Source organism: Streptomyces sp. NPDC101227, assembly GCF_044767545.1.
Lineage (GTDB): Bacteria > Actinomycetota > Actinomycetes > Streptomycetales > Streptomycetaceae > Streptomyces.
On the sequence record NZ_JBIWOD010000018.1, the window covers coordinates 1 to 194,607 of the forward strand.

The 194,607-nt window shown below is 72.1% G+C and carries 166 protein-coding genes and 5 pseudogenes; 93 read left to right on the forward strand and 78 right to left on the reverse strand.

The window, feature by feature from the left end; all coding sequences use genetic code 11:
* Positions 1–91 precede the first annotated feature (91 nt).
* On the reverse strand, positions 92–1,177 hold the full coding sequence (gene zapE, locus ACIRPT_RS32085; protein WP_403833837.1) for a cell division protein ZapE: 1,086 nt from the start codon (positions 1,175–1,177) through the stop codon (positions 92–94).
* A 109-nt stretch (positions 1,178–1,286) separates the two neighbouring features.
* Between zapE and ACIRPT_RS32090 the strand changes: the two genes are divergently transcribed.
* Together ACIRPT_RS32090 and ACIRPT_RS32095 are read left to right on the forward strand one after the other, a co-directional pair.
* Complete coding sequence (locus ACIRPT_RS32090) at positions 1,287–2,129, forward strand: pyrimidine reductase family protein (RefSeq protein WP_403833515.1); 843 nt, start codon at positions 1,287–1,289, stop codon at positions 2,127–2,129.
* Positions 2,130–2,282: 153 nt separating this feature from the next.
* The gene (locus ACIRPT_RS32095; protein ID WP_403833840.1) at positions 2,283–2,747 is read left to right on the forward strand and encodes an indole-3-glycerol phosphate synthase; all 465 of its coding nucleotides are present in this window, start codon (positions 2,283–2,285) and stop codon (positions 2,745–2,747) included.
* Between the two features lie 62 nt (positions 2,748–2,809).
* On the opposite strand, the gene ACIRPT_RS32100 is transcribed toward ACIRPT_RS32095, so the two are convergent.
* Positions 2,810–3,490: an ABC transporter ATP-binding protein gene (locus ACIRPT_RS32100; RefSeq protein ID WP_403833518.1), complete on the reverse strand. Its 681-nt coding sequence runs from the start codon at positions 3,488–3,490 to the stop codon at positions 2,810–2,812.
* The gene (locus ACIRPT_RS32105; RefSeq protein WP_403833842.1) at positions 3,487–4,557 is read right to left on the reverse strand and encodes an ABC transporter permease; all 1,071 of its coding nucleotides are present in this window, start codon (positions 4,555–4,557) and stop codon (positions 3,487–3,489) included. The genes ACIRPT_RS32100 and ACIRPT_RS32105 overlap by 4 nt, the downstream gene beginning before the upstream one ends.
* A 257-nt stretch (positions 4,558–4,814) precedes the next feature.
* On the opposite strand from ACIRPT_RS32105, the gene ACIRPT_RS32110 reads away from it, so the two are divergent.
* From ACIRPT_RS32110 to msrB, 4 genes are all read left to right on the forward strand, one after another.
* Positions 4,815–5,978: a sensor histidine kinase gene (locus tag ACIRPT_RS32110; RefSeq protein WP_403833844.1), complete on the forward strand. Its 1,164-nt coding sequence runs from the start codon at positions 4,815–4,817 to the stop codon at positions 5,976–5,978.
* Positions 5,975–6,637, forward strand: a complete 663-nt coding sequence (locus ACIRPT_RS32115; protein ID WP_403833521.1) for a response regulator — start codon at positions 5,975–5,977, stop codon at positions 6,635–6,637. The genes ACIRPT_RS32110 and ACIRPT_RS32115 overlap by 4 nt, the downstream gene beginning before the upstream one ends.
* 167 nt (positions 6,638–6,804) lie before the next feature.
* Positions 6,805–8,205, forward strand: coding sequence for a UDP-N-acetylmuramate--L-alanine ligase (gene murC, locus ACIRPT_RS32120; RefSeq protein WP_403833523.1), 1,401 nt, complete (start codon positions 6,805–6,807; stop codon positions 8,203–8,205).
* A gap of 15 nt (positions 8,206–8,220) precedes the next feature.
* The gene (gene msrB, locus ACIRPT_RS32125) at positions 8,221–8,628 is read left to right on the forward strand and encodes a peptide-methionine (R)-S-oxide reductase MsrB (protein ID WP_403833525.1); all 408 of its coding nucleotides are present in this window, start codon (positions 8,221–8,223) and stop codon (positions 8,626–8,628) included.
* A gap of 193 nt (positions 8,629–8,821) precedes the next feature.
* Here msrB and ACIRPT_RS32130 read toward each other — a convergent pair whose 3' ends face one another.
* The gene (locus ACIRPT_RS32130; protein WP_403833527.1) at positions 8,822–9,529 is read right to left on the reverse strand and encodes a TetR/AcrR family transcriptional regulator; all 708 of its coding nucleotides are present in this window, start codon (positions 9,527–9,529) and stop codon (positions 8,822–8,824) included.
* 111 nt (positions 9,530–9,640) lie between these two features.
* On the opposite strand from ACIRPT_RS32130, the gene ACIRPT_RS32135 reads away from it, so the two are divergent.
* Both ACIRPT_RS32135 and ACIRPT_RS32140 read left to right on the forward strand, forming a co-directional pair.
* Positions 9,641–10,438 carry a hypothetical protein gene (locus tag ACIRPT_RS32135; protein WP_403833847.1) on the forward strand — a complete coding sequence of 266 codons (798 nt, stop codon included), beginning with the start codon at positions 9,641–9,643 and terminating at the stop codon, positions 10,436–10,438.
* A gap of 63 nt (positions 10,439–10,501) precedes the next feature.
* Positions 10,502–12,013 carry a serine hydrolase domain-containing protein gene (locus tag ACIRPT_RS32140; protein ID WP_403833529.1) on the forward strand — a complete coding sequence of 504 codons (1,512 nt, stop codon included), beginning with the start codon at positions 10,502–10,504 and terminating at the stop codon, positions 12,011–12,013.
* 586 nt (positions 12,014–12,599) lie between these two features.
* On the opposite strand, the gene ACIRPT_RS32145 is transcribed toward ACIRPT_RS32140, so the two are convergent.
* Positions 12,600–13,313: an SDR family oxidoreductase gene (locus tag ACIRPT_RS32145; RefSeq protein WP_403508441.1), complete on the reverse strand. Its 714-nt coding sequence runs from the start codon at positions 13,311–13,313 to the stop codon at positions 12,600–12,602.
* 111 nt (positions 13,314–13,424) lie between these two features.
* On the opposite strand from ACIRPT_RS32145, the gene ACIRPT_RS32150 reads away from it, so the two are divergent.
* On the forward strand, positions 13,425–14,252 hold the full coding sequence (locus ACIRPT_RS32150; RefSeq protein ID WP_403833850.1) for a helix-turn-helix domain-containing protein: 828 nt from the start codon (positions 13,425–13,427) through the stop codon (positions 14,250–14,252).
* A 381-nt stretch (positions 14,253–14,633) separates the two neighbouring features.
* Here ACIRPT_RS32150 and ACIRPT_RS32155 read toward each other — a convergent pair whose 3' ends face one another.
* Complete coding sequence (locus ACIRPT_RS32155; protein ID WP_403833532.1) at positions 14,634–15,356, reverse strand: VWA domain-containing protein; 723 nt, start codon at positions 15,354–15,356, stop codon at positions 14,634–14,636.
* Positions 15,357–16,052: 696 nt separating this feature from the next.
* On the opposite strand from ACIRPT_RS32155, the pseudogene ACIRPT_RS32160 reads away from it, so the two are divergent.
* Positions 16,053–16,237: pseudogene (locus ACIRPT_RS32160) on the forward strand (peptide-methionine (R)-S-oxide reductase); the annotation flags it as partial.
* A gap of 50 nt (positions 16,238–16,287) precedes the next feature.
* On the opposite strand, the gene ACIRPT_RS32165 reads toward ACIRPT_RS32160, so the two are convergent.
* Positions 16,288–16,503: a hypothetical protein gene (locus ACIRPT_RS32165; protein ID WP_403833889.1), complete on the reverse strand. Its 216-nt coding sequence runs from the start codon at positions 16,501–16,503 to the stop codon at positions 16,288–16,290.
* 247 nt (positions 16,504–16,750) lie between these two features.
* Positions 16,751–17,002 (reverse strand): annotated as a pseudogene (locus tag ACIRPT_RS32170) (HEAT repeat domain-containing protein); the annotation flags it as partial.
* A gap of 390 nt (positions 17,003–17,392) precedes the next feature.
* Between ACIRPT_RS32170 and ACIRPT_RS32175 the strand changes: the two are divergent.
* Complete coding sequence (locus tag ACIRPT_RS32175; protein ID WP_403833853.1) at positions 17,393–18,532, forward strand: GDSL-type esterase/lipase family protein; 1,140 nt, start codon at positions 17,393–17,395, stop codon at positions 18,530–18,532.
* A 219-nt stretch (positions 18,533–18,751) separates the two neighbouring features.
* Here the strand turns inward: ACIRPT_RS32175 and ACIRPT_RS32180 are convergent, their stop codons facing one another.
* The 3 genes from ACIRPT_RS32180 to ACIRPT_RS32190 all read right to left on the reverse strand — a co-directional run bounded on the left by ACIRPT_RS32180 (position 18,752) and on the right by ACIRPT_RS32190 (position 22,025).
* The gene (locus tag ACIRPT_RS32180) at positions 18,752–19,411 is read right to left on the reverse strand and encodes a 4'-phosphopantetheinyl transferase (protein ID WP_403833534.1); all 660 of its coding nucleotides are present in this window, start codon (positions 19,409–19,411) and stop codon (positions 18,752–18,754) included.
* Positions 19,408–20,364, reverse strand: coding sequence for a metallophosphoesterase family protein (locus ACIRPT_RS32185; RefSeq protein WP_403833536.1), 957 nt, complete (start codon positions 20,362–20,364; stop codon positions 19,408–19,410). Before ACIRPT_RS32185 ends, ACIRPT_RS32180 begins: the two co-directional genes overlap by 4 nt.
* 62 nt (positions 20,365–20,426) lie before the next feature.
* Positions 20,427–22,025 (reverse strand): PucR family transcriptional regulator, encoded by a 1,599-nt coding sequence (locus ACIRPT_RS32190; protein ID WP_403833539.1) that lies wholly within the window; start codon positions 22,023–22,025, stop codon positions 20,427–20,429.
* A gap of 226 nt (positions 22,026–22,251) precedes the next feature.
* Here ACIRPT_RS32190 and ACIRPT_RS32195 point away from each other — a divergent pair, with 226 nt between their 5' ends.
* Positions 22,252–22,785 carry a type 1 glutamine amidotransferase domain-containing protein gene (locus ACIRPT_RS32195; RefSeq protein WP_403833541.1) on the forward strand — a complete coding sequence of 178 codons (534 nt, stop codon included), beginning with the start codon at positions 22,252–22,254 and terminating at the stop codon, positions 22,783–22,785.
* 42 nt (positions 22,786–22,827) lie between these two features.
* On the opposite strand, the gene ACIRPT_RS32200 is transcribed toward ACIRPT_RS32195, so the two are convergent.
* The 3 genes from ACIRPT_RS32200 to treZ form a co-directional block, all read right to left on the reverse strand.
* Positions 22,828–23,772, reverse strand: a complete 945-nt coding sequence (locus ACIRPT_RS32200) for an oxidoreductase (protein ID WP_403833544.1) — start codon at positions 23,770–23,772, stop codon at positions 22,828–22,830.
* A gap of 325 nt (positions 23,773–24,097) precedes the next feature.
* The gene (locus ACIRPT_RS32205) at positions 24,098–24,316 is read right to left on the reverse strand and encodes a hypothetical protein (RefSeq protein ID WP_403508461.1); all 219 of its coding nucleotides are present in this window, start codon (positions 24,314–24,316) and stop codon (positions 24,098–24,100) included.
* 647 nt (positions 24,317–24,963) lie between these two features.
* Positions 24,964–26,751, reverse strand: coding sequence for a malto-oligosyltrehalose trehalohydrolase (gene treZ / locus ACIRPT_RS32210; protein ID WP_403833547.1), 1,788 nt, complete (start codon positions 26,749–26,751; stop codon positions 24,964–24,966).
* A gap of 308 nt (positions 26,752–27,059) precedes the next feature.
* Here treZ and ACIRPT_RS32215 point away from each other — a divergent pair, with 308 nt between their 5' ends.
* Positions 27,060–27,605 (forward strand): FHA domain-containing protein, encoded by a 546-nt coding sequence (locus tag ACIRPT_RS32215; RefSeq protein ID WP_403508465.1) that lies wholly within the window; start codon positions 27,060–27,062, stop codon positions 27,603–27,605.
* 40 nt (positions 27,606–27,645) lie between these two features.
* Here ACIRPT_RS32215 and otr(A) read toward each other — a convergent pair whose 3' ends face one another.
* Together otr(A) and lpdA are read right to left on the reverse strand one after the other, a co-directional pair.
* Positions 27,646–29,595, reverse strand: coding sequence for a tetracycline resistance ribosomal protection protein Otr(A) (gene otr(A) / locus ACIRPT_RS32220; RefSeq protein ID WP_403833549.1), 1,950 nt, complete (start codon positions 29,593–29,595; stop codon positions 27,646–27,648).
* A gap of 199 nt (positions 29,596–29,794) precedes the next feature.
* A complete protein-coding gene (gene lpdA / locus ACIRPT_RS32225) occupies positions 29,795–31,240 on the reverse strand; it encodes a dihydrolipoyl dehydrogenase (protein WP_403833552.1) in 1,446 nt (481 codons plus the stop codon).
* 132 nt (positions 31,241–31,372) lie between these two features.
* Between lpdA and ACIRPT_RS32230 the strand changes: the two genes are divergently transcribed.
* On the forward strand, positions 31,373–32,245 hold the full coding sequence (locus ACIRPT_RS32230; protein WP_403833554.1) for a LysR family transcriptional regulator: 873 nt from the start codon (positions 31,373–31,375) through the stop codon (positions 32,243–32,245).
* Between the two features lie 9 nt (positions 32,246–32,254).
* Here the strand turns inward: ACIRPT_RS32230 and treY are convergent, their stop codons facing one another.
* Entirely contained in the window at positions 32,255–34,732 is a 2,478-nt protein-coding gene (treY, locus tag ACIRPT_RS32235; protein WP_403833556.1) for a malto-oligosyltrehalose synthase, read from the reverse strand.
* Between the two features lie 164 nt (positions 34,733–34,896).
* Here treY and ACIRPT_RS32240 point away from each other — a divergent pair, with 164 nt between their 5' ends.
* Positions 34,897–36,165: an MFS transporter gene (locus tag ACIRPT_RS32240; protein WP_403833559.1), complete on the forward strand. Its 1,269-nt coding sequence runs from the start codon at positions 34,897–34,899 to the stop codon at positions 36,163–36,165.
* Here the strand turns inward: ACIRPT_RS32240 and glgX are convergent.
* Entirely contained in the window at positions 36,101–38,305 is a 2,205-nt protein-coding gene (gene glgX / locus ACIRPT_RS32245) for a glycogen debranching protein GlgX (protein ID WP_403833561.1), read from the reverse strand. The two genes, ACIRPT_RS32240 and glgX, sit on opposite strands and share 65 nt — an antisense overlap.
* A 458-nt stretch (positions 38,306–38,763) precedes the next feature.
* Between glgX and ACIRPT_RS32250 the strand changes: the two genes are divergently transcribed.
* Entirely contained in the window at positions 38,764–40,014 is a 1,251-nt protein-coding gene (locus ACIRPT_RS32250) for an SAV2148 family HEPN domain-containing protein (RefSeq protein ID WP_403508479.1), read from the forward strand.
* A gap of 9 nt (positions 40,015–40,023) precedes the next feature.
* Here the strand turns inward: ACIRPT_RS32250 and ACIRPT_RS32255 are convergent, their stop codons facing one another.
* Positions 40,024–40,749 (reverse strand): SDR family NAD(P)-dependent oxidoreductase, encoded by a 726-nt coding sequence (locus tag ACIRPT_RS32255; RefSeq protein ID WP_403833564.1) that lies wholly within the window; start codon positions 40,747–40,749, stop codon positions 40,024–40,026.
* Between the two features lie 203 nt (positions 40,750–40,952).
* Between ACIRPT_RS32255 and ACIRPT_RS32260 the strand changes: the two genes are divergently transcribed.
* On the forward strand, positions 40,953–41,666 hold the full coding sequence (locus ACIRPT_RS32260; protein WP_403833567.1) for an exonuclease domain-containing protein: 714 nt from the start codon (positions 40,953–40,955) through the stop codon (positions 41,664–41,666).
* 115 nt (positions 41,667–41,781) lie between these two features.
* Here the strand turns inward: ACIRPT_RS32260 and ACIRPT_RS32265 are convergent, their stop codons facing one another.
* A complete protein-coding gene (locus ACIRPT_RS32265; protein ID WP_403833570.1) occupies positions 41,782–42,672 on the reverse strand; it encodes an aminoglycoside phosphotransferase family protein in 891 nt (296 codons plus the stop codon).
* 204 nt (positions 42,673–42,876) lie between these two features.
* Between ACIRPT_RS32265 and ACIRPT_RS32270 the strand changes: the two genes are divergently transcribed.
* The 4 genes from ACIRPT_RS32270 to ACIRPT_RS32285 all read left to right on the forward strand — a co-directional run bounded on the left by ACIRPT_RS32270 (position 42,877) and on the right by ACIRPT_RS32285 (position 47,572).
* Positions 42,877–43,818, forward strand: coding sequence for a carbohydrate ABC transporter permease (locus tag ACIRPT_RS32270; protein ID WP_403833571.1), 942 nt, complete (start codon positions 42,877–42,879; stop codon positions 43,816–43,818).
* Between the two features lie 5 nt (positions 43,819–43,823).
* Positions 43,824–44,690 (forward strand): carbohydrate ABC transporter permease, encoded by an 867-nt coding sequence (locus tag ACIRPT_RS32275; RefSeq protein ID WP_403833855.1) that lies wholly within the window; start codon positions 43,824–43,826, stop codon positions 44,688–44,690.
* A 29-nt stretch (positions 44,691–44,719) separates the two neighbouring features.
* Positions 44,720–46,060, forward strand: coding sequence for an ABC transporter substrate-binding protein (locus ACIRPT_RS32280; RefSeq protein WP_403833858.1), 1,341 nt, complete (start codon positions 44,720–44,722; stop codon positions 46,058–46,060).
* Positions 46,061–46,366: 306 nt separating this feature from the next.
* On the forward strand, positions 46,367–47,572 hold the full coding sequence (locus tag ACIRPT_RS32285) for a S8 family peptidase (protein ID WP_403833573.1): 1,206 nt from the start codon (positions 46,367–46,369) through the stop codon (positions 47,570–47,572).
* Between the two features lie 212 nt (positions 47,573–47,784).
* Here ACIRPT_RS32285 and rox read toward each other — a convergent pair whose 3' ends face one another.
* Entirely contained in the window at positions 47,785–49,212 is a 1,428-nt protein-coding gene (gene rox / locus ACIRPT_RS32290; RefSeq protein WP_403833860.1) for a rifampin monooxygenase, read from the reverse strand.
* Between the two features lie 223 nt (positions 49,213–49,435).
* Between rox and ACIRPT_RS32295 the strand changes: the two genes are divergently transcribed.
* Entirely contained in the window at positions 49,436–49,945 is a 510-nt protein-coding gene (locus ACIRPT_RS32295; protein WP_403833575.1) for a hypothetical protein, read from the forward strand.
* A 220-nt stretch (positions 49,946–50,165) separates the two neighbouring features.
* Positions 50,166–51,254, forward strand: a complete 1,089-nt coding sequence (locus ACIRPT_RS32300) for a glycosyltransferase family 2 protein (RefSeq protein WP_403833577.1) — start codon at positions 50,166–50,168, stop codon at positions 51,252–51,254.
* Between the two features lie 63 nt (positions 51,255–51,317).
* Here ACIRPT_RS32300 and ACIRPT_RS32305 read toward each other — a convergent pair whose 3' ends face one another.
* From ACIRPT_RS32305 to ACIRPT_RS32375, 15 genes are all read right to left on the reverse strand, one after another.
* The gene (locus tag ACIRPT_RS32305; protein ID WP_403833579.1) at positions 51,318–52,088 is read right to left on the reverse strand and encodes a sirohydrochlorin chelatase; all 771 of its coding nucleotides are present in this window, start codon (positions 52,086–52,088) and stop codon (positions 51,318–51,320) included.
* 14 nt (positions 52,089–52,102) lie between these two features.
* On the reverse strand, positions 52,103–53,050 hold the full coding sequence (locus ACIRPT_RS32310; RefSeq protein WP_403833581.1) for an ABC transporter permease: 948 nt from the start codon (positions 53,048–53,050) through the stop codon (positions 52,103–52,105).
* Positions 53,037–53,840: an ABC transporter ATP-binding protein gene (locus ACIRPT_RS32315; RefSeq protein ID WP_403833584.1), complete on the reverse strand. Its 804-nt coding sequence runs from the start codon at positions 53,838–53,840 to the stop codon at positions 53,037–53,039. Before ACIRPT_RS32315 ends, ACIRPT_RS32310 begins: the two co-directional genes overlap by 14 nt.
* Positions 53,841–53,885: 45 nt before the next feature.
* Positions 53,886–54,992 (reverse strand): aliphatic sulfonate ABC transporter substrate-binding protein, encoded by a 1,107-nt coding sequence (locus ACIRPT_RS32320; RefSeq protein WP_403833586.1) that lies wholly within the window; start codon positions 54,990–54,992, stop codon positions 53,886–53,888.
* Positions 54,993–55,206: 214 nt separating this feature from the next.
* A complete protein-coding gene (locus ACIRPT_RS32325; RefSeq protein ID WP_403508503.1) occupies positions 55,207–56,562 on the reverse strand; it encodes a sulfate adenylyltransferase subunit 1 in 1,356 nt (451 codons plus the stop codon).
* A 2-nt stretch (positions 56,563–56,564) separates the two neighbouring features.
* Positions 56,565–57,503, reverse strand: a complete 939-nt coding sequence (cysD, locus tag ACIRPT_RS32330; protein WP_403833589.1) for a sulfate adenylyltransferase subunit CysD — start codon at positions 57,501–57,503, stop codon at positions 56,565–56,567.
* Positions 57,500–58,033, reverse strand: coding sequence for an adenylyl-sulfate kinase (gene cysC, locus ACIRPT_RS32335; RefSeq protein WP_403508507.1), 534 nt, complete (start codon positions 58,031–58,033; stop codon positions 57,500–57,502). Before cysC ends, cysD begins: the two co-directional genes overlap by 4 nt.
* An 80-nt stretch (positions 58,034–58,113) precedes the next feature.
* Positions 58,114–58,803: a phosphoadenylyl-sulfate reductase gene (locus tag ACIRPT_RS32340; protein WP_403833591.1), complete on the reverse strand. Its 690-nt coding sequence runs from the start codon at positions 58,801–58,803 to the stop codon at positions 58,114–58,116.
* Positions 58,800–59,000 (reverse strand): hypothetical protein, encoded by a 201-nt coding sequence (locus tag ACIRPT_RS32345; protein WP_403833593.1) that lies wholly within the window; start codon positions 58,998–59,000, stop codon positions 58,800–58,802. The genes ACIRPT_RS32340 and ACIRPT_RS32345 overlap by 4 nt, the downstream gene beginning before the upstream one ends.
* 148 nt (positions 59,001–59,148) lie before the next feature.
* Entirely contained in the window at positions 59,149–60,861 is a 1,713-nt protein-coding gene (locus ACIRPT_RS32350) for a nitrite/sulfite reductase (RefSeq protein ID WP_403833596.1), read from the reverse strand.
* 211 nt (positions 60,862–61,072) lie between these two features.
* Positions 61,073–61,156 carry a putative leader peptide gene (locus ACIRPT_RS32355; RefSeq protein WP_350257049.1) on the reverse strand — a complete coding sequence of 28 codons (84 nt, stop codon included), beginning with the start codon at positions 61,154–61,156 and terminating at the stop codon, positions 61,073–61,075.
* A 105-nt stretch (positions 61,157–61,261) separates the two neighbouring features.
* Positions 61,262–61,867 (reverse strand): GNAT family N-acetyltransferase, encoded by a 606-nt coding sequence (locus tag ACIRPT_RS32360; protein WP_403833598.1) that lies wholly within the window; start codon positions 61,865–61,867, stop codon positions 61,262–61,264.
* A 65-nt stretch (positions 61,868–61,932) separates the two neighbouring features.
* Positions 61,933–63,105 (reverse strand): leucine-rich repeat domain-containing protein, encoded by a 1,173-nt coding sequence (locus tag ACIRPT_RS32365; protein ID WP_403833600.1) that lies wholly within the window; start codon positions 63,103–63,105, stop codon positions 61,933–61,935.
* Between the two features lie 43 nt (positions 63,106–63,148).
* Positions 63,149–63,841: a class F sortase gene (locus ACIRPT_RS32370; RefSeq protein ID WP_403833602.1), complete on the reverse strand. Its 693-nt coding sequence runs from the start codon at positions 63,839–63,841 to the stop codon at positions 63,149–63,151.
* A 290-nt stretch (positions 63,842–64,131) separates the two neighbouring features.
* A complete protein-coding gene (locus ACIRPT_RS32375; RefSeq protein ID WP_403833605.1) occupies positions 64,132–65,424 on the reverse strand; it encodes a GAF domain-containing protein in 1,293 nt (430 codons plus the stop codon).
* A 346-nt stretch (positions 65,425–65,770) separates the two neighbouring features.
* On the opposite strand from ACIRPT_RS32375, the gene ACIRPT_RS32380 reads away from it, so the two are divergent.
* On the forward strand, positions 65,771–66,187 hold the full coding sequence (locus ACIRPT_RS32380) for a hypothetical protein (protein WP_403833608.1): 417 nt from the start codon (positions 65,771–65,773) through the stop codon (positions 66,185–66,187).
* A 156-nt stretch (positions 66,188–66,343) separates the two neighbouring features.
* On the opposite strand, the gene ACIRPT_RS32385 is transcribed toward ACIRPT_RS32380, so the two are convergent.
* A complete protein-coding gene (locus tag ACIRPT_RS32385; RefSeq protein WP_403833610.1) occupies positions 66,344–67,987 on the reverse strand; it encodes an acyl-CoA dehydrogenase family protein in 1,644 nt (547 codons plus the stop codon).
* Between the two features lie 18 nt (positions 67,988–68,005).
* Between ACIRPT_RS32385 and ACIRPT_RS32390 the strand changes: the two genes are divergently transcribed.
* Both ACIRPT_RS32390 and ACIRPT_RS32395 read left to right on the forward strand, forming a co-directional pair.
* Positions 68,006–69,076, forward strand: a complete 1,071-nt coding sequence (locus ACIRPT_RS32390; RefSeq protein WP_403833613.1) for a YihY/virulence factor BrkB family protein — start codon at positions 68,006–68,008, stop codon at positions 69,074–69,076.
* A gap of 146 nt (positions 69,077–69,222) precedes the next feature.
* On the forward strand, positions 69,223–70,557 hold the full coding sequence (locus ACIRPT_RS32395) for an MFS transporter (protein WP_403833616.1): 1,335 nt from the start codon (positions 69,223–69,225) through the stop codon (positions 70,555–70,557).
* A 390-nt stretch (positions 70,558–70,947) separates the two neighbouring features.
* Here the strand turns inward: ACIRPT_RS32395 and ACIRPT_RS32400 are convergent, their stop codons facing one another.
* Positions 70,948–72,642 (reverse strand): IclR family transcriptional regulator C-terminal domain-containing protein, encoded by a 1,695-nt coding sequence (locus tag ACIRPT_RS32400; RefSeq protein WP_403833618.1) that lies wholly within the window; start codon positions 72,640–72,642, stop codon positions 70,948–70,950.
* A gap of 151 nt (positions 72,643–72,793) precedes the next feature.
* On the opposite strand from ACIRPT_RS32400, the pseudogene ACIRPT_RS32405 reads away from it, so the two are divergent.
* The 8 genes and pseudogenes from ACIRPT_RS32405 to ACIRPT_RS32440 all read left to right on the forward strand — a co-directional run.
* Positions 72,794–73,591, forward strand: a pseudogene (locus tag ACIRPT_RS32405) (CoA transferase subunit A); the annotation flags it as partial.
* A gap of 153 nt (positions 73,592–73,744) precedes the next feature.
* On the forward strand, positions 73,745–74,470 hold the full coding sequence (locus ACIRPT_RS32410) for a CoA-transferase subunit beta (RefSeq protein ID WP_403833863.1): 726 nt from the start codon (positions 73,745–73,747) through the stop codon (positions 74,468–74,470).
* The gene (locus tag ACIRPT_RS32415) at positions 74,470–75,747 is read left to right on the forward strand and encodes a thiolase family protein (RefSeq protein WP_403833866.1); all 1,278 of its coding nucleotides are present in this window, start codon (positions 74,470–74,472) and stop codon (positions 75,745–75,747) included. The genes ACIRPT_RS32410 and ACIRPT_RS32415 overlap by 1 nt, the downstream gene beginning before the upstream one ends.
* Before the next feature lie 444 nt (positions 75,748–76,191).
* The gene (pcaH, locus tag ACIRPT_RS32420; RefSeq protein ID WP_403833621.1) at positions 76,192–77,010 is read left to right on the forward strand and encodes a protocatechuate 3,4-dioxygenase subunit beta; all 819 of its coding nucleotides are present in this window, start codon (positions 76,192–76,194) and stop codon (positions 77,008–77,010) included.
* On the forward strand, positions 77,010–77,648 hold the full coding sequence (gene pcaG, locus ACIRPT_RS32425; protein WP_403833623.1) for a protocatechuate 3,4-dioxygenase subunit alpha: 639 nt from the start codon (positions 77,010–77,012) through the stop codon (positions 77,646–77,648). Before pcaH ends, pcaG begins: the two co-directional genes overlap by 1 nt.
* A 58-nt stretch (positions 77,649–77,706) precedes the next feature.
* Positions 77,707–79,065 (forward strand): 3-carboxy-cis,cis-muconate cycloisomerase, encoded by a 1,359-nt coding sequence (pcaB, locus tag ACIRPT_RS32430; protein WP_403833625.1) that lies wholly within the window; start codon positions 77,707–77,709, stop codon positions 79,063–79,065.
* Positions 79,062–79,856, forward strand: a complete 795-nt coding sequence (gene pcaD / locus ACIRPT_RS32435) for a 3-oxoadipate enol-lactonase (protein WP_403833627.1) — start codon at positions 79,062–79,064, stop codon at positions 79,854–79,856. The genes pcaB and pcaD overlap by 4 nt, the downstream gene beginning before the upstream one ends.
* Entirely contained in the window at positions 79,853–81,052 is a 1,200-nt protein-coding gene (locus tag ACIRPT_RS32440; protein WP_403833629.1) for a 4-hydroxybenzoate 3-monooxygenase, read from the forward strand. Before pcaD ends, ACIRPT_RS32440 begins: the two co-directional genes overlap by 4 nt.
* 207 nt (positions 81,053–81,259) lie before the next feature.
* Here the strand turns inward: ACIRPT_RS32440 and ACIRPT_RS32445 are convergent, their stop codons facing one another.
* On the reverse strand, positions 81,260–81,751 hold the full coding sequence (locus tag ACIRPT_RS32445) for an HPP family protein (protein WP_403833630.1): 492 nt from the start codon (positions 81,749–81,751) through the stop codon (positions 81,260–81,262).
* Positions 81,752–82,059: 308 nt separating this feature from the next.
* Here ACIRPT_RS32445 and ACIRPT_RS32450 point away from each other — a divergent pair, with 308 nt between their 5' ends.
* The 3 genes from ACIRPT_RS32450 (at position 82,060) to ACIRPT_RS32460 (ending at position 84,385) form a co-directional block, all read left to right on the forward strand.
* Positions 82,060–82,989 (forward strand): RNA polymerase sigma-70 factor, encoded by a 930-nt coding sequence (locus ACIRPT_RS32450; protein ID WP_403833632.1) that lies wholly within the window; start codon positions 82,060–82,062, stop codon positions 82,987–82,989.
* A gap of 89 nt (positions 82,990–83,078) precedes the next feature.
* Entirely contained in the window at positions 83,079–83,669 is a 591-nt protein-coding gene (locus ACIRPT_RS32455) for an NADPH-dependent FMN reductase (protein WP_403833634.1), read from the forward strand.
* 20 nt (positions 83,670–83,689) lie between these two features.
* Entirely contained in the window at positions 83,690–84,385 is a 696-nt protein-coding gene (locus tag ACIRPT_RS32460) for an NAD(P)-dependent oxidoreductase (RefSeq protein WP_403833636.1), read from the forward strand.
* Positions 84,386–84,419: 34 nt separating this feature from the next.
* On the opposite strand, the gene ACIRPT_RS32465 is transcribed toward ACIRPT_RS32460, so the two are convergent.
* A complete protein-coding gene (locus tag ACIRPT_RS32465) occupies positions 84,420–84,626 on the reverse strand; it encodes a hypothetical protein (RefSeq protein WP_403508548.1) in 207 nt (68 codons plus the stop codon).
* Between the two features lie 124 nt (positions 84,627–84,750).
* Complete coding sequence (locus ACIRPT_RS32470) at positions 84,751–85,854, reverse strand: PP2C family protein-serine/threonine phosphatase (protein WP_403833638.1); 1,104 nt, start codon at positions 85,852–85,854, stop codon at positions 84,751–84,753.
* Between the two features lie 208 nt (positions 85,855–86,062).
* Here ACIRPT_RS32470 and ACIRPT_RS32475 point away from each other — a divergent pair.
* The 4 genes and pseudogenes from ACIRPT_RS32475 to ACIRPT_RS32490 form a co-directional block, all read left to right on the forward strand.
* Positions 86,063–87,124 (forward strand): annotated as a pseudogene (locus ACIRPT_RS32475) (NAD-dependent epimerase/dehydratase family protein); the annotation flags it as partial.
* Positions 87,101–87,844, forward strand: a complete 744-nt coding sequence (locus ACIRPT_RS32480; RefSeq protein WP_403833868.1) for a glycosyltransferase family 2 protein — start codon at positions 87,101–87,103, stop codon at positions 87,842–87,844. The pseudogene ACIRPT_RS32475 and the gene ACIRPT_RS32480, both read left to right, overlap by 24 nt.
* A gap of 29 nt (positions 87,845–87,873) precedes the next feature.
* Positions 87,874–88,521, forward strand: a complete 648-nt coding sequence (locus ACIRPT_RS32485) for a DUF2064 domain-containing protein (protein ID WP_403833871.1) — start codon at positions 87,874–87,876, stop codon at positions 88,519–88,521.
* A pseudogene (locus ACIRPT_RS32490) lies at positions 88,518–89,000 on the forward strand (class I SAM-dependent methyltransferase); the annotation flags it as partial. The gene ACIRPT_RS32485 and the pseudogene ACIRPT_RS32490, both read left to right, overlap by 4 nt.
* A 152-nt stretch (positions 89,001–89,152) precedes the next feature.
* On the opposite strand, the gene ACIRPT_RS32495 reads toward ACIRPT_RS32490, so the two are convergent.
* Together ACIRPT_RS32495 and ACIRPT_RS32500 are read right to left on the reverse strand one after the other, a co-directional pair.
* A complete protein-coding gene (locus tag ACIRPT_RS32495; protein WP_403833640.1) occupies positions 89,153–89,734 on the reverse strand; it encodes a hypothetical protein in 582 nt (193 codons plus the stop codon).
* A complete protein-coding gene (locus ACIRPT_RS32500) occupies positions 89,734–90,993 on the reverse strand; it encodes a molybdopterin-dependent oxidoreductase (protein WP_403833643.1) in 1,260 nt (419 codons plus the stop codon). The genes ACIRPT_RS32495 and ACIRPT_RS32500 overlap by 1 nt, the downstream gene beginning before the upstream one ends.
* A 177-nt stretch (positions 90,994–91,170) precedes the next feature.
* Between ACIRPT_RS32500 and ACIRPT_RS32505 the strand changes: the two genes are divergently transcribed.
* The gene (locus ACIRPT_RS32505) at positions 91,171–92,559 is read left to right on the forward strand and encodes a hypothetical protein (protein ID WP_403833874.1); all 1,389 of its coding nucleotides are present in this window, start codon (positions 91,171–91,173) and stop codon (positions 92,557–92,559) included.
* Here the strand turns inward: ACIRPT_RS32505 and ACIRPT_RS32510 are convergent.
* The gene (locus ACIRPT_RS32510) at positions 92,518–92,838 is read right to left on the reverse strand and encodes a hypothetical protein (RefSeq protein ID WP_403833646.1); all 321 of its coding nucleotides are present in this window, start codon (positions 92,836–92,838) and stop codon (positions 92,518–92,520) included. The genes ACIRPT_RS32505 and ACIRPT_RS32510 overlap by 42 nt on opposite strands.
* A 172-nt stretch (positions 92,839–93,010) precedes the next feature.
* Between ACIRPT_RS32510 and ACIRPT_RS32515 the strand changes: the two genes are divergently transcribed.
* Entirely contained in the window at positions 93,011–93,535 is a 525-nt protein-coding gene (locus ACIRPT_RS32515) for a MarR family winged helix-turn-helix transcriptional regulator (RefSeq protein ID WP_403833649.1), read from the forward strand.
* 40 nt (positions 93,536–93,575) lie between these two features.
* Here the strand turns inward: ACIRPT_RS32515 and ACIRPT_RS32520 are convergent, their stop codons facing one another.
* Entirely contained in the window at positions 93,576–94,796 is a 1,221-nt protein-coding gene (locus tag ACIRPT_RS32520) for a serine hydrolase domain-containing protein (RefSeq protein ID WP_403833652.1), read from the reverse strand.
* Positions 94,797–95,106: 310 nt separating this feature from the next.
* Here ACIRPT_RS32520 and ACIRPT_RS32525 point away from each other — a divergent pair, with 310 nt between their 5' ends.
* The 10 genes from ACIRPT_RS32525 (at position 95,107) to ACIRPT_RS32570 (ending at position 106,249) form a co-directional block, all read left to right on the forward strand.
* Positions 95,107–95,811 (forward strand): isochorismatase family protein, encoded by a 705-nt coding sequence (locus tag ACIRPT_RS32525; protein ID WP_403833654.1) that lies wholly within the window; start codon positions 95,107–95,109, stop codon positions 95,809–95,811.
* 121 nt (positions 95,812–95,932) lie between these two features.
* Entirely contained in the window at positions 95,933–96,325 is a 393-nt protein-coding gene (locus ACIRPT_RS32530) for a hypothetical protein (protein ID WP_403508560.1), read from the forward strand.
* 65 nt (positions 96,326–96,390) lie between these two features.
* On the forward strand, positions 96,391–96,975 hold the full coding sequence (locus ACIRPT_RS32535; RefSeq protein WP_403833657.1) for a 2Fe-2S iron-sulfur cluster-binding protein: 585 nt from the start codon (positions 96,391–96,393) through the stop codon (positions 96,973–96,975).
* A complete protein-coding gene (locus tag ACIRPT_RS32540; RefSeq protein WP_403833659.1) occupies positions 96,972–97,958 on the forward strand; it encodes an FAD binding domain-containing protein in 987 nt (328 codons plus the stop codon). Before ACIRPT_RS32535 ends, ACIRPT_RS32540 begins: the two co-directional genes overlap by 4 nt.
* 30 nt (positions 97,959–97,988) lie before the next feature.
* Positions 97,989–100,109, forward strand: a complete 2,121-nt coding sequence (locus tag ACIRPT_RS32545) for a xanthine dehydrogenase family protein molybdopterin-binding subunit (RefSeq protein WP_403833661.1) — start codon at positions 97,989–97,991, stop codon at positions 100,107–100,109.
* Positions 100,110–100,230: 121 nt separating this feature from the next.
* On the forward strand, positions 100,231–100,716 hold the full coding sequence (locus ACIRPT_RS32550; protein WP_403833663.1) for a hypothetical protein: 486 nt from the start codon (positions 100,231–100,233) through the stop codon (positions 100,714–100,716).
* A 130-nt stretch (positions 100,717–100,846) separates the two neighbouring features.
* Positions 100,847–101,305: a hypothetical protein gene (locus tag ACIRPT_RS32555; protein WP_403833665.1), complete on the forward strand. Its 459-nt coding sequence runs from the start codon at positions 100,847–100,849 to the stop codon at positions 101,303–101,305.
* A 213-nt stretch (positions 101,306–101,518) separates the two neighbouring features.
* The gene (locus ACIRPT_RS32560) at positions 101,519–102,577 is read left to right on the forward strand and encodes a PLP-dependent cysteine synthase family protein (protein WP_403833876.1); all 1,059 of its coding nucleotides are present in this window, start codon (positions 101,519–101,521) and stop codon (positions 102,575–102,577) included.
* Complete coding sequence (locus tag ACIRPT_RS32565) at positions 102,574–103,887, forward strand: MFS transporter (RefSeq protein ID WP_403833667.1); 1,314 nt, start codon at positions 102,574–102,576, stop codon at positions 103,885–103,887. The genes ACIRPT_RS32560 and ACIRPT_RS32565 overlap by 4 nt, the downstream gene beginning before the upstream one ends.
* 304 nt (positions 103,888–104,191) lie before the next feature.
* Positions 104,192–106,249, forward strand: coding sequence for a phosphocholine-specific phospholipase C (locus tag ACIRPT_RS32570; RefSeq protein WP_403833669.1), 2,058 nt, complete (start codon positions 104,192–104,194; stop codon positions 106,247–106,249).
* Between the two features lie 116 nt (positions 106,250–106,365).
* Here ACIRPT_RS32570 and ACIRPT_RS32575 read toward each other — a convergent pair whose 3' ends face one another.
* Together ACIRPT_RS32575 and ACIRPT_RS32580 are read right to left on the reverse strand one after the other, a co-directional pair.
* A complete protein-coding gene (locus ACIRPT_RS32575) occupies positions 106,366–107,550 on the reverse strand; it encodes an Ig-like domain-containing protein (protein WP_403833671.1) in 1,185 nt (394 codons plus the stop codon).
* A 157-nt stretch (positions 107,551–107,707) separates the two neighbouring features.
* On the reverse strand, positions 107,708–108,964 hold the full coding sequence (locus ACIRPT_RS32580; protein ID WP_403833673.1) for a DUF6777 domain-containing protein: 1,257 nt from the start codon (positions 108,962–108,964) through the stop codon (positions 107,708–107,710).
* A gap of 178 nt (positions 108,965–109,142) precedes the next feature.
* Between ACIRPT_RS32580 and ACIRPT_RS32585 the strand changes: the two genes are divergently transcribed.
* The gene (locus tag ACIRPT_RS32585; RefSeq protein ID WP_403833676.1) at positions 109,143–110,426 is read left to right on the forward strand and encodes a streptophobe family protein; all 1,284 of its coding nucleotides are present in this window, start codon (positions 109,143–109,145) and stop codon (positions 110,424–110,426) included.
* Positions 110,427–110,559: 133 nt separating this feature from the next.
* Here the strand turns inward: ACIRPT_RS32585 and ACIRPT_RS32590 are convergent, their stop codons facing one another.
* The 5 genes from ACIRPT_RS32590 to ACIRPT_RS32610 form a co-directional block, all read right to left on the reverse strand.
* Entirely contained in the window at positions 110,560–111,573 is a 1,014-nt protein-coding gene (locus ACIRPT_RS32590; RefSeq protein WP_403833678.1) for a serine/threonine-protein kinase, read from the reverse strand.
* A complete protein-coding gene (locus tag ACIRPT_RS32595) occupies positions 111,570–112,229 on the reverse strand; it encodes a hypothetical protein (RefSeq protein ID WP_403833680.1) in 660 nt (219 codons plus the stop codon). Before ACIRPT_RS32595 ends, ACIRPT_RS32590 begins: the two co-directional genes overlap by 4 nt.
* Before the next feature lie 16 nt (positions 112,230–112,245).
* The gene (locus ACIRPT_RS32600) at positions 112,246–114,624 is read right to left on the reverse strand and encodes an FHA domain-containing protein (protein WP_403833682.1); all 2,379 of its coding nucleotides are present in this window, start codon (positions 114,622–114,624) and stop codon (positions 112,246–112,248) included.
* A gap of 76 nt (positions 114,625–114,700) precedes the next feature.
* Positions 114,701–114,970, reverse strand: coding sequence for a hypothetical protein (locus ACIRPT_RS32605; RefSeq protein WP_403833684.1), 270 nt, complete (start codon positions 114,968–114,970; stop codon positions 114,701–114,703).
* Positions 114,971–115,162: 192 nt separating this feature from the next.
* Positions 115,163–115,348, reverse strand: a complete 186-nt coding sequence (locus ACIRPT_RS32610) for a hypothetical protein (protein ID WP_403833686.1) — start codon at positions 115,346–115,348, stop codon at positions 115,163–115,165.
* Between the two features lie 472 nt (positions 115,349–115,820).
* Between ACIRPT_RS32610 and ACIRPT_RS32615 the strand changes: the two genes are divergently transcribed.
* Positions 115,821–117,278: a nucleobase:cation symporter-2 family protein gene (locus tag ACIRPT_RS32615; RefSeq protein WP_403833689.1), complete on the forward strand. Its 1,458-nt coding sequence runs from the start codon at positions 115,821–115,823 to the stop codon at positions 117,276–117,278.
* Between the two features lie 90 nt (positions 117,279–117,368).
* On the opposite strand, the gene ACIRPT_RS32620 is transcribed toward ACIRPT_RS32615, so the two are convergent.
* Entirely contained in the window at positions 117,369–118,091 is a 723-nt protein-coding gene (locus tag ACIRPT_RS32620) for a transcriptional regulator (RefSeq protein ID WP_403833691.1), read from the reverse strand.
* A gap of 775 nt (positions 118,092–118,866) precedes the next feature.
* On the opposite strand from ACIRPT_RS32620, the gene ACIRPT_RS32625 reads away from it, so the two are divergent.
* From ACIRPT_RS32625 to ACIRPT_RS32635, 3 genes are all read left to right on the forward strand, one after another.
* A complete protein-coding gene (locus ACIRPT_RS32625; protein ID WP_403833693.1) occupies positions 118,867–121,365 on the forward strand; it encodes a glycosyltransferase in 2,499 nt (832 codons plus the stop codon).
* On the forward strand, positions 121,362–122,558 hold the full coding sequence (locus ACIRPT_RS32630; protein ID WP_403833696.1) for an acyltransferase family protein: 1,197 nt from the start codon (positions 121,362–121,364) through the stop codon (positions 122,556–122,558). The genes ACIRPT_RS32625 and ACIRPT_RS32630 overlap by 4 nt, the downstream gene beginning before the upstream one ends.
* Positions 122,559–122,807: 249 nt before the next feature.
* Positions 122,808–123,296 carry a DUF4118 domain-containing protein gene (locus ACIRPT_RS32635; RefSeq protein ID WP_403833698.1) on the forward strand — a complete coding sequence of 163 codons (489 nt, stop codon included), beginning with the start codon at positions 122,808–122,810 and terminating at the stop codon, positions 123,294–123,296.
* Between the two features lie 34 nt (positions 123,297–123,330).
* Here the strand turns inward: ACIRPT_RS32635 and ACIRPT_RS32640 are convergent, their stop codons facing one another.
* Positions 123,331–126,135, reverse strand: coding sequence for a SpoIIE family protein phosphatase (locus ACIRPT_RS32640; protein WP_403833878.1), 2,805 nt, complete (start codon positions 126,133–126,135; stop codon positions 123,331–123,333).
* 543 nt (positions 126,136–126,678) lie between these two features.
* Between ACIRPT_RS32640 and ACIRPT_RS32645 the strand changes: the two genes are divergently transcribed.
* Together ACIRPT_RS32645 and ACIRPT_RS32650 are read left to right on the forward strand one after the other, a co-directional pair.
* Entirely contained in the window at positions 126,679–128,061 is a 1,383-nt protein-coding gene (locus ACIRPT_RS32645) for a family 2B encapsulin nanocompartment shell protein (RefSeq protein ID WP_403833700.1), read from the forward strand.
* The gene (locus ACIRPT_RS32650; protein WP_403833702.1) at positions 128,048–129,388 is read left to right on the forward strand and encodes a SufS family cysteine desulfurase; all 1,341 of its coding nucleotides are present in this window, start codon (positions 128,048–128,050) and stop codon (positions 129,386–129,388) included. Before ACIRPT_RS32645 ends, ACIRPT_RS32650 begins: the two co-directional genes overlap by 14 nt.
* Positions 129,389–129,482: 94 nt before the next feature.
* Here the strand turns inward: ACIRPT_RS32650 and ACIRPT_RS32655 are convergent, their stop codons facing one another.
* A complete protein-coding gene (locus tag ACIRPT_RS32655) occupies positions 129,483–130,361 on the reverse strand; it encodes a LysR family transcriptional regulator (protein ID WP_403833705.1) in 879 nt (292 codons plus the stop codon).
* Between the two features lie 166 nt (positions 130,362–130,527).
* Between ACIRPT_RS32655 and ACIRPT_RS32660 the strand changes: the two genes are divergently transcribed.
* A complete protein-coding gene (locus tag ACIRPT_RS32660) occupies positions 130,528–131,751 on the forward strand; it encodes a flavin-dependent oxidoreductase (protein ID WP_403833708.1) in 1,224 nt (407 codons plus the stop codon).
* 67 nt (positions 131,752–131,818) lie between these two features.
* Here the strand turns inward: ACIRPT_RS32660 and ACIRPT_RS32665 are convergent, their stop codons facing one another.
* The 4 genes from ACIRPT_RS32665 to ACIRPT_RS32680 all read right to left on the reverse strand — a co-directional run bounded on the left by ACIRPT_RS32665 (position 131,819) and on the right by ACIRPT_RS32680 (position 135,792).
* Complete coding sequence (locus tag ACIRPT_RS32665; RefSeq protein WP_403833710.1) at positions 131,819–132,607, reverse strand: amidohydrolase family protein; 789 nt, start codon at positions 132,605–132,607, stop codon at positions 131,819–131,821.
* 130 nt (positions 132,608–132,737) lie between these two features.
* Positions 132,738–133,805 (reverse strand): AbrB family transcriptional regulator, encoded by a 1,068-nt coding sequence (locus ACIRPT_RS32670; RefSeq protein ID WP_403833713.1) that lies wholly within the window; start codon positions 133,803–133,805, stop codon positions 132,738–132,740.
* A 110-nt stretch (positions 133,806–133,915) separates the two neighbouring features.
* Positions 133,916–134,992: a PrpF domain-containing protein gene (locus tag ACIRPT_RS32675; protein ID WP_403833715.1), complete on the reverse strand. Its 1,077-nt coding sequence runs from the start codon at positions 134,990–134,992 to the stop codon at positions 133,916–133,918.
* On the reverse strand, positions 134,989–135,792 hold the full coding sequence (locus ACIRPT_RS32680) for a sterol desaturase family protein (RefSeq protein WP_403833718.1): 804 nt from the start codon (positions 135,790–135,792) through the stop codon (positions 134,989–134,991). The genes ACIRPT_RS32675 and ACIRPT_RS32680 overlap by 4 nt, the downstream gene beginning before the upstream one ends.
* Before the next feature lie 326 nt (positions 135,793–136,118).
* On the opposite strand from ACIRPT_RS32680, the gene ACIRPT_RS32685 reads away from it, so the two are divergent.
* Genes ACIRPT_RS32685 through ACIRPT_RS32695 form a run of 3 tightly spaced genes read left to right on the forward strand, consistent with a single transcriptional unit; the run spans position 136,119 to position 138,339 of the window.
* Positions 136,119–136,565 (forward strand): XRE family transcriptional regulator, encoded by a 447-nt coding sequence (locus tag ACIRPT_RS32685; protein WP_403833721.1) that lies wholly within the window; start codon positions 136,119–136,121, stop codon positions 136,563–136,565.
* Positions 136,552–137,133, forward strand: a complete 582-nt coding sequence (locus ACIRPT_RS32690) for a hypothetical protein (RefSeq protein WP_403833723.1) — start codon at positions 136,552–136,554, stop codon at positions 137,131–137,133. The genes ACIRPT_RS32685 and ACIRPT_RS32690 overlap by 14 nt, the downstream gene beginning before the upstream one ends.
* 3 nt (positions 137,134–137,136) lie before the next feature.
* On the forward strand, positions 137,137–138,339 hold the full coding sequence (locus ACIRPT_RS32695; RefSeq protein WP_403833726.1) for an MAB_1171c family putative transporter: 1,203 nt from the start codon (positions 137,137–137,139) through the stop codon (positions 138,337–138,339).
* Between the two features lie 70 nt (positions 138,340–138,409).
* Here ACIRPT_RS32695 and ACIRPT_RS32700 read toward each other — a convergent pair whose 3' ends face one another.
* On the reverse strand, positions 138,410–139,282 hold the full coding sequence (locus ACIRPT_RS32700; RefSeq protein WP_403833729.1) for a LysR family transcriptional regulator: 873 nt from the start codon (positions 139,280–139,282) through the stop codon (positions 138,410–138,412).
* A gap of 356 nt (positions 139,283–139,638) precedes the next feature.
* On the opposite strand from ACIRPT_RS32700, the gene ACIRPT_RS32705 reads away from it, so the two are divergent.
* The 6 genes from ACIRPT_RS32705 to ACIRPT_RS32730 are packed head-to-tail and all read left to right on the forward strand — an operon-like array spanning position 139,639 to position 145,235.
* Positions 139,639–140,427: an alpha/beta fold hydrolase gene (locus tag ACIRPT_RS32705; RefSeq protein WP_403833732.1), complete on the forward strand. Its 789-nt coding sequence runs from the start codon at positions 139,639–139,641 to the stop codon at positions 140,425–140,427.
* Complete coding sequence (locus ACIRPT_RS32710) at positions 140,424–142,088, forward strand: amino acid adenylation domain-containing protein (protein WP_403833734.1); 1,665 nt, start codon at positions 140,424–140,426, stop codon at positions 142,086–142,088. Before ACIRPT_RS32705 ends, ACIRPT_RS32710 begins: the two co-directional genes overlap by 4 nt.
* Entirely contained in the window at positions 142,085–142,348 is a 264-nt protein-coding gene (locus ACIRPT_RS32715; RefSeq protein WP_403833737.1) for an acyl carrier protein, read from the forward strand. Before ACIRPT_RS32710 ends, ACIRPT_RS32715 begins: the two co-directional genes overlap by 4 nt.
* Entirely contained in the window at positions 142,345–143,505 is a 1,161-nt protein-coding gene (locus tag ACIRPT_RS32720; RefSeq protein ID WP_403833739.1) for an acyl-CoA dehydrogenase family protein, read from the forward strand. The genes ACIRPT_RS32715 and ACIRPT_RS32720 overlap by 4 nt, the downstream gene beginning before the upstream one ends.
* A 15-nt stretch (positions 143,506–143,520) precedes the next feature.
* Positions 143,521–144,708, forward strand: a complete 1,188-nt coding sequence (locus ACIRPT_RS32725; protein ID WP_403833741.1) for an acyl-CoA dehydrogenase family protein — start codon at positions 143,521–143,523, stop codon at positions 144,706–144,708.
* Complete coding sequence (locus ACIRPT_RS32730) at positions 144,702–145,235, forward strand: flavin reductase family protein (protein WP_403833743.1); 534 nt, start codon at positions 144,702–144,704, stop codon at positions 145,233–145,235. The genes ACIRPT_RS32725 and ACIRPT_RS32730 overlap by 7 nt, the downstream gene beginning before the upstream one ends.
* A 13-nt stretch (positions 145,236–145,248) precedes the next feature.
* Here ACIRPT_RS32730 and ACIRPT_RS32735 read toward each other — a convergent pair whose 3' ends face one another.
* Positions 145,249–146,103 (reverse strand): helix-turn-helix domain-containing protein, encoded by an 855-nt coding sequence (locus ACIRPT_RS32735; RefSeq protein WP_403833746.1) that lies wholly within the window; start codon positions 146,101–146,103, stop codon positions 145,249–145,251.
* A gap of 177 nt (positions 146,104–146,280) precedes the next feature.
* On the opposite strand from ACIRPT_RS32735, the gene ACIRPT_RS32740 reads away from it, so the two are divergent.
* From ACIRPT_RS32740 to ACIRPT_RS32750, 3 genes are all read left to right on the forward strand, one after another.
* Positions 146,281–147,471: an MFS transporter gene (locus ACIRPT_RS32740; RefSeq protein ID WP_403833749.1), complete on the forward strand. Its 1,191-nt coding sequence runs from the start codon at positions 146,281–146,283 to the stop codon at positions 147,469–147,471.
* A 273-nt stretch (positions 147,472–147,744) separates the two neighbouring features.
* The gene (gene rsgA, locus ACIRPT_RS32745; protein WP_403833752.1) at positions 147,745–148,920 is read left to right on the forward strand and encodes a ribosome small subunit-dependent GTPase A; all 1,176 of its coding nucleotides are present in this window, start codon (positions 147,745–147,747) and stop codon (positions 148,918–148,920) included.
* Positions 148,921–149,054: 134 nt separating this feature from the next.
* Positions 149,055–150,524 carry a DNA-3-methyladenine glycosylase 2 family protein gene (locus ACIRPT_RS32750; protein WP_403833881.1) on the forward strand — a complete coding sequence of 490 codons (1,470 nt, stop codon included), beginning with the start codon at positions 149,055–149,057 and terminating at the stop codon, positions 150,522–150,524.
* A 21-nt stretch (positions 150,525–150,545) separates the two neighbouring features.
* On the opposite strand, the gene ACIRPT_RS32755 is transcribed toward ACIRPT_RS32750, so the two are convergent.
* On the reverse strand, positions 150,546–151,028 hold the full coding sequence (locus tag ACIRPT_RS32755) for a DUF456 domain-containing protein (protein WP_403833754.1): 483 nt from the start codon (positions 151,026–151,028) through the stop codon (positions 150,546–150,548).
* 335 nt (positions 151,029–151,363) lie between these two features.
* Here ACIRPT_RS32755 and ACIRPT_RS32760 point away from each other — a divergent pair, with 335 nt between their 5' ends.
* Positions 151,364–153,106, forward strand: coding sequence for a pyruvate dehydrogenase (locus tag ACIRPT_RS32760; RefSeq protein ID WP_403833756.1), 1,743 nt, complete (start codon positions 151,364–151,366; stop codon positions 153,104–153,106).
* A 21-nt stretch (positions 153,107–153,127) separates the two neighbouring features.
* Here the strand turns inward: ACIRPT_RS32760 and ACIRPT_RS32765 are convergent, their stop codons facing one another.
* The gene (locus ACIRPT_RS32765; RefSeq protein ID WP_403833758.1) at positions 153,128–156,256 is read right to left on the reverse strand and encodes an alpha-mannosidase; all 3,129 of its coding nucleotides are present in this window, start codon (positions 156,254–156,256) and stop codon (positions 153,128–153,130) included.
* Between the two features lie 195 nt (positions 156,257–156,451).
* On the opposite strand from ACIRPT_RS32765, the gene ACIRPT_RS32770 reads away from it, so the two are divergent.
* Positions 156,452–156,925, forward strand: coding sequence for an ATP-binding protein (locus ACIRPT_RS32770; RefSeq protein ID WP_403833760.1), 474 nt, complete (start codon positions 156,452–156,454; stop codon positions 156,923–156,925).
* Positions 156,926–156,966: 41 nt separating this feature from the next.
* Here ACIRPT_RS32770 and ACIRPT_RS32775 read toward each other — a convergent pair whose 3' ends face one another.
* Together ACIRPT_RS32775 and ACIRPT_RS32780 are read right to left on the reverse strand one after the other, a co-directional pair.
* Positions 156,967–158,055, reverse strand: coding sequence for a DUF2637 domain-containing protein (locus ACIRPT_RS32775; protein ID WP_403833762.1), 1,089 nt, complete (start codon positions 158,053–158,055; stop codon positions 156,967–156,969).
* 203 nt (positions 158,056–158,258) lie between these two features.
* On the reverse strand, positions 158,259–159,098 hold the full coding sequence (locus tag ACIRPT_RS32780) for a (2Fe-2S)-binding protein (protein ID WP_403833764.1): 840 nt from the start codon (positions 159,096–159,098) through the stop codon (positions 158,259–158,261).
* A 130-nt stretch (positions 159,099–159,228) separates the two neighbouring features.
* On the opposite strand from ACIRPT_RS32780, the gene ACIRPT_RS32785 reads away from it, so the two are divergent.
* Positions 159,229–159,957, forward strand: a complete 729-nt coding sequence (locus ACIRPT_RS32785) for a GntR family transcriptional regulator (protein ID WP_403833766.1) — start codon at positions 159,229–159,231, stop codon at positions 159,955–159,957.
* Positions 159,958–159,976: 19 nt separating this feature from the next.
* Here the strand turns inward: ACIRPT_RS32785 and ACIRPT_RS32790 are convergent, their stop codons facing one another.
* The 3 genes from ACIRPT_RS32790 to ACIRPT_RS32800 form a co-directional block, all read right to left on the reverse strand.
* Complete coding sequence (locus tag ACIRPT_RS32790) at positions 159,977–160,840, reverse strand: hypothetical protein (protein WP_403833768.1); 864 nt, start codon at positions 160,838–160,840, stop codon at positions 159,977–159,979.
* A 433-nt stretch (positions 160,841–161,273) separates the two neighbouring features.
* Entirely contained in the window at positions 161,274–162,041 is a 768-nt protein-coding gene (locus ACIRPT_RS32795; protein WP_403833770.1) for a hypothetical protein, read from the reverse strand.
* 497 nt (positions 162,042–162,538) lie between these two features.
* Positions 162,539–164,203 (reverse strand): PucR family transcriptional regulator, encoded by a 1,665-nt coding sequence (locus tag ACIRPT_RS32800; protein WP_403833773.1) that lies wholly within the window; start codon positions 164,201–164,203, stop codon positions 162,539–162,541.
* A 266-nt stretch (positions 164,204–164,469) separates the two neighbouring features.
* On the opposite strand from ACIRPT_RS32800, the gene ACIRPT_RS32805 reads away from it, so the two are divergent.
* The 6 genes from ACIRPT_RS32805 to ACIRPT_RS32830 all read left to right on the forward strand — a co-directional run bounded on the left by ACIRPT_RS32805 (position 164,470) and on the right by ACIRPT_RS32830 (position 172,632).
* Positions 164,470–165,372 (forward strand): FAD binding domain-containing protein, encoded by a 903-nt coding sequence (locus ACIRPT_RS32805; RefSeq protein ID WP_403833775.1) that lies wholly within the window; start codon positions 164,470–164,472, stop codon positions 165,370–165,372.
* A complete protein-coding gene (locus ACIRPT_RS32810) occupies positions 165,363–165,962 on the forward strand; it encodes a (2Fe-2S)-binding protein (RefSeq protein ID WP_403833778.1) in 600 nt (199 codons plus the stop codon). The genes ACIRPT_RS32805 and ACIRPT_RS32810 overlap by 10 nt, the downstream gene beginning before the upstream one ends.
* Positions 165,963–165,967: 5 nt before the next feature.
* Complete coding sequence (locus ACIRPT_RS32815) at positions 165,968–168,355, forward strand: xanthine dehydrogenase family protein molybdopterin-binding subunit (RefSeq protein ID WP_403833781.1); 2,388 nt, start codon at positions 165,968–165,970, stop codon at positions 168,353–168,355.
* Positions 168,356–168,618: 263 nt separating this feature from the next.
* Entirely contained in the window at positions 168,619–170,106 is a 1,488-nt protein-coding gene (locus ACIRPT_RS32820) for an NCS2 family permease (RefSeq protein ID WP_403833784.1), read from the forward strand.
* Positions 170,107–170,146: 40 nt separating this feature from the next.
* Entirely contained in the window at positions 170,147–171,340 is a 1,194-nt protein-coding gene (locus ACIRPT_RS32825) for an XdhC family protein (protein WP_403833786.1), read from the forward strand.
* Between the two features lie 125 nt (positions 171,341–171,465).
* A complete protein-coding gene (locus tag ACIRPT_RS32830) occupies positions 171,466–172,632 on the forward strand; it encodes a winged helix DNA-binding domain-containing protein (protein ID WP_403833789.1) in 1,167 nt (388 codons plus the stop codon).
* Between the two features lie 63 nt (positions 172,633–172,695).
* Here ACIRPT_RS32830 and ACIRPT_RS32835 read toward each other — a convergent pair whose 3' ends face one another.
* Positions 172,696–173,160, reverse strand: a complete 465-nt coding sequence (locus ACIRPT_RS32835; protein ID WP_403833792.1) for a nuclear transport factor 2 family protein — start codon at positions 173,158–173,160, stop codon at positions 172,696–172,698.
* A gap of 561 nt (positions 173,161–173,721) precedes the next feature.
* Between ACIRPT_RS32835 and ACIRPT_RS32840 the strand changes: the two genes are divergently transcribed.
* From ACIRPT_RS32840 to ACIRPT_RS32850, 3 genes are all read left to right on the forward strand, one after another.
* On the forward strand, positions 173,722–174,801 hold the full coding sequence (locus tag ACIRPT_RS32840) for a hypothetical protein (protein ID WP_403833794.1): 1,080 nt from the start codon (positions 173,722–173,724) through the stop codon (positions 174,799–174,801).
* 124 nt (positions 174,802–174,925) lie between these two features.
* Positions 174,926–176,749, forward strand: a complete 1,824-nt coding sequence (locus ACIRPT_RS32845) for an Ig-like domain-containing protein (protein ID WP_403833796.1) — start codon at positions 174,926–174,928, stop codon at positions 176,747–176,749.
* Between the two features lie 108 nt (positions 176,750–176,857).
* Positions 176,858–177,307 (forward strand): nuclear transport factor 2 family protein, encoded by a 450-nt coding sequence (locus ACIRPT_RS32850; RefSeq protein ID WP_403833798.1) that lies wholly within the window; start codon positions 176,858–176,860, stop codon positions 177,305–177,307.
* Positions 177,308–177,347: 40 nt separating this feature from the next.
* Here ACIRPT_RS32850 and ACIRPT_RS32855 read toward each other — a convergent pair whose 3' ends face one another.
* Positions 177,348–178,022, reverse strand: a complete 675-nt coding sequence (locus ACIRPT_RS32855; protein ID WP_403833801.1) for a TetR/AcrR family transcriptional regulator — start codon at positions 178,020–178,022, stop codon at positions 177,348–177,350.
* A gap of 91 nt (positions 178,023–178,113) precedes the next feature.
* On the opposite strand from ACIRPT_RS32855, the gene ACIRPT_RS32860 reads away from it, so the two are divergent.
* The 5 genes from ACIRPT_RS32860 (at position 178,114) to ACIRPT_RS32880 (ending at position 184,640) form a co-directional block, all read left to right on the forward strand.
* A complete protein-coding gene (locus tag ACIRPT_RS32860; protein ID WP_403833804.1) occupies positions 178,114–179,550 on the forward strand; it encodes an amidase in 1,437 nt (478 codons plus the stop codon).
* Between the two features lie 206 nt (positions 179,551–179,756).
* Positions 179,757–180,704: a LysR substrate-binding domain-containing protein gene (locus tag ACIRPT_RS32865; RefSeq protein WP_403833806.1), complete on the forward strand. Its 948-nt coding sequence runs from the start codon at positions 179,757–179,759 to the stop codon at positions 180,702–180,704.
* A gap of 139 nt (positions 180,705–180,843) precedes the next feature.
* Positions 180,844–181,026, forward strand: coding sequence for a 4-oxalocrotonate tautomerase DmpI (dmpI, locus tag ACIRPT_RS32870; protein WP_403833808.1), 183 nt, complete (start codon positions 180,844–180,846; stop codon positions 181,024–181,026).
* A gap of 262 nt (positions 181,027–181,288) precedes the next feature.
* A complete protein-coding gene (locus tag ACIRPT_RS32875) occupies positions 181,289–182,830 on the forward strand; it encodes an AMP-binding protein (RefSeq protein WP_403833811.1) in 1,542 nt (513 codons plus the stop codon).
* Positions 182,831–182,984: 154 nt separating this feature from the next.
* Positions 182,985–184,640, forward strand: a complete 1,656-nt coding sequence (locus ACIRPT_RS32880) for an AMP-binding protein (protein ID WP_403833814.1) — start codon at positions 182,985–182,987, stop codon at positions 184,638–184,640.
* Here the strand turns inward: ACIRPT_RS32880 and ACIRPT_RS32885 are convergent.
* Complete coding sequence (locus ACIRPT_RS32885; RefSeq protein ID WP_403833817.1) at positions 184,549–186,255, reverse strand: NUDIX hydrolase; 1,707 nt, start codon at positions 186,253–186,255, stop codon at positions 184,549–184,551. The genes ACIRPT_RS32880 and ACIRPT_RS32885 overlap by 92 nt on opposite strands.
* 249 nt (positions 186,256–186,504) lie before the next feature.
* Here ACIRPT_RS32885 and ACIRPT_RS32890 point away from each other — a divergent pair, with 249 nt between their 5' ends.
* Complete coding sequence (locus tag ACIRPT_RS32890) at positions 186,505–187,188, forward strand: hypothetical protein (RefSeq protein ID WP_403833819.1); 684 nt, start codon at positions 186,505–186,507, stop codon at positions 187,186–187,188.
* A 75-nt stretch (positions 187,189–187,263) separates the two neighbouring features.
* On the opposite strand, the gene ACIRPT_RS32895 is transcribed toward ACIRPT_RS32890, so the two are convergent.
* Positions 187,264–187,644, reverse strand: coding sequence for an MmcQ/YjbR family DNA-binding protein (locus tag ACIRPT_RS32895; protein WP_403833821.1), 381 nt, complete (start codon positions 187,642–187,644; stop codon positions 187,264–187,266).
* 168 nt (positions 187,645–187,812) lie between these two features.
* On the opposite strand from ACIRPT_RS32895, the gene ACIRPT_RS32900 reads away from it, so the two are divergent.
* Positions 187,813–188,577, forward strand: coding sequence for a glucose 1-dehydrogenase (locus ACIRPT_RS32900; RefSeq protein WP_403833823.1), 765 nt, complete (start codon positions 187,813–187,815; stop codon positions 188,575–188,577).
* Here the strand turns inward: ACIRPT_RS32900 and ACIRPT_RS32905 are convergent.
* From ACIRPT_RS32905 to ACIRPT_RS32915, 3 genes are read right to left on the reverse strand one after another with little or no spacing between them, the layout of a single operon-like run.
* Positions 188,561–189,097, reverse strand: coding sequence for a GNAT family N-acetyltransferase (locus ACIRPT_RS32905; protein WP_403833826.1), 537 nt, complete (start codon positions 189,095–189,097; stop codon positions 188,561–188,563). The genes ACIRPT_RS32900 and ACIRPT_RS32905 overlap by 17 nt on opposite strands.
* Positions 189,094–189,675 carry an NAD(P)H-dependent oxidoreductase gene (locus ACIRPT_RS32910; protein WP_403833828.1) on the reverse strand — a complete coding sequence of 194 codons (582 nt, stop codon included), beginning with the start codon at positions 189,673–189,675 and terminating at the stop codon, positions 189,094–189,096. Before ACIRPT_RS32910 ends, ACIRPT_RS32905 begins: the two co-directional genes overlap by 4 nt.
* Complete coding sequence (locus tag ACIRPT_RS32915) at positions 189,663–190,241, reverse strand: short chain dehydrogenase (RefSeq protein ID WP_403833884.1); 579 nt, start codon at positions 190,239–190,241, stop codon at positions 189,663–189,665. The genes ACIRPT_RS32910 and ACIRPT_RS32915 overlap by 13 nt, the downstream gene beginning before the upstream one ends.
* Positions 190,242–190,453: 212 nt before the next feature.
* Between ACIRPT_RS32915 and ACIRPT_RS32920 the strand changes: the two genes are divergently transcribed.
* Complete coding sequence (locus tag ACIRPT_RS32920) at positions 190,454–191,323, forward strand: helix-turn-helix transcriptional regulator (protein ID WP_403833830.1); 870 nt, start codon at positions 190,454–190,456, stop codon at positions 191,321–191,323.
* On the opposite strand, the gene ACIRPT_RS32925 is transcribed toward ACIRPT_RS32920, so the two are convergent.
* From ACIRPT_RS32925 to ACIRPT_RS32935, 3 genes are all read right to left on the reverse strand, one after another.
* Positions 191,310–192,065: a hypothetical protein gene (locus ACIRPT_RS32925; protein WP_403833832.1), complete on the reverse strand. Its 756-nt coding sequence runs from the start codon at positions 192,063–192,065 to the stop codon at positions 191,310–191,312. The two genes, ACIRPT_RS32920 and ACIRPT_RS32925, sit on opposite strands and share 14 nt — an antisense overlap.
* Positions 192,066–192,526: 461 nt before the next feature.
* Positions 192,527–193,984, reverse strand: a complete 1,458-nt coding sequence (locus ACIRPT_RS32930) for a catalase (RefSeq protein WP_403833886.1) — start codon at positions 193,982–193,984, stop codon at positions 192,527–192,529.
* Positions 193,985–194,215: 231 nt separating this feature from the next.
* Positions 194,216–194,607, reverse strand: a 392-nt coding sequence (locus ACIRPT_RS32935; RefSeq protein ID WP_403833835.1) for an NAD-binding protein, incomplete at its 5' end; no start/stop codon positions are given.

Here is a 194,607-nt window from a genome sequence, read left to right on the forward strand (position 1 = left end):
TCCTCCACACCTACAACCACCACCGATGCCACACCGCACTGGACGGGAAACCGCCCATCACCCGCGTGAACAACGCTGCGGATCAATACACCTAGCGCGCGACCAGCGCCCCCGCGTCGCGCGCCAGCGCCGTGAGCCGGGAGATGGCGCGGAAGTACTTCTTCCGGTAGCCGCCGCGCAGCATCTCGTCGCTGAACAGCTCGCCGAAGGCCTTGCCGGAGGTCAGCACCGGTATCTCGCGGTCGTAGAGCCGGTCGGCGAGGACCACCAGGCGCAGCGCGGTGGACTGGTCGGGCACTGCCTGGACGTCGGTGAGGCAGACGGCCTGTATGCCGTCGCACATCGCGCCGTAGCGGCTGGGGTGGACCTTGGAGAGGTGGTCCAGCAGGGAGGGGAAGTCGTCGAGCGAGGAGCCGCGGGTGCGGTAGGCGACGCGGGTGACCGTCTCGTCGTCGTACGGGGCGGGTGCCTCGGGCAGACCGCGGTGGCGGTAGTCCTCGCCGTCGATGCGAAGCGGGCGGAAGTGTGCGCTGAGGCCTTGTATCTCGCGCAGGAAGTCGACGGCGGCGAACCGGCCCTCGCCGAGCTTGCCGGGCAGCGTGTTGGAGGTGGCGGCCAGCGCCACGCCGGAGTCGACCAGCTTGCCGAGCAGGGTGGAGACCAGGACGGTGTCGCCCGGGTCGTCCAGCTCGAACTCGTCGATGCACAGCAGCTTGTGCTCGCCGAGGGTGCGGATGGTCTGCTGGAAGCCGAGGGCGCCGACGAGGTTGGTGAGCTCGACGAACGTGCCGAAGGCCTTGCGCTCGGGCGGGGCGGGGGTGGCGTGCCACAGGGAGGCGAGCAGATGGGTCTTGCCGACGCCGTAGCCGCCGTCCAGATAGACACCGCGCGGACCCTTGGGGGCGGCCTTCTTAGGGGTCTTGGCGAACCAGCGTCGCTTCGCCGTGCCGTCGGCGCCCGCTCCGCCCTGGATGCTCGCGGCGAAGGCGCTCAGCACCTGGACGGCCTCGACCTGGCTGGGCTGTTTGGCGTCGGGTATGTACGTGTCGAAGCGGGCGCCCTGGAAACGCGGCGGCGGCACCATCTCGGCGACCAGACGGTCGGCCGGGACCTGCGGCGCGCGTGCGGTGAGGGCGGTGGGGGCCGCATCGCTCCCGTCAGCCGGCGCTCCGGCTATCGGGGCGGGCTGGCAGGACGAGGGCTGGGAAGACGACGACACAGCCGTCCAGCCTAGTCGCTCCGCCGGACCCCTCGGCCCGGTGAGCGAGGCATGTCACACTGCCGCCATGCGACGCCTGTATCCACCATTCGCTCAGCAAACCGTCCCGGCCGCCGTGGCCCGCGGCGACGAGAACCCCACGTCGGGGGCGGTGCCCGCGGACACCACGGACCGGGAGTGGACGCTGGAGGAGCTGGCCGAGGCCTACGCGTATCCGGCGGCGGACGATCCCGTACGGGCCGGCCGCACCGGCTGGCTGCGCGCCAACATGGTGTCGTCCATGGACGGCGCGGCCCATCACGAGGGCCGCTCCCAGCCGCTGTCCAGCGACGCCGACATGCGGATCTTCGGCGTGCTGCGCGGCCTTGCGGACGCGGTGGTGGCCGGCGCGGAAACGGTCCGGCAGGAGGGCTACCGGCCGGCTCGCGCGCGCGAGGCGTTCGCCGCCCGGCGGGCCGCCGCGGGCCAGGGACCGGCCCCCGCCATCGTCGTGGTGACCGCGGGGCTCGGCCTGGACTTCACGCTGCCGCTGTTCACCGAGCCCCTGGTGCCCACCCTCGTACTGACCGGCGCGGGCGCCCCGGCGGACCGGGTGAACGAGGCGCGTGCGGCGGGCGCCGAGGTGCTCTTCGCGGGCGAGGGGCTGGGTGTGGATCCGGCGCGGGTGGCGGGGGTGCTCGCCGAGCGGGGGCACGAGCGGCTGCTCACCGAGGGCGGACCGTCGCTTCTGGGGCAGTTCGCGGCGGCCGGGGCGCTGGACGAGATGTGTCTGTCGCTGGCTCCGGTGGTCGCCGTCGGCGGTGCGCCGAGGATCATGAACGGACCCGCGGTGCTCGTTCCCGAACGGTTCGTCCTGGCCTCCGTTCTGGAGGAGGCCGGGTTCCTGTTCACCCGATACCGTCGGTCGTGACAATGAGCGGAATTATCAGTTCCGCTTAGCTTCGGTTGGGCACACTAAAGGCCAACAGGTCCCGTGTGGCGACGGGGCAGGATGGTTTCTGTGGGCGCGCGCCAAGCGGGCCCGAAGAGGAGAAGGGCGTCCGTCGTGTTCACGAGCGTATTGATGATCGAGAAGCCGCTGACGCCGGCCGACGTGGAGTTTGTGAGCACCTTGCACGGCGATGACCAGGGATCATTCGTTGTGCTGATGCAGCCGCGCGGCAAGCAGGACGTCCTGCTGCGGGCCATCGACGACGTCGCACTGGGCGAATTCGACGACGCGGTGCGCGAGGGCGCGGAGACCACCGCGGAGCTTCCGGTCGAGCGCGCGCTGACCCACACCCTCACCGCACTGCGCGCCACCGGGGCCGAGGCCGTCGGACAGGTGGTCGAGGAGCACCCGCTTGACCTACTGCAGTCCGTCGTCGAGCAGACCCACGCCGACGAGGTGATCGTGCTGACCGCCCCGCACTTCGTCGAGGAGTTCTTCCACCGCGACTGGGCCTCCCGAGCCCGCCACAAGGTCGGCGTGCCGGTCCTCAAACTCTTCGCGCACGCACCCGACGATCCGGTCAACGACGCCCCCTAAGGCGTGTCCGGCGGCGGATCAGGGCCGGGCCACGGCGAACCCGTGGCCCGGCCCGCGGTGTTTCATGCCGGCAGCGGAGCGCTCAGCCGCCCGTCCCGCACCTCGACGATCTCGTCCACCGCGGCCAGATGCGAACGGTCGTGGGTGACCAGCACCGTCGCGGTCGCGCGCCGATGCGTGAGCGTGGTCAGCAGATCGAGCACCGCGGCGCCCCGCTCGTGGTCCAGCGCGCTGGTCGGCTCGTCCACCAGCAGGACGGCGGGCTCGTTCATCAGCGCACGCGCGATGTTGATCCGCTGCCGCTGGCCGCCCGACAGCTGGTGCGGGCGCCGGCCGGCCTGCCCCTCCAGGCCGACCGCCGCCAGCAGCTCCAGCGCCCGCGACCTGGCCTTACGGGGGGAGCGGCCGTCCAGATGGGCCATCACCTGCAACTGCTCGGCGGCCGTCAGGGACGGCAGCAGATTCGGCTGCTGGAAGACCGTGCCGATGGCCGTGCGGCGCAGCGTCGTCAGCTCGGCGCGGCTCAGGCCCGTGGTGTCCGTGCCGTTGATCACCACCCGCCCGCGGTCCGGAGTGATCAGCGTCGCGGCCACCGCCAGCAGGCTCGACTTGCCGGAGCCGGACGGGCCGATCACCGCCGTCATCCGGCCGGGCGGCACCGCCAGCGACACCGCGTCCAGTGCGGTCAGCCGGCCGCCGCCGTCGGGGTAGGTGAGGGTGATATCGGTCAGTTCGAGGCTCATCGGGCACTTCCCAGGGCGGTCAGCGGGTCTACGGACGTGATGCGGCGGATGGACAGCGCGGCGCCGACGGCACCCAGCGCGATCATGATCAGGGCCGGTATCAGCACGGTGGCGGGGTCGAGCACGAACGGCACGGTGCCCCCGACGGCGGCGCCCACTCCGGCCGCAACGGCCGTCCCCAGGCCCGTACCGATCAGCAGGAGGACGACGGCCTGGCCGAGCGCGTCCTTCAGCAGGGAGCCGGTCGAGGCGCCCAGCGCCTTCAGGACGGCGACATCGCCGCTGCGCTGGATCGTCCACACCGTGAAGAAGGCGCCGATGACCAGCGCGGAGATGGCGAACAGAAAGCCGCGCATCAGCTGGAGGGAGCCGTTCTCGGCGCTGTAGGAGCCGATCGCCTTCAGGGCGTCGTCGGCCGTGACGGTCCGGGTGCCGAGCCTCTTGTCGGCGGCGGCCAGATCGGCCGACCCGTTGGCGGACAGGGCGAGTACGGTCGCGCCACCGGAGCCGCCGGGCAGCCGCCGCCAGTCCCCCAGCGACGTCCAGATGACCGGGGTGTGGCTGTACATCGCCGCGCCCGACACCGCCGCCACCTCGACCCTGCGCCCGCCCAGCGTGAGCGAGTCACCGGCCCGTACACCCAGCGACTCCGCTGCCTTCTCGGACAGCACCGCCTCGCCGTCACCGACGCCCGTCCCGCCCGGACCCAGCGGCGACCCGGATCGGATCCCGAATGCCGACACCGCCGCCGTTCGGCTCCCCGCCTCCGCCTTCGTCGTGGCGATCCCCAGCTGCTCGGCGCCGCGTACGCCCGGCACCTTCGCCCAGTCCTCGACGGTCCGCTCCGGCAGCCGCGAATCGGTGAACGAGACGGCGCTGCCCTCCGGAGGCGCCGAGAAGACCAGATGGTCGGCGGGCAGCGCGGTGACCGCCGAGGTGTTCTCCCGGCCCAGCCCCGCTGTCAGGCCCGACAGCAGGCCCACCAACACCGTGATCAGCACGATGACGGTGCCCATCAGGGCGAACCGCCCCTTGGCGAACCTCAGGTCTCTCCAGGCGACGAACACAGGCTTTGCCATCCTCGGATCGGGGCCGCCGGGCCCCACTGCCCGACGGCTGACCCCACCGTCGCCCACGGCCACGGCCCCGCACATCGCGCTCAGGAGGGGGCCGCCCGTATCGAAAGATGCGGCCCGCGCTCCACCTTTCGATTGATGCCGCAGGTCGGACCGGCCCGTAGCCTGAAGAGGCCGTGACCGAGAAAGCCGGGAGCGATCACTCCCTCACCCCCGTGCTGCGGGTGCTGCGCACCTGCCTCCACCTGATGGTGGCCGCGCTGCTCGCGCTCGCCTGTGTACGGGCGGTCGCCCATCACACCGCGGACGCCCCGGCCGTCATCGTCACCGCCGTGGCCCTCTTCGCCCTGTACGCCATGGGGCCCTCGCTGCCCCGCATCCGCACCTCCACCGCCGCCGCGGGCCTCTGGCTCGGGGCCGTCGTGCTCCTGTGGATGGTGCTGCTGGCACTCACCCCGGACGGCGTCTGGCTGGCCTTCCCGCTGTTCTTCGTCCAGCTGCATCTGCTGCCGCTGCGCGCGGCGCTGCCCGTCGTCGCGGCCACCACCGCCGCCGCCATCGCCGGATTCGGCTGGCACACCCACACCCTCAGCGTCGGCACGGTGGTCGGCCCCGTCCTCGGCGCGGCCGTCGCGGTCGCCGTCGTCCTCGGCTACGAGGCGCTCTACCGGGAGAGCGAGGCGCGCCGCCGCCTCATCGAGGAGCTCACCGCCGCCCGCCACGACCTCGCCACCGCCGAACACGCCGCCGGAGTCCTCGCCGAGCGCGAGCGGCTGGCCCGCGAGATCCACGACACCCTCGCCCAGGGCCTCTCCAGCATCCAGCTGCTGCTCCGGGCCGCCGAACGCGCCATACCGGAGCGCCCCGAGACGGCCCTCGGCCATGTCCGCCAGGCCCGTACGGCCGCCGTCGACAACCTCGCCGAGGCCCGGCGCTTCGTGCGCGCCCTCAGCCCGCCCGATCTGGAGGCCGGCTCGCTGCCCGCCGCCCTGGAACGGCTCTGCGCCACCACCGCCCGCACCTCCGGCCTCGCCGTGCACTGCCATGTCTCCGGCGCCCCCACCGACCTCCCCACGCCGCACGAGGTCGCCCTGCTGCGCATCGCCCAGTCCGCGCTCGCCAACACCGTCCAGCACGCCGCCGCGGACCGCGTCGAGCTGACCCTCAGCTACATGGACACCGAGGTCGCCCTGGACGTCGTCGACGACGGCGCCGGCTTCGTGCCGTCCCGCGTCCCCGCCCCAGGCTCCGCGGCCGCCTCCGGCACCGGCTTCGGCCTCGCCGCGATGCGCGCCCGGGCCCGCGCGCTGCACGGCACCCTCGCCGTCGAATCCGCGCCCGGCGAGGGCACCGCCGTCGCCGTCACCCTGCCCTGCCCCGCAGCGCCCGTCAGCCCGGAGGCCACCTCGTGACCGCCCCGCACGCCCCCGAGCAGGGAGGCACCCCCACCATCCGGCTGCTGCTCGCCGACGACCATCCCGTCGTACGCGCCGGACTGCGCGCCGTCCTGGAGACCGAACCGGACTTCGAGGTCGTCGCCGACGTCCCCACCGCCGAGGGCGCCGTCGGCCTCGCCGCGCAGCTCGACCTGGACGTCGTCCTGATGGACCTCCAGTTCGGCGGCAAGATGCTCGGCTCCCAGGCCACCGCCGCCATCACCGCCCGCGACGGCGCCCCCCGCGTCCTGGTCCTGACCACCTACGACACCGACGCCGACATCCTCGCCGCGATCGAGGCCGGCGCCACCGGCTACCTCCTCAAGGACGCCCCGCCCGAGGAACTGGCCGCCGCCGTACGCACCGCCGCCGCCGGCAAATCCGCGCTCGCGCCCACCATCGCGCTGCGCCTCATGGACCGCATGCGCACCCCCGCCACCGCGCTCTCCCGCCGAGAGACCGAGGTCCTGCAGCTCGTCGCCGACGGCCTGTCCAATGCGCAGATCAGCAAGCAGCTCTTCCTCAGCCAGGCGACCGTCAAGTCCCATCTTGTTCACATTTACTCCAAGCTGGGCGTCGATTCCCGTACCTCCGCGGTCGCCGCCGCCACCGCCCGGGGCCTGATCCGCCGCTGAGCGCCGTGAACACCGCCGTGCGACCGTGCCGCCCCGCCCTGTCACCGCCGGGTGCGAGAATCATCCACAGCACCACAGCACCACAGCAAGATCCGCACGACCGCACGACCGCACGACCGCACGACCGCACGACCGCACGCGACGATGACGATTCAGGGAGACCACCCATGGCACCCGCCATCCCAGCCTCGATGGACCGGCCGCACTTCATCGGTATCGGCGGAGCCGGCATGTCGGGCATCGCCAAGATCCTCGCGCAGCGCGGCGCCCGGGTCGCGGGCAGCGACGCCAAGGCCTCCGCGACCGCCCAGGCCCTGCGCGACCTCGGCGCCACCGTCCACATCGGCCACGCCGCCGATCATCTGGCCGCGGACGCCACCTGCGTCGTCGTCTCCTCCGCCATCCGCCCCGACAACCCGGAGCTGGCCGCCGCCCAGGAGCGCGGCATCCCGGTCGTCCACCGCTCCGACGCCCTCGCCGCCCTCATGGACGGCCTGCGCCCCATCGCCGTGGCCGGCACCCACGGCAAGACGACCACCACCTCCATGCTGGCCGTCTCCCTCACCTCCCTCGGCCTCAAACCGTCCTACGCCATCGGCGGCGACCTGAACGTCCCCGGCTCCAACGCCGAGCACGGCGCCGGCCAGATCTTCGTCGCCGAGGCCGACGAGAGCGACCGCAGCTTCCACAAGTACGCGCCCGAGGTCGCCATCGTCCTCAACGTCGAGCTGGACCACCACGCCAACTACGCCTCGATGGACGAGATCTACGAGTCCTTCGAGACGTTCGTCGGCCGTATCCGCCCCGGCGGCACCCTGGTCATCTCCGCCGACCACCCCGGCGCCCGCGAGCTGACCGAGAAGATCGCCGGCCGCTTCGACATCGAGGTCGTCACCTACGGCGAGTCCAAGGACGCCGACGTCCGCATCCTCAAGGTCAACCCCCGCGGCCTGACCAGCGACGTCACCGTCACCCTCACCAGCGGCAAGATCCTCACCTTCACCGTCTCGGTCCCCGGCCGGCACTACGCCCACAACGCCGTCGCCGCCCTGGCCGCCGGCGTCGCCCTGGATCTGCCGCCGCACAACCTCGCCTCCGCCCTCGGCACGTACACCGGTGTCAACCGCCGCCTCCAGCTCAAGGGCGAGGCGGCCGGCGTCCAGGTCATCGACTCCTACGCCCACCACCCGTCGGAGATGACCGCCGACCTCGAAGCCATCCGCGGCGCCGCCGACGAGAACTCCCGCGTCCTCGTGGTCTTCCAGCCGCATCTCTTCTCCCGCACCCAGGAGCTCGGCGCGGAAATGGGCCAGGCGCTCGCCCTCGCCGACGGCTCCGTCGTCCTGGACATCTACCCGGCCCGCGAGGACCCGATCCCGGGCATCACCAGCGCCCTGATCATCGACGCCGCGCGTGCCGCGGGTGCCGATGTCACCGCGGAGAGCGCGAAGGAAGCGATCCCGGACGTCATCGCCGGAATGGCCAAGCCCGGCGACCTTGTTCTCACCATGGGCGCGGGCGATGTGACCGACCTCGGCCCCGCCATCCTGACCCGCCTGGCCGGCTGAGCTGAGGAGGCCCAGATGCCCTACGAGATCGACAAGCCCGACGACCAGTGGCGCGCCGAGCTGACCCCCGCGGAGTACCACGTCCTCCGTGAGGCCGGCACCGAGCCCGCCTTCGTCGGCGAATACACCGACACGAAAACCGCAGGCAGCTACTCCTGCCGCGCCTGCGGCGCCGAACTCTTCCGCTCCGACACCAAATTCGAGAGCCACTGCGGCTGGCCGAGCTTCTACGACCCGCGCGACTCGGATGCCGTGGAACTCATCTCCGACCACTCGCACGGGATGGTGCGCACCGAGGTCCGGTGCGCGCGGTGCGGCTCGCACCTCGGCCACGTCTTCGAGGGGGAGGGGTACCCGACGCCCACGGACCAGCGGTACTGCATCAACTCGATCGCCCTGCGCTTGATCCCGGACGAGGGCTGACCGGGCGAGTCAACGATCGGAGCCCTGCGCTCAACCTGCTCGCGCAGGCAGAGGCCGTCGGCACCGAGCCCGAGGTGTGGTGCGCTGCCCCGAGGCGGCGCACCCGGCCGTGCTTCCGGGGTGTGCCGGGTCACGTCGGCATGACGGCCTGGGCATTCGACTTGTCACAGGTGCTCATTCGGCACCCTTTCTGTCACCAGCGACGAGTCGGCGTGGCCGAAGCGCCCGACAGCCGGCTCCGCCGGTCGGGTTCTTCGGACGGTGCTCCTTCGGACGGCGGCCGGATCAGCGTCCCGATGCCGGCGCAGAGCAGGTCCAGGCTGCGGGTGAACTTCTCGTCCGGCCCGTGCGCGGCTGTGGCGGCCGCCGTCCGGGGGAAGCTCCGGTGGAGGGCGGTGACGTCCTCGGCGGTGACAGGCACCGCGGGTGGCTCGCTCTGTTCCTGGAGCACGTAACCGGTGACGTGGCTGAGCACGGTGTCGGCGGCGGTGCCGCAGTGCTCCGGGGGCACGCCGGCCTCGGCGAGGGTGGCGAGCAGCCGTTCCATCAGCGAGAGCGCGCCGGGGCTGAGGGTTTTCGGGCTGCCGGCGAGCATGATCGCCCCGCCGGGGTGCTGCCGGATGCTTTGTCGCAGGGCGACGGCCTGCGCCGTGACCCGCGCCGGCCAGCTTGCCTGCGCGGGCAGTCCGGCCAGGGCGGCGGTGCCGGCGTCGTATGCCTGCCCGGCCACCCGGTCGGCCATCAGCTGGAGCAGTGCGGCCTTGCTGGGCACGTGGTAGTAGAGGCTGCCGGCGTGCACGTCGAGGCGGTCCGCGACCTGGCGCACGGAGAAGCCGTGGTAGCCGGTCTGGGCGAACACCGCCATCCCCGCGTCGATGATCAGGTCTGCGGTCAACTTCACGGCCGCAGTCTAGCGAGCCGTGGCAGTCTTCAAACACTGTTTGAAAAAGCGCCGGGTCGCGCTAATGTCCTGATCAGCGAAATCGCACACGACGGGGAGGGGGCGGTGACGATGGACATCCTGCTGTTCAACGTGACCACGGCGGCACTGATGGTGCTGATGTTCAACGGCGGTCTGGCCCTGGTCGGCCGGAGCACACTGGGCCGGCGGCGGATCCCCTGGGCCGGCGTCGGCCTGACCGGGCTCGCGCTCGCCGGGGTGGCCCTCCAGCTCTGCTGGTCGGGGGCGATGGGCGCGCTCGACGCGGACCCGTCGAAGTCCGGCTGGTGGCGCGTGGTCACCTCGGTCTTCATGCAGAACGGCGGCCTCGGCGGGGCGGCCTGGAACATCGCCACCCTCGCCGCCGTCGCGGCCTTCGCCGACTGGTTCTGGGGTGCGCCGCTGACGCTCGGCCTGTTCGCCGCAGGCATCCTGCTGCCGGAGCAGATCGACAGACTGTGGGGCCAGACCTCCCACAGCACCGACCCCCGCAACTTCGCCGGCAGTTCCGGTGCCACCTACTTCCTGGGCGCGACGCTGGCCGCGGCCCTGCTGCTGCGCGGCGGCGCCGACGAGAACGCCGGCGAGGCCGCCGGGAAGGGCTCCGACGACGAGGGCACGAGCCGCAGCCGGGCCGTCCGCAAGAACCGGCTGCTGGCACTCGGCGTGCCGGTGCTCGGGCTGGCGATGTGGTTCGCGCAGGAGAACGGGCACGGGCTGGTCTCCTGCTACGGCTTCGCCCTCGGCGCACTCGCCTGGGCGGCGTTCCGCACCGTCCTGCACCCGGACCGCGACCTCCGGCAGCCGCCGCGCACGACGGTCGCCTCGCTGACCGGGCTCATCGGCCGGCGGACCCGCAGCGCCGGCTAGCCCCCCGGGCACCGTCCCCGCCCCACCCGCGCCTTATCCACCATGACCATGAGGGAGAGAAGCATGTCGGAAAACCTGCGCCGGGACGTGTCGAGGCTCGTCGACCAGGAGGTGGCCAAGATCCTGGACCACACCGACCGTGACGTGGCCCGTACGGTCAACCGCGCGCTGGGCGTGAGCGACGGCGCCCCGGGGTTCGACACCGCCCGTTGGCAGACCCGGCTCGGCGAGCTCCTCACCGCCCACCACATCCCCGGCGCCGCCCTCGCCGTGCTCGCCGGCGGCGAGATCCACGAGGTGGCCGCCGGCATCCTGCACACCGGTACCGGCGTGGCGGTGACCCCGGACTCCGTGTTCCAGATCGGCTCCGTCAGCAAGGGCTACACCGCCGCCATGGTGGTGCTGCTCGCCGACGCAGGAAAGCTGGACCTCGACGCGCCGGTCGCGGACGTCCTGCCGGACTTCGCGGTCGCCGACGCCGGGGCCACCCGGACGATCACGCCGCGCCAGCTGCTCAACCACACCAGCGGCATCGAGGGTGACTACGTCAACGACACCGGCCGGGGCGACGACTGCCTGGCCCGCTACATCGAGGGCGCGCGGACCGTCGGCCTGACCAACCCGCCCGGCGTCACCATGTCGTACTCCAGCACCGCCTACAACGTCCTGGGCCGGATCGTCGAGGTGGTCACCGGCCAGACCTGGGACGAGGCGCTCAAGGAGCTGCTCCTCGCCCCGCTCGGGCTGGAGCACACCATGACCCTGCCCGAGGAGGTGCTGCGCTTCCGGGCCGCCATGGGGCACATGGGCGAGCCGGGCGAGACCCCCGTTCCCACCCCGCTGTGGAACATGATGCCGCGCTCGGCCGGCCCGTACGGCGGGATCAGTGCGACCGCCGCCGACGTGGCCCGGTTCGCGCGGGCCTTCGTGGACGGCGGAGCCGCGCCGGACGGCACCCGGGTACTGCCGGCCGCCGTGGTCGACGCGATGCTGACCCGCGAGGTCGAGATGCCCGACCAGTGGTTCCTCGGCGCCCACTGGGGACTGGGCTGGGGCCTTTTCGAGTGGGACGGCGCGCGCGGCTTCGGGCACGACGGCAGCACCTTCGGCCAGCTCGCCTACCTGCGTGCCATCCCGGAGAAGGGCCTCGCCATCGCCCTGCTGACCAACGGCGGCGGGGCCGCGCCCAAGGTCTTCGAGGCGCTCTGCCGCGAGCTCTGCGCCGAACTCGCCGGGGTCACCATGCCCGGCTTCGCGCCGGCCTCCGAACCCGTGGCGGTGGAGACGGAGCCGTTCCTCGGCGGCTACAAGCGCGAGGGCTTCCTGATGACCATCGCCGCCGGCGACGGCGGCCCGGGCACACTGCGGCTGACGTACGAGGGCGCGGACGGCCTGGCGGGCACCTTCGACCCGCTGGTCTGGCACCTGACCCCGGTCTCGCACACGCCGGTGAAGACGGTCTTCGCCGGCCGCCGCAACGAGAAGGACGCGTGGATTCCTGTGGTGTTCTACGCGCTCGCCGACGGCAGCCGGTACGTCCACTTCGGTGTCCGCGCGACGCCCAAGTCCACCTAACGGCCAAGTCCACCTAACGGCCAAGTCCACCTGGTGCAGTGACCACATAGGACGCTCTTGCCCACGGATGGGGTTCGCCGGGTTCGGCACCGGGGGAAGCTGCCCAGTCGGGCGGCGGAAGCCCCGTCGTGGGTGGAACCGATCGGTGCGGTGCAGCCGAACCGGGCGCGGGTCCCGACCGTGATCCCCCCCGGTGGTGGCCCGCTACTGCCGGCGCTTACGGACCTGCGGCTGCCGGCGGGCCCGTGCGGCGGCGTTGATCCGGTCGGTGATGCCCGTGGGGGGGTGCTTGCTCCCTTCCGTGTCCTTACTGGGCCTTCGGTACGTTGCTCTGTCTCGTGGCAGCCGGCCGTCCTGCCCAAGGATCACGATAGGGAAATCCCCCTGACGGGTGGGGTGTTCGTCCCAGTGCGCCGAGCGTGCCGAAAGCGGCACTTGCAGACCGCTGTCTTCAGCTTGTTCTCCACGGAGTCCTTGCCGAGGCCCGGCTGATTTCCGTAGCGGGGTTCGGGCCACAGGTTTTTCGGGTCGCGGGGTGCGCCGCCCAGTGGACCTGAACTCGGGTTCCGGATGTCCGGGTGCCGGATCAGGTGATGCGGTGTCCGCCGTCGACGTGCAGCACGGTCCCGGTGATGAACCCGTTGCGCATCAACGACAAGAATGCCTGGGCGATGTCGTCGGGGGTGCCGACACGCCGGACCGGGAGTCGCTCGGCCAGCTCGGCGAAGGCTGCCTGTTTGTCCATGCCGAGTTGGCTCCAGATGGGGGTGTCCACCCAGCCAGGGGAGATCACATTCACTCGCGTAGGTGCCAGTTCCATCGCCAGCCCGTAGGCCAGCGATGCGAGCGCACCGTTGGCTGCAGCCATGATCGTGTTCGACCCGTTCGGCCGGTAGGCGTTGATGCCCGAGGTGAAGGTGATCGAGCCGGTGACCTTCCCGGCCGCGTGCTTGCCGATCAGCCAGGCACCGAGCAGCTTGGTGTCCACGACGGACCGTGCGATTGCGGTGGCGACGTCGGCGGTCCGCCCGTACACGCCCGTCGCGTCCGCGGCGGTGACCGCCACATGGTCCACTCGCTCCACCTGCGCGAACAGTTCGGCCACGTCCTCCTCCCGCGCCAGGTCGGCCTCGAACGTGCTGATCTCCCCCCGCTTTGCAGGCTCGAGTTCCGCCCGGGCCGCCGCGAGGCGGCTCGCGGACCGGCCGACGATCGTTACATCCATGCCTTCGGCAAGCAGGTTCCGGGCCAGGGCAAAGCCCATGCCGGAGCCGCCGCCAATGATGATCGCGTTGGTCATGATGCGAGGCTGCACCGCCGCATCGGGACAGGGGAGGCCGCATGGTTCCTAGGTGTGCCACAGCCACCCAGGCGCGGATCTGTCGGTGGCAGAATCGAAGCCGTGAACGCGATGGCCACGTTTCTTCGGGTCCGACGCGGGCAGATCGGCCCGGCCGATGTCGGGCTGCCCACCGGTCCGGGCATCCGGCGCACACCTGGGCTGCGCCGCGAGGAGCTGGCTGCGCTGGCCGGCGTGAGCGTGGACTACTACATCCGGATCGAGCAGGGGCGGGAGACTGCGCCCAGCGACGCGGTACTGGGCGCGTTGGCCCGGGCTCTGCGCCTGAGCGCTGACGAGCACGCCCACCTGCTCGGTCTTGCCGACCAGGTGGGCGGGCGGACACCGCGTCGCCGGCCGGCCGATTCCCAACAGGCCGGCCCTGGCCTGCGGCTGCTGCTGGAGTCGGTCCGACCCAGCCCGGCGTACGTACTCGACGAGGTCAACGATGTGTTGGCCGCCAATCCCGAGGGCCTGGTATTGATGCCGGGGCTCAGTGACTGGCCGGCAGGGCAGCGCAACACGATCCGGTACACCTTTCTGCACGCGGCTGCGCGCGTGCTGTTCGCCGACTGGGACCGGGTAGCCCGTAACTGCGTCGCACACCTGCACACCGCTGAACTGACCGCGCCGGAGCGTACCGCCGCGCTGGTTGCCGAACTGTCCTCGGCCAGCGGTGAGTTCGCCGCTCTGTGGCGTCGGCACGAGGTGTGGGTCAAGCGAGGGGGCGAGACTGCGTTCCGGCACCCGGCGATCGGTCCGGTCAGACTCGCCAACGAGGTGCTCACCCGTGCCGGTGACGGTCAGCGCATCCTGATCTACCAAGCCCCGCCCGGGACGGCCGAGTATGACGCCCTGGTCCTGCTGGCAATGACCACAGAGGACGTGGGAACCGCCTGAACTGGGGGAGCAGCCCCCAACCCGGGCGAGCACCTTCCGAGACGACCCCAGGCGGTACCGGGAGCAGGTCAACGTGAGTACCCCAGAGGTTCGGCCAGGCACATACCGGGAGCGGACCCTGCATGGCGTCGCCTCGGTTTTCACGGCGGGGTCATCGCCGCAGGCACGGGAAGCCGTAGGGGCCATGGCGCTTTGCAGATCGCTTCGAGCTTCAGCACCCGTAGCTCAGCCAGTCCTTCCTGGGCACAGCGCACTGCCACGTTACTCGTGGCCAAGAAAGCGGTGCATGGCCGAATGCCCTCGATCAGCCTCCGGGCGGCGTCCGCACCGCCTCCGCCGCACTGACGTAGGCGCTCCGCGCCCCCGGATCCGGCTCAGCGATCAGAGTGGAAGGATGCCGCGACGCCCGGCAGCGGCAAGCCAGGCAGGGAATTCCCCCAGAAGCCGGTCGTACAAGTCGGCATCGCACAGCGAGCGAGGATCGGTACCGGCGGCGAAGAAGCCTGCGTTGTCGACGATCCGGCGGCTCGGTACGGGAAGTTCGTCCAGGCGGTGGAGAAACTCGAAATCCCGGTCGTCAGGGTCGCCGAAACCGATGAATTGCCAGAACAGTGGCAACGCTGCCGCCTTGCACAGCCACCTCTCGGCGGCGGGGCGGCTGGTGGGTCCGCCGTCGGTCTGGAAGATCACCAGTGCCGGGACGGTCGTACCCGAGGCGAGATAGTGATCGAGCACAGCATCCATCCCGGCCTCGTAGTGGGTGCGCCCCATGTGGCCCAACTGCTCGTGCAAGGCAGCGATGTGCCCCGCGTAGTTGTCCAGACCGATCTCATGGACCCCGTCGACATCGGTGGAGAAAAACATCAGCGGGACAACACCGTCATCGTCCAGGTGCGCCGAGACGGCCAGCACCTGTTCGGCCAGATGCTGCATCGTCCCGTCCTTGTAGTAGGGACGCATCGACCCCGACCGGTCCATCACCAGGTACACCGTGGCTCGCTGCCCTTGCAGCCCGTGCTTGCGCAGGCTGACCCCGGCCTCTTTGTAGAGGCTCACCAGCGGTGGCGCAGCCTGCTGCACCTTCTCCAGACTCAGCGGACTCATCGTTGGCTTCCTTTCCCCGGACGGAACGTTCGTTGCCGTGACGTCGAGTTTGTCGCAGCGCCTTGCCCGCAGGCCGGTCTGAGCACGGGGGCGGGTCTGTTGGCAGGCAGGCTCCGAGGACTGGTGGTATCCGGCGTCGTTGCTTCCGCCACGGCATACGCGTCGATCAGACTCCAGGGGCGGTGCTCACGCTGTGCCGACTCTATGCCGAAGGGGACGAGCTCATGACGCGGTTTCTCGACCCTGGGGATTCCATCGGGTTCGGCCGAGGCCCACGCCACGCTCCACTATCCGGCCGCAGTAGGTCGGCCGCTGCGGCAGGCCATTTCACGGCCGCCGCTGCGGTGGGACCGGACCGGCGATGACGTCTTTGTAGCTGCCGGAGCTGGTCGGCCTCGTGCTCGACTCCGGTTGTGCGGTCGGCTGCGAGTTGCGTCTGATGGGCGACGTACGCCTGCTGCCGCTCGCGGTCCTGGCGCTTGCGTTCCGCTTCGGCGGCCCGCTGCCGGCGGGCCAACTCGCGTTGCTGCCACAGTTGTTCGCGATGGACGGCCTGCTGCTGACGTGCGTACTCCCGGGCTCAGTTGTTCCCCGACGCTCTGCCACGGCGCGATGCCGGGGCAGAGAATGAACCCGGTGGGCGGGGCGGCGTCCGCCCACGGCTGATATCACGGGAAGTAGCGTGAACCAGCGAAGCATGGCGGCTGGCCGAGCTTCTACGACCCGCGCGACTCGGATGCCGTGGAGCTCATCTCTGACCACTCGCACGGGATGGTGCGCACCGAGGTCCGGTGCGCGCGGTGCGGCGCGCACCTCGGCCACGTCTTCGAAGGGGGATTGGCTACCCCACCCCCACCGACCAGCGGTATTGCATCGGGACGGACATCGCGACCTCGGCGCCCGGTGTCGGTGACGCGGTGCGGAGGCGGGCTCAGGGCTGGAAGTCGCTGCGGTCGATCCAGGCGGGGTACGCGAAGACGTTCTCGCCGGCGGGGGCTTCGGCGGCTTCCAGCAGGGACCATGTGCGGGCCTCCTCGACGAGCCGTTCCCAGGGCGCGGTCCAGTCGAGCTCCCACTGCGGACTCGTCGCGGAGATCCCGTACGTCTTCTTGCCCTCCACCTTCCAGAACTGGGAGTAGAGGATCACCTGGTCGTGGTCGGCGAGGTCGTTGGTGACCGCCGCGAGGTGGGCGACGGGCCAGCCGGGGCTCTCCGCGCCGGCCGCGCCGCGCAGGCGGGCGGTCAGCGGGGGTACGGGCGCCGAGCGCGTTGAGGGCCCAGCGGATACCGCCGGGCTCGGTCCAGTCGGGCGGGGTGCCTCGTTCCAGGCAGGCGCGGTAGGCGCGACGCAGCGGCTCGACCGCGCCGTCGATCTCCAGGTTCGCCAGGGCCATCGCCGCCCACTCCCGGACGGTGGGGTCCGCGCTGTGCAGCAGGCCGATCAGGGCGGGGCCGCAGCGGGGGTCGGCCACCTCCTCGAAGACCTCGATGGCGGTCAGCCGGCCGAAACCGCCGAGGAAAGGCAGCCCGTCGATGATGGCGGGGATGGCCTCGGGGCCGATCCAGATCAGTTCCGCGCGGGCGTCGTAGGACGCGCCGGCCTCGCCGTCGAGCTGCCGGACGAGTGCCCCGATGTGGGAGGTCATGACACCGGGCTCGTGCGGCGCGCGAGGGCGGGCAGCCGGCGGGGGCAGGGCAGCTCTCGTACCGGCCGGGGCAGGGGTCGTGGTGGCTCACCTGCGCAGTCTCATCGACGGACCGGCCCGTGCACCATGGTTTTATGACGGGCACAAAGGCGATGGCGTGTCGATTTGATGCGGCGGTGCGGCGCTGCGGTCTCCGAGGCGGTGCCCTGTGCCGGTGAAGGGTGATCGTTGGCATCGAAAATCGGTGATCAGTAGCTTCGTGTCAGCGAAGATGAGGATCGCATTGCGCGGTGTGCCGGTGTGTCAGGGGCGGCGAGGGGAAACTCGTGGGTTCCGACGGGTATCCGGCATGAGGGCGTTTCCCCTGTGGCAGGAGTGGTGGCGGTGGCAATGAGGACGGTTCCGCTGGTGGACGGGCCGGTGGAGCTACGGGGCGCACTGGACCTGGAGATCACGCGGTCGGGGGTGATGCCGCGCCGGTTGCCCGCGTGGACCACGGAGCAGTACCAGGACCCGTCGGTCTACGGGGTGACCTTGATGCCCTCCGGCGTGCGGCTGGTGTTCCGTACCGATGCGCGTGCCGTGGAGCTGGAGGTGCTCACCTCCACGGGGCAGCTCGACACCGACCCGGAGCCACGTCCGACCGGGATGCTGGAGCTGCTGGTGGACGGTGCCCCGGCCGGGCGTCGGCAGGCGCCGGTGGGCAATGTGATGCGCATGGCGGGTCCCGGCGGGGCGCAACGGCTGATCCCGGGTGAGCCGGGGAGCGTACGGTTCGACGGGCTGCCGGCCGGCATGAAGAACGTCGAGCTGTGGCTGCCGCAGCAGACGCCCACGGAACTGGTTGCCCTGCGCGCGGACGGCGAGGTGCTGGAGCCCCTGCCGGACGGGCGGCGACGCTGGGTGCACTACGGCAGTTCCATCAGCCACTGCCTCGAAGCCGACGGCCCGACCGGCACCTGGCCGGTGGTGGCGGCCGGGCTCGGGGGAGTGGAGGTGATCAACCTCGGCCAGGCGGGCAACGAGCTGCTGGACCCCTATGTCGCCCGGACGATCCGCGATCTGCCCGCCGACCTGATCAGCCTCAAGGTGGGCATCAACATCGTGGGCCTGGCCGCCTTCCGGTTGCGGACGTTCGGCCCGGCGGTGCACGGATTCCTGGACACGATCCGGGAGAAGCACCCCGACACCCCGCTGCTGCTGATGTCCCCGGTGAGCTGCCCGGCCCTCGAGGAGACTCCCGGCCCGACCACGATGGGCCCGGACGGGAAGATCACGGCACTCGGCGAACCGGCCGATGTGGCCGACGGGGCCCTGACGCTGACGGTGGTCCGTGCCGAGCTGGCCCGGATCGTGGCGGCCCGGCAGGCACGCGATCCCCACCTGCACTATCTCGACGGACGCGAGCTGCTCGGCCCGGACGAGGCGGCGGAACTGGCCGACGGGCTGCACCCCACCGCCGCCGCCTACCGCCGGATGGGCAAGCGCTTCGCCGCCCACGCCTTCGCCGACGACGGCCCTTTCCGCTGAACGGCGGGGCCCCGCGGCGCCCGTCGGGGCACTTCAAGGCCGAACCTGAGGAACGCAGAGCACCGCCGGCCGCCCGGAGAAGGGCCGCAGCCGGCGGTGCCGATCCGTCCGTCCGCCACCGCGGCCACGCACTTCCGTTGGCGCCGACGCCTGTGCGGGACACCCACGGTGAGGTGACGGAGACTCAGGCCGCGGGCGTCGGACGCGCACTCCCTCGGTTCACGCAGGCAGCACGATCGCCGTCATCACCAGCCCCGCGCCCACCATCCACCGCCCGCTGAATTCCTCGACGGCCGTTCCGGCGACCACCGGGCCGGGGACGAGGAGGCGGGCGGTGAAGGTGGCGTCGGTGGGGTCGAGGGTGATGTGGGCGTCCTCGAAGCCGAGCCAGCGGCCGGTGAGGGGGTACCACGCCTTGTAGACGGACTCCTTGGCGCTGAACATCAGACGGTCCCAGGCGACGTCGGGCTCGAGCGCCGCCAGGCGGGGGAGCTGGGTGCGTTCCCCGGGGAGGGTGACGAGGTCGATGACACCGGGGTCGTCGATCGGCTTGTTGGGTTCCGCGTCCAGGCCGAGGGTGACGATGTCCCTGGCGCGGGCGACCGCCGCGGCGCGGTAGCCGGCGCAGTGGGTCATCGCGCCGACGATGCCGTCCGGCCACCGGGGGGCGCGGCCGGGGCCGGGGAGTATGGGGGCGGGGTCGATGCCCAGTTCCGACAGTGCGGTGCGGGCGCAGCGGCGTACGGTGCCGAATTCGAGCTGCCGTTGCGGGACCGCGCCCGCCACCAGTGCCCGTTCCTCGGGGAACATCGCGGACAGCGGGTCGTCCTCGAAGGCCTCGGCGGCCCGGATGGGCAGCGGCAGCAGCTTGTCGATCATGCGCGGGTCCCGGTGGCGTCGGAGGTGACCGCGGTCGTGGCGGGCAGGATCTGCACCGGGCGGCCCGGCGCGCTGGAGCGGCGGCGCCACTCGCGCGGGTAGCCGAGGGAGACCTCCTGGTGGGGCACGCCGTCGCAGATCAGCAGCCGGGGGATGTGGAGATGGCCGTAAACCACCGTCGTGGCCCGGAACCGGCGGGGCCAGTCGGCGGTCGCCTCGGTGCCGCACCACAGCGCGAACTCCGGGTGCCACAGCGGCCGGGTGGGTTCGCGTACGAGGGGGAAGTGATTGATGAGCACGGTGGGCAGATCCTCGGGAACGGCGGCGAGCCTGGCCTCCGTGGCCGCCACCCGCGCCCGGCACCACGCCTCGCGCGTCGGATAGGGGTCCGGGTGCAGGAAGTGCTCGTCGGTGCAGACCACTCCGGCCTCCTCCGCCACGGCGAGCGCCGCCTCCTTGGAGTCCAGCCCCGGCATCCGGAACGAGTAGTCGTAGAGGAGGAAGAGCGGCGCGATGACGACCGGACCGCCCTCGCCCTCCCAGACCGGGTACGGGTCCTCGGGCGTGAGCACCCCCAACTCCCGGCAGATTTCCACGAGATGGTCGTAGCGGGCGACACCGCGCAGCTGTACGGGGTCGTTGCTGGTCGTCCAGAGTTCGTGATTGCCCGGTGTCCACACGACCTTGGCGAAGCGGCTGCTGAGGAGGGCGAGCGCCCAGCGGATGTCGGCGATGTTTTCGCCGATGTCACCGGCGATCAGCAGCCAGTCGTCGTCGGACTCCGGGTGCAGGTGCTCGACGATGTCGCGGTTCTCGTCGTAGCGGACGTGCAGATCGCTGACGGCAACCAGCGTGCCGCGTCCGCGCCGCTGACCGCGGTCCTGGTCCGGCGGCGGGCCGGCGGTGGGTGCCGTGACGGTACCCGGGGGAATGCTGCGGATCTCGTAAGCCATGGTCGAAGTAAAGACGGTGCCGGGGTGAGAATGAAGGGCGTTTGGCGCCGGGCGCGTTGCGGCTACCGGCCGCGCGGGGCCGGGGGCGGTGCCGGGGTGCCGGCGGGGCCGGGGGAAGGGGTGCCGCCGCGCCGGATCCGGGTGGCCAGCCACAGGTCGAAGCGGTCGTCCGGGTCGTCGAGGCGGCGGCCGGTCAGGTCCATGGCCTTGTCGAGGCGGTTGCGTACGGTGTGCCGGTGCACGCCGAGCCGCCGGCTGGTGGCGTCCCAGGCGCCGCCGGTCTCCAGCCAGGCCGCCAGAGTGGCAATCAATTCCTCGCCGTTGTCCGCCAGATCGAGCGGCCCGAGCACCGTGTCGGCGTATCCGTGCAGCGTACGGCGGTCGCCCAGGTCCAGCAGCAGCCTGCTGGCCTCGCTCTGCCGGGCCTCCGCGGGCTCACCGCTCGACCGGCTGACGGCGAGGAGCCCGGTCGCCTGGTGCAGCGAGACCCGTACCGCTTCGGGCGCGGTGGCCGGACCGATCCCGGCCGCGCAGCGCGGGGCGAAGCGGGCGAGCACATCGCGGATGTCCAGGTCCTCGCCGACGACCGCCTCGATGACCCCGTCCGTCACCCTGACCAGCCCGCCGGGCATCGCCAGCGCGAGGTCGGCGGCCATGTCGTGGGCGGCGTCTTCGGCGGGCCGCGCGGCCGGCGTCCCGCGCCCCGTACCGCCGCTCCGGTCGCCGGCCTCGACCACCACCCCCCGCACCCGTTCGGCGGTCAGACCGGCCGAGGCCAGCATGTCGCGGGCCCGCCCGGCCGACAGTTCCTCGTCGGCCAGCAGCTCCGACAGCAGCGCCGACCTGCGGCGGCGTTCCGGTTCATCGCGCAGATGGCGACGCTCCAGCTCCAGCGAGAGCAGCGAGACCAGCCCCGGTACGACCGAACGGGCGGCGTCGTCCGGGCGGCCGGTGAGCAGCAGCAGCCCGCGCAGCCGCCGGGCGCCGAGCGGCTGGACCTCCAGCTGCCGCCCCGCCGCCGTACTGGAGGCGCTGCCGCGCAGGCCCCGCGCCGCGACCCGCTCGATCAGGTCCCGGGCCTCCGCCGGCGGCGGGCTCGTCTCCCGCTCGCCCGCCGCGAGCAGCCGCCCCAGAGGATCGAGCACCGTCGCGCCCACTCCGGTGGCGGCCGTCCACTCCTCCAGCATCGGCCGCAGCCCGTCGCCGGCCGCCGCGGCCGTCAGCCGCCGCTGGGTGGCGAACGCCCGGTGCAGCACCTCGCGTTGCTCATCGGCCCGGGCGTCGAAAACCGCCTTGGTCACGGCGATGAACGGCACCTCGTCCGGCACCGTCAGCAGCGGCAGCCCGGCCTCCTCGGCGGCCCGCACCAGCGGCTCGGGCGCCTCCTGATACGGCAGCCCCTGCCCCAGCCCGAGCGCCAGACACGCGGCGCCGCCCTCGGCGACATCCCGTACGTACGCCCGGCAGGCGGCCGGCTCCATCGGGAGCAGCAGGCCGATGGTCATCAGCAGCTCACCGCCCTGCAGCCATTTGCCGGGGACCAGCAGATCCGAGACGGTCGCCGCCTCGACGGTGCGCGCCAACAGCCGCGGCGGCACGTCGTAGGTGACCGACAGATTCAGATCCGGCCGGGCCAGCAGGTCCGAGATATGCAGGGGCATGGACATAGTGTCCGCCACTTGCCCATGGAATGGACGATCGGGCGAGCGGGTCACCGAGTGACCGAGCCCCGCGGCCGCACCCGGGAATTCATCCGGGCACCTTCGCGCGCACCGCGATGCCACCGCTCGCGCAGCGGATGAGCGATCCGACGTGCCCCGTTATGGTCGTGAGGAGGGACGGGCGACCGCTTCCCCGCCCACCGACACGAACGGACGTGAGTGCGCTATGCGGGTGGCGTTCCTGGTTGCTCCCTTGGGTACCGAGCAGGTCGAGCTGACCGGTCCGTGGCAGGCGGTGACCGACGCGGGCGGCACGCCGAAGCTGGTCTCCACCTCGGCGGGGAAGGTGCAGGCGTTCCACCACCTGGACCGGGCCGACAGCTTTCCCGTCGACCTGACCGTCGGCGAGGCATCCGAGGCCCGGTTCGACGGCCTGGTGCTGCCCGGCGGCGTGGCCAATCCGGACGCGCTGCGCCTGGACGCCGAGGCCGTGGCCTTCGTCGCGTCGTTCTTCACCGCGGGCAAGCCGGTGGCCGCCATCTGCCACGCGCCGTGGACCCTGATCGAGGCCGATGTCGTACGCGGCCGCACGCTGACGTCCTGGCCCAGCCTCCGGACCGACATCCGCAACGCCGGCGGCACCTGGGTCGACGAACGGGTCAGCATCTGCACCGCAGGCCCGAACACCCTGATCACCAGCCGGAAGCCCGGGGACCTGCAGGCGTTCAACGCGGCCTTCGTCGAGGAATTCTCGGCTTAGGCCGCACGGGGCCGAAGTCCGGAACGCCGCGGGCCGCATCGATCAGGGCCGTGGCGCCGAGCCGTTGCACGCGAACCGCACGGCGGTCAGCTCTTCCGACAGCTCCCACAGCCGGCGGCAGGTCTCGGCGTCGGAGGCCCTCGGGGCCAGTTCCACCCGCTTCGGCGCGCCGCGCAGCTCGGCCATGCCGTCAGGGCCGATGAACTGCCCGCCCTCCGCGTCGGGGGCGGTCGCCGCGTACAGCTGAGACAGCGCGCCCCGGTCCGGTGACTGGGCGAGCGGCAGGAGGAGGCGGCCGAACAGCAGCTTCACCATGCCGACCGGCGCGCTCGTCTGGAGGTTGGTCGAGGTGTAGCCGGGGTGGGCGAGCAGGCTCCGCACCGGGCTGTCGGCCGCGGTCAGCCGCTTGTGGAGCTCCCAGCCGAAGACGGCGTTGGCCAGTTTCGACTGGTTGTAGTACCCCATGGGCGAGTACTTGCGCTCACCGGAGAGGTCATCGAAGAAGAGGGTTCCCTGCCGGTGGTTGGGCGAACTCACCGTGACCACACGGGGGTTGTCCCCGGCCTCCAGCAGGTCGAGCAGCAGGCCGGTGAGCGCGAAGTGGCCGAGGTGGTTGGCCGCGAACTGCACTTCGTGACCCTGCGCGCTGAGGGTCCGGGGCGGCGCCATCACGCCGGCGTTGTTGATGAGCACGTCCAGGTGCGCGCGGTCGGCGTGCAGCCGCTCGGCGAAGGCGCGGACCGAGTCCAGGTCCGCCAGGTCGAGTTGGCGCACCTCCAGCCGGGCGGCGGGTTGCTCGGCGGTGATCTCCGCGACCGCCCGGCGCCCCTTGGCCTCGTCCCGTACGGCGAGGATCACGTGCGCGCCCTTGCGGGCTAGCGCCCGGGTGGTCGCCAGGCCGAGGCCGCTGTTGGCCCCGGTGACAAGGACGACGCGCGCGCTCTGGTCGGGGATCTGCTCGGCGGTCCAGCGCTGCTGATTGCTCATGCGGCACAAGCTGCCTCATGTGGCACTCGGTGTCAAGAGCGCATCTTGATGTCATCAGCCGATGGCGTCGGGGCACGATGGAGGGGGCGGCTCGCTCTGAAGTGGCCCGGCGCAGGCGTGAGTTCGTCTCGGACGAGCGGCAGCGGCCCCCAGTAGTTCGGTGCGCGACCCGTCCGTACGCGAAAGCGGCGACTGCCGACCGGTCGCCGAAAACGACAATGGACCCCGGGACGTAGGTCCCGGGGTCCGGTCGGCCCTGGCGGTGCCCAGCTGCACCGGTGGGCCGAGCGATGACGGTGATAACACCGTGTCGCAGAAGCCGTGTTCAGACGCCCGTGGTCGCCACCGTGGCCAGGCCGGCGACCTGGGAGACGGGCAGCGTGGGCGCGAGGGACTGGGCGGTCCCGACGACATCGCCGATGTTCACGGCGACGCCGTGACCGGCCACCTCGCCGCCGGCGCTGGCGAGACCACCGGAAATGCCGTCCAGCTCGCTGTCGGAAATCTCGCAGGCGTCGTTCTCAAAGGTGAAGCCTTTACGCATGGCGTGCTTTTCCCTTCAATGCTCTGAGTTCCTGTACTCATACCGGGCGGATTGCCGGGCAAAGCGAATCAGGACGATTTCGGCAGTCGCGTCCCGCCCGAGGTCGGGCGTCAATAGCGACGACTCGTGCTCGCAGGATGCAATCACGTCGGCGGAGCGTCAGGCAACCTGCCGACCGGGTTTTTACCTGGCCGCAATTTACGCTCACGATCGCTCCCCGGCGGCTTTATTCGCCTCTGGGTGATGAATCCCCTCGCATGGTAGCTACGGGGCAACCCTCAGGGAAAAGCCCGGTACGGGCCCTGTATGGGCATATCTGTGCGGGTGCCGGAGTGGCCGGCGCGGGGTGGTGCAGGTGGAGGGGGCCGGGGGGCCCGCAGAGGGCGCGAGATGTCGGTATCTTCTGCGCCTTCTGTATTTTCTGTGTGTTCCGTGTACCGATTGCATCGAGTGTATGGCGTTACGTGGACGGGGGTGTCGATTTGCGGATGGGTTTGAATCGACGTTCGGCGGCGGCTGGGATTTGCTGGTGAGCGGTGAAACCGTGGGAAAATTATCCCCCGTCCGGAATTGCCTCGCCGTCTTCGCCGTTATCGCCCCAAAGAGGTGCTTGATCGGCACCCTTATGTCCGGCGTCACGCCCTTCATCAGGGGATTTCCGTCGCCACGACCACCGATTCCGCCCCCACCCGCACCACCCCCGCACCGTCGGGCCCGCCCCCGGCCCCCCACCTGCCCAGCACGCGCAGCGTCGGGGCGGGGGCGGCGTCCGTACGCACCGGGACGGAGGCCTCGGCGTCCCGTGCCAGGTTGACCGCCACCCGGACGGGCCCGCGGCGCAGCAGCAGCCACCGGGCCGCCTCGTCGTAGGAGACATGGGTAAGGGAGGGGTCCGGATCTGTCAGGGCGGGCAGCTCGCGGCGCAGGCGGAGCAGGGTGCGGTGCCAGTCCAGGAGATCGGCGTGCGGCGCGCCGTCCGGTTCGGTCCAGTCCAGGACGCAGCGGGCGCGGGTGGCCGGATCCTGCGGGTCGGGCCAGTCGTCGGCCGCGGATTCCCAGTCGTGGGCGGCGAATTCGCGCCGGCGTCCTGCCCGTACCGCCTCGGCCAGCTCCGGGTCCGTATGGTCGGTGAAGTACTGCCAGGGCGTCCGTGCGCCCCACTCCTCGCCCATGAAGAGCATCGGGGTGAACGGTGAGCACAGGACCAGCGCGGCGGCGCAGCCGAGGAGGCCGGGGGAGAGGGTGGCCGTGAGGCGGTCGCCGACGGCGCGGTTGCCGATCTGGTCGTGGGTCTGGGCGTAGGACAGCAGGCGGTACGGGGGTGTCACGCGCGGGTCGAGCGGGGCGCCGTGGGTCCGGCCGCGGAAGCTGGAGTACGTACCGTCGTGGAAGAAGCCGCCGGTCAGCGTCTTGGCGAGGGCGGCCAGCGGGGTGCGCGCGAAGTCGGCGTAATAGCCCTGGGATTCGCCGGTGAGGGCCGTGTGCAGGGCGTGGTGGAAGTCGTCGTTCCACTGGGCGTGCACGCCGTGGCCGCCGCTCGCGCGGGGGGCGGTGGTGCGCGGATCGTTGCGGTCCGACTCGGCGATCAGGAACAGCGGGCGCCGCAGGTGCCCGGCCAGCGCGTCGGCGGCCGCGGACAGTTCGGCCAGGAAGTGCCGGGCGCGGGAGTCGTGCAGCGCATGGACGGCGTCCAGCCGCAGCCCGTCGATCCGGTAGTCGCGCAGCCAGACGAGCGCACTGGCGATGAAGTAGCGGCGCACCTCGTCGGAACCGGGGGCGTCGAGGTTGACCGCCGTCCCCCAGGGCGTGTGATGGGTGTCGGTGAAGTACGGCCCGAAGGACGGGAGATGGTTGCCGGAGGGGCCGAGATGGTTGTGGACGACGTCGAGGACGACGCCGAGGCCGTGGCCGTGCGCGGCGTCCACGAACCGCTTGAGGCCGTCCGGCCCGCCGTACGGCTCGTGCACCGCCCACGGGGCGATCCCGTCGTAACCCCAGCCGTGCGTACCGGGGAACGGGCACACCGGCATCAGGGAGATATGGGTGATGCCCAGGTCGGCGAGGTGGTGCAGGCGCTCGGCGGCAGCGTCGAAGGTGCCCTCGGCGGTGTAGGTGCCGATGTGCAGCTCGTAGAGGACGGCGCCGGGCAGCGGACGGCCGGGCCAAGGGTGCCGCCAGGTGAACCGGCCGTGGTCGACGACCGCGCCGGGGCCGCCGGGGCCCTCCGGCAGCCGGACGGCGCGCGGATCGGGCAGCGGCGGGCCGTCGTCGAGGCGGTAGGCGTAACGGTCGCCGTCGCCGGCCGGCGCCGTGACGCGCCACCAGCCGGCGCGGCCCGCATCGCGCTCCAGAGGGAGCGGCGCTTCGCCGGCCCGCTCGCCCGCCCACTGGAGCGTGACCCGTCCGGCGCTCGGCGCCCATACCTCGAACAGCACGGCGCTGCCTCCTTCGTTCGCTCCCCGCGGGGGACGTGGTGCGCTCCCGGCCTCCAGACGAAGAAAGCACGCCGTCCGCCCGCCCGACACCCCGACGTGGCGACATGCGCGACTTCACGCCGGTAATTGCGCCATTCCGCCGCCGGACCGACCTCGCCGCGACCCGGCGACGGCGCGGCCCCGGTCACTCCGCCCGGTGGCCCCGTCCGGCGGCCCCCTCCGCCCCTCCGGACCCCGCTTCCGCCTCCGACCGCCTATGAGGCACACATCGCCTGGACACCGGCTCGCGGTGGCCGGAGAATCACGGCATGACATCGCTCGAGTTCCCCGCACGACCGGCGCGCCCGTCGGACGCCGACCGGGAACGCGCCCTCGACCTGCTGCGCGAGGGCGCGGCGCAGGGACGGCTGTCCCAGGACACCTTCCTGCGCAGGCTGGAACTCGTCCTCACCGCCCAGCAGCACGACGATCTCGCCCTGGCCACCGCCGACTTGGAGAGCCGCGGCAAGGTCCAGGGCGCGGTACTGCGCACGGTCGGCCGGGTGTCGGCGTTCCACATCCGGGTGCGCCGGGCCTGGCGCATGGAACGGCTGCCGAAGCTTCTGCTGCCGGAGCCGGGCCCCTTCCCGCTGCTCATAGGGCGGGCGCCCGGGGTGGGCCTGCGGCTCAACCACGAGACGGTTTCCCGGGCGCACGCCGAACTGCGCAGCACGGGCGGCGGCTGGATGCTGCGCGACCTCGGCTCCACCAACGGCACCTGCGTCAACGGGCGCCGAGTGGTGGGCGAGGTGCCGGTCGGGCCGGGCGACCACATCACGTTCGGCCGGGTCGACTACGTGCTGACGCCGCGCTGACCGGGCCGCTCTTCAGCGTTGAGCGGCCCGCCGGGCCGCTTCATGCCCGCCCGCCTTCCGCGGCCGCCCGGCCCGCCGCCCCGGCCGCACGCACCGGACGATCGCCCGACGGATACGAGCTCCACACCCCTTCGCCGTGCGTCAGGCCGGGCAACATCCCCTCGGCCTGCTGCACTTGCCGCGCCGGGAGCGCCCCGCGGACCAGCCAGGTGTGCCGTCCGCCGGCCGTCTCGCCGAGCTCCGCGCCCAGCGCCGTGAGCCGGGCGGTGACCGCGGCCAGCGCATCGAGCGGCAGCTCCGCCTCGAAGGCGTGATACGGCTCGTAGATCCGGGTCCCGGCCCGCCGCAGCGCACGCAGCAGCACGTCCGGTGTGACGGCACGGAAGTCCCCGGCCGTGCTCATCGGGCCGATGAAACCGGAACGGGTCAGCACCACCCGGCAGTCCGTCACCGCCAGCCCCCGCGGCCCCCGCCGCAGCGTCGCCCGTACGGTTTCCTCGATGGCCTGGTGGAAGCCGTGCGGCAGCGCGCCCAGTTCCGTCTCGTAGGCGAAGACCGGGCCCGAGCCGCGGGCACCCGGCTCGACCCGCAGCCCCACCGTCGCCCAGTGCCCCGTATGGCCCCGCCTGGCGATCTCGTACGACGCCTCGCCGACCCCGCAGGGCCGCTCCAGACACACCACCCGGCTCGGCGTGAACGCCGCCTCGATGCCCCGCTCGTCGCGGAGCGTGGCCGCGATGATCTCCTTCTGCACCTCGCCGTGCAGCAGTACCGAGGTCGCGCCGTCGGCCGCCGGGCGCGCCCGCAGCAGCGGGTCCTGGTCGGCCAGCGCCAGCAGCGCGGCGCGCAGCGCGGCGGCGCGCGCCGGATCCTGGGCGCGGACGACCGTCTCCAAGGTGGGCGAGGGGAACAGCGCCTCGTCGGCTTCCTCCACGGGGCCGAGGCGGTCGCCGGTACGGATGCCGGGCAGCCCGCGGAGCACGGCGATATTGCCCGGGGTGAGCGGCCCCTCGCCGCCGGGCGCCCGGCCCACCACCTCGAGGGAGGTGATCCGGCCGGTGTACGCGTCCCAGCCGCCGTCCGGCGCGCGCCGGTGCAGGAGGACCTGCTGACGCGGCTTCAGCTCGCCGCCGTAGAGCCTGAGGTGGGCCGTGCGCTCGCCGCCGGGCGGCTGATGGACGGCGAAGACCGTGCCCCGCGGCGTTCCGTCCGCCGCCACCGCGGCCGGCGGAATCAGCCCGGCCATCCCCTCGACGAGCGCGCCGACGCCCTGCCCGCCGAGCGCCGAACCGAAGTACACCGGGTGCAGGGAACCGTCGGCCGTGCGGGCGGCCAGCGCCGCCCGCACCCGGTCGGCGGTCGGCGGCGGCCCGTCCACCACGCGGGCCAGGAGCGACTCGTCGACCTCGGCCACCGCTTCGGCGATCCGGCCGCGGGCGTGAGCCTCCGTCAGGTCGTACGGCGTGACGGAGGCCGAGGCGGTGCCGAGCCCGGCAACGGACGTCATCGGTACGGCGACGGGGGTCAGCAGGCGGCGGATGTCCGCCAGCAGTGCGTCGCCCCGGGCGCCGGCCCGGTCGATCTTGTTGATGAACAGGAGGGTGGGCAGCCGCAGCCGCCGCAGGGTCTTCATCAGGACCCGGGTCCTGGCCTGGACGCCCTCCACCGCGGACAGCAGCAGTACGGCGCCGTCTAGCACCCCCAGGGCGCGTTCGACCTCGGCGGTGAAGTCGGAGTGGCCGGGGGTGTCGATGAGATTGACCTGAACGTCGCCGACGGTGAAGGAGGCGACGGCGGAGCGGATGGTGATACCGCGCTGCCGCTCCAGCTCGCCGGTGTCCGTGCGGGTGTCACCGGCGTCGACGCTGCCGAGCCGGTCGATGACACCGGTGTCGAACAGCAACCGCTCGGTGAGGCTGGTCTTACCCGCGTCGACGTGGGCGAGAATCCCGATGTTCAGGGTGTGCGAAGGGAGCAGGGAACGTGCCATGGAAGGTGGAGTCCTCGAGAACTGTCGTCCGGATAGGGCGGTGAGTAGTTCCGAGGAATCGGCGCATTCCGGGCTCCTTGCTGAAGGAAAGTCGAGGAAAAGGGTGAGGGAAAACGGGCGTACGGGGCCATGTTGCCAGCCGTACGCCCGGACGCAACCGAATTGATCGGCCGGCCCCGTGCCGCTCAGCGCCTGCCGCTCAGTGCTGGTGCAGCCCCCGCCCCGCGAGCGTCAGAAAGGCCTCGCCGACCGCCTCCGACAGCGTCGGGTGCGCATGGATGTGCCGGGCCACATCGGACGGTTCGGCGTCCCAGCCCACGATCAGCTGGCTCTCCGCGATCATCTCCGAGACATGCGGACCGACCAGATGGACGCCGAGTACCACCCCGGTCGCCTCGCCGCCCGCCCCGTCCGCCGCCGCGATGACCTTCACCATGCCGCCCTGCCCGTGCACCATGCCCTTCGCGGTCGCCGTCAGCGGCATGGTGTTCACCTGGACCGGCAGCTCCCGAGCGCGGGCCTCCGCCTCGGTCAGGCCGACCGACGCGGTCTGGGGCGAGGAGTACGTCACCCGGGGGACGGCCGCGTAGTCCACCGGGGGCGACGGGATGCCCGCCAGCGTCTCGGCGACCAGCAGCCCCTCCGCGAACGAGGCGTGCGCGAGCCCCAGTGACGGCGGCGGCAGCAGATCGCCGACCACATGGATGCCCGGTACGGCGGTCTCCAGCCGCGACCAGTCGGCGGGTACGACATGGCCCCGCTCGTCCGTCGACAGCCCGGCCGCCGTCAGGTCCAGCCCGTCCGTCACCGGGGTCCGCCCCACGGCGACCAGCAACCGCTCCGCCTCCAGGACGACTTCCTCCCCCTTGGGGGTGCGCACCGTGGCCCGCACCCCGTCCTCCAGCAGCCGCGCGCCGGACAGCGTGGAACCCGTACGGACCGTGATGCCGCGCTTCTTCAGCCCGCGGACGAGATGCCGGCTCACGTCCGCGTCCTCCAGGGGCAGCAGCCGGTCCGCGGCCTCCACCAGGGTGACGTCGGCGCCCATCGAGCGGTGCAGCGACGCGTACTCGACGCCGATCGCGCCGCCTCCCAGGACCAGTACGGACGCCGGCAGCCCCGGGGCGAACAGCGCATCGTCGCTGGTGACGACCCGCCGGCCATCGGGCGTGAGCCCCGGCAGCAGCCGCGGCCGGGAGCCCGTCGCCAGGACGATGCCGCGCCGTGCCGTGAACTCCCCGGCGCCCTCGATCCGGACCGTACGCGGCCCGGTCAGCCGCGCCGTGCCGCGCAGCACCCGCACCCCGGCGCGCGCCAAGTGCCCGGCCACTCCCTGGTGGTTACGGTTGACGATGTCGTCCCGGGTCGCCACCAGGGCGGGCCAGTCCAGGGAGTCCACGGTGGCCTTCACCCCCCACCGCTCCCGCGCCTCCGCGATGCCGTCCACCAGCTCCGCCGCGTGCAGCATCGCCTTGCTGGGGATGCAGCCGCGGTGCAGACAGGTGCCGCCGATCAGATCGCGTTCGGCCAGCACCACCCGCAGGCCCAGGGACGCGGCGCGCAGGGCGGTGCCGTAGCCGCCGGTGCCGCCGCCGATGACGATGACGTCGGCCGTGTCCGAGGCCTCCGCCATGCGCTCACTCATGCCGTCACTTCTGTGCTCGCTCATGGGGCAAGACTCCGCCCACCTGCGGCAATGAGTCCAAGGCAATGTTTCTATGGGAGCGATGAGCCGTGTGCATACGGCGTGGGGTGCGCCTCGGGGAGGGGACGGAACATGAGCCTGCGGCAGATGGAATACCTGGTGGCGGTCGTCGAGGAGGAGTCCTTCACCCGTGCCGCCGAGGCGCTGCACGTCACCCAGTCCGCGCTCTCGCACCAGATCAAGGCCCTCGAACGGGAGGCGGGTGGCGCCCTGTTGGAGCGGATGACCCGCGGCGTGCGGCTGACCGCGATGGGGCGCGCCTACTTCCCGCACGCCGAACTCGCGGTCCGCAGCGCCCGGCAGGCCCGCCGCGCGGCGCTGGCGGCGGCCGGCGCGGAGAGCGGCGAACTGCATCTGGCGACGGTGCACGCACAGGCCATCGGCGTGCTGCCCCCGGTGTGCGCCCGCTGGGGCCGAGAGCACCCCGGCGTGCGCCTGGTCCTCCACGAATACGCCACCACCGAGGAGCTCTACGACCAGATGGCGCGCGGCGTCGCCGATGTGGCGGTCGGGCCGCGCCCCAAGGACTGGCCGGGACCGGTCACCGCCGTCGGGCAGGAGGACATGGTGCTGGTCGTGCCGCGCGGCGACCCGCTCGTCGCCCGGCAGCCCGTACGCCTCGCCGACCTGGCGGACCGGCCGTGGGTGCGGTGCAGTCTGGAGCCGGTCGTCGACGGGCGGCGGTGGCTGGATCTGGAATGCGAGCGGGCCGGCTTCACACCCCGTACCGCCGTCCGTACGCAGCACACGTCGACCGCCGTGCGGATGGCGGCGGCCGGCGTCGGGGTGCTCCTGACGGCGGCCCATGAACTCACCGGCCTCGACTGCGCCGCGGTCCCCACCGACCCGCCCTGGCGCCGGGAGATCACGGTCTTCTCACGCGTCGAACTTTCCGGCGCCGCCGCGAAGTTCACCGACCTGCTCCGGACCTCCCTCGCGTCCTGAGGAGGCACGTCACTCCGCCACGAACAGCGCCACCGGCGACACCTCCAGCAGCTCGCTCAGCCCCACGGCCGTGCCCCCGGCCACCACCCGGCCGCTCAGCAGCTCGCGCCAGGGACCGCCGGGCGGCAGCCGCAGCGCGGTGTCCCACCAGCCGCCCGTCTCCACCAGGCGCAGCGAGAGCCGGGTCACGGCCGTCACCACCCGGCCGCCGCGGCCGAAGGCCACGCAGTGCTCGGCGGCCGGCCCCTCCGCGCGCAGCGGTTCGTACCCGGCGGTGGCGTCGAACCACTCGGGGTGCGCGCGCCGCAGCCGCAGCGCGGCGGCCGTCAACCGGAGCTTCTCGGCGGACAGATCGCCCGGCGCGGCCCCGCCGTCCAGCTCGGCGAGCAGCTCGGGCCGGAAGGTGGCGGGCCGCCGGTTGTCCGGGTCGACCAGCGCCGCGTACTCCCGCTCGGTGCCCTGGTAGAGGTCGGGCACGCCCGGCATGGTCAGGTGCAGCAGCGTCGTGCCGAGCACATTCGCGCGGATGAACGGGGCGAGTTCGTCGTCCAGCGCGGCAAGGGGGCCGGCTGGCGGCCCGCACGGCCCGCTGCGGACGAACTCCCCCACCGCCTCCTCGTACTCGGGGTTCCGCTCCGTCCACGAGGTGCGCAGCCCGGCCTCCCGTACGGCCTTGAGGACCGCGGGCGTCACCCGGTCGGCGGGCACCGGGCCACCGGCGGACGGCCCGCCCAGCCCGAACACCGTCTGCCAGGCCGGCCAGGACACCATCGGATCCACCGGGCCGCCCGCCATGAGGGATCCGTCCCCGCCGCCGGCCACCTGGCCCAGCACGTCGCGCCACCGGTCCGGGCACTCCGACAGCACCGCGATCCGCGCCCGGACATCGGCGCTGCGCTTGGTGTCGTGGGTGGAGAGCGCCGTCCCGGTGGCGGGCCAGTCGCGCTGCATCCGGACGCAGAAGTCGTGGAACGCCTGGGGGCCGAGCGCGGGTGTTCCGGGGTCGCCGCCGACCTCGCAGGCCGACAGCAGCACGGGGTAGCGGTAGAAGGCGGTGTCCTCGACGGACTTGGCGTGCAGCGCGGAGGCGGTCTGGGCGAAGCGGGCGGCGAAGTCGGCCGGGTCGGTGACGTCGGTCGAGCCGTCGGACGCGGGGCCGTCCTGGCGGGACAGGTCCCCGTACCGTCCCAGTGCCAGATCGTGGATCAGATCCACCGCCAGCGCCTCCTCGGGCACCGGGAACGCGGCCCGCGCCCGCGCCGCGGCCTCGCCCAGCATCGCCGCGTCCTGCCCGGCGCGGCCGGGGTCCGCGGCGTAGGGGCGGTAGACCGGCAGCCGCACCAGCAGCTCGGTGATCGCCTGGCGCAGCGCCCACGGCGCATGGTCGCCCGGCCGCGGCGCCCGCGCGCTGATCCGTACCGCCGTCCGCACCAGCCGTTCCACCTCCGCGGCCAGATCGTGCGTGACCACCTCGTACGCGGCCCGGCGCACCGTCTCCTCCCAGTCGCCGCCCTCGTCGGCCAGCGGCGTGACGAAGTCCCGGTAGTGGGAGAAGAGGCGGCCGGAGCCCTGCGGGCAGACGAACAGCGCGTCGATGTGCCGCAGCGCGTCATAGCCCGTGGTGCCCGCGCAGGCCCAGCCGTCCGGCAGCCGCTCGTCGCCGGTGAGGATCTTCTCGACGACCGTCCAGCGGCCCCCGGTGGCCGCACGCAGCCGGGCCAGATAGCCTCCGGGGTCCACCAGGCCGTCGGGATGGTCGACGCGCAGCCCGTCGATGACGCCCTCGCGGATCAGCCGCAGCAGCGTGCCGTGCGTCGCGTCGAAGACCTCGGGGTCCTCGACCCGCACCCCGATCAGCTCCGAAATGGTGAAGAAACGCCGGTAGTTGAGCTCGCTGCGGGCCAGCCGCCACCAGGCGAGGCGGTACCACTGGGCCTCCAGGAGGCGTTCCAGAGGCAGGTCCTGCGTACCGGGGCGCAGCGGGAAGGCGTGCTCGTGATAGCGCAGTACCTCGCCGTCGACCCGCAGATGCCGCAGCTCCTCGCCCAGCCGCCCGCCGAGCACCGGCAGCAGCACCCGGCCGCCGTGCGCGCCGTCCCAGTCGATGTCGAACCACCGGGCGTACGGGGACGCCGGGCCGTCCCGCAGCACCTCCCACAGCGGCCTGTTCAGCGAGGCCGGGGCAGGCAGCGCCATGTGGTTCGGCACGATGTCGACGACCAGCCCCAGGCCGTGCGACCGGGCCGTTGACGCCAGCGCCCGCAGCCCCTCCTCGCCGCCCAGCTCGGCCCGTACCGCCGTGTGGTCGACCACGTCGTACCCGTGCGTGGACCGCGGCACCGCCTCCAGGACGGGGGAGAGGTGCAGATGGGAGACGCCGAGCGCGGCCAGCTGGGGCACCGCCCGCTCGGCGGCCGCGAAGGGGAAGTCCGGCTGGAGCTGCAGCCGGTAGGTGGCGGTCGGCGACGGTCTCGAAGGCTGCGTCATGGGAACACCCGTACCCCATTGACGGCTTGTTGTGTCACCAATCCGGGGTATCCGCTCACGCTCACCACATTGGCGTTTCCTCCGAGCCGACGGGCCCCAGCGCCGTGTCCCTTCGTACGTCCGGTGTGTACGGTGCGGCGCCCCGCCCCGGGTAGCGTCACCCGATGAACGTCGCAACCGCCACCTACCGCCAGGTGATCGCCCTGGGCGGGCCGCTGCTGCCCGTCGCCTCCTTCCTCGGCAGGCTCCCCACCGCCATGTGCCAGCTCGGCAGCCTGCTGCTGGTGGCGAGGACCAGCGGCTCGCTCACCACCGCGGGCCTGGTGGGCGGTGCGCTCGCGGCGGGGCAGACCGTCGCCGGGCCGCTGATCGGCCGCCTCGCCGACCGGCGCGGGCAGCGCCCCGTCGTACTGGCCGCCTGCTGGCTCAACGCGCTCGCCGTGACGGCCCTGGTGGTGGCCTCGCTCGCGCGGATCGCGACGCCACCGCTGGCCGTGATCGGGCTGCTGGCCGGGGCCACCGTGCCGCAGATCGGGCCGCTGGCCCGTACTCGCCTGGTGGCCCTCGCCCATCGCGCGGGGGCCGACGACCGGATGGTCAACGCCGCGCTGTCCTTCGAAGGGACCCTGGACGAGGTCTCGTTCGTGCTCGGCCCGGCGCTGGTCGGGCTGGCCGCCACCCTCGCCCATCCCGCCGTCGCGCTCGCGCTGGCCGCGGTGCTGCTCGCCGTCTGCGGCTCGGCTTTCGCGCTGCACCGCACGGCCACCGTGGTGCGGCCCGCCGCGGGCCCCGCCGCCCGCCCGGCCCGTACCCGGCTGCCCCGCGGCGTGTACGGCATGCGGGCCTCCATGGCGCTGCAGGGCGCCATGTTCGGCGCCTGCCAGGCCGGCATCACCGCGCTCACCGAACGGCTCCACCAGCCCGCGCAGGCCGGACTCGTCTACGCCGCGATGGGCGTGATGAGCGCGGTGGCGGGCCTGTCGCTGGCGCTGCTGCCGGACCGGTTCGGGCTGCTGAGCCGGTGGCGGGCGGCCGGCGCCGCGCTGATCGTGCTGTCGGCGCCGCTGCTGTTCGTCCAGACGCTGTGGGCGCTCTATCTGGTCGTCGTGGTCCTCGGCGTGGCCTTCGCCCCGCATCTGATCACCGTCTTCGGCCTCACCGAACGGGCCGTGCCCGCCACCCGGCTGGCCGAGTCGATGGCCTTCCTCACCAGCGCCGTGGTCGGCGGGCAGGCCCTGGCGCTGGCCGTTTCCGGGCGGCTCGCCGACGCGCACGGGCCGTTCGCCGCCTTCGCGGTGGCCGTCGGGGCCGCGGTGCTGATCCTCGCCGTGGCGATGACGGCCCGGGTGACCACCGGTGCCCGCCGGGTCATGTCGGCCGCTGCAGCACCAGCAGACTCCGCCCCGTCAGCACCAGCCGATCACCGGCCTTGACCTTGGCGCCCCGGCCGTCCGCCGCCGCCCGCGGCCGGTCGGTGTCCACCACCACCTGCCACTGCCGCCCGTGGTGCACCGGAACCGTGAACTCCTTCTCCTGCTCGTGCGCGTTGAACATCAGCAGAAAGGAGTCGTCCGAGACCGGCTCGCCCCGCGGGCCCGGCTCCGAGATGGAGCTGCCGTTCAGGAAGACCGTCAGCGCCTTGGCGTGGACGGACTGCCAGTCGCCCGTCCCCATCTCCTCACCCTCGGCCGTGAACCACGCGATGTCGGACAGCTCGTCATGCGTCCCCTCGACCGGCTGCCCCTGGAAGAACCGCCGCCGCCGGAACACGGGGTGATTGCGCCGCAGCCACACCATCTGCCGGACGAAGGCCAGCAGATCCCGCTCCTCGTCGGGCGTCGGCTCCGCCGCCTCGCCGTTGTTTGGCGCCGGCTCCTGCGCCTCGCCCTCATCCGGCTCGCCGGCCTCGCCCGCCTTGGTGCCGCCCTCCGGCCAGCGCACCCACGACAGCTCGTTGTCCTGGCAGTACGCATTGTTGTTGCCGCCCTGGCTGCGCCCGAACTCGTCCCCGTGACTGAGCATCGGCACGCCTTGCGACAGCATCAGCGTCGCGAGGAAATTGCGCATCTGCCGGGCCCGCAGCCGGCGCACCGAGGGGTCGTCGGTCGGTCCTTCCACCCCGCAGTTCCAGGACCGGTTGAAGCGTTCGCCGTCCTGGTTGTCCTCGCCGTTGTCGTCGTTGTGCTTGTCGTTGTACGCGACCAGATCGTGCAGCGTGAAGCCGTCGTGGCAGGTCACGAAGTTCACCGAGGCCAGCGGCCGGCGCCCGTCGCCCTGATAGAGATCCGACGAGCCCGTCAGCCGGGACGCGAACTCCGCCAGCGTGCGCGGCTCCCCCCGCCACAGATCGCGCACCGTGTCGCGGTACTTGCCGTTCCACTCGGTCCACAGTGGCGGGAAGTTCCCCACCTGATAGCCGCCCTCGCCCAGGTCCCACGGCTCCGCGATCAGCTTCACCCGGCTGACCACCGGGTCCTGGTGCACCAGATCGAAGAACGACGACAGCCGGTCCACCTCGTGGAACTGCCGGGCCAGCGTCGCCGCCAGATCGAACCGGAAGCCGTCCACGTGCATCTCCTGCACCCAGTAGCGCAGCGAGTCCATCACCAGCTGCAGCACCTGCGGGGAGCGCATCAGCAGGGAGTTCCCGGTCCCGGTGGTGTCCATGTAGTACCGCTTGTCGTCCGTCAGGCGGTAGTACGAGGCGTTGTCCAGCCCACGGAACGACAGCGTCGGGCCCAGGTGATTGCCCTCCGCCGTGTGGTTGTAGACCACATCGAGGATCACCTCGATCCCGGCCCGGTGCAGCGCCCGCACCGCCGTCTTGAACTCCAGCACCTGCTGCCCGCGGTCCCCCCAGGACGCGTACGCGTTGTGCGGGGCGAAGAACCCGATGGTGTTGTAGCCCCAGTAGTTCGCCAGCCCCGCGTCCACCAGCCGGTGGTCCTGCACGAACTGATGCACCGGCATCAGCTCCAGGGCGGTGACCCCCAGCTTCGTCAGATGGTCGATGACCGCCGGATGCGCCAGCGCCGCATAGGTGCCGCGCAGCTCGTCCGGGAGCTCCGGGTGCAGCATCGTCAGGCCCTTCACATGGGCCTCGTAGAGCACCGTCTCGTGATAGGCGGTGCGCGGCGGGCGGTCGTCGCCCCAGTCGAAGTAGGGATTGACCACCACCGACGCCATGCTGTGCGGCGCCGAGTCCATGTCATTGCGCGCCTCAGGCCGGCCGAAGTGGTAGCCGTAGACCGCCTCACTCCAGTCGATCCGGCCGCTCATCGCGCGCGCGTACGGGTCCATCAGGAGCTTCGCGGAGTTGCAGCGGTGGCCGCGCCCCGGCTCGTACGGGCCGTGCACCCGGAAGCCGTAACGCTGCCCCGGCATCACCCCCGGAAGGTAGGCGTGGCGCACGAAGGCATCGCTCTCGCGCAGCTCGACGGCGGTCTCCGAACCGTCGTCGTGCAGCAGACACAGCTCGATGCGTCTCGCGGCTTCGGAGAACACCGCGAAGTTGGTGCCCGCCCCGTCGTAGGTGGCACCCAGCGGATACATCTGTCCCGGCCAGACCTGCATGCGTAGACTCTTCCACCTTCTCGTCGGGGGCTGCGGCGACTCCACGACACGCGTCCGCGGACCGAAGTGAAATCCTTCCCCAACATGATCCATGGACGGCGAATTTCGCCTTATCTTCGCTGAAATGTGGGCAATCGGTCGCGATGTCGGATGGTCGTACCAAGGCTTCAGGGTTCGGGGGCGTGCGGGCCTCCGGGGCGATGCGTCCGCGGCGCCCCGGCACGCGGGTCAACGGCCGGCCGCCGAAACACCCCATCGCGTGGGCCGGCAACGGCCCCGCCCGGCTCCCTGCGACGTCACGGCTATGAATCCGCTCACTCCCCTTCCGTGTACCGGGGGCAACGTGCCCTGTGAAACAGGGGAGTTGGCAGCGGAGTCGATCCATCCTGCTGCACCGCCCCCCGCGCCGCAGTAGTCTGCCTTGATCGTTGGCACGGGGGTTCGGAAGGCGGTGGCAGGTGAGCGGCGGGCTGGAGTTGCCCCCTGGTGACGAGGGTCACGAGGGTCATGAGGGCGGCTCCGTCGACGCACCGCCCGGTGCGGTGTCCCTGGCACGACCGCTGGAGATCGGGGCGGAGCTGGACTGGGGCGCCGACGCCTGGAGCGAGGTGCGCACCCGCGCCCGCCGGGCCGGACGCGCCTACATCTGGCTGAATCTGGTCGAGCAACGGCTGCGGGCCGTGGTGGCGGCCGTACTGCGCCCCATCTACGAGCCGGTGCACGGCGACGAATGGGTGATCGCCGCGGCCGGGCCCGCCGGGCAGGAATGGGTGCAGCGCGCGGTCGCGGTCCGCGAGGTCAGCCGACGCAAGGGCTATCTCCTGGACCCCGCCGACGACAACATCGTCAGCTTTCTGACCCTGCCCCAGCTGCGCGAGCTGATGGTGCAGCACTGGCCCTGCTTCGAGCCGTACTTCGACGACCGCCGCGAGGTCGAGCTGGCCCTCGACGAGCTGGAGGTCGCCCGCAACATCGTCTCCCGCAACCGCGCGCTGTCCCAGACCGTGCTCGCCCAGGCGGAGCGGGCCTCCGCCCGGCTGCTCGACATATTGGGCTCCGGCGTCGGCACCCGGATCTCCGGCCGGCTGCCCATCGACGCCGTGGAGGACCTCGTCGGCGACCGCTACGCCGACGTCATCGGCGTCCACCCGGACCGGGTGCGCCTCCAGCGCCAGCTCCCCGCCGAGGACCTCTTCGGCGACGCCCGCCGTCTGGACGCGGTAGGCATAGGGCTGAACCTCCTCGTCCAGAACTACTCCGGCCGCCGCCTGGTCCGCCTCGCCGAGTCCGGTTGCCGTATCCGCCTGCTCTTCCTCAACCCCGCGAGCAGCGCGGTCCGCCGCCGGGAGCGCGAAATCGGCCTGAAGAAGGGCGAGATGAGCCGCTCCATCGAAATGAACATCCTCCATATGCGGCGGGTACGGGCCCGGCTGCGCGACCCGGGTGCCTTCGAGATCCAGGTCTTCGACGAGACCCCGCGCTTCACGGCGTATCTGGTCGACGGCGACGGCCCGGACGGCCTGGCGGTGGTGCAGAGCTACCTCCGCAAGAGCCGGGGGATGGAGTCGCCGGTACTGGTGCTGCGCGGCGGCGGCCGCGACATCGTCCGGGCGGACGGCCGGGACGGGCGCGACGGCGAGCACGGTCTCTTCGAGACCTACCGCGAGGAGTTCGAGAGCGTGTGGGCGGACTCGCGGCCGGTGTCGTGAGGCGTCGCCCTACGGGCTCCCCGTGATCCCGCCGTCCACCCGCAGCTCGATCCCGTTGACGTAATCGGCGAGCGGGCTGGCCAGATAGGCGACCGCGGCCGCGATGTCCTCCGGACGGCCCGGTCGCCCCGGCCGCTCGCCCGCCGACCCGTCGATGCGTTCCTCGTCCGTGACGATGATCCCCGGGCTCACGCAGTTCGCGGTGACCCCGGTCCCGGCCAGGTGGTGCGCCAGGCTCGTGGTCATGTTCACCACCGCTGCCCTGGCCGCGGAGTAGGTGACCGTATCGTGCGGCGGAGTCCGCTGGGCCCGGCTGCCGATCGTGATCACCCGGCCCCAGCCGTGCTGGCGCAACGAGGGCAGCAGGGTCTGGGTGACCCGTACCGTCGGCAGGACGTTCCCCTCGAAGGCGGCCCGCCAGTCGGCAGGCCCGGAGGTCTCCCAGTCGTGTTCGGCGAACGGACCGGCACTGTTGACCAGGATGCGGGCCCCGAAGTCGCGTGCGGTGACCGCGACCTGCTCGGCGACGCCCGGTTCCGTCAGATCGCCGAGCACCACTTCCGCGCGCACCCCGTGCGCCGCGACCTGCTCGGCGACCGCAGCGGCGGCGGCCGCGTCCCGCCCGTGGACGAGGACGTCACAGCCCTCGCCCGCCAGTGTTTCGGCGATCGCCGCGCCGATCCCCGCACTGCTACCCGTCACCAGCGCGCCGTGTCCTGCCAGCCGTAGGTCCATGCGGTCAGCGTAGGGGCGGGGGGCGGGTGAGGGGGCCTGCCGCGGCGGGCGGCCGGGGGATTGTCAGTGGTGCGTGGGAGAGTGAATCGGCAACGGGGGATGTACCACCGAAGGAGGGGCCGCCGCATGAGCGAGCGTAGCGAGAGAGCCGATGAGAGGCGCGCGCCGAGCCAGTGCGAGGCCGGGCGAAGCGAGGTTTCGGCATGAGTTGGCATCAGGAGTTGTTGGTCGGCTTCGACCTGGAGACCACGGGCACGGACGTCGAGCGGGACCGCATCGTCACCGCCGCACTGATCCGCCTGGAGGGGGACGGCCGGGCGGCCGGAAAGCAGTCCTGGCTGCTCGACCCGGGCGTTCCGATTCCCGACGAGGCCGCGGCGATTCATGGCATTTCGACCGCATATGTCCGAGAGCATGGCCGCGCGCCAGCCCTCGCGATAGAGGAAATCACCGAGGCGCTGGCCGAGGCCCTGCGCGCGGACATCCCGCTGGTGGTGATGAACGCGCGATACGACCTCTCGCTGCTGGACCGCGAGTGCCGGCGGCACGGCGTACGGACGCTGACGGACCGCCTCGGACAGGCCCCCGCACCGGTCATCGACCCCCTGGTGCTGGACAAGCACGTGGACCGCTACCGCAAGGGCAAGCGCGCGCTGCAGGCGCTCTGCGGGCACTACGGCGTGCGGCTGGACGGCGCCCATGAGGCGGGCGCCGACGCGGCGGCCGCGGCCGGCGTGGCCCGGCGCATCGGGGAGAAGTACCCGGCCGTCGCCATCCCGTCGCCGCGTGCCCTGCACGCCCTCCAGGAGGAGGCCGCGGCCGCACAAGCCGCCTCGTTCCAGGCGTACTTGCGGCGCTCCGGCGACCCCCGGGCGATAGTCGAACCGGCCTGGCCGCTGATTCCCTATCAGGCATGAGGGGTATCGGGACGGCTTCGGCCGGTCTTCAGCGAGCCCCTGTGCGGGTCTTCCGTGGGCTCCCGAGCGGCTTCTCAGCGGCCGAGCGGCTCTTCGGAATCCTCAGTCAGGATCCTCAGAAGGGATACCACCGCACCGTCGCGTCCTTCTCGCGAAGCGACGCGATCCGGCGACGGAATTCCTTGAGTGCCGCAGGGTTGCCGGGCGCGTGCTGGGAGACCCAGGCGCAGCTCGCCGTCTCCCGCGCCCCGCGCAGCACGGCGCAGCCCGCCCAGTCCCGTACGTCCCAGCCGTAGACCGCCACAAAGGTGTCGTAGGCCTCCGCGGCCAGCCCGTAGCGGTCCCTGCTGAGCGCCATCACCACCAGATCGTGTTCGCGCAGATCGGAGGAGAAGGTTTCCAGGTCGACCAGCACCGGTCCGTCGGGCCCGACATGGACGTTACGGGGCAGCGCATCGCCATGGATGGGGCCGCGGCCCAGATGCGGCTCCAGTGCCGACGCGGCCGCCCCGAACGCATCGCGCCGCCCGCGCAGATACTCCGCGTCCTGCGCCGATACGGCATCGCCCGCCAGCCGCAGCCAGCGCTCGACGCCGCCGAGGAGTTCCCGGCGGGGGAGGGCGAACGGCGGTTCCGCGAGCGCATGGACCACCTTCAGCAGCTCGGCGAGATCGCCCGGCCCGGCGGGCCGGGTGGCCTCCGGGAGCCGCTGCCAGTACGTCACGGGATGCCCGTCGACCAGGGAGGCCGACGGCTCGGCGGCCCGTACGGCCGGCACGCCCGCCGCCTCCAGCCACTGGGCCACGCCCAGTTCCCGCTCGGCGCGCTCCAGGAGTTCGGCGCTGCGGCCCACCCGCACGACCGGCCCGCGCTCACCGAGGGCGAAGACGGCGTTCTCGCCGAGCGAGAGCAGTCGGGCGTCCGCCGCCGCGTCGGGGTACCCGGCCGCGGCCAGCACGTCCCGGGCACGCGCCTCCGTGAAGGCGCCGGGGCTCGGTTCGGTCATCGTGGTGCCTCCTGCGATGCGTGATCGCGACCAGTGTCGCAGGTCGCGAAAACGCCCCGGACGGGGAGATCCCTCAAGGAATCCGGCCGGGAGCTTGACTGCGGTGCCCGGCGTCACGACGATGACGGCGCCGGCTACGGGGGAGAGGTGGCGTGCGATGACGGCAGTGCCGACGGTGGGAACACGGCGCGGGGAGCCCCTGCCATGACCCTCGCCACCGCGCCGCAGCGGTCCACCGAAGCGCCCCCGAGCCGCGCCGCCGGGCTCCGGCGCGACCACGGCGTCTGGTTCCTCGTACTGCCCGCGCTGATCCCGATCCTGGTGCTGAGCGTCGGCCCCCTGCTCTACGGCATCGGGCTGGCCTTCACCGACGCCCAGTCGGGCCGCACGCAGGCCACCGGTTTCGTAGGGTCGCTGAACTTCACCGATCTCTTCCAGGACACCCTCTTCTGGGACTCCTTCCGGATCGGTCTGGTGTGGGCCCTGGGGGTCACCGTCCCGCAGTTCCTCCTCGCCCTGGGCCTCGCCCTGCTGCTCAATGTGAACCTGCGGCTGCGCTGGCTGGCACGGGCGCTGGCGATCATCCCGTGGGCGATGCCGGAGGTCGTCGTCGGCATCATGTGGCGGCTGGTCTACCACCCCGACGCCGGCGTCCTGAACGAGACGCTGCGCCATCTCGGCCTGGCCGGATCCGGCGGCGGCCGGGACTGGCTGAGTGGCCTGGCCACCGCCCTGCCCGCGGTCATCGTCGTCGGAGTCTGGGCGGGAATGCCCCAGACGGCCGTCTCTCTGCTCGCCGGTCTGCAGAACGTCCCCAAGGAGCTGCACGAGGCGGCGGCCATGGACGGCGCGGGCGCCTGGCGCCGCTTCCGTACGGTCACCTGGCCCGCCATCAAGCCCGTCGCGCTCGCCATCACCGCCCTCAACTTCATCTGGAACTTCAATTCCTTCGCCCTGGTCTTCGTCCTGACCGACGGCGGCCCCGGTGGCCGGACGCGGCTGCCGATGCTCTTCGCCTACGAAGAGGCCTTCCGCTACGGGCAGTTCGGATACGCCGCCGCCATGGGCCTGGCGATGGTCGCGGTGATCTCGGTGCTGCTGGCCGTCTATCTGGCCGGCCGGCTGAAGGGGGCCGACGACAAGTGAGCCGAGTGAGCCGACTGCACCGTACGACCCGGCGCCCGACCGCCAAGCGCACCGCCACCCGCACCGGCCAGTACGCCGCGCTCCTGTGCTACCTGGCCTTCCTCGCGTTCCCCTTCCTCTGGCTGATATCCACCGCCTTCAAGCCACCGCGCGAACTGGGCAGCATCCACCCCACCTGGATTCCCGACGCCCCCACCCTCGACAACTTCCGGCAGGCCTTCGAGCAGCAGCCGCTGCTGGCGGCGGCGGGCAACAGCCTGCTGGCCGCGGCGGCCTCCGCGGTGATCGCGATCGTGCTGGCGACCCCGATGGCGTACGTCCTGGCCCGCTACCGCAACCGCCTCGCCCGGGCGGCCACCGGCTGGGTCGTCGTCAGCCAGGCATTTCCGCTGGTCCTGGTGATCATCCCGCTGTTCCTGATCCTCAAGACCCTGCACCTGGTCGACTCCCGGATCGGCCTGGTCATGGTCTATGTGGTGTGGTCGCTGCCGTTCGCCCTGTGGATGCTGACCGGCTATGTCCGCGCCGTACCACCGGAGTTGGAGGAGGCCGCCGCGGTCGACGGCGCGGGCCGGATACGTACCCTCGTCTCGGTCACCGCGCCGCTCCTCGCGCCCGGCATCGTCGCCACCGCGCTGTTCGCCTTCATCACCGCCTGGAACGAGTTCTTCTTCGCCCTGGTCCTGCTCAAGTCTCCCGAGAAACAGACGCTGCCGGTCGTGCTGACCCATTTCATCGGGACGGAGGGCGTCGCCGACCTCGGCCCGCTCGCCGCCGCCGCGCTGCTCGCCACCCTTCCGAGCCTGCTCCTGTTCGCCGTCATCCAGCGGCGGATCACGGGCGGGATGCTGGCCGGGGCGGTGAAGAGCTGATGCGCGAAGAGCCGATGCGCGAAGGGCCGATGCGCGAAGTGTCGCCGTCTGACGGGAACGAAGCGACCGCACCGGCCCGGTTCCCCCGTCGGGGGCTGCTCGCGGCCGCCGCCGCGCTGCCCGCCGCGGCCCTGTTGCCCGGCTGCTCCGCCGGGCCCCGCCGTGCGACCGGCGGCAAGGTCACCCTGCGCTTCCAGTCGCTGGCCTGGCAACAGGACTCCCTCAAGATCAACAAGCAACTGGTCGCCGAGTGGAACCGCCGGCACCCCCATGTCCAGGTGCGCTACATCCAGGGCGCCTGGGCCACCGTCCACGACCAGCTGCTCACCTCCTTCGAGGGCGGCGAGGCGCCGGACATCATCCATGACGCCACCGACGATCTCGCCGACTTCGCCTACGGCGGCGATCTCGCCGACCTCACCTCCCTGCTGCCGCCCCGCCTCAAGGCGGACATCCCGCGGCAGAGCTGGGAGACCGGCACGTTCGACGGCCGGGTCTACGGCGTCCCGTTCCTCCAGGAACCCCGGGTGCTGATCGCCAACCGCAGGAAGCTGAGCCACTCCGGAGTCCGGATCCCCACCCCGGAACACCCCTGGACCTGGGAGGAGTTCGCGGACGCGGCACAGCGGCTCACCCACGGCGGCAACTACGGCGTCGCCTGGCCGCTGAAGGAACCGGTCTCCGCCACGCTCAACCTCGCCCTGTCCACGGGCGGCCGGATCTTCCACCGCCGCCCCGACGGCAAGGTGGAGGTCCGCTTCGACGCCGTCGACCAGGCGGTGCCCCGCGCCATCCACGACCAGGTCAACGTCGCGCGCACGGCCTCCCGTTCCACCTTGGGCATGGGTGGCGCCGACACCCTGCCGGGCTTCTTCGCCGGGCGCTATGCCATGGTCCCGCTCGGGTTCTCCTACCGTCAGCAGATCGTCCAGCAGGCCCCCAAGGGCTTCGACTGGACGGTACTGCCGGCCCCCAAGGGCACCGCCCTGGACCAGGGCGTGAGCCCGCAGACCCTGTCGGTGGCGCAGGACTGCCCGTACAAGGAGGAGGCGATGGCTTTCATCGACTTCCTTCTGCGCCCGCGGAACATGGTCCGGCTGGCCCTGGGCGACTGGATGCTGCCGACCGGCCGGCAGGCCCTGAAGGACCCGGCCCTGCGGGTGGCCAAGTACGACTGGGCCACCGGCACCGCTCTGGCCGGCGCCCTGCGCTCGGCGCCGGCCCAGTCCGTACGCGGCTACCCGGAGTGGAAGGACAAGGTCGCCGCCCCCGGTCTGCAGGACTACTACAGCGGTGCGATCGATCTGGATGCCTTGCGCCAACGTCTCGTCGACGAGGGCAACTTGGTGCTGGCGCGCTACCAGAGGTGAGCCCTTGGGGCGGAGGCGCGCGCCAGGCGGCGGCTCCGCCCGCCGACGCGCCCTCTATTACGCCTCCATTGCGCGTACGTAAAGGGAGTTGAGTCGCGCTCCGTCAACTACGCAACTTCTTTTGCCCGATTCTGTGAACTTTCGTATTTATTTAAGGCTGTTGCCTATCTCACACGGCCGGGCGGGCCTTGAATTGGTCCCGTCAATCCGACAGGGTTTCGAGCCAGCCCGACGCAGATCTTCCGGTCTCTCCGGGCTATTGCGCAACGCTTTCCCCCCACACCACGAACGAGGAGAACCCTCGCAATGGCTCACAAGCGTTCCAGCAAGAAGCGGCTCATCACGGCGATAACCGCTGCAGTTGCCGCCACTGGTATCGCCACGATCACCGCGGTCACCGCCGGTGCTTCGCCCGCCCCCGCCGAGGGCAAGATCTACGGTGCCCAGGCCAAGGGTGCCGTGAACGGCAGCTACATCGTCATGCTGAAGAAGTCGGTCCGTACGACCGCGAGCGGCGACCTCGCCGCAAAGTACGGCGGCAAGATCAAGCGGAGCTACTCCTCCGTCGACGGATTCTCGACGACCGGTCTGAACGAGGAGGAGGCCAAGCGCCTCGCCGCCGACCCGGCCGTCGACAAGGTCGTACAGAACAAGAAGTTCCACATCGACGCCACCCAGGACAACCCGCCGTCATGGGGACTGGACCGCATCGACCAGGCCGACACCCAGGGCGACAAGAAGTACAACTACCCCGACAGCGCGGGTGAGGGCGTCACCGCCTACGTCATCGACACCGGTGTCCACATCAGCCACAAGGACTTCGGCGGTCGCGCCTCGTACGGCTTCAACGCCATCGACAACAGTGACAAGGCCGAGGACGACAACGGCCACGGCACCCATGTCTCGGGCACCATCGCCGGTGAGGCGCACGGCGTCGCCAAGAAGGCCAAGATCGTGGGCGTCAAGGTCCTGGACGGCCAGGGCTCCGGCACCACCGAGCAGGTCGTCGCGGGCATCGACTGGGTCACCAAGAACCACAAGGGCCCCTCGGTCGCCAACATGTCGCTCGGCGGCGGCGCGGACGAGGCGCTCGACGCGGCCGTCAAGAAGGCCATCGACTCCGGCGTCACCTTCGCCGTCGCGGCGGGCAACGAGTCCACCGACGCGGGCCAGGGCTCCCCGGCGCGCGTGAAGGAGGCCATCACGGTCGCCTCCAGCACCAACAAGGACGAGCAGTCCGACTTCTCCAACTACGGCAGCGTGGTGGACCTTTACGCTCCCGGTTCCGACATCACCTCGGACTGGAACAACAGCGACGACGCCACCAAGACGATCTCCGGCACGTCCATGGCGACCCCGCACGTCGTCGGTGCGGCCGCGGTCTACCTGGCCGGCCACAAGGACGCCAAGCCCGCGGACGTGGAGAAGGCCCTGACGGCCGGCGCCACCCCCGACAAGATCAGCAACCCGGGTGACGGCACGCCCAACAAGCTCCTGAAGATCGTCGAGTAACCAACACCCTGCACCGTCCGCCGGCCGTCGCGCCCGCCCCCACTGGGCGCGACGGCCGGCGGTTTTCTGTGTTCCCGAGCCGGCGCCCGGCTCCATCGGAACCGGGCGCCGGGTGTCAGCAGCCGAGCGGCAGGAATCCCGGGGAGATGGATCTGATCCCGATGGATCTGATCCGTTCGGGAATCCTCTACTGCCCGGGGACGAACGCGCGCTCAGCTGGCGGCAGCGCCGAACCACTTCGGCAGCCGGCCGACCAGACCCTGCTGATCTTCACCGACCCACGCCACGTGGCCGTCCGGCCGCAGCAGCACCGCCGGCACATCCAGCTCCTCGCTGACGTCGACGACGTGGTCGACCCGATCCCCCCAGCCCGCCACGGAAAGCCGGCCGGTCTGGTCGAGCAGCAGCCCGCGGCCGCCGCGCATCAGCTCGTAGAGGCGCCCCTGCTTCAGCTCCACGTCCCGCATCCGCCGGCCGAGCAGTTCATGCCCCTCGCCGAAGTCGTAGCGGACCCCGACCGCGGTGATCATCTCGGTCACGTACCGGTTGACCTCCTCGAAGTCCATCAGCTTCGAGAACAGTTCCCGCAGCGCGGTCGCACCCGGATCGGTCCCCAGCAGCGTGATCTGCGCGCGGGTGTTGTCCAGCACGCGGGCGCCCACGGGGTGCCGTTCGGTGTGGTAGCTGTCGAGGAGCCCCTCCGGCGCCCAGCCCTTGACCGCGGCGGCCAGCTTCCAGCCGAGGTTGAACGCGTCCTGCACACCGAGGTTGAGCCCCTGCCCACCGGTCGGCGGGTGGATGTGCGCCGCGTCGCCGGCCAGCAGGACCCGGCCGACCCGGTAGCGCTCGGCCTGCCGGGTGGCATCGCCGAACCGGGACAGCCAGCGCGGCGAGTGCACGCCGAAGTCGGTGCCCGCGACGGCCCGCAGCTGCCGCTGGAACTCCTCGAGGGTCGGCGCGGTCGCACGGTCCTCGGCCACGCCATCGGCGGGCACGATGACGCGGTACGTCCCGTCCCCGCTCGGGACGAAGCCGAACCGCAGCTGCGTCTTCTGGACTTCCTTGACGACGGCGGCAACCGTCTCCGGGTCCTCGCTCGCCTCCATGGTGCCCAGCAGCGTCTCGACCGTGGCGGGCGTGCCGGGGAAATCCACGCCGAGCTGCTTGCGCACCGTGCTGCGGCCGCCGTCACACCCGACGAGGTAGCGCGCGCGCAGGTCCGCGCCGGCCGCCAGCTCGACGGTCACCCCGTCCTCGTCCTGGTGCAGCCCGACCACTTCGCAGCCGCGCCGTATCTCGGTGCCGAGTTCGAGGGCTCGCTCGTTGAGCAGCCGCTCGGTGACCGGCTGCGGGGTGGCGACGCCGAACGGGTGCGCGGTGTCCAACCGTTCCGGCCACGGCTTCATGACGCCGCCGAAGAGACCGCCGACGCTGAACTTCTCACTGACCGCGAGGAACCGGTCCAGCAGGCCGCGCTGATCCATCATCTCGACGCTGCGCGTGTGCAGGCCCTGTCCGCGGGTCTGCTCTGTCGGCTCGGCCAGCTTCTCCAGCACGACCACGTGCACACCGTGCAGCCGCAACTCGGAGGCCAGCATCAAGCCGGTCGGCCCACCGCCGGCAATGATCACGTCGATCAACACAATCCCCATTTACTTCCGCAGTTAGTGGCTCAGGTCGATGATTCTGCGACATGACCGGGGCCTTGCCACAAGCCCCCCGGTGCGCTATACCTTGAGAGTGGCAAGGAGTCGATGAGCTCCTTGCCTTTGTCATTTGTCGTCCGCCGCGGACGGACGACCAACGCAGCGCCCCCACAAGCGACTTGGCCCAAATGCATTACGGGCTCGTACGCTGGCCGCCATGGAAGACGACGACCTCCCCGACGAGGGCGAGTACTTGTCCCGATGGCTGGACGAGATGGACCTCGAACTCGGCAAGATCGGCTGCCGGGGAGCGCTCCCCGTGCCTGACGACTTCCCTCACGACTTCAGCCCCGAAAGCCTGCCCGCTCTGGAGACCGCTGCCCTGGAGTATGCGGCCCGGGAGGGCTACCACATAGACCTCTACATCCATGCCCTGGGCGCCTACTTGGGGGAAGCGATCCTGTATACGGCCGGCGGCCACTGGGGATGGTTCGGATACTCCGGCTACGGCGACGGCGACCCCACCGTGATCGTCGACCCGGTGCACAAGGCCGGCCCGGTCCACGTGTGCGACATCGTCCGCCGAGCCCTGGACGAACGCACCGGCGAGGTGTTCGCCGAGGAGCACGGATGGATGCAGATTGCCGCGGACGCGGCGCTGGAGAACGACCCCACCTGGCGGCCGGTGAAGGAAGAGGACGGCATACAGCGGCCGAAGGCCGGCTGAACGCGGGTACCGGTCTGCTGCCGCTACTCGCGCCCGGGAACGGACGTGGCGAAGTTATCCACAGGAGGCTGCCTCCAAAACCATGCAACGCCCCATCCGGCTACGGTCGGTGACATGCACGGAGGACTGCCGTTCATCGGCATCAGCACCATCGTCTACGGCGTGATCGGCCTGACCGTCGTCGTAGTCGGCAAGATCCGTAAGACAGGGGGAGCGCAGCATGCACACCATCACCGTCATCGTCCCAGCTCACAACGAGGAGGAGGGGCTGCCGGCCACACTGGAATCGCTCGCGTGCCAAACGGTGCCGCCTGACCGGATCCTGGTCGTGGACGATGCCTCCACCGACCGCACGGGCGAGGTAGCGGCGTCACACGGCGTGAGCGTGCTTCGGCCGCCGCGCAACCTCGGGAGCAAGGCGAAGGCGCAGAATTACGCGCTTCCGCACTGCACCACCGACCTTGTACTGGCGGTCGACGCGGACACCGTTCTCGCGCCGGACTACATCGAGACGGTCGTCCCCGTCTTCGACGACCCCGGTGTCGCGGTCGCGGCGGGCACGGTCCGCACGCGGCATACCCGCACGATCTGGGAGCGCGGAAGGTCGACCGAATACCTCTTCGGCTTCCACTTCCACCGCCCCATCCAGGCGCGCGCCAACAGCCCCATGGTGTGCTCGGGTTGCTGTTCGGTCTTCCGGCGGGACGATCTGGTGGCCTTCGGCGGGTTCCCGGAGCGGACCATCGTCGAGGACATGGACTACACGTGGTCGCAGCAGATCGCGGGCCGGCGGGCGGTGTACGTCTCCGACGCCGTGGCCCTGGCCGCCGACCCGGAAGACCTCACCTATCTGCGCAAACAGGTCTGGCGCTGGATGGCCGGCTTCTGCCAGAACGTGCGGCTGCATCTCGGGCGGCTGATCGTACACAAACCGCTGCTGGCGCTCTGGGTGCTGCTCGCCCTGCTCGAGATCCTCACCGCGCCCCTCTGGTGGGCCACCCCGTTCGTGGTGGCCGCGACGACCGATCAGCCCCCGGCGTCGGCCTTCGCCTGGTGGGCCGGGGCCGAGCTGGTGCTGACGGCGCCACCGCTGATCTACGCCGCCCGTCGCCGCAGACTCCCGCTCGCCGGTGTCCTGCTGAACATCCCCTGCGTCTACGCGACCAAGGCCGTCAACCTCGTTTACGCCTGGAAGGCCCTCATCGTGGAGCTGGTGCTGGTGCCGCTCCACCTGGCGCGGGGCCTCACGGTCTATGAGAAAGGCCGGGCCGATTTCCGTCCGGGGATGGCCAAGGCGGCGACCGTATGAACCGCCGCGGCCCCGGACGGTGGCGGCGGCCGGTCCGCCGGCCGGCCCGTCACCACGCTTCGCTCAGGCGCTCAGCGCCGTCAGCTCCTGGTGGACGCGGGCCTCGGCCGCCTGGTCGTAGCGGCGCAGCAGCAGCCGGGCCAGCTCGGGGGCGGAGCCGAGCACCGGGGCGAGGATGTCCGCGCCGGCCTCGCGGGCCCCGGCGGCGATCCGGTCCGGGAGGAAGCCGGGGGCGATGACATACGGGGCGACGGCCACCCGGCCGACACCCTCGGCCCGTAGTTCCCGCACGGCATCCGCCGTACGGGGCAGAGATGCGGAGGCGAACGCAGGTCGCACGGCACACCAGTTGGCAGTGCGCCGCCACTCCCGCGCGATTTCAGCGATCACTGCGATCGCCTCCGGGTCACTGGAGCCCGCCGAGGCCAGTACGACCCCGGTCGAGCGGCGGTCGCCGGGCCGCAGCCCGGCCTCCTCCAGCCGCCGCTCCAGCGCGGCGGTCAGGAGGGAAGAGGGGCCGAGCACCTCGGCCTGATGAACGGTCAGCAGGGGCAGCCGCAGCGCGGCCTCCCGCAGCACCGCGGGGATATCGGACTTCGCGTGGAAGGCGCGGGTGAGGAGGAGAGGCATCGCCACCACGTCCCGGACGCCCTCGGCCGAGAGGCGCTCCAGCACCCGGGGCACGCTGGGCGCATTGAAGTCGAGGTAGCCGACCTCGACCCGCAGCCCCGGCCGCAGCGCCCGCACCCGCGCGCAGAGCGCGGAGACGGTCGCCGCGTGCCGCGGGTCGCGGCTGCCGTGGGCGATGACGAGGAGAGTGGGGCGTGCGTCCATGGTCAGCTCTTGATTCAGCTCTTCACGAGGAGGCCGCGGCTGCGCAGCACCCGGCGCTCGATCGGCGCGAAGACCAGCAGCTCGATACCGATACCGACGATGAGGATGAGGAGGATGGCGGACAGCACCCAGGACATGTCGCCGGTCTCGCGGCCCTGTTCCAGCAGTTGGCCCAGGCCGGTGCCCAGGTCGGGCGCGTTGACGATGAGTTCGGCGGCCATCAGGGAGCGCCAGGAGAAGGCCCAGCCCTGCTTGAGGCCGGCGATGTAGCCGGGCAGCGCCGCGGGGAGGAGGACGTGCCGGATGCCGGCCAGGCCCGTCGCGCCAATGGTGCGGCCGGCCCGCAGGTAGAGCGGCGAGATCTGGTCGACGCCGGCCACCAGGCCGTTGGCGATGGAGGGGACGGCGCCGAGCAGCACCACGGCGTAGATGGTGGCGTCGCTCAGGCCGAACCAGATGATCGCCGCCGGTACCCAGGCAACCGAAGGGAGGGACTGCAGACCGCTCAGGATCGGTCCGATCGCGGCCCGGACCGCCTTGACCCGGGCGACGATCAGGCCCAGGGGCGTACCGATGGCGACCGAGGCCAGGAAGCCGAGGGCGCCGCGGGACACGCTGGTCCACACGTAGTCCAGCAGCGTGCCCTGGAGCCACTTCTCCTGCAGGGACCGGGCCACGTCGAGGGGGCTGGGCAGCAGGAAGTGCGGCTTGAGCTGGAAGTGGTAGGCGAGCTGCCACAGTCCGAGCACGATCGCGATGGCGATAAGGGGAGGCAACGCCTTGGAGGTCAGGGTGCGCAGCCAGGGCTGGCGGTCGACGACGGTGGATTCCAGGGCGTCGAGCCCGGCCTCCAGACCGGCGATATCGCCCGCGGCACGGGCCTTGGCGTCGTGGATTTCGGCAGGGGCCGCGTCGCCCGGCTGGGCGGCGTTGGTCTCGGCCTGGGTATCAGTGCTGGCCATGGCGGCGGATCTCCCCACGGAGCTGTTCGGTGATCTCGATGGAAAGGTCGGCGACCGCGGCGTCCTCGATACGGCGCGGCTGCGGGATGTCCACCCGCCACTCGCGGGCGATCCGGCCCGGACGGGACGACAGCAGCACCACCCGCTGGGCCAGCCGCACCGCCTCTCGCACGTTATGGGTGACGAACAGGACCGACAGCTGGGTCTCCTCCCAGATGCGGGTCAGCTCGTCGTGCAGGACGTCACGGGTGATGGCGTCGAGCGCGGCGAACGGCTCGTCCATCAGCAGCAGCCGGCTGTCCTGGGCCAGGGCGCGGGCCATGGCGACGCGCTGGCGCATACCGCCCGAGAGCTGGTGGACGCGCTTGCCGTAGGCGCCCTTGAGCCGGACGAGTTCGAGCAGCCGCTCGGCCTCGGTGCGGCGCTCGCCGCGCGGCACCCCGCGCAGCCGCAGCGCCAGTTCGATGTTGCGGCCCGCGGTCAGCCACGGGAACAGCGCATGCTCCTGGAACATCAGCGCGGGCCGGCCGCCGGGCGTCTCGATGCTGCCGGCGGACGGCGCATCGAGACCGGCGACGAGGTTGAGCAGGGTCGACTTGCCGCAGCCCGAGGCCCCCAGGAGGCAGACGAATTCGCCCGGCGCGACATCGATGCTGATGTCGTCCAGCACGTGCTGCTGCGCGCCGGGGCGGCCGAACGACTTCGAGACATGGTCGATGCGAGCGGCGTATGTCTCGGTGCCGGCCGGGGTCGCCGTGGCGGGCTGCTTGGTGAGCGTGGTGGTCGTCATCGGTGTCACCTCCTGGGGGACTGCGGTGCTACGGATCGAGGAGTGTCAGCTGCCGAGGCCGGCGTCGTCGACCGGCGGCTTGCCCTCGGACTTGAGCACCTTGTTGAGCAGGGTGAGGTCGTAGATGCCCTTGAGGTCCGGCTTCTTGAGCAGGCCCGCCTTGACGGCGTGGTCCGCCTCCTCCTGGAGGGTGGCGGCCAGCGGGTCATCGGTGACGTCGATGTTCTTGAAGGCCGGGTCGATGACGTTGCCCGGCAGCGCCTTGCCGGCGACATCAGGGGCGGCGAGCTCGTCGTTCAGCGCCTTCTTGGCCTCCTCCGGGTGGGACCGGATAAAGGCGTTGGTCTTCACCGAAGCGCGCAGCACCGCCTCGACGGCCTTGGGGTGCTCCTTGAGGAACTTCTGGGAGACGATCATGTTCGTGATGACGAACTTGCCGTCCTTCCACAGCTTCTTCTCGTCCAGGATCGTCTTGCCGCCCGCGGCGACGAGCTTGGAGGCCGTGGGCTCGGGCACCCAGGCGCCGTCGATGGAGCCCTGCTCAAAGGCGGTCGGCGTCACCTTGTTGTCGGTGCGCTGGACGGTGACATCGCCCTTGCCGGTGGTGGCGTCGACCTTGTAGCCCTTGCCGGCCAGGAAGTTCAGCAGTGCCACGTCCTGGGTGTTGCCCAGCTGCGGGGTCGCGATCTTCTTGCCCTTGAGATCGTCCAGGCTCTTGATCTTCTTGGGGTTGACGACCAGCGAGACACCGCCGGAGGCCGAACCAGAGATGATCTTCAGGCTGGTGCCGTGCGACTTGGCGTAGCCGTTGATCGCGGGCGAGGGGCCGATCCAGCCGATGTCGATGGCGTTCGAGTTGAGGGCCTCGATCTCGGCGGGGCCCGCATTGAAGGGAGTGCCCTCGACCTTCGTGCCGCCCAGTTCCTTCTGGAACAGGCCCTTCTGGAGGCCGACCAGCGGGGTGGCGTGCGTGGTGTTGCCGAAGAACCCGATTCTTACCTTGTCGAGCCCGTCGGTCTTGGGGCCCTTGGGGGCAATGCGGGTGGCGGTGTCCTGCTTGGCCTCGGAGCCGTAGCCGCAGGCGCCCAGCGCGCCGACCAGGAGTGGGACGGAGACGGCGGCCGCGAGCAGGCGGTGTCGAACGGCAGACACGGGAGAGGTTCCTCTCGGAGGGCCGGGGCGGTGAGCGCCCTTCTAAGGCGCGCCCGGCGGTTCGATGGATCTTCGGAAGGGGGGCGTGGGGGGTACGGAGTCGAGCATCGTCAGCACACACATCGCCCGACTCCTCCCTGGCCACTGCCGAGGGCGCCGCTGCCGATCCGGCCGCCCTCTACCGCGAAGGTGGAGAACATGTCTTTGAGCATGTTCAGAAGTCCCATCCGTCGTCGTCCGCCTCGGCGGCCGGAGCGGCTTCCGCGGCCGCCTCCGCGAAGGCGGTGCCCGCCATTCCCGCGGTCAGCGTCGTACCGTCCGCCGGGTCGATCAGCAGGAAGGATCCCGTGCGCCGGGAGTCGGCGTACGCGTCCAGGGCCAGCGGCTCGGCGGTACGCACCACGATCCGGCCGATGTCGTTGGCGACCAGCTCGCCCGGCGCCGGGTGCTGGGAGAGGTCGTCCAGGGTCAGCCGGGAGGGGATGTCCTTGACGATCGCCTTGACCGTGCGGGTGGTGTGCTTGAGCAGCACCCGCTGGCCGACGGTCAGCGGCCGGTCCGCGACATGGCAGATCGTCGCCTCGATGTCCTGGGAGACCGACGGCGCCGCGGCGGTCGGTGTGATCAGGTCACCGCGCGAGATGTCGAGATCGTCGCTGAGCCGGACGGTCACCGACTGCGGTGCCCAGGCGACGTCCACGGCCTGGCCGAGTGCGTCGATCGCCTCGATGGTGCTGGTGCGCCCTGAGGGGAGCACGGTGACGGCGTCGCCGACGCGCAGGACGCCGGAGGCGATCTGGCCCGCGTAGCCGCGGTAGTCGGGGTGTTCGGCGGTCTGCGGGCGGATGACGTACTGGACCGGGAAGCGGCCGGGGTCGTCGGAGGGATCGGCGACGACCGGGACCGTCTCCAGGTGCTCGAGGACGGTCGGGCCGCCATACCAGTCCATGTTGGCCGACGCCGTCACGACGTTGTCCCCGGCCAGCGCCGAGATCGGGATCGCGGTGATCTCCGGGACGCCCAGCGAGGCCGCGTAGGTCGTGAACTCCTCGGCGATGGCGGCGAAGACGGGCTCGGCGTAGTCGACGAGGTCCATCTTGTTGACCGCGAGGACGACATGGGGGACGCGCAGCAGGGCGGCCACGGCCGCGTGCCGGCGGGTCTGTTCGACGACGCCGTTGCGGGCGTCGACAAGAACGACGGCCAGCTCGGCGGTCGAGGCACCGGTCACCATGTTCCGGGTGTACTGCACATGACCCGGGGTGTCGGCGAGGATGAACCGGCGCCGGGGCGTGGCGAAGTAGCGGTAGGCGACATCGATGGTGATGCCCTGCTCGCGCTCGGCGCGCAGTCCGTCCGTCAGCAGCGCCAGGTCCGGCGCCTCCTGCCCGCGGTTGCGGGAGGCGTGCTCGACGGCCTCGAGCTGGTCGGCGAGCACCGACTTGGAGTCGTGCAGCAGCCGCCCGACCAGCGTCGACTTGCCGTCGTCGACGGAGCCGGCGGTGGCGAAACGCAGGAGCGAGGTCGCGCCGGCGTCGATGACGCCCTCAACAGCATTGGTGGTGCTCATGGTTAGAAGTACCCCTCGCGCTTGCGGTCCTCCATGGCGGCCTCGGACATCTTGTCGTCGGCCCGGGTCGCGCCCCGCTCGGTGAGGCGCGAGGCGGCGATCTCCGTGATGACGGCCTCGATGGTGTCGGCGTCGGAGTCGACCGCGCCGGTGCAGGACATGTCGCCGACCGTGCGGTAGCGCACCAGCCGGGTTTCCAGCGTTTCGTCGTCCTTGGGGCCGCCCCATTCGCCGGGTGCCAGCCACATCCCGCTGCGGGCGAAGACCTCGCGCTCGTGGGCGTAGTAGATGGCGGGCAGTTCGATCTTCTCGCGGGCGATGTACTGCCATACGTCCAGCTCGGTCCAGTTGGACAGCGGGAAGACGCGGACGTGCTCGCCGGGCGAGTGGCGGCCGTTGTAGAGCTGCCACAGCTCGGGGCGCTGCCGGCGCGGGTCCCAGCCGCCGAACTCGTCGCGCAGCGAGAACACCCGCTCCTTGGCGCGCGCCTTCTCCTCGTCGCGGCGGCCGCCGCCGAAGACCGCGTCAAAACGGTTCTTCTCGATGGCGTCCAGCAGCGGCACGGTCTGCAGCGGGTTACGGGTGCCGTCGGGGCGCTCGCGCAGCTCACCGCGGTCGATGAAGTCCTGGACGTGGGCGACGTGCAGGCGCAGGCCGTGTCGCTCGACGGTGCGGTCGCGGTAGTCGAGGACCTCGGGGAAGTTGTGGCCGGTGTCGACGTGCAGGAGGGAGAACGGGACCGCGGCGGGTGCGAACGCCTTCAGCGCGAGGTGCAGCATGACGATGGAGTCCTTGCCGCCGGAGAAAAGGATCACCGGCCGCTCGAACTCGCCCGCCACCTCGCGGAAGATGTGCACCGCCTCGGACTCGAGGGCGTCCAGGTGCGACAGGGCGTAGGGGCTGTCGCCCTCGGTCTCGGTAGCAATGGTCGCGGTGGTCACGCCAGTCCCCTTTCGACGAGCAGCTCGTGGAGCGCGGCTGCGGACTCCTGCACGGTCTGGGTGTGCGACTCGATGCGCAGGTCGGGCGATTCGGGCTGCTCGTAGGGGTCGTCCACGCCGGTCAGGCCGGAGATCTCGCCGGCCGCCTGCTTGGCGTACAGCCCCTTCACATCGCGTTCGGAGCACACCTCGACGGGCGTGGCCACATGCACCTCGAGGTACGCGCTGCCCTCGGCCTGGTGGCGCTTGCGCACCGCCTCCCGGGAGTCCGCGTACGGCGCGATCACCGGCACCAGGACGGTGACCCCGTTGCTCGCCAGCAGCTCGGAGACGAAGCCGATCCGCTGGACGTTCGTGTGCCGGTCGGCGCGGGTGAAGCCCAGGCCGGCGGAGAGGAACTCGCGGATCTCGTCGCCGTCCAGCACCTCGACCCGGCGGCCCTGGCCGCGCAGCCGCTCCGCGAGCGCATTGGCGATCGTGGTCTTGCCCGCGCTGGGCAGTCCGGTCAGCCACACCGTGGCGCCCGTCATCGGCTTCTCCTGAGCTTCCGCAATGTCGTGAACATCTGTAGTGCCCTGCAAGGTGTCCGGAAAATTCCCGAGTCCGGCCATCAGTGCAGCCCGCACTCGGTCTTGTTGCTGCCGGCCCAGCGGCCCGCCCGCGCGTCCTCGCCCGCCAGGACCCGGCGGGTGCAGGGGGCGCAGCCGACGGAGGCGTAGCCGTCCATCAGCAGCGGGTTGGTGAGCACGCCGTGCTCGGCGACGTAGGAGTCCACGTCGGCCTGCGTCCAGCGGGCGATCGGCGAGATCTTGACCTTCTGGCGCTTGGCGTCCCAGCCGACGACCGGGGTGTTCGCCCGGGTCGGGGACTCGTCCCGGCGCAGCCCGGTCGCCCAGGCGTCGTAGCCGGTCAGGCCCTCTTCCAGCGGCTTGACCTTGCGCAGCGCGCAGCACAGGTCCGGGTTGCGGTCGTGCAGCTTCGGGCCGTACTCGGCGTCCTGCTCTGCGACGGTCTGACGGGGCAACAGCGTGATGACGTTGACGTCCATCACCTCGGCCACCGCGTCCCGCGTCCCGATGGTCTCCGGGAAGTGGTAGCCGGTGTCCAGGAACACCACGTCCACGCCCGGGAAGGCGCGCGAGGCGAGGTGGGCGACGACCGCGTCCTCCATGGAGGAGGTGACGCAGAAGCGGGCGCCGAAGGTCTCGGCGGCCCAGGTCAGGATCTCGAGCGGGGACGCGTCCTCCAGGTCGCGGCCCGCGCGCTCGGCGAGCTGCGGCAGATCGGTGGCAGTGGTCACGACGCACCTCCAGCAGAAGTTGAGGGGGAAGCGGAGAGCCCCTGGGAGAGCAGACCCAGGAACTTCAGCCGGAACGCGCGGCTGCACGAACGGCATTCCCAGGCGGCACCCTCACCGCGGACGGAACCCTCCTCGGAGGGGCGCAGGTCCTCATCACCGCAGTACGGGCAGCAGAACGGGGCGGCGCGCTCGCTCACTGTGCCTCCCGCTCAGCCTCGGCGCGCTCTGCGGCGCCGGCTTCCCTCGTCACTGCTCGCTCCTTCGTCGCTGCGCGGCTCCTCAGTCCAGCCGGCGCCACGCGCCGAGGCACGCTCACGTGTGCCTCCCGCTCGGTCCGGGGCTCGCTCACTTCAGCGCACCCTCTTCCGCGCGGGCCGCCCACTGGGCGAACCGCTCGCCGTCGGTGCGCTGCTCCTGGAAGTTGCGCAGCACCCGCTCGACGTAGTCGGGGAGTTCCGTGGCGGTGACCTTCAGACCGCGGACCTTCCGGCCGAACCCGGCCTCCAGGCCGAGCGCGCCGCCCAGGTGGACCTGGTAGCCCTCGACCTGGTTGCCGTCGTCGTCCAGGACCAGCTGACCCTTGAGACCGATGTCCGCGACCTGGATACGGGCGCAGGCGTTGGGGCAGCCGTTGAGGTTGATGGTGAGCGGCTCGTCGAACTCCGGGAGACGGCGCTCGAGCTCGTCGATCAGCGAGCTGCCGCGGCCCTTGGTCTCGACGATCGCCAGCTTGCAGAACTCGATGCCGGTGCAGGCCATCGTGCCGCGCCGGAACGGGGACGGCTTGACCTGGAAGTCCAGCGCCTCCAGCCCGGCGACGAGCGGCTCGATCTGGTCCTCGGTCACATCGAGGATGATCATCTTCTGCTCGACGGTGGTGCGCAGCCGGTCGGAGCCGTGCGCCGCGGCCAGCTCGGCGATCTTGGTGAGGGTCGCACCGTCCACCCGGCCGACGCGCGGGGCGAACCCCACGTAGTACCGGCCGTCCTGCTGCCGGTGCACGCCGATGTGGTCGCGCCACTTCTGCGCGGGCTCCTCGGGCGCCGGGCCGTCGATCAGCTTCCGCTCCAGGTACTCGTCCTCCAGCACCTGGCGGAACTTCTCCGGGCCCCAGTCGGCCATCAGGAACTTCAGCCGGGCGCGGGTGCGCAGCCGCCGGTAGCCGTAGTCGCGGAAGATCCCGACCACGCCGGCCCAGACGTCGGCCACCTCGTCCAGCGGCACCCAGGTGCCCAGGCGCTGGGCGAGCTTGGGGTTGGTGGACAGGCCGCCGCCGACCCAGACGTCGAAGCCCGGCCCGTGCTCGGGGTGCACGACACCGACGAAGGCCACGTCATTGATCTCGTGGACCACGTCCTGGACCGGCGAACCGGAGATCGCGGTCTTGAACTTGCGCGGCAGGTTGGAGAACTCCTTGCTGCCGATGTAGCGGTCGTGGATCTCGTCCACGGCCGGGGTGCCGTCGATGATCTCGTCCGCCGCGATACCGGCCACGGGGGAGCCGATGATCACTCGGGGGCAGTCGCCGCACGCCTCGGTCGTGGAGAGTCCGACGCTCTCCAGCTTCTCCCAGATGGCGGGGACGTCCTCGATGCGGATCCAGTGCAACTGGATGTTCTGCCGGTCGGTGATGTCCGCGGTGCCGCGGGCGTACTGCTCGGAGACCTCGCCGATGGCGCGCAGCTGCGGCACGGTCAGCCGTCCGCCGTCGATGCGGACCCGCAGCATGAAGTACTTGTCGTCCAGCTCCTCCGGCTCCAGGATCGCGGTCTTGCCGCCGTCGATCCCGGGCTTGCGCTGGGTGTAGAGGCCCCACCAACGCATCCGTCCGCGCAGGTCGTTGGGGTCGATGGAGTCGAAGCCGGCCTTGGAATAGATCGTCTCAATGCGTGTCCGCACATTGAGACCGTCGTCGTCCTTCTTGAACTGCTCGTTGCCGTTGAGCGGCGTGAAGTGGCCAACGGCCCACTGGCCCTCGCCGCGGTGGCGGCCGGCCTTGCGGCGCGTCGTGGCGGCCCCGGCCGAGGGCTGGGGGTTATCCGGGGTGTCGGCGGCCATGGGTGTACGTCCTTCTGGGCGGGCTCAAGGGGCGGACGGGCGCGGCATGCCCGCGTGACCTGTGCGGACACACCGAAACGCGGCGCGCGGCAACGCGTCGGTGGTGTGCTGCAAGGGCGGGGTACGGCCGCGTCCGCGACGATGGGGACGGCGGGGGATCGGGTGGTGCCGGCGGTGCTGTCCGGGGCTCGCGGCCCTGGTCAGCGCTTCGTCAGCCTGCCCGACAAATGGCGCTGGACATGCGGCCGAGGTCGACGTGCCGCCGACTCACCAAGGCAATTCCAGCTCTAGACATGACGGAAGCGTGGCACGCCGTTCTCTGGCCAGTCCACCGTCGTCCAGGATTTGGACATCACTGTCCCGGATCGCGAGACAGTGTGTCGTGGATCACCTTCCGGAGTCACCTTGCGGCGGAGTCCGGGAAGGGTGTGAGGGGGCCGGCGCCGGGCCAGGGCCCCGGCATCGGCGCCTCGGCCTCCTGCGTCACCGTGGTCTCGTACACCCGGAACCCGCGCCGCTCGTAGTTGGCCTTCGCGTGGGGGCCGTCATCGCTGCAGGTGTGCACCCACACCCGCGTCGTCCGCTCCCGCTCCGGCCACCGTTCGGCCAGGTCCCAGGCCCGCTCGGTGCCGTACGCGAGCAGCCACCCGCCGATCCGGCGCCCCCGGAAGGCCGGGAGCAGCCCGAAATAGGCGATCTCCACGGCCCCCTCCGGATGGGCATCCAGCTCGATGAACCCGGCGGGCGTCCCCCGCCCGTACGCCACCCACGTCTCCACGCCCGGGCGCCCCAGGTGTTCCGCCCACCGCGCATACGGCCAGTCCAGCCGGTCGGTCCACAGGATGTCCCCGCCGACCGCCGTATAGAGGAACCGGCTGAATTCCGGCGATGGCACCTCGGACCTGACGATACGGACATCCTGCTCGGCCGGCGGTCCCGCGGCGGCGAAGAGGAGGTCGGCGGGCGAGGTCTGCTCGAGGTACCAGGTGGTGACCGAGTGGCTCATGGGGTCAGGACATCACAGGCGCCGGCGCCGGCCGCGGCGGGCCCGGCGCCGTCCGGTGCGGCTCCTCAGCAATACGGATCGTCGTGGAGGACGAAGAGGCCCACGCGGTCGTCCACCCACGCGGGGAGCTCGTCGATGTCGTTGTCGTCGAGGTTCAGGTGGGTGAGGGCGGTGAGGCCGCGGAGGCATGCGGGCAGCTCGGTGAATTCATTGTCGTCGAGGTACAGGCGATCCAGCGCCGTGAGGCCGCCCAGCGATGCCGGGAGCGCGCTGAGGCGATTGCCGCGCAGGATGAGTCCGGTGAGTGCGGTGAGTTCCCCCAGCGATTCCGGCAGGGCGGCCAGGTCGTTGTGCGCCAGATCGAGGTGGGTCAGTGCGGTGAGCCCGCCCAGGGAATCGGGCAGCGCATCCGGCAGTGCGCCGAGTCGGTTCCCGCCGAGGTTGAGGCCGGTGAGCGCGGTGAGATTGCCGAGCGATTCGGGGAGGGCGGTCAGATCATTGCGGTCCAGGTCGAGCCAGGCGAGTTCGGGGAGATCGCCGAGGGAATCCGGGAGCGAGGTGAGGCGATTGCAAGGGAGCAGGAGTCCGCTCAGCCCGGTGAGGCGGCCGATCCATTCGGGGAGGCGGGTGAGGTGGTTGTAGCCGAGATCGAGGTGGATGAGGGAGGCGAGGCCGGCCAGTGGGTCGGGCAGTGCGCCGAGGTGGTTGGCGCTCAGGTCGAGTGCGGTGAGGGATGTGAGATTGCCGAGCGTGGCGGGAAGCTCGGCGAGTTCATTGCTGTTCAGCCCGAGCCGGGTGAGCCGGGTGAGATTGCCGAGCGATTCGGGGAGTTCACCGAGTGCGTTGTCGCGCAGATCGAGGTGGGTGAGGGAGGTGAGCTCGCCCGTCCATGCGGGGAGGGCGGTGAGGCCGTTGCCGCTCAGATCGAGCTCCATGAGGCCCGTCAGCCTCCGCAGCGGTTCCGGGAGCGTGGTGAGGCTGTTGCCGTTCAGATGGAGTTCCCTGAGCGAGGTGAAATTCCCCAGCCATTCCGGGAGCTCGGCGAGGTTGTTGTCGCTCAGGTCGAGCTTGGTGAGATGAGTGAGTTCGCCCAGTTCTTCCGGAAGGGTGTCCCGCTGATATCCCGAGAGGTCCAGCTCGTCGTCATCGCCGAGAATTGCCTCATCGAGCCGCTCCGCCCATTCCATTTCCGCCAGTTCGTCTTCGTCCAGGCCATGTGCGCCCTCGTGCTCGGACAACGGTGCCCCCCCCACATCTCCGATCAGCTGAAGTGTCATTCTTTCACCGGGAGTTGGCGGGATCGGACGGTACCGCTGAACCGGTCCCCGTCATCCGGGCAAAGACCACCACATTGCCTGCGTATCCGCCGCTCTCGGAATAGCCGCCACCGCACGTCAGAAGCCGGAGTTCGGGGCGCCCCGTGGCGCCGTAGACCCGCCGGGCCGGGAAATGATTCTTGGTGAATACCTGGATGCCGTAGACCTCGAAGACCACGGTGCGGCCGTCTTTACGGGTCACCCGGATCGTCCGGCCCTTCTTGAGGGAGCCCAGGCGGTAGAAGACGGCGGGGCCGGTGTAATTGTCGACGTGCCCGACGATGACGGCGGTGCCCCGTTCGCCCGGGGCCGGGGCGCCGGTGTACCAGCCCGCGAGACGGGGGTTCCGGGCCGGTGGGGCGGCTATTCGGCCGTCCCTGTCGAGGCCGAGCGGAACCAGCGGGGCGGAGATCCGGAGCGAGGGGATGTCCACCCTGGTGACGGCGGAGCGGGCGAGCGGGGGCGGCCCGGAGGGGTGGCCGTCGACGGGGGTGAGCGTGGTGCCGCCGTGCGGCTGCGGCGGGCCGTCGGCCTCGTCCGACAGCCCGCTGCGCAGCATGGCGAAGCCGGTGAGGCCGACCAGGGCCATGACGCCCCAGTTGGGCCGGCGCGGCGGGTGCTCCGCGCGCGGCTCCTCGACCCGGCCCGTCAGGCTCATCGCTCTCCTCCCGGGGCCGTGCTCCCCGCCGCGCACGGTCCGCCGACAGCACGCTAGGCGCGCACGGGGGAGGGGGCGACGGCGGACGGCCGATCGGGTGGGGTGCCTGGCGGGGTGACCGGGTCCGAGGCCCGGTAGTAGCGCATCACCTCGCCGATGAGGAGCCGTCGCCGTACCGGGGCCACCGCATCGCGATCGCTGTCCGGGTGGTGAGCAGCCCGTTCACGATGTGGTCGGTCCGGCAGTGGTCCGGGCCTTGGCGCGCGCCTCACCGTCCCCGACGCGCCCCCTCACCCCCGCCGCGCCGCCGTCACCGCCGGCGCCGACGAGTGCGGCAGCAGCTCCATGGGCCGCGACGGCAGCCGCAGCTCCACCTCCAGTCCGTCCGCGAAGCGGTACGGCCGGTGCGCCAGGACGCCCGCCAGATGGCGGCGCAGCCGGGACAGCTCGGCGCGCACCGTGACCGTACGGCCGCGGTCCCCGAACAGGTCCTGGGCGAGCTCGGCGGCGCTGCGGCCCCGCGGATGCTGCGTGGCGAGGACGAACAGCAGCTCCGCATGGCGCGGGGACAGCTCGTGCGACCAGGCGCCGGCCGGCCCCGTGACGGTAACCGTGGCGCCGTCCCGGCCGCTGACGTCCAGCAGCACCCGGCTGGGCCCGGCGGCCGGCTCCGCGCGGCCGATACGGATCAGCCAGCCGCCGGGCAGCGGCTCCAGCGTGCACATGCCGTGCCGCGGCAGCCACAGCGGTCCGGCCTGGGGCGATCTGGGCAGCGCCACCCGGTCCGGCGGCGTGATGCCGGTGACCCCGGCGATCCAGCCGTTCGGGTCGACGGCCAGCGCCCGGCCGCCGATCCGCGCCAGGATCGGGGCGGCCGTCGACCGCAGCCGCTCCAGGGACGCGTGATGCCGGGTGCGCAGCTCGCCCTCCGCGAGCCGGGCGACCGCGGAGACCAGGGACAGCGTCGTGGGATGGAAGGAGTGCGCCGGGCCGCTGATGTCCACCGTGCCCAGCAGCCGGCCGTCGCGCGGGTCGTGCAGCGGCGCCGCGGCACACGTCCACTGGTGGTGAGTGCGGACGAAGTGTTCGGCGGAGTGCACCAGCACCGGGCGCCGGGCCACCAGCGCCGTGCCGATCGCATTGGTGCCGACCACGCCCTCCGTCCAGTCGGCGCCCTTGTCGAAGCCGAGCCGGTCGGCCATCCGCCGGACCGGCGCGCTGCCCTCCCGCCACAGCACCCGGCCCTCCGCGTCGGTGACGACCATGATCTGCTGTGCGGCGTCGGCGGCCGCCAGCAGTCCGTCGTGGAGTACCGGGAGCACCGTCGTCAGCTGGGAATTGTGCCGTCGCTGCTCCAACTCGGCCATGGACAGGAGCTGTTGGACGCGGTCCCGTTCCGGGTCGACGCCCGATCCCATGGCCCGTAACCAGGATTCGCCGATGACCGGGCGGGGCACGTCCGGCGGCGCATCGGGCGGCAGCTCGCCCGCGAGCGCCGCCTCCCGGATCGAGGCCAGTCGGCGCGCGGTCTCGCGGATGTCCTGGGCCGACCGGACGGCGCTGCCGATCGCTGTGTCCTTCACGCTGCTCCCGTCGCGCAACTCTCACGGCGGCCACCGGAGGCCGCCTACGGGTGGCCTTCCCGCGGCCCGTGCCCATCGTGCCGTCACCGGACCGAAAACGCAGGTCCATTGGGCAGATCCACCGCGGCCGGCGGCAACCGGCTGCAACCGAGTGCAACCGTTGTGGCCTATGACGCGCACCGGGACCCTGATCCCAGCGGCCGATGGCATCCCTCCCCACGCCTCAAGGGCGCGGGGAACCCAGCCAAGGCTTGCCGGACACCCGTCGGCGAGCCTCGGCTGTCCGCCGGGGATTCCATCGGCCGCCGCCATATCCGCAGGGCACGGCGCGGGAGGAGAGCTCACCATGGGGGTGACCGCTCCGCGCGTCGTGGTGATCGGAGCGACGGAGGGACTGCGTATCGCGCGTGCCGGCCGGCTGGCCGCCCACTACGGGGTGCCCAGGCTGCCCGCGGTCGACGTTCTGATCAGACGTCAGCCGCTGCCCGTCGACGGCTATGTCATCGACGGCGCACCACAGTTGCTCGACCGGGTGGCCCGCGTCGGCGGGCTGCTGCCCGCGCTGGCCTTCGCCGACCTCGTGGTGGATCTGCGCGAGGCGGGCCGTACGGAAGGGGAGGACGCGGGCCGGATCCTGCGTTATTACGAGGCCCGTGGGGCGCTGGCCGGCTTCCGGCCGGACGCACCCGACGGGGACCTCATCCTGGCCATCGACGCGGCGCGGCGCGGGCGGACCGCGGCGGACCCGCCGAGATGGCCCTGAGACCGGGAGGGGTGCCGAGTCGGCGCGGCACCGCTCCTTGACCGGCGCGGCGGCGGGGTCCCCCTGTCCGCGCCCCCTGGAGGGCCTCCGTCCTCCACGGGGGGCGAGGAACCGCCGCCGCGCCCGCCCCTCGGGCCGCCCCGCGTCCCGTAGGGCTCAGTCGCCGGTGACGGGCCGCGCCCGCGCCACGATCGCCGCCAGATCCAGGGTGTGCGGCAGCGTCCCGAACGCCGCCCCCGCATCGCCGCCCAGCCGCGACCCACAGAACGCGTCCGCCACCTCGGGCGGCGCGTACCGCACCAGCAGCGCCCCCTGGAGCACCAGCGCCAGCCGCTCCACCAGCCGCCGGGCCCGCGCCTCGATGCCGTCCAGATCGGCGAGTTCGGTCAGCAGCCCCTTGATCGCCCGGTCCAGCCGGTGGTCCGCGCCGCGCGCCGTGCCGATCTCCGTCAAGTAGGCGTTCAGCGCGGCCGGTTCGCGCTGCAGCGCCCGCAGCACGTCCAGCGCCTGGACATTGCCCGAGCCCTCCCAGATGGAGTTCAGCGGCGCCTCGCGCAGCAGCCGCGGCATCCCCGACTCCTCGACGTAGCCGTTGCCGCCCAGGCACTCCAGCGCCTCGGCGGCCACCGGCGTGCACCGCTTGGTCACCCAGTACTTGGCGGCCGGGACCGCCAGCCGCAGAAAGTTCCGGTCCTGCTCGCTGCCGCTGTCGTACGCGGCCGCCAGCCGCAGCGTCAGCGTCGTCGCCGCCTCCGACTCCAGGGCCAGATCGGCCAGCACATTGCGCATCAGCGGCTTGTCGATCAGCGGCCCGCCGAACGCCTCCCGGTACGCGCAGTGGTGCACCGCCTGCGCCACCGCCTGCCGCATCACCGCCGCCGCCCCCGTCACACAGTCCAGCCGGGTCGCCGCGACCATCTCGATGATCGTCGCCACGCCGCGCCCCTCCTCGCCCACCCGGCGCGCCCAGCTGCGCCCGTCGAACTCGATCTCCGCCGAGGCGTTCGAGCGGTTGCCGAGCTTGTCCTTGAGCCGCTGGATACGGAAGGCGTTTCGGGTGCCGTCGGGCAGCACCCGCGGCAGCAGGAAACAGGTCAGCCCTCCCGGCGCCTGGGCCAGCACCAGGAAGACATCCGACATCGGCGCCGAACAGAACCACTTGTGCCCGGTCAGGACGTACTCGCCGGGCGCGGCCAGCGGCTCGGCGCGTGTGGTGTTGGCCCGTACGTCGCTGCCGCCCTGCTTCTCCGTCATCGCCATCCCGGCCAGCGCGCCGCCCTTGTCGGCGGCCGGCCGCAGCTCCTGCTCGTAGACATGCGAGGTCAGCAGCGGCTCCCAGACGGCCGCCAGCTCCGGATCCGCGCGCAGCGCGGGCACCGCCGCATGGGTCATCGACACCGGGCAGGTGTGCCCCGCCTCCGCCTGGCTCCAGACGAGGAATCCGGCGCTGCGGCGGACGTGACCGTCCGGGCGCGACCAGGCGTCGGTGAGGCCGGACGTGACGGCGTGCCCCAGCAGCCGGTGCCAGGCCGGATGGAACTCCACCTCGTCGATGCGGTGCCCGTAGCGGTCGTGGGTGCGCAGGACGGGCGGATGGGCGTTGGCCTGCTCGCCCCACAGCTGGGCGTGTGCCGAGCCGGCGGCCTGCCCGAGCCGGCTCAGTTCCTCCCGTACCTCCTCGAGCCGTACGTCCTCGACGTACCGCGTGACGGCCTCGGTGAGCGCTTGGTCGGAGGCGAAGACGTCGTATCCGACCAGCGGCGGGGGCTGGTTCGTGACCTTGTGAGTGCTGGCTGCCATGGCAGATACGGTAAGGAGGTGCCGCCAGCAAACGAACCAGTCAAACGGCCGGCGGGCCGTCTGACCAGGGCCCGGGTCCTCTACCGCAACGTCTCCAAGCGACGGCTGGCATGGCTGCTGCTCAAGGACATCGTCAACTCCTGCATGGAGTACCGCGTCACCGGGCTGGCCGCCGAGGCCGCGTTCTTCTGTCTGCTGTCGCTGCCGCCGCTGCTGCTCGGACTGATCGGCCTGCTCGGCTACATGGAGCAGTGGATCGGCCACGAAACCATCGACAGCATCCGGCAGAACATCCTCGACGCCTCGGCCACCGTGCTCTCCGACAAGGGCGTGAACGAGATCGCCCGGCCGCTGCTGAACGACGTCTTCACCGGCCGCCGCCCCGACGTCATCTCCCTCGGCTTCGCCATCGCCCTGTGGTCCGGCTCCCGGGCGCTGAATGTCTTTGTCGACACCATCACCATCATGTACGGGCTCGACGGGCGGCGCGGCATCGTCAAGACCCGCCTGCTGGCGTTCGTTCTCTATCTCGCCGCGCTGGTCGTCGGGGCCGTCGCGCTGCCCCTGATGGTGGCCGGGCCGGACACGGTCGTCGGCTGGCTGCCGGCCAGCGCCGATATCGTCCGGGTGCTGTACTGGCCGGTCGTGCTGATCTTGTCCGTGGCCTTTCTGACCACGCTCTACCACGTGTCGGTGCCCGTCCGTTCGCCGTGGCCGGAGGATATTCCCGGGGCCGTCGTCGCCCTCGCGATGTGGGTGCTCGGCAGCTTTCTGCTCCGGCTCTACCTCACCTCGACCGTCGAGGGGCCCACGATCTACGGGTCGTTGGCCGCGCCCGTCGCCGTACTGCTGTGGACCGGCGTCTCCGCCTTCGCCGTGCTGGTCGGGGCCGCGATGAATGCCGCCCTGGACCGGGTGTGGCCCTCGGTCGCCACGGCCGCGGGGCGCGCGGAGCGGGAGCGGCGGGTGCATGCGGTGGGGGAGGGGCGCCGGGCTCCGGACGGCGACGGTGGCGACGGCGACGGCCCGGGTCCCGCCCCGGGGCAGGGGCCGGGGCGGGACCCGGGGAAGGGGCCGACCGGCGGATAGCGGCGGGTGCGCGGGCCATTGACAGCGCCGGGGCGGGGGGACAGGATCCTCGGCTAGCTAAGCGAACGAAAGTTCACCACGCGAACATCCGCGAACATCCCTTATGGCTCGCGCGCCACCCGGCCCGCTGTGAATCCGAGGTCGCCATGTCGCCCACCGGCACGCCCGCGTCCCCCACGGACATCTCCCTCGCCCCCGCCCCCACCCGCCACACCTTCCGCTCCGTCGCGCCCGTCCTGGCGCTGTGCTGGCTCGCCGTCTTCTTCGACGGCATGGACGTCAACGTCTACGGCGCCGTCATGCCCCACATGCTTGACGACCCGTCACTCGGGCTCACCCCCGGCGCGGCCGGCACCATCGGCAGCTGGACCACCTTCGGCATGCTGATCGGCGCCCTCGCCACCGGTACCCTCACCGACTGGCTGGGCCGCCGTCCGGTCCTGGTCACCAGCGTGCTGCTGTTCTCCGCCGGGTCCGCCGCCTGCGCCCTGGCCGGCACGCCCGCACTCTTCGGCGCCGGACGCTTCCTCGCCGGGCTCGGCCTCGGCGGCCTGATGCCGCTCTGCCTCTCGATGGTGATGGAGTTCGCGCCGCCCCGCCGCGCCGCGCTGGCCACCGGCCTGCTGCTGACCTCGTACCACGCGGGCGGCATGGTCGCGACCGGCCTGGGCCTGACCCTCGCCCCCGCGGTCGGCTGGCGTTCGGTGTTCTGGGTCGGCGTGCTGCCCGCGGTCATCGCCGCCCCGCTGCTGCTCAGGCTGCTGCCGGAATCCCCCGGCGTCCTCCTCGCCAAGGGCCGTACCGCCGAGGCCGACGCCATCGCCGACCGCTACGGCATGGCCCGCCCCGTCGCCGCCGATGCGCCGCCCCCGGGTGCCAAGGGCCGCCTGGCCGCGATCCGCGCCCTCTTCCGTCCCGGCATGCGCGGGGCGACCCCGCTGCTGTGGCTCGCCTCCTTCTGCGGACTGCTCCTGGTCTACGGCGTCAGCACCTGGCTCCCGCAGATGATGCGCGCCACCGGCTACGGCCTGACGTCCTCGGTCAGCTTCCTGCTCATCATCAACGCGGGCGGCATCGCGGGCATGCTCATCACCGGCCGCCTCGCCGACCGCTTCGGCGCCCTCGCCGTCTCCGCCCTGTGGTTCCTGCTCACCGCCGCCGGCGCGCTGCTCCTGGGCGCGCATCTGCCGCTCGCCCTGACCTACGTGGTCGTGGCCGTCACCGGCGTCTGGCTCTTCAGCGCCCAGGCGATGGTCTACGCGGCCGCCGACCGCCTCTACCCGCCCGCGGAACGCGCCACCGGCCTGGGCTGGGTCACCGGCATCGGCCGCACCGGCGCCGTCGTCGGCCCCTGGCTCGGCGGCGCCCTCGCGGCCGGCGGAAACGACCAACTGGGCTTCACCGCCTTCGCGTTGGCGGGCCTGCTGGGTGCGGTGGCAATCGGGCTGGTGGCGGTGACCGGCCGCCGCGGCCGGGGCTGACGGCCCGTCGGTGGGCCTCCTTTGCCGGCGGGTCTCCGTACCTCCGCGTGCGCGCGGGAGGCGTGGTACGCCTTGAGCGGGTTCAGGTTCGTTTACGGCGACCCGGGTCCCGGCTGCTACCGGCCACCTGCGGACGGCCTGCCCGCCTGCCCGTCTGTCGAGGCGGCACCCGGCGCTGCCTCAGACGTCATCTGCGGACGTGACCGATGATCCGGTGCCGCCGTACCAGGCCGAAGCGCGCGATGTCGTCGGAACGCCGGGGTCGCTCCCGCCCGATGGCCCGCCTGACGCACCGGCCGCCGCACCGGCCGCCCGCCCCTTCGGCCGCCCGCCCCGTCGGCGGCGCGGCCCCTGGCGACCGTCAGCCGGCCGGCGCGGCCGGCGGGCCGCTCACCGCGTCGGGATCCGTACGAACCGGCCCGCCACGCGGAGGTCCGCCTCGATGTCCGCCGCCGCGTCGCGCAGCGCGGGGAGGATGGCTTCCCGGGCCTCCTCCGGCGTGCAACGGGCCGCGTGGGTCGAGACGTTGACGGCGGCCACGACGCGGCCGGTGCGGTCGTGGACCGGTGCGGCGAGGGAGCGCAGGCCTTCCTCCAGTTCCTCGTCCACCAGGGCGTAGCCCTCGGCGCGGACGGACTCCAGGAGGGTCATCAGGCGCCGGGGGTCGGTGACGGTGTGGCGGGTGAGGGGTTCGAGGGGGGTGAGGGCGAGGCGGGCGGACGCTTCGGCCGGGGGGAGGCCGGCCAGGAGGACGCGGCCCATGGAGGTGGGGTAGGCGGGGAAGCGGGTGCCCAGGGTGATGTTGACGCTCATGATGCGGACGGTGGGGACGCGGGCCACGTACTGGATGTCGTCGCCGGCCAGCACCGCCATCGACGCGGAGTCGTGCACCCGCTCGACCAGCGCCGCCAGGTGCGGCTGGGCGATGGCGGGCAGCGTCAGTCCGGAGAGATGCGCAAAACCCAGCTCCAGGACCTTCGGCGTGGGGCGGAAGAGCTTGCCGTCCGTGGCGATGTAGCCGAGGTGCTCCAGGGTGATCAGGGCCCGGCGAGCGGTGGCGCGGGCCAGGCCGGTGGCCTGGGCCACGGCGGTGAGGGGGAGTGCGGCGCGGCCGGTGCCGAATGCGGTGAGGGTGATCAGGCCGCGGGCCACGGATTCGACGAACTCGGGGCCCAGTTGCTGCTTCGACGCCCGCATCCAGCTCGCATGCGCGGCTACGGGGTCGGCATCGGCGCCGGCGACGGGCGGCGCGCTCAGGGCGTACTCCATGGCGGCCACCGTCTCCCGCAGCCGCGGCAGCACCGCCTCCCGCAGTCCGTTCGCGCTCAGCCGGCTGGTGTGGCTGACGACGCTCACCGCGCAGACCGTACGCCCCTCCGGGTCCCGTACCGGCACGGCCACCGCGACCAGGCCCGGCTCGATGAGCTGGTCGTCCTGCGACCAGCCGGCCGTCCGGGCGGCGGTCACCCGCGCCTCGAAGCCGCCGCCCGATGCGTCGTCCGTCGCAGGTCCCTGCGCGGCGGGCCGCGGCGGTACGGCGGGGAAGCCCGCGTCCGTAGGGTCGGCCGCCCGCCGCTGCCGCCAGCGCCGCCAGCCGTCCGCGTCCCACGCCGCCGCGAACAGCGCGCCCGGCGCGCCCCGTTCGGCCGGGAGCAGATCGCCGATGCGGAAGGCGAGCGACATGGCGCGGCGGCGGGTCGCCTGGTGGACGAAGCGGACCCCGTCGCGGTCGGGGACCGCGAGCGAGACCGACTCGTCGAGCTCGTCGGCGAGCCGGTCGGCGAGCGGGCCCAGCCGGTCGGGGAGTTCGGAGGCGGCGAGGTAGGCGTTGCCGAGCTCCAGCAGCCGGGGCGCGAGGACGGCGTCCCGGCCCTCGGTGCGCAGATAGCCGAGCCGGGTCAGGGTGCTCAGCACGCGGTCCACGGTGGAACGGGCGAGCCCCGTGCCCCGCACCAGGTCGCCCACCGCCTGCCGGCCGCCGCCGGCCGCCAGCGCACGCAGCACGGTCAGGCTGCGCATCAGCGGGGCCACCGCCTCCGGCGGCGGTGTCGGCGACGACGGGTCGGTGGGTGCGGGGTGGCTCATCGGCTCTCCACGGTGCGGCGATCTCGTCGGAACCGTACCTGGCACACCGTTGACAGGGCCCGGGACGGGGTTCAAACTCGAGGCAGTCTGATTCTGAACTTTAGTTCACTGTGCGAACAGACGTGAATGCCCCGGACTTGAAGGCGAGGACATGGCCGAAATCCGCTCCCTGCACGACGCCGTCGCGCAGCTGATCCATGACGGCGACACCGTGGCGCTGGAGGGGTTCACCCATCTGATCCCGTTCGCGGCGGCGCACGAGATCATCCGCCAGGACATCACGGGCCTCACCCTCGCCCGGATGACCCCGGACGTGGTCTACGACCAGCTGATCGGGGCGGGCGCGGCCCGCAAGCTGGTCTTCTCCTGGGGCGGCAACCCGGGCGTCGGCTCGCTGCACCGCTTCCGGGACGCCGTCGAGAACGGCTGGCCCGCCCCGCTCGAGATCGACGAACACAGCCACGCCGGGATGGCCAACCGCTATGCCGCGGGCGCCGCGAAGCTCCCGTTCGCGGTGCTGCGCGGCTACCGCGGCAGCGACATCCCCGGCCGTACGCCCACCGTCTCCACCGTCACCTGCCCGTTCACGGGCGAGGAGCTCGCCGCCGTCGCCGCCCTCAACCCCGACGTCACGGTCATCCACGCGCAGCAGGCCGACCGGCTCGGCAATGTCCAGCTGTGGGGCCTGACCGGCGTGCAGAAGGAGGCGGCACTGGCCGCCCGGCGCGTCCTGGTCACCGTCGAGGAGCTCGTCGACACGCTGGAGCCGCGCCCCGGGAGCGTCGTACTGCCCAGCTGGGTCGTCGATGCGGTCGCGGTCGTCCCCGGCGGCGCCCACCCCTCGTACGCGGCCGGGTACTCGGTCCGGGACAACGCCTTCTACCGGGAGTGGGACGCGATCGCGCGGGACCGGGAGGCGTTCGGCCGGTGGGTGACGGAGACCGTACGCACCGAGGGGGACGGCGGGCGGAGGGCGGACCCGGCGCCCGCTACCGAGACCTCCGAGACCTCCGAGACCACCGGGACCCCCGAGACCCCCGAGACCTCCGGGACGGTCACCCTCACAGAACCCGCCGCCCCCGCCTGCACCCCCGACGAGCTCATGGAGATCAACGCCGCCCGCGCGCTCGCCGACGCCCGTACCTGCTTCGTCGGCATCGGACTGCCCAGTACGGCGGCCAACCTCGCCCGTCGTACCGTCAATCCGGACCTGGTGCTCGTCTACGAGTCCGGCACCCTCGGCTCCAAGCCGACCCGGCTGCCGCTGTCCATCGGGGACGGTGAACTCGCCGACACCGCCGATTCCGTGGTGTCCGTACCGGAGATCTTCAACTACTGGCTGCAGGGCGGCCGGATCGATGTCGGCTTCCTCGGCGCCGCCCAGGTCGACCGGTTCGCCAATATCAACACCACCCTCGTCGACCGCGGCCCCGGCAGGCCCCAAGGGCGGCTGCCCGGCGCGGGCGGCGCCCCCGAGATCGCCGCCAACTGCGGTCGGGTGCTGATGGTGCTCCGGCACAGCCGCCGCAACTTCGTCCCGGAACTCGACTTCGTCACCACCCTCGGCCACGGCAGCGGCCCCGGCGACCGCGCGGCCCTCGGCCTGCCCGGCGCCGGCCCGACCGCGGTCATCACCGACCTCGGCGTGCTCCGCCCCGACCCGGACACCGCGGAACTCGTCCTCGCCGAGCTGCATCCGGGAGTGACGGTCGATCAGGTACGGGACGCCACCGGCTGGGACCTCAAGGAGGCCGACCGGATCGGCGTCACCGCCCCGCCCACCGCTGCCGAACTCGCCGCCCTGCGTGCCCTGAAGGAGGCCTCTTGATCACCGACCGCCCCCGGGACGTCTTCGTCGTCGACGCCGTTCGCACCCCCATCGGCAAGTACGGCGGCGCGCTCTCCGGCGTCCGCCCGGACGACCTCGCCGCTCATGTCGTCAAGGCCCTGGTGGACCGCGCCCCGGGACTGGATCCGGCCACCATCGACGACGTCTACCTGGGCAACGCCAACGGCGCGGGCGAGGAGAACCGCGATGTGGCCCGGATGGCGGTGCTGCTCGCCGGGCTGCCGGTGACCGTGCCCGGTGTCACCGTCAACCGCCTGTGCGGGTCCGGAATGGAAGCCGTCATCCAGGCCGCCCGCGCCGTGGCCCTCGGCGATGCCTCGGTGGCCATCGCGGGCGGGGTGGAGTCGATGAGCCGCGCCCCCTGGGTGCTGCCCAAGCCCGAACGCGCCTTTCCGGCCGCGCCAGGGACCCTGCACTCGACCACCCTGGGCTGGCGGCTGACCAACCCCAAGATGCCCGACGAATGGACCGTCGCCCTCGGCGAGGGCGCGGAGCTGATCGCTGACCGGTACGGCATCACCCGTGACCGGCAGGACGCCTACGCGCTGGCCGGCCACGAAAAGGCGGCCCGCGCCTGGAAGGACGGCGCCTTCGACGCGGAGGTCGTGCCGTACGGGACGGACCCGTCAGCCCTGCTCCGCGACGAAAGCATCCGCGAGAACACCTCCCTCCAGGCCCTGGCGGCGCTGCCGCCCGCCTTCCGCAAGGCGAGCGCAGCGAGGTGGGGGTCCCCCCGGCCGGCGGCTGGGGGAGAAGCGGGGCGGGGGTCCCCGGGGACGGCGGCCGGGGAGGGCACCGTCACGGCGGGCAACTCCTCGCCGCTCAACGACGGCGCGGCCGCATTGCTGCTGATGGACGAGCGGGGACTGCGGGCCACCGGGTGCGCGCCGCTCGCCCGAATACGCAGCAGCGCCGTCACCGCCCTGGAGCCGCAGTACTTCGGACTCGGCCCCGTCGAGGCCGCCCCGCGCGCCCTGGCAAAGGCCGGCCGCCGCCTCACCGACCTGAGCACCGTCGAGCTGAACGAGGCGTTCGCCGCCCAGGCGCTCGGCTGCCTCGCCGGCCTGCCCGAACTCGACCCGGCCCTCGTCAACCCGCACGGCGGCGCCCTCGCCCTCGGCCACCCGCTCGGCGCGTCCGGCGCCCGGATCACCGGCGCCGTAGCCCACCGGCTGGCGGCCGCCGGCTCCGGCACGGGGCTCGCCACGCTGTGCATCGGCGTGGGCCAGGGACTCGCGGTGGTACTGGAGCGCTAGGTCGTGTCCGCAAACTCCCGCCTGGATCGCGGCGTCTGGCACGGCACTCCCCCAGCTAACGCTGGGGGCACCCCCACGCGGCGTTGTCGGCTCACCCGCAGAGAACCTCCCCCACGCCTTAAGGGCGCGGGGGGACCCCCATTGCGGGCGCACCTGCGCCTTGCGATGCAGCTCGGCATCCGGGGATCGCATCGAAGAGCCGAGACGGAGCGAGCGAAGCGAGTGCAGTGCACCAGACGCCGCGAGCCCGCCCTACGGGCAACAACGGGAGTTAGCGGACACGACCTAGGCCGAGTCCGCACAAGGGGAGTTTGCGGACACGCCCCAGGGCCCGTCCGCACAACGGAAGTTTGTGTACGCGCCCCAGGACCTGTCCGACCCCGATCCGCCGAGATGCCCCAGCCGCCGAACAGCCGTATCCGCACCACCTCACGGAGAGGGCCCATGACCGCACCCGCCACCCGCCAGTCCGCCATCCCCCACGAGCCCGGCCGCACCGGCCGGTCCGGCATCAGCCGCGAGATCGCCGCGCTCGAGACTGCGGCGGCCCGGGCCCGTGCCGCGGGCGCTCCCGCTCCCGAGCACCCCGCCCGCGATTACCCCCCGTACCGCAGCAGCGCCTCCCGCCACCCGCGCCGCCCGCTCGTCGAGATCGCCGCGTTCGCCGACCCGGAGGCCGTCGAACTGACCGGCCCCGCCTTCGGCATCACCGACATCACCGATCTCGACGCCGACCTCACCCGGCAGCACGCGGGCGAGCCGCTCGGCGAACGCATCACCGTCACCGGCCGCATCGTGGACCGCACCGGCCGCCCCATACGCGGCCAGCTCGTCGAGATCTGGCAGGCCAACGCCGCCGGCCGCTACGCCCACCGGCGCGACCGGCACCCCGCCCCGCTCGACCCGCACTTCACCGGCGTCGGCCGGACGCTGACCGACGACGAAGGCCGCTACGCGTTCACCACCATCAAGCCCGGCGCCTACCCCTGGCGCAACCACGACAACGCCTGGCGCCCGGCCCATATCCACTTCTCGCTCTTCGGCTCCGCCTTCGCCCAACGCCTGGTCACCCAGATGTACTTCCCCGGCGACCCGCTCTTCCCCTACGACCCGATCCTGGCCTCGGTCACCGACCCCGCCGCCCGTGCCCGCCTGGTGGCCGCCTACGACCCCGAACTGTCCCGCCCCGAATGGTCCCTGGGCTACCGCTGGGACATCGTCCTGGACGGCCCGTCCGCCACCTGGATCGAGGAAGGCCGCTGATGTCCCCCGCCACCCCGGCCGGCCGCCGCACCGCCGCGCTGCCCCCGACCCCGTCCCAGACCATCGGCCCGTTCTACGGCTACGCCCTGCCGTTCCCCGGCGGCGACCGCATCGCGCCCGACGGCCACCCGGACACCGTCACCGTCCACGGATACGTACGGGACGGAGCCGGCGACCCCGTGCCGGACGCCCTGCTGGAGTTCTGGCAGGCAGGCCTCGACGGCGGCCTGTCGGGCGCGCCCGGCTCGCTGCGCCGGGACCCGGCCACCGGCGCGATCACCGGCCGCGACGGCGTGGAGTTCACCGGCTTCGGCCGCGTCCCCACCGACGCCGACGGCCACTACGCCCTGCGCACCCTGCCCGCCACCGCCCCCGCCGGGCGCCCCGACGCCGCCCCCTACCTCGCCGTCTGCGTCTTCGCCCGCGGACTGCTGCACCACCTCTTCACCCGCATCTACTTCCCCGGGCACGAGACGGCCCACGCCGCCGACCCGCTGCTCTCCCGGCTCCCCGCCGACCGCGCGCGCACCCTCCTCGCCCGCCCCGACGGCCCGGCCCGCCGCTACCGGTTCGACATCCATCTGCAGGGCGCCGAGGACGGCACCCACGAGGAGACGGTCTTCCTTGCCTTCCGATGACAAGCGGGGAGGACGGGCGCCGGACCCGACCGCCCAAGTCCCCTATCCCGAGGCTGACTTGGGGCTACTCAGTCCCTCCTGGGCCGGCTCCGCCGTCGCCGACCGCACCGGAGACGCCGCGTATCTGCGCGCCATGCTCGACGCCGAGGCCGCGCTCACCCGCGCCCAGGCGGCCCTCGGACTCGCCCCGGAGTCGGCGGCCGCGGCCGTCACCGCGGCGGCGGGCACCCCGCACTCCCGCGACCTCGCGCTGCGGGCCCGCGCCGCCGGCAACCCGGTGGTCCCGCTCGTCGCCGACCTGACCGCCGCCGTCGCCGCCCGCGACCCGGACGCCGCCGCGTACGTCCACCGGGGCGCCACCAGCCAGGACATCCTGGACACCGCCACCATGCTGGTCAGCGCCCGCGCCCTGGACGCCGTCCGCGCCGACCTGGGCCGCACCGCCGACGCGCTGCACCGTACCGCCGCCGGGCACCGCGACACCCCCATGGCCGGGCGCACCCTCACCCAGCACGCGGTGCCCACCACGTTCGGCCTCAAGGCCGCCGGCTGGCGCAGCCTCGTCCTCGATGCCGACGACCGGCTCGCCGCCGTACGCGCCGCGCTCCCCGCCCAACTGGGCGGCGCCGCGGGCACCCTCGCGGCGTTCGGCGCATACGCGGAGACCGGGCCCGACCCCGCCACCCGGCTCCTCGCCGCATACGCCGCCGAGACCGGCCTGGCCGAACCCGTCTTGCCCTGGCACACCTTGCGCACCCCCGTCGCCGACCTCGCCGGCGCGCTCGCCTTCGCCGCGGGAGCCCTCGGCAAGATGGCGGCCGATGTGCTGGCCCTCTCCCGTACGGAGATCGGCGAGCTCGCCGAGGGCGGCGGCGGGGGGTCCTCCGCCATGCCGCACAAGGCCAACCCGGTGCGCGCCACCCTGATCGCGGCCGCCGCCCGCCAGGTCCCGGCGCTGGCCGCGGTGCTGTACGGGTCCCTCGCCGCCGAGGACGAGCGCCCGGCCGGCGCCTGGCACGCCGAATGGCAGCCGCTGCGTGAGGCGCTGCGCCTGGTGGGCGGCGCGGCCCGGGACGCCGCCGAACTGACCGACGGGCTACGGGTCCGCCCGGACCGCATGCGGCACAACCTCGACCTGACCGCCGGCCTGGTGGTCACCGAACGCCTCGCCGCCGCCCTCACCCCCCTGACGGGCCGCGCCGAGGCCCGCCGTCTCGTCGACACGGCGGCCCGCCGCACCACGACGGAGGGCGTCGACCTGTACGAGGCCCTCGCCCACGACCTCCTCCCCGGCGTCCTCCCCGAACACCGCCTCCGCCAACTCCTGGACCCCACCGCCTACCTGGGCGCCGCCGGCCCCCTCGTCGACCGCGCCCTGGCCCGCCCCGCGCACCACCCGCAGGAGCCCACACCATGACCCGCTCACCCGCCGCCCCGCTCCCGCACCACACCGTGGACGGCCCCGACGACGCCCCGCCCCTGATCCTGGGCCCCTCCGTGGGCACCTCCCACCGCCTGTGGGACCCCCAACTCCCGGCCCTGGCCGACCGGTTCCGCACCCTCCGCTGGGACTTCCCCGGCCACGACGATTCCCCGCGCCCCACCCCGACTCCCCCCACCACCGTCCCCGGCCTCGCCCGCCGCGTCCTGGCCCTCGCCGACGCCCACGGCATCGACCGCTTCGCCTACGCCGGCGTCTCCCTCGGCGGCGCCGTCGGAGCCTGGCTCGCCGTGCACCACCCCGAACGCCTCGCCTCCCTCGCCCTGATCTGCTCCTCCGCCCGCTTCGGCGCACCCGCCGCCTGGCACGAACGGGCCGCGCTCGTCCGGGAGCGAGGCACCGGTCCGGTCGCCGACACGGCCGCCACCCGCTGGTTCACCCCCGCCTTCGCCGCTTCCCCGCAGGCCACCGCCCTGGTCGACGCGCTGCGCCGCACGGTGTCGCCCGCGGGCTACGCCGCCTGCTGCGACGCCCTGGCCGACTACGACCTCCGCGCAGACCTGTCCCGTATCACCGCCCCCACCCTCGTCATCGCCGGCCGCGACGATCCGGCCACCCCACCCGCACACGCCCGGGAACTCGCCGACGGCATCCCGGACGCGACCCTCCTCGAGCTCCCCCGGGCCGCCCACCTCGCCAACGTCGAACGCCCGGCTCCGGTGCTCGCCGCCCTCCTCGCCCACCTCACGGAAGGAACCCCCAGGTGACGGGCCCACGCCACACCACGGTCGGCATCATCGGCGGCGGCCCCGCGGGCCTGCTGCTCGCCCGCCTGCTGCACCGCGCCGGCATCGACTGCACCGTCCTGGAGAGCCGCGACCGCGCCTACGTCGAGCGGCGCCAGCGCGCCGGCATCCTCGAACAGGGCACCGTCGACGTACTGCGCGCCTGCGGCGCCGGGGAGCGGCTGGACCGGGAGGGCCTGGTCCACGACGGCATCGAGCTGCGCTACGACGGGCGCGCCCACCGCCTCGACTTCCCCGCCCTGACCGGCGGCCGCCGCGTCACCGTCTACGCCCAGACGGAAGTCGTCAAGGACCTCATAGCCCTCCAGCTCGCCTCCGGACCGCCCCTGCTCTTCGGCGCCCAGGCGCTCAGCGTGACGGGCGCGGCCGCCGGCAGCCCCCGCATCCGCTACCTCCACGAGGGCCGCGAGCACACCCTCACCTGCGACTACGTCGTCGGCTGCGACGGCTTCCACGGCGTCGCCCGCAACGCCGTCCCCGCCGATGAACGCCGCACCTACGAGCGCAGCTACCCCTACTCCTGGCTCGGCGTACTGGCCGAAGTGCCCCCGTCCTCCGATGAGTTGATCTACGCCCACTCCGCGCGCGGCTTCGCCCTCTTCAGCATGCGCACGCCCACCGTCAGCCGCCTCTACCTCCAGGTCCCCAATGGCACCGACCTGGCCGACTGGCCCGACGACCGCATCTGGGACGAACTGGAGACCCGCTCGGCCCTCGACACCCCCGGCGGCACCTCAGGGAAGCTGGAGCGCGGCCCGATCACCGCCAAATCCGTCCTCCCCATGCGCAGTTCGGTCACCGAACCGATGCGCTACGGCCGCCTCCTGCTGGCCGGCGACGCCGCGCACATCGTCCCGCCCACCGGCGCCAAGGGCCTCAACCTCGCCGTCGCCGATGTCACCGTCCTCGCCCGCGCCCTCACCCACCTGCACCACACCGGCTCGACGGACCTCCTCGACGCCTACTCCGCCACCTGCCTGCGCCGCGTCTGGCGCGCCGAGCACTTCTCGTCCTTCATGACCACCACGCTGCACGCCGACCCGGACCAGAGCCCCTTCGAGACCCGGCTCCAGCTCTCCCAGCTCGACCGCATCGCCACCTCACCGCATGCCGCGGCCGAACTGGCGGAGAACTACACGGGGGTGCCGCTCGTGTGAACGCACCGCCTGGGGATGCCCGAATGCCGGGACGCCGGACCGGGTGCGGAGATGCGGGACCGATGCACGGAACCGGGAGGTGAGATCCGGGAGGTGAGGTCCGGGCCGGAGCGGCGCCGCCCGTTCCTCAGGAGATGATCTCCGGCAGCAGACCGGCTGACGCCGATCGGTGACCGTCGCGCTACCGCGAGCCGTCGAACGGCGGGTTCACCATGCGACCGGGTAGCGGACGGGGTGCCCGCCGATGCGGCCCGGCAGCAGGCCGATCGCCACCAGCAGCGCCGTGGCCAGCGCGAGCAGCGGGAGAAACGGCACCGGATGCGGGGCCTGGAGCACCACGATCACCGCAGTGGCGGCGGCCGGGGAGTGGGAAAGATGGGTGAGCATCATCACGCCCAGCGAGAGCCCGGCGGCTATCGCCGCGCCCCAGCCGGTGCTCCCGGTCACCGCCAGCGTGGCGAAGCCGATCACAGCGGAGAGCAGCTGGCCGCCGACCAGGTTGCGCGGCTGGGAGATCGGCAGCCCGGGGGCGCCGTGCACCAGCGCCGCGCTGGCCGCCAGCGGCGGGATCAGCAGCGGCTGGTGCAGCAGCACCCCCACTCCGACCAGCAGCAACAGCGCGCCGATCGCGAAGGCGGTGGCCCTCAGTGCGTGCAGCGGATGCGGCCTGGGGGCGGCGGCGGGCAGGGGTGTGGGCATGCGTGGGCTCCGGCAGGGTGGGTGAGGTCCCCAGATCATAAACAAACTGTTGATTGACGGATGAATGTCTTGCCTCGTGGACAAGGCGACGGACATCTCGGACAGAGCGCCGCCACGTGCCCACCGGAGCCACCGCGGCCTGTACCACGCAACTTTCCCCGCCATGTCACAGACGGCCGGGCTGTCTTGTCCTGAGGGACAGAGGCAGACGCGTACGTCAGGAAGGTGAGGGTCATGCGGGTGTTCGTGGCAGGCGGAACCGGGGTCCCGGGGCGGTGGCCGGCCCGGCCGGGTGCGGAGGGGGCGGAGTGAGCCGGGCCGAGGAGTTCGAGGAGCTGCGGCCGCTGCTGTTCTCGATCGCCTACCGGATCCTGGGCAGCGTGACCGAGGCCGAGGACGCGGTCCAGGAGACCTGGCTGCGCTACGAGGCGTCCCCCACCCCTCCCGCCTCGGCGAAGGCGTTCCTGGCCACCGTGGTCACCCGCGTCTCGATCAACGTGCTGCGCTCGGCCCGCGTCCGGCGCGAGGAATACGTCGGGCCGTGGTTCCCCGAGCCGCTGCTGACCGACCCCTACGAGGACCCCGAGCGCGCGGCCGAGCTGGCCGACTCGGTGTCGATGGCGGCCCTGCTGCTGCTCGAACGGCTCACCCCGCTCGAACGCGCGGTGTTCGTGCTGCGGGAGGTGTTCGACTTCGGCTTCCCCGAGATCGCATCGGCGGTGGGCCGCTCGCAGGCGGCGTGCCGTCAGCTGGTGGTGCGGGCACGCCGCCATATGCACGAGGGCCGGCCCCGGTTCGAGGCCGACCGGCGCGAGCGCGAGGAACTCGCGATGCGGTTCTTCGACGCCTTCACCGAAGGGGACGTCGACGGACTGCGCGCCCTGCTCGCCGCCGACGTACAGATGGTCGCGGACAGCGGCGGCAAGGCCCCGCAGTGGGCCACCGGCTTCTTCGGCGTCGGCCAGGTGTCCGGGATGCTCGCCGCCCTCCTCCCGCCGTTCGTCCGGATCGGCGGCGTCGTGGAACCGCACCAGGTGAACGGCCGGCCGGGCGCGATCTTCCGCGACCGGGACGGCAAGGTCATCAACACCTGGACGCTCGACATCCTCGACGGGCAGATCCAGACGATCCGCACGGTGAGCAACCCCGACAAGCTCGGGCATGTGGGCCCCGTGGCGGACGCCTGGGCAGTCCTGCGCGAGACGCGGCAGGCCCGCCGGGCCCCGGACCGACCGTGACCCCCTCGCCGCCCCGGCCGCATCCGGCATACCGGCCCCGGCGCACCCCGCACACACCCACCCGAACAAGACATGACAAGGAATCGGGCATGACCAGGATCGGCATCATCATCGGCAGCACCCGCCCCGGCCGCATCGGCGACCAAGTGGCGTCATGGGTACGGGACCTGGCAGCCGCACACGCCGGCGACGCCGCGGACTTCGACCTCGTGGACCTGGCCGACCACGCGCTGCCGCTGTTCGACGAAGCGGTCCCGCCGGCCAGGGTGCCGGGCCGGCAGCCGCACACCCGGAGATGGGCCGAACGGATCGGCTCCTGCGACGCCTTCATCATCGTCACCCCCGAATACAACACCGCCCCGCCCGCCGCCCTGGCCAACGCCATCGACCACCTCCACCAGGAGTGGGGCGGCAAACCGGTCGCCTACGTCGGTTACGGCGTCTTCGGCGCGGTCATGGCCGTGCAGAAGCTGCGTGCACAGGCGGGCGTGCTGCGGATGGCCGACATCGGACCGCAGGTGGCGCTGTCGCTGCGCGAGGACTTCGTGAACTTCGCCGACTTCCAGCCACGGGAGCCGCACACGGCGGAGGTCCACCAGCTGGTCGACGAGCTGCTGGCGTGGGCGCAGGCACTCGGCGCGCTCCGCACCGCTCCCGGGACCGTTCACCAGCAGGCCTAGCAACCAGGGAGGACACACTCATGCGTATCACGGTCTTCGGAGCCAACGGTCCCACCGGCCGCCTGCTCACCGGCCAGGCACTCGCCGCCGGACATCGGGTCACCGCCGTCACCCGGCAGCCGGACGCGTTTCCGCTGCGCCATGACCGGCTGGAGGTGACCGGCGCCGATGTGCTCGACCCGGTGGCCGTCGACGCCGCCGTGGCGGAGCGGGATGCCGTGCTGTCGACGCTCGGGGTGCCCCCGGGGAAGGAGCCGATCACCACCTATTCGCGCGGCGTGGCCCATATCGTCGCCGCGATGACACGGCACCAGGTGCGCCGGCTCGCCGTGGTCAGCTCCAGCGGGGTCGACCCGCACCCGTACTCCGACGGCGGGTTCCTGTTCAACCGGGTGCTTCTGCCCTATGTGACGCGGGTGATGGGCAAGACGCTCTACGACGACATGCGGCGGATGGAAGAGCTGGTCCGGGCCAGCGATCTGGACTGGACGATCCTGCGCCCGAGCGGCCTCTACCACCTGCCGTCGGTCACCGACTACACCCTCGTCGAGGGGCACGCCGACGGCAGGTTCACCGCCCGCGTGGACCTGGCCGCGAGCATGCTGGCCCTGCTGGACGACGACCGCCACGTCCGCACCACCCTCGGCGTCATCACCACCGTCGAGAACCCCGCCCTGCTCCGGTGGCTCCGCAGCGAAGCGAAGGCCAAGAGCTGAGCCGGTGCGTCCGCACCGCGCGGGCGGCAGGGGCTCACGACGGGTCCGTGAAGTCGTAGAGCCCCTCGCCGTCCGGGACCGGGGCATCCGGCGCGAGCGCGCGGACATGGACGACGGCGTGCTCGAACGCGCCGTAGGAAAACAGGTCCGGGCCCGGCCCCACGACCAGAAGATTCCCGCCCAGGCGCCAGGCCGTGAAGTGCCGGCGACAGCTCGGGTCGGGATCGTCGGGCCGCTGCACGGTGGTTTCCCGGGAGCCACATGGTCGCGGAAGCCGTCCTCTTCGGCTTGGGGCACGTACGGACTTCCCTTCGCTCAGGGGTACCGGCACGTGCACGGTACGCCGGGCGCTTCCCCGCGGGCGGTCAGTCCCCGTGCCCCTCCCGGTACCGCACCAGCAGCATCGCCGCGTCATCGTGCAACGGCCCCTCGACATGCTCGACCAGGTCCTCGCGCACCGCGCGCAACGCCCCTTCGGGGTCCGGGTCCTTGAGGAGCGCGGCGCGTTCGTCGAGGGGGTAGAAGCGGCCCGCCGCGTCGCGGGCCTCGGTGACGCCGTCGGTGTAGAAGAGCAGCTGGTCACCGGGGGCGAACGGCACCTCGTAGGGGAGCGGCGGGGGCGCGTCGGACGCGTGGTCGGAGAGGCCGAGGGGGAGGGCGCGGTCGGGCGGGGCGGCGAACGCGACCGCGCCGGTGGGGCGGACGACCAGCGGGGCCGGGTGGCCGAAGTTGAGGAGGGTGGCCCGCGGTCCTTGGCCGACCTCGGCCAGCACCGCGGTGACGAAGCGTTCGCCCGCCAGGTGCCGGTTCAGCGCCCGCTCCACCCGCTCGCCGACCGCGGACAGGTCGGGCTCGTCGTGCGCCGCCTCGCGGAACGCGCCGAGCACCACCGCCGCGGTCTCCACCGCCTCCAGCCCCTTGCCCTGCACATCGCCGACGATCATCCGTACGCCGCCGGGCGAGGTCACCACCTCGTACAGGTCCCCGCCGATCCGGGCCTCGGCCACCGCCGACGTGTAGGAGACGGCGATCCGCAGCGGGCCCGCGCCGCGCGGCACCGGGCGCAGCAGGACGCGCTGGGCGACCTCCGCGATCGACCGGACGCTGGCCAGTTCCGCCTCGCGGCGCTGACGCATCACCGCGGCCACCACACCCGCCGCGGTGACCCCGGCCACCGTCAGCAGCGCGGTCAGCCCCCGCCGCCCCTCGAACAGGTCGCTGTAGACGCTCAGGCCGACACAGAGGACGGCCGCGATCAGCCCGGTGCGGGCCGTCCGCCGCCAGCCACCGACCAGCCCGGCGAACGCGGGGCCGAGGGAGACCAGCGGCAGCAGCCCGAGCCCGGGGCCCGCCAGCAGGTCCCCCGCACTGACCGCGGCCATCACGGCATACGGGAGCGTGAACAGTACCCGGGAGCCGGTGCACTGCTCGGTTTGGGACACGGCCAAGGTGTACTCCGACGGGGTCATCAGATGCGGCAGCATGCGGGGGAAACCGCCCCCGACCTGAGCATATGCGCCATATGCCGGACCGAAATACCGTCATGGCGCTCTGTTATCAAATCGCCGTCCAGGCACCTCCGCGGGCGGCCGGCGCCGGGGCCGGGGATCTTACGGACCCATGACGCACCGTCCGCCGGACGGGCCGGAACGCCGCACCGCGCTTAGCGTGACCGGCATGCGTGTACTGGTCACCGGCGGCGCCGGATTCATCGGATCGCAGGTCGTCGCGGCGCTGGCGGACCGCGGGCACGAGCCCGTCGTCCTCGACGCGCTCCTGCCGTCGGCCCACCCCGAGCCGCCCCCGCCACGGCCGGGCGAGCGCCGCATCGTCGCGGACGTACGGGACGCGGCGGCCGTCGCCGAGGCCCTGCGGGGCGTGGACGCGGTCTGCCACCAGGCGGCGATGGTGGGCCTGGGCAAGGACTTCGCGGACGCGCCCGACTACGTCGGCTGCAATGACCTGGGCACCGCCGTACTCCTCGCCGAGATGGCCGCGGCCGGGGTCGGCGCCCTGGTGCTCGCCGGGTCGATGGTGGTCTACGGCGAGGGCCGCTACACCTGCCCCGAGCACGCGGTGGTGCGGCCGGGACCGCGTACGGCCGCCGACCTGGACGCCGGGCGGTTCGAGCCGCGCTGCCCCACCTGCGGTGCGCCGCTGCGCCCGGGACTCGTCGGCGAGGACGCGCCCGTCGACCCGCGCAATGTGTACGCCACGACCAAACTCACCCAGGAGCATCTGGCCGCCTCCTGGGCGCGCGCCACCGGCGGCCGCGCCATCTCGCTGCGCTACCACAACGTTTACGGGCCCGGCATGCCCCGCGACACCCCCTACGCCGGCGTGGCCTCCTTCTTCCGCTCGGCGCTGGCCCGCGGCCAGGCACCGACCGTGTACGAGGACGGCGGCCAGCGGCGGGACTTCGTGCACGTACGGGACGTCGCCGCGGCCAACGCGGTGGCGCTCGATGCCCTGACAGGCCGGGATGCCGGGACGCTGACCGCGTACAACACCGGCAGCGGAGAGCCGCACACGGTAGGGGAGATGGCCCGGACGCTGGCCCGGGCGTGCGGCGGGCCGGAGCCGGTCGTGACGGGGGAGTACCGCCTCGGCGACGTCCGGCACATCACGGCGTCGTCGCGGCGGATCGCCGACGAGCTCGGCTGGCGGGCGGAGACCGGATTCGCCGAAGGCATGGCCGAGTTCGCCCGGGACGGAATGCGGGCCGCCCCGGCCGCCCCGGCCCTCACCACACCACGCCCGGCCCCGGTGGACGTCGTCCTGCCCTGCCTGGACGAGGCTGCCGCGCTGCCCTGGGTCCTGGCCCGCATCCCGGACGGCTGGCGGGCGATCGTCGTGGACAACGGCTCCACCGACGGCTCGGCCGAGATCGCCCGCGACCTCGGCGCCACCGTCGTCCACGAACCCCGCCGCGGCTTCGGCGCCGCCTGCCACGCCGGACTCCTGGCCGCCGACGCCGACATCGTCTGCTTCTGCGACTGCGACGCCTCCCTCGACCCCGGCCTGCTCGCCCCGTTCGTACGGGCCGTACAGGACGGCCGGCACGACCTCGTACTGGGCCGCCGGCGCCCGCAGGGCCGCGGCGCCTGGCCCCCGCACGCCCGGCTCGGCAACCTCGCACTGACCCGGATGCTGCGCCGCCGCACCGGCCTGACCCTGCACGACCTCGGCCCGCTGCGCGCCGCCCGCCGCACCGCCCTGCTCGGCCTCGGCCTCACCGACCGCCGCAGCGGCTATCCGCTCCAGATGGTCGTACGGGCCGCCGACGCCGGCTGGCGCATCGCCGAACGCGACGTCCCCTACCACCCGCGCACCGGCCGCTCCAAGGTCACCGGCACCTGGCGCGGCACCTGGCACGCGGTACGCGATATGCGCGGCGTGCTGCGGCAGCCACCGACGGCGCCCGGCACGGGGACCGGTACGCAGGAGGCGGCCCGATGAACGACGAGCGCATGCGCGAGGCCCCGCCCATGGCCGACCCGGGCCCGACCACGGTCCTGGTCATCGCCAAGGAACCCCTCCCCGGCCGGGTCAAAACCCGTCTCACCCCGCCCTATACGCCCCACGAGGCCGCCCAACTGGCCGAGGCCGCCCTGCGCGACACCCTCGAGGCCGTCGCCGCCATGCCCGCCCGCCGCCGCGTCGTCGTCCTCGAAGGCCGCCCCGGGCCCTGGCTGCCCGCCGGCTTCGAGGTGCGGCCGCAGTGCGCCGGCGGCCTCGACGAACGGCTCGCGGCAGCCTTCGCCGACAGCACCGGCCCGACCCTGCTCCTCGGCATGGACACCCCCCAGGTCACCGCCGGACTCCTCGCCCCCGCACTGGCACCGGACGCCTGGCAGCGCTGCGACGCCTGGTTCGGCCCGGCCGAGGACGGCGGCTTCTGGGCACTCGGCCTGGCCGACCCCGACCCCCGGCTGCTGCGCGGCGTCCCGATGTCGACCCCGGGTACCGGCGCCGCCCAGCGCGCCCGGCTGACCGACGCCGGACTCCGGGTGCGGGACCTGCCGCCGCTGCGCGACGTCGACACCGCCGCCGACGCCGAGCGCGTCGCGGCCGCCGCACCGGGCGGACGATTCGCCGCCACCCTCGCCCGGCTGACGGCGGTCGCCGAACGATGAGCCGCACCACGAACGGCGCCCCCACCTGGGGCGCCGACCCGTACGCCGACGCGCTGCGCAGCGGCCGCGGTCCGCTGTTCCTGCGCCGTCCCGACGGCTGGCTGCTGCCCCTGGACGTCGAGCGCTGGTGCGCCGGCGCGGACGCCGCCGATCAGTCGGCGCTGCGCCGCTGCGAGGGCCCGGTCCTCGACATCGGCTGCGGCCCCGGCCGGCTCGTCGCCGCCCTCGCCGCCCAGGGCCGCCGGGCGCTCGGCATCGATGTGAGCGAGGCCGCGGTGACCCGCACGGCCGCGATCGGCGGCACCGCCCTGTGCCGTTCCGTCTTCGACTCCCTTCCGGACGAGGGGAGGTGGGGTACCGCGCTGCTGCTCGACGGCAATATCGGCATCGGCGGCGACCCCCGCGCCCTGCTGCTGCGGACGGCCGAACTGCTCGCCCCGCGCGGGCTGCTCATCGTGGAAACCACGGCCGCGGATGTCGACGAGCGGGTCCAGGTACGGGTCGACGGCGGGCGCGGCGCGGCGGGCGGGCTCTTCCCCTGGGCCCGGGTGGGCACGCCCGCGCTGGTGCGGTACGCGGCCGCCGCCGGCTGGGCGGCCGTGGAACGGTGGAGCGCGGCGGAGCCCGGGGATCACCGGCCGGAGGGTGCCGAGCGCCGCTTCGTGGCCCTGCGCCGCCGCGCCCGCGCCGCCGCACCGCGCAGCCGGGGCGCCGCCGCACCGCCCAGCAGCAACAGGGCCGACAGCCCGAACAGCCCCGCGGTGATCAGCAGCCAGCGGGCGAGAAACTCCTCCCCCGGCAGGCCGGTGGCCAACTCGTAGCGCGCCGCCGCGCCGGCCGGGGTGCCCGCCGAGCCCGCGATCAGCGGAAACCACACCAGCAGCAACAGCACCGACAGCACGGCGGGCACCCGCACATACGCCGTCCAGGCACGGTGCCGCCCCGCCCCCGCCGTGGCCGCGCAGACCGCCCGGTCGGCGAGCGAATACAGCGGCAGCAGCACCAGGTCGTGCACCAGCGCCGCCCCGACGAACCACACCACCACCAGCGGCCACTCGTCCCCGTCGAGCAGCCGCAGCCCCGCATATCCGGTGAGCGCGAACGAGGCGAGCATCAGCAGCAGATGCAGCGCCCCCTCGCCGTACCAGTGGCGACGCCCCATCCGCCGCAGCCACGCCCCCAGCGACGCCCTCAGCCGTGCCCGCCGCCCCATCACAGCTCCCCGAACGTCAGCCGGGCCACCCACTTGGTGTTGAGCACGCCGGGCGCCGCCGGGACGATGATCCGCGCCGGATAGCCGTGGTCCTCGGACAGCTCCGCGCCGCCCACCCGCAACGCGAGCAGCGAACGCCCGTCGCGCACCTGGTTGGCGCGCAGCGCCGCCCGCCGGAACGCCCCGTGCAGCTGGAGCGACTCCACCAGGACATCCGGCGGCCGCTCACCCAGCCCCACCAGCGCGGCGAGATCGCGCAGCCGCACCCCGCTCCACAGCTGATCGTCCGTCGACCAGCCCTCGACGCAGGCGATCGGCAGCGCCGATTCGTGCTGGGGCAGCCGCAGCAGCTCGGCGCGGCTGAGCCGCACCCGCCGGCCGCCGCCCTCGACCGTCAGCCGCCAGTCGTCACCGGTGTCCTGCGGCCGGATCCCGGCATACGTGGCGGTCTTGTTGATCTGGAAGCCGTTCGGGCCGCTCCCGGGATCCGCGCCACCGTGCGGCGCCAGCAGCGCCGTACGCCGCCACCACCCCCCGAGGCTCTGCCCCGCAGTCGTCGCGAGCAGCAGCAGCGAACCGCCGCCGACCAGCCACAACGCGCCGCGCCGCGAAACGGTCGGCGCGGCCGGCCGCGGCGCGACCAGCCCCGTGTCATCGGCCTCCGCACCGGGATCCGTACGCTCCCGCAGCGCCCGCACCGTGCGCGGGAGCCGCAGCACCACATGCGCGACGAACGCGCCGATGAACACCCACGCCCCGTAGAAGTGCAGCCGGTAGAACGACCCGGGGAAGAGGTAGTCCAGCTGGATGTTGAGGATCCCCGTGACGAACTCGAACAGCGCGCCGCCGACCAGCAGCAGCAACGACAGCCGCTCCAGGGCATGGCCCATCGACCGGGCGGGCGGCAGCGTGAACAGCTTCGGGATCACCGACCACAGCTTCGCCAGCAGCACCGGCACCAGCGCGACGCCGAGGGTGACATGCAGCCCCTGGGTGAGGCGGTAGAGCCAGTGCGGACCGGTCGGCCAGGGGAACAGGTAGAAGCCCAGCAGCCCCTTGTCCGGCGTCTTGTCGTTGACGCCGCCGGCCAGATCCGGGTTGTACGCGGCGTACGACAGCAGCCCGGTCACGAACAGCAGCGTGATACCGGCCAGCAGCACGACACCGAGCAGCGCCGTCAGCCGGGGGCCGCGCAGCGGACTGCGCCAGAAGGACGGCGAGGTAGGGGGAGTGGGCACGGGGAGACGGGCACGCATCATGTGTCCTCGACTGTTCGCGCGACGAGGGTGCCCCGCCGCGCTTCGACGGTATGCCGCAACCGATGCCCCCAGGCGGCTACGGCACATGACGAAACCCTGACGTCGCTGCGACAGAGCAGCCGTGACGGCCCGCCGGCGCCCTAGCGTTCCGGTGTGACCCCTCGTGTGCCCCCTCGTGTGACGCCCCGTGCGGCCCGCCGTGCGCCCTCCGAAGAACGCCGCGTGCGCCGCGCCGATCTGCTGGCCGCCGCCGCGGGCGTCCTCCTCGTCGCGGCCGCCGCCGTCGTCGGGACCCTCATCCAGCGCACCACCGGCAATCTGCGCGTCAACTGGCCCCCGCTGTACGCCTCATGGTTCCCGCACGTCGGCCCCGGCACCCCCGCCGCGCTCACCGTCGCCGTCCTCGTCATCGCCTACGGACCCCCGCTGGCCGCCCGCCTGCCCTGGCGCTCCCTCGTCCTCACCGGCTGGCTCGCGGCCATGGCCTGGACCTGGTCGCTGGCCCTGATCGACGGCTTCCAGACCGGCATCGCCCGCCGCCTCACCACCGAGTACGAGTACCTGACGGTCATCCGCCGCTTCGACCGGCTCGGCCCGGCGCTGCGCGACTTCACCCACCACATCCTTCTGCACCACGGCCCGGACTCCTGGCCCGCCCATGTCGCCGGCCACCCACCGGCCGCCGTCCTCACCTTCGTCGGCCTCGACCGCATCGGCCTGGGCGGCGGCGCCTGGGCCGGCATCTGGTGCCTCACCCTCGGCACCTCCGCCGCGGCCGCCGCCCTCATCGCCCTGCGCGCCCTCACCGACGAACCGACCGCGCGCCGGGCCGCGCCCTTCCTCGCCCTGGCCCCGGCCGCCGTCTGGGTCGGCACCTCCGCGGACGGCTACTTCGCCGCCGTCGCCGCCTGGGCGCTGGCCCTCCTTGCGCTCGCCGCGACCCGGTCGGTCCGCGCCCCGGCGCCGGCCGCCCTCGCCGCGGGCCTCCTCTTCGGCCTCACGTGCTACCTCTCCTACGGCCTCACCCTCATCGCCCTGATCGCCGCCGCGATCTTGCTGATGAGCCGTACCCTGCGCCCGCTGCCCCTCTTCCTGGCCGGAGCGGCGGCCGTCGCGGCCGGCTTCACCCTCGCGGGATTCAACTGGTGGGAGGGCTACCGCCTCCTGGTCGAGCGCTACTACCAGGGCGCCGCGGCGGTCCGCCCGTACACGTACTGGATCTGGGGCAACCTCGCCTGCACCGTCCTGATCACCGGCCTCGCGACCGTGGCCGGTCTCCGGCACGCCCTGGCGGCGGCGCCCCCGGCGCTGCGGCGGCTGCGTCATGCGCCCCCGGGCACGGCCGCCGACCGGCTGGTCCTGCTCACCCTGGCCGCCCTGGCCGCCCTCCTCGCCGCGGACCTCTCCGGCATGAGCAAGGCGGAGACCGAACGCATCTGGCTGCCGTTCGCCGTCTGGCTGCTGCCGGCGGCCGCCCTGCTGCCCGCCGCGCGGCAACGCCACTGGCTGACGGCGCAGGCCGCCCTAGCCCTGGTCGTCAACCACCTTCTGTACACCGGATGGTGACGACCAGTCGGGGTAGCTGGACCATGCGAACATCGACCGCGACGCCGTCACCCGGCCGGGGCGCAGGATCCGCAGCGGTCCGCGGTTGCAGGCGGGACAGTCCGCGCGGGTCAGCGGCGAGGAGACATGCCGGCCCCCGACGAAATAGTCGGTCCGCCGCTGCCCGGCCAGATCGGTGGAGTGCCGGATCTCGTACTCCTGCTCCCACCCGTATCCGCAGTGCAGGCAGACGAACGAATACGCTTCGTGAACGGTGTCGGCGTCCCTGTCCATGGTCACCACTGCCTTTCCCGGGCCCGGCGCACCTGCGCACCGGACACGGATCCGTGCCGCATCTCTCCATTATTGCGCCGTGCAACGGCAATCGCGGAGTGTGCGGACACCGGACGCCCGAGGATGCCCGTACACGCCCCCCATCAGCGAAAACGCGGCCACCGGGTATAAAGACGCCATGGGCGACAAGGGGCACGATGCGCACTCCCGACCGGATCGCGGACTCGACGACGACGCCGAGGAGGTGATCGCCGCCGTGCTGACCGCCTCCCGGCTGCTGGTCGCGATATCGGCACGGGCGCTCGCCGAGATCGATCCCGCGCTCACCCTGCCGCAGCTGCGCGCCCTGGTGGTGCTGGACAGTCAGGGACCGGTCAAACTCGCCGCGCTCGCCGCGGCGCTGGGCGTCAACCCGTCCACCGCGATGCGGATGGTCGACCGGCTGGAGGCGTCCGGCAGCGTCAGCCGGCAGGCCAACCCCGGCAACCGCCGCGAGGTCGTCCTGAGCCTGACGGCCCAGGGCCGGGAACTCGTCGAGCGGGTGCTCTCCCACCGGCATGCGGAGATCGCCGGCATCGTCTCCCGGCTGCCCGCGGAACAGCGCGCCGGCCTGATCACCTCGCTGCGTGCGCTCACGGACGCGGCCGGTGAACCCCGCGTCGCCCCGAAGCCGGCGCCGCCACCGGAGTCGGCCGCGCCGTAGGGCCCCGGGCGGAGGATGCGTCACGGGATGCCGCGCGCGCTCACCCTGGGGCACCGGCGCCCCGCGTCCGCCCCAGCGCCTCGTAGGTCGCCGCGAGCAGCCCCATGTTGCGTGGGTCGGCATCGCCGGTCGCGCCGGTGCCGTACTTGTTCATCGCATACGCATAGGACATGCCGTTCTCCGGATCAGCGAAGGCATAGGAGCCGCCCGCGCCGCCGTGCCCGAAGGCACGGGGATTGGGGCCGGCCTGGCCCTGGTGGTTCAGCATGAAACCCAGCCCCCACTGCCGCTCCGTCCCTGGCGGCGCGAGCGCATCGATCGCCAGATCCGGCTCGTGCGGCAGGCTCTGCGCCTCGCGCATCGCCTCCAGCGTGGCGGGCCGTACGAGCCTCCCGCTCGCCAGCGCGCCGTAGACGGTGGCCAGGCCGTGCGCCGAGGCGTGGGCATTGCCCGCCGGGATCTCGGCCGAGCGGTAGGCGGCGCTGTTGACGTCGCCGGTGGGGATGTACGTCAGCGCCAGCATCACCACGGCCAGCGGGTGGTCCGAGAGCGCATGGAACGGCGGCTTCGGGATGCCCGGGAACCGCTCGGCGATCCGCGCCTCGTCCAGCTGCCCGACCATCTCCGCACACCGCGCGTGTTCCTCCGCCGGCGTACCGATGAACACCCGCGCACCCAGCGGCTCCGCGATCTCGCTCCGCAAGAACGCCCCGAGCGACTGCCCGCTGATCCGCCGGACCACCTCGCCCACGAGATACCCGAACGTCACCGCGTGATACCCCTGCGCGGTGCCCGGCTCCCACCACGGCGGCGCGGCGGCCAGCGCGGCACACACGTGATCCCAGTCATACGCATACCGCGCGGCCACCGGCTCACGGGGCGCGATCATCCCGGCACGGTGGCTGAGCAGCCAGCGCACGGGTATGTCCTGTTTGCCGGCCTGCGCGAACTCCGGCCAGTAGCGCGCGACCGGCGCGTCCAGCTCCAACTCGCCCCGGTCCACGAGGAGATGGGCGCACAGCGCGGTCAACCCCTTGGAGGTCGAGTAGACATTCACCAGCGTGTCGCGCTCCCAGGCACGCGTCCGCCCGGCGTCCGCATGCCCGCCCCACAGATCGACCACCGTCTGCCCGCGCACGGTCACCGCCACCGCCGCGCCGACCTCGCCGTGCACCCGGAAATTCCGCTCGAAGGCCTCCCGCACTCCTTCGAAGCCCGGCGCGCAGTGTCCGCTCACGGCGGCCTCCCCCGCATCCGCCATGGTGGCTCTCCCTCACATCGTCCTCATACCTGGTCCGTCCTCGCGCTTACCGCTCTCGCCCGTTTCCCCGGCGCGCGTGCCCCCTCTTGTAGGTGTCGCTCCCCTATGGGTGTTCCGGAGCGTCCCGTTCCGTACGGGATGATCCGTCCGGTCGATGCCCGTGGCAACTACGAGAGCCCGTACGGCTCAGCGGTGCGTGTCCGTATCCCGCCATCCCGGCCGACTGCCCGGCATGCCCGCGGTGGTCCCTGCGCACCTCCGCGACCGCCACCGCCCCTACGGCCCGGGCGTCTGCCGCAAGATGGGAGCCATGACCGAGCCGACGACCCCCCTCCACACCGACGCCCGCCCACGCCCGCGCCCCGTCGAGGCCCTGATAGTCGTCGACGTACAGACGGCCTTCGTCTCCGGTGGCGACGCGGTCCCCGACGCGGACCGGGTGCTCGATCGAAGCCGTGACCTGATCGCGCGTGCCCGAGCCGCCGGCGCCCTCGTCGTCCATCTGCAGAACGACGGACCGTCAGGTGCCGTCGACGAGCCGCACACCCCCGGCTGGGAACTCCATCTGCCCGTCGAGCCCGGCCCCTTGGAGCACGTGGTCCGCAAGACGGACGACGACGGCTTCGAGGACACCCCGCTGGGCACCCTGCTCGCCGACGCCGGCGTCCAGGCGCTGGCCCTCTGCGGTGTGCTGTCCGAGATGTGCGTCAGCGCAACCGCCCGTACGGCCCTGGCGACCGGCTTCCGCGTCGTCCTGCCGCACGACGCGCACGCCACCTACGACATCCCGGCGGCCCCCGGTATCAGCGACCTGGTCCCGGCCGCAATGTCCGCCCGCGCCGCCGAATGGGCCCTCGGCGACGAGATCGAAATCACCGCCCACTCCGCGGACGCCACCTTCACCGGCGCGCCTCGCGGCGCCTCTGTCCTCATGCCCCCGCCTCCTTCGCCCGTCCCCGTCGCGCCCGATCTCGGTGACCGGTCACGGAGCGCCCCCTTCGATTACCTACAGTAATGTTCTGGGGGCATTTAGAGAAGTTGCGCCCATTTAAACCACTCGTTCGAGTCTCCGGTCGCACACCGTGGGCCGTGGGGTGAGCCTGGAAGCGTTCGGCTCCCACAGGAAGGCCCCGCCAGTGAACAGCGCGGAACAGACGTCACACGCGGAACACCCGCAACCCCCGGACGAGGTCGTGGTGGAGATCGTCGGCTGTGCGACGGACGACGCGCACGCGGTCTTCAGCGCCTTGCGCGAGTCCTTTGCGTCCGACCGGGCCGCGGACGATGTGCCCACGGAGGTGGCCGGGGCGGGCAAGACCGTCTGGACGGTGACCGTCGATGTGAGCGAGCTACGGGCCGAGGCCGCGCCGCGGCCGCTGACCGCGCCGGTGACGGTCGACCTCCAGGGCGGCTACTGGGCGGTGGCCCGGCTGCGCGAGAGCCTGGCGCACGCGTTCGCGGTACGGATCGTCGGCACGGCCGCCGGTGACCAGGAACAGGAGGTCCAGCTGCGGCTGGAGACCCGGTGAGGGGCTCGTGAGAGGAACCCGACGGAGCGACCGGCCGGGGCGGATCGGCGGAGAGGCGCGCATCAGTGGAGTCCAGCAAGCACCCGGCGGATGGCGCCGGCGCACCGCGGTCGGCGAGCGGCGAGAGCTCCGCGCTGTACCTGCGGGTCAACGGGACGACGTACACCGTGACCGTGGATCACCGGACCACGCTCCTGGACCTGTTGCGCGAGCGCCTCGCTCTCACCGGGGCCAAGAAGGGCTGTGACCACGGGCAGTGCGGGGCGTGCACGGTGCTCGTCGACGGACGGCGGGCCAACAGCTGTCTGCTGCTCGCCGTGGCGCAGGACGGGCGGGGCATCACCACCGTCGAGGGCCTCGCCGACGGCGAGCGGCTGCATCCGCTGCAGGAGGCCTTCGTGGCCCGCGACGCGCTGCAGTGCGGCTACTGCACCCCCGGCCAGATCTGTTCGGCCGTCGGCGTGCTCCGGGAAGCGGCGGACGGTTTCCCCTCGCATGTCACGCCGTACGACGCGGACTCCGGGGCACCGGTCGAGCTCACCACCGACGAGATCCGCGAGCGGATGAGCGGGAACCTGTGCCGGTGCGGCGCCTATCCCCGCATCGTCGAAGCGGTCGCCGAGGCCGGCGGTGCGGGGGTGCGGGCGTGAAGCCGTTCGGATACGTGCGGGCCGGGAGCGTGGAAGAGGCGGTACGGGCCGCGGGTGAGCGGCCGGGGGCGCGGTTTCTGGGCGGGGGCACCAACCTCATCGATCTGATGAAGCTCGGCGTGGAGACGCCGCCGCTGCTCATCGACGTCAGCCGGCTGCCGCTGGACCGTATCGAGGAGCAGTCGGACGGCGGGCTGCGCATCGGCGCCACGGTCCGCAACAGCGACCTCGCCGCGCATACCGCGGTACGCGACCGGTATCCCGTCCTCTCGCAGGCGGTGCTGGCCGGCGCCTCGGGGCAGCTGAGGAACACCGCGACCACCGGCGGGAACCTCCTCCAGCGGACCCGCTGCGCCTACTTCCAGGACGCCACCAAGCCCTGCAACAAGCGCGCCCCGGGCACCGGCTGCCCGGCCCGCGACGGCGCGCACCGCGATCTCGCCGTACTGGGGCACTCCGAGCACTGCGTCGCCACCCAGCCCTCGGACATGGCGGTCGCCCTCGCCGCCCTGGACGCCACCGTTCACCTGTACGGCCCGGACGGCGAACGCAGCGTGCCGGTGACCGACTTCCACCGGCTGCCCGGCGACCACCCGGAGCGGGACACGGTCATCCGGGCCGGCGAACTGATCACCGCCGTCGGGCTTCCGCCGGCCCGTCCCGGTGCGCACGCGCGGTACCGCAAGGCCCGCGACCGCGCCTCGTTCGCCTTCGCGCTGGTCTCCGTGGCCGCCGTGCTCGACGTACGGGACGGCGCCGTCCGGCATGCGGCGCTGGCCTACGGCGGGCTGGCGCACCGGCCGTGGCGGGCCCGCGCGGCCGAAGCGGTACTGCACGGCGCGTCGGCCACCGAGGACACCTTCGCCCGCGCCGCCGACGCCGAACTGGCCGCCGCCCGCCCCCTGCGCGAGAACGGCTTCAAGGTCACCCTGGCCCGGAATCTGACGGTCGACGTGCTGGCCGGCCTCGCCGCCCGCGCCTGATGCCCACCCCCGACGCCAAGGATCCGCACCATGCCTCCCGTCCCGTTCCCCCTCGGACCGCCCCCGCCTCCCCTCGGTGCACCGCTCGTCCGCCGGGACGCGCGGGAGAAGGCCGGCGGGGCCGCCCGCTACGCCGCAGAACACACCCCGCCGGGCTGCGCCTACGCCTGGCCGGTCCCCGCGACCGTCGCGCGCGGCCGGATCACCGCCGTGGACACCACCGAGGCGCTGGCCCTGCCCGGCGTGTGCGCGGTGCTGACGCACCACAACGCGCCCCGCCTCGTCACCCCCGACGACCCGACGACGGCGCCCCTCCAGGACGAACGGATCCCGCACCGCGGCTGGTATGTCGCACTCGCCGTCGCCGACAGCCTCGAGGAGGCCCGCGCGGCGGCCGAAGCGGTCCGGCTCTCGTACGACACCGCAGGTCACGACGTACGGCTGACCGCCGACCACCCGCGCCTGTCCACGCCCGAACAGGTCAACGGCGGCTATCCCGGCACCCGTGAACGCGGCGACTTCGACGCGGCGTTCGCCGCCGCGCCCGCCACCGTCGACGCGACCTACACCGTGCCGCCGCTGCACAACCACCCCATGGAGCCGCACGCCTCCACCGCCCGCTGGCACGACGGCCATCTGACCGTCCATGACTCCAGCCAGGGCTCCACCAGGGTGCGCGACGACCTCGCGGCCCTGTTCGGGCTCGGCAAGGACGACGTCACGGTCATCTCCGAGCACGTCGGCGGCGGCTTCGGCTCCAAGGGGACGCCCCGCCCGCAGGTCGTCCTCGCCACGATGGCCGCCCTGCTCACCGGCCGCCCGGTCAAGTTGGCCCTGCCACGCCGTCAGATGCCCGCGGCCGTCGGCCACCGGGCGCCCACGCTCCAGCGCGTACGGCTGGGCGCGGGCACCGACGGCGTCATCACCGCCCTCGCGCACGAGTGCGTCACCCACACCTCCACGATCACCGAATTCGTCGAGCAGGCCGCCGTCCCCGCCCGTGTCATGTACCGCTCGCCCAACAGCCGCACCACACACCGCGTCGCCGCCCTCGACGTCCCCACCCCGTCCTGGATGCGCGCCCCGGGCGAGGCCCCGGGGATGTACGCCCTGGAGTCCGCCGTCGACGAACTCGCCGTGCTGCTCGACATCGACCCCGTGGAACTGCGGGTGCGCAATGAGCCGGAGACGGAGCCGGACAGCGGTCTCGCCTTCAGCAGCCGGCATCTCGTGGAGTGCCTGCGGGCGGGCGCGGACCGCTTCGGCTGGCTGCCCAGGGATCCGCGGCCGGGCGTACGCCGCGAGGGAAACCTGCTGCTCGGTACGGGCGTCGCCGCGTCCACCTACCCCGTTTACATCGTGGGCAGCGAGGCCGAGGCACACGCCGCCGCCGACGGCGGTTACCGCATCCGCATCAACGCCACCGACATCGGCACCGGCGCCCGCACCGTCCTCGCCCAGGTCGCCGCCGCCGCGCTGGGCGCCCCCGAGGAGCGCGTACGGATCGAGATCGGCGACAGCGATCTGCCGCCCGCCTTCCTGGCCGGCGGCTCCGCGGGCACCGGCTCCTGGGGCTGGGCCGTCCACAAGGCCGCCACGGCGCTGGCGGCGCGGCTGCGCGAGCATCAGGGGCCGCTGTCGCCCCGTGGGATCACGGTCACCGCCGACACCCACCAGGAGACGGCCGAGCCGAGCCCGTACGCCCGGCATTCCTTCGGCGCCCAGTTCGCCGAGGTGCAGGTCGACACCGTCACCGGAGAGGTACGGGTGCGCCGGCTGCTGGGCATGTTCGCCGCCGGTCACATCCTCAACGCCCGTACCGCGCGCTCCCAGTTCACCGGCGGCATGACCATGGGCCTGGGCATGGCGCTCACCGAGGGCAGCGGCCTGGATCCGGCCTTCGGCGACTTCACCGAATGCGACCTGGCCTCCTATCACGTACCGGCCTGTGCCGACGCCCCCGCCATCGAGGCGCACTGGCTCGACGAGGACGATCCGCACCTCAACCCCATGGGCAGCAAGGGCATCGGAGAGATCGGCATCGTGGGCACCGCGGCGGCCATCGCCAACGCCGTACGGCACGCCACCGGCGTCCGGCTGCGCGACCTCCCCCTCACCCCGGACAAGGTCCTGCCCCGGCTCGCGCCCTGACGGCCCGACGGGCCCGACGAGCCCGACCGGCTCCGACGGGTCGGCGGGCCGGTGGCCGGGGCCCTACACGCACACGGCCGAACTACGCGCCCCGCCCGGCACGGGAGGTTACGATCGCGGCATGGCAACGGCGAGGTCGCCCCTTCGCAGCGTGCGGGACCGTGGTTCGGCGGTCCCGCTCCGGCTGCTGTGGCCGGCCCTGCTGGTGCTGTTCTGCGTGGCCCTCGCGCACGGCGCGCGGGCGGAGAGCGCGGAGGGACATGCGGCGGGCGCCGTGCCCGCCGTGTCGGCGGGACCACTCGTCTCCGCGGGACCCGCCGCGCCTGCCGCGGCCACGGACCCAACTGCCGCATCACACATGGCAGTTGACGAAGACGGTCACGGCGTCGACGGCGGCCGTCCCGCGCCCCCCTCCCACGTGCACTCTCCCGAGCTGTGTCTCTCGGGACAGCCGCAGCAGGGCCCCGTGCTGACCCTGCCCTGCGCCGCGCGGGCGGCCGAGGCCCCGGCGCGCTCGCCGCTGTGGGGCCGGTCCGGGGCGACCGGCGAGGCATCGGCTCTGCCTCCCTTGCGAAGCGCTACGGGCTCCGTCGTTCAGCAGGTCTAGATTTCCGGCCGTTTCCGGCCCGTTATCTCTGCTCACTTCGCTCGTCGCCGCCCCCTGCTCGCGCTGGTTCCGCCGCGCCGCGTTCCCTTGCCGTTCGCGGACGAGGCGGTGGTCATGCCATGGAGGACCCGTGTCGCTTCGCCCTCCCGCCCGTACCCGCCCCTTACCGCCCCGGCCCCGGTCGTGGTCCCCGCCCCGGTTCGCCCTGCCCCGCCCACCGTGGCCGATCGCCGTACTCCTGCTCCTCTGCGGGCTGCTGCTGACGGTGCTGCCGTGCTCCGGCGCGGGCGGTGCGGACCACCACCGTCCGCCGGGCAGCACGGCGGCGTCGTCGGCGGGCCACGCCCCGGTGGCGCAGGCCCCGGACCCGGACGGGCTGCATGCCGAGTGCGGGCACGGGGCGGCCGGCCGGATCCCGCAGGGGCGGGCGGCCGTGGGGGACGGCGGCGCGCCGCTGATGGGTCTCGTCGCGACCGTGGCGGCGGTAGTGGCCGTGCGGCGGCCGGCCGTGGCGAGCGGGACCGCACGGTGCGGGCCGGCGCGCGGCGGGCGCCGGACGCTCGCCGTCCTGTGCAGGTGCCGGATATAGGAGCCGCCCCGCGGCCGGCCATGCGGACCGGCCGCCGCGCGCCGCGCCCGAGCGTCCCGGCGCGCGAGAGGAGTGCCCCCATCCCTGCACACCGAGCGAGAGCGACTCATGCACTCTCTTCCCGCCCTTCCCGACCTTCCCCCGACCACCCTGCCCACCGTGCCGGTAACCCCCGACCCCACGCGCGGCCGGCCCGCCCGGGTCGCCTCCGGCATGCCCGGCCTGGTCGGCAACACCCCGCTCCTGCACATCTCCGAGCCGCTCACCCCGCCCGGCCGCGGCTTCTGGGCGAAGCTGGAGGGCCGCAACCCCGGCGGCATCAAGGACCGCCCCGCCCTCCACATGGTCGAACGCGCCCGCGCCCGCGGCGAGTTGCGGCCCGGCGGACGGATCATCGAATCCACCAGCGGCACCCTCGGGCTGGGCCTCGCGCTCGCCGGGATGGTCTACGGGCATCCCGTCACCCTGGTCACCGACCCCGGCCTGGAACCCTCGATGACCCGGCTGCTGACCGCCTACGGGGCGCGGGTCGACCTCGTACCGGAGCCACACCCCAGCGGCGGCTGGCAGCAGGCGCGCCGCGACCGGGTGGCCGCGCTGCTGGCGGAGCACCCCGGCGCCTGGTGCCCGGACCAGTACAACAACCCGGACAACACCTCCGCCTATCTGCCGCTGGCCCTCGAACTCGCCGGTCAGCTCGGCCACATCGACATGCTGGTATGCAGCGTCGGCACCGGCGGGCACTCCGCGGGGGTGTCCCGGGTGCTGCGCCAGCTCTACCCGGAGCTGCGGCTGGTCGGCGTCGACACCATCGGCTCGACCATCTTCGGGCAGCCCGCCCGCACCCGGCTGATGCGCGGACTGGGGTCCAGCATCTATCCGCGCAATGTCGCCTACGAACAGTTCAGCGAGGTGCACTGGGTCGCCCCGGGCGAAGCGGTGTGGACCTGCCGCCGGCTGGCGGCCTCGCACTACGCCACCGGCGGCTGGAGCGTCGGCGCGGTCGCGCTCGTGGCGGGCTGGCTCAGCCGCACCGAACCCGCCGGGACGCGCATCGCGGCGGTCTTCCCGGACGGGCCGCAGCGCTATCTGGAGACGGTGTACGACGACGAGTACTGCGCCGCCCACGGACTGCTCGACGCGCCGCCGGCGGACGGGCCTCAGACGCTGCGACGGCCGGACGAGAAGGAGGTCACCGCCTGGAGCCGGTGCGCCGGCGCCGTCGATCCGCTCACCCTGCGGGACGCGGTCCGTGCGGAGGCGGGCCGGTGAAGGACACCCTCGCCCAGGTGCGTTCCTATGAACGCAGCGTCCAGCTGCTGATGGCCAATCAGTTCACCATCAACCTCGGCTTCTACATGCTGATGCCCTATCTGGCCGCGCATCTGTCCGGGACGCTCGGGCTGCCGGGGTGGCTGGTCGGGCTGGTACTCGGCGTCCGCAACTTCAGCCAGCAGGGGATGTTCCTGATCGGCGGCACGCTGGCCGACCGGCTGGGGTACAAGCCGCTGATCGTGGCCGGCTGTGTGCTGCGGACGGTGGGGTTCGCCACGCTCGGCCTGGTGGACTCGCTGCCCGCGCTGCTGGCGGCGTCCGCGGCCACCGGGCTGGCCGGGGCGCTGTTCAATCCGGCGGTCCGGGCGTATCTCGCCGCGGAGGCGGGGGAGCGCAGGCTGGAGGCCTTCGCACTGTTCAACGTCTTCTACCAGGCGGGAATTCTGCTCGGTCCGCTGGTGGGCATGGTGCTGACCGGCGTGGACTTCCGCGTCACCTGCCTGGTCTCCGCGGGGGTCTTCGCGCTGCTGAGCATCGTGCAGATCCGTGCGCTGCCCGCCCGCGGTGGCGACGGCGCGGAGTCCGGCGCGGACGGCGACGGGGACGGGCGGCACGAGGGCGTGCTCTCCCAGTGGCGGCGGGTGCTGGCCAACCGGCCGTTCCTGCTCTTCTCCGGCGCCATGATCGGCTCGTATGTGCTCTCCTTCCAGGTCTATCTGGCGCTGCCGCTGGAGGTGAAGCGCCTCGGCGGCGACGGGGAGTTCGGTACGGCGGCGGTGGCGATGCTCTTCGCCGTGTCGGGGCTGAGCACCATCGTCGGGCAGACGCGGGTGACGGCCTGGTGCAAGGCGCGGCTGGCTCCCGGCCGCGCCCTCGCCTGGGGGCTGCTGGCGATGGGGCTGGCGTTCGTGCCGGTCCTGGCGGCCGGTGCGCTGCCCGTACCGCAGGCGGGGGTCGGCCGCTGGGCGCTGGCGGCTCTCCCGCCGGCGCTCGCCGCGCTGCTGCTCGCCATCGGCACGATGATCACCTACCCGTTCGAGATGGACACCATCGTCCGGCTCTGCGGTGACCGCCTGGTCGCCACCCACTACGGGCTCTACAACACCATCTGCGGTATCGGCATCACCCTGGGCAACCTCCTCACCGGAGCCGCTTTGGACGCCTCCCGCGCGGTCGGGCTGCCCGCCCTGCCCTGGCTCGTCCTCCTGGCACTGGGCCTGGCGTGCAGTGCCGCGCTCCACGGCCTGCACCGCACCGGCCGGCTGGGCCCGGTCACCGTCCCGGGGGCGCAACCGGCCACCGCCTGAGCGAGGCGGGCCATGCGAAAGCGGCGGCCGTCCCCGTACTCACGGGGGCGGCCGCCGCACGCCCCGAGCCGTTACGCACCACTGGCCCCGAAATGCCCACCTGTGCCCTTCTCGGGGCAACCGCGCCCGGGGAGTTCGTCGTGCGTACCGCGAGGTGTCGCACATGAGACACCCCCGCTTCCCTGGCGCTCGTTCCTCTTGGAACACTCTGCTGAGCCCTGTTTCCTTACAGTCCCTCACACGACCGAACAGCGCTCTCTCCACTTCCGCAAATACCCCCACACACCGAGAGGTTCCCGAAGCCATGGCTGAACTCAACCGGCGGCGCTTCCTCCAGATAGCCGGCGCCACCGCGGGCGTCTCCGCCCTGTCGGGCAGCATCGCCCGCGCCGCGGCCATTCCTGCCGCCCGCCGTTCCGGCTCCATCCAGGACGTCGAGCACATCGTCGTGCTCATGCAGGAAAACCGTTCCTTCGACCACTACTTCGGCACGATGAAGGGCGTACGCGGCTTCGGTGACCCCCGCCCGGTGACCCTGCCCAACGGCAAGCCGGTGTGGAACCAGCCCGGCAGCGGCAAGGACGTGCTGCCCTTCCACCCGGACGCCGAAGACCTCGGCATGCAGTTCATCGCGGGCCTCGACCACGACTGGGCGGGCGGCCACAAGGCGTTCAACAACGGCAAGTACGACCAGTGGGTGCCCGCCAAGTCCGAGCGGACCATGGCGTATCTCACCCGCAAGGACATTCCGTTCCACTACGCGCTCGCCGACGCGTTCACCGTCTGCGACGACTACCACTGTTCGTTCATGGGGGCCACCGACCCCAACCGCTACTACATGCTCACCGGCCACGTCGGCAACGACGGCAAGGGCGGCGGCCCCGTCCTCGGCAACCAGGAGGCCGGGTACGACTGGACGACCTACGCCGAGCGCCTGGAGCAGGCCGGGGTCTCCTGGAAGGTGTACCAGGACATCGGCGACGGCCTGGACGCGAACGGCAAGTGGGGCTGGATCGAGGACGCCTACCGCGGCACCTACGGCGACAACTCCCTGCTCTTCTTCAACAGCTTCCGCAACGCCAAGCCCGGCGACCCGCTCTACGACAAGGCCCGCACCGGCACCAACGTCAAGGCGGGCGACGGCTACTTCGACCACCTCAAGGCCGACGTGAAGGCCGGCAAGCTCCCCAAGGTCTCCTGGATCGCCGCGCCCGAGGCGTTCAGCGAACACCCCAACTGGCCGGCGAACTTCGGCGCCTGGTACATCTCCCAGGTCCTGGACGCCCTGACGTCCAACCCCGACGTGTGGAGCAAGACCGCCCTGTTCATCACCTACGACGAGAACGACGGCTACTTCGACCACATCGTCCCGCCGTACGTCCCGTCCTCCGCCTCCCAGGGCAAGTCCACCGTCGACACGACGCTGGACTACTTCCCCGGTAACGCGAGCTACTCCGCGGGCCACTACGGCATGGGCCAGCGCGTCCCGATGCTCGTGGTCTCGCCGTGGAGCACCGGCGGGTTCGTGTGCTCGGAGGTCCTCGACCACACCTCGATCATCCAGTTCATGGAGAAGCGCTACGGCGTCAAGGAGCCGAACATCTCGCCGTGGCGGCGCGCCATCGCCGGCGACCTCACCTCCGCCTTCGACTTCGGCGTCAAGGACACCGACCCGGCGAAGCTCCCCGACACCGCGGCCTACCAGCCGCCGGACCACGAGCGCCACTCCGACTACGTCCCGCACGCCCCCGCGAACCCGGCCCTGCCCAAGCAGGAGTCCGGCTCCCGCCCTTCCCGCCCGCTGCGCTACGCGCCGCTGGTGGACGGCGCAGCGGACCCGGCGGCCGGGAAGTTCACGCTCACCTTCAGCGGCGGTGACACGGCGGGCGCCTGCTTCCACGTCCGCTCCGCCAACCGCACCGACGGCCCCTGGACGTACACCACGGAGGCGGGCAAGACGCTCTCCGACACCTGGAACTCGGCGTACTCCAAGAACGCGTACGACCTGTCGGTATTCGGCCCGAACGGCTTCCTGCGCGTCTTCAAGGGCCCCGGCAAGACCGCGGGACCCGAGGTGACCGCCCGCCACGACAAGACCACCGGCAACCTCAAGCTGACGCTGACGAACAAGGGGTCCGCCGACGTCAACCTCACCGTGACGAACGCTTACGGCGGCGCCGCCGAGACGTTCAAGGTGAAGGCGGGTGCCACCGTGGAGCACACCGCCGACCTGCGGGCCACCAAGCGCTGGTACGACCTGACGGTGACCTCCGACGCGGGCTCCGGCTTCCTGCGCCGCCTCGCCGGACACGTCGAGAACGGACAGCCGGGCGTGAGCGACCCGGCGATCATCACCGGCTGAGCGGCCGCGCTCAGACAGCAGGGGCCGGTGCCTTCGGGCACCGGCCCCTGCGTCGTTCGGTCCTCAGCCCCCCGCCGGCGGCAAGTCGCCCTCCGGCACCCGGGAGCCGACCGCCGTCACTTCAGCGCGCTGCGCTGCTGCCACTGCTGCCAGGACTCCTGCCAGACCTCGAGGCCGTTGCCGACGTCGGTCTTGTTGGGGTTGCTGGTGCCGTTCACCTTGACCGTGGAGCCGATCGTGAGGAAGTCGTAGACCTTCTTGGCGTCGCCGGTGCTCATCCCGAAGCAGCCGTGGCTCGTGTTGGCCACGCCGAGCTGCTTGTTCCAGGGCGCGGAGTGCAGGAAGGTGCCGGAGGCGGTGAGGTGGGTGACCCACTTCGAGTCCAGCATCCATTCGTCGCCGTGGCCGATGGTGGAGGAGTCCATCGTCTCGGCCGCGTTCTTGCTGCGTACGGTGTGCACGCCGCCACGGGTGGGGTCCTGGGGGGAACCCGCGGAGCCGACGACGCTGCCGACGTTCTTGCCGTTCTCGTACATGGTCAGGGTGTGCGAGGGCACATCGATGACGGCCTTGTGGTCGGCGCCTATGGCGAAGCCGAAGTTGTAGTCCCGGGCGAACCAGCCGCCGTTGGCGCCGGAGTCGATCCCGGTCAGCGCGCCCTTGACGGAAACCTTGGTGCCCGACGGCCAGTAGTCCTTGGGCCGCCAGTCGATCCGGTCCTTGCCGGAGTAGTCCTTCACCCAGCCCCAGGCGCCCTCGACATGCGGCTTGGTGGTGACCTTCAGCGCCTTCTCGATTCCGGCCCGCCGGTCCGTGGCTATGGGGTTGTCGAAGAGGATCGAGACCGGCATTCCGGTGCCCACGGTCTGCCCGCCACCGGGGGTGTTCGTGAGCTTGTTGATCTTGTCGGCCGCTTCCGTGGTGAAGACCGAGGTGGCGGAGGATTCCTTGCCGCCCGTCGACTTCGCCCGGGTCTTCACGGTGTAGGTGGTCTTCGGGCGGACCTTGCCGTCCGACTTCCACGACGCGCCGCCGGCGCTCAGCCGCCCGTCGACCTTGGTGCCCTGGTCGTCCTTGACCTCGACCGAGGTGAGCTTGCCGCCGTCGGCCCGTATGGATATGGCCGAGCCCAGCTTGACCGACTTGCTGCCCGCGGCCGGGGTGACGGTCACCTTGGCCGAGGGCTCGTCCGCCTTCGACGAGCTCGCGCCGCCGCTCGTCCCGCACGCGGTCAGCAGGGTGGCCGTCGCTATCAGCGCAGGCAGGTACCGGACGGAATGGCGGCGATGTGCGGCGTGCACGGAGGTCCTCCAAAGCAGACAGCAGAGGGCGGGCTACCCGCCGCACATACAGAGGGTTTGTCTGCTTCGGAGGTTGTCTGGGGAATCGGAGATTTATGCCACGGTTCGGTCTCGGTCTCGGTCCGGGTTCCGGCCTCGGTGATCCCGGTGGTTTCCGTTACGGGCTGACCTGCCCCGTCCCGCCGCCCGTGGACGCCGGCGGGGGCTGGGACACGGTGGTGGGGTTCTGCGCGGTCGGGCCCTCGGTGCCGGTGGGGGCCTCGGGCGGGGTGGTGGGGTTCTCGGTGCCGGCGGAGGACGGGGCGGAGGGGGACTCGGAGGACGGGGGCGAGGACGTGGGGGAGGACCCCGGGGAAGAGGGGGTCCCGGGGGACGGGGTTCCGGAGGGAGACCGGGTGGGGGGCGGCGTCCAGCGGTCGCTGTCGCCGTCGCTGCCCTTGGGACGCCGGAAGTACTGGCCGGTTTCCGGGTCGTAGAGGACGAAGTCCTTCACGTCGGCGTTGGCGGGCTGCACGGCCACCGTGTTCGAGGCGCGGTATCCGGGCCAGGCCGTACCGGTCGTCCTGGCGTGGCTCTTGAGGGGCACCGGCCGCTGGAGGGGGTTGCCGCAGGCGCAGCGCACCCGGGGCATGCCGTGGGAGTCGATGAGGACGGCGGTACCGGCCTGCAGCACCGACTGGAAGGCGGTGGCCTTGCCGTCCTTGAAGCCGTGGTTGGTCACCCGGGTGTCCATCCGCAGCTGTACCGGCGTCAGCGAGCGAAGAAAGGACGGTACGGCGCCGGCGTCGATGCCTTCGGCGCCGGCGAACGCCTTGGCCTTGGCCCGGTCACTCTCCAGGAACTTGATCTGCTGCTCGACGTCGCAGGCGGTGGTGTTCCGGCTGCCGCCGTACAGGCCGGGTTCCGAGCCCGGGTAGTTGGGCGTGCCGGACGCGGTGCCGGGCGACGCGCTGGACGGCGCGCCGGAGGACGCGCTCGGCGACGGCGGCGGGGAGGACTGCTTCGCCGTCGACTTGGTGAACGGGTCGGGGCCCTCGGCTGCCGCGGGCTGGAGGAACACCTCGCCCGCGCCGTTGCCGCTCGGACGGGTCAGGATGACGGTCAGCGCGACGGCCGCCACGACGGCGGCCGCGATGATCGCGATCCGGGGCGTGGACCGCCACCAGGGCGCGCCGCCGCCCGGCCCGCCGGCCGCTCCGCCGCCCCGGCCGCCGCCGCCTCCGCCGCCACCGGACCCTCCGTCATCCGGGCCCCCGCCGCCGGGTCCGCGCGGCCGGTCCACCTCGGTCGGCGGCCCGCCCCGCTGCGTCGGCCGCTCGGACGAGGTGCCGGAAGGCGGGCCCGCGGAGGGGCCGGAGAGCGGCCCCGACGGCGGTCCGGTCGGGTGGCTGTCAGGCGGCGGCTGAGATGTCACGGGTCCCTCTTCCGGCGCGTGCGGGCCATCCGGCGAAGCGAGCGCCGCCCGGAGTCTGCCCGGATTCGTCAACCTTCGTGTCATTGTGTGCCGGTGGCCGGTGTCGTCCGCAAGCGGGGTGGCCTGTGCGTGCTTACGGTGGGGGAGATTCCCGACCCGCCGTCCGGCAGGAGGCAGCGTGAACCAGCCGCGAGGCCCCGCAAACACCGGTCCCCTCCGGGCCTGGGGGGAAGCCCTGGCGGCCGCCGCGGCGGGCGTCATCGCCATGTACGTGATCGCCGCGCTCGGGCTGTGGGCCGCGGGCGCCGGCGACCTGCCCGGCGGCGCGTTCGCCCACGTCGTGGCGGCCACCGTCGTCGTCGCGGCGGGCGGTTCGGTCGAGCTGACCGGCGACGCGGGGGTGATCGCGCAGGCGGACGCCGCCCTCGATGCCGTACCGCTGTCGGTGACACTGGCCGGTGCCCTGGTGACCGCCGCCGTCTTTCTGCGTCCGCTACGGCACCGGGCGGTGGCCACCGGCCATGAACTGCTCGCCCGGGTCGCCCGTACGGCCGCCTTCTGGCTGCTGTTCCTGCTGGTCCTCGCCCTCGTCGCACGCCACAGCTTCAAGATCACCGTGGGTAACGACCTCGCCGACCAGATCGGCGCGGAGCTCGGCGCGACCCCCACCGTCGGCTTCCGCGCCGATGTCCCCGCCACCCTCGGCGTCGGGCTGCTGTGGGTGCTGGCGGTGCTCGCGCTGACCTTCGTCGTCTCCCGCCGGGCGCCGCTCTCCTCCCGGCTGCTGCATCTGCAGAACTCCGTACGGCCGCCCGCCTCCGCGATGCTGCTGGTACTGCTCGCCTACGCGGCGATCGGGCTGATCACCGGCGTGATCGTGCTGATCGTCAAGGGCCATCCCGCCGAGACCCTCGCCGTGATCTTCCTGGGGCTGCCGAACCTCGCCTGGATGGCGCTGGGCATCGGCACCGGCGGCGCCTGGACCGGCCAAGTCGACAAGGCCATCGGACTGCCCATGCCGCAACTGCTCGACGACGTCCTGCGCACCCGTCACGGTCAGCGCACCCTCGACCTGGGGTCCCTCGCCGAGCACGACGGCCGCGCCTGGGTGCTGGTGGCGGTGGCGGCCGTGGTGCTGCTCGGCGCCGCCTTCGCCGCCGCGGTCCGCTCCCCTGCCGCCATGCCCGCCTGGCGGCAGGCGGTGGAGCTGGCCGTGGCGCTCGCCGTCACCCTGCTCGTCGTCGGACTGATCACCCGGATCTTCGCCCACTACGGGCTCTCCGTGATCGGCGTCGGGGACCTCGGCGGCAACCTGGGCGGCGAGGTCGTCCTGCAGCCGCAACTCCTGCGTCTGGTGGGAGTGGGCGCCGCATGGGGGCTGGTCACCGGGTTCCTCGGCGGCCTGCTGGCGCGGCGGGTACGGCATCCGGGGGAGGTACCGGAGCCCGGGCCCCCAGCCTGAGGCCGTCCCGGGCCGGGGGGCCGGAAACGCCGGTGGTGGTGCGGGGGCCGGAGTGGCCGACGGCGGCGGTGCCGGTGGCCGGAAGCGCCGGCGCCGCGGCGGTGCTGCGAGCCGGAAACACCGGTGCCGAGCCCTAGCGGCCCGGAAACACCGGCGTGGCCCAGCTCGGCGGTGGTGGGGGAGCGCCCGGGTCCGATGGCGCGGTGTCTCCGTCCGGCTTTTTCGGGGGGTCTGCCGGGGGCGGTCCGGTCGCGGCGTCCTGACCTGCCGTGCGCAGCGCCGCCACGAACCCCCGGCAGGTGTCGTGCCGCTCCTCGGGGGACTTCGCCAGCGACCGGGCGAACACCGCGTCGGCGGCGGGCGGCAGGTCAGGGCGCCGTTCGGTCAGGGCCGGCGGCGGGTCGTACTGATGCGCCCAGAGCAGCGCCATGTCGTCGTCGCGCCGGAACGGCGGCGCCCCGGTCAGCATCTCGAACAGCACACAGGCCAGGCTGTAGACATCGCAGCGGCCGTCCACCGGGCGGCCCGAGATCTGCTCGGGAGCCACATAATCCAGCGTGCCGACGAACTGCCCGGCGCGGGTGAAGCCGGTGAGCGACAGCGACTTCTTCGTCAGCCCGAAGTCGGTGAGGTACGCATGCTCGGGACGGTCGCTGTCGGTGCCCTCGGCGATCAGGATGTTGCCCGGTTTGACGTCCCGGTGCACGAGGTCGTGGTCATGGGCGGCGTCCAGGGCGGAGGCCACCTGGAGGGCGATCCGGCAGGCGACCTCCAGGGACAGCCGCCCCTCGCGGTCGAGCAGCGCCCGAAGGTCCCGTCCCTTGACGTACCGCATCGCGATGTACAGCACGCCCTCGGCCTCCCCGGCCTCGAAGACCGGCACGATGTGCGGATGGTCGATGGCAGCGGCCACCCGCGACTCATGGACGAAGCGCTGCCGGAAGGTGTCGTTACGGGCCAGCTCCGGGGCCAGCAGTTTGACCGCGACCATGCGGCCGAGCCGCAGGTCCTCCGCCTTGTAGACGACCGCCATACCGCCCCGGCCGATCTCCTCCCGCAGCTGGTACCCGGCGATCCGGCGGCCGCGGAGTCCCGAGGCGCCGGCGGCGATGGAGCGGTCGTCGGGGTCCGGCACCGTGGCGTTCACCGGAAGTCACCCAGGCGGGTGGGGGAGTGCGGCGGGCCGTCCGCCGGCGCCGCCTCGTACGCCTGGTACGCCTCGGCCGGGGAGCCGCCCGGAGACTCCGCGGAGTCTCGCGAGTCGCGGGAGCCCCGGGAGTCCTGGGCATCCGGGGTCTCCCCTTCCCCGCTCCGTGCCGAAGGCCCCGCCGTCACCGCATACGTCTCCAACGACACCCCGTCGCAGTAGCACCACCGCTCGTGCCGCGCGTCGTACAGCCACACCGCGCCGCCGTCCACGACCACCCCCACCCGCATGCCCCGGGACTGCTCCCCGAACGACTCGCCGTCCAGCCTCCCCGCGAGCAGCTCCTCGACCAGCCGCCGGTAGCGGCCGAGCTCGCTCTCGACCGCGCCCAGCAGCGGCCGGGGGTCCGCGGTCCGGGCGGGCGGCTGACCGGCGGCGGGCGGCCGGTGCGGGATCGACAGCAGCAGCCGGCCGTCGACCCAGGCCGACCAGCCGTTGGAACACAGCGCCAGCGCCCAGTCGCCCCGCCGTTCGACGACCTGGACGGGCAGCAGCGGGTCGAGCGGAACCGTCGGCCGGGTGGCGTCGGGTGCGGACCAGGTCGCCATGCCGTCCGCCGGGACGATATGGCTGGGGAGGAATGCGGGCGCGGTCACAGGCGGCTCCTCGACGCTACTTGCGCATGATCTCGGGCTCACGCCGCCGCAGCAGCTTGGTGACCAGGAAGCCGAGGACGAGCGACAGCACGATCAGCATGCCCATGTTCAGCAGCCAGATCCCCGGCCGGTGCTGGAACAGCGGATCCGCGGTGACCGGCGTCGGCAGCAGCCGGTGCAGATCGACGGTGCCCCCCATCGCGCCGAGCGCCCACCGGGACGGCACCAGCCAGGCCAGCTGCTCCAGCCCCGGCACCCCGTGCAGCTTCAGCAGCGCGCCGCAGAGCACGACCTGCACGATCGCAAGGAGCACCAGCAGCGGCATGGTGACCTCCTCCTTGCGCACCAGCGCGGACACGAAGAGGCCGAGCATCATGGCCGTGAACGCCAACAGCGCCACGGCAAGGATGATTTCGACAAGCGGCGGCATCAGCACCCCTTTGCCGCCGGGCGCGTTGAGCCTGACGCCGAACAGCCCCACCAGGGTCAGCACCACGGCCTGGACGACCGTGACGGCGCCCAGCACCAGCACCTTGGACATCAGATAGGCCGAGCGGGACAGGCCGACGGCCCGCTCCCGCTGATAGATCGTCCGTTCCTTGACCAGCTCGCGGACCGCATTGGCGGCGCCGGTCAGCACCGCGCCGACGCACAGGATCAGCAGCCCGTTGAGCGCCGATTCCCGGGTGAAACTGCTGCCCGCCAGGGCATGCGCCAGCGCGCCCATCACGAACGGCAGCGCGACCATGATGATCAGGAAGGTACGGTCGGCGCTCAGCACCGCCGCGTACCGCCGCACCAGGGTGCGCAGCTGGCTGCCCCAGCTCTGCGCCTTGTGCGCGGTCACCGGGCGGCGCTCAAGGGGCGCAGCCTCGGGCGCGTGCCGCGGCTGCCGGGAGTCGGCGGAGATGTAGCGCCGGTACAGCGGCGAGGCGCGGTACTGCCCCGCCCAGTCCCGCGCGGTGTCCGCCTCGAAGGCCTCGAACGCCTCCGGCCACTGCGTGAACCCGAAGAACTGCAGCGCCTCGTCCGGCGGCCCGTAGTACGCGATCTTCCCGCCCGGCGCGAGGACCAGCAGCCGGTCGCAGACGTCCAGGCTCAGCACGCTGTGGGTGACGACGATGACCGTGCGGCCGTCGTCGGCCAGGCCGCGCAGCATATGCATCACCGAGCGGTCCATACCGGGGTCGAGGCCGGAGGTCGGCTCGTCGAGGAAGAGCAGCGACGGCTTGGTCAGCAGCTCGAGGGCGACGCTCACCCGCTTGCGCTGGCCGCCCGAGAGGCTGTGGATGGGCTGGTCGGCCCGCTGGTCGAGGCCCAGTTCATGGATGACCTCGTCGACCCGGGCCAGCCGCTCGGCCTTCGCGGTGTCCTCCGGGAAGCGCAGCCTGGCGGCGTAGCCGAGGGCCCGGCGCACGGTCAGCTGGGAGTGCAGGATGTCGTCCTGCGGCACGAGCCCGATGCGCTGGCGCAGCTCGGCGTAGTCGCGGTAGAGGTCCCGGCCGTCGTAGAGGACCGAGCCGTCGTCCGCGGGCCGCAGCCCGGTCAGCGCGTTGAGCAGCGTCGACTTGCCCGCCCCGCTCGGTCCGACCACCGCGAGCAGCGACTTCTCGCCTACGGGGAAGGACACATGGTCGAGCAGCGTCTTGCCGCCCGTGCCGCGCCGGCCGCCCTTTCCCACCCGTACGGCCAGGTCCTGGACGTCCAGCGAGACCTCGCCGGTATCGATGAACTCCTGCAGTTCCTCGCCGACGAGCGCGAAGGCGGAGTGGCCGATGCCGATGATGTCGCCGGGGATGACCATGGCGCGGTCGACCGGCTGGCCGTTGAGATAGGTGCCGTTGTGGCTGCCCAGGTCGACGATCTCGTAGCCGTCGGGCCCGGCCCGCAGCTCCGCGTGCCGCCGGGAGACGGCGAGGTCGTCGACCACCAGGTCGTTGCCGGGCGCCCGGCCGATCCGGGTGGTTCTGGCGGCGGGCAGCGGCCGTACGGAACTGGGCCGGCGGAAGGTGTGGGTGCCGGCGGGATACGAGACGGCGGACGGCCGGCCGGTGCCGTGCCGCGGCTCCTCGTGCGGCGGTGCCCCGCGAAGCACCGCGCACGGCCCGTCGGTCGGATTGCCGAACCGGATCACGCTCCCCGGCCCGACGTCGCAGTGGTCCACCCGCCGCCCGTCGGCGTACGTGCCGTTGGTGCTGTGCTCGTCCTCGACCATCCAGTGGCCGTCGGTGGTCCGCAGCACCGCGTGGTGCCAGGAGACCCGCGCGTCCGTGAGGACGACTTCGCCGGCCGGGTCGCGGCCCACGTGGTAGGTCCGGTGCGGATCCATCATCACCGTGCCGCCGTCGCCCTCGACAAGGAGTTCCGGCGCGGTGGCATCCGGGCGCTTGGCCATACCTGGATTTTACGGCGAGGGGCCCGTCCCCGCCTGTTCGCGAGGACCGGCCCGTCCCATAAAACAGCAGGTCAGACTACTTCTTGGTGATGCGGTCGGTCATCTGCGGCTCGGTCTCCCGGCCCTCGGTGAAGGCCCTGCGCGAGATGGCCTCGACCGCCTCGCTCAGCTTGCCGAGCACCGGCTTGACGACCAGGTTGTCGCCGACCGGAGTGCTGGAGAACAGCGAGGCCGCCGAGGAGACGGCGCCGGCGCCGAAGTCATAGGCGGACCGCGGGACATTGACCATGTCCGCGTACTCGTCGGACAGCGCCGGCCGCAGGAAGGCCGGCACCGCGTCCTTCATGCCGGGCCGCATATAGGCCCTTCGTCATCCCACTTGCCGGAGCGCTCGTGGAGCACCCGGATCGCGGCATGCACCAGGCGGACCTTCTGGCAGGTGGGGATGGGCGTGGAGTGCTCGGTGAAGGCGTCCGCGTCGCCCATGCCCATGAACAGCCGGGTCGACTGCGACAGCCGGCGGTGCGGCTGGTCGAGTTCATGCGTGGAGTGCAGCGTCTTGGCGCCGACGGGTGGGCGGCGTCTGGTCCGCGGTGGAAATCTGCCGGAACAGCTGATTGACGCTGTTGATCCGGTCCGCATCGAGCAATTCCTTGACGACCTCGTCGGCGAGGGGATCGCCCTGATGCTTCAGCGGCAGAAGGTCCTGATACGTGACGGCCATATACGAAAAACCTCACTTCGTCGGGTTGCGCACCAGTAGCGGTGAAGGCGTTGGGCGCACGCCGCGACGGCGGGTCTGCGCGCCCCTCTCTTCCCTGCCTGACCTGGGGCTTCGTTGGGCTCATCCCTGCGGGTTGCCCGGTGTGCGCTCGGAGCGCGCACGGCGCAACCGCACGCCTGGCACGCACGCCGGTGGCGGTGACCGCTGGTTACTCGCGAGGAATGCACCAGGTCAACTAAGGTGAGCGCTCCGATTGGCCCCACCTGCAAATTCCATGGGAAATACCGGGAAATGCCCGGCCGATCGAAGGAAGTCCTGTCGAACCAGGACACAATGCGCAGCGCAGGGCTACGTGGTGTCGGCAACACCGCTCAACGTCGGCTTTGTAGGACCCAGCCGGTCCCGTCATGCCATCCGGACATGCGGGGCCCGGTCGCTTCTTATTCACCTACCTCGTGAAGGCAAGGCAGAGATGGCACGATCCTCCCGACATTCCTCCCCGCAGTTCGCCGGACAGCGGACCCACCCCGTCGACGAGGTGCTCCCCGTCGGCAAACTCACGCTCTACGGTTTCCAGCACGTCCTCGCCTTCTATGCCGCGGCCGTCATCGTCCCCATTCTCGTCGGCAATGCCCTTGGCCTGACGCACGAGCAACTCGTCTACCTGATCAACGCGGACCTGCTGACCTGCGGTATCGCCTCCATCATCCAGGCGTTCGGCATCTGGAAGATCGGCGCCCGGCTGCCGCTCGTCCAGGGCGTCACCTTCACCGCGGTCTCCCCGATGATTGCCATCGGCCTGGGTGCGGGCGGCGGCGTCGCCGGACTTCTCGTCGTTTATGGCGCGGTCATCACCGCGGGTATCGCGACATTCCTGTTCGCGCCGTTCTTCAGCAAACTGGTGAAGTACTTCCCGCCGGTCGTCATCGGCACGATCCTCACCATCATCGGTCTCACCCTCATACCCCAGGGCCTCCAAGACGCGGCCGGCGGCGCGCAGTTGATCGGTCACCCCGAATACGGCTCCGGCAAGAATCTCGCCTACGCCCTGGGCACCCTGCTGTTCATTCTCGCCGTGGTCCGCCTCGGAAAGCCGTACCTCAGCAGCCTGGCCGTCCTGCTCGGTCTGATCGGCGGCACCGCGGTCGCGTGGTTCTTCGGCGATGTCGACTTCAGCGCGGTGGGTAATGCCGACTGGTTCGGCGTCAGCACCCCGTTCCATTACGGAATGCCGAAGTTCGAGTTGTTCCCGATCATCGCCATGGTCGTCGTCATGCTGATCACGATGGTGGAAACCACCGGAGACGTTTACGCGATCGGGGAAATCACCCGCAAAAGGGTCGACAACGCCACCGTCGCCAATGCCCTGCGCGCGGACGGTGTCGCCACCGTTCTCGGCGGGGTGCTCAACTCCTTTCCGTACGTGGCATTCGCGGAAAACATCGGCCTGGTGCGGATGTCCCGGGTGATGAGCCGCTTCGTGGTGGTCGCGGCCGGTGTCTTCATGATCTGCCTGGGGCTGCTGCCCAAGGTCGGCAGCGTGGTCGCCGTGATCCCGCACCCGGTGCTCGGCGGCGCCGCCGTCTCGATGTTCGGCATGGTCGCCACGGTCGGCATCCAGATCCTGGGCAAGGTGGATCTGCGCGAGGAGCGCAACGCCCTGATCCTGGCCGTCAGCCTGGGTGCCGGGCTGCTGCCCTCCGCGGTCGCGCCGTTCTTCGACCGGATGCCGGCCGATGTGAAGGCGATCCTCGACAGCGGGATCACGCTGGGCGGTCTGACCGCCATCCTCCTCAACCTCTTCTTCAACGTCCTCACCAGCCGCAAGTCGATGGAGATCGACTGGGACGACATCGAGGACGGCGAGGATGGCGAGGACGGCGAGGCGGCGGACCCGCACGGACCGCCGATGGGCGTCCCCACGCGCTGAGCCACGCCGTCGGACGCGGGCCGCACGGCGGGCCCGCGTCCGACGCGTTCGGTGCGCCTTGCTCGGCGCGCCTCGTTCAGTGCACCTCGTTCAGTGCGTCACCGAGTTGAACGGCGGCGCCTCACCGGCCTCGCCGATCAGCTCCCAGAAGTGGTCGACGAGCCGGCGCAGATACGCCGAGCGCTCGGCCGCCACCTCCTTGAGCCGGGCGTCGTCGTTACGGGCCACCACATGCCCCATGTAGCGCTCGGCGAACTCCGCGAACTCCCCATGCATCGTGCGCAGCGCATCGCTCACCCGGGTCTTGTTCAGCGTGGTGATCTCCATGATCGGAGAGACATGCGACTTCCAGCGCCCCTCGATGGCCGCCCGCAGATGTCCGGCCAGCTCGTCGACCTGCCCCATCACCCCGATCAGCTTCCGCAGCGACAGTCCCAGGGCATCCACCAGCGCCTTGGTCTGCCGGTAGTCGCCGGTCCAGCGCTGCTCCGACTCCGCCAGCCGGTAGGTGTCCGGGTCCATGCCGATGAGCTGCGCCAGCCGATCCGCGCCCAGCTGGCGGGCCATCCGGTGCTGGGCCAGTGTCCGGGGCTCGACACCCATCAGGACCGTGGGCGAGCACCACAGGACATCGGCCAGGGCGAAGAGCTGGGGCTCCGTCGGCACTTGGGAGCCGTACTCCCAGGCCTCGATCGTCTCGGGGCGGGCCGGGGCGCCGCACGCCGTCATGGACTGGGCGACCTGAGCGGTGGTCAGGCCCACCCGGGCCCGCGCGGAGCGGGCTTCGGAAGGAGAAAACGGTGTGCTGTACACGTGCGGGACACCTCGCTGCACCCGGCGAGCGGAGGGGTGCTTGGGGGGCGGGAGATGGAGGAATATCCAGGGGCGGGCAGATTAACAGATGGTTCAGAAGTACAAACCTACAGTTCCCCTTCGGTCTGAAGGTGACGGGGTGCTTGCGGAGTGTGGGGGAGTAATTGCGTCGTATCGTCCGATATCGCTCATCAACTTCCTTACCGTGTATAGCCGATGCAGTGGTGCGTACCGGGCGGTAGCGCTCATCGAGACCGGTAAGACGACGGGACGTAATACGAGCGTTACGTGGATGAAGGTGCGGCGTCACAGTGATCGTCGAGGCTGGCGTTGCCGACAGGCCCGCCAAGCGGCACCCTCCGGTGCACAACCGACATCCGGTCCTCCCCCACAATCCGATCAGGATGGGACCCCTTCATATGCGATCACTGCTGGAATGCGCTCGCGCATTCCGTGGCTTCACCGCCGTGCGTCCTGACGAGACAGGCCGATCCACGGAGAGACAGCCGCTGCCGGCGCTCGCGAACGCCGCGCTTGTCATGCATCTGGCAGGTACGCCGACGCTGTCCGGCGCTCTCCCCTCATGACGCCCGCGCCACCGCGCGCCCCTCGGTAACCGCCCGGGCGATTCCCCACATCCCCCGGCGGCCCGCCACGGCCGCGGCCCGGCCGGCGTCATCGACGTCATCGCGCCCCCATGCCGCACCGGCCCGGACCGCCCCCTGGCGTCGGGACCGGCTTCGGCATGCCTCGTTGCAAGAAAGGACCCCACAAGGTGCTCACTTCGCACCCCACTGGCCCCCAGGGCCCACCCACGGCCCTGCTCGGCGACACCGACGGCAACCCCCGCGCCGGCTCCACCGTCCTCGCCCCCGACCACGACGCCCCGCCCCGCCGCGGCGGGCATGTGCTGGTCGTCGGCACTCCAGGACCGCGACGGGAACGGCTCACCCGGACCCTGCGCGCCACCGGACACGACGTCAGCCACGCCCCTCCCGGCGAGGTCAACCGCCGCGTCGGGCAGGCACCCCCGGACGCCATCGTGGCCCTCGACGAACGGATCGACGGACGGCACGGCGCACGGCACGACGGACCGCTCGACGGACGGCACGAACCGGCGGAACGGAGCGGCGGGGACGGCGGGGACGGCGGGGACGAAGAACCCGCCCACCGCCCCGGACTCGACGTCATCCGCGAGATCCGTACCGTCCCCGCCGGACAGGCGCTGCCGCTTCTGATGGTCACCGCCTCCCCCGAGCCCGCCGGCATCGTCGACATGCTGCGCCAGGGGGCCGACGACTGCATATCCGAGGCCTCCGACCCGGTCGAACTCTCCGCCCGCATCGAGGCGAAACTGCGCCGTGTCCCCGTCCCGGTCGAGAGCCTCCTCAAGGACCCGCGCACCGGCCTCTACTCCCACCCGTACTTCCTCGACGAGCTCGACCGCGAACTCCAGCGCCCCGAGGCCGGCCGGCGGGGCGGGGTCCTCGCCGTGGTCGCGGTCGCCGAGATGGCTGCCCTGGAAGCCCGGCTCGGCCCCCGGGTACGCCGCGAGGTCGCCGAGCGGCTGGCCGGTGTCGCGGAACGGCTGGGCAGCTTCTGCGACCGGCTCGGCCGGCACGACGACGGCCATCTGCTGATGCTGCTGCCCGGCGTCGACGAGGAAACCGCCCGGCAGAGCCTGCAGAAGTTCGCCACCACGGTGGCCGGCACCCGCTTCATCGTCGCCGACGAGAACGTCCGCCTCACCCCGGCGATCGGCTGGCTCCCGCTGACCGGATGCGCCGACGGCACCCAGGCCCTCGGCCAGGCCCGCGACGCGGCGGTCGAGGCGCTGCGCCACCGCGACCTGCGCCCGGTCCGCTACGCACCCTGGATGCGCCCCGCCGCCCACCGCCGCCGGCGCCGCCCCCTCAGCTCCCTGATCCGCCCCGCCCTCGCCTCGCTCTCCCCGGTCCTGGCGCTGCTGCTCGGCATCGGCGTCCCGTTCGCGCTCTATCAGCAGACCTATGAACTGGGCTGGGACCTCGGCTCGGCGATGTACTGGGTGGTGGTGGCCGGACTCGTCCTCTCCGCCCTGCTGATCGTCCTCGAGTGCCTCTATTCGCTCGACTCCGCCGAACGGCCCGAACGGCCCGGCGCGCCCTACCCGCCCGCCAGCGCCGTCATCGCCGCGTACCTCCCCAATGAGGCCGCGACCATCGTCGACACCGTCGAATCCTTCCTGCGCCTCGACTACCCGGGCGAGCTGGAGATCGTCCTCGCCTACAACACCCCGCATCCGCTGCCCGTCGAGGACACCCTCCGCGAGATGGCGGGCCGCGACCCCCGTCTGGTGCTGCTGCCGGTTGCCGGCTCCACCTCCAAGGCGCAGAACATCAACGCCGCGGTCACCCGCGTCCGCGGCGAGTTCGTCGGCATCTTCGACGCCGACCACCACCCGGCCCCGACCGCCTTCCAGGACGCCTGGCACTGGCTGTCCAACGGATATGACGTCGTCCAGGGCCACTGCGTCATCCGTAACGGCGACGGCTCCCGCGTCGCCGAACTGGTGGCGGTCGAGTTCGAGGCGATCTACGCGGTCAGCCACCCCGGCCGCACCCGCCTGTACGGCTTCGGTGTCTTCGGCGGCTCCAACGGCTTCTGGCGCACCGACCTGCTCGCCCGCACCCGGATGCACGGCTCGATGCTGACCGAGGACATCGACTCCACCCTCCGCGCGCTGAGCGAAGGCGCCCGGTTCGCCGTCGACCGCACCCTCATCTCCCGCGAGCTGGCCCCCACCACCCTCAAGGCCCTGTGGAACCAGCGCTCCCGCTGGGCCCAGGGCTGGCTCCAGGTCTCGCTCAAACACCTCTGGCGGGGCCTGCGTTCACCGGTCTTCACGGCCCGTCAGAAGCTGGGCCTGCTGGTGCTGCTCGGCTGGCGCGAGGTGCAGCCGTGGCTGACGCTTCAGATCCTGCCCATCCTGCTCTACTCGGCCTGGCGCACCGGCGGCTTCGACCGGCTCGACTGGGCGGTACCGGTGTGCGTCCTCGCGATGCTGTTCACCCTGGCGGCCGGTCCCGTCCAGGCCCTCTTCGCCTGGCGCCTGGCCGTTCCCGAACTGCGCGCCCGCAGGCGCTGGTTCTGGTCGTACTTCTTCGTCTCGACCTTCTTCTACAGCCACTTCAAGAACATGGTGGCCCGGCAGGCCCATCTGAAGGAGGCCCTGGGCGACCGGCAGTGGCGGGTCACCCCGCGCGCCGCGGCAAAGGCGGTGGCCCGCCGATGAGTTCCTCCGCCGCACCGGACGCACCGGCCCGCAGCCGGGCGCGCGACATCGACGGCTTCCGCGGATTCGCCGCGCTGAGCACCGTGATCTTCCACGTCTGGCAGCAGTACTTCCGCTACGACGCCCACGGCAGCCACCCGCCCGTCGACAACCCCTACATCGGGGCCGCCTTCTCCTTCGAGGTCATCGACCTCTTCTTCGTGCTCTCCGCGTACCTGCTGACCCTGTCGTACGCGCGGGCCGCCATCGACGGCCGCTCGACGCGCCCGGCCAAGGTCTTCCTCTTCCGGCGCGCGATCCGGATCCTGCCGCTGTACCTCCTGGCGGTCCTGGTCGTCTGGGCCACCCGCAATCCCACCCTGCCCGGCAACTGGCGGGACCTGGTCGAGCACCTCACCTTCACCCATGTCTTCGACAACCGGCGGATCTTCTACACCCTGGGCCCCACCTGGTCCCTGTCCCTGGAGGTGATGTTCTACGCCGTCCTCGTCGCGCTCGGCCCCCTGGCCGTACGGGCCTGCCGGCCGCTGCGCCGGCGCGGCTCCCGGGTGGCCCTGTGCGCGAGCGGCTGTGTGCTGCTGTACGCCGCACCGCTCGCCTGGATCGCCGTCGCGCACTACGCCGTCGGCGTCCCGTACACCGACTGGGCCGTCTACTTCGGCCCCCAGGCCCGGTTCGGCGGTTTCGCGGCCGGCATGGGCCTGGCCGTACTGACCGTCGCCCTCGGCCGGCGGGGCCGGCTCGCGCCGCGCGCGTCGCTGCCCCTGTGCGGCCTCGCCCTGGCCGGGCTCTACGGCCTCTCCCTGTTCTCGGCACCGGAGAACGCCGCCTTCACCTTCTACCACCCGCTGGCCTCCGTGCTGTGGATCGTGCTGCTCTTCGGCACCCTCCACCTCCGCCGACCGACCTTCTGGAACCGTCTGCTGACGGCCCGTTGGCCGGCGGCCGCCGGACTGATCAGCTACAGCCTGTTCATCTGGCACGAGCCGGTCATGCTCCTGCTGCACAACGCCGGCCTGCTGCCCACCGGCCGGTCCGGCTTCCTGCCCGCGATCGTGATCGTCCTGCTGGCGGCCGTCCCCCTGGCGGCGGCCAGCTACTGGCTGATCGAATATCCGGCGGGCCTGCTGGGCCGGCTCAAGGACCGCAGCGGACGGCCGCGGGAGTTCTATCCGCAGCCGGCGGCCAGGTGAGGGCGGCGGCCCGGTAACGGCGAACGGCAGGTAAGGCCGAACGGCCGACCCGCTCGATACGGCGCCGGAGACCACGGCATCCCCGTCGGTCTCCGGTGTCGCCGGTCGCCGCGCGCGGCGCGTCAGGGCCGCATCAGGAAGCGTCCGCCGCCCGTATCGACGGCGTCAAGGGCCCCGCCGGGTCCGCGCCGCGGGCCGCAGCATGGCATCGGGGGACCGTACGACAGGGCCGCACGCAGGAGGTTTCCGATGACCGCCGTGCACCACCCGACACCGTCGATCCGCCCGGCCACCCGGCGCATCCCGTACGACGTGCCGCTGCTCCGGCCGCATGCCGCGCCCCGGACGCCGCCGCCCTCCAGCCTCGCCCGCGACCTCGCCCTCCCGGTCTGCGCCGTCGGCGCCGCCCTGCTGGTGACCGCCCTGCTGCTGACCGGCGAGTACGCCCACACCTCGCTCGCCCTGGGCTTCTTCACGCTGCCGGCCCTGGCGGTGGCGGCGCTCGCCCGGCCAAGGCTGGTGCCCGTCATCGTCCTCGTCTGCTGGATGTTCTTCGACGGCTTCATGGTGAACGGGCAGGCGCAACTGGGCTGGCAACAGGCCGACCGGACAAGCCTGTTGGTGCTCGCCGCCGCGGGACTGGCGGGCGCCGGCGGCGCGGCCGCCGTACGCGCCGCCCGCCGCCGCTTCGCGCGGGACGCCGGGCCGCCGGCCGGCCGGGGCACCCGAGCGGACTGAGCCCGCGGCCGGGCCGGCGCCGGCCGCCGTCAGGTCACAGCGCCGGCTCGTCCCATTGGTCCAGGAGGGCGTCGGTGAGGTCCGCGGCCGGCTCCTGGTGGCCGTTTTCCAGGGACTGTTCGGTCCAGATGACCTTGCCGCGGGGCGTGTAGCGGGTGCCCCAGCGCTCGGCGAACTGGGCGACGAGGAACAGGCCGCGGCCGCCCTCGTCGGTGGTGGCGGCGCGGCGCAGATGCGGGGAGGCGTTGGTGCCGTCGGAGACCTCGCAGATCAGCGAGCGGTCGTGGAGGAGGCGGACCCGGATGGGCTGGGTGCCGTAGCGGATGGCGTTGGTGATCAGTTCGCTGAGGATCAGCTCGGTGGTGAAGCCGATGTCCGACAGCCCCCAGGACTCCAGCGTGCGGGTGCATTCGGAGCGTACGGGGGAGACCGCGGAGGGGTCGGAGGGGACGTTCCACTCGGCGACCCGGTCGGGGGCCAGCAGCCGGGTGCGGGCCACCAGCAGGGCGATGTCGTCGCTGGGGTGCTCGGGCAGCACGGCGTCGAAGACGTCCCCGCAGGTCTCCTCCGGGGTGCGGTCCGCGCCGGATCCCAGGGCGGTGCGCAGCAGTGCCAGGCCGGTGTCGATATCGCGTTCGCGGTCCTCTAGGAGGCCGTCGGTGTACAGCACCAGCCGGGAGCCCTCGGGCAGGGTCAGTTCCGCGGTCTCCACGGGCACGCTGCCCCCCAGGCCCAGCGGCGGGGAGACGGGCACGTCCGGGAAGGAGACGGTGCCGTCGGGGAGCACCAGCGCGGGGCCCGGGTGGCCGGCCCGCGCCAGGGTGGCCCGGCCGGTGATCGGGTCGTAGATGGCGTACAGGCAGGTGGCTCCGGTGATGCCGGCGCCGTCGTCGGCCGCACGGTCCGGACCGGTGGCGCGCCGGGCCTCGTCGGTGTCGATGTGGGTGACCAGCTCGTCGAGGTGGCCGAGGAGTTCGTCGGGCGGCAGGTCGAGGGCGGAGAAGTTGTGGACGGCGGTGCGCAGCCGGCCCATGGTGGCGGCGGCGTGCAGGCCGTGCCCGACGACATCGCCGACGACGAGGGCGACCCGGGCGCCGGGCAGCGGGATGAGGTCGAACCAGTCGCCGCCGACCCCGGCCCGCGCGGGCAGATAGCGGAACGCGACGTCCAGGGCCGTCTGCTCGGGCAGCGTCTGGGGCAGCAGCCGGCGTTGCAGGGTGACGGCGGTGTTGTGCTCGCGGGTGTAGCGGCGGGCGTTGTCGATGGAGACCGCGGCCCGCGCGGCCAGCTCCTCGGCGAAGGACAGGTCCTCCTCCTCGAAGGGCCCCAAGGTCTCGCCGCGCCAGAAGGTGGCCAGGCCGAGGGAGACGCCCCGTGCCCGGAGCGGAACGGTGATCAGGGAGCGGATGCCGTGGTCCAGGATCTGCCGGGTGCGCGCGGGGTCCTGCGCCTGCCAGCCGTCGGCCGTACGGAGGTCGCGTTCGAGGACGGAGCGGTTGATCCGGGCCGCGGAGGGGGTGGTGTCGGGGGCCCAATGTTCCGGGTGTTCCGGGTGCTCCGGGCGCTGGTCGTGGGGGAGCGAGGGGTCGCTCGCCTCCTCCGCCGCCATGGACGCGGCCGGCAGCGAGGTGATGGGCTCGGTCGCCGGATGGCGGGGCACGTCCGGCCGGGCCGCCCCGCTGACGGCCATCCGCCGCAGCACGGCGGTCCCCCATGGCGGCTCGGCGCCCCGCAGCACCGGGTCCGGCAGTTCGACGGTGACGAGATCGGCGAACCGGGGCACCGCGACGTCGGCCAGCTCCTCGGCGGTCCGCGTCACATCCAGCGTGGTGCCGATGCGCATCCCGGTGTCGTACAGCAGCTTGAGCCGTTCCTGGGCCACCTCCGCCTTGCCCGCCAGCGCCCGCAGTTCGGTGGAGTCCCGCAGCGTGACGGCGGTTCCGGCCGGCCCGCCGTACGGGGCGGTCGCGCGCACATTCACCGCCAGCAGCCGGTCGCCGGCCCGGTGCACCTCGTCGGTGACCGTCCGCCCGGAGACCAGCAGCGCGACCATCTGCGGCTCCAGGCCCAGGTCGGCGACGTGGTGCCCTTCGGCGTCCGCGGGCAGGTCCAGCAGCCGCCGCGCCTCGTCGTTGCACAGCAGCAGCCGCCCGTCGCTCCCGATGATGAGCACGCCCTCCCGTACGGCATGCAGCACCGCGTCGTGGTGGTCGTACATCCGCCGCATCTCGGCCGGGTCCAGGCCGTGCGTCTGCCGCCGCAGCCGGCGGCTCACCAACGCCACTCCGCCCGTGCCCAGCAGCAGCACCCCCGCGGCCGAGCCGAGCAGCAGCGGCAGTTGCCCCATCACCCGCTGGTTGGTGTGGTGGACCGTGATCGAGACCGTGACCAGCCCGACGATCTTGCCGCCGGCGTCCTTGACGGGGACGGTGGTGTTCACGGCGGGGCCGAGGGCGGTGGTGAACATTTCGGTGCGGCTCTTGCCACTGGGCACCGTGACGTGGCCGGGGACGCGTTTGCCGATCAGGCGCGGGTCCCGATGCGTCCAGCGGACCCCTTGCGGGTCGTACGCCACGATGAGGTCCACCCCGGACGCCTTGCGCGCCGCCTCGGCCTGCGGTTGCAGCAGCGCGCTGGGATGGTCGGACTGCATGGCCGCCAGCGTCCCCGGTGCATGGGCGAAGGTCTCGGCGCCGACGACCGAGCGTTGCCGGGCCCCCTCCAGCCCCGCGCCCCGGGCCTGGACGACGAGGGCGACGACGGCCGCGATGACGAGCAGCACCACCAGCCCCAGCTGGAGCACGAACACCTGGCCCGCGACGGTGTGCACGCTCACCAGGGACCTCAGATACCGGGCGGGGGAGCGAACGCGCCGCCCCGGGGAGGGATGCGGCGACGCCTGGGCCCCGACGCCCTCTCGCCCGGCGCCCGATCGCCCGAAATCTCCCGTCATGTCCCATGTCTAGCACTGCCCGCCGCTCCGAGGCGACCACCGACGTGGGGGAGGGCGCGCGGGGGGCGGCATGGAGCGCTCAAGGAGGCTCATAAGTCGCTCTTTGTGAATGGCAAAGCGGCATTTTGAGGGTAAATCAGGTCGCATATGTGGCTGAGCGGGACACGGAGGGGTACTTGCGGAGGCCCCTGGAAGAGGGTTTCCGGCGGCTCCGCTCGTGGTGACGGGCATGCCACGCACAGTAGTCGCACGCATATGCGGAATCACCGATTCGAGCGACCGCGGATTTCCGGCCGTGCCCCGGCGAACGGTTGCTTGCGGGCGGCACATTCCCCCCGCACGATCGCAAGCGTTCCCCATGCCGCAGACGGCCGCGCGCCGGCCGTCCGGCATGCCCGATTCGTCAGCTCCCTGTCTCAGGAGGTCCCCGTGAACGATCGGATGAGTCTCGGCCCGGATGCCGCACGGCAGCTCGCCAACACCACCAAGACCACCCCCCAGATGCGCGGCATCACCCCGCGGTATCTGCTGCGCGCCCTGCCCTGGGTGGACGTCGAATCGGGCGTCTTCCGCGTCAACCGCCGCCGCACCTACGTCCTCGGCGACGACCGCATCAGCACCCACACCGACAGCGGATCGCCCCGCATCATCCCCGGAGACCTGCGGGAACTGCCCTATTTGCGGGAAGCCGACGACGAGCTCCTCGCCGAACTCGCGGGCGCCTTCACGGAGGTCGCCTTCGAGTCCGGACAGATGCTGGCCCAGGACGGCGACGCGCACGACCGGCTGTGGGTGCTCGTCCAGGGCCGAGCCGAGAAGCGGGTCAGCGGCCGGTACGGCGAGGACGCGGTGCTCGAAGTGATCGGCGACGGCCAGTTCTTCGACCTCGAGGCCTGGACTCGCGCCGAGCCCATGCCGTACCGCGTCCGGGCGCTCACCCCCGGCGTGGCGCTGTGCGTCGAACGCAGCGTGCTCGCCGGGCTGTGCGACCGCGACGCGGGCGTACGGGGCGCGATGGACGCCTACCTCGCGGCGGACGGTGTGCTGCCTGGCGCCGAGGTGCCCGTCGACCTCGCCGCAGGCCACGTCGGCGAACCCGACCTCCCCGGGACCTTCGTCGACTACGAGGACACGCCCCGCGAGTACCACATGACCCTCGCCCAGACCGTGCTGCGCGTGCACACCAGGGTCTCCGACCTCTACAACGGGCCCATCGACCAGACCCGCGCGCAGTCCAATCTCACCGTCCACGCACTGCGCGAGCGCCAGGAGGCCTCGCTGCTCAACCACCCGGAATTCGGCCTCTTCAACAACGTCGCACCGGGCCAGCGCGTCCAGGCGCGTACCGGCTCGCCGACCCCCGACGACCTCGACGAGCTGCTGTCCCGCGTCTGGAAGCAGCCCGGCTACTTCCTCGCGCACCCCAGGGCCATCGCCGCGTTCGGCCGCGAATGTACCCGCCGGGGCGTGCCCCCGGTCATCGACACCCGGTTCGGCAGTCCGCTGCTGACCTGGCGCGGCGTCCCGCTGCTCCCGTCCGACAAGGTGCGCTTCTCCGGCGGGGCGGGCGTCGGGACGACGGAGATCCTGCTGATGCGCGTCGGCGAGGCCGAACAGGGCGTCGTGGGCCTGCGCCCCGCGAAGATCGCGGACGAGGTCGAACCCGGCCTGGCGATGAAGAACATGGGCGTCGACCAGAAGGGCATCACCTCGTACCTGATGACGGCGTACTTCAACAGCGCGGTGCTCGTGGAGGACGCGCTGGCCGTGCTCCAGAACGTCGAGGTGTCCAACTACCATGACTATTCCTGACGTCGATCGGGCCGCCCGGCCGGCGACGGAGCCGAACCCGTCGCCGGCGGTCGTGACCGTCCCGACGGACACCGCCACCGGCCCGGCCCGTCAACCCGCCCGCGAGCCTGGCGGATTCACCCCCGAGGCGGCCCGCCGCGACATCCCGATCCTCCACCGCACCGTGAACGGCCACCCCCTGGTCTGGCTGGACAACGGGGCCACCACACAGAAGCCACGCCAGGTCATCGAGGCGCTCACCGGCTTCTACGGCGCGGCCAACTCCAACATCCACCGCGGCGCGCACACCATGGCGCGGGAGGCCACCGAGGCGTACGAGGCGGGCCGGTCGGCGGTCGCGCGGTTCCTGGGCGCCCCGTCCCCGGACGACATCGTCTTCGTACGCGGCACCACCGAGGCGATCAACCTCGTCGCCCAGAGCTGGGGACGGCACCACCTCGGCCCCGGCGACGACATCCTGGTGCCGGTGCTGGAGCACCACTCCAACATCGTCCCCTGGCAGCTGATCGCCAAGGAAACCCGGGCCCGGGTGGTACCCGTACCCCTCCGACCGGACGGCCAGGTCGACCTCGACGCCTACGCCGACCTGCTCTCCATGCGCACCCGGCTCGTCGCGGTCAGCCAGGCCTCGAACGTCCTCGGCACCGTCCCGCCGGTCGGGGAGATGACCGCACTCGCCCACCGCTACGGGGCCAAGGTCCTGGTCGACGGCGCGCAGGCGGTCGCTCATTTCCCCGTCGACGTGCAGGCCCTGGACGCCGACTTCTACGTCTTCTCCGGCCATAAGCTGTTCGCCCCCACGGGCATCGGCGCCCTGTACGCCAAACCGGAGATCCTGCGGGAGATGGCGCCGTGGCAGGGCGGCGGCAACATGATCGAGTCGGTGGACTTCACCCGCACCACCTATGCCCCCGTCCCGCACCGGCTGGAAGCCGGCACCGGGCACATCGCCGGCGTGGTCGGCCTGCTGGCCGCGCTCAACTGGCTGACCTCCTTCGACCGGAACGCCGTCGCCGCGTACGAGACCTCCCTGATGGCCTACGCCCAACAAGCCCTGGCCGCGGTGCCGGGGCTCGACCTCCTGGGCGCCGCCCCCGACCGGATCGCCGTACTGACCTTCACCCTCGCGGGCCACGACCCCGCAGCGATCGCCGACTGGCTGGACCGCGACGGCATCGCCATCCGCGCGGGCCACCACTGCGCCCAGCCGGCCCTGGCCCACTACGGACTGGAGAGCGCGGCGCGCGCCTCGCTCGCGCTGTACAACACATCGGAGGAGGTGGACCAACTGGTGGCGTCGCTGCGGAGGTTGCAGCAGGCCGCCTGACCCCGACCGGGGGGCGCGCCCCTCCGGGCATCCCGGTGACGACGTGCGGGCCGACCTCCCGCGCGCCGTCACCGTCACCGTTTCCGGCCGCAGGTCACCGCAGCGCCTTGCGCGCGCGGCTGACCAGGGCGCGGCCCGCCGGGCTGCTCGGTCCGCCGGCTCGCCATGCGAAGGCCAGGCGTCCGCGCAGCGCGGGACCGTCGATGGCGATCACCCGGAGCGGCTCCGGCCGCGCCTTCGCGAACGCGCCGGGCAGGATCGCCGCGCCCAGGCCGAGGGAGGCGAGCTGCGCGAGGACATCGGGGTCGCTGGCTTCGAAAGCGATCCGCGGCGTGAACCCGGCGGCCGCGCACGCCTCGTCGAGCCGGGAGCGCAGCCCCGTGCCGCGCGGCAGGCAGATCAGGTCGCGGTCGCGCAGCGTGTCGAGGGAGACGGCCTGGCGCACCGCGAGTTCATGGGACTCGCTGACCGCGACGACGATCGGCTGGTCGTCGACGACCTGGATCTCGATGCCGTCGGGAGGTGCGCCGCCCACGCTGATGACGGCCGCGTCGAGTTTTCCCGTACGCAGGTCATCGACGAGCGGGGCGGTGTTCGCCTCGGTGAGGGTGATTTCCACCGCCGGATGGTCACGGTGGAAGTCCGCCAGGAGGCCGGGCAGATGGACGTTGTGCGAGACCACGGAGCCGAGCGCGACCCGCCCGCGGAGCAGCCCGGTCAGCTCGTCGACGGCGAGCCGGGCCCCCTCCACGGCGTCGAGCGCGGCCCGCACATAGGGGAGGGCGGTCTCGCCCGCCTCGGTCAGCGTGACCGTACGGCCCGAGCGGTCGAGCAGCTCCTGCCCGAACTCCCGCTCCAGTCGGCGCACTTGGGAGCTGACTCCGGGCTGGGACACATGGAGCCGCTCGGCGGCCCGGGTGAAATTCCCCTCTTCGGCGACGGCCAGGAAGTACTCGAGCTGGCGCAGTTCCATAACTGTTGATAATAGCTTCCAGATCTACCATCTCTTGGACTTCTGGCTCGCCCGGTTCCAGGGTGGAAGGCGAGAGAAGGGAGTCGTTCATGTACGCATCCCGTGAACGCGCCGCCACCCCCGGGGACGTGCCCCGGCTGTTCCCGTCCGAGCTCCAGGGGGGACGATGACCGTGCTCATCGCCGGGGCGGGGATCGGCGGGCTGACCGCCGCACTCAGCCTCCACACCGCGGGAATCGACGCGGTCGTCCTGGAAAGCGCCCGGGAGATACGGCCGCTCGGCGTCGGCATCAATCTGCTGCCGCACGCCGTGCGGGAACTGACCGAACTCGGCCTCGGCGAACGTCTCGCCGCCATCGGCGTGGCCACCAACGAGAACGTGTACAGCGACCGGTTCGGCAACGAGCTCTTCACCGAGCCACGCGGCATGGCGATGGGCTATCGCTGGCCGCAGTACTCGATCCACCGCGGGGAACTCCAGATGCTGCTCCTCACGGCGGTCGAGGAACGGCTCGGTCCCGACGCGGTCCGTACCGGATCCCGGCTGGTGGACTTCGAAGAGACCGCGGCGGCGGGCACCGTCCGCGCCCGCGTCCTCGACCGGGCGACCGGGATCGTCGAAGAGATCGACGCCGAGGCCCTCATCGGCGCGGACGGGCTGCACTCGGCGGTCCGCGCCCGGCTGCATCCGGACGGCGGGCCGCTGCTGTGGTCGGGCATCCGGATGTGGCGCGGCACGACCGAGGCCGGGCCGTTCCGCACCGGCCGTTCGGCGGCCCTGGTGAGCGACGGAGACGCGGAGCTGGTCGCGTATCCGATCGGCCGCGGCAGGATCAACTGGGTATGCCTGGTACGGGTGTCCGAGCCCCGGCCGCTCGCCGAGGACGCCGGCTGGAACCGCCGCGGCCGCCTGGCGGATGTGCTGCCGTACTACCGGGACTGGGAGCTCGGCTGGCTCGATGTGCCCGCGCTGCTGGAGGGCAGCGGCGAGATCCTCGAGTACCCGATGGTCGACCGGGCCCCGCTGCCGGCCTGGGGACGAGGCCGGGTGAACCTCCTCGGCGACGCCGCACACCCGATGTATCCGGTGGGGGCCAACGGCGGCTCCCAGGCCATCGTCGACGCCCGCGTCCTCGCGTACGAACTCGCGCGCGCCGGCGGCGAAGTGCCGGCCGGCCTCGCCCACTACGAGACCGTGCGCCGGGACGTGACCGCGGCCGTCGTGCGCGCGAACCGGCACATGAGCCTGGCCGGTGGCCGGACCCCGCGGGAACTCGCCCGGATCACCGACACCTACCGCTCCGCCACGGGAAGCGATGTGGACGTGCTCAACTCGCGGGCTTCCCTGACGCCTACGCCCACGCCGGCAGCGGTACGGACACCTCGCTGATGCGGTCGGCCCCGGGGCAGGGAACGGCGGCCCCGGGGCCGACCGAGGCCCGCCCGAAGATTCCTGGTCAGCCGGTCCGGTAGTGCGCGGCGGCGTTGTCCCAGAGCACGGCCTGGACGTTCTCCCCTCCCACGAGGTCGGCGAGGCGGTGGAGATCGCCGTCATCGAAGGGGCGCCGTGCGCGGGTCGAGGGCAGATCGGTGCCGAACATCAGCGCCTGCGGGTTGGCCTTGACGACGGCCCGGACCGACTCGTCCACGTCCAGGTCGACGCGGCCGAATCCGGTGGCCTTGACCTTGGTCCCGTTCTCGACCAGGTGGAGCAGGCTCGTCAGCCCCTCATCGGAGAGGCCGAGGTGGTCGACGCTCAGGGCAGGCAGCGACCGTAGGGTCGGCAGGAGGACGGGCAGATCGCGCGCGTCGATGTAGAGCTCCGTGTGCCAGCCGGCGACCTCGTGGACGCGCCGGGCCAGGGTGTCCAGGTGGCTGAGGGTTTCCGACCCTCCGCGGCGTACGTTGAACCGCACGGCGCGTACCCCGTGAGCGTCCAGTCGCGCGACCTCCTCCTCGGTCACCGAGGCGGGCAGTTGGGTCACCCCCACGAACCCCGGCCCCAACTGCCGTAGGGCGTCGATCAGATACTCCTGGTCGAACCCCTGGAAGGAGCCGGAGACCACCGCGCCCCCGGTGATGCCGAGCGCTGCGGTGCGCTGGCGATAGTCGGTGACGGTGAAATCGGGCGGCAGGTAGCCGTTGTTCTCGATGAGTGGGAAGCGCGGGTCGATGATGTGGCAGTGGGAGTCGAATACCCGCTTGACTCCGCCAAGTCCCGGCCGGCTTCCCTCTTGTGCGCTCATGCGCTCCGCTTCCCTTTCGCCGGGCACCCCGCTTTCGCCGGATACCGTGGATTTCGTCCGTACTGCTCATGTCCGTCCCTCGGCCGCGGGGCAAGTCCAGGGGCATGGACCAAGGCACCGCCGCAGGCGTTCACCGCCTGGGGACGGCCTCGCTCGCCTGCCCGAATGGGACCGGTTCGGGCGGTCCCGCGGCGGGGTCGGGCGCGGCTGTGCGTCGTTGGATTCGGCCGATCACGCCCGGAAGCATCACGGCCGCAATCAACATGACCACCATCCGTAGTACTTGCAGGGTCGCCACCACCGGCCCCGACCCGATCTCGTGCGAGATGGCCAGGACGCCGTAGATGCCTCCCGGTGAGGTCGCCAGGTAGGCGTCGGTGACCGGAATTCCGCACCAGGCCCAGATGCCCAGCGCGACGAGGAAGCACCCCCCGATCGTGATCGCGATGAACAGCAGGGTCTTGGGCAGCAGCCGGACGAAAAGGGCCACGGCCGCTCCGGAGAACGATCCGCCGGCCTGCCATCCCACCAGGATGTACGCCACGTCCTTGACCACGTCGGGGAGCCCGAGCACCAGGCCGTACGGCTTGGCGAAGCCGAGGACCAGCGCAATGCACAGGGGTGCCAGCAGGTACGGCGCGGGCATCTTGAGCCTGCTGCCCACGGGCCCGGAGAACGCGACGACCACGGCAATGGCGATCAGTCCGGAAACCGTCCATGGCGTGTCCGGCCGTCCGCCCGGATGCACACCGCCGGTCCCGCCGCCCAGCAGCGGAATGACCACCGGAAGGGTGGATGTCACCACGACCAGCCGCAGATACTGCGACAGCGATACATACCGCTGGTCGGCGCCCAGCTGGTCGGCGATGGTGGACACCGTGCTCGCACCGCCGGCGATCATTCCGAGGATGCCGGTTGTCGGTGTGAGTGCGGCCGACGCCCTGGTCAGCCACAGCCCACAAGTGACGCTGATGGTCAGGGTGATCAGGATCGAGACGACCGCGAGCCCGAAGTACCCGGCCACGTCGCCGCCGCGCAGCCGGATGAGCGGCAGGGCAGTGAGCACCCCGATCACCCCCTGCGCCGAGCGGATCAGCCGCTTGGTCGGCACCAGTTCGCCGCCGCTGCCGAAAGCCGTGAGCGCGGCCGCCAGCATGCCGGCGATCAGCCATCCCCCGGCAAGGCCGATCTGCTGCAACGGGAATCCGAGTACGGCGGTGAGAACCGCGCAGCCCGGCCAGCGATACCGATACCGATAACGATGCCGATGGCCGTCCACGGTCTGTTGCCGGTCATCCCCGGTCGACTTCACGATATTCGGCGTTCGGTCGGCCCGAGGTCGACAAAGGCAGTGCCGTCGAAAAGCTTCCTTGCGGTGCGTACCACGCTGGCCCCCACGGGAATCTGCCGCTCGACCGCAATGTTGATATCCATCACGCCGGCCGGGTGTTCCAGCGTATAGTCGCCCGACTCCGGCGCATTCGGTGCGATGTCGCGCGCGATGGTATCGGGGAGAGTGAGGGCGGACCCGAGGCACACTGCTCCGGAGACGGCATGCGCGGGGTGGCAACTGCTGGGTACGAAATAGTGCGAGCGGATGGCCGCGTGCTCCGATGCCGATAACAGCATCACCTTGGGCACCACGCTCCCGGCGACATCACCCATCCCCATCAGCTTTCCCGCCTGGAGCCGCAGGAATTCGATACGCTCCAGCAGTTCGCGGTCGGCATTGAGCTCTCCGGGAGTTTCCGATCCCGTGATCCCCAGATCGACGGCGCGCATGAGGATCGCGCACACTCCGGAATCGATACAGGAAACCTCGACCCCGTCGATGATGTCCTTCGGGCTGCCCGTCGGAAAGAGCGCGCCGGTGGTACCGCCGACGAATTCGGTGAACGTCACGCCGACCGGTGCGGCGCTGCCCGGTACGCCGTCGATGGCCACATCGCCGTCGTACCGCACCACGCCTCCGGGCGTTTGCACGGTGAGGATCACATCGGCACCGGTGTTCACGAGGTGCACCCGAACCTCGGTGACCTCGCCGGTGACCGGAGCCAGGCCACGCTCGATGGCGAACGGCCCGACACCGGTCAGCACGTTGCCGCAGGTCGGCGTCCAGTCGACTGCGTCGGACTCGATATCCACCTGGGCGAACAGGAAATCCACGTCGATGTCCGGCGCGGTCGACCGCTGGATGATGGCCACCTTGCTCGTCGTCGTCTGCGCGCCGCCGATGCCGTTGATCTGGCGCCGGTCGGGCGAACCCATCAGCGCCGGCAGCAGCACATCGGGCGAGACGCCACTGGCCTCGACCGCGTCCTGGGTCAGATAGAGCCCCTTGGAGGTGCCGCCGCGCATCAGCATTGCCGGAACCGAGAGCGTCATGCTGCATTCTCCGTCTCATAGGTGGCGTTCTTGGCCGGCGGCATCGCCGTTTCCTTCAGTTGCTTGGGAATGAAGGGCTGGATGATCAGCCGGTGCAAGGGCAGGTCGTGCGAATAATCCAGACCGATGCGCCATTCCGGGGTGCGCCGGACGGAGTTGTACGTTCCGAACATCCGATCCCACCAGGGAAAGATGAAACCGAAATTGCTGTCGGTGTTGACGATGTCATCGTTGTGATGCGGTACGTGCAGCGCCGGTGTGAAGACGACGCTGCGCAGCACGCGCTCGACACTCCATGGAATCGCGATGTTCGAGTGGTGGAAGATCGCCATGGCGAACGAAGCCGTCGCAAAGGCGGTGAAATAAGAGGCCGGCGCACCGAGAGCCACGACGATCAGCACCAGGACGATCTGATGCATGACCTCTTCGACGGTGTGCACCCGTGCGCCGGTCGTGGCGTCGAAGTCCTCGTCCAGGTGGTGGATTTGGTGGAAGCGCCACAGGAATAGATTGCGGTGACTGAATCTATGGAACCAGTAGCCCGCAAAGTCGAGCGCGATGACGGTGAGCGCCACACCGGATACGACCGGCATTTCGGCGACCCAGTGCGTACCGATCACCGGCCGGGAATAGCTCACGAGGGCGACGGTCGCCACAGGTATGGCCATGTGATTCAGCACCGTAAAGGTCAGGTTTCTTAATTTTCTGACCTGTCCTCGAACCAGATGCTCCCACTGGGTGGCGACAATCTCGACGGATGCGAGCAGCACGAGCCAGATGACTTGGATCGCGATGGACATCTAATCCCCCCAATCACGACGGCATTTCGGGCGGTTATGCGCGGACCGCTCCCACCGAGCAGGCCAGTCAGGATCCTGCTCGAACTCTTTCCACGAACGGAGACGGGGCCGGTGGTGAGCCACAGAACTCGCAGATGCGCGAAAGCTGATGGCCGTGCCTCAGGCAACATAACTTCTGCGGCAGCTCCAGTTGAACTACATCAACTGCTGGTTGACGAGATTCAACCTGACGCTCTTCCGGGCGAGTTGTCAAATGTAAGCTGAATCACAGGACGGTTTTCCGGGCTTCTCCGACCCTCGAGGGCGGGCGATGATTGACTGGCGCGGTGACTGAAGAAGTGCCGGCGCAGGGCGGTTTGACCGAACGTCTCGACTCGCTGTTCAGATCGGGGCGGCCGGACGGCAAGCCCTGGACGAACGACGAAGTCGCCGCGGGGATCAAGGCCGGCAATCCCAAGATCAAGGTCAGCGGTGCCTACCTGTCCGCCTTGCGGACCGGCAAGCGCAGCCACCCCTCGATCGATCTCGTCGTCGCACTGGCCGGCTTTTTCGCGGTCCCGGTCTCGTATCTGACCAACCCTCAGTCGACTCCCACGCTGGAGAACCAGATCGCGGCGCTTCCTCAGGTCGACCAGGCGGGCGTGCGTTCCATCGCGCTCCGCGCGATCGGTGTGAACGACGATGGCCTCAAAGCGGTGGCCGCGGTTCTCGATCACGTCAGGCAGTTGCAGGGACTTCCTCCAGTGAGGACTGAGCAGGATGACGAGGCTTAGCTTTCGGGCCAGGCTCTCCGGCCGCGCACGTCAACGCCAGCTGCGGAGTGTGTACGACCGGTGCGAGGGCCGGCTGCGCGATCTCGGGCTGGACAAGCCGCGCGACATCGGGGAAATCCAGGCCGCAGCTGTCAGCCTGACCGGGCGCCCCGTTGAACTGGTCCCGTTCGAGCTCAACAGCACCAGCGTGCACGGCATGCTGGTCTCGACCGAGGACGTCGACTACGTCGTCTTCCGGCCCGGCTCGTCAAAGCTGCACCGGGAGCATGTGATCCTGCACGAACTGAGCCACCTGATTTGCTGCCACGAGGGAGCCGGCGGGTCCGTGGCGCTGCAAGGCACACCGCTCGCGGTGACCGGAAACCCGGCAGCGGACGGTGGCGCCCTACGGGTCCTCGGCAGGACCGGCTACGAGGACATCCAGGAGGCCGAGGCCGAAATGATGGCGTCGTTACTGGGCCAGCGCATCAGCAGGGAGAGCCGGGTCCCCGATCAGGCCATTGACGAGCTGCTCAAACCGTTACTGCGGTCGCTCGCGCCCGACGACCGCGAACTCCACGATCGGTAGCCGGTGTCAGGCCTCTCCGCCGCGGCCCAGGTCGATGTCCTCTACGGGGTCGTCGCGGTGCTCTGCGGGCTGTGCGCCCTCCATCGCGGCAGCCGGATGCTGGCCGGCCACACCTCGGCGGCGTCGGTCGCGCTATTGCTGTCGTTCCTGTTCAAGGGCGCCGCTTTCACCTTCAGCACCCCGGCGATCTACCTGGCCTTCGACCGCGCGGTCGGCGTCCCAAACCTCGCCAGACTCATCATCGATCTCTGCAGCGGCGTGGCATGGAGCACGGCAATACTGATCCTGCTCAGCCTGTGGTGTGCCGAGCCCGGTGAGGTGCGCGAACACATCCGCAGGCCGATTCTCATCGCGCTGGTCGCCGGCGCGGCCATGGTGGTGCTGTGGATCCGGGCTCCCGATCCGGAGACGCCGATACCTACCTACACGGTGTTCAACGGAGCCGTCGGTCATGCCGCCTACATGCTCTACTTCCTGGTCACCCTCAGCTGCGGACTGATCCAGGTCGCCAAGCGCAGTCTGCGTTACGTAAGGCTCGCCGGGCCTCCATGGCTTCGCTGCGGACTCGTTCTCGCGGCATGCGGGGCGCTGACGCACCTGACGATCTGTGTGCTGCGCGCGTTGTCGATCTTCGGTGCGTCGCTGGGGCCGGTGACCAGATCTTGGCAGATCATCAGCCCCGACATTCTGAGTGTCGGGACCTCGATCATGCTCGCCGGGCTGACCATCCCGAGCTGGGGCCCGGCCCTGTCCCGGCGCCTGGGCCAAGTCCGTACCTTCCGCCGCTATCGCCGCCTCGGCAGACTGTGGACCGATCTCTACGCCAGCAACCCGGCAATCGCGCTCTCGCCGCCCGGACAGGCGGTCGGGACCGTGGACTACAAGCTCTACCGGCGGATCGTGGAGATCCAGGACGGTCTGGTCACACTGCGGCCGTATCTGCCGCCGGTTGCTTCGGTGCGGGCCGCGGCACAACCGTCGGCCGATATGCGGTCGGCGCGAGAGATCCTCGAGGCGCTCCGCGCCCGGTCGGCCGCGCTCCCCGAACCCGCCGCGCTCCCCGAACCGGGCCCCGCCGGAACGCATCCCGAAGTCGATCACGAAACCGAACTGTCGGCGCTGTTCCGGGTCTCCGCCGACTACGCCAGGCTTACCCGCCGCCACCAGATCCTTGGGTACTTGGGCCGGCTGGCGCCCATCGGATGAGCCCGCCGGCCCTACGGGCCGTCGGAACGCGCGTCCCGGCCACAGCGGCCACGACGCGCGTTCCGACGGCTCAACCGGCCTGCCGTGCCTTCCCCTTCACCGTGCGCGAGGCGCGCCAGGCCACGTCCGCGAAGCGGGCGGCCAGCGGGTGGTAGCCGTGCACGGGATAGGCCAGATACGTGGGGACCAGGGGCGCGCCCCGTAAGGGAATGAGTCGCACGTCAGGGTGGGTGTAGCGGCGCGCGGCGGATGCCGGGGCGGTGCCGAAGACGCCGCCGCCCGCGATCTTCTCCAGCCACTCGTCGAAATTGCGGCACTCGGCGCCTACCTTCGGGCGCCCGCCGACGGGCCACATTTCTGGAAAAGTCGTGCCACTCACCGTGTTCACGATCAGCCGCCACTGCGCCAGCTCCGCCCAGTCCAGCGTCTTCCGGCGGGCGAGCGGAGACGAGGCGGAAACGGCGGCGAGGCGCTCCTCCTCACACAGCAGCACACCGCGCACGCCGTTCGTCGAGACCTCGCCCCGTAACAGTGCGACATCGACGTCGCCGGTGTCCAGCCCCGCCATCGCGGCGTCGCAGCGCACCAACTCCACCTTCGTTCCCGTCTCTTCGGCGAAGCCGGCGGCAAGCGCCGCGATGCCTTCGGGCAGTACCCAGGTGAACCCCACCCGCAGTGTTTCGCCCTGACGCACGTCGTCGAGGGCCGAGTCGAGCTGCTGGACGAGCGGGGCGAGCGAGTCCCGCAGTCTGGCGCCTTTGGGGGTGAGGTCGATGCGGCGGGTGCTGCGCTCGAAGAGGCGGACGCCGAGGGCCTCTTCCAGCATGCGGATGCTGCGGGTGATCGTCGGCTGGGCGAGGTGGAGCCGTCGGCCGGCGGCACTGAAACCGCGCTCTTCCGCGACGGCCAGGAAGTTACGGAGGTGTCGAAGATCGATATTCATACGGCCAGAGCATAGGTGACACAGAAAAGCTATTTCCTTGCGCCGGACCTCTTTGCTTAACCTCCTTGGAGACCGCCCGACCGGTGCATCCACGAACCACCTCGCTTGCGGTCATCGCTGGCTTCAACCTGTCCACGCACAATGCTGGTTGACAGCGAAGAGACACTCTCATCAGGTTATTGAACCGTTAATGAACTGCCCCGCGGGTGGCGGCTCGCTTTCCCGCAGAGGCGCTTTCAGGCCAAAGATCCACCTCGCTCTCGGTGTCTCGCTCGCCGGATAGTCGATTCGTCGTTCTCGCGTGACCCGGCATGAAATCACACGTCTTTTTACCAACCCTTGAGGAAGGTATTGGCATGCCTGTAGTTGAAACGCGAAACGGGCCCATCGAGTACGTTTTCCTCGACGGTGACCCGGATCTCGCCCCCTTGGTCTTTCTGCACGGAGGCACCGGTTCGATCGCCACCTGGAACCGGTTCCCCAGGCTTCTCGCAGCGGAGACCGGTCGTCGCGGGCTGCTGTTCTCCCGCCACGGCAACGGCTTTTCGGGCCCGGCGAAACTGCCGCGTACCCCGCGTTACATACACGAGGAGGGCCAGGAGAAGCTCCCCGAGCTGCTGGACCTGCTCGGGGTCGAGAACCCCGTACTCGTCGGGCACAGCGACGGGGGCTCCATGGCTCTGCTGTACGCCTCGATCCGACCCGTCGAGGCGGTCATCGCCCTGGGCCCGCACCTGTATTGCGAGCAATCGACCCTGCGGGGCATCGCGTCGGCCCGCGCGTCCTTCGAGGACGGGGGTCCCTTCGCCAAGAGGGTGGCGATGATGCACGAGGACCCGCGGTCCGTCGTGGTGGGCTGGAGCGGTGTCTGGCTGTCCCCCGGGTTCAGCGACTGGAACATCGAGGGCGACATCGACACCACCGTCCCTGCCCTGCTGATCCAGGGTGACCAGGACGAGTACGGCACGCTCGGCCAGCTCGACGCCGCGGAGCGCGCGCTGTCCGGGCCCGTACGGCGCCTGATACCCGAAGGGGCCGGCCACTACCAGCACATGGCCGACGACCCCGAACTCATCGTCGGCGCCATCCGCACCTTCCTTGCCGAACACGCGCCCGGCCCCCGTCCCGAGGAGGTGCGCGCATGAGCTCCGCACACTCAGCGAACTCGGTGAACGCCGCGCCGCGCACCGATGCCCTCGACGAGATCAGGCTGGACGGCCTCCTGGCCAGGGCCGCCAAGCTCCACCCGGACCGCCCGGCGCTCTCCGGGGCGGGGCAGAGCCTCACCTACGCCGAACTCGAGGCCACCGTCGAGGCGTTGGCCTGGCAGCTCGCCGCGGCCGGGCTGGCGCCGGGAGACCGGATCGGGGTGTACGCCGCCAAGTCTCCGGCGGCCGTGCTCGCGATCTATGCCGGGCTGAGGGCCGGGGCGGTAGTGGCCCCGCTCGACCCCGCGGATCCCCCGACGCGCACCGCCCGCATGGTCCGCAACGCCGGCATCTCCACCCTGCTCACCCCCGACCGCGCCCTCCCCGCCTGCCACCGGGCCGCCGCCGAGGCCACCGGCGCCTCCGAACACACCGGAGGGGTCCTGGACCACGGGCTGAACTGGGTGAGCCTGCTCGCCCCGGAAGCCCGCTCGGCGCCGCTGCCCGAGCCCTCGGGCCAAGGGGGCTACATCCTCTTCACCTCCGGCAGCACCGGCTGGCCGAAGGGTGCCCTGCTCTCGCACACCAACGTCGCGCACTTCGCGCTCTGGGCCGCCAGAGAGCTGGGCCTCACCGAGACCGACCGCATCGGCTCGCAGGCCTCGCTCAGTTTCGACCTCACCACCTTCGACCTGTTCAGTGCCGCCGCCACGGGTGCCTGTGCCGTCCTGATGCCGGACCTGCTGCGCGCCTTCCCGCGCGATGTCGTCGGCTGGCTCCGCGAGCAGAAGATCACCGCGTTCTACGCCGTGCCCTCCCTCTACCACGGCATGCTCCAGCAGGGCGGGATCGCCGAGGACGGCCTGCCGCCCGCACTGCGTGTGGCCGCCTTCGCCGGAGAGCCGTTCGTCCCCCAGCTCCTCCAGGACTACCTGGCGCTGATGGGCGAGCGCATCCCCTTCCACAACCTTTACGGCCCCACCGAGACCAACGTCTGCACCCATCTGCGGGTGCCGCCCGACTGGAGTGCCGACCAGGAGCTGAGCATCGGCCGCCCCATCCCGGGCGACATGCTGGAAGTGCTGGACGAGGACGGGCTCCCCACCGACGGCGAGGGGGAGATCCACGTCGCCGGGCCCACCGTGTTCCAGGGATATCTGCAAGGCGGCGAACTGCGCGACCCCACGGTCACCGTGCCGTTCCGCGACGGTACCTCGCGCCGCGCCTACGCCACCGGCGACCTGGGCCGGATCGACGAAGACGGCCGCGTCTTCCTGCGGGGACGGCGCGATTCCCAGGTCAAGCGGCGCGGCCACCGTATCGATTTGCTCGACGTCGAAAGCGCCGTCCTCGAACTCCCGCAAGTCGCCACCACCGCCGTCGTCGCCAAGGCCGGCGGGCACCGCGGCGAGATCTGGGCCTACGTCCAGACCCGCGACCCGCAGGCCACGGAGCGAAGCCTGCTGGCCGGCCTGCGCGCGGTCCTTCCCCAGCGGATGCTGCCGGACCGGGTGGTTCTGGTGGCGGCGCTGCCGACCACCTCCCGGGGCAAGGTCGACCGCCTCGCCCTGAGCGCTACCGAGCACATCGAGCTCACCGACCACGCGAAGAACACCGACAGCGCCAAGAACGCCGACACCAAGGAGATGCCCGTATGAACAGCGTCGAGGACCTCTGCGCCCTGATCGGCAGCAAGATCACTCGGGGCCGGGGCGAGGACCCGCAGCAGCTGACGGCCGACACGCCCCTGCTGGAGATGGGCCTGCTGGACTCGCTGGCCATCATGGAGATCGTCACGGCCCTGGACGCGGGGCCCGGGATCGCGCTGCCCGACACCGAGATAGTGGCCGCCAACTTCCGTACCCCCAAGGCACTGTGGGCGGTCATCCAGAGCCTCCCTGAGCGAGCCGCGCAGTGACCGCGCCCGTGGACCGGCTGCTGCGGTCCGGCACCGAAGAGACCGAGGCCCTCGTCGACACGTACCGGGAAAGGGCCGAACCGGTCATCGCGCAGGTGCGCGACAAGGACTTCCGCACACAGTGGGAGGCCATGGCCGACCTCGGTGTCCTGCGCCTCGCCGAGGAGGGGACCGCAGATCCCGGACCGGTCACCCGTGCCCTTGCCGGAATCGAGGGAATCGGGCTGGCCGGCCTCGATCCGGGTGTCTGCTACGCCTTGGCGTCCCAGGTGTTCGGCATGGAGTTCCCGCTGCGCGCCCTGCTGCCCGAGGACGACTGGGCGGCGGTCGCGCACATCCAGGACGGCCGCTCGCTGTTGTGCCACGCGCTGACCGAGCGCGGCGGCGGCAGCGATCCGCTGTCGATGGACACCGTCGCCCGGCGGGACGGCGAGGGCTATGTGCTGGACGGCGCCAAGACCTTCATCACCGCCGCGCCGGTCGCCGACGGCGCGATCGTCTTCGCCCGCACGGCCGAGGGCCGCCACCCCTTCGCGCTCTCCGCGTTCCTCCTGCCGCTCGGCCTCCCGGGCGTGACCCGGAGCGAGCCCTTCGAGAAGACCGCCCTTGCGCACGTACCCATGGGAGAGCTGACCTTCGACGGTGTCCGACTGCCGTCCGGTTCGCTGATCGGCGAGGAGGGTTCGGGCCTGGCGGTGATGGCGTCCACCACCGCCTGGGAGCGCGCCGTGCTGCTCGGCTACGCTCTCGGCCCCATGCGCCGCACACTGCGCCGCATCGTCGAATGGGCCGGGGAGCGCAGCCACTTCGGGCGCCCCATGGGATCCAGCCACCAGGTGGCCTCCCGGGTCAGCGAGATGGCGCTGGCGCTGCACCGCTCCCGCGTGCAGGTGTACGCGTTGGCCGCCCGGCTGGATGCCGGGACGCCCGCCAGGCAACTGGCGGCCGACGCCGCGCTCACCAAGGTCTCGATATCCGAGGACTACATCCGGCTGACCGAGCACGCCACAGCGCTCTCGGGCGTCCGGGCCTTCATCGCCGACTCCGCACTCCCGGCCGACCTGCACAGCCCGATGGCCGCGCTGACCTACGCGGGCCCCAACGACCTGCTGCGGGTGGGCATTGCCCGCCAATTCGGCCTCCCGGTCGAGAACTGACCCCAAAGGACACCGATGACGCTGCCAACCAACACGGACGATCTCCTCAAGCTCGCCGACCGGACGGGCGAAACCCTCGCACCGCTGGCTGCCGACGTGGACGCCGGACGCTCCAACGGCCACGAGGCCTACCGCATCCTGCGCGAAGCCGGGCTCCTGGGCCTGCTCATCCCGCGCGAGGCCGGCGGCGCCGGGCTCGGCTTCGGCGCCTACTCGCGAGTCCTGGAACAACTGGGCGTGCACAACGGCGCCGCCGCCCTCGGCTACAACATGCACAATGTGGTCATCGGTGCCCTGGCCGAGACCGCGGGGACGCCACTGCCCCAGGCAGCGGAGACCTTCCGCTCCTGGGTCTTCGACGAAGTCGTCAACGGCCACAAGATGTTCGCCTCCGCCGTCTCGGAGGCGGGCAACGGCGCAAAGCTGCGCGGGATGCGCACCAGCTACCGCCTCACCGCAGACCGCGAGCACTACGTCCTGGACGGCGAGAAGTCCTTTGTCTCGCTGGCCGGTGCCGCCGACTACTACGTCGTGGCGGCCCGCCCGCACGGTGGCGAGGACACCAGCGAGGTCTCGCACTTCGTCGTCGCCGCCGACGACCCGGGCGTCAGCTTCGGCCGGGTCCACAGCCTGGCCGCGATGAACGGCACCAGCACGGCCGGGATGAGACTGGACGCCGTGACCCTCCCGCGTTCCCGCCTCTACCTCGGCGTCGAGGGCATGTCACTGTTCAAGCTCGTCCGCGAGCCGCACTGGATGACCGCCGGCTACACCGGCGCCTACCTGGGCATCGCGGAGGCCATCTTCCGCTGGACCGTGGAGTACGTCACCGCCTCGCCGCAGCGCGCCGGCAATCCCGTCATCCAGCACGACCTGGGACGGATGTCCGCCCGGCTGCGCGCGGCCCGCGCGCTGGTGCACGAGGCGGGCGACCACATCGACAGCGAGCGCGGCAGTCTGGAGGCCAACGCCATGGTGCACGCCGCGAAGTACATCGTTGGCGAGGTGGGCCCCGAGCTGGGCCGGGACGCGGTGCGGGTATGCGGTTCGGCGGCGGTCGCCAAGTCCGCGCCGCTGGAGCGGCTGATCCGCGAGGCGTCGTTCTCGTCGGTGATGCCCGCCAAGCCGTACGACTGCCTGGAGTACCTCGGCAAGGCGGCGGTCGGCGTCAACCTCTACGACGCGCGGGCCTTCTCATGGTGACGCCCCTGTCCTCGAGGGCCTCGGCCGCGCTCGGGCGGACGGTCACCCCCGAAGCGTTCCGGGCCCTGATGAGTTCCCACGCCGGGTCCGTGGCCGTCGTCACCACGGCGGACGAGGCCGGTGTTCCCTACGGCTTCACCTGCACCGCGCTGTGCTCGGTGTCCCTCGACCCGCCGCTGCTGCTGGTGTGCGCGTCGAACACGGGCAGCACGCTTCCGGTGCTCGTGGAGCGTGGAGAGTTCGTCGTCAACCTCCTGCACGGCGAGGGGCGGAGGTCGGCCGAGGCGTTCGCCGGCCGGACGGCCGGGCGGTTCGCGGCGGTGCCCTGGCAGCGGGCTCCCGTAAGCGGGCTTCCCCTGCTGCGGGAGGACTCGCACACCCTCGCGCAGTGTCGCGTCGACCGGCTCCATCCGGCGGGGGACCACACGATCGTCATCGGCGAGGTGATGTGGACCGACGCCTGCGACCCGCCCGGCCCCGGGCCGCTCCTGTACGGCAGACGCCGCTATGCGGCATGGTCGGACTGACGGCGCCCCGCGTTCACCCGTCCGCGGTGAGCCTGCGCACCGCAGCCTCGGCGTCCCGGTCATCGGGCAGATAGCACAGGAAGTGATGACCGGGCTCGTCGACGGCGGCCAACTTCACGTAACGCAACCGCAGTTCACCGGCGACGGGATGCCGGAAATGCCGCACCGCCGGTTGGTAGACGGCCGTCTCCCGCCGCTCGTACCAGCGGGCCGCGTCCGGGTCCTGGGTGATCTCGCCGACGATCTCGGCGTACCGGCGGTCGTCGGGATGACGGGCCGCGTTGGCACGGAACTGCCCCAGCAGGTAGCGCGCTTCCGCCTCCCAGTTCACGATCAGATCGCGGGCCGGTGCCCAGCGGAACACCAGCCACGGCAGATTGCGCCGCTTGGGAGGCAGGCGCGCGGGGTCGGTGAGCAGCGCCGCGTAGCCGGCGTTCCAGGCCAGTAGGTCCCAGTGCGGGTCGATGACGGCCGCCGGATTCGGCGTGACCGACTCCACCAGAGACAGCAGGTTGCGCGAGACCCAGCCGGGCGGCTGATCCCCGGCGGCCGGGGCGTCCTCGACGAAGGAGAGGACATGCGCGGTCTCCGCCGCGTCCAGCCGAAGCGCCCGCGCCACCGAACGCAGCACCTGCTCCGAGGTACGCACCCGCCCCTGCTCCAGCCACGCGTACCAGGAGCTGCTGATCCCGGCCAGCTCGGCCACCTCGTCCCGGCGCAGACCCGGGGTGCGCCGGCGCTGCGACACCGTCAGGCCCACCTCGGCGGGGGCCAGTCGCTCCCGACGGGAGCGCAGGAAGGCGCCGAGCTCTCTGCGCAGCGCACTCGCCGTAGTCCCCTGGCCGGCTCCCGGCCGCACGACGCTCATCGCGTCCGCCTCTCCTTGCTCCTCGGCTGTCCGGCATCCGCCGTGCACGGCACACCCATGCCCCGCTGAGCAAAGTGTGAGCGATCGTCATCGGCTGAGGGGGAAATCCGGACGGCCCAAGTGGTGATCTTGAAAGGGCCCGGGGGACATCCCGGGCGCCGAAAGGAGTGACACCTCGTGTCCGCCACATCCGCCACATCCGCCACGTCCACCCGTCCCGAAGTGCCCGCCCTCTCGCGCCGTTCGCTCCGGCTGCTGCGCTCCGCCGGGCTCGTCAGCAACTTCGACCGCTTCTGTATTTCGCCGATGCTGGTGATCATCGCGGCCCGGCTCGGCACCGATATGTCGACGGTGGTACTCGCGGCCAGCGTCTACTTCCTGTGCTACGGACTGATGCAGCCGGTGTGGGGACTGGCCAGCGACCGGTTGGGCCGGGTCCACGTGATGCGGCTCTCCCTGACGGCAGGGACGGTGGCCTCGGTGATCTCCACGCTCGCGCCGAACGCCCCGATCCTGATCGGGGCCCGCGCCATATCCGGGGCCTGCTTCGCCGCCTGCGTACCCGCCTCGCTCAGCTACGTCGGCGACGTCGTCCCCGCCCAGGTCCGCCAGCGCCCGCTCAGCGACCTGATGACCGCCTTCTCGCTCGGTACGGCTCTCGGCACGGTCGTGGCCGGAGCGCTGGCGCACTATGTCAGCTGGCGTCTGGTCTTCCTGCTGCCGGGGCTGCTCGCCGCCTACCTCGCCTGGGCGCTGCGCCGCCTCGCCGAGCCGGCGCGGGAGCCCTCCGGCGCCCTGCTGGCTCCGTTCCGCATCGTGCTGGCATCGCGGTGGATGTGGTTCGTCATGGGCGTCGCCCTGGTCGAAGGGGCCGTGCTGCTGGGCTTCCTGACGTATCTGGCACCCGCACTGGAGGCGCGGGGGGTGCCGGCCGCGGTGGCCGGCGCGGCGTCGGCGCTGTACGGCGTGGGCGCCATGGGCTTCGCTCAGCTGGTCAAGAAGCTGGTGGGACAGTGGAGCCCGGCCATGCTGATCGTCGCGGGCGGGACCCAGGCCGCCGCGGCCTATGCCGTCGCCACGGTGAGCCAGTCCCTCCCGGCGCTGGTGGTCACCGCGCTGCTGCTCGGCGGCGGCTGGTCGTTCATGCACACCACGATCCAGTCGTGGGCGACGGTGCTGGCCCCCACGGCCAGGGCCACCGGCGTGGCGATGTTCGGAGTGAGCCTCTACGGGGGCAGCGCGCTCGTCGGCAGCCTGACGGCCGGCGCCGCCGGCGACCACCGGTACGGCCTCCTCTTCCTGATCGCCGCCGTCCTGACGGTCCCTCTGACAATCGCGGCCGCGTGGGGGCGGGCCCGGTACCGCTGACGCTCCGGAGGCGGGTCGAAAAATGGTTGGCGCCGCTCACGCGCGCCGGTCTAGCATCGGCGACGTTGCGGACGGGGCACACAAGCCGCCGTCGTCGGCCGTTTTCGAGGAACCGGGAGGTGAGTAGCGATGACTGTCGCAGTGATGGGCGTTGCCCGCATTCAGAAGATCATCCATCCCACCCCCGTGGTCTCCGGCTGACTCGACCTTCCTCATCTCTTCTCGCGCGTGCTGCGCGTGGCCGGGACCGCTTCTTCTCGAAGGGTCATCCCGTTGTTCGACCTCACCTTCTCCGCTGCGCATCCGCTGACCGCCTACGGCTGGGACGACGGATTCGCGGAGAGTTTTCTCCCCTTTGCCGGGCAGGGGTTCGTGCCCGGCCGGATCGTCCGCGTGGACCGCGGGCGTGTGGACGTCGTCGTGCCGGACGGCGACGGCATCCGGACCGTTCTGGCCGATACGGCGCTGGTGGCGACCAGCGACCCGATGCGGGTGCCGTGCACCGGCGACTGGGCCGTGATCGACCTGGAGAACGGCCGGGGTGGCGACCAAATCGACGGTGTCGTACGGGCGTTGCTGCCCCGCCGCACGGCATTCGTACGGTCCACGTCCTCGAAGCGCTCCGAGGGCCAGGTGCTGGCCACAAACATCGACACCATCGTCATCTGCGTCTCGCTCGCGGACCCGCTCGACCTCGGCCGGATCGAGCGCTTCCTCGCGCTCGCGATGTCCGGCGCGGGCGGTCAGGGGCCGCTGCCCGGGGCCGCGCCCTCCCCGGAGAGCGGGGCGCAGCCCCTGGTGGTACTGACCAAGGCGGATCTGGTCCCGGACCCGGCCGGGCTGGCGCATCTGGTCGCGGATGCGGCAACGGCGGCTCCCGGCGTGCAGGTGCTGGCGGTGAGCGCGGCCACGGGGGACGGCATCGAGGCGCTGACCGCGGCGCTCGCGGGCCGTACCTCCGCATTGCTGGGGCAGTCCGGCGCGGGGAAGTCCACGCTGGCCAACGCCCTGGTCGGGACGTACGTCCAGGAGGTGCAGGCGATCCGCGACCGCGACGGCAAGGGGCGGCACACCACCACCACGCGGGATCTGCTGGCGCTGCCGTGGGGCGGGGTGCTGATCGATACACCGGGGCTGCGCGGCGTCGGGATGTGGGATGCCGGGGCCGGGCTGGCGCGGACGTTCGCGGAGGTCGAGGAGCTGGCCGAGGAGTGCCGTTTTCCCGACTGCGCCCATGAGTCGGAGCCGGGCTGCGCGGTGCTGGCGGCCATCGAGAGCGGGGCGCTGCCCGAGCGCAGGCTGGAGAGCTTCCGGAAGCTGCGGCGCGAGAACCTGCGCATCGTGGCGAAGACGGACGCCCGGGTGCGGGCGGAGATCCGGCGGGACTGGAAGCAGAAGCAGGCGCTGGGCCGGCACATGGGCGAACGGAAGCGGGGTTCGCGCAGGTAGCGGAAGCCGACCCCGTCGGGGCCCGGCGCGCGCCGGGCCCCGGCAGCCGCCGGGCGTCGTGCCAGCGCCGTGTCCGCTTTCCGCCAGTGGTGGCGGTGCCGGCGGCGCAGACTGAGGTCGTGCGCAACGACGTGATGAATGACGAGGCCCGGTACGAAGCGGTGTCCAGCCGGGATGCGCGGTTCGACGGGGAGTTCTTCTTCGCGGTGCGGACCACGGGCATCTACTGCCGGCCGAGCTGCCCCGCGGTCACTCCCAAGCGGGTCAATGTGCGGTTCTTCCCGTCGGCGGCGGCCGCGCAGGCCGCCGGGTTCCGGGCCTGCCGGCGGTGCCGGCCGGACGCCGTGCCCGGGTCGGCGGAGTGGAACGTACGGGCCGACCTCGTCGGCCGCGCCATGCGGTTCATCGGGGACGGAGTGGTCGACCGGGAGGGCGTCGGAGGACTGGCGCGGCGGCTGGGGTACAGCGCGCGACAGGTGCAGCGGCAGCTGACCGCGGAGCTCGGCGCCGGCCCGATGGCGCTGGCCCGCGCCCGCCGGGCGCACACCGCCCGGATGCTGCTCCAGACCACCGGGCTGCCGGTCACCGAGCTGGCCTTCGCGGCCGGGTTCGCCAGCATCCGGCAGTTCAACGACACGATGCGGGAGATCTACGCCGGGACGCCCAGCGAACTGCGGGCGGCCGCCCTCCGGGGCGCGGCGCGCAGCGCGGCCGGCGAAATTCCGGTGCGGCTGTCCTACCGGGGCCCGTGCGCCGAGGCCGAGATGTTCGACTTCCTACAGGTACGGGCGGTGCCGGGCGTCGAGGAGATACGGGGCGTACGCGGCCGCCGCACCTACCGCCGTACGCTGCGGCTCGACTACGGCACCGGCATCGCCGAGATCGACGAATTCGGCGGCGCGCGGCCGCGGCGCACCCCGCCCGCGGGGCTGGTGTGCCCCGCCGCCCGGGGCGCGGACGGCGGCTGGCTGGAGTGCCGGCTGCGGCTGACGGATCTGCGGGACCTGGCGACGGCCGTGCAGCGGCTGCGCCGCCTCTTCGACCTCGATGCCGATCCCTACGCCGTCGCCGAGCGGCTGGGCGCCGATCCGCTGCTCGGCCCCTTGGTGGCGCAGCGCCCCGGGCTGCGTTCGCCCGGCGCCGTGGATCCGGAGGAGCTGGCCGTACGGACCGTGCTGGGCGGGCCGCCGGAGCGCGCCGCGGAGCTGGTGCGCACGTACGGGAAGCCGCTGGACGCGCCCGACGGCGGGCTCACCCATCTCTTTCCGGGGCCCGCCGCGCTGACCGGCGCGGAGGTCGTGGCGCCGGTGCGCGCACTGTGCGCCGCGCTCGCCGCCGGGGAGATCGTGCTGGACGCGGGCGCGGACCGCAATGCCGCCGAACGGGCGCTGGCCGCCCTTCCCGGCGTCGGGCCGCGGGTGGCGGCGTACATCCGGATGCGGGGGATGGGGGACCCGGACGTGGCGGCCGGGCTCGGGGTGGCAGGGGCTGCGGGGGCGGCGGACGCCTGGCGTCCCTGGGGAGCGTATGCGCTGCATCATCTGTGGTGCGCCGGGCTGCGGGCGGAGGGGGAGATCCCGGGGGCGGGCGAGGCGGCCGCGTGAGCCGGCGGTGCCGTACGCCGCTCACTTCGCGAGCACGGCGCCCATCCAGGCCCCCACCACCAGCAGGCAGGCGAACAGCTCGATCAGCACGCTCAGGCCGATGGCCCGCATGACCGTACGGGTGGAGGCCCAGGCGTCGCCATGGCCGCCGAGCCGCACCCGTTCGAGCACGTAGAGGCCGCCGACGGCGCCCAGCGGGCCGCCGATGACCGGAATCACGAAGAACCCGGCGATGCCGGCCAGACCCGCCAGGAACAGCGTGCGGTACGGCGCGCCGGCGGTGCGCAGACTGCGGGCCGGAAGCAGCCATTTGAGGGCCTGGTTGAGGAGCAGCAGACCGGTGGCCGCGATCAGCACCGTCCAGGCGACGGCGGTCTGCTCGGTCATCGCCCACCACAGCACCCCGGCCCATACGATCAGCGGCCCGGGGACGCCGGGCATCAGCACCCCGAGCAGCCCGAGCAGCAGGACCAGGCCGACCGCGACCAGCTGCCAGGCGCTCATGGGACGGCTCTCCCCCTGGGGGCACCTCCCAGCGGGGGCTGGGGGCCTAGGGCCGGGCGGACCTCCGTCCTGCGCTCTCTCATGGCCCAAGCCTGCCGGACGCGGCAGCAACGCGCGCTCCGGCGGACCGCGGCGGCTCACCGGCCACCCGATACGGCACGCCGCGCGGCCCGGCGGCGGAGCCGGGCGCCGCGCGGCGGGAGTACCCGGCCGCGCCGCATCGTCTGGGCCATGCGAAGGACCGGACGGCCGCAGGGGTGTGGGAGTCGTGGCCGGGCGGGTAGGCGGGCCGAGAGCCACCTGAGGCGCAGCACCGTCGGGAGGAGCCGGCCACCATGCCCAAGCAGACCGTCGCCGAGCAGTTTGTCGACATCCTGGTGCGGGCGGGGGTGCAGCGGCTCTACGGAGTCGTCGGCGACAGCCTGAATCCGGTCGTGGACGCCATCCGGCGCAACTCCGGCATCGAGTGGATCCAGGTCCGGCACGAGGAGGTGGCCGCCTTCGCCGCGGGGGCGGAGGCGCAGCTCACCGGCAAGCTCGCCGCCTGCGCCGGCTCCTGCGGGCCGGGAAATCTGCATCTGATCAACGGCCTCTACGACGCGCACCGCTCGATGGCCCCGGTGCTCGCCCTCGCCTCCCACATCCCCTCCAGCGAGATCGGCACCAGCTTCTTCCAGGAGACCCACCCCGACCGGCTGTTCGCCGAGTGCAGCCACTACAGCGAACTGATCTCCAGCACCCGCCAGATGCCCCGCGTCCTGCAGACCGCCATCCAGCACGCCATCGGCCAGAGCGGTGTCGCGGTCGTCTCCCTGCCCGGCGACATCGCCGCCGAACCGGCCCCCGAGCGCGCCGTCGAGCACGCCATGGTCACCTCGCGCCCCTCCGTACGCCCCGGAGACTCCGAGATCGACAAGCTGGCGCGGATGATCGACGAGGCCGGGAAGGTCACGCTGTTCTGCGGCAGCGGCACGGCCGGCGCGCACGCCGAGGTGATGGAGTTCGCGGAGCGGGTGAAGGCCCCGGTCGGGCACGCGCTGCGGGGCAAGGAATGGATCCAGTACGACAACCCCTACGACGTCGGCATGAGCGGGCTCCTCGGGTACGGCGCGGCCTACGAGGCCACCCACGAGTGCGACCTGCTGATCCTGCTGGGTACCGACTTCCCCTACAACGCCTTCCTCCCCGACGACGTCACCATCGTCCAGGTCGACGTCCGCCCCGAACACCTCGGCCGCCGCACCAAGCTGGACCTCGCGGTATGGGGCGATGTCCGCGAGACGCTGCGCTGTCTGATCCCCAAGGTCCGGCCGAAGACGAACCGCAAGTTCCTGGACCGGATGCTGAAGAAGCACGCCGACGCGCTGGAGGGGGTGGTCAAGGCCTACACCCGCAAGGTGGAGAAGCACACCCCGATCCACCCCGAGTACGTCGCCTCCGTCCTGGACGAGGAGGCCGCCGACGACGCGATCTTCACCGTCGACACCGGCATGTGCAATGTCTGGGCGGCCCGCTACCTCAGCCCCAACGGCCGCCGCCGGGTGATCGGCTCGTTCAGCCACGGCTCGATGGCCAATGCCCTGCCGCAGGCGATCGGCGCGCAGTTCCTCGACCGCCGGCGGCAGGTCGTCTCGATGTCGGGCGACGGCGGGTTCGCCATGCTGATGGGCGACTTCCTCACCCTGGTCCAGTACGACCTGCCGGTGAAGGTCGTCCTGTTCAACAACTCCTCCCTGGGCATGGTGGAGCTGGAGATGCTGGTCTCCGGCCTGCCCTCCTACGGCACCACCAACCGCAACCCGGACTTCGCCGCCATCGCCCGCGCGGCCGGCGCGCACGGCGCCCGGGTGGAGAAGCCCAAGCAGCTGCGCGGCGCCCTGCGCGACGCCTTCCGGCACAACGGCCCGGCGCTGGTGGACATCGTCACCGACCCCCACGCCCTGTCGATCCCGCCGAAGATCAGCGCGGAGATGGTGTCCGGCTTCGCGCTGTCGGCCGGGAAGATCGTGCTGGAGGGCGGGGTCGGCCGGATGCTCCAGATGGCCCGCTCCAACCTGCGCAACATTCCCCGGATGTAGTGGCAACGGCGGCCGGGGAGGTCAGGCACGGGGCCCGCTCTGCGGCCGCAGTCGCAGCGTCAGGATCTGGAACGGGCGGAGCTCCACCGTGATGTCGGACGTCGGACCCGCCTCCTCCTCCCGCAGCGGACGCTCCAGCAGATCGGTCACGGTGGCCCGTTCGACCGGGAATCCCGGAGCGAGGGTGCCCCTCGCCCGGCCGCCCCGGGACTCGTACAGCCGCACCACCACATCGCCGCTGCGGTCCTCGGCGAGCTTGACCGACTCGACCGTGATGGCCGGGTGGTCGATGCGGACCAGCGGCGGCACGGGCGGTGCGGTGGCGGAACGCAGGGGGAGGTTGAGCGCGAGCCCCTCGGCGACCGCGTCGCCCACCTCGGCGCCCGGCAGCAGCGCGTAGGTGAAACGGTGCGCGCCCTGGTCGGTCTCCGGATCCGGGCTGTGCGGGGCCCGCAGCAGGGTCAGCCGTACGGTCGTGCCCAGGCCCTGGGCGTGCGGCGTACGGGTGACGTCATGGCCGTACGTCGAATCGTTGAGCAGCGCCACGCCGTAACCGGGCTCGGCGACGTGCAGCCAGCGGTGCGCGGGGATCTCGAAACGGGCCGCGTCCCAGCTGGTGTTGGTGTGGGTGGGGCGGTGCACATGGCCGAACTGCACCTCGGCGGTGGACCGTTCGGCGTGCACATCCAGCGGGAACGCGGCCTTGAGGACCTTCTCGGACTCGTGCCAGTCGATGTCGGTGAGGACGTCGAGGCGGCGGGACCCGGCGCGCAGCGTCAGCTCCTGGGAAACGCGCGAGGCGCCGAATGCCCTGGTCACCCGCACCGTGGCGGCCAGCGGCCCGGCCGTCACCAGCTCGACGGACTCGGCGTCGCACAGATCGGTGTGCCGGTGGCGGTAGTGCCGGTCGAGGTCCCAGGCGTCGTACTTGTTGGGATGGTCCGGGTGCAGCTGGAGCAGATTGCCGCGGCTGCCCGGGGCCAGGACCTCGCGTCCGGCGTGCAGATCGCGTACGGACGCCAGCAGGCCGTCGGCGTCGATGCGGACGCGGAGCAGTCCGTTGTCCAGCGTGACGGTGCCCGCCGCGTCGGTGCTCGAGCGGACGGACGCCGGCGACGGCGTGGGGGAGTGCGGGCCGGGCGGCCGGACGGTCGCCGAGCCCAGCGCGGGCACATGGACGGGGACGGCGGCACGCTCGTCGGACGCCCCCGTCGGCAGCTCGACGATCTCCTCCCGGTCGTAGGGCGAGGCATTGAACACCGTCGGCACCCCGGCCACTCCGGCGCCCGCCCCGCCCAGCGCCCCGATCGCCCCCTCGATGATCTCCGTCAGCTCCGCCGCCACCGCCGCATACGTCGCCCGCGCCTCCCGGTGCACCCAGGCGATGGACGAACCCGGCAGGATGTCGTGGAACTGATGCAGCAGAACGGTCTTCCAGAGCCGGTCCAGGGCGTCGTACGGGTAGGCGTACGCCCCGCGGTCCCCGCCCCGCACCGCCGCCGTGGCCGCCCACAACTCCGCCTCCCGCAGCAGATGTTCGCTGCGCCGGTTGCCCTGCTTGGTCTTCGCCTGCGAGGTGTAGGTCCCGCGGTGGAACTGGAGGTACAGCTCGCCCGACCAGACCGGCGCCGCCGCCCCGTACTCCTCGTGCGCCGCCGTGAAGAAGCGCGCCGGCGGCTCGATCGCGACGCGCGGTGAGCCCTCCAGGGAACGCAGCCGGCGGGCCCGCTCCAGCATCTCGCGGGTCGGCCCGCCCCCGCCGTCGCCCCAGCCGAAGGGGACCAGGGAGCGGGTGGCGCGGCCCTTGTCGGCGAAGTTGCGTTCGGCGTGGGCGAGTTCGTGGCCGTGGAGCTGCGAGTTGTAGGTGTCGACGGGCGGGAAGTGGGTGAAGACGCGGGTGCCGTCGATGCCCTCCCACCAGAAGGTGTGGTGCGGCATCTTGTCGCTCTGGTTCCACGACAGCTTCTGGGTCAGGAACCACCGCACCCCGGCCAGCCGCGCCAGCTGCGGGAAGGCCGCGGTGTAGCCGAAGGAGTCCGGCAGCCAGATCTCCTCGGTCTCCACCCCCAGCTCCTCCAGGAAGAAGCGCTTGCCGTGCACGATCTGCCGGGCCAGCGCCTCACCGCCGGGCATATTGGCGTCGGACTCCACCCACATCGACCCGACCGGCGCCCAGTTGCCCCGCCGTACGGCCTCCTTGATGCGCGCCCAGATGTGCGGCTGGTGCTCCTTGACCCATGCGTACTGCTGCGCCTGCGAGCAAGCGAACACCAACTCCGGGTATTCCGTTGCCAGTTGAGTGACATTGGCGAAGGTGCGGGAGGCCTTGCGCACGGTCTCGCGCAGCGGCCACAGCCACGCGGAGTCGATATGGGCGTGCCCGGCGGCCGAGAGGCGATGGGCGCTGGCGGCGGCCGGGCGGCTCAGCACGTCCTCCAGCGCGGCCCGGCCGGCCGCCGCCGTACCCGCGACGTCGTGCAGGTCCAGCGCGTCCAGCAGGTCCTCCAGGGCCCGCAGGATCTCGTGCCGGCGGGGGCGGTCGACGGGCAGCTCGGACATCAGCTCCGACAGCACCTCGATGTCCAGGACGAGATGCCAGACGGTTTCGTCGAGGACGGCGAGATCCGCGCCGGCGAAGCGGTACAGGGGGTGCTGTGGAGCGGTGCGGACATCGCCGAGGTCGGTGGGGCGGAAGTCGCGCAGCACCGCCGGGTTGGCGGCCGCCTCCAGCAGCAGCCGGACCTGCTCGCCGCCCTGCGCGGGGGAGGCCACGGGGATGTGCCGGTTGCGCGGATGGATCCCCTTGAGGGGTACGCCGTCGGCCGTGTGGACCAGCCCCTCCGCCTGGAAGCCGGGCCCGTCGCCGCTGAACCCGGGATCGATGACCGCCTCCACCCGCCGGCCCGCCCACTCCCCGGGCACCTCACCCGTCAGCCGGAACCAGCTCGTCGACCACGGCGGCCCCCAGGCCTCACCCACCGCGAACGGCTCGTAGGCGGCACCCAGCGCCTCCGCCACCGGCCTCGGTTCCCCGGGCGCATGCCACACGGCCAGCTCCAGCGGCACCCGCGCCGCGTACTGCGCGGGCCGGATGAACTGCCCCAGCGCCCGCTCCAGACGCCCCTCCACCAGCAGTCGGTCGTCGTGCACAGCGGCTCCTCTCGCGCGTACGGGATCTGTCCGGGTTCGGTCCCTGCGGTTACCGGAGGCATACCCATCGGAGAACGGGGCTCCGCATGGCGCGGTAAGGCGTCAGACGAAGCATGGCGCCTGGTGCGATGGGCATGCATCACCGTGAGGCTGTTCGAGGGAGAGCGCCGATCGTTGTCGGGGGCGGGGGAGAGCATGCGTCAGCCTGTGCGGCGCGAGGAACGGGACCGAGCGCACGAAGCGACCGAGCGGGGCGGGGGCGGGGCCATCGCCGCGCGAGCGCCGGGGGTGCTCAGACGCAAGGTCCGGCATGCGGATCTGCGGGCGGTCGGCGAGGTGCGCCGCGAGCTGCGGCTGCTGCTGAGCTGCTGGGCAGGGCCGGGAAGCGGTGAGGTCGAGGAGGTCGCCACGCTGCTGACCAGCGAGCTGGTCACCAATGCCCTGATCCATGCGGAGGGCGGCGCGGTCGTCACCGCCACGGTCGGCGACCGGCTGCGGGTGGAGGTACGCGACTTCGTCTCGGGACGCCCCGAGCCGAAGGCACCGACGACCGAGGGGACATCGGGCCGGGGTCTGGTGCTGGTCCGCTCCTTAGCGGACGCGTGGGGCATACGGTCCCACGGGGTCGGCAAAAGCGTGTGGTTCGAGCTGAGCGGCGGACCGGCCTGAGCCGGCATCGGGGGTGTGGGGTCGGCGCGGTCCGCCACCGGTCAGGCGAAGCGTTGCTCGATAGCGGCGAGCTTCTCCTCCAGGGAGTCCAGCCGCGGCAGCGACTGGGTGTCGTCCTCGGCGGTGAGGTCCACGGTCCGGCGCGGCTCGGCCGCGACGGCGGTGGTGCCGAGATCAGTGCCGGTCACGGCCTTGAGGGCCGGGCGGTAACGCACCGGCGAATCTGATGCGGGCAAGGGTCCTGGAAGGTCGGTGGATATGGCGGAATCCCGGTCGCCCATGTCCGCGGCCCCCGCGGTGGCCTGGGTGACGGTCAGCCGGCCGCCGCCCCTGCCGATGCCCCACGAACGGTGCTGCCGGTTGATGGCCTTGATCCGGGCCCGGTCGAGCTTGCCCTGCTCGCGACGGCGCAGCCGCCGCTGCTCCTTCGCCCGGCGGTCCTCCCGTACCTCCTCGACCGCCTCGTCCAGCGACCGTACGCCCTCCAGCAGCATCAGCGACCAGGCCCCGAAGGTCTCGCGGGGGGCCCGCAGCCAGCGGACGACCCGGATCTGCGGCAGCGGACGGGGCACCAGGCCCTGTTCGCGCAGCGCCGCCCGGCGGGTCTGCTTGAGCGCCCGGTCGAAGAGGACGGCCGCCGACAGCGACATCCCGGCGAAGAACTGCGGAGCGCCCGCGTGGTCCAGTCCGCGCGGCGCATGCACCCAGTTGAACCACGCCGCGGCGCCCGCGAACGTCCACACCAGCATCCGGGAGCCGAGCGCCGCATCGCCGTGGCTGGCCTCGCGCACCGCCAGTACGGAGCAGAACATCGCGGCACCGTCGAGCCCGAACGGCACCAAGTACTCCCAGCCCCCGGAGAGGCTGAGGTTTTGCACGCCGAAGCCGACCAGGCCGTGGAAGGACAGCGCGGCGGCGACCGCCGCGCAGCAGAACAGCAGCAGATAGGAGGCCGAGGCGAACACGGCCTCCTTGCGCCGTCGGCGTTCCTCGCTCCGCTCCCACGAGTCATCTGCCGGCCGGCCGGCCGCGCGTTTGCCGCGCAGGACCAGCGCCACGGCCGCCGTGACAGCCGCGATCAGCAGGACCGCCGGAACCAGCCAATCCAGCGATATGTCGGTCATTCTCATTCTGGGATTCCTTGCCTCGAGTACCTCGCATACGCGGTTTCGCGAGGCATCCTGGCGGAATTCCTCCCTCCCCCAGAGGGTTTCGAGGCAAGAGAACGCCAAGGGGGTGCCGGGGGCGGCAGATGAGTGATTGGTCCTCGAACTCCCTTAAGAATGCTGAGAGTTGAGTTCGATTCTGGTGACCCGAACGGGTGGTGTGTGGGTCAGGTGGTTGCGGTGAGGCGGGTGATGCGATCCGCGTCGCAGGTGCGGGGACAGGTGACGCAGGTGTCCTCGGGACGCAGTGTGTAGAACATGCAGCAGCTGGCGCGGTCGCGGGTGGGCAGCGCCTCGCCGTTCGGCCCGGTGAGCGTGCGGAATGCCGCGCCGCCGACGTACGGGGCGGTGGCCCCCGGCAGCAGCCGCTCCAGCTCGGCGACCGCGCGCGACTCCTCGCCCAGCAGATGCCCGAGGTACCACAGGCCCTCGACGATCTCGTCGGACGCCATGCCCCACAGTGCTCGCGGGCCGCGCCGCATCCGGCTCCGGAAACCGCCCAGCACGGGCTCGAGATGCTCGGCCACCGCCGCCCGCACCTCGGCCCGCAGCGCCTCCTCGTCCGGCACGACCCGGGCGCCGGGCAGCGCCGCCGCCGGGTCGTCCGGAAGGCACGCGAACGAGCGGACCCGCACCGCCATCCGGCCCAGCTCCCGCTGGAAGGCCACGTCCGCCAGGGGCAGCCGCGGCACCCGGCGGAGCAGGAACCAGGGGAGGGTGATCAGCAGACAGGCGGGCCAGGCGTAGCGGTGCAGCGCGAAGCCGGCGATGACGTCGGGACGGGCGCGCTGTCCGTAGTCCCGGAGGATCTGCGCGTCGTCCCAGGCGAGAAACGTGTCGAGGGTCTCAGCGCCGGCCGCGAGACCGGCCGTGGGCACCCAGCCGTCGCCGCTCGGTGGTGCCGCCTCCCACTCGGTCACCCGCAGGCCGGGGAACACCTCGGAGAGCCGGGCGTACGCGGCGGCCATGGGCTGCGTGAGCGGCGGGGCGGCGGGGGCAGAGGTCATGCGGGAGACCACCGAATCGCGATCGTTAGCAGGTAAGCCTTACCTTATCGAAGACTCTACCCGGGCCCGCTGAGGTGTGAACCGGCGCTGTGGGCGCCTATGGTGCTGGGAACGGTCAGGAGGAACCCCAATGGAGCAGGGCACAGCGGAACAGGAGCCGCGCGCACTCACGCGTACGCCCGCGCACGCCGGTTCCGCCGTGCCGCAGCCGATCGTGCCCCGGCAGCTGGCCCGGCCGCAGCGGCACTCCGTACGCGGCCAGGTGCTGGCCGCGCTGCGCGAGGCGCTGGTCGGCGGGGAGCTGGCACCGGGCGAGGTCTACTCCGCGCCTGCCCTCGCCGAGCGCTACGGCGTCTCGGCGACCCCGGTGCGCGAGGCCATGCAGCAGCTCGCGGGCGAGGGCGCCGTCGAGGTCGTGCCCAACCGCGGCTTCCGGGTCTGCGAACACAGCTCCCGCGACCTGGCCGAGCTGGCCGAGGTGCGCGCCATGCTGGAGGTCCCCGCGATCATCCGGCTGGCCAGGGCGCTGCCGCCGGAGCGCTGGGAGGAGCTGCGTCCGCTCGCCGACGCGGGGGTGAGCGCCGCCGCGCACGGCGACCGGGTCGGCTACGCCGAGGCGGACCGCGCCTTCCACCACGCGCTGATCTCGCTCACCGGAAACCGCCGGCTGACCCAGGTCAGCGACGATCTGCTGCGCGGCACGCAGTGGCCGGCCGGCGGCTCCCGGCTGCGTACCGCCGAACTGCTCGCGGACGCCTCCGAGCACACGGCGCTGCTGGACGCGCTGATCGCCCAGGAGCACGGGGTCGCCGAGCGCATCGCCCGCGAGCATCTGTCGGCGGCCCGGCACCCGCACTGAGCGGGCCGGCCCCGCGGGCTCAGCCGGGCAGCAGCTCCGTCAGTGGCAGCGCCGCGGCATCGGCGGCGGGCCGGGAGAGATACAGCTCGGCGTGGTAGAAGCCGTCGGCCTCCTTGCCGACGGTGGACAGCCCGCGCGCGGCCAGTGCGGCGAACGTCGCCCGCCGCTCCTCGCCGTCTGTGAACCGGCGCTGCCGGAACGTCCGCGTGGTCAGCTTCTCGGTCACCAGCCCGGCGCGGGTCAGCAGCGCGGAGACCGGGTCGTAGGACACCGTACGGAGCACGAACGCAGCGATCCACGGTGGCGCGGACACGCAGTCGAGGAGCCGGCCGAAGGTGCGCTCGGAGATGTAGCCGACGCCGCCGGTGACGGTGATCAGGTCGGTGCCGGCGAGTGCCGCGCGCAATTGCGGACTCGGGTCGTCGAGTTCCAGGTTCTCGGAGAAGCCCCGGTCGAGCAGACCGACCGACTGGGCGTAGTCGACCGCGTGTTCCGCCGAGTCGAGGCCGATCACCCGGGCCGCTTCGGGGCGGCGCCGGGTGGCGAAGAACTTCCGGTCCTCCTGGGCGAGCCGGGGCGTCGCGGGGCCGCCATGGCCGTGGCCGGCGTAGCGGCGGTAGAGGTCGGTGAGCGACAGCCGGTGGTTGAGCAGCGCGGCATTGACCCCGTACGAGCAGCACAGGTCGACGACGTTCAGCGGCGGTCGGTCGCTGCGGCGCCGTTGGAGGACTTCGGCCACGGCGCGGAAAACCGCCTGGCCGTGGTGCGGTATCTGGTACTCGAACGGTTGCAGAGTGGTGAAGTACCTGCGCGGATCCGGGCAGTTGTAGATCGCCTCGAAATCCGCCTTGCCCCAGTCGGTTGACGCGGTGGTATTGGACACTCCTGCTGCCACTGTGGACCTCCTGAAAGGGCGCCCCCAAAGGGAGCGGGTCCCGGAACAGCATTCAGGCCCGGCCGTCGCCTTGCACTGCGACTTGCGGCCATTCTCGGGGCCCGTGGGGCGGGGGCGCGCACCCGTGTCCGAGCCTCGCACAGGGGAACAGCCACCGCACCCCGGCCGATCCACCGCGGTAGGCGCACACTTCCGGCCAATCGGTTCGCCGGCCCGCATGGCCGACGACCGGGGGTTGACGGGGCGGGCGGGCCCGAGATGTGCGACCGACGGGCCCGGTCCGTACGACCGGCCCGTCGGCCCCGTACCTGGCGTAGGACGCCCTACGTCCTGATGCCCTGCGTCCCGATGCTTTGCGTCCTACGTCGCCCTGTACGGCCCGCTACGGCCCTGCGAGGCCGCTGCCGCCCTTGTGCCCCGCCTACGTCGCGGCCGGGTCGGGTGTGAGGTGATCGGCGAGCCACGTCGGCACCCCGCCCATGAGGCGGAACAGCCGGGCGGCCTCGGCGCGCAGCCGGGGCGCGTCCTCCGCCGGTGCCGCGTCGGCCAGCGCCGCCAGCGCGGGAGCCGTACCGACCAGGAAGCCCAGCTCCTCCCGGATCCGCAGCGACTCGGCGAAGCCGTGCCGGGCCTCGGTCAACTCGCCGTCACGCAGGGCGAGGCCGGCCAGATGGCGCCAGGTGAAGGACAGCAGCAGGGTGTCGCCCTGGGCGGCGGCGCCCGCGTGCGCGCGGCGGTAGGCGGCGCGCGCCGAGTCCGGGCTGTCGGCGACATGCTCGGCCATCAGCCCGCGCCGGAAGTCCAGCAGCGGCCGGCCCGCCGCTGCGGGGGCGAGCAGCGCGGCGGCCCGGCCCAGCGCCGAACGCGCCTCGTCGGCCCGGTCGCGGACGCCCAGCACCGTTGCCGCGTACGCGAGATGGCCGCGCTCGCAGGCCGCGCCGCCCCGCTCGTCGTCGTCGCCCGCCAGCGCCTCGGCGCCGCGCAGCGCGTCCTCGGCCGCGGCCCACCCGGTGGCGGTGAACATGCACCGCTCGACGAGGAGCGCGGCGCGGCGCAGCGCGGCGGGGGCGTGCCGGGCGGCGTGCGGCTCCAGCAGCGCGGCCGCGTCGTCCCAGCAGCCGCGGGAGCGCAGCCGCCACACGGCGCGCTCCAGGGGATCGTCGTCCGCGCCCGATCTCGCGGCCGGCACCAGGGGCGCCGGGAGTGTTGCCGGTGAATATTCCGATACCGGTACCGAAGACGATTCCGATACCGAGGTGGATGCCGGTGCTGATGTGGATTTCGGAGCCGATTCCGCGGACTTAACGGAATCCGCGGATTCCGCGGATCCTGACATGGCGGTATCCGCCACATTGCCCTCCCCGAGCGCGCCATTGAGCTGGAAGCTGGTGCCGTGGGCGAATCTCAGCACGAATTCCGTCGCGGGGCCAAGGGGGTGGGTGAATGATTTCACAATCGCCGGGAGGGCGGTCGGGCCCGGTGTCCCGGCCCTGATCGGCCGCGCTGCGCGTGGCGCGGCCGCCGTGCGGGCAAGCGCCGTTGACGTCACGCCGCCCGATCGGGGTACCTCGAACGGCGTACCGTGGTGCGTTCACCCGAAGAGCGGTCCACGGAGCCGGGGCGCCGGAAAATGCGCGGATCCCGCCGCTGGGCGACGGGATCCGCAGGATTACCGGCTCGGCCGGGTCAGCTCATCCGCAGCGCGAGGAAGAAGTCGAGCTTGTCCTCCAGCCGGGACAGATCGCGGCCGGTGAGCTGCTCGATCCGGCCCACCCGGTAGCGGAGCGTGTTCACATGCAGATGCAGGCGGGTGGCGCAGCGGGTCCAGGAGCCGTCGCAGTCCAGGAACGCCTCGAGGGTGGGGATCAGCTCGGCGCGGTGCCGGCGGTCGTAGTCACGCAGCGGGTCCAGAAGGCGGGCGGTGAAGGCGCGCCGGACGTCGTCGGGGACGAACGGCAGCAGCAGGACGTGCGAGGCCAGCTCCTCGTGCCCGGCGGCGCAGACCCGGCCGGGGCGGGCGGCGGCGACCCGGCGGGCGTGCCGGGCCTCCTCCAGAGCGCCGCGCAGCCCCTCGGCGGAGTGCACCGAGGCGCTGACGCCGACGGTGAGCCGGCCGTCGTTGTCCAGGCCCCGCCCGAGCGGCTCCTGGACGACGGCGAGCAGGTCATCGGCGTGCAGCCCGGTGGCCGTGACGTCCCCGGACTCGTCCGGCGTGGCGGGCAGCGGTACCAGCGCCACCGCCTCGTCGCCGGTGTGCGCCACCGCGATCCGGTCCGACGGTTCGGGCCCGAACGTGCCGGGATCGATCAGCACCTCCTCCAGCAGCGTCTGCGCCACCTGGCCGCCGGGGACCTCGCCGGACTCCCACTCGACCCGGGCCACCACGATCTGCCAGTGCGGGGCGCTGCCCAGCCCCGGCAGCAGCACCGGGGCCGCCACCCGCAGCCGGGCCGCGATCTCGGCGGGCGGGGCGCCGGTCTGGACGAGCTCCAGCACCTCCTGGGCGAGGCGCCGGCGCACCGTGCGCGCGGCATCGCGCCGGTCGCGTTCCACGGCGATCAGCTGGGTGACGCCGTTGAGCAGGTCGAGGCGTTCCTCGGGCCAGTCGCCGGCGTCCGCCTCGACGGCCAGCAGCCAGTCGGAGAGCAGCGTTTCGCGCAGGTCACGGCCGTCATGACGGATCGGGAAGAGGGAATACGTCGCGCCGCCGAGGGCGATGCGGTGCGGGCCGCGGCGGCCGGTGCGGGAGGCGGCCAGATGCTCGCCGGCGAGCCGGGCGCCGAGTTCGGCGGGCAGCTCGGGGCCGGAGTCCGCCAGCGTGGATCCGGCGATCTGCCGGCCGGTGGGGGACAGGACCCAGGCCCGCAGGTCCAGATCCGACCCCAGCAGGTCCAGGACGACCTCCGGACCGCCGCCCGTGGGCCCGGACGTCATCAGGCGCCGGTGGCGGTCCACCACGGCGGCCAGGTCGCCGGCCCGCTCGCTGGAGACCTGGCGTACGACGTACTCGGTGATGGACGCGAACGACACGTCCTCGACCACGGAGAACAGCGGCAGCCGGTGCCGCCGGCAGGCCTCGACGAGATCGTCGGGCACGGCCCCGAGCTCCGCCTCGCCCGCCGCGAGACCGGCGACGCCGGCCGAGGCCAGGATCCGTACGAACCGTTCGGAGTCCTCCGCCTCGCGGCGCCAGGCGAGGCCGGTGAGGACCAGTTCGCCGCCGGAGAGGTACCGGCTGGGGTCGCGGAGGTCGGTGGTCATCACACCGCGTACCGTTCGGTCCAGCTCGTCCTCGCCTCCGAGCAGCCTTAGGCCCAGAGTGTCGGTTTCCAGGAGTGCGCGGAGCCGCATGACCTCGCCCGCCGTTCTTTCGCTGTCTTGTGTGGCCGGTGGAATGCCGCGAGGTTTCAGAGCCTCGTCTTTCGTTCGAATCTACAAGACAGTGGGCTTGGCCAGCCAACCGCTTCATGGTTTCGGTGACTGCACCGGGTGGCCCCAGGGCGCGTTCACTTGCTCCAACCCGTTAACAAGACGTGAACAAGCTCCATGGCGACCAGGGCCCGAGGTCCTCACCATGAGCAGCGGACGACCCGAATATTTCGTAGAAGAGGCCACCCATGGACTTCCTTCGCCCCGCCAGCTGGGAGGAGGCGCTCGCCGCGAAGGCCGAGCACCCCACCGCTGTGCCCATCGCGGGCGGCACGGACGTGATGGTCGAGATCAACTTCGACCACCGCCGCCCCGAGTACCTGCTCGACCTGAACCGCATCGGTGACCTGAGCGAGTGGGAGGTCGGAGAGAAGACCGTACGGCTGGGCGCCTCCGTCTCCTACACCAGGATCATGGAAAACCTGCGGGGCGAACTCCCGGGCCTGGCACTTGCGTCGCACACCGTCGCCTCCCCGCAGATCCGCAACCGCGGCGGCGTCGGCGGCAACCTGGGCTGCGCCTCCCCGGCCGGCGACGCGCACCCCGCGCTGCTCGCCTCCGGCTGCGAGGTCGAGGTCGAGTCCGCCGCACGCGGCGCCCGCATGATCCCGATCGACGAGTTCTACCTCGGCGTCAAGCGCAACGCTCTGCAGCCCGACGAGCTGATCCGCTCGGTGCATCTGCCCAAGGCCGACGGCCCGCAGCAGTTCTCCAAGGTCGGCACCCGTAACGCCATGGTCATCGCGGTCTGCGCGTTCGGTATCGCGCTGCACCCCGAGACCCGTACGGTCCGCACCGGCATCGGCTCGGCCGCGCCCACCCCGGTCCGCGCCAAGGACGCCGAGATCTTCCTCGCCTCGGCCCTGGAAGAGGGCGGCTTCTGGGAGTCGGGCGCCCCGATCCCGCCGTCGATCGCCAAGCAGTTCGCGCAGCTCGCCTCCGGCGCCTGCAACCCCATCGACGATGTGCGCGGTAGCGCCAAGTACCGGCGCCACGCCGTCGGAATCATGGCGCGCCGCACCCTCGGCTGGACCTGGGAGTCCTACCGCGGCAACCCCCATGGCACAGAAGGAGGCGCACAGTGCGCGTGACATTCACCGTCAACGGCCGTCAGCAGGAGGCCGACGATGTCTGGGAAGGCGAGAGCCTGCTGTACGTCCTCCGCGAGCGGATGGGCCTGCCGGGTTCCAAGAACGCCTGTGAGCAGGGCGAATGCGGTTCCTGCACGGTCCGACTGGACGGCATTCCGGTGTGTTCCTGCCTCGTGGCCGCCGGCCAGGTCGAGGGCCGCGAGGTCGTGACCGTCGAGGGACTGGCGGACTTCGCCAAGCAGCGCGCCGAGCACGGCGGCTGTGCGAGCGGTGCCTGCGGCACCAGCCTCGACCAGGCCAAGCGGTGGGAGTCCAAGCCCGCCGACTCGCAGACCGGCGAGAACACCGAACTCTCGCCCATCCAGCAGGCGTTCATCGACGCCGGCGCGGTCCAGTGCGGGTTCTGCACCCCGGGCCTGCTGGTCGCCGCGGACGAGCTGCTGGAGCGCAACGACTCCCCGTCGGACGCCGACATCCGTGAGGCGCTGTCGGGCAACCTGTGCCGCTGCACGGGCTACGAGAAGATCCTCGACGCGGTCCGGCTGGCGGCCGCCCGCGGCGAGAACCAGACCGCCGGACAGGGGGCCTGATCGCCATGGCTGGTGCCACCCGTACACCCACCAACCTCACCCAGGGCGGCAAGACCGACGCCGGGATCGGGGCCTCCACGCTCCGCCCCGACGGGACCCTCAAGGTGACCGGCGAGTTCGCCTACTCCTCGGACATGTGGCACGAGGACATGCTGTGGGGCTTCACGCTCCGCTCCACCGTCGCCCACGCCGAGATCAAGTCGATCGACATCTCCGAGGCGCTCGCGACCTCCGGTGTCTACTCCGTACTGACCTACGACGACCTGCCCACCGACGTGAAGAACTACGGCCTGGAGATCCAGGACACGCCGGTTCTCGCGCACGGCAAGGTACGTCACCACGGTGAGCCGGTCGCGCTGGTCGCCGCCGACCACCCGGAGACCGCCCGCCGCGCGGCCGCCAAGATCAAGATCGAGTACGTCGAGCTGCCGGTCGTCACCGACGAGGCATCGGCCACGGCACCCGACGCGATCCTGGTCCACGAGGGCCGCGACGACCACCACATCGGTCACGTCCCGCACCCGAACATCGTGCACCGCCAGCCGATCATCCGCGGCAACGCCGACGAGGCCGCCAAGCGCGCCGATGTCATCATCAAGGGCGAGTACACCTTCGGCATGCAGGACCAGGCCTTCCTCGGCCCGGAGTCCGGCCTCGCCGTGCCCGGCGAGGACGGCGGCGTCGACCTCTACGTCGCCACCCAGTGGCTGCACTCGGACCTCAAGCAGATCGCGCCCGTCCTCGGCCTGCCCGAGGAGAAGGTGCGCATGACGCTCTCCGGCGTCGGCGGTGCCTTCGGCGGCCGCGAGGACATCTCGATGCAGATCCACGCGTGCCTGCTCGCGCTGCGCACCGGCAAGCCCGTCAAGATCGTCTACAACCGGTTCGAGTCCTTCTTCGGGCACGTCCACCGCCACCCGGCGAAGCTCTACTACGAGCACGGGGCGACCAAGGACGGCAAGCTCACGCACATGAAGTGCAAGATCGTCCTGGACGGCGGCGCCTACGCGTCGGCCTCCCCGGCGGTCGTCGGCAACGCCTCCTCGCTCGCGGTCGGCCCGTACGTCATCGACGACGTCGACATCGAGGCCATCGCGCTCTACTCCAACAACCCGCCCTGCGGCGCGATGCGCGGCTTCGGCGCGGTCCAGGCGTGCTTCGCCTACGAGGCGCAGATGGACAAGCTCGCCAAGAAGCTGGGCATGGACCCGGTCGAGTTCCGGCAGCTCAACGCCATGGAACAGGGCACGCTCATGCCGACCGGCCAGCCGGTCGACTCCCCGGCCCCGGTCGCCGAGATCCTGCGACGCATCAAGGCGATGCCGCTTCCTCCGGAGCAGCAGTGGCTGGCGGCCGGCGAGGGCGCGGACGTCCGCGCGCTGCCCGGCGGTCTGTCCAACACCACCCACGGTGAGGGCGTGGTCCGCGGAATCGGCTACGCCGTCGGCATCAAGAACGTCGGCTTCTCCGAGGGCTTCGACGACTACTCCACCGCCCGGGTGCGGATGGAGGTCGTCGGCGGCGAGGCGGTCGCGACCGTCCACACCGCGATGGCGGAGGTCGGCCAGGGCGGCATCACCGTGCACGCCCAGATCGCCCGCACCGAGCTGGGCGTCGAGCAGGTCACCATCCACCCGGCCGACACCCAGGTCGGCTCGGCCGGCTCCACCTCCGCCTCCCGGCAGACCTACATGACCGGCGGCGCGGTGAAGAACACCTGCGAGAACGTCCGCGAGAAGGTCCTGGAGATCGGCCGTCGCAAGTTCGGCACGTACCACCCCGCGTGGGCCACCGCCGAGCTGCTGCTCGAGGGCGGCAAGGTCGTCACCGACGGCGGCGAGGTCCTCGCGAACCTGGAGGACGTCCTCGAGGACGAAGCGGTCGACCTGGAGCTGGAGTTCCGGCACCGGCCCACCGAGGCGTTCGACCTGGTCACCGGCCAGGGCAACGGTCACGTCCAGTACTCCTTCGCCGCGCACCGCGCGGTCGTGGAGGTCGACACCGAGCTCGGCCTGGTCAAGGTCATCGAGCTGGCCGTCGCCCAGGACGTCGGCAAGGCGCTCAACCCGCTCTCCGTCGTCGGCCAGATCCAGGGTGGCACCACCCAGGGCCTGGGCGTGGCGGTGATGGAAGAGATCATCGTCGACCCCAAGACCGCGAAGGTGCGCAACCCCTCCTTCACGGACTACCTCATCCCCACGATCCTCGACACCCCGACCATCCCGGTCGATGTGCTCGAACTCGCCGACGAGCACGCCCCGTACGGGCTGCGCGGCATCGGCGAGGCCCCGACCCTGTCGTCCACTCCGGCCGTCCTCGCGGCGATCCGGAACGCGACCGGGCTGGAGCTCAACAAGACGCCGGTACGCCCCGAGCACCTCACCGGCACCTGAGCCGTCCGGGGGCGACCCCGGACAACCGGTTCCGGGCGGTACGCGATCAAGGGGTGTCCCTGTCCGTCCTCCTCCGCGTACCGCCCGGATCCCGCTCCACCTGCTCCACCCCCGCACCACGCAGTCGCTGCCCCGGCCTCCCCGCCGGGGCCAGTACCCAAAGCGTTCGTCTCGGGCCGTCCCCCGGGTCGTGCAGCCGAAGTTTCGTCCCAAATCTCGCAGTCGATGCGAGGGCCCCTTTGAACCTTGGGAGTTCAGGCACCATGACCCAGCAGTCCACTGAGCCGAAGACGGTGGCGGAAGACGCGGGCACCGGCTCGCTTCAGCCCGCCGGCCGCTCGTGGCTCGACCGGTACTTCCACATTTCCGACCGAGGATCGACCGTTGGCCGGGAGGTGCGTGGCGGCGTCACCACCTTCATGGCGATGGTGTACATCGTCCTCCTGAACCCGGTGATCCTCACCAGCGCCCAGGACATCACCAAGGCCCACCTCGACGCCGGCCAGGTGACCACCGCGACGGCCCTGGCCGCCGCCGTCACCACCATCGCCATGGGCTTCCTCGGCAACGTCCCTCTCGCGCTGGCTGCGGGTCTGAGCGTTTCCGCGGTGATGGCCTTCCAGGTCGCTCCCACGATGACCTGGGACAACGCCTGGGCGATGTGCATCATCTATGGTGCCGTGATCGTTCTCCTGGTCGTCACCGGCCTTCGTGAACTGATCATGAACGCCATCCCGTTGCCCCTCAAGCACGCGATCACCATGGGCATCGGTCTGTTCGTCTGCCTCATCGGCCTGGTCCAGGCGGGCTTCGTCACCTCGATGCCCGGTCCGGGCGGCATTGCCGGCTCCAAGCCGATCCAGCTCGGCACCACCGACATGCTCACCGGCTGGCCCGTCGCCTGCTTCGCCTTCACGGTCCTGCTGATCTTCCTGCTCCAGATCCGCAAGGTTCCCGGCGCCATCCTCATCGGCATCGTCGGCGGCACGATCGTCGCCGCGATAGTCCATCAGCTGGCCGGTCTGACTCCCAAGGACTGGGGCGGCATCAACGCCCCGGTGCTTTCCGGCTCCCCCGTCTCCTCCCCCGACTTCGGCCTGCTGGGCCATGTTTCCTTCAGCGGTCTGGGCGACGTCGGTGGCATCACCATCGGCGTCATCGTCTTCACGCTCGTCCTGGCCGGCTTCTTCGACGCCATGGGCACCATCATCGGCATCGGCCAGCAGGCAGGCCTCGCCGACAAGGACGGCAAGATGCCGGGCCTGAACAAGGCCCTGGCCATCGACGGTGCCGGCGGCATCGTCGGCGGCCTCGCCGGAGCCTCCGGCCAGACCGTGTTCGTCGAGTCCACCGCGGGCGTCGGCGACGGCGCACGCACCGGCTTCGCCAGCGTCATCACCGGCCTCGGCTTCGCCCTGTGCCTCTTCTTCACCCCGCTGGCACAGGTCATCCCGACCCAGGTCGCGGCCGCCGCCCTGGTGGTGATCGGCTCGATGATGCTGACCAACGCCAAGCACATCAACTGGGACGACCCGGCGACCTCCATCCCGGTGTTCCTGACCACCGTCCTGATGCCCTTCACCTACTCCATCACCGCGGGCATCGCGGCCGGTTGCATCGCCTACGTCGCGATCAAGGCCGTACAGGGCAAGTGGCGGGAGCCCGGCTGGCTGATGTGGGTCCTCTCCGTGGTGTTCCTGGCCTACTTCGCGCTCAGCCCGATCGAGCAGTGGCTGGGCGTGCACCACTGATCCGCCCCTTCCTTCATCCGTAATCCGTTAGGAGACCGACATGCTGGACATCGCCGAAGAGCTGCACCGGTGGGTCGAGCAGGGACGCGATTTCGCGGTGGCCACCGTCGTGGCCACCAACGGGAGCGCACCCCGCCAGCCAGGCGCCGCCCTCGCCGTCGACACCGACGGCACGGCGATCGGGTCGGTCTCCGGCGGATGCGTGGAGGGCGCCGTCTACGAGCTGTGCCAGGAGGCGCTGGAGACCGGGATACCGGTCCTCGAGCGCTTCGGCTACAGCGATGAGGATGCCTTCGCCGTGGGCCTGACCTGCGGCGGCATCATCGACATCCTCATCACCCCGGTACGTGCGAGCGGCCGTGGATCCGCCGCCGACAGTGGATCCCCCGGCGCCCCGGTGGACAGCACTGCCGAGACGCTCGCCGCCGCGCTGGCCGCCGCCGCCCGTGGGGAGGCGGCGGCGGTCGCGCGGATCATCGAAGGCCCGGCCGAACTCGTCGGCCGCGCCCTGCTCGTCCGCCCCGACGGCAGCCACACCGGCACGCTGGGCGGTCACCCGGCCCTCGACCGTACGGCCGTCGAGCAGACCCGTGCCCTGCTGGACGCGGGGCGCACCGCGACCATGGAGATCGGAGCCGACGGCTCGCAGTGCGGCCGGCCGGTCGTCCTTCTCGTCGAATCCTCCGTCCCCGCCCCCCGCATGATCGTCTTCGGCGCCATCGACTTCGCCTCCGCGCTCGTCCGGGTCGGCAAATTCCTCAACTACCACGTCACCGTCTGCGACGCCCGGCCGGTCTTCGCCACCAGGACCCGCTTCCCGGACGCCGACGAGATCGTCGTCGACTGGCCGCACCGCTACCTCGACTCCCAGGAGCTCGACTCCCGCACGGTCCTGTGCGTGCTGACCCACGACGCCAAGTTCGACGTCCCCCTGCTGGAGCGGGCGCTCAAGCTCCCCGTCGCCTACGTCGGCGCCATGGGCTCGCGCCGCACCCACCTCGACCGCCAGCAGCGCCTGCGCGACGTCGGCCTGACCGAAATCGAACTCAACCGGCTGCGCTCGCCCATCGGCCTCGACCTCGGCGCCCGCACCCCCGAGGAGACCGCCCTCTCCATCGCCGCCGAAATCGTCGCCAACCGCCGCGGCGGCACCGGCACCCCGCTGACCGGCGCCCACACGCCCATCCACCACGACACGGCCCGGCCGGTGGGGCGGATCGGGTCGGTGGCCTGAGGGCCACGGGACTCACGGGACCGGCGGCCCTGACACCGCCGGCCCCGTGTGGCGGCTCCGGGACGCCGCGGCCGCCGGGGCCATTGCGGACGCTGACCGACCGCAATGGCCCCTACCCTCCCCTCATGACCACGCGAACCGCCGCTCCCCTCCTCGCCACCCGCGCCCTCGGCCGCGCCACCCTGGCTCGTCAACTGCTCCTGGAGCGTGCCGAGTTGACCGCGATGGAGGCCGTGGAGCGGCTGCTCGGCCTGCAGGCCCAGGCACCGCGCCCGCCCTATTACGCGCTCGCCGCCCGCCTCGCCGGCTTCCGTCCGCAGGAGCTGTCCGACCTCCTCGGGACCCGCCGGGCCGTACGGATCTCCGCGATGCGCTCCACCATCCACCTGCTCAGCGCCCGCGATGCCCGGCTGCTGCGGCCGCTCACCCGCGCGGTGCACGACCGCACCCTGCGCGGCAGCTTCGGCAAACAGCTGGCCGGCGTCGATCTGGACCGGCTCGCCGAGGTGGCCCGCGCGCTCGTCGAGGAGCGGCCGCTGACGTTCAAGGAGCTGGGGGCGCGGCTCCAGGAGGAGTGGCCGGAACGCGAGAGCCGGGCGCTGTCGATGGCGGCCCGTCAGCTGCTGCCGCTGGCCCAGGTCACCCCGCGCGGCCTGTGGGGCCGCAGCGGACAGGTCGCACACACCACGCTGGAGGCCTGGCTGAGGGAAGGCGCCGCCACCAGGGGACCGGCGCCGGACTCGGACCGCGTGCCGGACCCCGACCCGCAGGAAGCCCTCCCCGGCGTTCTCCTGCGCTACCTGGCGGCGTTCGGCCCGGCCTCCGTGAAGGACATGCAGACCTGGTGCGGGCTGACCCGCCTCCGCGAGGTCGTCGAACCGCTGCGCCCCCGCCTGCGCACCTTCCGCGACGAGAACGGCGCCGAACTCTTCGACCTGCCCGACGCGCCCCGCCCCGACCCCGACACCGAGGCGCCCGTCCGCTTCCTCCCCGAGTTCGACAACATCGCCCTCTCCCACGCCGACCGCACCCGGATCCTCGCCCCCGAACACCAGGGCCGCACCTGGGACCGCAACATCGCCTACCGCGTCCTGCTCCTCGACGGCACCATCCGCGGCCTGTGGAACATACAACTGGCAGGCGAATCCGCGGAGTTGACGATCGAGCCGTTCGCCCCCCTCACCCGCGCCGAGCGCGCCGCGGTCGAGGAGGAGGCGAGCGGAGTGCTGCGGATGACGGCGCCGGAAGCCACGTACGACCTCCGCTACGGCCAGGTCGCCGGACGTATCTGAAAGGGAGGGACACCGCGCCGCGAAGCCCGGCTCTCGACGGCGGTCGTCCGACGGCGTTCGACGCTAGCGGTCCACCCGCGGCCCCGCCTCGAAGGCCTGGGCGACGGCGAGGCTGTCCTCGTAGACATGATGCCTGGTCACAAGGCCGTGCTCGATCGTGAGGTGCAGGGCGAACCGCGCGCGATAGGCGCGCCCGGTGGACCGGGCCGTCTGCCGGATCTCGCCGAGCACGACCGCATCGTCGCCGTCGACGAGGATCCGCTCGATCTCGGTGGCCGCGAGCCCCGGCACGTGGTGCTCGGCAAGCTCGCGATAGTGCGCGGCGGCGTCGGCGCGGGTGTGCCGGTGGCGGATCCACGGGGTGGCCGGACGGCCGTGCTCGGCCTCCGGCCAGTCCAGCTTCCAGTCGCCCCGCTCGGCATACAGCTCCGCGATCCTTCCGGGATCACCCTCGCCGATCCGGCGCAGCAGTTCCTCCACCACCGCGCGGGTGCTCGTGGGTGTGGTGGCGGTCGTGGGCGTGGGCATGGCTGATCCCCTCGGTCCGGAACCCGCATCGCTCTGACGCGGAGAGACCGCCCATCTTTACGGTGCCGGCCGTCGGCGGCGATTACTTCCCAGGTAAGCGCGGGCACCGGCCCCGCCCGTCGCGGCCCGGTGTCGAAGGTTCGTCAACTCTCGTATGCGAGGCAAAGTCGGGAGAACAACCTGTAGATGTGGGCCTAAGAGGTTGCTATAGTCCGCATGCGCGACCGCAAGGGTCGAGATTCGGCCGATCGCCATTCTGGTTCCACGCCGCCGGGCGGCGGCATCACCGTCCGCCATTTCGCCCATACGCCGAAAGACGGCATACCTCCGCAGGGCAGCCGGCCCCGGTGATGCCGAGGTAACCGCGCCCCCGCGACACCGGCGACCCCGGTGCCCGACGCGGAGCCGTCGCAGCAGGCAGGAAGCACCCGTACACCGCCCTCGGCGCCTTCCCGGCGGACCGTGTCGGGCCCCTGAGTGCTTCTCCCCCCCACCTTGCCGCTTCCGTACAGCGCTGCCGTGCCACGTCCACCGCGTTGATGTTCCGAGAGGGAGAAAGCGATGAAAAAGAGGACTCTGCGGGGTCTCGCCACAGGGAAGGCGCTGGTCATAGGCGCCCTACTGGCCGTGGCGGCACCAGGAATCGCGTACGCCAACACCGTGAGCGTGACGGTGAAGACTCCCGGGGCCACCCTCGGGCCCGTGGGCACCTTCGCCGAGATCTCCACCCATGCGGACTGCGGCGGCGGGCTCATATCCGGTGGCGGGATCAACCAGGCCATCGGCACCGGCACGGCGTCCAATGGCAACCATGTGAACGGCACCGCACCCAGTCCCGACGGCAGCACCGAATACACCGGGTCCACCGGGGTCGTCGGCACCGATGTCACGCACTGGCTCGGCATCGGCGGAAGCGGGGGCGCGGTGGACGCCGATTTCTCCACCACGCCGTACGCGGTGTGTTTCAGCAGCAATCTGATCAACCACACCCAGGTGGTCATGAACAAGATCGCCGGGCCCACCACCAGCGGGACGGTGGGCCTCGTCGTGGCGACCTGCCCGGCCAATACGCGCCTGCTCGGTGGCGGTGCCCGCAACACCCCGGCCAGTGTCGGCAGCCTCAAGCCGATCGCGAGCTTCCCCACGTTCAACAACGCCGCGCACGACTTCGGTCAGAAGGCCGCGGCCGACGGAGAGACCAACCCCGACTCCTGGGCGGCCGTCGGATGGAACGGCGGCGGAGGCAACAGCAACAACACGACCTACGCGTACGCGATCTGCAGCGGAAACAACATCAACGTCAGCGGCACCACGGTGAAGGTCCGCCACAGCGAGGTGAGCGGCCCGACCGCGGCGACCGCGGGGCAGACCGCGACGGTCGGCTGCGGCGTCGGGGACGGGAGCCTGGTCAGCGGCGGCGCCGCCATCAGCGGGGGCGGCGTGACGGCCACCGACTTCACGGGGCCGGGCTCGGGCGGCGATCACCTCAACGGGAGCTTCCCGAGCGACGCCGGCGGCAACCCGGTCGGCGACGGGGCCACCACGGCGGCGTACTGGACGGCCTTCACCCACACCGGCGGAGCGAGCTCGCCGAATACGTACTCCGACGTCTGGGCGCTGTGCGCCGACGACGGAATCTGAGACGGCGTCAGCACCCCTCCGCAGGCGGGCCCGGCGCCCAGCACGGCCCGCCTGCGGTCACCACGTCCCATCTCGGGCCTCAGGCGGGCCCGGAGAGGCAGTGCCCCTTCCCATGAACCTTCGTGTGAAGCCCCGTTCGAGCATCCGCAGACCCCATGCGAGCATCTTCAGACCCAAGATGATGTGGGCCGGCGCGACCTGCCTGCTGGCCGCCGTACTGGTCCCCCTCCCCGCGACCGCCGAACCGGCGAACGGCGCCGCGAACTGCGGCACGGGCGGTGTCCTGGCCGTATCGCCGCCCACCTGCACCTACAGCGCGGTGGGCACCGACACCTTCACCGTTCCGGACGGGGTGACCGCGGTAAGCGTCGACCTGTTCGGCGCCGAGGGCGGCGGCGCGGCCGGGTACGTCGCTCCCAACCCTCCGAACGCGGGAGCGTCCGGCGGGCTCGGCGGCGAGACCCGCGCGACCCTGCCCGTCAGCGCGGGGCAGCGGCTCCAGATCACCGTGGGAGGCGCAGGCATCCCCGGCACGTCCCGGCACGGCGAGTTCGCCCGGCCCGGCGGCTCCGGCCACGGGGCCGGGGGCAGCGGTGCGCACGGCGGCGGCGGCTCCGGAGGCGGCGCCACCGACGTGCGGGTCGACGCCTTCGGCCCCTCGGATCGCGTCCTGGTGGCCGGCGGCGGCGGAGGGGCGGGCAACGGCGGGCCCCTGCTGCACGGCGGAAACGGCGGCGGCCTCAGCGGAGAGGACGGCGGCGAGGGCGGCGGCCCCGAGGGATCCGGCGTCGCCGGCGGCGGTGGCACCCAGACCGCGCCCGGGACCGGCAGCCCCAACTCCGTCCTCGGCGGCCCCGGAGTGGCCGGCGGCGACATCGACCCCAACACCGGCCTGCCCAACCCGGGCAGCGGCGGCGCCGGCGGCAACGGCGGCCGCGGAGGCAACGGCGGGGGAGGCGGCGGGGGAGGCTACTTCGGCGGCGCGGGCGGCTCCGGCGGCGGGAATCCCGGCAATCTCTACGGAGCGGGCGGCGGCGGGGGAAGCGGCTTCGCGACGCCGACGGCGACCGATGTCTCCCTCCGCCCGGGCATCCACCACGGCGACGGCAAGGCGGTCGTCTCCTTCCGGTACGGGACGTCGGTCTCGCTCACTCCGGACACCGCCACCCCGCTGTTCGGGCACCCCGTCACCGTCACCGCCACCGTTGCCGCGGGGAACCCGGCCGCGGGCACCCCGGGCGGAACGGTGACGTTCTCGGACGGGAAGACGCCGCTGGCGACCGTGCCGCTCCATGACGGTCAGGCCCGGTTCCGCACCGGCGGACTCCAGCCCGGGTCCCATGAGATCACCGCTCGCTACGGCGGAGACCCGAGTTTCACGCCGAGCGCCACGGCAGGGCCCGCCGACGTCACCGTCGGATTCAGCAAACCGTGCCTCACGACGGCGCGCGACGGCGCCCTGACGGTGGCCGCCGACGAGTCGCTCTGCATCGCGTCCGGCGGAAAGCAGAACGGGCCGGTCAGGGTGCAACGCGGCGGAGCCCTTGCGCTCACGGATGCCGAGATCACCGGTCCCCTCTCCGCCGACGGCGCGCTCGCCGTCACCGTCTGCCGGTCGGCACTCGCCGCGTCCGTCACCGTCAAGGGAAGCAGCGGCTATGTGCTGATCGGCTCCGATCGCGACGGCACGACGGCCTGCGCGGGCAACAGGATCAAGGGCTCGCTGACCCTGGACGCCAACACCGGAGGTCTCGAAGCCTCGGCCAACACGATCACCGGACCGGTCGCGATCACCGACAACAGCGGCAGCGGCCCGTTCCCCGAGGACGCCGTCCCCGCGTTCGCCGCCAACCACGTCACCGGCCCGCTGCGCTGCAACGGCAATGAGCCGACGTTGCACCAGAGCGGCAACACCGTGGACGGGCCGCGGTTCGGACAATGCCGATGACGTGCCGTGCAGCGCCGGACGCGGGCCCGTCGCGAAAGCGCTGACCGCTCCGCAATCGACGTCCGTTTGCCGCCAGCGTGATCCCACCTCGTTGATCACACTGGCGGCATGACCCTTTCCTCCACCCCAGACTCGATCACCGTCCTCACCGGCATGTACGCGGCCGAGGCGGAGTACCTGGCCGCCGGCGGCCCCGGCGAGGCTTCCTTCGACGTGCTTGCCCCGTACTTCGCGCCCGATGTCGTGCTGCATCAGGCCGACTCCCTTCCCTACGGCGGCACCTGGCGTGGGCACGCCGGCATGACCCGGTTCTTCCTCGCGATGAGTGCGGCGTGGGAATCGTTCGACATGGTGGAGCAGGAGTTTCTCGCCACCGGTGAGACCGCGGTGATACTCACCCAGGTCCGCGCCCGCGCCCGTGCGACCGGCCGTGAACTCACCTTCCCGGTCCTGCAGACGATCACGGTCAGGGACGGCCGGATCGCCGAAATCCGCCCCTTCTACTGGGACACCGGAGCGATCGCCGAAGCCTGCGCCGTGCCGACGCCGGCCGGCTGAGTCCGGCGCCGGCCGATTGAGTCCGACCCCGCTGCCGGCACTAGGACGGCGGTGACGGTGGGAGGCCCTGGCCGTCGCCCTCTCCGGGTGGCCGCTGTGCGAGCGCGGTCCAGGAGCGCAGAAGCAGGTCGAAGGCGTCGACGACGACGTCGTCCGGGATGCCGGCGGGGGTCAGGAGGCGCTGGATGAGCAGGCCGTCCTCCAGGGCGTGGACGATCAGGGCGAGGAACGCGGGGTCCCCGGGCGATCCCACGCCGCGTGCGGCGAACGCCTGCTCCAGGCCGGCGGCGTGGGCGTCGCGGGCGAGGAGTTCGCGTTCGGCGAGCAGCGGGCGCAGCTCCTCGTTCCGCAGCGCGTACAGGACGAGTTCCATGCGCAGGGCGAGCCATTCGGGCAGGTGCCGGGCGCGTTCGTGGTTCCAGTCCCGGAGCTTGCCGACGGCGTCGTCGAAGGAGGCGGCGTCCTGGGTGAGGGTGCGGACCTCCTCCAGCTCGCGGCGGGTGCGCTGCTGGAGCAGCTCGGCGACGAGGGCGTTCTTGTCCTCGAAGTTTCCGTAGAAGGCGCCGCGGGTGTAGCCGGCGCGCTCGGCGATCTGCTCGACGGAGGCGCCGTTGACGCCGCGTTCGGTGAACAGCTCGGCGGCGGCGGCCAGTAGGCGGCCGCGGGTCTGCTGTCGGCTCTCTTCGCGGGTCAGGCGCTTGCGTTCGGGTGTCACGGCGGCATCCTACGGCGCCCTCCCGCAAAATATTCAGTCCTGTATTCGGATACAGGTATGTATCTTTCTGTCGGAGCGAAGGGAAGGTCCGATGGAAATGAACGAACTGTGGGCGCTGGAGGCGTCGGAGCTCGCGAAGCTGGTGGCTCGCGGGGAGGTGTCCGCGGCGGAGTCCGTGGAGGCACACCTGGAGCGGATCGCCGCGGTGAACCCGCGGGTGAACGCGGTGACCCGGCTGCTGGCGGACGGGGCCCGGGACGCGGCGCGGGAGACCGACCGGCGCCGGGCCGCCGGCGAGCGGCTGGGCCCGTTGGCCGGGGTGCCGTTCACGGTGAAGGAGAACATCCACGTCGCCGGTTCGGCGACCACGCACGGCGTGCCGTACTTCCGTGACTGGGTGGCGCCGTCGGACGCTCCGCCGGTGCGGCGGCTGCGTGCGGCCGGGGCGATTCCGATCGGCCGCACCAACATGCCCGACCTGGCCCTCGCCGGAGTGCACACGGTCAGCCAGCTGTTCGGGGACACCGTCAACCCCTGGGACCCGCAGCGCACTCCCGGTGGCACCAGCGGCGGCGACGCGGTCGCGGTGGCCACCGGCATGGCGCCACTGGGCCTGGGCAACGACTCCGGCGGGTCGGTGCGCAACCCGGCGACGTTCAACGGCGTCGCGGGGCTCAAGCCGAGCTACGGGCGGTTCCCGGCCGACCACCGGATGAGCGATCAGGATCCGGTGCTGGGCCACCAGCTCTTCCCCGTGGACGGTCCGCTGGCCCGGTCGGTGGCGGACCTGCGGGCGGCGTACGAGGTACTGGCGGGGCCGGACCCGCAGGATCCGCGGGCGGTCCCGGCGCCGCTCCACGGGCCGCGGCCGGACGCGCCGGTGCGGGTCGGCGTGGTGACGGACCCCGGCGGCCGGGGCGACGTCCACCCGGACGTGCGCGCGGCGGTCGAGGCGGCGGCCGCCGCCCTGGAGGACGCCGGGTATGCGGTCGAGGAGGTGGAGGTGCCGCGGCTGCAGGACGCCCTCGACGGCTACGGCGCGCTCCTGCGGGCCGAGTTCTCGCTGGCCTGGCCCGTGCTCAGGCGGCTGCTCACCGACGACAGCGCCCGTCACCTCGAGCTGGACATGCAACGCCACCCGGCCATCGGTCTGGAGGAGTACCTCCGCCAGACCGGCGTACGCCTGGGCGTCCAGCGCGCCTGGGCCCGCTTCTTCGAGCGCTGCCCGCTGCTGCTCGGGCCGGTGTCCACGCAGCCGGTACCGGAGCCCCTGATACCGGAGACCGCGGAGGAACGCGACGCGATGATGACGCCGATGCGACTGCTGACCGCGACGACATATGTGGGGGTGCCCGCCGTGGCCGTGCCCACCGGACTCGCGGGCGGCCTGCCGCAGGGCGTCCAGGTCGTGGCGGGCATGTACCGCGAGGACCTGTGCCTGGACGCGGCGCAGCGGATCGAGGAGCGTCTGGGCGTACTCGCCCCGCTCGACCCGCGTCCGCACCGGGTCGGCGGGGACGGGAGGTGACGGCGGCCGGTTCGCGGCCCGCTTCCTGACGCGGCCCGGCGGGGGAGTGGCCGCCGTTCATCGGGGATGATTCCCGAGGGGCGGGCTGTTGGGGGAGTGTGGTCCCGGCGGCGAGCGCCGCGTTATCCGAATCAGCAGGGAACGCCGGGGCATCGAACGGCGATCGTCCTGCGAGGGACCGGCGATCGACCGGGGACGGGGGAGGCGTGGAACTCCGACAGGTGCGGTACTTCGTCATGGTCGCGCAGGAGCTGCACTTCGGGCGGGCGGCGGACCGGCTGCACATCGTGCAGTCGGCGGTCAGCCAGCAAATCCGGCGCCTGGAACGGGAGTTGAACGCCGACCTCTTCGACCGGTCGGCGCGCCAGGTGCGGCTGACGACCGTCGGCGAGCGGTTTCTGCCCGAGGCGCGGGCGCTGCTCGCCGCTGAGGAACGGGCCCGCGCGGTGGTCACCGACCTGGCCGCCACCCGCGCGAGCACCCTGCGGGTGGGGACGGGCACGGGCCTGGGCGCCCACCTGGACCGGGTACTGGACGCGCTGGCCTCCATCGCCCCGGAGGTCGGCGTGGAACTGGTCGCCGCCCCGGCCCGGGAGCGCCTCGAGCGGGTCGCGGCCGGTGAGCTGGACGCGGCGTTCGTACGCGGCGCCGTGGACGACGGGGGCCGCCCGCACGCCCATGAGGCAAGGGGCGACGCCCGGGAGGGCCTGAGTTTCGTCCCGCTGTGGCAGGACCCCCTGGTGGCCGCCGTCCCCGCCCGCCACCCGCTCGCCGCCTCGCCCGGCACCATCGCCCTCGCCGACCTCGCGGAGGTGCCCCTGGTCCTGACCGAACGCAGCAGGAACCGCCCCCTGGTCGACCTCGTCGTCACGGCCTGCCACCAGGCCGGCTTCACCCCCGTCCCCGGCCCGCGGCCCGGCAGCCTCGACAACACCCTGACCGCGATCGGCGCCTGCGGCCCGGCCGACGCGCTGTGGACCGTCGTCTACGCCGCCCACGCCCGCCGCCTGAGCACCCCAAGGGTGGCCTATCTCCCGTTCCGCAACCCGGGGATGGAGCTGACCACCTCCCTCGCCGTCCAGCGGGCCGCCCCGCCCGCGGGGGTCGAACTGCTGCTGCGGGCCTGCGCGGCGCCCGCCGATCTCGTTCCGTGATCGCTGCCTGCACGATCTGCTTCTTGGTCGCCGGTCCCGTACGCGATGAACTGATCCCACGCCGGTGAGCCACCCGCGGGCCCGGAGATCCGGAGTCCGGCAGTACGGGAACGGCCGCCACTGACAAGGGAGTTCAGCCATGCCGATCGTCACCGTCCAGCAGGGTCCGCGCAGTGTCGAGCTCAAGCGGGAGCTGGTCAGGCAGATCACCGACGCGTTCGTGGACGCGTACCGGATCCCCGCCGAGAGCGTGCAGGTGTGGATCCAGGAGGTCCCGGCCGACAGCTGGGGCGCGGCGGGCGTGCTCACCGCCGACAAGTAGGCGGGGCGGGGCGCCCGGACCCCTCGTCCGGCGCCCCGCGCCGCGCACGCTGCGCCACCAGGGAGGCACCGGCTCCCGCGACACCGGATCCCGCGGCCCCGACGACTGGACCACCCGCGTCGGGCACGCCGATGATGTCCTCAAGGCGTCAAGATCGCGCCCTACCGTTGCCGTCGCGGGAGTCCTCGCTTCCTCTGCCGGCGACGGGAGCCGCCAGGATCCCGTCTCAGACGTATGCGTGCCGGATACAGGAGAGAGAACGATGCGGACACCGATGACGATTGCGGACTTCCTCGACCGGGCCGAGCTGGGCTTCCGCACCGGCCCAGGCGTGGTCGACGAGCCGTATCAGCCAGGACCGCCGGTGCCCGAGTCGACGTACGGGAGGTTCGGCGAACGGGTACGGGCCTGGCAGGCGGGCTTCGACGCGCTCGGGGTGGGCGAGGGCGAGCGGGTGGCGGTGGTCAGCCACAACTCCGCGCGGATGCTGGAGCTGCTGTTCGCGGTGCCGATGAGCGGCCGGATCTGCGTGCCCGTCAACTTCCGCCTCAAGCCCGAAGAGGTCGATTACGTGGTGCAGCAGAGCGGGGCCTCGGTCCTGCTCATCGACCCGGAGCTCGCGGACGCCCTGAGCGGCGTCAAGGCGCGCCACCGGTTCGTACTCGGCGAGGAGACCGAGGCCGGCCTGATGCGCTTCGGCGTCGCTCCCCGGCCGTGGTCGAACCCGGACGAGGACGCCACCGCGACGATCAACTACACATCGGGCACCACCGCCCGGCCCAAGGGCGTACAGCTGACCCACCGCAACATCTGGGTCAACGGCATGACCTTCGGCCTGCACACGCGGGTGTGGGAGGGCGATGTCTATATGCACACCCTGCCGATGTTCCACTGCAACGGCTGGGGAATGCCGTATGTGATGGCCGGACTCGGCGTCAAACAGGTGGCGCTGCGCAAGGTCGACGGCGCGGAGATCCTGCGCCGCGTCGATGAGCACGGCGTCACGCTCATGTGCGGCGCGCCCGCGGTCTGGAACGCCGTGCTCGACGCGGCCACCACCTGGACCGGCGAGATCCCCGGGCGCGATCGCGTACGGGTCGTCTGCGCGGGCGCCCCGCCGCCGAGCAAGACCATCCAGCGCGTGGGTGAGGAACTGGGCTGGGAGTTCCTCCAGATCTACGGCCTGACGGAGACGTCGCCGCTCCTCACCGTCAACCGGACCCTGCCCGGGGACGCGGGTCTGCCCGCCGACGAGCGGGCGCGCAAGCTGTCCCGCGCGGGTCTGCCCGCGCTCGGCGTCCAGCTGAAGGTCTCCGGGTCCGGCGAGGTCCTGGCCCGCTCCAACACGGTGCTGGAGGGCTACTGGGACAAGCCGGAGGAGACCGCGGCGGCCCTTCAGGACGGCTGGTTCCACACCGGCGACGGCGGCACGATCGACGACGCCGACGGCCACCTCACGATCTCCGACCGCAAGAAGGACGTGATCATCACCGGGGGCGAGAACGTGTCGTCGATCGAGGTGGAGGACACGATCTTCAGCCACCCGGCGGTCGCCGAGGTCGCCGTCATCGGTGTGCCGCACGAGAAGTGGGGTGAGACGATCAAGGCCCTGGTGGTCCTCGCCGAGGGGGCGGCGGCGCAGGAGTCCGACATCATCGCCCACTGCAAGCAGCGCATGGCCGGGTACAAGGCACCCACCTCCGTCGAGTTCCGCGACGCCATCCCCCGCACGGCCACCGGCAAGATCCAGAAGTTCAAGCTCCGCCGGCCGTACTGGTCCGACCGCGACCGGGAAGTCAACTGACCACCGGCCGCCCGTATCCCAAGACCGGCCGCCGCCCGTACACCGGCAGCGCCCTCCCGAGGGCCGGGTGTGCGGGCGGCACCGGTGGGGAGTTTCCCCGGAGGCCCACCGAGCAGGGCCACGGCGGCGCCGAGTACCGCGAGGAGAAGCACCGATGAGCAGTCAGCAGGAGCAGACCGGACCGGCCGAGCCGGCGTACGCGAGCGGGGTCGCCGAACGGCCGCTGCTCGGCCGTACGATCGGCGCCGATCTCGCCCGTACCATCGCCCGCTTCGGCGACCGCGAGGCGCTGGTCGAGGCGGCGAGCGGCCGTCGCTGGACGTACGCCGAACTGGGCCGCGCGGTGGACGAGGTGGCGCTCGGACTGCTGGCCAAGGGCGTCGGCAAGGGCGACCGGGTCGGCATCTGGTCGCCCAACTGCGCCGAATGGGTGCTCATCCAGTACGCCACCGCCAAGATCGGCGCCATTCTGGTCAACGTCAACCCGGCATACCGCGTCCACGAGTTGACGTATGTCCTCCAGCAGGCGGGCATCACGGTGCTGGTCTCCGCGATCCACCACAAGAACAGCGACTACCGCCGGATGACCGAGCAGGTACGGGCCGACTGCCCGGCGCTGCGCGATGTCGTCCACATCGGCGACCCGACGTCCTGGGGCGGCCTGCTGGCCGCCGGCGCCGCCATCCCGGCCACCCGCCTGGCCGCCTGCGAACGGGGCCTCACCGCCGACGACCCGGTCAACATCCAGTACACCTCCGGCACCACCGGCTTCCCCAAGGGCGCCACCCTCTCCCACCACAACATCCTCAACAACGGCTACTGGGTGGGCGAGACGGTCGGCTACACCGAGCACGACCGGGTCTGTCTCCCCGTGCCCTTCTACCACTGCTTCGGCATGGTCATGGGAAACCTGGGCGCCACCTCGCACGGCGCCTGCATCGTCATCCCGGCCCCCGCCTTCGACGCCGCCGCCACGCTCCGGGCCGTCCAGGACGAGCGCTGCACCTCCCTGTACGGCGTTCCCACCATGTTCATCGCCGAACTCAACCACCCCGACTTCGCCTCGTACGACCTCTCCTCGCTGCGCACCGGGATCATGGCGGGCTCCCCGTGCCCGGAAGAGGTCATGAAACGGGTCGTGGCCGAGATGCATATGGCCGAGGTGTCCATCTGTTACGGCATGACCGAGACCTCGCCGGTCTCCACCCAGACCCGCCGCGACGACGACCTCGAACACCGCACCGCGACGGTGGGCCGGGTCCTGCCGCACATCGAGGTCAAGGTGACCGACCCGGGGACCGGCGTGACCGTGCCGCGCGGCACCCCGGGCGAACTGTGCACCCGCGGCTACAGCGTGATGCTCGGCTACTGGGAGGAGCCCGAGCGCACCGCCGAGGTCATCGACGCCGCGCGCTGGATGCACACCGGCGATCTCGCGGTGATGAACGACGACGGGTACGTACGCATCGTCGGCCGGATCAAGGACATGATCATCCGGGGCGGTGAGAACGTCTATCCCCGGGAGATCGAGGAGTTCCTCTACTCCCATCCCAAGATCGCGGACGTCCAGGTCGTCGGCGTCCCGGACGAGAAGTACGGCGAGGAGATCGCCGCCTGCGTCATCCTCCGTGACCCCGAAGTCCCGCTCACCCGCGAGGAGTTGGCGCTCTACTGCCGCTCCCGGCTCGCGCACTACAAGATTCCGCGCTACCTCGAGATCATCGAGGAGTTCCCGATGACGGTGAGTGGGAAGGTCCGCAAGGTCGAGCTGCGGGAACGGCTGGTGAAGGGGCTGGGGGCGGTGCGCTAGCCGGACGGCAGAGCGCTGCCGGTGCGCCGTTGCGGGGGATGTCCTCGTCCAGGAGCCGGGCCCAGTCCGGACGCCAGCGGGGTGCGCGGGATGCCATCTCGCGCGCCAGGGTGTCCGGCCGGGCCTCGGCGGTGCCGTAACGCGCGCCCCACCAGCCGGGCAGGTGGTCATGGGCGCGGTCGACGGTGACCGCATCGGCGTCCCCCGTGATCTGCACCCGTAGGTACAGCCAGCGACCGGCCTCGGCGTCGCCGGCCGCGTCGGCCCTCCGCAGGTCATCGAGCAGGACGCACAGCTCGTCGGCGAGCCGCAGGCCCCGCTCGTCGTGGAAACCGTCGCGGCGGTACTGGTTGCCCGCGTCCGTGCCGTCGGCGAACGCCGCGGTGAGCACGCGACGCCCGTCGCCGTCCGACGGGTGGCCGGCGCGCAGCCAGGACGTCAGGCGCTCCAGGGCGGCGCCGGCGGCGGGCGTCGCGCGGGGCAGTTCGACGGCCGCGCGCATCGCGACCGCGATCACCCCCGCGTACTGTTCCGGCAGGTCGCACGGCACCCGCCGGTCCGCCGGTTCCCCGTGCCCGGCCGGCAGCCGCGGGCGGGCGACGCCGTGCGCGGCGGCCGCCCGTGCCTCGGGAGTCCCCATGCGCCGCACTTCCGCCGCATCGACACCGTCCTCCCGAAGCGCCGTGAGGACGGCCCGCACCTCGTCGTCGCCGTCCGGGAGCATGGAACGCAGCCCGTCTTCCCGCACGGTGTACGGGTACGGGGCCCGGCCCCACGCGCCGTCCGCCCACCAGTAGAGGAAGCCGAGGCCCTCACCGCGGTCGGTCTGCGCGGCCAGCCGCTCCCAGGGCAGCCAGGACGGGCCGCCGGCCAGCAGATCGACGGGCGGGACCTGCCCGATGCTCTCGCTGTAATCGAGGTCGAGCCCGCGGAGCACCGCCCGTCCGCCCTCGACCCAGGTCAGCGACCACCAGCCGTTGCCGACGTCCGCGGAGTGCAGCCCGGTGTCGTCGACCCGGTAGTTGTGCACGGGCAGCGGGCGCTCGGCCGCCCAGGCGGCGAGGGTGGCGCCGTGCGACCACAGCTCCTCGGGGTGCGGGGGCGCCTCGTTCGGTACGTATCCCAGATGCACCGGGGCCGGGGCGGAGCCGGGCGGGGTGTCGCGCACCGCCGCCAGCAGGGCGGGGAGCTGGGGTGGCCACAGCGGGTCGGGGGAGTCGGCCAGTTCGGCCGGGGTCCACCAGCGGCCGTGCAGGATCTTGTCGGCGGCGTGCGCGGCCGCCACGCCGTCGGCCGGCTCCCGGCGCGGGCCCCGCGCGAGGTAGATGTGCTCGTGCTGGCGTACCGGCACGCCGACGGGGCCTCCTTCGAGCGCCTCGGGCCGGGTGAAGTCGTGCTCCCAGGTGCACAGCAACGGGCCCGGCTCCAAGTCGCTCCAGCCGGTCTCCTCGCGGAGTTCGCGCAGCGCGCCCGCGCGCGGGCCCTCGCCGGGGTCCAGCCCTCCGCCGGGCATCGCCCAGTGGACGCCGACCTCTTCGTTGTCATACCGGAAGAGAAAGATCGCGCCATCGGGATCGAGCACGGCAACGCGTGCGGCCTGGCGGGGTGTTCGCATGCGGCCACCCTAATAGGGGCACCGACCTGGCTTGTTTCGTTCGCACAAGATCACCGGTGCGGGTGGGTCCCCGTAGGGTGCGGTCGGCGCGATCATGACAGGATTCAGGCCAAGGGCAAGGCCTCTTCGCGCCAATCACCGCCCATCCCCCCAACCACCCACAATCACCAGCAATCACCCATAGCCATCCACCACCCCCGTAAATCTCTCCGTCAACCACCGTCGAACCACCCGAAGAAACGGAACTCCATGACGCGTATTGCTCGTTGGGCGACCGCAGCGGCTGCCGTGGTTGCCTCTCTGGGGGCCTTCGCCGCCCCCGCCTCCGCCGTCGGGCCCGACCAGTACGGCGGCTACAACACCCAGGTGTTCACCGCGGGCTGCCAGAGCGCAACCGGAGCGGCCACCGGAGCCGAATCCGGCCACAAGCCCGGTGACCTGCTGGCGATCGACGCCGACAGCGCCGCCGCCTACTACCGCTGCAACCCGTCCACCGGCGGAGCGGCGGCCCAGCAGGAGCGCGTGACCTGCGCCCCCGGCGCGTACTTCGACTGGACGCGCGGTCTGTGCGGCCCGGCGCGCACGGTGCCCGAGATGGGTACCAAGCTGACCGCGGGGCGCGCCGAGCTGATCCGGCAGTCGCCGCTGGAGGCCAAGCTCGGCCGTCTCAACGCCACCCTGGTCCGGGACCGTGACAACGGCCCCCAGGACGCCATCTGGAACGCGACCATCACGTTCAAGGACGGCGCGGGCAAGGTCCTGTGCGTGGCCAGGACGGACACCGCCGGCCGGGCCTCCTGCGACGCGAAGCGCGCGCTGCCCGTCACCGATGCGGTGCTGCGCGGCTACACCGCCGAGTACGCCGGCAACGGCAGCGTGAACGGTGCGCTCAACACCGTCGCCCCCGCCACCGCGCGGGGCGGCGTGCTGTAGGCCCCGGCCCTCGGCGTGCCGGTGCCGGGCGGCCCCCCACGGAGGTCCCCCGCCCGGCGCGCCGGGCGCGGCCGGTCAGCGCCGCCCTTCCCCCGGCCAGCCCAGCAGCAGGCGCTGCGCCCGCGGTAGGGAGGCGACGATCAGGTCGTAGGAGTCCTCGATCATGTCGAGGACCAGCCGGTCGGCGAGGTCCCCTTCCAGGGAAACGGTGTTCCAGTGCCGCTTGTTGAGGTGATAGCCGGGCACCACCTCCTGGTGCGCGGCGCGCAGCCGCTCGGCCAGCTCCGGATCGCATTTGAGGCTCACGGTGAGCGGGGCGGCCGTCAGCGTCGTCAGCGCGAAGATCTTGCCGCCGACCTTGAAGGTCGATACGTCCGGGTGCCGGGGGAACGGGAATTCCTCGGTCGCGCCGGGAAAGCCCAGGCAGACGGCCCGGAGCGCATTCGCGTCGATCATCTGCGCATTGTCTCCCGAACGTCCGCCGGTTGTCTCCCGATCTTCTGCCGACGCCCTGCCGGTTGTCTTGCCCAGGCGCCCCGGCCCCGCCCTCTTGACCCAACTGCCTGACTACCCGTCATATTGCAGAACGGAAGTGCCGGGCAGCCGGCAGTCGTGGGAGGGCCCGTGCTCACACTCGAAGGCAGGACCGCCGTCATCACCGGGGCCGCGCGCGGCCAGGGTGCCGAGACCGCCCGGCTGTTCGCCCGGCTCGGCGCGCGTGTGGTGCTCGGCGACATCCGCGACGACCTCGGCGAGACGGTGGCCGCCGAGATCGGCGACGCCGCCCTCTACACCCCTCTCGACGTCACCGACGAGTCCCGCTGGGCCGCCGCCGTCGACATCGCGCTGGATGCCTTCGGGGGCCTCGACATCCTCGTCAACAACGCCGGGATCTTCCGCTCGATGCCCCTTCGCGACGAGTCCCCGGAGGCCTTCGAGTCGACGCTGCGGATCAATCTCGTCGGGCCGTTCCTCGGCATACGGGCGGTACGGGAGCCCATGATCCGCGCGGGCGGCGGCTCCATCGTCAATATCTCCTCCATCGCCGGCCTCACCGGCATCGCCCGCACCGGAGGCTATGGCGCCTCCAAATGGGGCCTGCGCGGCCTCACCAAGGTCGCCGCGCTGGAACTCGGCGAGTACGGCATCCGCGTCAACTCCGTCCACCCGGGCATCATCGACACCCCCATGGTCGAGGGCATCGCCCCACCCGCCGGCCCCGGCAACCACCCCGGTGTCGCCCTCCGCCGCACCGGCCTGCCCCAGGACGTCGCCGGTCTGGTCGCCTTCCTCGCCTCCGACGCCTCGGCCTATCTGACCGGAGCCGAGATCGCGGTCGACGGCGGCTCGACGGCGGGCCGCGCCCCGGCGGTCACCCCGACGGCGTGACGCACGGGCGCCGCATGGCCACCCGCGGCCAGCGGTCCAGGCCCCGCCGCGCCTCGTCGGCACGGATTTCCCGGAGCCCGGGGGTGAGTTCGTCCTCGGCGAGCACCCGGAAGCCGAGCCGCTCGTAGTACGGCGCGTTCCACGGCACCTCGGTGAAGGTGGTCAGGGTCAGCGCGGCCGCGCCCCACCGGTCGTCGTCCTCGGCCCGGCCGATCAGGGCCCGGCCGATGCCGCGGCGGGCGTGGTCGGGATGCACGGAGACCTGCTCGATGTGCAGGCAACCGTCGACCGGCTCCCGGACCAGATAGCCGATCGGCCGCTCCGGCCCGTCGCCGCGTCCCGGTCCCCCGTACGCGGCCAGCAGCCGCCCCGCCAGCAGATACCGCGTCAACTCGGCCTCCGTCGGCGGTTCGTCGTCCGCGATCGCCGCCATGCCGAGCGCGCGGAACGCTTCGCCCGCCGCGCGCTCGATCTCGCGCAGTACGGGCAGTTCGCCGGGGGCCGGCGTACGTATGATCACTCGGCCAGTGTCGCCGATGGCACCGGCCCGGTCGAACGGAATTCGGCGGCCGCGACCTCCTCCCCTCGCAGCACCGCCCGGTACCGGTCACCCGCCTCCGCCAGCTCGAGGTCGGTCAGCTCCCGGACGCCATGGACGACGAACGGCTCCGCGTAGCGCATGCCCGTCAGGTGGGCCGTGGCGTCGAAGGGGAGCAGCAGATCGCGTACCGGGAAGCGGTTGACGCCGCCGGGACGGTAGAGGTGTTCCGCGCCGCCGGCCGTGGTGGCCACCCGGAGGGTCTTGCCGCGCAGCGCGGTGCCGCTCGAGCCGTACGCGAAACCGTAGGCGAGCACCTCGTCCATCCACGCCTTGAGCAGCGGGGGAGCGGAGTACCAGTAGAAGGGGAACTGCAGGACGATGCGGTCGTGCGCGCGCAGCAGCCGCTGCTCGTGGGCGACGTCGATGCGCAGGTCGGGGTAGGCGGCGTACAGGTCGTGCACGGTGACGCCGGGTTCGGTGCGGGCGGCTGCGGCCAGCGCCGCGTTGTTGCGGGAGGCGGCGAGGTCGGGGTGGGCGAGGACGATCAGGGTGCGCACGGCTGTGCTCCTTCGACGGCGTCGACGTAATGGCGGGCCACCTCGGCGGCCGGGGTGCCGGCGGCCGGGTCCCGGCCCAGGGCGGCGAGGGTTTCGGCGACCCAGCCGGGGCGGATCGCGGTGAGGCGCAGGCCGCGCGGCAGCTCGATGGCAGCGGCCTCGACGAACGCTTCCAACCCGGCGTTGACCAGCGCGCCGAACGCCCCGCCCGGCGTGGGCCGTTCGAAGACTCCGCCGGTCAGCACGATGGTCCCGCCGTCGCGCAGATGGTGCAGCGCGCGCCGGGCCAGCTGCACCTGACCGATCAGCTTGCCCCGCAGCCCGACGGTGAAGTCGTCGTCCGAGGGGGAGTCCAGCGGGGTCAGCCGGCCGCTCGCCGCGCAGCAGACGACCGCGTCGGCATCCGGTACGGAGGCGAACAGCGCGTTCACGGACGCCATGTCCTCCAGATCCACGGTGACGGGTCCGCGGCGCGCGGCCCGTACGACCTGATGGCCGCGGTCCTCCAGCTGCCGGGCGACGGCGCTGCCGATGGTGCCGGTCGCTCCGATGACGATGACCTTCATGCCTTGCATGCCTTTCATGACCTTCAAGACCTGCGTGTCCTTCCCGACCCCTGCGCCCTTCGCGACGGCCATGCCCTTCATGGCCGCCACGGCGTTCACGGGTTGATCCTCACGGACCGTCGGCCCGCTACCCAGCCCCCTGCGGAGGGTAGGAACGCGGTGCCTACCCCTGTCAGGTGCAGCCGGCCGCCGGGCCGCGTCAGACTGGCGGTATGGAGCGGATATCTGAGCTGGGGGAGTTCCTGCGGACCCGCCGGGCGCGGCTGGCGCCGGCCGAGGCGGGGCTGCCCGACTACGGCGGCAAACGGCGCGTACCGGGCCTGCGCCGCGAGGAGTTGGCGCAGCTGGCCGGGATCAGCGTGGGGTACTACACCCGCCTGGAGCAGGGGGCCGGAGCCAACGTCTCGGACGAGGTGCTGGCGGCCCTGGCGCGCGTCCTGCGGCTCGACGACACGGAGCGCTCGCATCTGCACGGACTGGCCCACCCGGACCGTGCGGCGGCGCGGTCCGGGGAGTGCGTGGAGCGGCTGCGGCCGTCCGTACGGAACATGATCGAGGCGCTGGGCGGTGTCCCGGCGGTGGTGCTGGGCCGGTTCCTGGACATCCTCGCGTGGAACCGCGCCGGGCATGCGCTGCTCGCCGGTTATCTGCCGTTCGAGGCCCCGGACGAACCGGCCGGCGGGCGGCCCAATGTCGTGCGCATGATCTTCCTCGATGCGCGCTACCGGGCGCTGTACCCGGACCTGGACAGCAAGCTCCGCGACGCCGTGGGCGGGCTGCGGCTGCTCACCGGGCAGTGGCCGGACGAGCCGGGGCGGTACGAGCTGATTGCCGAACTCACCCGGGAGAGCGCGGAGTTCGCCACTCTGTGGGCCGACCACTCGGTCCGCACCTGCGCCACTCACACCCGCGAGTACCGCCATCCGGCCGTCGGCCCGCTCGTCCTCACCGGCGAGACGCTGATGCTGCCGGACGATGCCGGGCAACGGATGGTGATCTACCACGCCGCGCCCGGGTCGCCGTCGGCGGACGCCCTGCGCCTGCTGACGGCGACCGCCGGGGCCGGGGTCAGCGTCCCGTAGCGCCGTACTTGATCAGCTCGTCGGCCGGGTCGTTGACCGGCTGCGGCGTGCCGGTGAGGTCCATCACGAACAGCGGCAGATGGAGCTCATCGGCGCGGGCGCGGGCGTCGCGGGCATAGCCGGCCAGGGAGAAGAAGACGGCGATGGCCGAGTCGTTGAGGCCGTTGAGCCAGACGCATTCGATCTCGCGGAGCTTGGTGGACCGGGTCGTCGGGTCGACCTGGGCCACCACCCCGGTGCCCCGCAGATCCACACCGGCGGCGCTGCGCTCCTGTGTGCGGCCGACGTCCGCGAAGCCCAGCCATTTCAGATACTGCGCGGCGGCGGTGACGCAGTCCCGGGCCGTACGGATGGTGACGGGCCGGAACGCGGGCCGCAGCACGGCGGGCCGGGGGCCCGGCGCCCCCGCTGGCCGGACGGCGGGGGCGCCGGGCGGACCGAAGGCGCCGGGCTCCGGGATCACGGGCGGCGCCGGGGCGGGCGCCGGGGCCACCGGGACGCGGACGACCGTGCCGCAGGCGCAGCCCGCCTCCGGCGCGGGCCACTCGTCCTGCCGTCCGCAGACCTCGCACCGGACCTCCACCCAGGAGGCCTGCCAGGTGCGGTGGAGTATCTCGACGGGTACCCCGCCCCGCAGTACGGGCATGGTCAGCGGCGCGCCGCAGGCGCACGGGAACGTGGGCGGGGTGAAGGCGTTCTCGCGGCGGCACGTAGGGCACCGCACCGGCACGCTGTCGGCCATAGGGGCTCCTGGCACTCGCGGGTGGGCGGCAGACGGGACGGTGCTGCCGCTGTCGTCCATGCTCTCTCCAAAACGGGGCGCAGGGGGCCGAAATGAGAGGAGAGCCGCAGGCCGGGCGGATATCCGGGGGGAGCGGGGGGAACGCACGAAGGGCCCGGAATCCGTGACCGTACGGATTCCGGGCCCTACGTGGGTGGTTCCCGCCCGGTGATACGAGGATTGGGCGCGACAGGACATCGCACCACCGGACGGAGTCGTGGTCCCACGGGACGGAGGCCGTGGGACGGAGGCAGGAGGCGGGCTCCGCGGCGGGGAGTGGCTCACCCTTCCCTATCGGGCGAGCGCTGCCACCGCACTGGTAATTCCCCGGGTGCCGCGGAGCACCGCGCTACCTCTCCGTACCGGTCGACCACCCCTCAACGGGCCGACCGGTACGGATGCGCAAGGAGACTGACCTCCCGTCAGTCCTCGCGCAGCTCGCGGACCTTGGCCTCGACGCGCTTGCCGTAGTCCTGGTCGGCGGCGTGGAAGTGGGCGAGGTTCTTCTCGATCACATCGTCGCGGCCCACCTGGGAGAGACCGCCGGCGATGTTGTCCACCAGGCGCTTCTTCTCGTCCTCGGACATCAGGCGGTAGAGCTCACCGGCCTGGAAGAAGTCGTCGTCCTTGGTGTGCGCCGGGGCCTCGTGGGTGCCGGTGTAGCCGGAGATGGCGAGCGGGGCGGAGAGCGCCTCGTTCGTCTGCGCGGGGCCGTCGTACGAGTTCGGCTCGTAGTTCTTGGCGTGGCGGTCGTAGCCGTTGGTGGCCATGAGGCCGTCCCGGCCGTAGTTGTTGGCCTGGGTCGCCTTGGGGGCGTTCACCGGCAGCTGGGTGTGATTGACGCCCAGGCGGTAGCGGTGCGCGTCGGCGTAGGCGAAGAGCCGGCCCTGGAGCATCTTGTCCGGGGACGGGCCGATGCCGGGCACGAAGTTGTTCGGCGAGAACGCCGACTGCTCGACCTCGGCGAAGACGTTGTCCGGGTTGCGGTCCAGGACGAGGCGGCCGACCCGCTGCAGCGGGTAGTCGGCGTGCGGCCACACCTTGGTCAGGTCGAACGGGTTGAAGCGGTAGTTCGCCGCCTCGGCCGCCGGCATGATCTGCACGTACAGCGTCCAGGAGGGGTACACGCCCCGCTCGATGGACTGGAGCAGGTCGGTCTGGTGGCTGTTGGGGTCCTTGCCCGCCAGCTCGGCGCCCTGCTCGCTGCTCAGGGAGCGGATGCCCTGGTTCGTCTTGAAGTGGTACTTGACGAAGAAGGCCTCACCCTGGGCGTTCGTCCACTGGTACGTGTGCGAGCCGTAGCCGTTCATGTGGCGGTACGAGGCCGGGATGCCGCGGTCGCCCATCAGCCAGGTGATCTGGTGGGTGGCCTCGGGGGCGTGCGCCCAGAAGTCCCAGACGTTGTCCGGCTCCTGCTTGCCCGTGAAGGGGTCGCGCTTCTGGGAGTGGATGAAGTCGGGGAACTTGATCGGGTCCTTGATGAAGAACACCGGGGTGTTGTTGCCGACGAGGTCGTAGTTGCCCTCTTCGGTGTAGAACTTCAGGGCGAAGCCGCGCGGGTCGCGGGCCGCGTCCGGGCCGCCGAGGTTGTCGGCGACGGTCGAGAAGCGGATGAACGTCTCGGTGCGCTTGCCGACGGTGTTCAGGAAGTCGGCGCGGGTGAAGCCAGTGACGTCGTCGGTCACCTCGAAGTAGCCGTAGGCGCCCGAGCCGCGGGCGTGCACGACGCGCTCCGGGATGCGCTCGCGGTTGAACCGCGCGAGCTTCTCCAGCAGGTGCTGGTCCTGGAGGATGATCGGGCCGCCGACGCCGGCGGTGGCGGAGTTCTGGTTGTCGGCGACGGGGGCGCCAGCCTCCGTAGTGAGAATGCGCGCCGTCAGCGTGGGCTTCGACATGGTGACCTTCCGTACGAGAGCGCGGAATTGGCTTCCGCATGTCGGAGCGTAAGAACTGCTCCGACCAAACGTCAACAGTTTGTTGAAATAAAACCTGGGTGTGAGCTGGTGTTCCGGACGACGGCCGCGCCTGGGCGCGACAGGACAGGTGTCAGCGCGGCCGCCGCCCGGAAATCTAGGGGTTCGGGGCCTGAGAAATGCAGGCCCCGAAGAGCATCAGCCTTCGATGGTGTGGCCGGAGAGGCGTTCGACGCCGCGGAGGAGGGCGGAGTGGTCGAGGGAGCCGTCGCCCTGGGCGCGGAGGGAGGCGACGAGGTTGGCGACGACGGAGCCGACGGGCAGGGCGGCGCCGACGGTGCGGGCGGCGTCGGTGACGATGCCCATGTCCTTGTGGTGCAGGTCGATGCGGAAGCCGGGCTTGAAGTCGCGGCTGATGAAGTTGTCCTTCTTGCGGGTCAGGACGGTGGAGCCGGCGAGGCCGCCGTTGAGGACGTCGAGGGCGGCGGGGAGGTTGACGCCGGACTTCTCGAGGAAGACGACGGCTTCGGCGCAGGCCTGGATGTTGATGGCGACGATGAGCTGGTTGGCGGCCTTGACGGTCTGGCCGG

Excerpts from the sequence above, each read along its gene's own strand:
- ACIRPT_RS32315 (WP_403833584.1), bottom strand. The coding sequence starts at position 53,840 with ATGACGACCACCACGCTCACCAAGCAGCCCGCCACGGCGACCCCGGCC.
- ACIRPT_RS32665 (WP_403833710.1), bottom strand. The coding sequence starts at position 132,607 with ATGAGCGCACAAGAGGGAAGCCGGCCGGGACTTGGCGGAGTCAAGCGG.
- ACIRPT_RS32445 (WP_403833630.1), bottom strand. The coding sequence starts at position 81,751 with ATGCCCACACCCCTGCCCGCCGCCGCCCCCAGGCCGCATCCGCTGCAC.
- msrB (WP_403833525.1), top strand. The coding sequence starts at position 8,221 with ATGCCCTACGAGATCGACAAGCCCGACGACCAGTGGCGCGCCGAGCTG.
- ACIRPT_RS32650 (WP_403833702.1), top strand. The coding sequence starts at position 128,048 with ATGACTATTCCTGACGTCGATCGGGCCGCCCGGCCGGCGACGGAGCCG.
- ACIRPT_RS32200 (WP_403833544.1), bottom strand. The coding sequence starts at position 23,772 with ATGAGCAATCAGCAGCGCTGGACCGCCGAGCAGATCCCCGACCAGAGC.
- ACIRPT_RS32660 (WP_403833708.1), top strand. The coding sequence starts at position 130,528 with ATGACCGTGCTCATCGCCGGGGCGGGGATCGGCGGGCTGACCGCCGCA.
- ACIRPT_RS32915 (WP_403833884.1), bottom strand. The coding sequence starts at position 190,241 with ATGAAGGTCATCGTCATCGGAGCGACCGGCACCATCGGCAGCGCCGTC.
- ACIRPT_RS32750 (WP_403833881.1), top strand. The coding sequence starts at position 149,055 with ATGAATGACGAGGCCCGGTACGAAGCGGTGTCCAGCCGGGATGCGCGG.
- ACIRPT_RS32690 (WP_403833723.1), top strand. The coding sequence starts at position 136,552 with ATGACGAGGCTTAGCTTTCGGGCCAGGCTCTCCGGCCGCGCACGTCAA.
- ACIRPT_RS32730 (WP_403833743.1), top strand. The coding sequence starts at position 144,702 with ATGGTGACGCCCCTGTCCTCGAGGGCCTCGGCCGCGCTCGGGCGGACG.
- ACIRPT_RS32805 (WP_403833775.1), top strand. The coding sequence starts at position 164,470 with ATGGACTTCCTTCGCCCCGCCAGCTGGGAGGAGGCGCTCGCCGCGAAG.
- ACIRPT_RS32140 (WP_403833529.1), top strand. The coding sequence starts at position 10,502 with ATGTCGGAAAACCTGCGCCGGGACGTGTCGAGGCTCGTCGACCAGGAG.
- ACIRPT_RS32295 (WP_403833575.1), top strand. The coding sequence starts at position 49,436 with ATGGAAGACGACGACCTCCCCGACGAGGGCGAGTACTTGTCCCGATGG.
- ACIRPT_RS32545 (WP_403833661.1), top strand. The coding sequence starts at position 97,989 with ATGCCTCCCGTCCCGTTCCCCCTCGGACCGCCCCCGCCTCCCCTCGGT.
- ACIRPT_RS32635 (WP_403833698.1), top strand. The coding sequence starts at position 122,808 with ATGACCGCCGTGCACCACCCGACACCGTCGATCCGCCCGGCCACCCGG.
- ACIRPT_RS32735 (WP_403833746.1), bottom strand. The coding sequence starts at position 146,103 with ATGAGCGTCGTGCGGCCGGGAGCCGGCCAGGGGACTACGGCGAGTGCG.
- ACIRPT_RS32410 (WP_403833863.1), top strand. The coding sequence starts at position 73,745 with ATGGAGATCAACGCCGCCCGCGCGCTCGCCGACGCCCGTACCTGCTTC.
- ACIRPT_RS32830 (WP_403833789.1), top strand. The coding sequence starts at position 171,466 with ATGACCACGCGAACCGCCGCTCCCCTCCTCGCCACCCGCGCCCTCGGC.
- ACIRPT_RS32715 (WP_403833737.1), top strand. The coding sequence starts at position 142,085 with ATGAACAGCGTCGAGGACCTCTGCGCCCTGATCGGCAGCAAGATCACT.
- ACIRPT_RS32500 (WP_403833643.1), bottom strand. The coding sequence starts at position 90,993 with ATGATGCGTGCCCGTCTCCCCGTGCCCACTCCCCCTACCTCGCCGTCC.
- ACIRPT_RS32710 (WP_403833734.1), top strand. The coding sequence starts at position 140,424 with ATGAGCTCCGCACACTCAGCGAACTCGGTGAACGCCGCGCCGCGCACC.
- ACIRPT_RS32175 (WP_403833853.1), top strand. The coding sequence starts at position 17,393 with ATGAGGACGGTTCCGCTGGTGGACGGGCCGGTGGAGCTACGGGGCGCA.
- ACIRPT_RS32325 (WP_403508503.1), bottom strand. The coding sequence starts at position 56,562 with ATGAGCACCACCAATGCTGTTGAGGGCGTCATCGACGCCGGCGCGACC.
- ACIRPT_RS32150 (WP_403833850.1), top strand. The coding sequence starts at position 13,425 with ATGGCCACGTTTCTTCGGGTCCGACGCGGGCAGATCGGCCCGGCCGAT.
- ACIRPT_RS32145 (WP_403508441.1), bottom strand. The coding sequence starts at position 13,313 with ATGACCAACGCGATCATCATTGGCGGCGGCTCCGGCATGGGCTTTGCC.
- ACIRPT_RS32195 (WP_403833541.1), top strand. The coding sequence starts at position 22,252 with ATGCGGGTGGCGTTCCTGGTTGCTCCCTTGGGTACCGAGCAGGTCGAG.
- ACIRPT_RS32255 (WP_403833564.1), bottom strand. The coding sequence starts at position 40,749 with ATGGACCTACGGCTGGCAGGACACGGCGCGCTGGTGACGGGTAGCAGT.
- ACIRPT_RS32800 (WP_403833773.1), bottom strand. The coding sequence starts at position 164,203 with ATGCGGCTCCGCGCACTCCTGGAAACCGACACTCTGGGCCTAAGGCTG.
- ACIRPT_RS32355 (WP_350257049.1), bottom strand. The coding sequence starts at position 61,156 with ATGTCTAGAGCTGGAATTGCCTTGGTGAGTCGGCGGCACGTCGACCTC.
- ACIRPT_RS32280 (WP_403833858.1), top strand. The coding sequence starts at position 44,720 with ATGCGCGAAGTGTCGCCGTCTGACGGGAACGAAGCGACCGCACCGGCC.
- ACIRPT_RS32285 (WP_403833573.1), top strand. The coding sequence starts at position 46,367 with ATGGCTCACAAGCGTTCCAGCAAGAAGCGGCTCATCACGGCGATAACC.
- ACIRPT_RS32460 (WP_403833636.1), top strand. The coding sequence starts at position 83,690 with ATGCGTATCACGGTCTTCGGAGCCAACGGTCCCACCGGCCGCCTGCTC.
- ACIRPT_RS32090 (WP_403833515.1), top strand. The coding sequence starts at position 1,287 with ATGCGACGCCTGTATCCACCATTCGCTCAGCAAACCGTCCCGGCCGCC.
- ACIRPT_RS32350 (WP_403833596.1), bottom strand. The coding sequence starts at position 60,861 with ATGGCCGCCGACACCCCGGATAACCCCCAGCCCTCGGCCGGGGCCGCC.
- ACIRPT_RS32305 (WP_403833579.1), bottom strand. The coding sequence starts at position 52,088 with ATGGACGCACGCCCCACTCTCCTCGTCATCGCCCACGGCAGCCGCGAC.
- ACIRPT_RS32525 (WP_403833654.1), top strand. The coding sequence starts at position 95,107 with ATGACCGAGCCGACGACCCCCCTCCACACCGACGCCCGCCCACGCCCG.
- ACIRPT_RS32240 (WP_403833559.1), top strand. The coding sequence starts at position 34,897 with ATGAACGTCGCAACCGCCACCTACCGCCAGGTGATCGCCCTGGGCGGG.
- glgX (WP_403833561.1), bottom strand. The coding sequence starts at position 38,305 with ATGCAGGTCTGGCCGGGACAGATGTATCCGCTGGGTGCCACCTACGAC.
- ACIRPT_RS32850 (WP_403833798.1), top strand. The coding sequence starts at position 176,858 with ATGACCCTTTCCTCCACCCCAGACTCGATCACCGTCCTCACCGGCATG.
- dmpI (WP_403833808.1), top strand. The coding sequence starts at position 180,844 with ATGCCGATCGTCACCGTCCAGCAGGGTCCGCGCAGTGTCGAGCTCAAG.
- lpdA (WP_403833552.1), bottom strand. The coding sequence starts at position 31,240 with ATGAGTGAGCGCATGGCGGAGGCCTCGGACACGGCCGACGTCATCGTC.
- ACIRPT_RS32370 (WP_403833602.1), bottom strand. The coding sequence starts at position 63,841 with ATGAGCCTGACGGGCCGGGTCGAGGAGCCGCGCGCGGAGCACCCGCCG.
- ACIRPT_RS32775 (WP_403833762.1), bottom strand. The coding sequence starts at position 158,055 with ATGAGAATGACCGACATATCGCTGGATTGGCTGGTTCCGGCGGTCCTG.
- ACIRPT_RS32630 (WP_403833696.1), top strand. The coding sequence starts at position 121,362 with ATGAGTTCCTCCGCCGCACCGGACGCACCGGCCCGCAGCCGGGCGCGC.
- ACIRPT_RS32495 (WP_403833640.1), bottom strand. The coding sequence starts at position 89,734 with ATGGGGCGGCGGGCACGGCTGAGGGCGTCGCTGGGGGCGTGGCTGCGG.
- ACIRPT_RS32770 (WP_403833760.1), top strand. The coding sequence starts at position 156,452 with ATGCGTCAGCCTGTGCGGCGCGAGGAACGGGACCGAGCGCACGAAGCG.
- ACIRPT_RS32230 (WP_403833554.1), top strand. The coding sequence starts at position 31,373 with ATGAGCCTGCGGCAGATGGAATACCTGGTGGCGGTCGTCGAGGAGGAG.
- ACIRPT_RS32615 (WP_403833689.1), top strand. The coding sequence starts at position 115,821 with ATGGCACGATCCTCCCGACATTCCTCCCCGCAGTTCGCCGGACAGCGG.
- ACIRPT_RS32875 (WP_403833811.1), top strand. The coding sequence starts at position 181,289 with ATGCGGACACCGATGACGATTGCGGACTTCCTCGACCGGGCCGAGCTG.
- ACIRPT_RS32840 (WP_403833794.1), top strand. The coding sequence starts at position 173,722 with ATGAAAAAGAGGACTCTGCGGGGTCTCGCCACAGGGAAGGCGCTGGTC.
- ACIRPT_RS32655 (WP_403833705.1), bottom strand. The coding sequence starts at position 130,361 with ATGGAACTGCGCCAGCTCGAGTACTTCCTGGCCGTCGCCGAAGAGGGG.
- ACIRPT_RS32560 (WP_403833876.1), top strand. The coding sequence starts at position 101,519 with ATGCCCGGCCTGGTCGGCAACACCCCGCTCCTGCACATCTCCGAGCCG.
- ACIRPT_RS32815 (WP_403833781.1), top strand. The coding sequence starts at position 165,968 with ATGGCTGGTGCCACCCGTACACCCACCAACCTCACCCAGGGCGGCAAG.
- ACIRPT_RS32265 (WP_403833570.1), bottom strand. The coding sequence starts at position 42,672 with ATGACCGAACCGAGCCCCGGCGCCTTCACGGAGGCGCGTGCCCGGGAC.
- ACIRPT_RS32610 (WP_403833686.1), bottom strand. The coding sequence starts at position 115,348 with ATGGCCGTCACGTATCAGGACCTTCTGCCGCTGAAGCATCAGGGCGAT.
- treY (WP_403833556.1), bottom strand. The coding sequence starts at position 34,732 with ATGACGCAGCCTTCGAGACCGTCGCCGACCGCCACCTACCGGCTGCAG.
- ACIRPT_RS32395 (WP_403833616.1), top strand. The coding sequence starts at position 69,223 with ATGTCGCCCACCGGCACGCCCGCGTCCCCCACGGACATCTCCCTCGCC.
- ACIRPT_RS32860 (WP_403833804.1), top strand. The coding sequence starts at position 178,114 with ATGGAAATGAACGAACTGTGGGCGCTGGAGGCGTCGGAGCTCGCGAAG.
- ACIRPT_RS32725 (WP_403833741.1), top strand. The coding sequence starts at position 143,521 with ATGACGCTGCCAACCAACACGGACGATCTCCTCAAGCTCGCCGACCGG.
- pcaG (WP_403833623.1), top strand. The coding sequence starts at position 77,010 with ATGTCCCCCGCCACCCCGGCCGGCCGCCGCACCGCCGCGCTGCCCCCG.
- ACIRPT_RS32520 (WP_403833652.1), bottom strand. The coding sequence starts at position 94,796 with ATGGCGGATGCGGGGGAGGCCGCCGTGAGCGGACACTGCGCGCCGGGC.
- ACIRPT_RS32680 (WP_403833718.1), bottom strand. The coding sequence starts at position 135,792 with ATGTCCATCGCGATCCAAGTCATCTGGCTCGTGCTGCTCGCATCCGTC.
- murC (WP_403833523.1), top strand. The coding sequence starts at position 6,805 with ATGGCACCCGCCATCCCAGCCTCGATGGACCGGCCGCACTTCATCGGT.
- ACIRPT_RS32215 (WP_403508465.1), top strand. The coding sequence starts at position 27,060 with ATGACATCGCTCGAGTTCCCCGCACGACCGGCGCGCCCGTCGGACGCC.
- ACIRPT_RS32925 (WP_403833832.1), bottom strand. The coding sequence starts at position 192,065 with ATGGCCGACAGCGTGCCGGTGCGGTGCCCTACGTGCCGCCGCGAGAAC.
- ACIRPT_RS32260 (WP_403833567.1), top strand. The coding sequence starts at position 40,953 with ATGAGTTGGCATCAGGAGTTGTTGGTCGGCTTCGACCTGGAGACCACG.
- ACIRPT_RS32380 (WP_403833608.1), top strand. The coding sequence starts at position 65,771 with ATGGGGGTGACCGCTCCGCGCGTCGTGGTGATCGGAGCGACGGAGGGA.
- ACIRPT_RS32570 (WP_403833669.1), top strand. The coding sequence starts at position 104,192 with ATGGCTGAACTCAACCGGCGGCGCTTCCTCCAGATAGCCGGCGCCACC.
- ACIRPT_RS32700 (WP_403833729.1), bottom strand. The coding sequence starts at position 139,282 with ATGAATATCGATCTTCGACACCTCCGTAACTTCCTGGCCGTCGCGGAA.
- ACIRPT_RS32705 (WP_403833732.1), top strand. The coding sequence starts at position 139,639 with ATGCCTGTAGTTGAAACGCGAAACGGGCCCATCGAGTACGTTTTCCTC.
- ACIRPT_RS32755 (WP_403833754.1), bottom strand. The coding sequence starts at position 151,028 with ATGAGCGCCTGGCAGCTGGTCGCGGTCGGCCTGGTCCTGCTGCTCGGG.
- pcaD (WP_403833627.1), top strand. The coding sequence starts at position 79,062 with ATGACCCGCTCACCCGCCGCCCCGCTCCCGCACCACACCGTGGACGGC.
- cysC (WP_403508507.1), bottom strand. The coding sequence starts at position 58,033 with ATGACGGGCGCCACGGTGTGGCTGACCGGACTGCCCAGCGCGGGCAAG.
- ACIRPT_RS32920 (WP_403833830.1), top strand. The coding sequence starts at position 190,454 with ATGGAGCGGATATCTGAGCTGGGGGAGTTCCTGCGGACCCGCCGGGCG.
- ACIRPT_RS32455 (WP_403833634.1), top strand. The coding sequence starts at position 83,079 with ATGACCAGGATCGGCATCATCATCGGCAGCACCCGCCCCGGCCGCATC.
- ACIRPT_RS32550 (WP_403833663.1), top strand. The coding sequence starts at position 100,231 with ATGGCAACGGCGAGGTCGCCCCTTCGCAGCGTGCGGGACCGTGGTTCG.
- ACIRPT_RS32485 (WP_403833871.1), top strand. The coding sequence starts at position 87,874 with ATGGCCGACCCGGGCCCGACCACGGTCCTGGTCATCGCCAAGGAACCC.
- ACIRPT_RS32310 (WP_403833581.1), bottom strand. The coding sequence starts at position 53,050 with ATGGCCAGCACTGATACCCAGGCCGAGACCAACGCCGCCCAGCCGGGC.
- ACIRPT_RS32205 (WP_403508461.1), bottom strand. The coding sequence starts at position 24,316 with ATGCGTAAAGGCTTCACCTTTGAGAACGACGCCTGCGAGATTTCCGAC.
- ACIRPT_RS32155 (WP_403833532.1), bottom strand. The coding sequence starts at position 15,356 with ATGAGTCCGCTGAGTCTGGAGAAGGTGCAGCAGGCTGCGCCACCGCTG.
- ACIRPT_RS32600 (WP_403833682.1), bottom strand. The coding sequence starts at position 114,624 with ATGGCCAAGCGCCCGGATGCCACCGCGCCGGAACTCCTTGTCGAGGGC.
- ACIRPT_RS32190 (WP_403833539.1), bottom strand. The coding sequence starts at position 22,025 with ATGCCCCTGCATATCTCGGACCTGCTGGCCCGGCCGGATCTGAATCTG.
- ACIRPT_RS32895 (WP_403833821.1), bottom strand. The coding sequence starts at position 187,644 with ATGATCGACGCGAATGCGCTCCGGGCCGTCTGCCTGGGCTTTCCCGGC.
- ACIRPT_RS32360 (WP_403833598.1), bottom strand. The coding sequence starts at position 61,867 with ATGAGCCACTCGGTCACCACCTGGTACCTCGAGCAGACCTCGCCCGCC.
- ACIRPT_RS32605 (WP_403833684.1), bottom strand. The coding sequence starts at position 114,970 with ATGAAGGACGCGGTGCCGGCCTTCCTGCGGCCGGCGCTGTCCGACGAG.
- ACIRPT_RS32675 (WP_403833715.1), bottom strand. The coding sequence starts at position 134,992 with ATGACGCTCTCGGTTCCGGCAATGCTGATGCGCGGCGGCACCTCCAAG.
- ACIRPT_RS32835 (WP_403833792.1), bottom strand. The coding sequence starts at position 173,160 with ATGCCCACGCCCACGACCGCCACCACACCCACGAGCACCCGCGCGGTG.
- ACIRPT_RS32890 (WP_403833819.1), top strand. The coding sequence starts at position 186,505 with ATGACGCGTATTGCTCGTTGGGCGACCGCAGCGGCTGCCGTGGTTGCC.
- ACIRPT_RS32820 (WP_403833784.1), top strand. The coding sequence starts at position 168,619 with ATGACCCAGCAGTCCACTGAGCCGAAGACGGTGGCGGAAGACGCGGGC.
- ACIRPT_RS32470 (WP_403833638.1), bottom strand. The coding sequence starts at position 85,854 with ATGACCCCGTCGGAGTACACCTTGGCCGTGTCCCAAACCGAGCAGTGC.
- ACIRPT_RS32180 (WP_403833534.1), bottom strand. The coding sequence starts at position 19,411 with ATGATCGACAAGCTGCTGCCGCTGCCCATCCGGGCCGCCGAGGCCTTC.
- ACIRPT_RS32185 (WP_403833536.1), bottom strand. The coding sequence starts at position 20,364 with ATGGCTTACGAGATCCGCAGCATTCCCCCGGGTACCGTCACGGCACCC.
- ACIRPT_RS32270 (WP_403833571.1), top strand. The coding sequence starts at position 42,877 with ATGACCCTCGCCACCGCGCCGCAGCGGTCCACCGAAGCGCCCCCGAGC.
- ACIRPT_RS32110 (WP_403833844.1), top strand. The coding sequence starts at position 4,815 with ATGGTGGCCGCGCTGCTCGCGCTCGCCTGTGTACGGGCGGTCGCCCAT.
- ACIRPT_RS32780 (WP_403833764.1), bottom strand. The coding sequence starts at position 159,098 with ATGACCTCTGCCCCCGCCGCCCCGCCGCTCACGCAGCCCATGGCCGCC.
- ACIRPT_RS32880 (WP_403833814.1), top strand. The coding sequence starts at position 182,985 with ATGAGCAGTCAGCAGGAGCAGACCGGACCGGCCGAGCCGGCGTACGCG.
- ACIRPT_RS32760 (WP_403833756.1), top strand. The coding sequence starts at position 151,364 with ATGCCCAAGCAGACCGTCGCCGAGCAGTTTGTCGACATCCTGGTGCGG.
- ACIRPT_RS32385 (WP_403833610.1), bottom strand. The coding sequence starts at position 67,987 with ATGGCAGCCAGCACTCACAAGGTCACGAACCAGCCCCCGCCGCTGGTC.
- ACIRPT_RS32135 (WP_403833847.1), top strand. The coding sequence starts at position 9,641 with ATGGACATCCTGCTGTTCAACGTGACCACGGCGGCACTGATGGTGCTG.
- ACIRPT_RS32300 (WP_403833577.1), top strand. The coding sequence starts at position 50,166 with ATGCACACCATCACCGTCATCGTCCCAGCTCACAACGAGGAGGAGGGG.
- ACIRPT_RS32515 (WP_403833649.1), top strand. The coding sequence starts at position 93,011 with ATGGGCGACAAGGGGCACGATGCGCACTCCCGACCGGATCGCGGACTC.
- ACIRPT_RS32480 (WP_403833868.1), top strand. The coding sequence starts at position 87,101 with ATGCGGGCCGCCCCGGCCGCCCCGGCCCTCACCACACCACGCCCGGCC.
- ACIRPT_RS32825 (WP_403833786.1), top strand. The coding sequence starts at position 170,147 with ATGCTGGACATCGCCGAAGAGCTGCACCGGTGGGTCGAGCAGGGACGC.
- ACIRPT_RS32100 (WP_403833518.1), bottom strand. The coding sequence starts at position 3,490 with ATGAGCCTCGAACTGACCGATATCACCCTCACCTACCCCGACGGCGGC.
- ACIRPT_RS32400 (WP_403833618.1), bottom strand. The coding sequence starts at position 72,642 with ATGAGCCACCCCGCACCCACCGACCCGTCGTCGCCGACACCGCCGCCG.
- pcaH (WP_403833621.1), top strand. The coding sequence starts at position 76,192 with ATGACCGCACCCGCCACCCGCCAGTCCGCCATCCCCCACGAGCCCGGC.
- ACIRPT_RS32885 (WP_403833817.1), bottom strand. The coding sequence starts at position 186,255 with ATGCGAACACCCCGCCAGGCCGCACGCGTTGCCGTGCTCGATCCCGAT.
- ACIRPT_RS32095 (WP_403833840.1), top strand. The coding sequence starts at position 2,283 with ATGATCGAGAAGCCGCTGACGCCGGCCGACGTGGAGTTTGTGAGCACC.
- ACIRPT_RS32785 (WP_403833766.1), top strand. The coding sequence starts at position 159,229 with ATGGAGCAGGGCACAGCGGAACAGGAGCCGCGCGCACTCACGCGTACG.